This is a genomic window from Paraburkholderia nemoris, assembly GCF_905221015.1.
Classification (GTDB): Bacteria; Pseudomonadota; Gammaproteobacteria; order Burkholderiales; family Burkholderiaceae; genus Paraburkholderia; species Paraburkholderia nemoris.
In genome coordinates, this window is sequence record NZ_CAJNBO010000004.1 from 230,687 (window position 1) to 421,579 (window position 190,893).

Annotated in this window: 169 protein-coding genes, 1 tRNA gene and 1 pseudogene (1 of these 171 running past the window's edge); 96 read left to right on the forward strand and 75 right to left on the reverse strand. The window is 62.4% G+C overall.

Going from position 1 to position 190,893, the window contains the following annotated elements:
• Both KHO33_RS07925 and KHO33_RS07930 read left to right on the forward strand, forming a co-directional pair.
• Window positions 1-371: the 3' portion of a DUF4399 domain-containing protein gene (locus KHO33_RS07925; RefSeq protein WP_054035043.1), read on the forward strand. Its footprint begins 31 nt before the window's first position; the window shows 371 of its 402 coding nt (coding positions 32-402); its start codon lies off the left edge, out of view; the stop codon is at window positions 369-371.
• 237 nt (window positions 372-608) lie between these two features.
• A complete protein-coding gene (locus KHO33_RS07930) occupies window positions 609-2,537 on the forward strand; it encodes an ATP-binding cassette domain-containing protein (RefSeq protein ID WP_054035042.1) in 1,929 nt (642 codons plus the stop codon).
• A gap of 36 nt (window positions 2,538-2,573) precedes the next feature.
• Here KHO33_RS07930 and KHO33_RS07935 read toward each other — a convergent pair.
• Together KHO33_RS07935 and KHO33_RS07940 are read right to left on the reverse strand one after the other, a co-directional pair.
• Window positions 2,574-2,885, reverse strand: a pseudogene (locus KHO33_RS07935) (HepT-like ribonuclease domain-containing protein).
• Window positions 2,886-2,923: 38 nt separating this feature from the next.
• Complete coding sequence (locus KHO33_RS07940; RefSeq protein WP_054035041.1) at window positions 2,924-3,214, reverse strand: nucleotidyltransferase family protein; 291 nt, start codon at window positions 3,212-3,214, stop codon at window positions 2,924-2,926.
• 397 nt (window positions 3,215-3,611) lie between these two features.
• Between KHO33_RS07940 and KHO33_RS07945 the strand changes: the two genes are divergently transcribed.
• The 3 genes from KHO33_RS07945 to KHO33_RS07955 all read left to right on the forward strand — a co-directional run bounded on the left by KHO33_RS07945 (window position 3,612) and on the right by KHO33_RS07955 (window position 8,754).
• On the forward strand, window positions 3,612-5,597 hold the full coding sequence (locus tag KHO33_RS07945) for a DNA topoisomerase IV subunit B (RefSeq protein WP_211629211.1): 1,986 nt from the start codon (window positions 3,612-3,614) through the stop codon (window positions 5,595-5,597).
• Between the two features lie 66 nt (window positions 5,598-5,663).
• A complete protein-coding gene (parC, locus tag KHO33_RS07950; protein ID WP_200564389.1) occupies window positions 5,664-7,988 on the forward strand; it encodes a DNA topoisomerase IV subunit A in 2,325 nt (774 codons plus the stop codon).
• A 307-nt stretch (window positions 7,989-8,295) separates the two neighbouring features.
• A complete protein-coding gene (locus KHO33_RS07955; RefSeq protein ID WP_054035038.1) occupies window positions 8,296-8,754 on the forward strand; it encodes a CopD family protein in 459 nt (152 codons plus the stop codon).
• A 16-nt stretch (window positions 8,755-8,770) separates the two neighbouring features.
• On the opposite strand, the gene KHO33_RS07960 is transcribed toward KHO33_RS07955, so the two are convergent.
• From KHO33_RS07960 to KHO33_RS07985, 6 genes are all read right to left on the reverse strand, one after another.
• Window positions 8,771-9,979: a chromate transporter gene (locus KHO33_RS07960; protein WP_200564390.1), complete on the reverse strand. Its 1,209-nt coding sequence runs from the start codon at window positions 9,977-9,979 to the stop codon at window positions 8,771-8,773.
• A 221-nt stretch (window positions 9,980-10,200) separates the two neighbouring features.
• Window positions 10,201-12,561: a bifunctional diguanylate cyclase/phosphodiesterase gene (locus KHO33_RS07965; protein ID WP_200564391.1), complete on the reverse strand. Its 2,361-nt coding sequence runs from the start codon at window positions 12,559-12,561 to the stop codon at window positions 10,201-10,203.
• Between the two features lie 469 nt (window positions 12,562-13,030).
• On the reverse strand, window positions 13,031-13,942 hold the full coding sequence (locus KHO33_RS07970) for a PhzF family phenazine biosynthesis protein (protein WP_200564392.1): 912 nt from the start codon (window positions 13,940-13,942) through the stop codon (window positions 13,031-13,033).
• 181 nt (window positions 13,943-14,123) lie between these two features.
• On the reverse strand, window positions 14,124-14,588 hold the full coding sequence (locus KHO33_RS07975) for a RidA family protein (protein ID WP_200564393.1): 465 nt from the start codon (window positions 14,586-14,588) through the stop codon (window positions 14,124-14,126).
• A gap of 63 nt (window positions 14,589-14,651) precedes the next feature.
• Entirely contained in the window at window positions 14,652-15,848 is a 1,197-nt protein-coding gene (locus KHO33_RS07980) for an aminotransferase-like domain-containing protein (RefSeq protein WP_054035035.1), read from the reverse strand.
• Window positions 15,849-15,923: 75 nt separating this feature from the next.
• Window positions 15,924-16,613 (reverse strand): VOC family protein, encoded by a 690-nt coding sequence (locus KHO33_RS07985; RefSeq protein ID WP_200564394.1) that lies wholly within the window; start codon window positions 16,611-16,613, stop codon window positions 15,924-15,926.
• A gap of 279 nt (window positions 16,614-16,892) precedes the next feature.
• On the opposite strand from KHO33_RS07985, the gene KHO33_RS07990 reads away from it, so the two are divergent.
• The 4 genes from KHO33_RS07990 (at window position 16,893) to KHO33_RS08005 (ending at window position 24,375) form a co-directional block, all read left to right on the forward strand.
• Complete coding sequence (locus tag KHO33_RS07990) at window positions 16,893-18,347, forward strand: aminotransferase-like domain-containing protein (protein WP_200564395.1); 1,455 nt, start codon at window positions 16,893-16,895, stop codon at window positions 18,345-18,347.
• Window positions 18,348-18,508: 161 nt separating this feature from the next.
• Window positions 18,509-20,407, forward strand: a complete 1,899-nt coding sequence (htpG, locus tag KHO33_RS07995) for a molecular chaperone HtpG (RefSeq protein ID WP_200564396.1) — start codon at window positions 18,509-18,511, stop codon at window positions 20,405-20,407.
• Between the two features lie 288 nt (window positions 20,408-20,695).
• Window positions 20,696-22,546, forward strand: coding sequence for a tetratricopeptide repeat protein (locus tag KHO33_RS08000; RefSeq protein ID WP_200564397.1), 1,851 nt, complete (start codon window positions 20,696-20,698; stop codon window positions 22,544-22,546).
• A gap of 2 nt (window positions 22,547-22,548) precedes the next feature.
• Window positions 22,549-24,375 carry a tetratricopeptide repeat protein gene (locus KHO33_RS08005; protein ID WP_200564398.1) on the forward strand — a complete coding sequence of 609 codons (1,827 nt, stop codon included), beginning with the start codon at window positions 22,549-22,551 and terminating at the stop codon, window positions 24,373-24,375.
• Between the two features lie 62 nt (window positions 24,376-24,437).
• On the opposite strand, the gene KHO33_RS08010 is transcribed toward KHO33_RS08005, so the two are convergent.
• Window positions 24,438-24,944, reverse strand: coding sequence for an OmpA family protein (locus KHO33_RS08010; protein WP_200564399.1), 507 nt, complete (start codon window positions 24,942-24,944; stop codon window positions 24,438-24,440).
• A gap of 243 nt (window positions 24,945-25,187) precedes the next feature.
• On the opposite strand from KHO33_RS08010, the gene KHO33_RS08015 reads away from it, so the two are divergent.
• From KHO33_RS08015 to KHO33_RS08040, 6 genes are all read left to right on the forward strand, one after another.
• Window positions 25,188-25,946: a chorismate--pyruvate lyase family protein gene (locus KHO33_RS08015; RefSeq protein ID WP_200564400.1), complete on the forward strand. Its 759-nt coding sequence runs from the start codon at window positions 25,188-25,190 to the stop codon at window positions 25,944-25,946.
• Window positions 25,946-26,419 (forward strand): DNA-deoxyinosine glycosylase, encoded by a 474-nt coding sequence (locus KHO33_RS08020; RefSeq protein ID WP_054035030.1) that lies wholly within the window; start codon window positions 25,946-25,948, stop codon window positions 26,417-26,419. Before KHO33_RS08015 ends, KHO33_RS08020 begins: the two co-directional genes overlap by 1 nt.
• Entirely contained in the window at window positions 26,416-27,339 is a 924-nt protein-coding gene (locus KHO33_RS08025) for a class I SAM-dependent methyltransferase (protein ID WP_200564401.1), read from the forward strand. Before KHO33_RS08020 ends, KHO33_RS08025 begins: the two co-directional genes overlap by 4 nt.
• A gap of 428 nt (window positions 27,340-27,767) precedes the next feature.
• Window positions 27,768-28,007, forward strand: a complete 240-nt coding sequence (locus KHO33_RS08030) for a DUF3311 domain-containing protein (protein ID WP_054035028.1) — start codon at window positions 27,768-27,770, stop codon at window positions 28,005-28,007.
• On the forward strand, window positions 28,007-29,557 hold the full coding sequence (gene mctP, locus KHO33_RS08035) for a monocarboxylate uptake permease MctP (protein WP_200564402.1): 1,551 nt from the start codon (window positions 28,007-28,009) through the stop codon (window positions 29,555-29,557). The genes KHO33_RS08030 and mctP overlap by 1 nt, the downstream gene beginning before the upstream one ends.
• Window positions 29,558-29,681: 124 nt before the next feature.
• Window positions 29,682-30,806 carry an FUSC family protein gene (locus tag KHO33_RS08040; protein WP_054035027.1) on the forward strand — a complete coding sequence of 375 codons (1,125 nt, stop codon included), beginning with the start codon at window positions 29,682-29,684 and terminating at the stop codon, window positions 30,804-30,806.
• Between the two features lie 86 nt (window positions 30,807-30,892).
• Here KHO33_RS08040 and KHO33_RS08045 read toward each other — a convergent pair whose 3' ends face one another.
• The 5 genes from KHO33_RS08045 to KHO33_RS08065 all read right to left on the reverse strand — a co-directional run bounded on the left by KHO33_RS08045 (window position 30,893) and on the right by KHO33_RS08065 (window position 36,152).
• Window positions 30,893-31,309: a VOC family protein gene (locus tag KHO33_RS08045; protein WP_200564403.1), complete on the reverse strand. Its 417-nt coding sequence runs from the start codon at window positions 31,307-31,309 to the stop codon at window positions 30,893-30,895.
• 286 nt (window positions 31,310-31,595) lie between these two features.
• The gene (gene tal / locus KHO33_RS08050) at window positions 31,596-32,549 is read right to left on the reverse strand and encodes a transaldolase (protein ID WP_054035025.1); all 954 of its coding nucleotides are present in this window, start codon (window positions 32,547-32,549) and stop codon (window positions 31,596-31,598) included.
• A 247-nt stretch (window positions 32,550-32,796) separates the two neighbouring features.
• Window positions 32,797-34,017 (reverse strand): benzoate/H(+) symporter BenE family transporter, encoded by a 1,221-nt coding sequence (locus tag KHO33_RS08055; protein WP_200564404.1) that lies wholly within the window; start codon window positions 34,015-34,017, stop codon window positions 32,797-32,799.
• Window positions 34,018-34,061: 44 nt separating this feature from the next.
• Window positions 34,062-35,237 (reverse strand): vWA domain-containing protein, encoded by a 1,176-nt coding sequence (locus KHO33_RS08060; RefSeq protein ID WP_054035024.1) that lies wholly within the window; start codon window positions 35,235-35,237, stop codon window positions 34,062-34,064.
• A gap of 72 nt (window positions 35,238-35,309) precedes the next feature.
• Window positions 35,310-36,152, reverse strand: a complete 843-nt coding sequence (locus tag KHO33_RS08065; protein WP_054035023.1) for an AAA family ATPase — start codon at window positions 36,150-36,152, stop codon at window positions 35,310-35,312.
• Window positions 36,153-36,577: 425 nt separating this feature from the next.
• Here KHO33_RS08065 and KHO33_RS08070 point away from each other — a divergent pair, with 425 nt between their 5' ends.
• Together KHO33_RS08070 and KHO33_RS08075 are read left to right on the forward strand one after the other, a co-directional pair.
• Complete coding sequence (locus tag KHO33_RS08070; RefSeq protein ID WP_007175710.1) at window positions 36,578-36,946, forward strand: c-type cytochrome; 369 nt, start codon at window positions 36,578-36,580, stop codon at window positions 36,944-36,946.
• A gap of 59 nt (window positions 36,947-37,005) precedes the next feature.
• Window positions 37,006-37,389, forward strand: a complete 384-nt coding sequence (locus KHO33_RS08075; protein ID WP_054035022.1) for a c-type cytochrome — start codon at window positions 37,006-37,008, stop codon at window positions 37,387-37,389.
• Between the two features lie 139 nt (window positions 37,390-37,528).
• On the opposite strand, the gene KHO33_RS08080 is transcribed toward KHO33_RS08075, so the two are convergent.
• From KHO33_RS08080 to rsxB, 3 genes are all read right to left on the reverse strand, one after another.
• The gene (locus KHO33_RS08080) at window positions 37,529-37,963 is read right to left on the reverse strand and encodes a DUF1841 family protein (protein ID WP_054035021.1); all 435 of its coding nucleotides are present in this window, start codon (window positions 37,961-37,963) and stop codon (window positions 37,529-37,531) included.
• A 206-nt stretch (window positions 37,964-38,169) separates the two neighbouring features.
• The gene (gene nth, locus KHO33_RS08085) at window positions 38,170-38,814 is read right to left on the reverse strand and encodes an endonuclease III (RefSeq protein ID WP_054035020.1); all 645 of its coding nucleotides are present in this window, start codon (window positions 38,812-38,814) and stop codon (window positions 38,170-38,172) included.
• A gap of 20 nt (window positions 38,815-38,834) precedes the next feature.
• Window positions 38,835-39,695: an electron transport complex subunit RsxB gene (gene rsxB, locus KHO33_RS08090; RefSeq protein ID WP_200564405.1), complete on the reverse strand. Its 861-nt coding sequence runs from the start codon at window positions 39,693-39,695 to the stop codon at window positions 38,835-38,837.
• A 385-nt stretch (window positions 39,696-40,080) separates the two neighbouring features.
• On the opposite strand from rsxB, the gene KHO33_RS08095 reads away from it, so the two are divergent.
• Entirely contained in the window at window positions 40,081-40,713 is a 633-nt protein-coding gene (locus KHO33_RS08095; RefSeq protein ID WP_054035145.1) for a TetR/AcrR family transcriptional regulator, read from the forward strand.
• Between the two features lie 117 nt (window positions 40,714-40,830).
• Here KHO33_RS08095 and KHO33_RS08100 read toward each other — a convergent pair whose 3' ends face one another.
• Both KHO33_RS08100 and KHO33_RS08105 read right to left on the reverse strand, forming a co-directional pair.
• A complete protein-coding gene (locus tag KHO33_RS08100; RefSeq protein ID WP_097391798.1) occupies window positions 40,831-42,108 on the reverse strand; it encodes a polyhydroxyalkanoate depolymerase in 1,278 nt (425 codons plus the stop codon).
• A 179-nt stretch (window positions 42,109-42,287) separates the two neighbouring features.
• Window positions 42,288-44,168 carry a glycoside hydrolase family 15 protein gene (locus KHO33_RS08105; protein WP_200564406.1) on the reverse strand — a complete coding sequence of 627 codons (1,881 nt, stop codon included), beginning with the start codon at window positions 44,166-44,168 and terminating at the stop codon, window positions 42,288-42,290.
• A 228-nt stretch (window positions 44,169-44,396) separates the two neighbouring features.
• Between KHO33_RS08105 and KHO33_RS08110 the strand changes: the two genes are divergently transcribed.
• Entirely contained in the window at window positions 44,397-44,642 is a 246-nt protein-coding gene (locus tag KHO33_RS08110) for a hypothetical protein (protein ID WP_054035019.1), read from the forward strand.
• 255 nt (window positions 44,643-44,897) lie between these two features.
• Here KHO33_RS08110 and KHO33_RS08115 read toward each other — a convergent pair whose 3' ends face one another.
• Window positions 44,898-45,050, reverse strand: a complete 153-nt coding sequence (locus KHO33_RS08115) for a DUF3096 domain-containing protein (RefSeq protein ID WP_073429502.1) — start codon at window positions 45,048-45,050, stop codon at window positions 44,898-44,900.
• Between the two features lie 251 nt (window positions 45,051-45,301).
• Here KHO33_RS08115 and KHO33_RS08120 point away from each other — a divergent pair, with 251 nt between their 5' ends.
• The gene (locus KHO33_RS08120) at window positions 45,302-46,597 is read left to right on the forward strand and encodes a lactonase family protein (RefSeq protein ID WP_200564407.1); all 1,296 of its coding nucleotides are present in this window, start codon (window positions 45,302-45,304) and stop codon (window positions 46,595-46,597) included.
• Window positions 46,598-46,714: 117 nt separating this feature from the next.
• Here KHO33_RS08120 and KHO33_RS08125 read toward each other — a convergent pair whose 3' ends face one another.
• Together KHO33_RS08125 and KHO33_RS08130 are read right to left on the reverse strand one after the other, a co-directional pair.
• The gene (locus KHO33_RS08125) at window positions 46,715-50,788 is read right to left on the reverse strand and encodes an FtsK/SpoIIIE family DNA translocase (RefSeq protein WP_200564408.1); all 4,074 of its coding nucleotides are present in this window, start codon (window positions 50,786-50,788) and stop codon (window positions 46,715-46,717) included.
• Between the two features lie 122 nt (window positions 50,789-50,910).
• Window positions 50,911-51,450: an META domain-containing protein gene (locus KHO33_RS08130; protein WP_054035017.1), complete on the reverse strand. Its 540-nt coding sequence runs from the start codon at window positions 51,448-51,450 to the stop codon at window positions 50,911-50,913.
• Between the two features lie 183 nt (window positions 51,451-51,633).
• Between KHO33_RS08130 and purT the strand changes: the two genes are divergently transcribed.
• The 6 genes from purT (at window position 51,634) to KHO33_RS08160 (ending at window position 59,018) form a co-directional block, all read left to right on the forward strand.
• Window positions 51,634-52,848, forward strand: coding sequence for a formate-dependent phosphoribosylglycinamide formyltransferase (gene purT / locus KHO33_RS08135; protein ID WP_200564409.1), 1,215 nt, complete (start codon window positions 51,634-51,636; stop codon window positions 52,846-52,848).
• 129 nt (window positions 52,849-52,977) lie between these two features.
• Window positions 52,978-53,190 carry a DUF6726 family protein gene (locus tag KHO33_RS08140; RefSeq protein ID WP_200564410.1) on the forward strand — a complete coding sequence of 71 codons (213 nt, stop codon included), beginning with the start codon at window positions 52,978-52,980 and terminating at the stop codon, window positions 53,188-53,190.
• Window positions 53,191-53,316: 126 nt separating this feature from the next.
• A complete protein-coding gene (locus KHO33_RS08145; protein ID WP_054035015.1) occupies window positions 53,317-53,685 on the forward strand; it encodes an MliC family protein in 369 nt (122 codons plus the stop codon).
• A gap of 294 nt (window positions 53,686-53,979) precedes the next feature.
• Entirely contained in the window at window positions 53,980-55,632 is a 1,653-nt protein-coding gene (locus tag KHO33_RS08150) for an acetolactate synthase large subunit (protein ID WP_093639430.1), read from the forward strand.
• An 84-nt stretch (window positions 55,633-55,716) separates the two neighbouring features.
• The gene (locus KHO33_RS08155; protein ID WP_200564411.1) at window positions 55,717-57,153 is read left to right on the forward strand and encodes an aldehyde dehydrogenase family protein; all 1,437 of its coding nucleotides are present in this window, start codon (window positions 55,717-55,719) and stop codon (window positions 57,151-57,153) included.
• Between the two features lie 377 nt (window positions 57,154-57,530).
• Window positions 57,531-59,018: a DEAD/DEAH box helicase gene (locus KHO33_RS08160; protein ID WP_200564412.1), complete on the forward strand. Its 1,488-nt coding sequence runs from the start codon at window positions 57,531-57,533 to the stop codon at window positions 59,016-59,018.
• A 110-nt stretch (window positions 59,019-59,128) separates the two neighbouring features.
• Here KHO33_RS08160 and gluQRS read toward each other — a convergent pair whose 3' ends face one another.
• Both gluQRS and KHO33_RS08170 read right to left on the reverse strand, forming a co-directional pair.
• Complete coding sequence (gene gluQRS / locus KHO33_RS08165) at window positions 59,129-60,013, reverse strand: tRNA glutamyl-Q(34) synthetase GluQRS (RefSeq protein WP_200564413.1); 885 nt, start codon at window positions 60,011-60,013, stop codon at window positions 59,129-59,131.
• A gap of 130 nt (window positions 60,014-60,143) precedes the next feature.
• Window positions 60,144-61,007 (reverse strand): sulfurtransferase, encoded by an 864-nt coding sequence (locus KHO33_RS08170; RefSeq protein WP_200564414.1) that lies wholly within the window; start codon window positions 61,005-61,007, stop codon window positions 60,144-60,146.
• A gap of 271 nt (window positions 61,008-61,278) precedes the next feature.
• On the opposite strand from KHO33_RS08170, the gene dnaE reads away from it, so the two are divergent.
• Window positions 61,279-64,854, forward strand: coding sequence for a DNA polymerase III subunit alpha (dnaE, locus tag KHO33_RS08175; protein ID WP_200564415.1), 3,576 nt, complete (start codon window positions 61,279-61,281; stop codon window positions 64,852-64,854).
• A gap of 59 nt (window positions 64,855-64,913) precedes the next feature.
• Here dnaE and KHO33_RS08180 read toward each other — a convergent pair whose 3' ends face one another.
• Window positions 64,914-65,675, reverse strand: a complete 762-nt coding sequence (locus KHO33_RS08180) for a glycosyltransferase family 2 protein (RefSeq protein ID WP_200564416.1) — start codon at window positions 65,673-65,675, stop codon at window positions 64,914-64,916.
• A gap of 250 nt (window positions 65,676-65,925) precedes the next feature.
• Between KHO33_RS08180 and msbA the strand changes: the two genes are divergently transcribed.
• Entirely contained in the window at window positions 65,926-67,719 is a 1,794-nt protein-coding gene (gene msbA, locus KHO33_RS08185) for a lipid A export permease/ATP-binding protein MsbA (protein ID WP_054035009.1), read from the forward strand.
• A gap of 56 nt (window positions 67,720-67,775) precedes the next feature.
• Here msbA and KHO33_RS08190 read toward each other — a convergent pair whose 3' ends face one another.
• The gene (locus KHO33_RS08190; protein ID WP_200564417.1) at window positions 67,776-68,939 is read right to left on the reverse strand and encodes a glycosyltransferase family 9 protein; all 1,164 of its coding nucleotides are present in this window, start codon (window positions 68,937-68,939) and stop codon (window positions 67,776-67,778) included.
• Between the two features lie 350 nt (window positions 68,940-69,289).
• Between KHO33_RS08190 and KHO33_RS08195 the strand changes: the two genes are divergently transcribed.
• Together KHO33_RS08195 and KHO33_RS08200 are read left to right on the forward strand one after the other, a co-directional pair.
• Window positions 69,290-70,579, forward strand: a complete 1,290-nt coding sequence (locus tag KHO33_RS08195; RefSeq protein WP_234475417.1) for an O-antigen ligase family protein — start codon at window positions 69,290-69,292, stop codon at window positions 70,577-70,579.
• Window positions 70,580-70,595: 16 nt separating this feature from the next.
• Window positions 70,596-71,525 carry a glycosyltransferase family 2 protein gene (locus tag KHO33_RS08200; RefSeq protein ID WP_054035008.1) on the forward strand — a complete coding sequence of 310 codons (930 nt, stop codon included), beginning with the start codon at window positions 70,596-70,598 and terminating at the stop codon, window positions 71,523-71,525.
• A 52-nt stretch (window positions 71,526-71,577) separates the two neighbouring features.
• Here the strand turns inward: KHO33_RS08200 and KHO33_RS08205 are convergent, their stop codons facing one another.
• The gene (locus KHO33_RS08205) at window positions 71,578-71,898 is read right to left on the reverse strand and encodes a hypothetical protein (protein ID WP_200564419.1); all 321 of its coding nucleotides are present in this window, start codon (window positions 71,896-71,898) and stop codon (window positions 71,578-71,580) included.
• A 292-nt stretch (window positions 71,899-72,190) separates the two neighbouring features.
• On the opposite strand from KHO33_RS08205, the gene KHO33_RS08210 reads away from it, so the two are divergent.
• From KHO33_RS08210 to KHO33_RS08235, 6 genes are all read left to right on the forward strand, one after another.
• On the forward strand, window positions 72,191-73,114 hold the full coding sequence (locus tag KHO33_RS08210) for a recombination-associated protein RdgC (protein ID WP_054035007.1): 924 nt from the start codon (window positions 72,191-72,193) through the stop codon (window positions 73,112-73,114).
• A gap of 253 nt (window positions 73,115-73,367) precedes the next feature.
• Window positions 73,368-73,727 carry a hypothetical protein gene (locus KHO33_RS08215; RefSeq protein WP_200564420.1) on the forward strand — a complete coding sequence of 120 codons (360 nt, stop codon included), beginning with the start codon at window positions 73,368-73,370 and terminating at the stop codon, window positions 73,725-73,727.
• 167 nt (window positions 73,728-73,894) lie between these two features.
• Window positions 73,895-75,316, forward strand: a complete 1,422-nt coding sequence (locus KHO33_RS08220; RefSeq protein ID WP_200564421.1) for an HdeD family acid-resistance protein — start codon at window positions 73,895-73,897, stop codon at window positions 75,314-75,316.
• A 393-nt stretch (window positions 75,317-75,709) separates the two neighbouring features.
• Window positions 75,710-76,627: a transglutaminase family protein gene (locus KHO33_RS08225; RefSeq protein WP_054035004.1), complete on the forward strand. Its 918-nt coding sequence runs from the start codon at window positions 75,710-75,712 to the stop codon at window positions 76,625-76,627.
• Window positions 76,628-76,741: 114 nt separating this feature from the next.
• Entirely contained in the window at window positions 76,742-77,545 is an 804-nt protein-coding gene (locus KHO33_RS08230; RefSeq protein WP_054035144.1) for a transglutaminase-like domain-containing protein, read from the forward strand.
• A gap of 103 nt (window positions 77,546-77,648) precedes the next feature.
• On the forward strand, window positions 77,649-77,966 hold the full coding sequence (locus KHO33_RS08235) for a hypothetical protein (RefSeq protein ID WP_054035003.1): 318 nt from the start codon (window positions 77,649-77,651) through the stop codon (window positions 77,964-77,966).
• 73 nt (window positions 77,967-78,039) lie between these two features.
• On the opposite strand, the gene KHO33_RS08240 is transcribed toward KHO33_RS08235, so the two are convergent.
• The 7 genes from KHO33_RS08240 to KHO33_RS08270 all read right to left on the reverse strand — a co-directional run bounded on the left by KHO33_RS08240 (window position 78,040) and on the right by KHO33_RS08270 (window position 86,859).
• Window positions 78,040-78,996, reverse strand: a complete 957-nt coding sequence (locus KHO33_RS08240) for a Csu type fimbrial protein (protein WP_200564422.1) — start codon at window positions 78,994-78,996, stop codon at window positions 78,040-78,042.
• On the reverse strand, window positions 78,993-81,398 hold the full coding sequence (locus KHO33_RS08245; RefSeq protein ID WP_234480501.1) for a fimbria/pilus outer membrane usher protein: 2,406 nt from the start codon (window positions 81,396-81,398) through the stop codon (window positions 78,993-78,995). Before KHO33_RS08245 ends, KHO33_RS08240 begins: the two co-directional genes overlap by 4 nt.
• Window positions 81,399-81,513: 115 nt before the next feature.
• Complete coding sequence (locus KHO33_RS08250) at window positions 81,514-82,239, reverse strand: fimbrial biogenesis chaperone (RefSeq protein ID WP_200564479.1); 726 nt, start codon at window positions 82,237-82,239, stop codon at window positions 81,514-81,516.
• Window positions 82,240-82,301: 62 nt separating this feature from the next.
• The gene (locus KHO33_RS08255) at window positions 82,302-82,784 is read right to left on the reverse strand and encodes a Csu type fimbrial protein (protein WP_093639731.1); all 483 of its coding nucleotides are present in this window, start codon (window positions 82,782-82,784) and stop codon (window positions 82,302-82,304) included.
• 513 nt (window positions 82,785-83,297) lie between these two features.
• Complete coding sequence (locus KHO33_RS08260) at window positions 83,298-84,506, reverse strand: MFS transporter (protein WP_200564424.1); 1,209 nt, start codon at window positions 84,504-84,506, stop codon at window positions 83,298-83,300.
• Window positions 84,507-84,567: 61 nt separating this feature from the next.
• Entirely contained in the window at window positions 84,568-85,053 is a 486-nt protein-coding gene (locus KHO33_RS08265; protein WP_200564425.1) for a VOC family protein, read from the reverse strand.
• Window positions 85,054-85,197: 144 nt separating this feature from the next.
• On the reverse strand, window positions 85,198-86,859 hold the full coding sequence (locus tag KHO33_RS08270) for an SH3 domain-containing C40 family peptidase (protein ID WP_200564426.1): 1,662 nt from the start codon (window positions 86,857-86,859) through the stop codon (window positions 85,198-85,200).
• A 249-nt stretch (window positions 86,860-87,108) separates the two neighbouring features.
• Here KHO33_RS08270 and KHO33_RS08275 point away from each other — a divergent pair, with 249 nt between their 5' ends.
• The 3 genes from KHO33_RS08275 (at window position 87,109) to KHO33_RS08285 (ending at window position 90,232) form a co-directional block, all read left to right on the forward strand.
• Entirely contained in the window at window positions 87,109-87,531 is a 423-nt protein-coding gene (locus KHO33_RS08275) for a TOBE domain-containing protein (RefSeq protein ID WP_154562205.1), read from the forward strand.
• 177 nt (window positions 87,532-87,708) lie between these two features.
• Entirely contained in the window at window positions 87,709-88,209 is a 501-nt protein-coding gene (locus tag KHO33_RS08280) for a GAF domain-containing protein (protein WP_054034999.1), read from the forward strand.
• Window positions 88,210-88,381: 172 nt separating this feature from the next.
• A complete protein-coding gene (locus KHO33_RS08285; RefSeq protein ID WP_200564427.1) occupies window positions 88,382-90,232 on the forward strand; it encodes an FAD-dependent oxidoreductase in 1,851 nt (616 codons plus the stop codon).
• A 158-nt stretch (window positions 90,233-90,390) separates the two neighbouring features.
• On the opposite strand, the gene KHO33_RS08290 is transcribed toward KHO33_RS08285, so the two are convergent.
• Window positions 90,391-91,311 carry a LysR family transcriptional regulator gene (locus tag KHO33_RS08290; RefSeq protein ID WP_200564428.1) on the reverse strand — a complete coding sequence of 307 codons (921 nt, stop codon included), beginning with the start codon at window positions 91,309-91,311 and terminating at the stop codon, window positions 90,391-90,393.
• A 431-nt stretch (window positions 91,312-91,742) separates the two neighbouring features.
• Between KHO33_RS08290 and KHO33_RS08295 the strand changes: the two genes are divergently transcribed.
• Window positions 91,743-93,452 carry a putative bifunctional diguanylate cyclase/phosphodiesterase gene (locus tag KHO33_RS08295; protein WP_200564429.1) on the forward strand — a complete coding sequence of 570 codons (1,710 nt, stop codon included), beginning with the start codon at window positions 91,743-91,745 and terminating at the stop codon, window positions 93,450-93,452.
• A gap of 164 nt (window positions 93,453-93,616) precedes the next feature.
• On the opposite strand, the gene KHO33_RS08300 is transcribed toward KHO33_RS08295, so the two are convergent.
• From KHO33_RS08300 to upp, 14 genes are all read right to left on the reverse strand, one after another.
• The gene (locus tag KHO33_RS08300; protein ID WP_200564430.1) at window positions 93,617-94,126 is read right to left on the reverse strand and encodes a phasin family protein; all 510 of its coding nucleotides are present in this window, start codon (window positions 94,124-94,126) and stop codon (window positions 93,617-93,619) included.
• Between the two features lie 179 nt (window positions 94,127-94,305).
• The gene (locus tag KHO33_RS08305; RefSeq protein ID WP_200564431.1) at window positions 94,306-95,415 is read right to left on the reverse strand and encodes an extracellular catalytic domain type 1 short-chain-length polyhydroxyalkanoate depolymerase; all 1,110 of its coding nucleotides are present in this window, start codon (window positions 95,413-95,415) and stop codon (window positions 94,306-94,308) included.
• Window positions 95,416-95,522: 107 nt separating this feature from the next.
• Complete coding sequence (locus tag KHO33_RS08310; RefSeq protein WP_171925013.1) at window positions 95,523-95,948, reverse strand: CopG family transcriptional regulator; 426 nt, start codon at window positions 95,946-95,948, stop codon at window positions 95,523-95,525.
• Window positions 95,949-96,404: 456 nt separating this feature from the next.
• On the reverse strand, window positions 96,405-97,106 hold the full coding sequence (locus KHO33_RS08315; protein WP_200564432.1) for a hypothetical protein: 702 nt from the start codon (window positions 97,104-97,106) through the stop codon (window positions 96,405-96,407).
• Window positions 97,107-97,373: 267 nt separating this feature from the next.
• The gene (gene rng / locus KHO33_RS08320) at window positions 97,374-98,843 is read right to left on the reverse strand and encodes a ribonuclease G (protein ID WP_093639528.1); all 1,470 of its coding nucleotides are present in this window, start codon (window positions 98,841-98,843) and stop codon (window positions 97,374-97,376) included.
• A gap of 9 nt (window positions 98,844-98,852) precedes the next feature.
• Window positions 98,853-99,482, reverse strand: a complete 630-nt coding sequence (locus tag KHO33_RS08325; protein ID WP_054034992.1) for a Maf family protein — start codon at window positions 99,480-99,482, stop codon at window positions 98,853-98,855.
• Between the two features lie 61 nt (window positions 99,483-99,543).
• On the reverse strand, window positions 99,544-99,675 hold the full coding sequence (locus KHO33_RS42595) for a hypothetical protein (protein WP_267914865.1): 132 nt from the start codon (window positions 99,673-99,675) through the stop codon (window positions 99,544-99,546).
• 29 nt (window positions 99,676-99,704) lie between these two features.
• The gene (gene rlmH, locus KHO33_RS08330) at window positions 99,705-100,175 is read right to left on the reverse strand and encodes a 23S rRNA (pseudouridine(1915)-N(3))-methyltransferase RlmH (RefSeq protein WP_054034991.1); all 471 of its coding nucleotides are present in this window, start codon (window positions 100,173-100,175) and stop codon (window positions 99,705-99,707) included.
• 99 nt (window positions 100,176-100,274) lie between these two features.
• Complete coding sequence (gene rsfS / locus KHO33_RS08335; RefSeq protein ID WP_200564433.1) at window positions 100,275-100,730, reverse strand: ribosome silencing factor; 456 nt, start codon at window positions 100,728-100,730, stop codon at window positions 100,275-100,277.
• A 4-nt stretch (window positions 100,731-100,734) separates the two neighbouring features.
• Entirely contained in the window at window positions 100,735-101,487 is a 753-nt protein-coding gene (locus tag KHO33_RS08340; protein WP_200564434.1) for a nicotinate-nucleotide adenylyltransferase, read from the reverse strand.
• A 26-nt stretch (window positions 101,488-101,513) separates the two neighbouring features.
• Window positions 101,514-102,437 carry an oxygen-dependent coproporphyrinogen oxidase gene (gene hemF, locus KHO33_RS08345; RefSeq protein WP_200564435.1) on the reverse strand — a complete coding sequence of 308 codons (924 nt, stop codon included), beginning with the start codon at window positions 102,435-102,437 and terminating at the stop codon, window positions 101,514-101,516.
• 230 nt (window positions 102,438-102,667) lie between these two features.
• The gene (gene purD, locus KHO33_RS08350) at window positions 102,668-103,966 is read right to left on the reverse strand and encodes a phosphoribosylamine--glycine ligase (RefSeq protein ID WP_093639543.1); all 1,299 of its coding nucleotides are present in this window, start codon (window positions 103,964-103,966) and stop codon (window positions 102,668-102,670) included.
• Window positions 103,967-104,202: 236 nt separating this feature from the next.
• On the reverse strand, window positions 104,203-104,931 hold the full coding sequence (locus tag KHO33_RS08355) for a YebC/PmpR family DNA-binding transcriptional regulator (protein ID WP_054035139.1): 729 nt from the start codon (window positions 104,929-104,931) through the stop codon (window positions 104,203-104,205).
• 442 nt (window positions 104,932-105,373) lie between these two features.
• A complete protein-coding gene (gene upp, locus KHO33_RS08360) occupies window positions 105,374-106,024 on the reverse strand; it encodes a uracil phosphoribosyltransferase (RefSeq protein WP_012432337.1) in 651 nt (216 codons plus the stop codon).
• Between the two features lie 236 nt (window positions 106,025-106,260).
• Here upp and KHO33_RS08365 point away from each other — a divergent pair, with 236 nt between their 5' ends.
• The 15 genes from KHO33_RS08365 to KHO33_RS08435 all read left to right on the forward strand — a co-directional run bounded on the left by KHO33_RS08365 (window position 106,261) and on the right by KHO33_RS08435 (window position 122,106).
• The gene (locus KHO33_RS08365; RefSeq protein ID WP_054034988.1) at window positions 106,261-107,043 is read left to right on the forward strand and encodes an SDR family oxidoreductase; all 783 of its coding nucleotides are present in this window, start codon (window positions 106,261-106,263) and stop codon (window positions 107,041-107,043) included.
• A 76-nt stretch (window positions 107,044-107,119) separates the two neighbouring features.
• Window positions 107,120-107,509, forward strand: a complete 390-nt coding sequence (locus tag KHO33_RS08370; RefSeq protein WP_054034987.1) for a methylglyoxal synthase — start codon at window positions 107,120-107,122, stop codon at window positions 107,507-107,509.
• A gap of 53 nt (window positions 107,510-107,562) precedes the next feature.
• Window positions 107,563-108,537, forward strand: coding sequence for a quinone oxidoreductase family protein (locus KHO33_RS08375; protein WP_054035138.1), 975 nt, complete (start codon window positions 107,563-107,565; stop codon window positions 108,535-108,537).
• 171 nt (window positions 108,538-108,708) lie between these two features.
• The gene (locus KHO33_RS08380) at window positions 108,709-108,822 is read left to right on the forward strand and encodes a hypothetical protein (protein WP_054035137.1); all 114 of its coding nucleotides are present in this window, start codon (window positions 108,709-108,711) and stop codon (window positions 108,820-108,822) included.
• Window positions 108,819-108,911, forward strand: a complete 93-nt coding sequence (gene kdpF / locus KHO33_RS08385; RefSeq protein ID WP_200564436.1) for a K(+)-transporting ATPase subunit F — start codon at window positions 108,819-108,821, stop codon at window positions 108,909-108,911. The genes KHO33_RS08380 and kdpF overlap by 4 nt, the downstream gene beginning before the upstream one ends.
• Window positions 108,908-110,713: a potassium-transporting ATPase subunit KdpA gene (gene kdpA, locus KHO33_RS08390; protein WP_200564437.1), complete on the forward strand. Its 1,806-nt coding sequence runs from the start codon at window positions 108,908-108,910 to the stop codon at window positions 110,711-110,713. The genes kdpF and kdpA overlap by 4 nt, the downstream gene beginning before the upstream one ends.
• Before the next feature lie 68 nt (window positions 110,714-110,781).
• Window positions 110,782-112,866, forward strand: coding sequence for a potassium-transporting ATPase subunit KdpB (gene kdpB, locus KHO33_RS08395; protein ID WP_200564438.1), 2,085 nt, complete (start codon window positions 110,782-110,784; stop codon window positions 112,864-112,866).
• 30 nt (window positions 112,867-112,896) lie between these two features.
• Complete coding sequence (gene kdpC, locus KHO33_RS08400) at window positions 112,897-113,475, forward strand: potassium-transporting ATPase subunit KdpC (RefSeq protein WP_054034984.1); 579 nt, start codon at window positions 112,897-112,899, stop codon at window positions 113,473-113,475.
• Window positions 113,476-113,621: 146 nt separating this feature from the next.
• Entirely contained in the window at window positions 113,622-116,456 is a 2,835-nt protein-coding gene (locus tag KHO33_RS08405) for a DUF4118 domain-containing protein (RefSeq protein ID WP_200564439.1), read from the forward strand.
• Window positions 116,449-117,147, forward strand: a complete 699-nt coding sequence (gene kdpE, locus KHO33_RS08410; RefSeq protein ID WP_063495267.1) for a two-component system response regulator KdpE — start codon at window positions 116,449-116,451, stop codon at window positions 117,145-117,147. The genes KHO33_RS08405 and kdpE overlap by 8 nt, the downstream gene beginning before the upstream one ends.
• Before the next feature lie 154 nt (window positions 117,148-117,301).
• Entirely contained in the window at window positions 117,302-117,622 is a 321-nt protein-coding gene (gene sugE / locus KHO33_RS08415) for a quaternary ammonium compound efflux SMR transporter SugE (RefSeq protein WP_054034983.1), read from the forward strand.
• Between the two features lie 259 nt (window positions 117,623-117,881).
• A complete protein-coding gene (locus KHO33_RS08420) occupies window positions 117,882-118,493 on the forward strand; it encodes a DUF4126 domain-containing protein (protein WP_054034982.1) in 612 nt (203 codons plus the stop codon).
• Complete coding sequence (locus KHO33_RS08425) at window positions 118,490-121,066, forward strand: ABC transporter permease (RefSeq protein WP_407946167.1); 2,577 nt, start codon at window positions 118,490-118,492, stop codon at window positions 121,064-121,066. Before KHO33_RS08420 ends, KHO33_RS08425 begins: the two co-directional genes overlap by 4 nt.
• Before the next feature lie 28 nt (window positions 121,067-121,094).
• Window positions 121,095-121,508, forward strand: a complete 414-nt coding sequence (locus KHO33_RS08430) for a group II truncated hemoglobin (RefSeq protein ID WP_171925024.1) — start codon at window positions 121,095-121,097, stop codon at window positions 121,506-121,508.
• Entirely contained in the window at window positions 121,501-122,106 is a 606-nt protein-coding gene (locus tag KHO33_RS08435; protein WP_200564440.1) for a DUF924 family protein, read from the forward strand. Before KHO33_RS08430 ends, KHO33_RS08435 begins: the two co-directional genes overlap by 8 nt.
• 52 nt (window positions 122,107-122,158) lie before the next feature.
• Here KHO33_RS08435 and KHO33_RS08440 read toward each other — a convergent pair whose 3' ends face one another.
• From KHO33_RS08440 to KHO33_RS08490, 11 genes are all read right to left on the reverse strand, one after another.
• Complete coding sequence (locus tag KHO33_RS08440) at window positions 122,159-124,114, reverse strand: ArnT family glycosyltransferase (RefSeq protein ID WP_200564441.1); 1,956 nt, start codon at window positions 124,112-124,114, stop codon at window positions 122,159-122,161.
• 252 nt (window positions 124,115-124,366) lie between these two features.
• Window positions 124,367-125,113, reverse strand: coding sequence for an SDR family oxidoreductase (locus tag KHO33_RS08445; RefSeq protein WP_200564442.1), 747 nt, complete (start codon window positions 125,111-125,113; stop codon window positions 124,367-124,369).
• Window positions 125,114-125,221: 108 nt separating this feature from the next.
• Window positions 125,222-125,806 (reverse strand): LOG family protein, encoded by a 585-nt coding sequence (locus tag KHO33_RS08450; protein ID WP_200564443.1) that lies wholly within the window; start codon window positions 125,804-125,806, stop codon window positions 125,222-125,224.
• Window positions 125,807-125,808: 2 nt separating this feature from the next.
• A complete protein-coding gene (locus tag KHO33_RS08455) occupies window positions 125,809-126,534 on the reverse strand; it encodes a TetR/AcrR family transcriptional regulator (protein WP_054034977.1) in 726 nt (241 codons plus the stop codon).
• 231 nt (window positions 126,535-126,765) lie between these two features.
• Window positions 126,766-127,401 (reverse strand): diacylglycerol kinase, encoded by a 636-nt coding sequence (locus KHO33_RS08460; protein WP_200564444.1) that lies wholly within the window; start codon window positions 127,399-127,401, stop codon window positions 126,766-126,768.
• A gap of 20 nt (window positions 127,402-127,421) precedes the next feature.
• Entirely contained in the window at window positions 127,422-128,453 is a 1,032-nt protein-coding gene (locus KHO33_RS08465) for a glycosyltransferase family 4 protein (RefSeq protein ID WP_054034976.1), read from the reverse strand.
• Between the two features lie 30 nt (window positions 128,454-128,483).
• Entirely contained in the window at window positions 128,484-129,425 is a 942-nt protein-coding gene (locus KHO33_RS08470; protein ID WP_200564445.1) for a UDP-2,3-diacylglucosamine diphosphatase, read from the reverse strand.
• Between the two features lie 101 nt (window positions 129,426-129,526).
• Complete coding sequence (locus tag KHO33_RS08475) at window positions 129,527-130,048, reverse strand: RDD family protein (RefSeq protein WP_200564446.1); 522 nt, start codon at window positions 130,046-130,048, stop codon at window positions 129,527-129,529.
• Between the two features lie 13 nt (window positions 130,049-130,061).
• Window positions 130,062-130,820 carry a DUF3106 domain-containing protein gene (locus tag KHO33_RS08480; protein ID WP_054034973.1) on the reverse strand — a complete coding sequence of 253 codons (759 nt, stop codon included), beginning with the start codon at window positions 130,818-130,820 and terminating at the stop codon, window positions 130,062-130,064.
• A gap of 16 nt (window positions 130,821-130,836) precedes the next feature.
• A complete protein-coding gene (locus KHO33_RS08485) occupies window positions 130,837-131,265 on the reverse strand; it encodes a DUF3619 family protein (RefSeq protein ID WP_054034972.1) in 429 nt (142 codons plus the stop codon).
• Entirely contained in the window at window positions 131,262-131,825 is a 564-nt protein-coding gene (locus tag KHO33_RS08490) for an RNA polymerase sigma factor (protein WP_054034971.1), read from the reverse strand. Before KHO33_RS08490 ends, KHO33_RS08485 begins: the two co-directional genes overlap by 4 nt.
• Before the next feature lie 363 nt (window positions 131,826-132,188).
• Here KHO33_RS08490 and KHO33_RS08495 point away from each other — a divergent pair, with 363 nt between their 5' ends.
• From KHO33_RS08495 to KHO33_RS08525, 7 genes are all read left to right on the forward strand, one after another.
• Window positions 132,189-133,952: an acetolactate synthase 3 catalytic subunit gene (locus KHO33_RS08495; protein WP_200564447.1), complete on the forward strand. Its 1,764-nt coding sequence runs from the start codon at window positions 132,189-132,191 to the stop codon at window positions 133,950-133,952.
• A gap of 112 nt (window positions 133,953-134,064) precedes the next feature.
• The gene (gene ilvN / locus KHO33_RS08500) at window positions 134,065-134,556 is read left to right on the forward strand and encodes an acetolactate synthase small subunit (RefSeq protein ID WP_011487482.1); all 492 of its coding nucleotides are present in this window, start codon (window positions 134,065-134,067) and stop codon (window positions 134,554-134,556) included.
• A 131-nt stretch (window positions 134,557-134,687) separates the two neighbouring features.
• On the forward strand, window positions 134,688-135,704 hold the full coding sequence (ilvC, locus tag KHO33_RS08505) for a ketol-acid reductoisomerase (protein WP_012432364.1): 1,017 nt from the start codon (window positions 134,688-134,690) through the stop codon (window positions 135,702-135,704).
• Window positions 135,705-136,875: 1,171 nt separating this feature from the next.
• Window positions 136,876-138,576, forward strand: a complete 1,701-nt coding sequence (gene ltrA / locus KHO33_RS08510; RefSeq protein ID WP_054034969.1) for a group II intron reverse transcriptase/maturase — start codon at window positions 136,876-136,878, stop codon at window positions 138,574-138,576.
• 117 nt (window positions 138,577-138,693) lie between these two features.
• Window positions 138,694-139,332 (forward strand): phosphatidylserine decarboxylase, encoded by a 639-nt coding sequence (locus tag KHO33_RS08515; protein WP_054034968.1) that lies wholly within the window; start codon window positions 138,694-138,696, stop codon window positions 139,330-139,332.
• Window positions 139,333-139,356: 24 nt separating this feature from the next.
• On the forward strand, window positions 139,357-140,226 hold the full coding sequence (gene pssA / locus KHO33_RS08520) for a CDP-diacylglycerol--serine O-phosphatidyltransferase (protein WP_200564448.1): 870 nt from the start codon (window positions 139,357-139,359) through the stop codon (window positions 140,224-140,226).
• A 367-nt stretch (window positions 140,227-140,593) separates the two neighbouring features.
• Window positions 140,594-142,141: a 2-isopropylmalate synthase gene (locus KHO33_RS08525; protein WP_054034966.1), complete on the forward strand. Its 1,548-nt coding sequence runs from the start codon at window positions 140,594-140,596 to the stop codon at window positions 142,139-142,141.
• A gap of 135 nt (window positions 142,142-142,276) precedes the next feature.
• Here KHO33_RS08525 and KHO33_RS08530 read toward each other — a convergent pair whose 3' ends face one another.
• The 3 genes from KHO33_RS08530 to KHO33_RS08540 all read right to left on the reverse strand — a co-directional run bounded on the left by KHO33_RS08530 (window position 142,277) and on the right by KHO33_RS08540 (window position 145,381).
• Window positions 142,277-143,857 carry a SulP family inorganic anion transporter gene (locus tag KHO33_RS08530; RefSeq protein WP_200564449.1) on the reverse strand — a complete coding sequence of 527 codons (1,581 nt, stop codon included), beginning with the start codon at window positions 143,855-143,857 and terminating at the stop codon, window positions 142,277-142,279.
• A 94-nt stretch (window positions 143,858-143,951) separates the two neighbouring features.
• The gene (locus tag KHO33_RS08535) at window positions 143,952-144,587 is read right to left on the reverse strand and encodes a carbonic anhydrase (protein WP_200564450.1); all 636 of its coding nucleotides are present in this window, start codon (window positions 144,585-144,587) and stop codon (window positions 143,952-143,954) included.
• Window positions 144,588-144,817: 230 nt separating this feature from the next.
• A complete protein-coding gene (locus tag KHO33_RS08540) occupies window positions 144,818-145,381 on the reverse strand; it encodes a hypothetical protein (RefSeq protein ID WP_200564451.1) in 564 nt (187 codons plus the stop codon).
• 184 nt (window positions 145,382-145,565) lie between these two features.
• On the opposite strand from KHO33_RS08540, the gene KHO33_RS08545 reads away from it, so the two are divergent.
• The 30 genes from KHO33_RS08545 to KHO33_RS08685 all read left to right on the forward strand — a co-directional run bounded on the left by KHO33_RS08545 (window position 145,566) and on the right by KHO33_RS08685 (window position 173,969).
• Complete coding sequence (locus KHO33_RS08545) at window positions 145,566-146,888, forward strand: branched-chain amino acid ABC transporter substrate-binding protein (protein ID WP_200564452.1); 1,323 nt, start codon at window positions 145,566-145,568, stop codon at window positions 146,886-146,888.
• Between the two features lie 194 nt (window positions 146,889-147,082).
• On the forward strand, window positions 147,083-147,355 hold the full coding sequence (rpsO, locus tag KHO33_RS08550; protein WP_011487489.1) for a 30S ribosomal protein S15: 273 nt from the start codon (window positions 147,083-147,085) through the stop codon (window positions 147,353-147,355).
• Between the two features lie 338 nt (window positions 147,356-147,693).
• Window positions 147,694-149,841: a polyribonucleotide nucleotidyltransferase gene (gene pnp / locus KHO33_RS08555; RefSeq protein ID WP_200564453.1), complete on the forward strand. Its 2,148-nt coding sequence runs from the start codon at window positions 147,694-147,696 to the stop codon at window positions 149,839-149,841.
• Window positions 149,842-150,035: 194 nt separating this feature from the next.
• Window positions 150,036-151,052 (forward strand): NAD(P)H-quinone oxidoreductase, encoded by a 1,017-nt coding sequence (locus tag KHO33_RS08560; RefSeq protein WP_200564454.1) that lies wholly within the window; start codon window positions 150,036-150,038, stop codon window positions 151,050-151,052.
• Between the two features lie 126 nt (window positions 151,053-151,178).
• Complete coding sequence (gene tpiA, locus KHO33_RS08565) at window positions 151,179-151,958, forward strand: triose-phosphate isomerase (RefSeq protein ID WP_200564455.1); 780 nt, start codon at window positions 151,179-151,181, stop codon at window positions 151,956-151,958.
• A gap of 82 nt (window positions 151,959-152,040) precedes the next feature.
• Window positions 152,041-152,418, forward strand: a complete 378-nt coding sequence (gene secG / locus KHO33_RS08570) for a preprotein translocase subunit SecG (RefSeq protein WP_200564456.1) — start codon at window positions 152,041-152,043, stop codon at window positions 152,416-152,418.
• 113 nt (window positions 152,419-152,531) lie between these two features.
• Window positions 152,532-152,616: transfer RNA gene (locus tag KHO33_RS08575), tRNA-Leu, on the forward strand.
• A gap of 160 nt (window positions 152,617-152,776) precedes the next feature.
• The gene (locus KHO33_RS08580; RefSeq protein ID WP_007175615.1) at window positions 152,777-153,136 is read left to right on the forward strand and encodes an NADH-quinone oxidoreductase subunit A; all 360 of its coding nucleotides are present in this window, start codon (window positions 152,777-152,779) and stop codon (window positions 153,134-153,136) included.
• Window positions 153,137-153,199: 63 nt separating this feature from the next.
• Window positions 153,200-153,679: a NuoB/complex I 20 kDa subunit family protein gene (locus tag KHO33_RS08585; RefSeq protein ID WP_006052903.1), complete on the forward strand. Its 480-nt coding sequence runs from the start codon at window positions 153,200-153,202 to the stop codon at window positions 153,677-153,679.
• 21 nt (window positions 153,680-153,700) lie between these two features.
• Window positions 153,701-154,303, forward strand: coding sequence for an NADH-quinone oxidoreductase subunit C (locus tag KHO33_RS08590; protein WP_179741646.1), 603 nt, complete (start codon window positions 153,701-153,703; stop codon window positions 154,301-154,303).
• Between the two features lie 9 nt (window positions 154,304-154,312).
• Window positions 154,313-155,566, forward strand: a complete 1,254-nt coding sequence (locus KHO33_RS08595) for an NADH-quinone oxidoreductase subunit D (RefSeq protein ID WP_054034961.1) — start codon at window positions 154,313-154,315, stop codon at window positions 155,564-155,566.
• 131 nt (window positions 155,567-155,697) lie between these two features.
• Window positions 155,698-156,183: an NADH-quinone oxidoreductase subunit NuoE gene (gene nuoE / locus KHO33_RS08600; RefSeq protein ID WP_054034960.1), complete on the forward strand. Its 486-nt coding sequence runs from the start codon at window positions 155,698-155,700 to the stop codon at window positions 156,181-156,183.
• Window positions 156,180-157,508: an NADH-quinone oxidoreductase subunit NuoF gene (gene nuoF / locus KHO33_RS08605; RefSeq protein WP_200564457.1), complete on the forward strand. Its 1,329-nt coding sequence runs from the start codon at window positions 156,180-156,182 to the stop codon at window positions 157,506-157,508. Before nuoE ends, nuoF begins: the two co-directional genes overlap by 4 nt.
• 110 nt (window positions 157,509-157,618) lie before the next feature.
• Entirely contained in the window at window positions 157,619-159,952 is a 2,334-nt protein-coding gene (gene nuoG, locus KHO33_RS08610) for an NADH-quinone oxidoreductase subunit NuoG (protein WP_200564458.1), read from the forward strand.
• Window positions 159,953-161,017 carry an NADH-quinone oxidoreductase subunit NuoH gene (gene nuoH, locus KHO33_RS08615; RefSeq protein ID WP_054034958.1) on the forward strand — a complete coding sequence of 355 codons (1,065 nt, stop codon included), beginning with the start codon at window positions 159,953-159,955 and terminating at the stop codon, window positions 161,015-161,017. It begins immediately after the preceding gene.
• A 15-nt stretch (window positions 161,018-161,032) separates the two neighbouring features.
• On the forward strand, window positions 161,033-161,521 hold the full coding sequence (gene nuoI, locus KHO33_RS08620; RefSeq protein ID WP_054034957.1) for an NADH-quinone oxidoreductase subunit NuoI: 489 nt from the start codon (window positions 161,033-161,035) through the stop codon (window positions 161,519-161,521).
• A 214-nt stretch (window positions 161,522-161,735) separates the two neighbouring features.
• The gene (locus KHO33_RS08625; RefSeq protein ID WP_054034956.1) at window positions 161,736-162,425 is read left to right on the forward strand and encodes an NADH-quinone oxidoreductase subunit J; all 690 of its coding nucleotides are present in this window, start codon (window positions 161,736-161,738) and stop codon (window positions 162,423-162,425) included.
• Window positions 162,426-162,445: 20 nt separating this feature from the next.
• Window positions 162,446-162,751, forward strand: a complete 306-nt coding sequence (gene nuoK / locus KHO33_RS08630) for an NADH-quinone oxidoreductase subunit NuoK (protein WP_013339863.1) — start codon at window positions 162,446-162,448, stop codon at window positions 162,749-162,751.
• 17 nt (window positions 162,752-162,768) lie between these two features.
• Entirely contained in the window at window positions 162,769-164,841 is a 2,073-nt protein-coding gene (gene nuoL / locus KHO33_RS08635; RefSeq protein WP_054034955.1) for an NADH-quinone oxidoreductase subunit L, read from the forward strand.
• Between the two features lie 14 nt (window positions 164,842-164,855).
• Window positions 164,856-166,346, forward strand: a complete 1,491-nt coding sequence (locus KHO33_RS08640) for an NADH-quinone oxidoreductase subunit M (protein WP_054034954.1) — start codon at window positions 164,856-164,858, stop codon at window positions 166,344-166,346.
• Between the two features lie 25 nt (window positions 166,347-166,371).
• The gene (nuoN, locus tag KHO33_RS08645) at window positions 166,372-167,844 is read left to right on the forward strand and encodes an NADH-quinone oxidoreductase subunit NuoN (protein WP_054034953.1); all 1,473 of its coding nucleotides are present in this window, start codon (window positions 166,372-166,374) and stop codon (window positions 167,842-167,844) included.
• Window positions 167,844-168,140: a DUF2818 family protein gene (locus tag KHO33_RS08650; protein WP_054034952.1), complete on the forward strand. Its 297-nt coding sequence runs from the start codon at window positions 167,844-167,846 to the stop codon at window positions 168,138-168,140. The genes nuoN and KHO33_RS08650 overlap by 1 nt, the downstream gene beginning before the upstream one ends.
• Before the next feature lie 42 nt (window positions 168,141-168,182).
• Window positions 168,183-168,767 carry an NUDIX domain-containing protein gene (locus KHO33_RS08655; RefSeq protein ID WP_200564459.1) on the forward strand — a complete coding sequence of 195 codons (585 nt, stop codon included), beginning with the start codon at window positions 168,183-168,185 and terminating at the stop codon, window positions 168,765-168,767.
• Window positions 168,768-169,114: 347 nt separating this feature from the next.
• Complete coding sequence (locus KHO33_RS42040) at window positions 169,115-169,363, forward strand: hypothetical protein (RefSeq protein WP_097391886.1); 249 nt, start codon at window positions 169,115-169,117, stop codon at window positions 169,361-169,363.
• Between the two features lie 50 nt (window positions 169,364-169,413).
• On the forward strand, window positions 169,414-169,938 hold the full coding sequence (locus tag KHO33_RS08660) for a helix-turn-helix transcriptional regulator (protein WP_054034950.1): 525 nt from the start codon (window positions 169,414-169,416) through the stop codon (window positions 169,936-169,938).
• 252 nt (window positions 169,939-170,190) lie between these two features.
• Window positions 170,191-170,616: a DUF1178 family protein gene (locus KHO33_RS08665; RefSeq protein ID WP_093639658.1), complete on the forward strand. Its 426-nt coding sequence runs from the start codon at window positions 170,191-170,193 to the stop codon at window positions 170,614-170,616.
• A 48-nt stretch (window positions 170,617-170,664) separates the two neighbouring features.
• Window positions 170,665-171,861, forward strand: a complete 1,197-nt coding sequence (locus KHO33_RS08670) for an acyl-CoA dehydrogenase family protein (RefSeq protein WP_200564460.1) — start codon at window positions 170,665-170,667, stop codon at window positions 171,859-171,861.
• Between the two features lie 10 nt (window positions 171,862-171,871).
• A complete protein-coding gene (locus KHO33_RS08675; RefSeq protein WP_200564461.1) occupies window positions 171,872-172,999 on the forward strand; it encodes an acyl-CoA dehydrogenase family protein in 1,128 nt (375 codons plus the stop codon).
• Between the two features lie 35 nt (window positions 173,000-173,034).
• Window positions 173,035-173,493 (forward strand): MaoC family dehydratase, encoded by a 459-nt coding sequence (locus tag KHO33_RS08680; protein ID WP_200564462.1) that lies wholly within the window; start codon window positions 173,035-173,037, stop codon window positions 173,491-173,493.
• Window positions 173,490-173,969, forward strand: a complete 480-nt coding sequence (locus tag KHO33_RS08685; RefSeq protein ID WP_054034947.1) for a MaoC family dehydratase — start codon at window positions 173,490-173,492, stop codon at window positions 173,967-173,969. The genes KHO33_RS08680 and KHO33_RS08685 overlap by 4 nt, the downstream gene beginning before the upstream one ends.
• 149 nt (window positions 173,970-174,118) lie before the next feature.
• Here the strand turns inward: KHO33_RS08685 and KHO33_RS08690 are convergent, their stop codons facing one another.
• The 6 genes from KHO33_RS08690 to KHO33_RS08715 form a co-directional block, all read right to left on the reverse strand.
• Window positions 174,119-174,820 carry a glutathione binding-like protein gene (locus KHO33_RS08690; protein ID WP_054034946.1) on the reverse strand — a complete coding sequence of 234 codons (702 nt, stop codon included), beginning with the start codon at window positions 174,818-174,820 and terminating at the stop codon, window positions 174,119-174,121.
• Between the two features lie 128 nt (window positions 174,821-174,948).
• Window positions 174,949-176,208 carry an acyl-CoA dehydrogenase family protein gene (locus KHO33_RS08695; RefSeq protein WP_200564463.1) on the reverse strand — a complete coding sequence of 420 codons (1,260 nt, stop codon included), beginning with the start codon at window positions 176,206-176,208 and terminating at the stop codon, window positions 174,949-174,951.
• 62 nt (window positions 176,209-176,270) lie between these two features.
• Window positions 176,271-177,377 carry a phosphotransferase gene (locus KHO33_RS08700; protein WP_200564464.1) on the reverse strand — a complete coding sequence of 369 codons (1,107 nt, stop codon included), beginning with the start codon at window positions 177,375-177,377 and terminating at the stop codon, window positions 176,271-176,273.
• Between the two features lie 20 nt (window positions 177,378-177,397).
• Complete coding sequence (locus tag KHO33_RS08705) at window positions 177,398-178,114, reverse strand: histidine phosphatase family protein (RefSeq protein WP_200564465.1); 717 nt, start codon at window positions 178,112-178,114, stop codon at window positions 177,398-177,400.
• A gap of 21 nt (window positions 178,115-178,135) precedes the next feature.
• A complete protein-coding gene (locus KHO33_RS08710; RefSeq protein WP_200564466.1) occupies window positions 178,136-178,924 on the reverse strand; it encodes an oxepin-CoA hydrolase, alternative type in 789 nt (262 codons plus the stop codon).
• Window positions 178,921-180,477 carry a 3-hydroxyacyl-CoA dehydrogenase gene (locus tag KHO33_RS08715; RefSeq protein ID WP_200564467.1) on the reverse strand — a complete coding sequence of 519 codons (1,557 nt, stop codon included), beginning with the start codon at window positions 180,475-180,477 and terminating at the stop codon, window positions 178,921-178,923. Before KHO33_RS08715 ends, KHO33_RS08710 begins: the two co-directional genes overlap by 4 nt.
• Before the next feature lie 126 nt (window positions 180,478-180,603).
• Here KHO33_RS08715 and KHO33_RS08720 point away from each other — a divergent pair, with 126 nt between their 5' ends.
• Window positions 180,604-181,251 carry a glutathione S-transferase family protein gene (locus KHO33_RS08720; protein ID WP_054035132.1) on the forward strand — a complete coding sequence of 216 codons (648 nt, stop codon included), beginning with the start codon at window positions 180,604-180,606 and terminating at the stop codon, window positions 181,249-181,251.
• A gap of 109 nt (window positions 181,252-181,360) precedes the next feature.
• Here the strand turns inward: KHO33_RS08720 and KHO33_RS08725 are convergent, their stop codons facing one another.
• A complete protein-coding gene (locus KHO33_RS08725) occupies window positions 181,361-182,533 on the reverse strand; it encodes a pyridoxal phosphate-dependent aminotransferase (protein WP_093639697.1) in 1,173 nt (390 codons plus the stop codon).
• Window positions 182,534-182,660: 127 nt separating this feature from the next.
• Complete coding sequence (locus KHO33_RS08730) at window positions 182,661-183,149, reverse strand: putative toxin-antitoxin system toxin component, PIN family (RefSeq protein ID WP_054034942.1); 489 nt, start codon at window positions 183,147-183,149, stop codon at window positions 182,661-182,663.
• Between the two features lie 57 nt (window positions 183,150-183,206).
• On the opposite strand from KHO33_RS08730, the gene yaaA reads away from it, so the two are divergent.
• Both yaaA and KHO33_RS08740 read left to right on the forward strand, forming a co-directional pair.
• A complete protein-coding gene (gene yaaA, locus KHO33_RS08735; RefSeq protein ID WP_200564468.1) occupies window positions 183,207-183,989 on the forward strand; it encodes a peroxide stress protein YaaA in 783 nt (260 codons plus the stop codon).
• 34 nt (window positions 183,990-184,023) lie between these two features.
• Entirely contained in the window at window positions 184,024-185,178 is a 1,155-nt protein-coding gene (locus KHO33_RS08740) for a M14 family metallopeptidase (RefSeq protein ID WP_200564469.1), read from the forward strand.
• A 117-nt stretch (window positions 185,179-185,295) separates the two neighbouring features.
• Here KHO33_RS08740 and KHO33_RS08745 read toward each other — a convergent pair whose 3' ends face one another.
• From KHO33_RS08745 to KHO33_RS08760, 4 genes are all read right to left on the reverse strand, one after another.
• A complete protein-coding gene (locus KHO33_RS08745) occupies window positions 185,296-185,961 on the reverse strand; it encodes a BspC domain-containing protein (RefSeq protein ID WP_200564470.1) in 666 nt (221 codons plus the stop codon).
• 167 nt (window positions 185,962-186,128) lie between these two features.
• Window positions 186,129-186,803: an energy-coupling factor ABC transporter permease gene (locus tag KHO33_RS08750; RefSeq protein ID WP_200564481.1), complete on the reverse strand. Its 675-nt coding sequence runs from the start codon at window positions 186,801-186,803 to the stop codon at window positions 186,129-186,131.
• Between the two features lie 112 nt (window positions 186,804-186,915).
• Window positions 186,916-187,791, reverse strand: a complete 876-nt coding sequence (locus KHO33_RS08755) for a response regulator transcription factor (protein ID WP_200564471.1) — start codon at window positions 187,789-187,791, stop codon at window positions 186,916-186,918.
• Window positions 187,792-188,006: 215 nt separating this feature from the next.
• Window positions 188,007-189,221, reverse strand: a complete 1,215-nt coding sequence (locus tag KHO33_RS08760) for a DUF2863 family protein (protein ID WP_054034941.1) — start codon at window positions 189,219-189,221, stop codon at window positions 188,007-188,009.
• 271 nt (window positions 189,222-189,492) lie between these two features.
• Here KHO33_RS08760 and KHO33_RS08765 point away from each other — a divergent pair, with 271 nt between their 5' ends.
• Window positions 189,493-190,608: an AI-2E family transporter gene (locus KHO33_RS08765; protein ID WP_200564472.1), complete on the forward strand. Its 1,116-nt coding sequence runs from the start codon at window positions 189,493-189,495 to the stop codon at window positions 190,606-190,608.
• Window positions 190,609-190,893 lie beyond the last annotated feature (285 nt).

The window sequence follows — 190,893 nt, forward strand, 5'->3', positions numbered from 1 at the left end:
TATTGGCCGGGTTGCTCGCGGTATCGGGCGCGGCGCAGGCCGCAGGCGTGTCTTTCGTGCAGCCGGCGGACGGCGCGACCGTCACCAATCCGGTGCACGTGGTGTTCGGTGTCGACGGCATGAAGATCGCACCGGCCGGCACGATGACGGAAGGCACGGGCCATCATCATCTGTTGATCGACGGCAAGCCGCTTCCCAAGGGCGAAGTGATTCCCGCCACCGACAAATCGCTTCACTTCGGCAAAGGCCAGACCGAAACCGATCTGACGCTGCCCCCGGGCGACCATACGCTGACGCTGCAATTCGGCGACGGCGCGCATCGTTCGTATGGCCCCGAAATGAGCAAAACCATCACGGTGCACGTGAAGTAACGTCACAGGTGAGACGGCTGGACGAGCGCGAGCGCCGTCCGGCCGCTTTGTTCTGTTTTATCTCCTGGCTCGCGCAGGGCTTGAACCCAGGCGGATCCGGTCTGCATCGGGCTTGCGTACTGTTCCTCCCCATTTGCAAGCCGGTCATTCGGCCTATCTCTTCCGGCAGACAGGCACCCGCCCGCGCGCCCGGTACAATGAGCAGTTCCGACTCATCGCTGTCTTCTCCAATTCTCCATGTCGCTTTACACCATTACCGGGGCCCAACTGGCGTTCGGTCACGTCGCGTTGCTCGATCACGCGGATTTCTCTCTCGAAGCGGGCGAGCGCGTTGGGCTGATCGGCCGTAACGGCGCGGGCAAGTCGTCGCTGCTGAAAATCGTCGCCGATCTGACCAAGCCGGACGACGGCCTCGTCACGCGCCAGCAGGGTCTGACGTCGGTCTACGTGCCGCAAGAGCCGGAGTTCGATACGGACGACACGGTGTTCGAAGCGGTCGCCGCCGGCCTGACCCACGCCCGCGATCTGCTGGATCAATACGACGCGGTCGCCAATCAGCTTGCCGACGAGCCGGAAGGCCCGGAGCACGACGCGCTGATGTCGCGCATGAACACGCTGCAATCGGCGCTCGACCATTCGGACGCATGGAACTGGAGCACGCGCGTAGCCACCACGCTGCAGCAGATCGGCCTGAATGGCGAGGCGCGAGTCGGTTCGCTGTCGGGCGGGATGCAAAAGCGCGTTGCGCTGGCACGCGCGCTGGTCGTGCAGCCGGACGTGCTGCTGCTCGACGAGCCGACCAACCACCTGGACTTCGACGGCATTCGCTGGCTCGAGGAACTGCTGGTCTCGCTGCGCGCGGGTCTGCTCTTCATTACCCACGATCGCGCGTTTCTCGACCGCGTCGCCACGCGTATCGTCGAACTGGATCGCGGGCGTCTGCTGTCGTATCCGGGTAATTTCAGCGCCTATCAGACCAGGAAGGCGCAGCAGCTTGAAGTCGAGCAAGTGGAAGCGGCCAAGTTCGACAAGCTGCTCGCACAAGAAGAAGTGTGGATTCGCAAGGGCGTGGAAGCGCGCCGTACGCGTAGCGTCGGCCGGATTGCGCGACTCGTGCAGATGCGCAACGAGCGCGCCGAGCGCCGCAACGTGCAGGGCAATGTGAAGCTCGACGTGGGTCAGGGTGAGAAGTCCGGCAAGATCGTCGCCGAGCTGACCGACGTTACCAAGCGCTACGGTTCGCGCACGGTGGTCGATACCTTCACGGCCACAGTGATGCGCGGCGACAAGATCGGCTTTGTCGGTCCGAACGGTGCGGGCAAGACTACGCTTCTGAAGATGATCCTCGGCGAGTTGCCGCCGGACGAAGGCACGGTGCGCATTGGCACCAATCTGCAGGTCGCGTACTTCGACCAGATGCGCGCACAGCTCGATCTGGACAAGAGCCTGGCCGATACGATCAGCCCGGGTAGCGAGTGGGTCGAAGTCAACGGCCAGAAGAAGCACGTGATGAGCTATCTCGGCGACTTTCTGTTCGCGCCGGAACGCGCGCGGTCGCCGGTTAAGTCGCTGTCGGGCGGCGAGCGCAATCGCCTGCTGCTGGCGCGTCTGTTCGCGCGGCCGGCCAACGTGCTGGTGCTCGACGAACCGACCAACGACCTCGATATCCCGACGCTCGAACTGCTCGAAGAACTGCTCACCGAATACGACGGCACCGTGCTGCTGGTCAGCCACGATCGCGCGTTTCTCGATAACGTCGCGACCTCGGTGATCGCGTCGGAAGGCGGCGGCAAGTGGCGCGAGTACGTCGGCGGCTTTACCGACTGGCAGATTCAGCGCGACCGCTCGCAGCAGATGGCGCAGGACGCGCAGAAAGAAGCGGCTAAAGAAGTGGCGTCGAAAGACGCTGGCGTGCCGGCTGGCCGCAATACGCAGCGCGCCGCGAAGATGTCGTTCAAGGAACAGCGCGAACTCGAAGCGCTACCGGCGCAGATCGCTGCACTGGAGGCCGAGCAAAAGGTGATCGGCGCGCAACTCGAAGAAGGCTCGATCTTCGCGAAGGATCCGGCGGAAGGCACTCGGCTAACGGCACGCTACGCGGCGATCGACGAGGAGTTGCTGGCGGCGATGGAACGATGGGACGAATTGGAGAGTAAGCGGAAGTGATGGGCGGCGGCGTCGCCCGAAAGGCGCATGCCTCGCTTACGCGTTTTTCAGGCCTGAAAGGAGCTGTTGGAGATCGGGCAGTTCACGTTGCAGGGTCTGCCACACGATTCCAAGGTCGATTGGAAAGTAACCATGCGCAACACGATTGCGCATAAGTTACATTTCCTCCCACGGAACATCGGTGTGGGCGGCGGCGAATGCCGGGTGGTCGCGCGCGATGTTGCGCGCCGCCTCGCCGACGATTTCCAGATTACGAATCACAGCATCTTGTACCAATTCGTCGCCCAGAAATGTCGAATCAGTCATACCCTGCGTGTAGCGCTGAATCCGCTCGATGGCATTGAGCATATGGTCAACGTAGTCGGCCACCCGCAAATCGCTCTTTCTCACACCGGCACCGCTTCGGCAACGACGCGGGCGCGGAACGCTTCCGGAAGCGCTTTAGGAGTCAGGACGTCAACCGAAACGCCGAGAAGTCTTTGCAAGCGGCTCTGAATGCGGGCGATATCCAGCAACGTCGTTTCGGGCGTCGGATCGACGAGCAGATCGAGATCGCTGTCGTCGCGGTCTTCGCCGCGAATCGCGGAGCCGAAGACGCGGGCATTGATGGCATGATGCTCGGCGACGATCTTCCTGACTTCGGTGCGATGGGCACTAAGCGCTTCAGAAGGTCTCATTTCGGCACTCCGACAACGGCGTGGGGGAGAGTTCAGATTATATATGTGTGCCGTTCACCACCGTCGCAATCTACACGGATTAGCCTGTTCGCCCTCTACCAAACGGCCGATCGGACATCCGGCAAATTGCTCCTCGTATCGAAATCAGTAAAATACCCCGCGAACAGGCTTCCCCCGGCGTTCGCACCGGCTGGCCGTTGCCGGGCTGTGGAGCCCGCATCGAGCCGCCGTCGAGCGCGCCCATGGGAAGCCAGACGACAAAACGCGTTGCCCGCACTGCGGGCACCCCACCTAACCCCGTTGTTTCGTTTCGCTTTTTTTGAAAACTCAACGCATTGTCCACGGACCTGTCCACAGGACCTGTGGACAACGATGAACCGACGCACCCGAGTCAACCATGTCTACGAAAAAGCCAAACGCCGCGTATAGCGAAGCGTCGATCAAGGTGTTGAAGGGCCTGGAGCCGGTCAAGCAACGGCCCGGGATGTACACCCGCACCGAAAATCCGCTGCACATCATTCAGGAAGTTATCGACAACGCGTCGGACGAGGCCCTTGGCGGCCACGGCCGGCAAATCACGGTCACGCTGCACACGGACCATTCGGTCTCGGTCGAGGACGACGGCCGCGGCATTCCGTTCGGCCTGCATCCGGAAGAAGGCGTGCCGGTTGTCGAAATCGTTTTCACGCGCCTGCACGCGGGCGGCAAATTCGATAAAGCAGCCGGCGGCGCATACACGTTCTCGGGCGGCCTGCACGGCGTCGGCGTGTCGGTCACCAACGCACTGTCCACCCGCCTCGACGTCACCGTATGGCGCGACGGCAAAATCGCCGAACTCAGTTTTGCCAATGGCGACGTCGCCAAGCAGCTTGAAGTACGCTCCGCGACCAAAGGCGACAAGAAGTCCGGCACGCGCGTTACCGCGTGGGCCAATCCGAAGTATTTCGATTCGCCGAACCTGCCGCTCGGCGAATTGCAGCGTCTGCTGCGCTCTAAGGCGGTGCTGTTGCCGGGCGTCGAAGTCACGCTGATCAACGAGAAAACTGGCGAAACGCAAACCTGGAAATACGAAGACGGTCTGCGCGGCTACCTGCTCGAAGGCATGAACGGCAGCGATCTGCTGATTCCGCTGTTCGAAGGCGAGCGTTATGTCGAAGACTCGCGTGCGAGCGAAGAGACGTTTGCCGAAGGCGAAGGCGCCTCGTGGGTCGTCGCGTGGAGCGAAGAAGGCACGCTCATGCGCGAGTCGTACGTCAATCTGATTCCGACGCCTGCGGGCGGCACGCACGAATCCGGTTTGCGCGACGGTCTGTACCAGGCGGTAAAGAGCTTTGTCGAGTTGCATAACCTGCAGCCGAAGGGTGTGAAGCTGCTGGCGGAAGACGTGTTCGCGCGCGTGTCGTTCGTGCTGTCGGCGAAGGTGCTCGATCCGCAATTCCAAGGGCAGATCAAGGAGCGCCTGAATAGCCGCGATGCGGTCAAGCTGGTGTCGTCGTTCTCGCGGCCGGCTTTGGAGCTGTGGCTGAACCAGCACGTCGAGCTCGGCAAGAAACTCGCGGACCTCGTCATCAAGCAGGCCCAGGCGCGCACGCGCGCCGGCCAGAAGGTCGAGAAGCGCAAGAGCTCGGGCGTGGCCGTTTTGCCAGGCAAGCTAACCGACTGCGAATCGACGGAAATCGGGCGTAACGAACTGTTCCTCGTCGAGGGTGACTCGGCGGGCGGTTCGGCGAAAATGGGCCGCGACAAGGAATACCAGGCGATCCTGCCGCTGCGCGGCAAGGTGCTGAACACGTGGGAAACGGAGCGCGACCGCCTGTTTGCCAACAACGAAGTGCACGACATTTCGGTGGCGATCGGCGTCGATCCGCATAGCCCGGACGACAAGGTCGATCTGTCGAATCTGCGCTACGGCAAGATCTGTATTTTGTCGGACGCTGACGTCGACGGTTCGCACATCCAGGTGTTGCTGCTCACGCTGTTCTTCAAGCATTTCCCGCAACTGATCGAGCGTGGACATGTCTGTGTGGCGCGTCCGCCGCTGTTCCGGGTCGATGCGCCCGCGCGCGGCAAGAAACCGGCGCAGAAGCTCTACGCGCTCGACGAAGGCGAACTCGAAGCGATCCTCGACAAGCTGCGCAAAGACGGTGTACGCGATACGCAATGGTCCATCAGCCGTTTCAAAGGCCTGGGCGAAATGAGCGCGGAGCAGTTGTGGGACACCACGATGAACCCCGATACGCGGCGCCTGACGCCGGTGGCGCTCGGCGAACTCGACTACGACGCCACGGTGGCGCGTATGACGATGCTGATGGGCAAGGGTGAAGCGGCGTCGCGGCGCAGCTGGCTTGAAGAAAAAGGCAACGAAGTGGAAGCGGATATCTGAGCGGGCGTTCTTAACACGCTCTGCCTTCGCACGAAACTTCACGCCAAACACGGATACGGAATCTAGATGGACGACGATAACACTCTCGACCTTTTCACCGAGCCGCCGCCCCCGGAAGGCGACTTCCTGACGCTCGGCAACTATGCGGAACGCCAGTACCTCGACTACGCGGTGAGCGTGGTCAAGGGGCGCGCGCTGCCTGACGTATGCGACGGCCAGAAGCCGGTGCAGCGCCGCATCCTGTTCGCCATGAACGACATGGGCCTTGGCGACAACGCCAAGCCCGTCAAGTCGGCGCGCGTGGTCGGCGACGTGCTGGGTAAGTACCACCCGCACGGCGACCAGTCGGCGTACGACGCGCTGGTGCGTCTCGCGCAAGACTTTTCGATGCGCTATCCGCTGATCGACGGGCAGGGCAATTTCGGTTCGCGCGACGGCGACGGCGCAGCGGCCATGCGCTACACCGAAGCGCGCCTGACGCCGATCGCGAAGCTGCTGCTCGACGAGATCGACCAGGGCACGGTCGACTTCATGAAGAACTACGACGGCGAGTTCGAAGAGCCGAGGCTGTTGCCCGCGCGCTTGCCGTTCGTGCTGCTGAACGGCGCATCCGGCATTGCGGTGGGTCTCGCCACGGAAATCCCGTCGCACAATCTGCGCGAAGTGGCAGCGGCTGCGGTGGCGATGATCCGTAACCCGAAGATCGAGCACGCCGAGTTGATGCAACACATCGCCGGACCGGACTTCCCGGGCGGCGGCCAGATCATTTCGAGCGACGCCGAGATTTCCGCGGCTTACGAAAGCGGCCGCGGCAGCCTGAAGGTGCGCGCTCGCTGGAAGATCGAAGAGCTCGCGCGCGGCCAGTGGCAGCTCGTGATCACCGAACTGCCGCCGAACACGGCTGCGCAGAAGGTGCTCGAAGAAATCGAAGAGCAGACCAACCCGAAGATCAAACTCGGCAAGAAGGCGCTCACGCCCGAACAGTTGCAGACCAAGCAGACCATGCTCGCGCTGCTCGATGCCGTGCGCGACGAGTCGGGCCGGGACTCGCCGGTGCGTCTCGTGTTCGAGCCGAAGTCGAGCCGCATCGATCAAACCGACTTCGTCAACACGTTGCTCGCGCATACGAGCCTCGAGTCGAATGCATCGCTCAATATGGTCATGGTGGGCGGCGACGGTCGTCCGCGGCAGAAGGGCTTGAGCGAGATCATCCACGAGTGGATCGCGTTCCGTTTCGCGACGGTTACGCGCCGCACGCGTCATCGCTTGAGCAAGGTCGACGACCGGATCCATATTCTCGAAGGCCGGATGATCGTCTTTTTGAATATCGACGAAGTCATCCGCATCATCCGCGAATCGGATGAGCCGAAGGTCGCGTTGATGGCCGCATTCGGCTTGTCGGACCGTCAGACCGAAGACATTCTCGAAATCCGCCTGCGTCAGTTGGCGCGTCTCGAGAAGATCAAGATCGAGAAGGAACTGTCCGAACTGCGCGACGAGAAAGCCAAGCTCGAAGAACTGCTCGGCAGCGAAACCGCGATGAAGCGTCTGCTCATCAAGGAAATCGAAGGCGACGCGAAGCAATACGGCGACGAGCGCCGCACGCTGATCCAGCAGGAAAAGCGCGCGACGTTTGAAGCACGCGTGGTCGACGAGCCGGTGACGGTGGTGGTGTCGCAGAAGGGCTGGGTTCGTGCGCTGAAGGGCCACGGCCTGGATGTGGCCGGCTTTACGTTCAAGGCCGGCGACGGGCTCTATGCGGCGTTCCAGTGCCGCACGCCGGATACGCTGGTCGCATGGGGCAGCAATGGCCGCGTCTATTCCGTGGCGGTTGCGATGCTGCCGGGCGGACGGGGTGATGGCGTGCCGGTCACGTCGCTGATCGAACTCGAATCGGGCAGCCACCTGATGCATTACTACGCGGCTTCCGCGGATCAGGCATTGCTGCTCGCATCGAGCAACGGCTTCGGTTTTGTCGCCAAGGTCGGCGATATGGTGAGCCGCGTGAAGGCCGGCAAGTCATTCATGACGATCGACGCCGGCGCTGCGCCGCTCGCGCCGATGCCGATGCTGCCGGATGCGACACACATCGCGTGTCTGTCTTCGGGTGGACGCCTGCTGGTGTTCGGCCTCGACGAAATGAAGACACTCTCGGGCGGCGGACGCGGCGTTACGCTGATGGCGCTCGACGACAACGAAACGCTGGTGCAGGCGCTGTCCATCAACAAGGCGGGCGTGGTGTTGATCGGCACGCGCCGCGGTGGCCGTGTCGACGAAGAGAAGCTGAGCGGCGCCACGCTCACGCCGCATGTCGGCAAGCGGGCGCGCAAGGGGCGTGCGCCTGAGAGCAAGATGAAGCTCGACGGTATGCGTCCGGTACTCGCCGCGTAATCGTAGCTAGTAGTTAGTAGCTAGTAGCTAGTAGCTAGAAGTAGGTAGAACCAGGCATGAACGCGGCGTGTGCTTTAAAGCGCAAACAGCAACAACGCGCACCTTGAAGCACATGCCGCGCGTAGCAAAAATCCGGGGTGCAGCACCGTCGCGGTATCGGGCGCGCTGCAATAACAACTACAAAGAATGTTAAGACGCTGCCAGTACATGGAACTGCACGCATATCGCGCGGTCGAATGCGCTCAATAGCCGCTACAAATATCATTCGTCATAAGCGGTGTGGCGTCATCGGGAGAGGAAAACAATTATGAACAAAGCTGTCGAACTCGCACTCTTTTTGCATCTGCTCGCAGTCGCCGTGTGGGTGGGTGGGATGGTGTTCGCGCATTTCTGTCTACGCCCGGCCATTGCCGATCTTTCGCCGCAACTACGCTTGCCTTTGTGGGAATCGGTGTTCAGCCGCTTCTTCAACTGGGTCGCCGCAGCCGTGCTGGTGATTCTCCTCACAGGCGGCTTCCTGCTGATGCAATTCGGCGGCGGCCACGCTACGTGGCCGTTGCATGCCATGGCCGGCCTCGGCATCGTGATGATGCTGATCTTCGGGCACATTCGTTTCGCCGTGTTCCCGCGCATTCGCCGCGCGGTGCAGGCGCAGAAGTGGCCCGATGGCGCGCAGGCGGTCGGTACGATCCGGCGTCTGGTGCTGGTGAATATCGTGCTGGGCGTGGTGACGATCGGCGTGGCGGTGTTGTCGCGCGGGTTCTGACGGACGCCCGGCCTGCCTACTGCATGGCGCCGTAGGCAAGCCACAATCCACACACGACCGCCACTGTCCCGTACACCACATACACCGGCACCTTGAGCTTTACGAAGCACATGCCGGAGAACAGCGCCGTCACCAGATACACGGGTTTAAACGGCACATGCACCGCGATGCGCAGCACGGCCACTGCCAGAAACGCGGTGGTGACCGCGCGCAGGATGCGCATGCCGTGCTCGAAACGCGGATTGGCCTTCAACTGATGCAGATGACGCTGCGCCAGCACGACGAGGCAGCCCGACGGCACAAACAGCGCGAGCGTAGCAATCAGCGCGCCTGCCCAGCCATCCACCAGATAGCCGAAGAACGGCACCACATTCAACAGCGGTCCCGGCGACAACGGGGAGAGCGAAAACGCCAAGGTGAAGTCGTTATCCGACACGCCAATCGCCGGTGTGACGAACAATGTCTTAAGTACCGGCAACGCCGAGAAGCCGCCGCCGAACAAAGTCATGCCTGCACCGGCCAGCCGCGGCCATAGCAGCGCCAGTTCATAGCGATGTGGCAACGGCAGCGCGAACAACACCAGCAACACGCTCAATGCGGCCAGCATCTGCCAGTCGCCGCGACCGATCGACACCACGATGCGAGTATTGCGAACCGGACTGACGAACCAACCGGTGCCGAAGGCTGCGCCGAGCATCACCACATAGGCCGCGGGACTGCGTGCATAGAAAAGCGCCACGCAACCAATTACCGCCGCGATCCATTCGAGTTTGCCGCGCACCAGCGCGCGCGTCTGTTTGTACCAGGTGATCGCGATCAGTGTAGCCAGCACCACGCTGAAGTGATTGAGCAGGGTTTGGGAGGCGGCGGCGCGCACGAGTGGCGTGCGATAGAAGATCGCGAATAGCGTCATCAGCATGAAAAAGGGCAGCACGCTTGCGACGCCCGCCACCCAGGCGCCGGTGCGTCCACGCAGTGCATGTCCCAGTTGCACGGCGACATTGCAGCCCACGGGTCCTGGCACCATCCAGGCAAGCGCGATCAGATCGGAAAACGCCACGCGCGAGAGCCGCCCCTCGCGCTCCACGTAGTGGTTTTCAAGTTGCGCCATCAGCGCGAGACCGCCCCACGACAGCGCCGACAGGCCGAACACGACCCGGAACAGCGTCCATAGCGGTTCCCGTTTTCCTCGCCTAGCGGCATTCTGGCTCGTGATCGACTGCATGGCGACGCGGGCCCCCGCACGCGGGCGGCCCGCCCTCTGAGATCATTGTTGTGTGTGTATTGGCGCGGCCCGCAGACGGCATCGCGCTGTGACGCATTACAGCGTGAATGTAGCCGGTTTTGCGATGCAGCGGTTGGATAAGCGCGGGGGTGCCGCATCTACGCTTATAGGCTGCGTGCGGCGCGCTTGTGCGTGACAGGCGCGCCACCGCCGGGCCGCATTCAGCTATTCGTGCTGGTGCTGGACACGCTGCGGGTGCTGTCGACATCATGCGCCAGGCGGTGACCCTTCATGCCGCATACGCCGAAGCGTTCGAGCAACGCCGGAATCGCTTCGACCGGCACCGGGCGCGAAAACAGGAAACCTTGCGCCTCGATATGGCCGAGCGCGGCGAGCCACGCAATCTGCTCTTCGGTCTCGGTGCCTTCGACCACCACCGTGAGTCCGAGCGAACGCGCCAGGTTGACGATCGCAGTGACCATCACGCAGACACTGCGGTCGCCGGGAATCGCCTGGACGAACGAACGGTCCACCTTCAGCGTGTCGACCGAGAAGCGGTTCAGGTAGGACAGCGACGAATAGCCTGTGCCGAAGTCGTCGAGCGCGATCCGCACGCCGAGGCGCTTCAACGCGAAGATTTTCTCCGACACGAGTTCGGGGTATTCCATCATCGCCGTCTCGGTGATTTCAAGTTCGAGGCGGCGCGCGGAGATGCCGCTTTCCTCGATCGCGTGCGAGATGGTTTCGTACAGATCGCCGCGCCAGAACTGCACCGCGGAGATGTTGACCGCGAGCGAGAGCGTGTCGTAGCCCTGTTGCTGCCACAACGCCAGTTGGCGGCACGCGGTCTCGATCACGAAGTCGCCGATGGGCACGATCAAACCGGTCGATTCGGCGACCGGAATGAATTCGTTGGCCGGAATCAAGCCGTGTTGCGGATGGTTCCAGCGCACCAGCGCTTCGAAACCGGTGATGCAGCGGCGCGTCAGATCGATCTTCGGCTGATAGGCGAGGAACAGTTGGCCTTCGGCGAGCGCGACGCGCAGTTGCTGCTCCCACTTCATCAAATGGTCCGCGCGGTGCGACAACTGCGGTGAATAAAACTGGTAGCAGTTCTTGCCAGCGTCTTTCGCGCTGTACATCGCCAGGTCGGCCTTTTTCAGCAGGTCGATCTCGCTCTCGTTGGCGACCGAGTAGAGCGCGATGCCGATGCTCGCGTGCAACACGAACGAACTGCCGCGCACTTCGAAAGGCTTGGAGAACGCCTCGGCTGCCGCTTCAGCGAGCGTGACGGCGCGCTTTTCGACGTCGTCGCCCTTGATCACCACGACGAACTCGTCGCCGCCGATGCGGCTCAAGGCGCCACCGTCGCCGACCGCGGTGGCGAGGCGCGAGGCCGTCATTTGCAGCACGATGTCGCCGGCGTTGTGGCCTAGGGTGTCGTTGACGGTCTTGAAGTTGTCCAGGTCGATGAAGAGAATCGCGAGGCGCCCGAGATTGGAATGCTGTGCCACGTCGTGCCGCAATGTTTGCAGCGTCGCATAGCGATTGCGCAAACCGGTCAGCAGGTCGTACTCGACCAGATGCGTCATCTCGCGCTCGCGTCCGAGCAGCTTGCCGATCAAACCGGTGGCCACTGCGAAGAAGCTCAGCATGGCGAGTGAGATGAAACCGGCCATCAGCAGATAGACGTTGCGCGTGTGGTTGTAGTCGGCGAATTCCTCGGCTTGCGACAGGCCCACCAGCACGCCGAGCGGATAGCCGTCGATATGCCGGTACGAGACGATACGCGTGACGTTGTCGATCGAATCGACGTACGTGCCCGACACATGCTCCGAGGTCGGATACGAACCGCTCGCCGAAAATGAACCGCTGGCGGTGTCGACGCTGCCGGTGCGGCGCGCCAGCACCGTGCCGTTGTCCGAGATCACCGCGATCACGCCTTCGCGGCCAATGGCCGCGTTGTTGTAGAAGTCGCTGGTGAAATAGCTCGGGTCTTCGGAGACCACCACGACGCCCGCGAACGAGCCGTCGGGATGATTCAGACGCCGCGTCATCTGCAAGGTCCAGTGGCCGGATACGCGGCCGAGCACCGGCTTGCTGATATACAGCTGGTCGTCGTTTTCGTGTTCGTGGACCTTGAAGTGTTCGCGGTCCGACAGATCGATGTGTTTGGGATTGAGTTCGGCCGTGTTGGCGATCAGCGTGCCGTGCTCGTCGATCAGCGACACCTGCACCAGCGTCTCGCTTTGCACCACGCCTTTTTCCACCGTACTGGCGAGATCGAAATGACTCGGCGTTTTCTCGAACTCGTATTTGACGAAGCGGGTGATCTGGTCGACCTGATGAATCGCCTTGACCGTGTGCTGCTCCAGCGCCGCGGAGAGAATCGCGGCAGAGGCCATCGCCTCACGATTCGTGGCTTCTTTCTCAACCGACAGGCGCGCGAAGATCACGGTCCAAAGCAGGATCAGCACCAGCACGCCGAGCGCCGGAATGGCGAGCAAGGCACGGCGGCGCGACACGGCGGGGTCGCGGCGGGGTTTGGCTTCGCGCTGGTCGGAGAAGCGGAACTGGCTCATCGGGCGGCCCGTGCCCTGGTGCCGGCCAGTTGCAACTGCGCGAGCATTGACTGCGCTAATTTCATGGGTGGCTGCATGGTGACCAAGGTGCCGGGACTGCTGCGCAGGGGAAGGGAGCGTGGCGTCGTGCCTGACCATCCGCAGGTCATCGGGTACGTTTCGATATTACTTAATGCCACTGGATTAAGGAAGAGTCCTCGCATCGGGTATACGCGGGCGCAACAGGGCGTGCCGGCCGGCTGAATTCGCAGCCGGCGCAGCCAGCCATGGGGCTGCGGCCTGGCACTTGTTTTCGAATATTTCATCGGGATATGGAATTCAGGTGTGCCAGGCCTCTTGTCATGCATGGCGCATTAATCGCGCAGAAGGTGCGGCATTTTGTTGTTAAGCGTGGCCTGAAGCGGCAAAACACGGCCGGCGCTCAGCGCCAGGCCGGCGCGCGCGAACCCGCAATCGAGCGCTGCGCCGTTCATGGCAAGCGGAACGTGCCGTCGACGATCGTGACCGAAGGCCCGCCGATCCACGTTTTGCCGGCTGCATCGTCGTAGTGCACCGAAACGTTGCCGGCACGACCCAGCGCGGTGCCCTGGCGGGCCGTGTAGTGCGCGCCGGGGCGCAACTGCTGGGCGCTCAGCAGGCCCGCGAGCGCGGCGTTCGCGCTGCCCGTCACCGGATCTTCGCCGACGCCGAAGCGGCCGCCTGCCATCAGGCAGCGCACCTCGAAGGTGGCCGGGCCGTCAGCGCCGTGCGGTCCATAGACGGCAAGACCGTGGGTGTCCATTGCATGCACGAGGTCGGCGAGCGCGGCGGCATCGGGTTCGAGTGCGAGGCAGTCGCGCGCTGAATTGACGCGTACCACGAGCCAGGGCGCACCATTGTCGACCGCGCAGGGCGTCGCGCTGAAGTCGATCGCGTCGCTACGCAAAGCCGTAGAGAGCGCCGCGTACTGATCCTGGGGAAGCGCTGTGACGCGCGCGGGCGGTGCGGCGAATGCCCATGTCTCCTGTGCTTCACCAGTCGATTCAGCCGCAGCCTTCAGCGCCTTCAATTCGACGAGACCTACGCCGCATTGCTGCACCAGCTTGCCGGCCTGCTTAGGCTGGTACCCGCTTTCGAGCAGCGCATGGGCGGTGCCGAGTGTCGGATGACCGGCGAACGGCAATTCGCCATGCGTCGTGAAGATACGCACGCGATAGTCGGCGGCCGGGTCGGTCGGCTTCAACAGGAAGGTCGTTTCGCAAAGATTGGTCCAGTGCGCGATGGCCTGCATCTGGTCGGCATCGAGTGCATCGGCATCGAACACGACTGCAAGCGGATTGCCTTTGAACGGCACCGACGTGAACACGTCGACTTGTTTGAAACGAACGATGTGAGCGGTCATCAGGCGCAGTCCGGCGAATCCGGCAGATTGATAGGGTTGGCGGATTCTATCTGGTGCCAAAGGAACGATCTACCTCGCCACAAAAGCAAAACGCGCCGCAGGTGACCGACACCTCGCGACGCGTTCAGTAGACTCGGGACGACCGGCCGGGCGAACCGGAGGCCGAACCGGTTGGCGGTTGTTATTCGACTTCGGCGATCATCTCGATCTCGACGCATGCGCCGAGCGGAATCTGTGCCACGCCGAACGCCGAGCGCGCATGCTTGCCGCGCTCGCCGAACACGTCCGCGATCAGCTCGGAGGCGCCGTTGGTCACCAGATGCTGCTCGGTGAACTCGAGCGTCGAGTTGACGAGGCTCATCAGCTTGACGATGCGCGTGACGCGGTTGAGGTCGCCCACATGCGAGTGCAGCGTGGCGAGCAGGTCGATCGCGATGGAGCGCGCGGCGGCCTTGCCTTCTTCGGTGGTGAGGGTGGCGCCGAGCTTGCCGGCCCACACCTTGCCGTCTTTCTTCGCGATGTGGCCCGACAGGTACACCGTGTTGCCGCTTTGCGCGCTCATCACATAAGCGGCTGCCGGCGCGCCTGCGCTCGGCAGTTCGATGCCCAGTTCCTTAAGCTTGTCGTACACGTTTGATTGAGCCATGGTGTGTCCTTGGTCGGTAGTGAACAGTAATGAAATTCGGTGGCGCGAGTTGGTCGGGACAGCTTAGACCTTCGCGCGGATCAGTGCCGCGAGACGCGACACGCCTTCGTCGATCTTCGCCGGCGGGACCGTGACGAACGACAGGCGCAGCGTATTGTGCTGGGCTTCGTTCGCGAAGAACGGACCGCCCGGCACGAACGCGACATTCTGCGCGACGGCTTCTTCGAGCAGCTTCATGCTGTCGATCTGTGCGGGCAAATTCACCCACACGAACATGCCGCCTTCCGGCCGGTTCCAGCTTACGCCTTCCGGCATGTAGCGTTCGAGCGCGGCCAGCATCGCCGCGCATTGATCGCGGTACAGCTCGCGAATGGTCGGCACGTGCGTGTCGAGGAAACCGTCCTTGATCACTTCGTACACGATGCGTTGCGTGAAGCTCGGCGTGTGCAGATCGGTGGCTTGCTTGGCCTGCACGAGCTTGAAGATCAACTCTTCGGGCGCAATGATGTAGCCGACCCGCAGGCCCGGCGCCAGCACCTTCGAGAACGAGCCGAGATGGACGATGTGGTCCGGCGCCATCGACAGCATGGTGGGCAGCGGCTCGCCCGCATAGTCGAGCGCGCCGTAGGGATCGTCTTCGATCACCGGGAACGGCGCGGTCTTCGCGAACGCGGCCAAGGCGCGGCGGCGTTCTACCGGCAGACGGCGGCCCGTCGGATTCTGGAAATTCGGTTGTGCGTACAGGAGGCGTGCGCCGGCCGTCAGTTCGGGCGTGAGCGCTTCGGGGATCAGGCCTTGCTCGTCGGTCGGCACCTGCACGTAGCGCGGCTCGTACATCGAGAACGATTGCAGCGCGCCGAGGTAAGTCGGCGTTTCGACCAGCACGGGGCTGTCCGGGCACACCAGCACTTTGCCGAGCAGATCGAGCGCTTGCTGCGAGCCGGTCGTGATCAATACCTGCGAAGGACGAATCTGCGCGCCGTTCACCGAGTAGCGTTGCGCGATCCATTCACGCAGCGGCAAATAGCCTTCGGTCGCGCTGTATTGCAACGCCGCGGCGGGCGCGTCGCGCAGAATGCGGTCGGATGCTTCGCGCATGCGCTCGGCCGGGAAGGTTGCCGGCGAGGGCAGGCCGCCCGCGAACGAAATGACTTCGGGCCGTTCCGTGACTTTCAGGATCTCGCGGATCGCCGAGCTCGTGAGCTTGCGTGCGCGTTCGGACAGTTGCCACGTGGGGGCTTTCAAGTCGCTTTGGTCCATGGTCTCCTCTGCTGGTATGTCTGGAACCGGTCAAAACTTCGATTATCGCGCGAGTCGACGGCCCGCGCGCGCTGCTTATTTAAGGGTCCGTAGACCCTCGGATGTTTCAAACTCGGCGACGAGTGCCGCTGCGCCTTCCGTGGGTTCGAGTGCGATCAGGTGCGCCGCGCCCAGCCAGTGCAATTGCGCGGCGATCGTGTGGGCTTGCGGATGGACTGCTTTCAAAGCTTTCAGTGCGATGTCCGTTTCCGGCAGGACCGCCGACGGATGCCGCGGCGTGTCCCACTGGATCAGCGTCGGCAGTACGCCGTCGCCGGCGCCTTGCCACGCGGGGAAGGCGCCATCGTCAGGCACGGACAGGCTCCATGTGAAATCGCCACGCGTCATCGGCACGATCGGTGCGATGCGCGCCGGATACTGCGTTTGCCACGCTGTGAGCTGCTTCGGCCGCTCGACTCGGGCAACCCAGTGCGACAGGTACGGGCCTTTTTCGAGCCGCGCTTGCGTCGCCGGGTCGTCGAGGGCGAACAGGCGGGCACGAGGCGCGGCGCCATCCGCCGGTTCTGCTGCCTGCGGGTCGATCGCGATCACTTCCAGATACACGCCGCCCCATAGATTCAGCAGACGATTGTGCGTGCGCATCAGCGGATGCGCGCCGCCGCCGGCCGGTGCGACGCCGAGCGTATCGGCAACGTATTGCGTGCCCTCGTCGAGGGTACGGGCGGAAATCACGAGGTGATCGAGACGGAGCGAATGGGCAGTCATGGCGGATCAGGAAAACGGTTTCTGCGGTAAGCCGGAACGCGCGCCGGGTGCGGCAGCAGCGTTGCCGGGGTCGTAAGCATAACCGTTTGCCGGGTCGGCGGGCCAGGCGGATGGCGTTTGGGTGGGTCTTGCCCGAGATCGCTCGTGAGCGGCGGGATCCAACCTGCGCCGCTTCATCATCCGTTGCTTATCTTAAATGTAGCCTTAAATGTAGCGGCGGCGACCGGCACAGTAACGGTACAATCGACTCGATACCGTTCGGTACAGTTGGAGCCCGTTATGTCCGTCCCGCTTACCCAGATTCCCACGCCTCACGATACGACGTCGCTGACGCTGGTCGAGCAGCTCGTCCAGTGGGCGCGCCGCCGCATCGAGGAGCGCGTGTTCCGTCCCGGCATGCGCATGCCGTCGATCCGCAAGCTGGCGCTGGACAAGGGCGTATCGCGCTTCACCGTGGTCGAGGCGTATGAGCGGCTGGTGGCGCAGGGCTACCTGGAGTCGCGGCGCGGCTCAGGCTTCTATGTGCGCGAACGATTGGGCGCTACGCCGACGGCTGAAATCCGCACGATCGCCGCAGCGGCGCCCGCGCCGGCCACGATCGATGTCGTCTGGCTGCTGCGCAACATGCTGCATACGGGTGCGCGCCCCGAGCGCAGTCCGGGCCTCGGCTACCTACCGGGCCGCTGGCTTGACGGCGATCTGATCACCAATGCGCTGCGCACGCTCGGCCGGCAAAGCGGCGCGCAGATGCTCGGCATCGGCACGCCGCAAGGCTTTTTGCCGCTGCGCCAGCAGTTGCAGACGCGCCTTGAGGAGTTAGAAATCGGCGCTTCGCCGGATCAGATCGTGATGGTCTCCGGCATCACCCAGGCGATCGATCTGATTTCGCGGATTTACGTGAAGCCGGGCGATGCGGTGATCGTCGGCGATCCGGCCTGGTTTCAGATGTTCGGGCGCTTCGCGTCGCAGGGCGCGCGGCTGGTCGGCATGCCGTACACACCAGACGGCCCAGACCTCGACGCGCTCGAGTCGCTCGTCGAGACCTGGCGGCCGAAAATGCTGGTGATCAATTCGGTGCTGCAGAATCCCACCGGCACCTCGCTCACGGCCGCGCAGGCGTTCCGCATTTTGCGTCTCGCCGAGGCCTACGATTTCATCGTCGTCGAAGACGATATTTACGGCGATCTGTGCCCGCCGAGCTATCCGGGCACGCGTCTCGCGAGCCTCGACCAGTTGAAGCGCGTGATCTACCTGGGCAGTTTTTCGAAGACGCTCGCGCCCAATCTGCGCGTGGGTTTTATCGCCAGTGCGCCCGAAGTGGCCACGGCCGTCAGCGATCAGAAAATGCTGGTCGGCATGACGAGCCCCGAACTGAACGAGCGCGTGCTCTACAAGATTCTCACCGAGGGTCATTACCGCCGGCACGTCGAGCGGCTGCGCGCGCGGCTCGACGGCGTGCGCGAAAAATCGGTGCGGATGCTCGAAAAGACCGGCATGAAGCTGTTTCTGACGCCCGCGGCGGGCATGTTCCTGTGGGCCGACACGGGCGTCGATGCGAGCGCGCTCGCGGCCGCCGGCCACGAAGAAGGCTTTCTGCTGACGCCTGGCAGCCTGTTTTCTCCGTTGCAGTCGCCTACCACGTGGATGCGCTTCAACATCGCCAACTGCGGCGATCCCGAGCTGTCGACGTTCCTGTGCCGTTATCTCGACAGCGTCGCGCGGCGCGCCTCTTGAAACCGCGCCGGCTTGCCCCAACTTAGCGGCGACACGGCAATCCGGCCACCCGGTGGCACGGCCCCAGCGGCCAAAGAGGGGCTCAAGCGGGCCCCAAGCGGCTCGCGGCCGTGCGCCACGCCTGACTAGAACCCCATTCGTAACAGAGAGGAAGTCCGACCATGGCACAAGAAACCATGAGCTTTCAGGCAGAAGTTAAACAACTTCTGCACCTGATGATCCATTCGCTGTACAGCAACAAGGAAATCTTTCTGCGCGAGCTGATTTCGAACGCGTCCGACGCGGCCGATAAGCTGCGCTTCGAAGCAATCGAAAACAGCGCGCTGTACGAAAACGATCCGAATTTGCGGATTCGCGTGTCGTACGACAAGGCCGCCCGCACCATCACGCTCGACGACAACGGCATCGGTATGAGCCGTGACGAAGCGATCGCCAACCTCGGCACGATCGCGCGTTCGGGCACCAAGGAATTCTTCGGCAAGCTTTCCGGCGACCAGCAGAAAGATGCGGCGCTGATCGGCCAGTTTGGCGTGGGCTTTTACTCGGGCTTCATCGTCGCGGACAAGATCACGGTCGAAACGCGCCGTGCCGGCTTGCCGGCCTCGGAAGGCGTGCGCTGGGAAAGCGCGGGCGAGGGCGATTTCGCGGTCGAGCAAATCGAGCGCGCCGCGCGCGGCACGACCATCACGCTGCATCTGCGTGCCGATGAAGACGAGCTGCTGTCGTCGCATCGTCTGAAGTCGATCATCCAGAAGTACTCGGACCACGTCGCGCTGCCCATCCTGATGGCGAAGGAAGAGTGGGACGCTGAAAAGAGCGAGATGGTCACGAAGGACGAGGACGAGACCGTCAACCAGGCGAGCGCGCTGTGGACCCGTTCGAAGAACGACATCACCGAAGAACAGTACAAGCAGTTCTACCAGCACCTCTCGCACGATCATCAGGATCCGCTGACGTGGACGCATAACCGCGTCGAAGGTCGCAGCGAGTACACGCAACTGCTGTATGTGCCGACGCATGCGCCGTTCGACATGTTCAACCGCGATCATCGCGCCGGCCTGAAGCTGTACGTGAAGCGCGTGTTTATCATGGACGACGCCGAGCAATTGCTGCCGGGCTATCTGCGTTTCGTGAAGGGCGTGGTCGATTCCGCTGATCTGCCGCTGAACGTGTCGCGCGAAATCCTGCAGGAAAGCCGCGACGTGAAGGCGATCCGCGAAGGCGTGACCAAGCGTTCGCTGTCGATGCTCGAAGAATTGGCGAACTCGGAGAACGACGCCGATAAGGAAAAGTACGCCGGCTTCTGGAAGGAATTCGGGCAGGTGCTGAAGGAAGGCATCGGCGAAGATTTCGCCAATCGCGAGCGTATTGCGAAGCTGGTGCGTTTCGCGTCGACGCATACGGAATCGCCGGAGCAAAATGTCTCGCTCGCCGATTACGTTGCGCGGATGAAACCCGAGCAAACGAAGATCTATTACGTGACGGCCGACACCTGGCAGGCCGCGACCCACAGCCCGCATCTCGAGGTGTTCCGCAAGAAGGGCGTGGAAGTGCTGCTGCTGACCGATCGCGTCGATGAATGGATGCTGTCGTTCCTGAACGAATTCGACGGCAAGCCGCTGCAAAGCGTCGCGCGCGGCGATCTCGATCTGGGCGCGCTGAATGATGAAGAAAAGCAGGCGCAGGAGAAGGTCGGCGAAGAGTTCAAGCCACTTGTCGACAAGATGAAAGAAGCGCTGAAGGACAAGGCCAAGGACGTGCGCCTGACGTTCCGCCTGACCGATTCGCCGTCCTGCCTCGTGGCCGACGATGGCGAAATGAGCGGCTATTTGCAACGTATGCTGAAGGCGGCGGGTCAGGAAGCGCCGTCGTTCCACCCGATTCTCGAAGTGAATCCGGAGCATGCGCTGGTGAAGGGCTTGCATGCGGACAGCGCGAATTTCGACGACTGGTGTCATCTGTTGTTCGATCAGGCTTTGCTCGCCGAAGGCGGCGCGCTGGAAGATCCCGCCAGCTTCGTGAAGCGTACCAACGCGTTGTTGCTGGCGCGTGCGGGTTGAGTTTTCGAGTTTGAATTAAGCCTGGACCGGCGTCGTTTTGACGCTTGTGATTAAAAAAATGCGCTGCCTTGGCAGCGCATTTTTTTTGTTCTTCTTTAACCGATCAAGTCCGTTCAACGCGCTAAATCGAGATTGATTTGTGAGATGTGAAAACGCGGTTCTGTCTTATGCTTGCGCGATCGAAATTCGGATGCTTAAGGGACTATTTGTAGGTTCCCGACCGTTCACGCATCCGATCTCATTTCTGCCATTGCGCATTGACGCGCCGCGATAACTCTCTGTATTCCTATGTCCGATTCCACCTTGGTGAAACCCGCCGATCCTGTGTTTATTCTGTGGTCGATCTTGCGCGAGCAAGGTTTCGACGCTGCTGAGCGACGAGCCCTCGAACTCATCGCGGAGGGTGTCACGCCGCAATTGCACGCGGACCTTTGCGCGAGCGCAGGGCGTTTTGAAGCGGCGTACCACAGTGCGTCGCAGGCGCAGGCGGCAGCGAATGGCGCGCGTCACGCCCGGTTAGCCTTGTTCGCCGACGCACTCGGCCGCGTTGACGCCGCGCAGCGCAACAGCGAGTTGGCGGTAACCACCCAACCGTTGGCAGCGACGCTCGAATGGATCGTCTGGTTGATCGATCGCTGCGGCGCGCATTCGGCGGCGGCACACATGTTGCGCGCGTATGAGCAACACGAGCCACAAGATGCCCGCGCCCCCTGGTGGTTGGCGATTGCGCTTGCGGCGTCGCCGGATGCGGCCGCGCGAGCCGAGCGTCGCGCGGCGCTGCTGCGGGCCTATGCGCTCGATCCGGCGATCCACCCCGCTTTGCCGTTACAGCTCGCGCTGGCTTTTCGCGAGATCCGCGATTGGTCCACGGTCGAACGCGTTTGCCGTGAGGTGCTGACACGCCATCCCGCCGATGCAGAAATCGCCTGGCAACTGAGTCATGCGCAGTGGCAATGCAACGACGCCGCCGCGGCCGAGGCAACCATGCGCGCCGTCGATGCCGCTGCGCCAGGCAATGCCCACGTGCTGGGCGCGATCGGCATGCATCTGGCCGAGCAGGCGCGTTTTGCAGAAAGCGAAACGGCGCTGCATGCGGCGCTCACGCTCGACCCGTCCGCATCGCAGGCGGCCGTCGATCTGGCCGATCTGAAGTTGCGGCGCGGCGACTGGTCGAGCGCATGGCCGCACTTCGCGGCCCGTCTGACGCGCGACGATCGGGAGTCGAACAACGTCGTCACGCTGATGGAACGGCTGTGTCCGCGCTGGCAGGGTCAAGCGCTGGCCGGCAAGACCTTGATCGTGCACAGCGAACAGGGCAACGGCGACGATATCCAGATGGTGCGCTTCGTGCACGAACTGGCGGCGCGCGTACGCGACGAAGGCGGTCGGCTGGTGCTCGCAGTGCGCCGGGCGTTACAGCCGCTGTTCGCGCGCTTTTACGCGGATTGCGTGTCCATCGAGGACGGACCGCTCGGCAAGCCGCACTTCGGGCTGCCGATCATGAGCGTGCCGTCGGTGCTTGGTTTGCAGCCTTACCAGGTGCGCGGGGGTGCCTATCTAGTTGCTGATGCAAGCCGCGTGGCCACATGGCGCGAGCGGATCAGCGCAGGGGGAGGGGAGGCGGCGCGATTGCATGTCGGCCTCGTCTGGTCCGGCAGCCCGACGCATCGCCGCGACGCGAAACGCTCGATTCCGCTTGTGGCGCTGGCGCCGGTGCTCGCGCTACCCGATATCGTGTTCCATCCGCTGACGCCGGGCCGTGACGTCGATGTGAGGGCGCTGAGCGAAGCGGGGTATCGCGTGTGCGATCTGACTGCGCACTATCAGGCCGGTTTCGACGACGTGGCCGCGCACGTGAGCGCGCTCGATGCAGTGCTCACCATCGACAGCGCACCTTTGCATCTGGGGGGCGCGCTGGGGCGCCCGGTGCTGGCGATGCTCGATCACGTGTCGCACTGGTGTTGGGGCAATGAGGAGACGCAACCGTGGTACGACTCGGTTGATTTGTTCCGGCAACCGCAACCGGGCGATTGGGCGCCTGTGGTCGCGCGGGTGACCGGGAGATTGCAGGCGATGCAGCTCTCCCGCGAGCCGGGTCTGGAGAAAACACAGGCGCTATCGGACGGAAACGGGCTCTAAAAATGCCGCTACGAAATTTGACCCGCCCGTCGGACTTTCCCCGTGACGGGCACGTGGTCGCCGCCCTGATCGCGTGTGCTGACGACCACTTCGCCGCGGGTCGAACGCATGAGGCGATGCTCGAATACGAACGGGCACTCGAACAACAACCTCAGCATGTGCACGCTCTCCACCGCATGGGCCTCGCCTGTTTTCGCGAAGATCAGGTCGAACTGTCCCGGCAGTACCTGGACGAGGCGTTGACGGCGGCCCCCGAGCGCGCGGACATCTGGGAGCATCGCGGATTGCTTGCGGCGCTCCAGAATGAGCGGGTGGCGGCCGAAGCGTTCTACCATCGCGCACTCGATCTGAGCGGCGGGACCGCTAGCCAGCATCGGAATCTGGCCGATTGTCTGAAGCTCTCCGGCCGCCTGGCCGAAGCGCGCGAGCACTACGCAGCGGCGCTAAGGCTTGATCCGGCGTTGCATCATGCGGTTCGCGCACTAGCCAGAATCAGCACCGAACTCGGACAGATCACGGAGGCTGCGGACCTGTGGCTGCACGCCTGGGCTCTTGACGCAACGCGGATTTCCGACGCGCTCGAACTGATCGCTGCCCTGTCGAAAGCAGGCCGCCATGCGCAGATTGACGGTGTGCTCGCGCAGCTTCGCGCGAGTTTTCCCTCTGACGCCACCGCGCTAGGACAGTTGGCCTTCGCGCTAAACAGTGTGGATCGCTTCGGCGATGCGATTAGCGTGGCCGCTCAGGGACTCAGCATCGATCCGCGAAACGCCGGCTTGCATCACAACGCGTCGTACGCGTTCAACATGGTCGGCGAATTCGCGCAAATGCGGCGGCATACCATCGAGGCAGCGAAGCTGCTGCCTGATGACGCACGTATGCAGTTCAATCTTGCCGCGACACAGCTTCGTTTCGGCGACTTTGAACAGGGCTGGAAACAATGGCATTGGCATGAACAACTGCCGGAAAATCACGATCTTGTCCGCCCCGATTTTCCCGAGTGGCACGGCGAACCAGTGGCGGGAAGCCGCTTCCTTCTTATCGGTGAGCAAGGGCTTGGCGATCAACTTCAGTTTCTGCGTCTCGCTGCATGGCTACATCGGCAGGGCGCGATCGTCGACGTGTGGGTCGAGGTTCCGCTGGGCGAGTTGGCGCGTGGCGCGACCGGTGTCAATGCCGCATGGACTACGCTGCCGCCGGGTCCGTACGACTATTGGTGTCGAATGTTCAGGATGCCGGAGTATATGAGGCTGGAGGTGCCGATGCTTCCGGTCGCGATGCCGTACCTGTTCGCCGGGGCTGAGAAGGCTCGCCGCTGGCAAAATCGGCTCGATGCCATCGATAGCGTCGTGCCGAACGGGACGCGTAAGATGCGCATCGGACTCGTGTGGGCTGGTAATCCGGCCTATGGACTCGACCGCTATCGTTCGATTTCGTTGAATGCATTGGGGCCGGTCCTCGCGCAGCCCGAGGTGAAATGGTTTTCGCTGCAAATGGGCCGCGCGCAGGATGAGGCGGCAGCTTTGCCCGCAGGCGTCGATATGCACATGCTCGGCCCGGAGATCAATAGCTTTTCCGACACCCTGGCTATTTTCAAGGCGCTCGACATGGTGATCACCGTCGACACGGCGGTCGCGCACCTGGCCGGTGCATCCGGCAGTCCGGTTTGGATTCTGCTACCCGCCTGCACGGATTGGCGATGGATGGTGGACCGCGAGGATAGTCCGTGGTATCCGTCGGCACGGCTGTTCAGGCAGCAGGAGCTGGGTCGATGGGATACGGTGCTTGACGACGTGCAGACCGCGCTGCACGACTACTTGACTGTATGAAATCGGGCGCGTGGGGCGCCCGATTGGTCAACTGGGATGCCAGCGCTAGTTACGCTCGCGCCTTACTGCTTTCCCATCAGCGTATCCATCGTTTCGCCGCGCACCACGATCTCAGTGCGCCGGTTCAGCGCGCGCCCTTCGGCTGTATCGTTGCTGGCGACGGGGTTGTTGTACGCGTAGCCCTTTGTGCGGATCCGGTCTAACGCCACGCCGCGTGCCACGAGCGCATAACCTACCGCAGTGGCGCGCGATTCGGAAAGCTGCTGGTTGTAGTCGAGCGTGCCGACATTGTCTGTGTAACCTTCGACCAGCACGGGTTTCTTGCTGCGCTTGAGCAGAACAGCTGAGCGATTGATGACCGCCGCTGCATCGCCGCGCACTTCGGATTTGCCGAACTCGAACAGCGCGGCTTCGGGCAGCTTGACTGAGACACCATTGGCAACCGGCGTCACCTCGATGCCGACAGCCTTGTTCAACGATGTTTCTTTGTCACGATTCAGCGGTGCCGCGCAACCCGCCATCAGCACGACAGACATTGCGCATACGGAAGCGCTCAGGAACGTTCTCATGGTTCTTTATCTCCTTCAATATCAGATCACATGGCTCGCCCTTCGATCGCGGGCGGACCGTCGACTTGTTAAAGCACGAAGGTTGTATCCCGCGTCGCTGGACGGGGAGAATCGGAACTGTCTGAAATCGATGCGCTGATTGAGGCGGTTCCATCTGGCATAGAGCCGGACTGACATTCCCGGCGGGACGACAGGTGAGGGACTCACGATCCTCTGACAACTGCGCCGTTATAATCCGACACCATGCCTATCCGTTTCGATGCCGCCGACGCCCACTGGCGTGTCGCGCCCTTACCTGGTTTTAGCGCCGTCCAGAAAGACTGGTTGACCCGCGGTGGATCGCTGACCGCGCATCTGCGCACGCTCGGCGCGGTCGCGGTGCGCGTGACGCGCGAAGCCGTGGCGCTGCCGTGGGCCGACGAACACGCCGCGCTCGGCCTCGCGCCGCGTGCGCCGGTGTGGGTTCGGGAGGTGGTGTTGTCGGTCGACGGCGTGCCGTTTGTCGCGGCGCATAGTGTCGCGCCGCTGGCCGCGAGCATCGGTGTATGGCAGGCCACGCGAAGGTTGCGCACGCGGCCGCTCGCCGAGTTGCTGTACAGCGATAGCAGCGTCGCGCGATCGTCGCTGGTGAGCCGCAGGCTGACGGCGCGTCATCCGTTGTACCGGTTGGCTGCGGTTGAGATCGGTGGCGTACCGCCGCATGCGCTGGTCGCGCGCCGCTCGGTGTTCGAGCGCCACGGTGCGCCCTTGATGGTCACCGAGTGCATGTTGCCGGCGTTATGGGCGCATCTGGCGTCTTCGGCCCAAACACCGTTTGCGGATCCTGCGTCCACCCACGTCCATGCAGCGCCGCGCACTCATGTGCGGGAACACGGCCGGCCGCTTGAGCACACGGCGTCGCGCGCCCATGGTGCGCAGCGTGCGGAGCCAGGACCGCTTTCCGAACGGGACGCAAATGAACCCGGGCACGCGCCGGCATCGGACCGCAAGGAAAAGCGCTGATGCTGCGCGGCTTTCCTCCCGTCGTCGCGGCGGATACGCACACGCTGATTCTCGGCAGCTTTCCCGGCGAGGCGTCGCTGGCCGCAACGCAGTATTACGCGCATCCGCGCAACCAGTTCTGGCGTTTGCTCGGCACGGTGCTCGACGAACCGCTTCCCGACCTCGCCTATGAAGAGCGGCTACGGCGTCTGCTTTCGCACGGCATCGGCGTGTGGGACGTGCTCGCCGCCTGCGAACGCGAAGGCAGTCTCGACGCCGCGATCCGCAATGCCAGCCCCAACGATTTTGCTTCGCTGCGTGCCCACGCGCCGTTGTTGAAGAAAGTCTGCTTCAACGGCAAGACGGCAGGCCGCTTTGCGCCGGTGATCGGCGAAGCGGGCTACGCCACCCTCGTATTGCCTTCGTCGAGTCCGGCGAATGCTATGCTCTCGTTCGACCAAAAATTGCGTCTCTGGCGCGACATCCTTACATGACGAAACTGATCAAGCGCGCCTCGGCTGAAGCCCGTGCTTTCCGCAATAAAGACGCTGACGCCCACGACACCCTGCTAAACAAACAGAAAGCAGTGCGCAATAAAAAGCGCGCGCTGCACGACGACGATCTACACGACGCGCCGCAAATCGAAGCGCCGCGCAAGCCGCGTTTCGCACCGGTTACGTTCTCGGAAGAGGGCGGCGTGCGCTTCCTGCACTTCGGCACGGAATGGGTGCAAGGCGCGATGCGTCTGCGCAAACCGGATCACATCGAACTCGAATACGCGCAGCAGATGATGGCCTGGTTGCTGTTCATCGAAACGCCCAAACGGATCGTCCAGCTCGGTCTCGGCGCCGCCGCACTGACCAAATTTGCGCACCGCTTCCTGAAGCGCGCCAAAGTCGAAGCGGTCGAAGTGAACCCGGCTGTGGTCGTGGCCGCGCGCACGATGTTCGAACTGCCGCACGACGACGCCCGTCTGACCGTGCACGAAATGGACGCATGGGACTTCGTCAACGATCGCGCCAACCACGGCACGATCGGCGCGTTGCAGATCGACGTTTACGACGCCACCGCGCGTGGCCCGGTGCTCGACAGCGTCGGCTTCTACCGCGCGGTGCGCGCGTGCCTGACCGAGGCGGGCGTGGTGACGGTGAACCTGTTCGGCGATCATCCGAGCTTCGTGCGCAATATGAAGCGTCTGAACGAAGCCTTCGACGGCCGTGTGGTCGCGCTGCCGGAAGTGCATGACGGCAACCGCATCGCCATCGCGTTCTCGGGCCCGGCGCTCGACGTGCCGTTCACGACGCTGCAAGCGCGTGCGAAGCTGATCGAAGCGGAGCTCGGCTTGCCGGCGCGCAAGTGGATCAAGGGTTTGCAGGAGTCGACCGGACAGAACGGCAGTTCGTTCTCGATCTGATGTGTGAATGGGTCGGGCCGCTTGAGGCCGCTTAAGGCCGCTTAAGGCCGCTTAAGGCCGCTTAAGGCCGCTTAAGGCTGGCTCGACCCAGGCTTCCCCGTTGCGCTGATACGACGGTTCCCCAACCGCTTCCCCGGCGCATCGCACGGCCGGTTCGATTCCCTCGATACCCAGCACGCATGTCGCCCATCGGCGGCCCAGCCCCCCGCGTCCAGCCGCCTCGCGTCCGCCCCCTCATCTCTGCTAAACCGCCGCCCCACGCGCCCCAGCAGCACATTTGCGCCTCGGGTCGTCCCTGCTTGACCGGACGTTCTCGGCTCCTATACTCTTTCGAAGCTTTCGGGGTACCCGTGGCCTACCTGCGACGGGACATCCACCACCCGTCCACACACGGGCCAACATTTCAATAATAGGGAAGAGGAGACGTCATGGCTCACGACGCCGACGCGAACAAGGCCAGCAAGCACTGGCTCTGGTTGCTGCTGTTGCCCTGGATCGCGATGATCTGGGTGCCGTCATATAACAAGGTCGAACCGCAGCTGTTCGATTTTCCGTTCTTCTACTGGTACCAGCTGCTGTGGGTGTTGATCAGCGCGATCATCACGGCGCTCGTGTACTTCAAGACCAAGACCCGCTCGACGGGCAGCTCGCAAGGGGGCGCACGATAATGAACGCCACCGCAACATTCGTCTTCGTCCTGTTTTTTATCGGCGTCACCATTCTCGGCTTTGTCGCGGCTCACTGGCGCAAGGGCGACTTGGCCCATCTGGAAGAGTGGGGCCTCGGCGGCCGGCGCTTCGGCACCATCGTCACCTGGTTCCTGCTGGGCGGCGACCTGTACACCGCTTACACCTTCATCGCCGTGCCGGCGCTGGTGTTCGGTGCGGGCGCAACGGGTTTCTTCGCGCTGCCGTACACGATCCTTATCTATCCGTTCGCGTTCGTCGTGTTCCCGAAACTGTGGAGCATCGCCAAACGTCAGGGTTACGTGACATCGGCCGACTTCGTGTCTGCTCGCTATGGCAGCCGCATGCTGGCGCTGGCGATCGCCGTGACCGGCATTGTCGCGACGATGCCGTACATCGCGCTGCAACTGGTCGGTATCGAAGTGGTGATCGGCGCGCTGGGTTTCGACACCAAGGGCTTCGTCGGCGATCTGCCGCTGATCATCGCGTTCGCGATTCTGGCGGCTTACACGTACACGTCGGGCCTGCGCGCGCCGGCCATGATCGCGGTCGTTAAGGACGTGCTGATCTATATCGTGATCTTTGCCGCGATCATCGTGATTCCGCCGCAACTGGGCGGCTTCGGCCATATCTTCAGCGTGGTGCCGCCGGCCAAGTTGCTGCTGAAGGCGCCGGACGTCTCGAGCCTGAACGGCTACAGCGCGTACGCGACGCTTGCAGTGGGTTCGGCGCTCGCGCTGTTCCTGTATCCGCACTCGATCACCGCGGTGCTGTCGTCGAAGTCGGGTAACACGATCCGCCGTAACATGGCGATGCTGCCGGCCTACTCGCTGGTGCTCGGTCTGCTCGCGCTGCTGGGCTTCATGGCTCTGGCTTCGGGTGTGAAGGACATGCCGGAATTCGCGCCGTACTTCAAGGCGTTCGGCCCGAACTTCGCGGTGCCGGCGCTGTTCCTGCACTTCTTCCCGTCGTGGTTCGTCGGCGTGGCCTTCGCGGCGATCGGTATCGGCGCGCTGGTGCCGGCGGCGATCATGTCGATTGCGGCAGCGAATCTGTACACGCGCAACATCCACAAGGAGTTCGTGAACCGCAACATGTCGCATGAGCAGGAGACCAATGTCGCGAAGCTGGTGTCGCTGATCGTTAAGGTCGGCGCGGTGGCGTTCATTCTCGGTCTGCCGCTCACGTACGCGATCCAGCTGCAACTGCTGGGCGGCATCTGGATCATCCAGACGCTGCCGGCTATCGTGCTGGGTCTCTACACGCGTGTGCTCGACTACCGCGGCCTGCTGATCGGCTGGGCGGTCGGTATCGCAACCGGCACGTGGATGGCGATTTCGTTGAAGCTGGCGGGCTCGATCTTCACGATCCACCTGTTCGGCATGGCGATTCCGGGCTACGCGGCGGTGTGGTCGCTGATCGTCAACCTGGTGGTGTCGGTGGTGGTGAGCCTGCTGGTGCGCGCGTTCGGCATGCAGCGCGCTGAGGACCGTACCCGTCCGGAAGACTATCTGGACGTGGTCGAAGGCTAAGCCAGTCGCTCTATCTAGCCGGAAAAGCAACGCCCGCAGACAAAAGTTTGCGGGCGTTTGTCTTTCCGGGGCACTCCAGGGCACGATAGCGGAACCGTCCATCAAAGCGTGCGTCGCGCGAGCCATGGCTTCTGCCGATTCCCCCCGTGTCGTTGTCCGCCGCTCGGCCATCAGCCGCATGGTGCGCACGATCACGTCGCCGTACTACCGCTATCGCCACGCGAAGGTGCTGCATAGCCTGCGGGTCGGCGTCGCGATGCTGGTGTCGATTCTCGCAACCACCGGGATCGACATTCCCCACGGCATCTGGTCGTCGGTGACCCTGCTGGTCGTGATCGGCGGCCTGCAGCATCACGGCAACATCCGCAAGAAGGCCGCCGACCGGGCGGCGGGAACCCTGCTCGGCGCGGTGATCGGGCTTCTGCTCATCTTGACGCAGAACCTGACCGGCTCGCTGCCGCTCACCTATGTACTGATGTCGATCGTCGCGGGGATCTGCGCGTGGTTCGCGATCGGATCGTCGGGGTATATCGGCCTCTTGACGGCGATCACGATGTGCATCGTTGCGGGTCATGGCGACAACCTGATCGACGTCGGTTTATGGCGCACGCTGAACGTGCTGATCGGCATTGTGATCGCGCTGGCGTTTTCGTTCGCGTTGCCGCTGCACGCGACCTATTCGTGGCGCTATGGGATTGCCGCCAATCTGCGCGACTGTGCGCGGATCTACACCCGTTTGTTGGAAGGCGAAACGATCAGCGAAGACGAACAGGTCAAACGCTTCCTCGCGATCAACAAGCGGCTGGTGCAGTTGCGCTCGCTGATGCCTTCAGTGGCGAAGGAGATCGACGTGCCGCAGGCGAAGCTCGAAGAGATCCAGCGCCTGCATCGTTCGGTGCTCAGTTCGCTGGAGTTGCTGGCGACCGGCCCGCTGATGCGCGCCGACGCCGCGGCGCGCGCTGCGTATGCGCGGGAGTGCGGTGTCGAGGTGCACGCCGTGCGCGGCATGCTGTTGGCGATCGCGCGTGGCCTGCGCTTTGGCCGCGCGACGCACTTCGGCATTCCGGCTGCCACGCCGCTCACCGAGGTGTGCGGCGGCGCGGCGCTCGACTTGCCGCCCGACTTGCAAGGGCCGTATTGGCTCGGGCAGCGGCTTGCCGAACAGGTGGACCGGTTGCGCGCTTTGCTGCTGGAGACTGAGCCGAACTGGAACATCGAACGGCATTCGCGCAGTTTGCTGAAGGTTTAGGGCAGAACGTTCAGGGCCGCGCGCCCTTTGTTGAGCGCCCGCCGCGACTGCTGCGGCAATCGGAGCGGCGCTCATGCACGACAGGCTTACTCTTCCGGTACCGTTACCATCCAGGCGAGACCGAAGCGGTCTACTAGCATCCCGAATCCCTTGCTCCAGAAGGTGGGTTGAAACGGCATCATGACCTGTCCGCCGTCGGCGAGCGCATTGAAGTATTTTTCGGCCGAAGCGGCGTCGTCGGCCGTCAGCGACAGACTGAAACCGTTCATCGGGGCCGCTTCGGGGTCGCAGTGGCCGTCGGACGCCATCCAGATCGTCGAGCCGAGCTTGATGGCCGCGTGCATGATCTTGTCCTCGGTGCCGGGACGGATCTGCGCTTGCGCGTCGGGCGGCGCGTCCTTGTAGCGCATCTGGAATGTGATTTCGGCGCCGAGCTTCTCGCCGTAATACTTGAGCGCTTCTTCACAGCGTCCGTTGAAGAATACGTAAGGCTGAACGTACATGATCGTCTCCCGGGATATGGGCCAGCGGCGCCGCGTTCCTTCGGCAAATGGCAGCGAGAGAGCAGCGTGCAGACGATTGTAGTCGTCCGTTGGAGTAGCGATTGTGACTATATTTCGTAAGGCGTTGCGGTGCGGGCAGGTGTCGGACGTGCGCCGGTAAACGGCACGCGGCCCTGAACCGGAAGGCTCAGGGCCGCGTATTTGGACTAGCTGCGCGGGACGATGTGCGCGGGACTACCTGCGTGGCCCCATGCGCGACCGCGTATTCAAGCCGCGAAGGCTCGGCTTAACGCAGCGCTTCGATCATCTTTTCCAGCTTGACAGCGTCTGCTGCGAACGCGCGGATGCCTTCAGCGAGCTTTTCGGTCGCCATCGCTTCGTCGTTGACGAGGAAACGGAACGACGATTCGTCGACCGGCACGCGTTCGATGTCCACGCCCGTGCCCATTTCAGGCGACAGCTTGCGCTCGACCGTCTCGGTGCTTTCCTGCAGCTTTTGCAGCAGATCCGGGCTGATGGTCAGCAGATCGCAGCCGGCCAGTTCCAGAATCTGGCCCGGGGTGCGGAAGCTCGCGCCCATCACCTCGGTCTTGTAGCCGAACTTCTTGTAATACGCGTAAATGCGGCGCACCGATTTGACGCCCGGATCGTTGGCGCCGCCGTCTTTCGCTTCGTCCCACGCGCTGCCGGCGTTCTTCTTGTACCAGTCGTAGATGCGGCCGACGAACGGCGAGATCAGTTGCGCGCCTGCTTCGGCACAGGCAGCGGCCTGCGCGAGCGAGAACAGCAGCGTCATGTTGCAGTGGATGCCTTCCTTCTGCAGCACTTCGGCTGCGCGGATGCCTTCCCACGTAGAGGCCAGCTTGATCAGCACGCGCTCGCGGCCGATGCCGTGGTCTTTGTACAGGGCGATCAGTTCGCGGCCCTTGGCGATCGACGCTTCGGTGTCGAACGACAGGCGTGCATCCACTTCGGTCGACACGCGACCCGGGATGATCTTGAGAATCTCGGTGCCGAACGCGATCAGCAACTGGTCGATGACGGCGCCGACCGGCTTCGACGCATGCGCCTTCACCGTCTTTTCGAGCAGCGGCTTGTAGTCGTCTTTCTGGACGGCTTTCAGAATCAGCGAAGGATTGGTGGTCGCGTCCTGCGGCTTGTACTGGGCAAGCTGCTGGAAGTCGCCGGTATCAGCCACGACGGTGGTGTATTGCTTGAGTTGGTCGAGTGCGGTTGTCATGTTCGAGCCTTCATGGCGCGCGTGCGCCGTGGTTCAGGAGAAATGAGATCGCCACCGGACGGAAAAGACAAACCGTTCCGGCGGCCGCGGGTCACGCTGCAGCGTCTGCCCGTCATGTTGCCGGGGAATTTTGACGGAAAGCGCTGCCGGATGCTTCTATTCTATGGCGGATCGTCTGACGCAGTATTGACACTTGCTGCCGGCAATCCGTTCACAGGGATTTTGGGCGCCGATTTCCGCCGACGCTTCAGGCGCGCCGGGCGTTCAGCACCAGTTGCGTCAGTACGCCCGCCACCAGCCCCCAGAACGCCGAGCCGATCGACAGCAGGGTGAGTCCGGAAGCCGTCACCATAAACGTCACCAGCGCCGCTTCGCGCTGCTTCAGGTCGTGCATGGCGTTGGCGAGGCCGCTCATGATCGAGCCGAACAGCGCCAACGCCGCAACGGAGACCACCAGCGCCTTCGGCAAGGCTGCAAACAGGGCGGCGATGGTCGCGCCGAAAATCCCGGCAATCAGATAGAAAGTACCGCACCAGACTGCGGCGGTGTAGCGCTTGTCGCGGTTTTCGTGCGCTTCGGGGCCGGTACAGATCGCCGCCGTGATCGCCGCAAGATTGATGCCGTGCGAGCCGAACGGCGCGAGCAGCAGGGACGCGATGCCGGTTGTCGAAATCAGCGGCGCGGAAGGCGTGGTGTAGCCGTCGGCGCGCAATACGGCGATTCCCGGCACGTTCTGCGACGCCATCGCGACGACGAACAGCGGAATGCCGATGCTGATGCTCGCCGCGACCGAAAACGCCGGCATCGTGAACACCGGGTGGGCGAGCGCGACGTGAAAGCGGCTGAAGTCGAGCAGCCCGAGCGCGCCGGCGGCGATGGTGCCGACGATCAGCGTCGTCACGATCGCATAGCGCGGCGCGAGGCGTTTGACGATCAGGTAGGTGAAGAACATCGCCAGCACGAGCGCGGTCTGGAACTGCGCCGCGCGGAAAATCTCGATGCCGATCTCGAACAGAATGCCCGCCAGCAAAGCGGAGGCGATGCCTGCCGGGATTTTCTTCATCAGCGTGTCGAACCAGCCGGTCAGGCCGACCACCGTCAGCAACACCGCGCAGACGATAAACGCGCCGATCGCCTCAGGGTAGGTCACATGCGGCAGCGACGACACCAGCAGCGCCGCGCCGGGCGTCGACCAGGCAATCACGATCGGCGCGCGAAAGCGCAGTGAAAGGCCGATCGTGCAGACGGCCATGCCGATCGACAACGCCCAGATCCATGACGAAATCTGCGCATCGCTGAGATGGGCGGCCTGGCCGGCCTGGAACATCAGCACGAGCGAACTGGTGTAGCCCGTCATCATCGCGACGAAGCCGGCGACGAGCGTGGACAGGGACGTATCGGCAAACGGTTTGAGCGGCCCGGGGTGCACGTCGGCAGGGGACAAATCGGGCGATGAAGACGGACTCATGCAGAAGCTTTCTTATAGTTGGAGAAAAACGTGATCTGATCGGATTACTTGCTCAACATGCGCATCGCCGATTCGAGTCCGGCGAGGGTGAGCGGATACATGCGATGACCGAGCACTTCCCGGATCGCGCTGACCGACTGCCGGTAAGCCCACAAACCTTCCGGCTCAGGATTGAGCCACGCGTAATGCGGGAAATGATCGGCGAGGCGGCGCAGCCACACGGCGCCGGCTTCGGCATTGTTGTACTCGACCGAGCCGCCCGGTTGCAGCACTTCATAGGGGCTCATGGTCGCGTCGCCGACGAAGATCAGCTTGTAGTCGGGCGTGAACTTGTGCAGCAGGTCCCACGTCGGCATACGCTCGGCGTGACGGCGGCGATTGTTTTTCCACAGGAAGTCGTACACACAGTTGTGGAAATAATAGAACTCGAGATGCTTGAACTCGGCCTTGGCGGCGGAAAAGAGCTCTTCAGTGCGCTTGATGTGATCGTCCATCGAGCCGCCCACGTCGAGCAGCATCAGCACTTTGACCTTGTTGTGCCGCTCCGGCACCATCTTCAGGTCGAGCCAGCCGGCGTTCGCTGCGGTGCTGCGGATCGTGTCGGGCAGATCGAGCTCTTCTGCCGCGCCCTCGCGGGCAAAACGGCGCAGGCGGCGCAACGCGACCTTGATGTTGCGCGTGCCGATTTCGACCTGGTCGTCGTAGTCGCGGTAGGCGCGCGCTTCCCACACCTTCACCGCCGTGCGTTGACCCGCCGCGTCGCCGCCGATGCGCACGCCCTCAGGGTTGTAGCCACCGTTGCCGAACGGCGAGGTGCCGCCCGTGCCGATCCATTTGTTGCCGCCTTCGTGGCGCTCTTTCTGTTCGTCGAACAGTTCCTTCAGGCGCTCCATCAGCTTGTCGAGGCCGCCCATCGCTTCGATCTGCGCTTTTTCTTCGGGCGACAGATCGCGTTGCAGCTTCTTCTTCAGCCAGTCGAGCGGGACGTCGAAGGCGAGCTCCGAGGCTTGCGCGACGCCGTTGAAATACGCGCCGAAGGCCTGGTCGAACTTGTCGAAATACTGCTCGTCCTTGACCAGCGTGATGCGGGCGAGATAGTAGAACTCGTCGAGCGACGGCGCGATCACATTGGCTTTGAGCGCTTCGAGCAGCGTCAGGTATTCCTTCACCGACACCGGCAGTTTGGCGGCGCGCAGCGAGTAGAAGAAGTCGATCAGCATGCTGTGTCCTCGGCGGCGGATGTGCGGCGCGACGCCTTCATCAACGGGTATTCGTGATCAATCAACGGTTCATCAACGGTTGTTGCGGTTCATGAAGATCAAGCGCTCGAACAGGCTCACGTCCTGTTCGTTCTTCAGGAGCGCGCCGTGCAGCGGCGGGATGATCTGCTTCTGGTCGGACGAGCGCAGCGCTTCGGGCGGAATGTCCTCGGCAAGCAGCAGCTTGAGCCAGTCGAGCAGTTCCGACGTGGACGGTTTCTTCTTCAGACCGGCGACGTTGCGCAACTCGAAGAAGCTCTGCATCGCCGCGGCGAGCAGTTCCTTCTTGATGCCGGGGTAGTGCACCTCGACGATCTGCTGCATCGTCACCGGGTCGGGGAATTTGATGTAATGGAAAAAGCAGCGGCGCAGGAACGCGTCGGGCAGTTCCTTCTCGTTGTTCGACGTGATGATCACGAGCGGGCGCTTCTTGGCGCGGATCAGCTCGTGAGTTTCGTACACGTAGAACTCCATGCGGTCGAGTTCGCGCAGCAGGTCGTTCGGGAATTCGATGTCGGCCTTGTCGATCTCGTCGATCAGCAGCACCGTCTGTTCCTCAGACTCGAACGCCTGCCACAACACACCTTTGACGATGTAGTTGCGGATGTCCTTGACGCGCTCGTCGCCGAGCTGCGAATCGCGCAGGCGCGACACTGCGTCGTACTCGTACAGGCCTTGCTGGGCCTTGGTGGTGGACTTGATATGCCATTGCAGCAGCGGCATGCCGAGCGCGGCGGCGACTTCTTCCGCGAGCATGGTTTTGCCGGTGCCGGGTTCGCCCTTGATCAGCAATGGGCGCTTCAGCGTCATCGCGGCGTTGACCGCGAGCTTGAGGTCGTCAGTGGCGACGTACTGCGATGAGCCTTCAAAACGCATGGCGAGATGCTCTTTTCTGGGAAAAAACCCAGTATAAGTCAGAAGGCCTGTTGGGCTGAATCAGCCTGGCGTAAGGTGTCACCCGCGGTGCTGGACGCCGGTTCACGTGCATACGCGGCGTTCGCGAGCAGTCCGTGCTCGCCCGGCGCGCCCGGTGGGCGGGTGCGCCGGGCGTCGTGGGCGCAGCGGGTGGCACGCAGCGAGCGGCACGAAGTCATGCGGAGCCGGCGCGGCGGAGCAAAACGGCGCCAGCCGCGGCTTTGCGGCGGCCGGCTACGCCTCTGGCCCCGCGCGGTGGACGTTCGGCGCGGCGTCGCGGTACAATTAGCCCGATTTTTTTGGCCTGCGTGGCTACCCTATAAGAATAACGGCGCGGGCCGTTGCCTTTTCGGGCGCCCGTTTCCCCTCAAGCCAGGTTACATGCTATGAATAAATTCGTTGGCAAACACGTCGTGATCGCAGCGCTGTCGGTGCTCGCGGGCTATGCGGCCAGTGCGCAGGCAGCGGATGTCGTCGGCAACGCGAAGGCGGGCCAAGGCAAGGTCGCGATGTGTATTGGCTGCCACGGCATCCCTGAATACCGCACGGCTTACCCTGAGGTCTACCGCGTGCCCATGCTCGGCGGCCAGAATCAGGCGTACCTCGAGAATGCCCTGCACGGCTACAAGAAGGGCGACCGCCATTTCGAAACGATGCGCGCGATCACCGCGTCGCTGTCTGATCAGGACATCGCCGACATCGCTGCCTACTACGCAGCGCAAAATTCCTCTTCGAAGAGCAATCCCGACAAGTGATCGGCTTCGGTCATCCAAGCGGTCACTCGGCTATTTATATTCGCGGGATAGGAGAATTCATGAATAAGCCCCAACAGGCACTCCACACGGTGTTCAAGGCTGCATGCGCGTCGGCGGCAGTTATCGGTCTGGTTGCAGCGAACGTCGCGCACGCCGCTGACGCCGGCAACGGCAAGGTGTTGGCCAACAACCACAACTGCGCGGCTTGCCACGGCGTCAACCTGAACAATCCGGTGAGCCCGGAATATCCGAAGCTCGCAGGTCAGCATTCCGACTACGTCTACTGGGCGCTGCGCCAGTATCAGATGGGCAACGGCAACCCGCACCTCGGTCGCAACAACGCGATCATGCAGGCGCAGGTGCAAAGCCTGTCGCCGAGCGACATGAAAGACATCGCGGCCTACATCGAATCGCTCGACGGCGCGCTGGTGCAGAAGAAATAATCGCGCTACGCTGCTTTTGCACGGTTTCAGATTGAACAACACCCCGCTTCGGCGGGGTGTTGTGCTTTTGGGGTTGGGGTTTGTGCGGGGGTGCCAGGTTCGGCTAGCGAGCTAACGGCCGCTGAGCCGCCGGGTTGCCTCAGTCCCGCGTGGCGCGCTGCTCGATGCGCTGCAAATACGCGTCCGTGTCCGGCGGGGTGCCGGTGCGTTGCGCTTCCCAGATGGTTTCGCCGAGGCAATCCATGATCGCGTGCTGCGCCTCGTGGGTCGAGCCGAGCCGGGCGGCAAGCCGTTCGTGCGCCGCGCGAATACCCGGCGGCTGGTCGATCGACAACTGTTCGGTGATCGCCAGATGCATTGACAGATGCAGGAACGGGTTGGTCTGGCCGCGTTCAGGCGAGTAGTCCTGAGCCTGGGCGGCTTCCGTGCTGGTGAGATCGGCGTGATATTCCGGATGCTCGACGATCCAGTCGGCGGCGATCGCTTCGAGCGGCGTCAGAATCTCGCCTTGACGCTGCTTGCGCCAGGTGTCGGTGAAAAATTGGCGGACTTCGTCGCGGCTGGGATTGAACATCGTGGGAATGGTGTTGAGTGTGAGGCGGGCTGGAAGGGGGTGATTTTACGCCGAGGCAGGACGGCTTGCTGGCGGAGCGTCAGCGGACCGAAGCGCGGCGGAGGCCGCGGGCCAACTGAGTGCGTGTCGCGCACACGCCGGACAAACGCGCCACGGCGATGCGGCGTCTGCTCGTCTACTCGTGCCCTCGCCGGACGGTGCCGCCCTCAAAGATCCGGCGGCGGCGTCTTGGGCCGGAATTCGCAGAGCGGCTCGATCACGCAGTGCCAGCATTCCGGACGGCGCGCTTTGCATACATAGCGGCCATGCAGAATCAGCCAATGGTGGGCGTCCTGCTTGAACTCGGCGGGCGTGAATTTCTCCAGCGCCACTTCGACCGCGCGCACGTCTTTGCCAGGTGCGAGGCCAGTTCGATTCGCAACCCGAAAGATATGTGTATCGACCGCGATGGTCGGATGACCGAACGCCGTGTTCAGGATCACGTTCGCCGTTTTACGGCCGACCCCCGGCAAGCTTTCGAGCGCTTCACGATCTTCCGGTACGTCGCCGCCGTACTGGTCGAGCAGAATGCGGCAGGTTGCGATCACATTCTTCGCTTTGGTCCGATAGAGACCAATCGTCTTGATGTAGCCGGTAACCCCTTCTTCGCCGAGATCGAAGACCTTCTGCGGCGTGTTCGCGACCGGGAACATCTTGCGCATTGCCTTGTTCACCGACACGTCGGTAGCCTGCGCGGACAGCAGCACGGCAATCAGCAGTTCGAACGGTGTGGTGTACTCGAGCTCGGTCGTGGGATGCGGGTTGAGACTCTGAAGTGTCTCGTAGATGGCGCGGCGTTTGTTCGCGTTCATGCGCAGCGTAGAGTTAGAGGTTAGCGCTTCGTTGGCGGAAATTCAGTGTTACCCGCGGTGTTACCCCCGGAGTTACCCGCGGTATTGTCCGCAGCGAGTCCGAGACGGCGGCGGCGTGCTTCGGCGGCGTCGATCTGCGCCTGCACGTCGGCGCTGACGCGCTCGGTGTTCTGCGGACCTTGGCCCTTGGCGGCCAACTCTTCTTTCTTCTGGCGTGCACGTTCGAGCGCGGCCTGGATGATCGCGCGTTTCTTCGCTTCGGCGGAGTCCGCTGTGGGCGCGGCGGGTGTTGCCGCGGCACCGGCTTCCATCACCTGAGCGGGCGTGCTGCTGACCGCTCGCCGCGCTGCAGCACGCGCCTCGGCCGCTTCGCGTTCGCGTGCAAGACGGGCTTCACGCCGGTTGTGGCGCTCGTGCGCGGCGTCGGCCTGGCTCAGGCTCCATGCGTCCCAGCCGGTTGCTTCACCGGTGACCGGCGGCATCGCAATGCAGTCGACCGGGCAGGGGGGCACGCACAGGTCACAACCGGTACAGAGCTCGGCGATCACCGTGTGCATCTGTTTCGGTGCACCAACTATTGCATCGACCGGACAGGCCTGCATGCACAGCGTGCAGCCGATGCAAACTTGTTCGTCGATAACCGCCAACGGACGCGGCCGTTCGACGCCGTTGGCGGAATTGAGCGGGATCACTGGCTTGCCGAGCAGTGCGGCGAGGCGTGCGATGCCTTCGGCGCCACCCGGCGGGCACTGGTTGTAGTTGGCTTCGCCAAGGGCGACGGCTTCGGCATACGGACGGCAGGCGGGATAGCCGCACTTCGTGCATTGCGTTTGGGGGAGCAGATCTTCGATGCGGTCTGCGAGTGTTCTGGAATCGGTCACGGTCACGACGTTGGGGCTTGCCTCGTGGCCGCACGGCATGCCGTGCGCGGATTACGGGAAACACGCGGCAGGCCGGGGCAACACAAAAGCGCTGCGAAAGCGTGCAAACACGCGCCAATATAGGCAAATACAGACACGAATAGAGGCGCGAATTTGTGCAACTAAGGCTTCAGCTAAGCGCAAGCGCTGGGCTTGAACTAAATAGCACATTATCGCCGATTTCCCCAATTGCCATCCGCAATCCATGTGCCATAATCGAAGCGCTTTTTCGAAAGACCGCATAAGGGTGTTCCCCCAACCAGCCCGTTCAGTGCTGTCGGTGCAAGGCCCGAGGAGAGGCCGGCGGCGCGATCCGGATAACGCGGCTCACGAAGACGATGCCACCATGAATCAGCCGAAAATCAAAAGAGATCCTGAAGGCACGCGGCGCCGCATTCTGCTTGCGGCGGCCGAAGAGTTTGCAAATGGAGGGTTGTTCGGCGCACGCGTCGATCAGATTGCCCGCCGCGCGGAAACTAATGAACGCATGCTCTATTACTACTTCGGTAGCAAGGAGCAGCTTTTCACTGCTGTACTCGAGCACGCATTCAGCGCGCTCAATGAAGCGGAACGAACGCTCGAACTGAACGGTGTCGCACCGGTCGAGGCTGTCACACGTCTCGCGCATTTTGTTTGGGATTACTACCGCGATCATCCCGAGTTACTGCGTCTCGTCAACAACGAGAACCTGCATGAGGCACGCTACATGCAGAAGTCGACGCGCATCCGCGAAATGATTTCGCCGATTGTCGCCACGCTCGGCGGCATTCTTGAGCGAGGTCAACGCGCGGGGCTGTTTCGCACCAACGTTGATCCGCTGCGCTTTTACGTGACGCTGTCCGGCATGGGCTACTACATCGTGTCGAACCGCTTCACGCTCGAGGCGACACTCGGCCGCGATTTCAGCAGTGCGAGCGAACGCAGCGAACTCATCCAGATGAACACCGAGTTGCTGCTTGCGTATCTGTTGCGGAAGTAAGCCGCAGCGCGGCCGCGCATCGACGGCATAAGAAGCGGCAAAAAAGCGGCAAAAGAAGCACCAGAAACGACAACGGCCTCTGAAGAAGAGGCCGTCGTTTATCTCTGCGCGCGGTGCTCAGGCTTCGACTTTTTCCTTCGCTACCTTCGGCGCCTTGTTGTGCTCGAGGATGAAGTCGCGCAACTGCGGATAGATGATGGTGCGCCAGCGGCGGCCCGAGAAAATGCCGTAGTGGCCGCATTTTTCCGCGGTGAAGTGACGCTTGTTCTTCTCCGGAATGCCGCTGCACAACTCTTGCGCGGCGAACGTCTGACCGTCGCCGGAGATATCGTCCAGCTCGCCTTCGATCGTGAAGAGCGCGGTCTTCGTGATGTCCTGCGGGCGCACACGCTCGCCGGCGACGTCCCACGTGCCTTCGGCCAGACTGAATTCCTGGAACACCACGCGGATCGTGTCGAGGTAATAGTCCGCGTCCATGTCGAGCACGGCGTTGTATTCGTCGTAGAAGCGGCGATGCGCTTCCGCGTCGTCTTCGTCGCCGCGCAGCAGGCTCTGGTAGAAATCCCAGTGTGAGGCGGCGTGGCGCTCAGGATTCATTGCCACGAAGCCGGTGTGCTGCAGGAAGCCCGGGTAAACCTTGCGGCCCACGCCCGGATAGTTCGGCGGCACCGTGAAGATCACGTTGTTTTCGAACCATTCATACGAGTGCTGCGTGGCGAGCGAGTTGACCGAGGTCGGGCTCTTACGCGCGTCGATCGGGCCGCCCATCATGGTCATGGTGCGCGGTGTGTCTTCGCCGCGGCTCGCCATCAGCGAAATGGCGGCGAGCACCGGAACGGTAGGCTGGCATACCGAGATCACATGCAGATTCTTCGCGCCAATGTGGCGGATGAATTCCTGGATGTAAGCGATGTAATCGTCGAGGTGAAACTCGCCTTCTTCAAGCGGCACCATGCGTGCATCGATCCAGTCGGTCAGGTAGACCTTGTGGTCTTGCAACAACGTGCGCACGGTATCGCGCAGCAGCGTAGCGTGGTGCCCTGACAACGGTGCGCACACCAGCACGACCGGCTCATCTTTCAATTGGGTAACAGCGTCGCTGTCGTCCGCGAAACGCTTGAAGCGCATCAGGCGGCAAAACGGCTTTTCGATGATCGTTTGTTCGATGATCGGAATGTTGTGACCGTCTTTAACAATCTGATGGAGGTTGAACTCAGGCTTTTCGTAATCTTTGCCAAGCCGGTAGAGCAGTTCGTAACCGGCTGAGAGGCGTGTGGCACCGGGCACATAGGCCAACGGGCTGGCGGGATTCGCGAACGATTTCGACGCGGCCTGGGCCCAGGCGGTGAGGGGGCTCAACATCGCCCGTTGGAATTCGTGCAGTTGGTAGAGCATGGGTGCTCCGTTTAAGCGGTTCGCATGGGGCTTGGCAAACACGCGTGTGGCGTTGCGGCAGGCCGTATTGGTTGTAGGCGCATTGATTTCCGGCCAACAGTCTGCTGGATCATACTGAACAAAGCGTACTTGTGCAATGCAGCAATTTGCGCGCGGGCTGCGCGCAAACTGTCATTAAATCATGGTACTGACGATGCTGCCGCGCCGCTATCGGGGGTTGCCGCAGCCTCAAGTTCCTCAGCCAGCGTGCCGATATGGGGTGGCTGCCCGGTCGCCTGAGCCATGGCCTGTTCGTGCTTCATCAGGTTCAGGCCGGTGTGCACCAGCGCCACATGGGAAAATGCTTGCGGAAAATTACCGACCAGCCTTTTCGCGGTCGGATCGTACTCTTCCGCCAGCAAACCGACGTCGTTGCAGAGGCCGAGCAGCCGTTCGTACATCGCGACGGCTTCGTCGATGCGGCCTTGCAGCGCCAGGTTGTCCACCATCCAGAACGAGCACGCGAGGAAGGTGCCTTCGCCGGGCGGCAGGCCGTCGTCGTATTCAGTGGTGCGGTAGCGCATCACGAAGCCGTCGTGCATCAGATCTTTTTCGATCGCGGACACAGTGCCTTTGACGCGCGGATCCGTCGGTGGCAGGAAACCGACCAGCGGCATCAGCAACACGCTCGCATCGAGCTGATCGCTGCCGTAGGACTGGGAGAACGCGTTCAGCGCGGGATTCCACGCCTTCGCGCAGACTTCCGCGTGGATTGTCGCGCGGGTTGCGCGCCATTCATCGAGCGGGCCTTCCAGCTTGAACATTTCGGCGGACCGGATGGCGCGGTCGTAGGCGACCCACGCCATCACCTTGGAGAAGGTGAAGTGCTGGCGGCCGCCGCGCGTTTCCCAGATGCCTTCGTCCGGCTCTTGCCAGATCGTGTCGAGATGGGTGAGCAATGCGCGCTGCACGTTCCATGCGGTGTCGTCCGCCTGCAGGCCGCCCACGCGCGCGAGATGCAGCGCGTTCATCACTTCGCCGTAGACGTCGAGCTGGCGCTGGCCGACCGCGTTGTTGCCGATCCGCACGGGTTTGGCGTCCTGATAACCCGGCAGCCAGTCGATTTCGAATTCGGGCAGGCGCCGTTCGCCGGCGATCCCGTACATGATCTGCAATTGATCCGGCGCGCCGGCCATCACGCGGCCGAGCCAGCTGCGCCAGGCGCGCGCTTCGTCGTAATAGCCGCCGCGCATCATCGCGAGCAGCGTGATGGTGGCGTCGCGCAGCCAGCAATAGCGGTAGTCCCAGTTGCGCGTGCCGCCCAACTGTTCCGGCAGCGACGTGGTGGGCGCGGCGACGATGCCGCCGGTCGGCTCGTACGCCAGCGCCTTCAGCGTAATCAGCGAGCGACGGATCTGCGCGGCCCATTTGCCTTCGACCGTGCTGCGCGACGACCATTCGAGCCAATGGTTCTCGGTACGGGCGAGCGACGTGTGCGGATCGCGGCCCGGCGGAATGCGTAGATGCGAAGCCGCATAGGCCAGCGAAAACGGCACGCGCTCGCCTTCGCTCACCGTGAACTCCGCGACCGTCTTCATGTTCTCGCCGCGCAACTCGACCGGCGTGCGCAGCACCGCGGTGTCCGGGCCGACGATCGCTTTGATGCCGCTGTCGTGCTTCAGGCGGTCCACCCACGGAATCGAGAAACCGTAGTCGAAGCGCAGCACCAGTTCCATCTGCATGCGCACCGTGCCGCGTTTGCCGACCACGATCCGCACCATCTCCGACCAGCCGTTGCCCGGCGGCATGAAGTCGATCAGCGTGACCGCGCCTTCGGGCGTTTCGAAATCGGTTTCCAGGACCAGCGTCTCGCCGCGATAACGGCGCGTGATCGTGGGCGGCGTATCCGAGACCGGCGCAATCAGCCAGCGGCCGTTGTCGGGCGTACCGAGCAGGGCGGCGAAGCACGCGCCGGAGTCGAAGCGCGGCCAGCAGAGCCAGTCGACCGAACCCTCGCGGGAGACGAGCGCGGCCGTGTGGCCGTCGCCGATAAGCGCATAGTCTTCGATGAGTGCGGGCATGGCGGAGCGTGTCTGTTTGGGGCGAGGCGAAGGCCGCCGCGCCGAGGGTCATTGTGTTACCGGACTCGCGCGATGCGTTTTGGTTCAGCGCGCAATGCGGCAAAACGCGGGTTGGTAATTGTCAAATCACTGCCTACAATCAGATTTCAAGCCGATGCCCGGAGCCCTTCGGATCACGCAGCGGCCTTGCCCTGGCGAATGCAGACGCCGTTTTCGAGGATCCAAGCAATGCTGAACCCGTCGAAATCCGATTGCATCACAATTCTTTCCGCCGCCAGCGAACTCGCTGACGATTCGATGTTGCCGCTCGAACATGGCCGGCTGGGCCTGAGCCGCAACGGCATGCTGGCTGCGGCGGCCTTTCTGATCGAACGGGCCTGCTTCCGCCGTCATCAGGAAGGTGACGGCCATTATGCCGTCGGCGGATTGTCGTTGCAGGGGCGTTTGCGGCTGGACCAGCTTTCGAACGGCTGATCGTTTATCCGTTTCTCTGTTGCGCGGGCTCGCTTCATGCGGGCTGTCCGTCGTCTTGCATCTGGTGCATGGCGTCCGATGCGAATCTGTTGCGCCCTTACCGCTTCGCTGTGTCACGTGTTGCATTGCGGCAGCCGCCATCAGTACGCGCACACTATCCCGCACCAGTCCCCCTTTCGTGCGAGACATCGCCGGGCCGGCACTGCGCCCGGTCGTGCGTCCCTTCTTGCCGCTTCCGTGGCTGACTGTTGCCGCCTAGAAGTGCGACGCCCCCACGCCGAAGATCCCAATGATGCCGATGATGATCAGATAGAGCGCGACGATGTAGTTCAACAGGCGCGGCATGACAAGAATCAGAATACCGGCGATCAACGAAACCAGCGGGCCCAGGCTGAGTGTGACGTTCATGAAAACTCCGTAGTGTGGGATGGATGAGACGCGGTTGAAAAATCGCCCCGTCAGGCGGGACAATTGCTGCACATGCGCCGGCAGGCCAGTCAGCCGAACGCGGCCCGGCCTGCGCGGCCCGCCGGATTCGCTGCATGATCCGACGCAACGCTTTTATACTTGCCTCGATAAAACAATTCGAACGACGGCGCGGCAGACCAGAGACACCATTACAAGCGGATCAACCGAATAACTGATGTCCAGGAGGTCATATGCTTCGTAGTCACCGTGCCGCCGTGCGTGCAGTCTCAAGCTCTCCTTTGCCTTCTGCTGCTCGATCCACGTCATTGCGCGGCGGGCGGCCAGCTCCTCTGCGTTCCGCCCGCTCGATAATAAAAGGTTTCGTGCTCATGGTCTCTATTGTTGCTTCGCATGCGTTTGCGCAAGATTCCGGCCCGGCCCCCGCCGATGGCGTCTATGACATGCTGGTCGGCACTTACACGGGTGGCAAGAGCGAAGGGATATACGTCTATCGCTTCGACACGAAGACGGGCGAAGCGACCCGCGTGTCGGTCGCGCAGACGGTCAACCCGTCGTATCTGGTGGTGAGCCGTGACCGGCGCTTTGTCTATGCGGTCAACGAATTGCCCGGCGACAACGGCCCGGCCACGCAACGCGGCGGCATCAGCGCGTTTCGCTTCGATGCCGCGAGCGGCCAGCTGAGCTTTCTCAACAAGGTCTCGGCCGATGGCAATGACCCGTGCTATCTGAGCCTGTCGCCGGACGGCAAATATCTGCTGACCGCGAACTACTCGGTGGCGGCCGATCCGGGCGGCAGCTTCGCGGTGTTCCCATTGCAGGCGGACGGCCAGGTGGGCGCGTCGGTGCTCACGGTGCATCATGAAGGCGGCGGTCCTGTGAAGGGTCGTCAGGACAACTCGCACGTTCACTCCACCGTGTTCTCGCCGGATGGTCACTATCTGTTCGCTCAGGACCTGGGCGCCGACAAGCTGTACTCGTACCGCTACACGCCGGACGGCAGCCGCGGCCTGTTCGGCCCGACCGATTGGCGCTACACCCAGGAAAAAGCAGGCACGGGCCCGCGTCACCTGGTGTTCGGCGCGGACGGCAAGCATGCCTATCTGACGAGCGAACTGGCCGCTACGGTCAGCACCTTCAACTACGCCGACGGCAAGCTCACGCAGGTGCAAACGAGTTCGCTGATCGAGCCCGGCTTCAAGGGCGCGGTGGGCGCCGCGGCCATTCATCTGTCGCCGGACGGACGCTTCCTTTACGCCACCAATCGCGGCGATGCGAACGAGATCGTGATCTTCTCGGTCGATCCGACCAATGGTCATCTGAAGAAGATCGGGCACCAGTCGAGCCTCGGCAAGTCGCCGCGCGAATTCGCGATCGACCCGACCGGCAACTGGTTGATCGTCGGCAATCAGAACAGCGGCACGGTGTATGTGTTCAAGCGCGATCAGCAGAGCGGATTGCTCGAAGCGGATCCGAACCGTATCGAGATCGATTCGCCGGTGGACTTCAAGCTGGTGTCGCCGTCGTGAGGTGGAGTTGCTAGTGATCTGAATATCGCGCGTTGAATGGAAAACGGGTCGCTTCGAGCGACCCGTTTTTTATTCTGGCTTGTGTTGGTTGCATTGGCGGCTACCGGCCCGTGCCGTTTATTCCGCCGGTCCCGGCGCGAGCACTTCACGGCTGCCGTTGATGCCCATCGCGGACACCAGGCCCGCCGTCTCCATCTGCTCGACGAGGCGCGCCGCGCGGTTGTAGCCGATGCGCAATTGCCGCTGCACCGACGAGATCGACGCACGCCGCGTGCGCACCACGAAGGCGACGGCTTCGTCGTAAAGCGGATCGGCTTCGGCATCCGGCGTGTCGCCGAACAGATCGGGCGACGCGCCTTCGGTGGCCGGGCCGTCGAGAATGCCTTCCTCGTATTGCGGTTCGCCGAACTGCTTCAGATACTCGACGATCCGGTGCACTTCCTCGTCGGCGACGAACGCGCCGTGCACGCGCTGCGGGTAGCCCGTGCCTGGCGGCAGGAACAGCATGTCGCCCTGGCCGAGCAGCGATTCGGCGCCCATCTGATCGAGAATCGTGCGCGAGTCGATTTTCGACGACACCTGGAACGCCACGCGCGTCGGAATGTTCGCCTTGATGAGGCCGGTGATCACGTCCACCGAGGGACGCTGCGTCGCCAGAATCAGGTGAATGCCTGCAGCGCGCGCCTTCTGCGCGAGGCGCGCGATCAGTTCTTCGATCTTCTTGCCGGCGACCATCATCAGGTCGGCCAACTCGTCGATCACCACGACGATCAGCGGCAGCGGCGCGAGCGGCTCGGGTGCATCCGGGGTCAGCGAGAACGGGTTGCCGAGCTTCTTGCCCTTGGCTTCCGTATCGCGGATCTTCTGATTGAAACCGGCCAGGTTGCGCACGCCGACTGCGGACATGAGACGGTAGCGCTTTTCCATTTCGCCGACACACCAGTTCAGCGCGTTGGCCGCCAGCTTCATGTCGGTGACGACCGGCGCGAGCAGATGCGGAATGCCTTCGTACACCGACAGTTCCAGCATCTTCGGATCGATCATGATGAGCCGCACTTCTTCGGGCGTCGCCTTGTAGAGCAGCGAGCAGATCATCGCGTTGATCGCCACCGATTTGCCCGAACCCGTTGTGCCCGCAACCAGCATGTGCGGCGCCTTCGCCAGATCGGCAACCACCGGATGGCCGGTGATGTCCTTGCCCATCGCCAGCGTCAATTGCGAATGCGAGTTCTGGTAGACGCTGGCTTCGAGGATTTCGGACAGGCGGATCGTCTGCCGCTTGGCATTCGGTAGCTCGAGGCCCATGCAGGTCTTGCCGGGAATCGTCTCGACCACGCGAATCGACGTGAGACCGAGGCCGCGCGACAAGTCCTTCATCAGGCCGACGATCTGACTGCCGCGCACGCCGAGCGCCGGCTCGACTTCGAAGCGCGTGATGACCGGGCCGGCCGAATGGCCGACCACGGTGACCGGCACCTTGAATTCCTGCAAACGCTGCTCGATCAGCAGCCCGGTTTCGATGAGCTTTTCTTCTGAAACGGGTTCGACGTCGGTGTCGGCGCGCGCGAGCAGATCGAGCGTTGGCAACTCGACCATCGATGCCGCAGGTGCGCGGAATTCGAAGCCGTTGGCGGGGGCGTGGCCGCGCAGCGGGGTGCGCTGGGTTGCGGGTTCGGTGGGTTCGATGGGCTCAGCGGGCTCCGCAGGGTCGGTGAGCTCGGTCGAGGGTTCGGTTGCGAGGTGGGCTGCAGGTTGTGCGGTTTGGTGGGTGGGAGTGCTCGGCGTAGCGGTTGCGCCTGGTGCTGCGTGTACTGCCGGGACCGCTAGCGCGCCCGGTGCGTATGCCAGCCCGTTGGCGGCTTCGTCGACGATTGCGGCAGAGGTCACCGGGGCGGCCTGAACTGCAAAACTCGGGAAACGAACCACGTTCGACGGGTGCGGCGCGGTGCCTTGCGGCGCCACTGCGGCGGCGACGGTCGAAGCGTCCGAGGCGGATGACGAGTTCAAATCGTCGGCTACATCTACTGTTTCCAACGCGTCCGATACATCCGATAGGGCAGAGGTGTCCGTCATTTCCGCGTCGACTGGCGCGACAGCATCGATTCTGGTTTCCCAGGGCGCTAGCGGTTTATCGATGACGACTTCGGCAATCGGCACAGGCGCCGCGGGGTGCGTTTGCGTTGGTTCGTCTTCGACGAACGGCGGCACGTCCGTTTGCGCGTCGCTGGCTTCGAGTTGGGCTGCGAAGATTTGAAACGGCGTGGGCGTGGGCACCGGCGCTACATACTGCGTGGCTGGTGCTGGTGCTGGTGCTGGTGCTGGTGCTGGTGCTGGTGCTGGTGCTGGTGCTTCTGCCGATGCCACGGTTTTGGCTGGTGCCTCCGCTTGCGCCAGTGCCTCCGCTTGCACCGATGCCTCCGCCGATGTTGCTGCTTGTGCCGGTGTTGCCACTCGTGTCGATGCTGCCGCTTGCGCCGGTGCCAATGCGGATGCCGACGTGTGTGCCGCAATCAACGGTGCCTGGATAACCGGCGGCTCAATCGGCCATTGCACGACAGGCTCAGTATCTTCCTCGACCGGCACTTCAGAAGCGGCTTCGATTCGCGGTGTTTCGACGGGTGATTGCGTCGCTGTATGGTGGTTCGGCGCGGCCTCGGCGACGTCCTGCAAAGGCGCGCTTGCATGCCGTACCGCGGCCATTTCAACTTCGTTCGCATGTGACGACGAAGCCACACCCGATTGCCCAGCCTCGACCGGTGGCTCGGTACCCGTCAGAGCGTCCGGAGTCGTGGTCACGATCGCATTTTCCGCGCTGCTACTGCGCGCGAGGCTGACGCCGGCGATGTCGGTCCAGCGCGCGGCGTTTTCCGCGATGCTGCGAAGCGTCTCCTGGACGCTGGCGGGCGGCGTGACCTTTTGCTCGGTCGCCATCGGCCGGGTATAGCTCGGTGCCGGCGTGCTGAACGAAGCCGGACGCCGCGTCGTTTGTGCTGGCGCGGCGGTGGTGTCCGCGCGCGGAGCGGGCGAGAACGGCTGCTGGGCAGCCGTCGAGCGACTTCCCGAAGATCCTCCACTGGCGGCTGAACCCGGCATCGTCGACGGACGGCCTTCACCAGCCGACGCGTTCATCGCCGAACCGGCTGCCGAACCCGACGCCATCCGTGCTGCCGCCGTGGTGGGTGCCGCTTGCGCTGCAGCGGCCTGCGCGGCGACCGCTCCCGCGAAACCGGCCGTACCCGCCGCCCCCGAGCCAGCGCCCGACGACCCCACCGGACGTTGCTCTCCAGCAGAACGCCGACCAACCTGCGATGCGCCATCACGAGCCGGGGTCGCTGCCGATCCTGATCCCGCTGCCGAACCAGCTGCAGATGCGGGCGCACGCGGCGCCGTCGCCGATTCACGCAACCATCCGGCAGGCGCGACCGGTTCAGCCGGCATCCATGCAGTCCGGTCCGCGTTCTGCAAGTGTGTCGGTGTCGTCGCCTGCGTCGGCACTTGCCGTGGCGCCTGGCGCGGCGGTGTCGTGGCGGACGTGCGCAGTACCGGCTCCGCCTGCGCGGGCTGACTACGTGGCTTCACTGCGCCGGCCCGCCAGTTCGCCCCGGCGCCACGCGCCGCTGCGTCCCTGGCCGCGGCTGCGCCAGCCGCACCGGCAGCCGCAGCCGCATTGCGGCCGTTCGCCGGCGGCCGCCAGACGGTCGGGCGCGCATAACGTCCATTGCTTTTGGGCGCCATCGTGTTGGTCGACGTCGACATGTGCGACGGCAAACCGTCATCGACGCTGCGATGGCGGCGCGCTTCCTCATCGCGCTTGGCGAGGCCGCGTGACAGCCCAAGGCCGAATGCACCGTCGGCCCACACGGCGACGTCGCGCCAGCGGAAGTCGATCAGCCAGGGCAGGCTGATCAGGAGCAGGGCAAGCGCCGCGAGCGGCGTGCCGATATGTCCGGTCAGATGACCGAAGCCCGCCGCAAGCGCATGGCCGAAGCCATTCATGCCGGCCACGCCGATCAGCGACGCCTCCAGCGTGCAGCTTGCCACCATGACGCAGACGAAGCCGAGCCAAAGGCGGATCGTGCCGGGGCCGCGCAAACCTGCGCCGCCCGGCAGCACCGACTTCACGAGGCGCCAGAAAAGGGGAATGAACCAGACGGCCGACCCGCCGAACCAGCCGAAAACTACCGTGTGCATACTAGACATCAACGAATGACGGACGCGCAAGAACGCAATCCGTCGAGTTTAACCGGCGAAGCCCGATGCTTCGAAGGCAGACGCAAGTATGCCTGCGCCAAATGGAACGAACCGCGTACCGGTCACTTGGCGCTGCGGTCGAAGGTGAGCGTGTCGCCGTTATCGAGCACCAGTTGCATCTGCTGCGGCGCGCGCATCTGCACGCCGGTACGGTCGATGTGGTTCAGCGCGTCGAGATACGGACCTTCAATCTGTCCGCCCGGCGTCGCGCACGCCATGCGTGTGCCGCCCAGGGTGCCGAAGCTCAGTTTGCCGTCTTTCAGCGCATACGAACCCATGTAGCGGTTGCAGCCGGAAAAGCCGCTGGCGTGGCGCTGGCCTTTGTCGGTGGAGAGCACGAGCGTGATCGGCGCGCCCTGATCCGCGGACGGAATCGCGCGAGCCGTGCCGTCGGCCTGTTTCCAGCCGCTGAGTACCCAGCTGGTGTCGTCGAGCAACTGGGTGGCGGCCGGGTTGAACGGATCGGGCGGTGCGGCTTCCGCGTCGGGATGCTTCGGCATGGCGCACGCGCTGCATAGCGCGGCGATGCTCAACGCGGCGATGGCCGTGCGCGCAAAAGGGATGAAGCGCGTAACACCTCGCGCGGAGGAGCTTTGGAGCATGACGTCGGTCCTCTTCAAACTGGCGAAGGCGTAAGGGTAACGCACTCGGCACGCCGCACGCGAGCGCGACGTCGACGCATCGGGTGCGGTGCGGGGTACGGTGCGGGGTGCGCATCGGGGGACGCATGTTAACATCGTGTTCTACTCAATCCCACCCTCATCCGACTTTTATCTGGAGACCCCATGCAGATCGGCCAACGGATCGGCACACCCCTTTCTGAATCCGCCACGCGCGTCATGCTGCTCGGCGCCGGCGAGCTCGGCAAGGAAGTGATCATCGCGCTGCAACGGCTGGGCGTCGAAGTGATCGCCGTCGACCGTTATCCGAATGCGCCGGGTCATCAGGTCGCACATCGCTCGCACGTGATCGACATGACCGACCGTGCCGCCTTGCGCGCGCTGGTCGAACAGGAACGCCCGCACCTGATCGTCCCCGAGATCGAAGCCATCGCGACCGACGCACTCGCCGCCATCGAAACCGACGGCCTCGCCGAAGTGATCCCGACTGCGCGCGCCACGCAACTCACGATGAACCGCGAAGGCATCCGCCGTCTGGCCGCTGAGGAGCTCGGCCTGCCGACCTCGCCGTACGCGTTCGCCGATTCGCTCGAGGAACTGCGCGCGGGCATCGCCAAAGTCGGCTATCCGTGCGTCGTGAAGCCGGTGATGTCGTCGTCGGGCAAGGGGCAGTCGGTGCTGAAGAGCGACGCGGACGTCGAACCCGCCTGGCAATATGCAATGGCGGGTGGCCGCGTGAATCACGGCCGGGTGATCGTCGAAGGTTTTATCGACTTCGAATACGAAATCACGCAACTCACTGTGCGCGCGATCGATCCGGCGAGCGGCGAAGTCAGCACGTATTTTTGCGACCCGATCGGCCACGTGCAGGTGGCGGGTGACTACGTCGAATCGTGGCAGCCGCAGCCGATGAGCCCGCTCGCGCTGGAACGTTCGCGCGAAGTGGCGCACAAAGTCACTGCGGCATTGGGCGGCAGGGGCCTGTTCGGTGTGGAACTTTTCGTGCGTGGCGATGACGTATGGTTCTCGGAAGTGAGTCCGCGTCCGCACGATACCGGCTTGGTCACGCTGTGCTCGCAACGCTTCTCGGAGTTCGAACTGCATGCGCGCGCGATTCTCGGTTTGCCGGTGGATACGTCGCTGCGGGCGCCGGGCGCGTCGGCGGTGATTTACGGCGGGCTGGACGAAACGGCGATCGCTTTCGAAGGCGTCGCGGCGGCGTTGGCCGTGCCGAATGCGGATCTGCGGCTCTTCGGCAAGCCGGAGAGCTTCGTCAAGCGCCGCATGGGTGTGGCGCTGGCCACCGGCGAGACAATCGACGAAGCACGCTCGCGCGCGAAGCAGGCCGCGGCGGCGGTGCGGCCGGTTTCCACGAAGTAAGGTGCGCTAAAGCGCTGCCTTGCGGCGCTGCAGCGTGTCGATGTGCCGTGAAGTGAAGTACTCGCGCGCCGCGCAAATCCGCCGCGCGCGAAACCCGACTCATTGAAGTTCGTTGAAGTAGAGGTACGTATGCCCCTGGAATCCCGCAAGAACATGCGGTCTGGAAGGTTCGGCCGTCTCGGCGCACTGGGTGTGATACTCGCGCTGTGTGCAGGGATGACAGGGTGCGGCCTCGCCGCTGCGCCGTGCAGGGTGGCGTCGGCTGGACTGAAGATCGTGCCGCTGGTCGGGCACGTTGCCGCCGCGCCGACCGACGCTTGCGCCGATGTGATCGATCCATAAGCAATCCATAAGCGATCCACGACCGGTTCGCGGTGGACTCATGAGCGTTCGTTCCGGGCGCGCAACACAGCCGCAGCGCAAGGCGTGACGCCCATGCTTGATGTGCAACAACAATCGAGGCTTCGAATGAAGAAATGGCTTGTTGCAGTCACCGCGGCAGCGGGTCTTGTGGCGCTGTACGGCAATGCATGGGCCGCGCCATTGAACCTCGCCGACATTCAGGCGAAGAATCGCCAGACGCACAAATACACCTGCGCGACCGGCAAGATTCTGCAGGTGACCTACTGGAACACGGCGAACGGCCAGAGCTTCGCGCTCGTGCCCGTCAAGGGCCAGCAACTGCTGTTCGTCAACACGATCTCGGCTTCCGGCGCGAAGTATCAGGCCGGCAGCTACACCTGGTGGACCAAGGGTCCGCGCGCCGACCTGTACGACGCGACGGACGGCGAAAACGCCCCGCCGATGCTGTCCGACTGCGTCACCATCAATCGCTGAGCATGATGCGGCGGCTTTCTTCAGACACGCCGCCTGCCTCGCCTGACGTTCGCCCTACGTTTGCCTTTGCCTTGCGGCGCTGCCCGCCTGCGCGCATCCTTTCCGTTCGAGTAGTAAGCTGTCCGGCGTGGCATCCGCTGTGCGCGCTGCCATCCCTGTCGCCAGTGTCATCGCTATTGCCGTTATGTCAGGCCGCGCAAGGCTCGCGCGGTTGTCGCCGTCTTCGATCGTCCGATATTGGACTTCAACGGGCGGGCTCATGGCCCGCGTCCGTTTCATCAAGCGAGACCCTCCATGAAAGCATCGGACCTGTTCGTCAAATCGCTGGAAGCCGAAGGTGTCGAGTACGTGTTCGGCATCCCGGGTGAAGAAAATCTCGATCTGCTCGAATCGCTGCGCCGCTCGAAAATTCGTCTGATTCTTACGCGTCACGAGCAGGCGGCCGGTTTCATGGCCGCCACCTATGGACGCCTCACGGGACGCACCGGCGTGTGTCTGGCCACCCTCGGGCCGGGCGCGACCAACTTCGTGACCGCTGCCGCGTATGCGCAGCTAGGCGGCATGCCGATGCTGATGGTGACCGGGCAAAAGCCGATCAAATCGAGCAAGCAGGGGCATTTTCAGATCGTCGACGTGGTGCGGATGATGGAGCCGCTCACCAAGTACACGCGGCAGATCGTGTCGATCGCCAACATTCCGGCCGCGGTGCGCGAAGCGGTTCGTCAGGCAGAAGAAGAGCGGCCGGGCGCCACACACCTTGAATTGCCTGAAGACGTTGCGCACGAAGAAGGCGACGGCCATCCGATTCCGAAGAGCTTCAGTCGCCGCCCCGTTGCCGAGGAAAAGGCCGTGGCGCGCGCGGTCGAGGCGATCACGAAAGCGAAGCATCCCTTGCTGATGATCGGCGCGGGCGGCAACCGCAAGACCACCACCAAGATGCTGCGCGAATTCGTCGACCAGATCGGCATTCCGTTTTTTACGACGCAGATGGGCAAGGGTGTGATCGACGAATCGCACCCGATGTGGCTCGGCAACGCCACCTTGTCCGACGGCGACTTCGTGCATCGCGCGATCGACCACGCGGATTGCATCATCAATGTCGGCCACGACGTGATCGAGAAACCACCGTTTTTCATGCGCAGCGGCGACGCCGGCGAGAAGACGGTGATTCACGTCAACTTTCTCGGCGCGGAAGTCGACACGGTGTATTTCCCGCAGATCGAGGTGGTCGGCGATATCGCCAACGCGGTGTGGCAACTCAAGGAAAGCCTCAAGGAGCGTCAGGAACACTGGGATTTCACGCGCTTCAAGGAGATCAAGCAGCACTTCGAGGAGCATCTGGTCAAAGGCCAGCACGACGACCGTTTCCCGATGTACCCGGTGCGGATCGTCAACGACGTCTACGAGACCACGCCGGTGGACGGCATCGTCTGTCTGGACAACGGCATGTACAAGATCTGGTTCGCGCGCTACTACCGCGCGCACGAACCGAATTCGCTGCTGCTCGATAACGCCTTGGCATCGATGGGCGCCGGTTTGCCGTCGGCGATCGCGACCAAGATCGTGCACCCGGACCGCAAGGTCATGGCAGTGTGCGGCGACGGCGGCTTCATGATGAATTCGCAGGAGCTGGAAACGGCGGTGCGTCTGAAGCTCGATCTGGTGGTCCTGATTTTGCGCGACGACGCGTTCGGCATGATCCGCTGGAAGCAGGAAAACATGAACTTCCCGGACTACGGCATGACGCTGCGCAACCCGGATTTCGTCGCGTATGCAGAAAGCTACGGCGCGAAGGGGCATCGCATTGAATCGGCCGCGGAATTCGCGCCGCTGCTGCGCGAATGTTTCACGACGCCGGGCGTGCATGTGATCGATTTGCCGATCGACTACTCGGACAATGAGCGTGTGCTGAATCGCGAGATCAAGCGGCTGAGCGCCCAACTTTGAATGGTGCGGCCATGTGCGGCAACGGGGCATAGTCCTTGCCGGCTGCATGGCTGATGTCAGGCATTGGATCAAGGAGAACGCGTCATGTTGAACAAGACTTACCCGTACTACCTCGCCAACGTTGCGGTGGCGGCCAACACCGATCTCGAGGTCACGGATAAATTCAGCGGCGAAGTGGCGACCTGCGTGGCGATGGCAGACGCGGCGGCAATCGACAAGGCAATCGGCTATGCCGTCGACGCGATGCCCGCGATGCGCGCATTCCCGCCGTTCAAGCGCCAAGCCGTGCTCGAACACTGCGTGAAGCGGTTTCGCGAGCGATACGACGAATTGGCGCTCGCGCTGTGTATCGAAGCGGGCAAGCCGATCAACGACTCGAAAGGCGAGGTCACGCGTCTGATCGACACGTTCAAGGTGGCGGCTGAAGAGTCGGTGCGCATCGACGGCGAGATCATCAATCTGGAGATTTCGCCGCGGGCGAAGGGCTATCACGGCTATGTGAAGCGTGTGCCGATCGGTCCGTGCTCGTTTATCTCGCCGTTCAATTTCCCGCTGAACCTGACCGCGCACAAGGTCGCGCCGGCGATCGCCGCAGGCGTGCCGTTCGTGTTGAAACCGGCGAGCCGCACGCCGGTCGGCGCGCTGATCATGGGCGAGATTCTGGCGGAAACCGATTTGCCGAAAGGCGCATTCTCGATTCTTCCCGCGCATCGCGATGGCGCCGATCTGTTCACCACCGACGAACGATTCAAGCTGCTGTCCTTCACCGGCTCGCCCGCGGTGGGCTGGGAACTGAAGAAAAAGGCTGGCAAGAAGAAGGTGATTCTGGAGCTGGGCGGCAACGCGGCGGCGATCGTCGACGGCGATCAGGGCGGCAAGCTCGACTACGTGGTCGACCGGCTGGCGTTCGGCGCGTTCTATCAGTCGGGGCAGAGTTGCATCGGCGTGCAGCGGATTCTGGTGCACGCGAAGATTTACGACGCCCTGCGCGAGAAGCTGATCGCGAAGACGAAGTCGCTGATCATGGGCGATCCGAAGGACGAAAAGACCTTCGTCGGGCCGATGATCTCCGAATCGGAGTCCAACCGTCTCGCCGGCTGGATGGAAAGCGCGGTGCAGGCGGGCGCGAAGATCGTCGCCGGCGGCAAGGTGGAGGGCGCGATGTTCGAGGCCACGCTGCTCGAAGGCGTGAAGCGCGACACTGACCTCTATCGCAAGGAAGCCTTCGGCCCGGTGGCGATTCTGGAGCGTTTCGACGATTTCGACGCTGCGCTCGCCACCGTCAACGACAGCGACTTCGGCCTGCAGGCCGGCGTGTTCACCGATTCGCTCGCCCATGCGCACCGCGCGTGGGATCTGCTCGACGTAGGCGGCGTGGTGATCAACGACGTGCCGTCGTTCCGGGTCGACAACATGCCGTATGGCGGCGTGAAAGATTCCGGGCTCGGGCGCGAGGGTGTGCGCTACGCGATCGAGGATATGACCGAGATGCGCCTGATGGTGATGCGCGAGACGTGGTGACGGGGCAGTGTGGCGGGTGGGGTTGAGCCGGACTGTCATGCATCTGTCGCACGCGCGCACTACGCTGCCTGCGGAGCGTTCCGACCCTCGCAGGCCGTTTTTCGGAGCGGCACGGACGGCCCGGTGAGCGGCTCGCTGCCCGGCTTTCGCCGTCGTAAGCAGAAAGCGGGCAGGTGCGCCATGAGTGTTTTTGCTGAAGTGCTACAATACCGGCCTTTCCGGCGGGTGTTTCCGCCGGCCGGAGCCGGCCGCATTTTTCCCGTAATACTGACGGGTCCCGTGCGGAACGCCGTGGCTCCGCCTTCATCCTGATGCCCTCTGCGGTTCCGACCGCTGCCGCGCGCACCGCGCCAAGCGCATTTTTAGCGAAAGCCACCATGTCCGACACAGCCGTCACGCCCAGTACTGCGACTTTTGATCAATTCGGTCTCGCGCCCGACATCCTGAAAGCCGTCAAAGAATCGGGCTACACCATCCCTACGCCGATCCAGGAGCAGGCGATTCCCGTCGTGCTGGCCGGCCGGGACATGATGGGCGCCGCGCAAACCGGCACCGGCAAGACCGCGAGCTTCTCGCTGCCGATCATCCAGCGCTTGCTGCCGCAGGCCAGCACAAGCGCTTCGCCCGCCCGCCATCCGGTGCGCGCGCTGATCCTCACGCCGACCCGCGAACTGGCCGACCAGGTGGCGGCGAACGTGCAGTCGTACGCGAAGCACACGGCGCTGCGCAGCGCCGTGGTGTTCGGCGGTGTCGATATGAACCCGCAGTCCGAGCAGCTGCGCCGCGGCGTCGAAATTCTGATCGCGACGCCAGGCCGTCTGCTCGACCACGTGCAACAGAAAACCGCTAATCTCGGCCAGGTGCAGATCCTCGTGCTCGACGAAGCCGACCGGATGCTCGACATGGGCTTCCTGCCGGATTTGCAGCGCATCCTGAACCTGCTGCCGAAGGAACGTCAGACGCTGCTGTTTTCGGCTACGTTCTCGGGCGAAATCAAGAAACTGGCCGCCACGTATCTGCGCGACCCGCAGACCATCGAAGTCGCGCGCAGCAATTCGACTGCGACGAATGTGACGCAGATCGTTTATGAAGTGGCCGAGGGCGACAAGACGGGCGCGGTCGTTAAGCTGATTCGCGACCGCGGCCTGAAGCAGGTGATCGTGTTCTGTAACAGCAAGATCGGCGCGAGCCGGCTGGCGCGGAGTCTGGAGCGCGACGGTGTGATCGCTACGGCGATTCACGGCGACCGGACCCAGAATGAACGGATGCAGGCTCTGGATGCGTTCAAGCGTGGCGAGATCGAGGCTTTGGTGGCGACGGACGTCGCTGCGCGCGGTTTGGACATTGCCGAACTGCCCGCCGTGATCAACTTCGATCTGCCGTTCAATGCGGAAGATTACGTGCACCGGATTGGCCGTACCGGGCGTGCCGGTGCTTCCGGCGATGCGTTGTCGCTGTGCAGCCCGAATGAGCGTAAGCAGCTTGCCGATATCGAAAAGCTGATCAAGCGGCCTTTGGAAGTGCAACACCTGACTGTCGATACGCCGGTGCGGCATCACCATGAAGACCGTCCGCCGCGGCGCGAGCGCGTGGATGGCCGTGCAGAGGGGCGTGACGAGCGGGGCGGTCGCCGGCGTTCGGGGGCTTCGTCCTCGGGATCGTTCGATCGGCCGCATCATCATCGTGCGCAGCCTGTGGATGATTTCTTCCTCAAGCCTTATGAGCCTTCGGCGGCTTCGGTGAGGAAGGTTGAGGAGGCGGCTGCCTCGTCTGCCGCTGCTCCGCAGAAGTCGACTTCCAAGCAGCCGTTGGCTGCGTTGCTCGGTGGGTTTGGTATGCCGAGGAAGTCGCCGTCGTCTACCTGATTGCTGGCTTTTTTCCTGGGTTTTGTTGTTTTTAGTGTTTCTTTTCTGAGCGGTTCTTTTACTGGCGCTGCCTCTATTCGGGACGGCCGCTACGGCTCGCCGCCATCACATCACAGTTGCACGCCCGTGTGCTGCGCCCATGCTGCCGTTGCGGCAGCGTAAAAGCCCTCTAGCGTCGCATGCCCGGTCCCGTCTAGTTCAAGACCCAGATGACGCGCGGCTGCGTTCAGTGCTTCAAGCGGTTTGTCGTTGTCTAGCGCGGTTGCGCCGTTTTGCTTGCTGAGCTTTTCGCCCTGATCGTTCGTGACCACCGGTACGTGCAGATACTCCGGCGTCGGCACGCCGAGGCAACGCTGTAGGTAGATCTGTCGCGCTGTTGAATCCATCAAGTCCGCGCCGCGCACGATGTGCGTGATGTCCGCGTCTGCATCGTCGACCACCACCGCCAGTTGGTACGCCCACTGATCGTCAGCGCGTCTCAGCACGAAGTCGCCGACCTCGGTGGCCAGGTTCTGCGTCTGCTTGCCCTGCCAGCGGTCCTCGAATGTGATCACCGCCGCGTCGCCGTCGGGGACGCGCAGGCGCCATGCGCGCGCCGGTTTGCCATGCAGGCCGCTGCGGCAGGTGCCGGGGTAGGCAAGGGTGGTGTTGCGCGCGTGGACATGCAGCAACGAGTCGGCAATCTCTTTGCGCGTGCAGCCGCATGGATAGATCAGGCCGGCGGCCTTCAATTGCTCCAGGGCTTCCTGATAGCGCGCAATACGATCGCTTTGCCAGACGGGTGGCTCGTCTGCGTGCATGCCGAAATGCTCGAGGGTCGACAGAATCTCCTCGGCCGCGCCTGGGACGGTGCGAGGCCCGTCGATGTCTTCGACGCGCACCAGCCACGCACCGCCATGCGCGCGCGCGTCCAGCCAGCTTGCGAGCGCGCTCACTAGTGAGCCGAAATGCAAGGGCCCGGTAGGCGACGGCGCGAAGCGTCCACGATAGGTCATGGGGTCGATTGGTGTGCTGATGCGCAAAGACGAAGAGCAGCTGAGGGACTCATGCCGCTCAGCCATGAATCCGTATGGGGGCAGCGGCGGGCTGCAACGTGAAGACGCGCGCCCGTGACAACCGCCCGCATCACGCGGCGTGCGCCGCCTTGCCGTCCGGATGGCATTCCGGACACGTCTTGCCCGCCACGTACATCGGCGATTGTTGCGCTTCGGGCGTCACCACTGCGCGGCAGCCGAAGCATTGCACGGTCGCAGTCGGCTCCAGTTGCGGATTCAGCGCGGTGCGGTAGTCGAAGACGAAGCAGTCGCCGTGATAGTGCGCACCGCCGACTTCCTCGAAATACTTCAGGATGCCGCCTTCGAGCTGGTACACGTTCTCGATGCCGACTTCCTTCATGTGGATCGCCGCCTTTTCGCAGCGAATCCCGCCTGTGCAGAACGACACGACCGTCTTGCCTTCGAGATCGGCGCGGTTTTGCTCGATGACTTCCGGAAATTCGCTGAATTTCGTAATGCGGTAGTCGAGCGCGTCGTCGAACGTGCCGACGTCCACTTCGAACGCATTGCGTGTGTCCAGCATAACAACAGGGCGGCCTTCGTCGTCATGGCCGCGGTCGAGCCAGCTTTTCAGCGTGGGGGCGTCGACGAACGGCGCGCGGCCAAGCTCCGGCCGGATGGCCGGCTTTTTCATCGTGATGATCTCGCGCTTGAGCTTGACCAGCATGCGCGTGAACGGCTGCTTGTCCGACAGGCTTTCCTTGAACTGCAAGTTGACGAACTTGCCATCAAACAGCGCGTCGTGACGGATGTAGTCGATAAACGCGTCTGTGGCTTCGCGCGTGCCGGCCACGAACAGGTTGATGCCTTCCGGCGCCAGCAGAATGGTGCCGCGCAAGCCGAGCGCATTACAGCGCTCCGTCACGAACGGGCGCCATGCGGCGGTGTCTTCGATGGTCGCGAAATGATACGCGGCGAGATTGACGATACTCATGTGTGTCCAGCGGTAAGAGGTGGCGGCGCGAAAAACGGGGCGCATTGAAACGCCCGCATTCAAGCTCCATGCGGCGCGGCCACGTCGAAAAGGGCGAAACCCGTATTATCCCTCAAGCTGGCGCTTTGGCCGACTCGGCCGAATGGCCAACCCTTTGCGGCAGCGCAAATCGCCTGCACAACGCGGGTGAGCGGTGCGCTCGCGTTGCCGTCCTAAGCCGAACGGCTAACGCGCGGTTTTGGCCTGAAAACTCCGGGAGGGTGGAGTTACAATGTCGCCCATGTCAGATCCCCGCTTCGTTCATCTTCGCGTCCACTCCGAATTCTCGATTGCCGACGGCATCGTGCGTCTTGACGACATCGTCAAGGCCGCCGCCAAAGACGGTCAGGGTGCGCTCGCCCTTACCGACCTCGGCAACGCGTTCGGCCTCGTCCGTTTCTACAAGGAAGCCCGCGGCAAAGGGGTCAAACCCATTGCCGGCTGCGACGTCTGGATCACCAATCCCGACGACCGCGAGAAGCCGTCCCGTTTGCTGCTGCTGGTCAAGAACCGGCGCGGCTATCTGAATCTGTGCGAGCTGCTCAGCAAGGCATCGCTCACCAACCAGTATCGCGGCCGTGCGGAAATCGAAGCAGGCTGGCTCGAATCCGGTCTGGGCGAAGGCCTGCTCGCGTTGTCGGGCGCGCAACAGGGCGACATCGCCCTCGCACTCGCCGCCGGTAACGAAGAAGCGGCCAAGCGCAACGCATTGCATTGGGCGAAGGTGTTTCCTGGCGGCTTCTATATCGAACTGCAACGGTGCGGTCAGCCGGGCGGCGAGCAGTACGTGCAGCAGGCGGTTGCACTCGCGGCATCGCTGAAATTGCCGGTGGTGGCCACCCACCCCATGCAGTTCATGACGCCGGACGATTTCACCGCGCACGAAGCGCGCGTGTGTATTTCGGAAGGCGACATCCTCGCGAATCCGCGCCGCTCGAAGCGCTTTACGTCCGAACAGTATTTCCGCACGCAGGAAGAAATGGCGGAGCTGTTCGCGGACCTGCCGTCGGCGCTCGCCAATAGTGTCGAAATCGCCAAGCGCTGCAACCTGACGCTCGAACTCGGCAAGCCGAAGCTGCCGCTCTTTCCGACGCCCGACGGCATGTCGCTCGACGACTACCTCGTGCAATTGTCAAAAGAAGGCCTCGAAAAGCGTCTCGAACAGCTGTACCCGGACGCGGCCGAGCGCGAAGCGCAGCGCGAAACGTACTACCAGCGCCTCGAATTCGAGTGCGGCACGATCATCAAGATGGGCTTCCCAGGCTACTTCCTGATCGTTGCGGACTTTATCAACTGGGCCAAGAACAACGGCGTGCCGGTCGGTCCGGGCCGGGGTTCGGGCGCAGGTTCGCTGGTCGCGTATGCGCTCGGCGTGACCGACCTCGATCCGCTGCGCTACAACCTGCTGTTCGAACGTTTTCTGAATCCGGAACGCGTGTCGATGCCTGACTTCGACATCGACTTCTGCCAGCACGGTCGCGACCGAGTGATTCAGTACGTGAAAGAGAAGTACGGCGCGGACGCCGTGTCGCAGATCGCCACCTTCGGCACGATGGCGGCGAAAGCGGCCGTGCGAGACATCGGCCGCGTGCTCGATCTTGGCTATATGTTCACGGACGGCATCGCCAAGCTGATTCCCTTCAAGCCGGGCAAGCACGTCACCATCGCCGACGCGATGAAGGAAGAGCCGCTCTTGCAGGAGCGCTTCGACAACGAAGACGAAGTGCATCAGCTGCTCGAACTCGCGCAGCGCGTGGAAGGCCTCACGCGTAACGTCGGTATGCACGCGGGCGGCGTGCTGATCGCGCCTGGCAAGCTGACCGATTTCTGCCCGCTCTATACGCAGGGCGACGAAAGCGGCGTCGTGAGCCAGTACGACAAGGACGACGTCGAAGCTGTCGGCCTCGTGAAGTTCGACTTTTTGGGCCTCACCACGCTGACCATTCTGGACTGGGCCGAGCGCTATATTCGCCGTCTCGATCCGTCGAAGAAAGACTGGTCGCTCGCGCAGGTGCCGCTCGACGACGCGGCGTCGTTCTCGATCCTGAAGAAAGCGAACACGGTCGCCGTGTTCCAGCTGGAAAGCCGCGGCATGCAAGGCATGCTGAAAGACGCGCAGCCTGACCGCTTCGAGGACATCATCGCGCTGGTCGCGTTGTATCGTCCGGGCCCAATGGACCTGATCCCGAGCTTCTGCGCGCGTAAGCACGGCCGCGAAGTGGTGGAGTATCCGGATCCGCGCGTTGAATCTGTTCTGAAAGAGACCTACGGCATCATGGTCTACCAGGAGCAGGTGATGCAGATGGCGCAGATCATCGGCGGCTACTCGCTCGGTGGCGCCGACTTGTTGCGTCGCGCGATGGGTAAGAAGAAGGCCGAGGAAATGGCCGAGCACCGCGAGCTGTTCCGCCAGGGCGCCGCGAAGAACGGGCTGGCCGGCGAGAAAGCGGACGAAATCTTCGACTTGATGGAGAAGTTCGCGGGCTACGGCTTCAACAAATCTCACGCGGCGGCGTATGCGCTTCTGGCGTACTACACCGCATGGCTGAAGGCGCACCATCCGGCGGAATTCATGGCGGCGAATATGTCGCTCGCCATGGACGACACGGACAAGGTCAAGATCCTGTTCGAGGATTGCCTCACGAACAAGATGGCCGTGCTGCCGCCGGACGTCAATCTGTCGGCGTATCGGTTCGAGCCGGTCGCGGAAGCAGACGGAAAGCGCTCGAAGACGATCCGCTATGGACTCGGCGCGATCAAGGGCAGCGGCCAGAACGCGATCGAAGAAATCATCCGCGCACGCGAAGAAGGTCCGTTCATCGACATCTTCGACTTCTGCAACCGGGTCGACCGCCGGATCGTCAATCGCCGCACGGTGGAAGCATTGATCCGCGCGGGTGCGTTCGACACGCTGCATGCGAATCGCGCGCAACTGATCGCCTCGGTCTCGCTGGCCATGGAAGCCGCTGAGCAGGCAAGCGCCAATGCGATGCAGGCGGGCCTGTTCGATATGGGCGACGCGCCGTCGCAAGGTCACGAACTGGTCGACGAGCCGGAATGGCCGGAAAAGAAGAAGCTGCAGGAAGAGAAGGCCGCGCTCGGCTTCTACCTGTCGGGCCATCTGTTCGATGCCTACAAAGATGAAGTGCGCCGTTTCGTGCGCCAGAAGATCGGCGAATTGAAGGAAGGGCGCGACAAGCTGGTCGCAGGTGTGATCGCGTCGCTGCGCACACAGATGACCCAACGCGGCAAGATGCTGATCGCGCTACTCGACGACGGCACCGGCCAATGCGAAGTGACCGTCTTCAACGAGACCTTTGAGGCGCACAAACAGCTGTTCAAGGAAGACGAATTGCTGGTGGTGCAGGGCCAGGCGCGTAACGACGCATTCACCGGCGGCATCCGTTTCACGGTCGACACGGTGATGGACCTCGGCCGCGCGCGTTGCCGTTATGCGGAAGCCGTGAAGGTGCAGATGAACGGCAATGCGGACGCGTTGGCATTGCGGCGCGTGCTCGAAGCGCATAGCGCGGGTAAGGACGAGCCGCAAGCTGCGCCGGCGCCGGCGGCGTCATCGCGCGGTGGCAATGGCGGCGGCGGTGGCCGCAACGGCGGCGGCTATGGCGGTGGCGGCCAGCGGCAGGCCGTGCAGATTCCGAACGGTCTTGCAGTGCAGGTGGTCTATCGCAGCGAAAACGCGCAAGGCGAAATGCGTCTGGGCGATGCGTGGCGCGTGAAGCCGACCGACGAACTGCTCGCGGCATTGCGCGGTGAGTTTGCCGGAAGCTCGATCGAAATCGTTTATTGATGGCTGGTTGGCCTGCGCGGTCGCGTGGGCGTGGGCTAACCGTTGGCGAGTCGCGGCCGCTAGCGCCGCGTCTGCTCCCCCATCCGCGCCAGCTTCAGAAACCGGTAGTACACCGTTTCGGCGTTGAACACCGCGATCATAAAACCCGCGCGGCCGTCGAGAAAGCCACGCCGCAGCACATAGGTCCGCACGAACGCCCACGCGCCGCGCCCGAGCGCCTTGCTAAAACTGCCGCGCTTGCCCGCTGCGTGACGTTGCTGCGCACCCGCCGTCGAATACGCGTCGAGCTTGCGCAATACGCCTTCGAAGTCCTCGTACGAGTAGTGCATCAGCTTGCCGGTCAGTCGCTGCGACGGCGAGTCGAACACCAGGCGCTCGTGCACGAGGTCGTCGGAGAAACGCGCGGCGCCACGTTTGAACAGGCGCGGAATCCAGTCCGGATACCAGCCGCTGTGGTGAATCCAGTGGCCGCAAAAGCTCGACAACCGGTCCACCGCGTAGACATCGGCGGTGGGCGCGGCCAGCGCCGCGCGGATCGCCGCAGCCAGTTCCGGCGTGACGATTTCGTCGGCGTCGATCGAGAGAATCCAACTGGTGGTCAACGCGTCCACGGCGCGGTTTTTTTGCGGACCGAAGCCCGGCCAGTCGGTTTGCTCCAGCACGCGCGCGCCGTGTGCCCGGGCAATGTCGGCGGTACCGTCGGTGCTGCCGCCGTCGATCACGACGATCTGATCGGCGAAGGCCACGGCCTGCAGGCATTCGGCCAGTCGCGCCGCCGCGTTTTTGGTGATGATGGCGACGCCGAGGGTGGTTTCTTGCATACCTGAATTGCTCGGAGGGTGCAGGGTGGCGAAATGGGTCGCGCAAGTATACACAGCGCGCGGCGGCCTTGGCCGGACGCGTCCGTCGGCCGCTGCCGGCCTGTGAATCCGGCCGGATCTGGTCGAATCTGGCCAGTTCATCACTACCGGCCGCGCAATCCGCAACCGTTTACAATGCCGTATTTAATTTTACGTACAGCGGGCATTCCGCCCGCTGTACGGATGCTGTCCCGCATTCCCAGAGGATTCCTTGAGCGCGAAGCCTACGTTAAGCAAACCCATCGGTACAGGTGAGGCATCGTCGCCTGCCGTCGTCTTCCGGCGCTTGTGGCCATATATCAAGCCGCTGTTGTGGGTGGTGATCGGCGCGATCGTCGCAATGGCCGTGAGCGCCGGCACCGACGCGGCGATCCCCGCCTTGCTCAAACCGCTGCTGGACAAGGGTTTCGGCGCGCATGCCAACGACAACGCCAAGTGGTTCGTCCCGGCCGCAGTGATCGGCCTCGCGCTGGTTCGCGGCGTGTCGCAATACGCTTCGGGTTATCTGCTTGCCTACGTATCGAACAAGATCCTGCTCGATCTGCGCCTGAAGATGTTCGACCGCATGATCCACACGAGCGTGGCGTTCTTCCAGCGCGAAACCGCGAGCACGGTAATCAACGCGATCGTCTTCGAGGTCAACCAGATTCTCAACGTGTTGTTGAGCGTGCTGGTCACCCTGGTGCGCGATTCGCTGACAGTCGTCTTCCTGCTCGGCTACCTGTTTTATCTGAACTGGCGCCTGACGCTGATCGTCGCGGTGCTGCTGCCGGGGATCGGCTGGCTGGTGGGCAAAATCAACCGCCGTTTGCGGCGCCTGAACCGCGAGCATCAACTGCTGACCAACGAACTGTCGTACATCGTCGAAGAGACGGTGGGCGGCTACAAGGTCGTCAAGGTGCACAACGGCGAGCAGTACGAGACGGATCGCTTCACGGCGATGAGCAAGCGTCTGCGCGGCTACGCCATGCGCATGACCGTCTCCGGCGGCCTCGCGCAACCGTTGACGCAGTTCCTCGCGTCGATTGCGCTCGCCGTGGTGATTACGATTGCCGTGGTGCAGTCGTCGTCGGATCAAACCACCGTCGGCGGCTTTGTGGCGTTTGTCACGTCGATGCTCCTGATCATCTCGCCGCTCAAGCACCTGATGGACGTGAACCAGCCGCTGCAACGCGGCATGACGGCGTGCGAGCTGATTTTCGGCCTGATCGACGAGCCCTCCGAACCGGAAGGCGGCGGCAAGCCGCTCGAGCGCGCTCACGGCGAAGTGGAATTCCGCGACGTATCGTTCACCTACGGCAGCAACGCCACGCATGGCCGGCACACGCTCGATCAGGTGTCGTTCAAGGTGGCGCCGGGCGAAATGGTAGCGCTCGCGGGCCCGTCGGGCAGTGGCAAGACCACGCTGGTGAATCTGCTGCCGCGCTTTTTCGATCCGACCGGCGGCGAGATTCTGGTCGACGGCGTCGCGCTGCCTGAATATGGCCTGCACGCGCTGCGCAGCCAGATCGCGATGGTGAGCCAGGATGTGGTGCTGTTCAACGATACGGTGGCGAACAATGTCGCTTATGGCCAGACGGCCGAGCCGGACAAGGTCAAGGCGGCGCTGCGCGCGGCGAACCTGTGGGACACCGTCGAGGCGATGCCCAATGGTATCGATACGCTGGTCGGCGACAACGGCATGATGCTCTCGGGCGGTCAACGCCAGCGTCTGGCGATCGCGCGCGCGATCTACAAGGACGCGCCGATCCTGATTCTCGACGAAGCCACCTCGGCGCTGGATTCGGAATCCGAACGCCACGTGCAGGCGGCGCTGGAAACCTTGATGAAGGGCCGGACCACGCTCGTGATCGCGCACCGTTTGTCGACCATCGAACGCGCCGACCGGATTCTGGTGATGGATGCAGGGCGGATTGTCGAGCGCGGCAGCCATCGCGAGCTGCTGACGCAAGGCGGGCTGTACGCGCATTTGCATCGCATCCAGTTCCAGCAGGACGCGGCGTAAATCCGGGCGTGAGCGCGGGCGTCGTAGAGATTTGCGTCTCCGGCGCCGCCCACCGCCTAAGCGGAGTAAACCCGTTTGGCTAGCTTGGCCAACTGTGTTTCGATGGCGCTCATGACGTCGGCCGGCGCGATCTCGTCCACGTCGCCGCTGCTCTGAATGCCAATCGAGTGGCATTTTTCGGTCAGGCGCAGATAGGGCGGTTCGCGGTCGGAAAACAGCGAGACGCTCGGCGTTGGCGTGGAGTGCGCGACGTGCATCAAGCCGCCGTCCGCCCCCACAAAGAGACTTGCCTGCGCGATCATTTCGCGCGACTGCAGCAACGTCAGCTTGCCGACATATGAAGTGATTTTCAGCGTGCTGAATGTTCGGTTCAACAATTCATCCGCTAGCGCAGCCCCGTTGTCCGAGCCAAGCAGAATGACCTGCTTCGGCATGTTCCGCTCGTCCGAGCGATCGATGAGTTCGAGTAACGCCCCCCATTGCCGGTAGGTGCGGTTCGCATCGATCCCGCCGACGGCAAACGCCAGAAACCGGTCGCCGGGCAGGAGCGGGAGAACCGAATCGTGAGTGCGCGCGTTCGCCACCAGATACGGTTTGCTCATCGAAACGATTTCCGCGTCGCTGTAGCCGAGCGAGAAGACGTGGTTGATCGCGGCATAGCTGAAGGTGGTCTGATTGCGGTCCGGACCGTAGAAGTACTGGAACAGGCACGCGTACGGCAGCTTGTTGAAATATTTCGTTTTCAGCTTGATCGACGGCAGGTTGTACTCCGACATCAGGATCGCATCGTAGTGATGGTCGGAAAGATCCGGTAAGTTGGAAAAGACGTTCTTGAAGACGTCGTCTTCCTCGAACAGCTTGTGCAGGTTCGGCAATGTGAAAAGGTCGATTTCGAAGCCGGTGCCCTTCAGCAGCGCCCGCCCGGACATGTCCATCGTCGCGTCGCCAAAATTGCGCTTGCCGGTGTAAATCCACAGCAAGCGCTTGACCCCGGCGGCGTTTCCGAGTTGCAGGCGCGGCTGCCCGTGCCATTTGAGCAGCAGATGCTTGTGTAAATACTTTTTGACGATACTCGCGCGGGAAGTCTTGCGCAGGAACACGTCGGGCTCATGCGCCACGCCCGCATAGGGAATGCGGGTGGAGCGGCTGACGGCCGTGTCCACGATTGTTTTCACGGCGGCGGGTGCGCTGCGATAGAGCGCGCGCATTAATCGTTTCATTGCTCAAATACTGGGGAAAATTCGGGGTCTTCCGGCCGGTGGGGCGCGGCGGTGCGGTGCACCAAGGCCGGTCGCTCGCCGCGGCGGAGCGTGTGGCCCGTATGGTAACAGCACACTCCTACATGCTTTTGGGAAGAGGCCCATTCGGGGCGTCAACGCGTCAAAGCCAGAGTGATTGCCCGCGGCAGGAGCGCCGGTGCTTATTAATCGGATAGGAGCGGGAACCCGGTACAATGGCGAGGCCAAAATGTCCGGTTGCGCGCGCCAGTTGTCGCAACGGCCGGCTAAATTCATCAGACATGTCGACGCCCGCAAAAAAATCTTCCCTGAGTGTCAACTCACGAAATCTGTTGCCAGCGTTCTTCCTGCTCACATATCCGTCGGCCACCTTGCTGATACACGGTGCCGGTAGTGCATTGTCGATCGCGGCTGCAGTCATTTCGCTTGCCTTGCTGGCTTCGCCGAAATCCTGGACTGGCCTGCCGCCGCTCCAGTGGGACCGTGCCGATATCGCGCTGTGCGTCGCCATGGCGTGTCCGTTTCTTGCCGTGCTGCTCGGCGGCGTATGGCACGGCACGGTGGTGGCCAGCACACTCGATTCACCTTCCCGTTTCTTTGCCGCCGCGCCGCTGTTCCTCGTGTTGCGCCGCTGTTTGCCGCAGTTGCTCGCGTGGAGCGATTTGTCGTTTGCGCTCGCCGGTCTGATGTCGCTCGGCATTCTGTTGATCGCGCCACGTGACTGGGGCTTTGGGCGGCTCAGCAGCGCGTTTCTGAACCCGATCCACTTCGGTGATATCGCGTTGGTGATGGGCGTGCTGTCCATCCTGTCGCTGAACTGGTGGCGCAAAGACCGGCTGGCTGTGCGCATCGTCAAGGTGGCAGGCCTCTTTGCAGGATTGTCCGCGTCGTTGATCACCGGCTCGCGTGGCGGATGGGTGGCGATTCCGGTGGTCGCCGCGATGATTCTCTACTTGCGCAGTCGCGGCAAGTCACGCAAGTGGAACGTGCTGCTGCCGCTTGCGATCGTCGCGATTCTGGTCGGCGTGTACGTGTTTTCGCCGACCGCTCGCGACCGCGTCGGGGATCTTTCGTCGGATCTGGTGCAATACACGCAGGGCAACAAGGACACGTCGCTCGGTATCCGTCTGCAGCTTTACGAGGCGGCGGCGCGCATCGTAGCGAGCCATCCGCTGCTCGGTCTCGGCGGCGACGGCTTCCGCAACAGCATGCAGTCGTTTGCCAATTCAGGGCTGCTCACACCGGTCGCTGCGCAGTTGGGCAGAGGCGAGGCGCATAACCAGATGCTTGCTTACATGACCGACTACGGCATCATCGGCGGGCTTGCCGTGCTGGCCGTCTACGTCGTGCCGGGCGCGCTTTTCTGGCGGCGGCTCGCGGCACCGGCCGGCCCGGCGAGCCGGGCCGCGCTGATGGGGCTGACGTTTATCGTGGCTTTCTGGATTTTCGGTCTGACAGTCGAAACATTCGATCTGAAGATGACCGTCTCTTTCTACGCCATGGTCATCGCAATCCTTGCGGCTGCCTCCGCGTATGCGGACAGGAATGGCGTTAGCGTCGCTCACTCCGGCAGGCAGGCGGACCGTGCCGCCGCCCGCGCGCCGCGCACTCCCATTCAATGAGAATCGTCTCCACCTCATGTTCAGCATCCTGATCCCAAGCTGGAACAACCTGCCGTACCTGAAGCTGTGTATCGACAGTATCCGCCGTCATTCGGCGTTCGATCACGAAATCATCGTGCATGTGAACGATGGCAGCGACGGCACGCTCGACTGGGTCCGCTCGGAAGGCATCCTGCACACGTGGAGCACGGGCAACGTTGGCGTCTGTCTCGCATTGAACGATGTGGCGCGACTCGCCACGCGCGACTGGATCCTGTTCCTCAACGACGATATGTTTTGCACGCCGGGCTGGGACCGCGCCTTCGAAGCGAGCTTGCGCGGGCTTGGCCATTCGTGCGCGTATCTGTCCGCGGCACTGATCGAGCCGACCGGCAGTGCGAACGTGAGCACGGCCGACTTCGGCACCGGCCCCGAGAATTTCGACGAAGCAGGTCTGCTCGCGTACACCGCCGGAATGAAGGCGGCCGATCTCGACGGCGTCGCTTTGCAGCCGATGCTGATCAGCCGCCAGTTGTGGCATGCGGTGGGCGGTTACAGCATCGAGTTCGGCCCGGGCATGAGCAGCGACAACGACTTCCTGATGAAGCTGTGGCTCGTCGGCTGCCGTGTGTTCCGCTCGGTCGGTGCGAGCCGCATCTATCACTTCGGCTGCAAATCGACCGGCCGGATCCGCCGTAACCGTGGTGGCCGTGAGTTTCTGATGAAGTGGGGTATTTCGCAGCGCGATTTCGATCGCGAGTATATTCGGCGGACGGCTTCCGCTGCGCCCGGCTCTCTGCCCAATGTGCCGCGCGCACCTTTCAAAAGCCGCGTGAAGCGCGTGCTGTATGCGCTTGGCCGTTATCCGCTCGAGGACCTGGAAGGCTGGGAGCCGGATCTTCCCGCGAAGCTGACGTTCACAGGGCCGTTCGGCAAGCAGGCGGACGACAAGGCCGACGGCTCTTGATCCGCTCACACGGGCAATATCGCGGCCGCGCGCGCTGTTCGAGTCGCGCGTATTAGACTCCGCCCGTCACCAGCGGCAGCACCGTCAAATCCGGGTGCGTGCCGTCGACGATGCTGCGGCCCACATGCACCCCTTCGTAGAGCGCTTCTTCCACGTTGGCGAAGCTCTCTTCGCCATCTGGGTGGAACGGCACCGCATGCCCGGGGATCGCCGGGTCGGCGCCCGGATGGCACACGTAACCGACATACGTGCAGCGGCTATCAGGCGCGGCCGACGGCTTCGTTTCGTCGGGCGGGTTTTTCGGGAAGGGCGCCACGTGAATTTCGAAACCCTCGTACTCCACCATCTGCCAAGGTGCGGTTTCATCGGCCATGGCCGCCTCCGTCTTTGTCGTGCGCTCCCCCAAAAGTCTAGGTGATTTGAACGCAAAGCGCGCCTCAAGACTGATGAGGCTAAACCACTATGGTTTGCACACGTCGCGTTGTTCGCGCTGTTAGAGCCGTGTCGATAGTCGATCTGTCGCTTAATAGATTTTCCGGTTTTACTTGAAAATCCTCGTTGCACTAGCGCTGTATCGGCGCCGAGCGTGCGGGCACGCGCCCGACCGCGCCATCTTCGCCGCGTCATATAGAATGACGCGCTTTGCCCATACAAGACCCCCGCCAATGTGGTTCAAAAACCTTCAGTTGCACCGCCTTCCCGCTCCGTGGTCCGTCACCCCTGAACAAATGGAGAAATGGCTCGCGCCGCACGCGTTCGCGCCCGGCAACAGCGTCGAGATGCAAAGCCACGGCTGGGCGTCGCCGCGCGACAACGACTCGCTGGTGTATTCGCTCAATGGCCAGATGCTGCTGACGTTTCGCGCCGAAAAGAAACTGCTGCCGGCTTCGGTCGTCACGCAAGTGACCAAGGCGCGTGCGCTCGAACTCGAAGAGCAGCAGGGCTTCAAGCCTGGCCGCAAGCAGATGCGCGAACTCAAGGAGCAGGTGACCGACGAACTGCTGCCGCGCGCCTTCAGCATCCGCCGCGATACGCGCGTGTGGATCGATACGAAGAACGGCTGGCTCGTGATCGACGCGGGCTCGCAAGCGGTCGCCGACGAAGTGCGCGGCCTGCTGGTGAAGTCGATCGATCAACTGCCGCTCGGCACCGTGCGCGTCACGCAATCGCCGGTGGCGGCGATGACCGAATGGCTGCTTTCCGGTGAAGGTCCCGCGGGCTTCACGCTCGACCAGGACACCGAATTGCGCTCGCCGACGGAAGGCAACGCGACGGTACGCTATGTCGGACATACTTTGGATGCCGAAGATATGCGCCGGCATATCGAAGCCGGCAAGCAATGCATGCGTCTCGCGATGACGTGGAACGACCGCGTGTCGTTCGTGCTGACGCCTTCGTTGATCATCAAGCGCATCGCGCCGCTCGACGTCCTTAAGGAAGCGAGCGACCCCACCGCGCAGAACGACGACGAGCGCTTCGATTCCGACGTCACGCTGATGACCGCCGAACTCGACCGCATGCTGTGCGATCTGCTCGACGCGCTGGGCGGCGAGCAGGGCTTGGAAATGCCGCAAGCTGCGGCTGCCTGAATGACGTTTGCCTGAGTGACATTCGCCTGAGCTGCGTTTATCCGTGGCAGGCCGGCGCGTCGAGAATGCTTCGCGCCGGCGCTTATTAAGCCAGATTATGGCTATCTGAATCCGGCTTAATAAAATTTACCCTTCATGTCCCGGCCGTCACACTACTTGTGCTGACGGTGCAAGCCGTCAGGAGCCTTCCGATCCACTGACGCGCGCCACGCTTTCCATCATGCGGGTCGCGTCATCCTGACCAGGACTCGACATGAAAATCGCCCGCTTGATGCTCGCCCTCGGCCTTGCCTTTGCCGCTTCCGCCGGCGCCACCTCCACTGCCATGGCTGCCAACGCGACGTATCCTCCCGCGCCGCTGCCCGCGTACGCGCAGGACGAATTGCAGAAGGTGATCGACGCCGCAACGGGGCCGTTGCCCGTTGCACAGACTTCATCGGCTGAGTCACAAAGCGCGGCAACCCCGCAAAGCCCCACGGTGTTGCCGAACGGTTCTTATGCCACCCCACGCGTCACGCCGCACGATGATGAATCGCATGCGGCCGCGAGTGCGAGCAAGCGCGGCGCACGTCCGTCGAAGGCGCATCGGCATGAGCGTCACAAGTACGTCTGAGAATCTTGCTGCGATCATGCGGTGCCGATGCGCGATGCATTCGCGAAGCGGCGCTGCGTGAACGCAGCACCACGCGCAGACCACCGCTACACCGGACCCGTCCGCGCCGGCGCCGTGAAAGTGGTTAAGATTGCGTTCAGAAAGGCATCGATCACGGAGAGCTTGCGATGGTTCGACTGGTTATGATCCTGCTGGGTGTCGATTACCTGCGTACACGCTGGCGTTCGTTGCAGTTGATCGGCTGGGTGAGCCTGGTGCTCGGCGTGGTGGTGTTCATCGACGCGCTCGATAGCGCGCTCTATTTCCCGATCACGCCGTTTGCTTTGCTGCTGCTGCTCGAAGGGCTTGCCACGCTGACCGTCGCCTGGACCGGCATGGGCGGCCAACGCACGCTGCGCTATGTAAAGGGCATCGCGTTCTGCTTTGCGGCGGCGCTGATTCTCGCCGGCCATCATCACGGCAACTTCATTCTGTCGATGATCTTCGGCACGCTCTTTCTCGCCGACGGTCTGCTGCAGATCGTTTCCGCGAAGGTCGTTCGTTATCGCACATGGCGGCTCGCGATGATCGGTGGGGGCGTTGAAATTGCGCTGGCGGTTTTCTTTTATCAACCTTATCCGACGCACTATGTGGGGACCGTGCCGTACTGTCTTGGCCTCGGTCTGATATTCGGCGGCTGGAACATGATTTTGCTGAGTACGCGCGTGCGGCGTCTCGCGTCGAATCCCGCGGTGGCGTCGGATGATGCAAGCGCGGATGCGGCCAACTCTGCGGCGAGTGAGGTCGCGCCCGGTCGGTTGAGCGCGGTGGAATGGGACGGCCCACCCACCGCCGATGAAGACGCGTTGACCGTGCATGTGTGGACGCCGGTCGGCTCGGCCAAGGGCGAGGCGCGGCGGCAGTTGATTGTCGATCGTTATATCGCGGCGGTGGATCGCAACGGCGTGATATCGACGGGGCATGCCGCGCTCGAGTCGCCTGAAGGCATCTACATCAGCTTGTATCCGGGCGTCGAAATCGATCGTTCGCCCGACGATTTTGCGCGGCTGCTGCGCGCGACGCGCGAGAACGACGTGCCTGGTGTATTTCAGCCTGATTACCCGACCGAATCGAAAGCGTGGTGTCCGTCGACTGTTCAGGTGCGCATACGCAATTACGATCCCGCGCGCCTGCGCCGCTTCTGGGACACCTATCGTCAGGACACGACCTACAACCTGACGCACCGCAATTGCTCGAGTAGCGTATCGCACGCACTGGAAGCGGCGATCGAGGGCGCGTCGGCGCGCGTGTGGGGCAACCTCGGCGGCTGGCGGCCGTTTCTGCGGGTGATGACGACGCCGGAGTTGTGGGTGGCCGCGCAACTGCGCAAACGCGCCGCAACGATGGCGTGGACACCGGGTCTCACGCTCGACTATGCCCGCGCGCTCAGCATGCTCGCCGACCCGCGTCCGTCGGGCTGGGTGAAGATGGCGCGGCTGGCGGTACGCCGCATGGTCCGTTCGCGGCAGGAATGGCGTGAGGAAGAGCGCAGCGCGCCGGCCGCACAGGAGGCCGGGGCCGGTCACACCGCCAGTACCGTGCGCGATTGAGGCGATTGAGGCGATTGAGGCGATTGAGACGCTTGAGCGCTTGATCCCGACACGCCGCACGGCCTGCCCAACTTCGACGTCGCGGTAAAAACTGCATGCGTATCAACCGCTTGCCGATTTTGCCGGCTAGTTATGCACAGATTTGCGAACAGATTCTGTTGATAACTTCCGCGCGCACAGAACCTCCGCCCAAATGAGTGATTTCAACCAATATGGCGGGTGTATGCTCAAAGCGAAAGCTTGTCGATGACAGCACCTCACCACGCCGAACCTTGTTCGTGGCTCTTTCAGGATCAAACCGTGCCGGGCGCCCAGCGTCTGCTGCGGCAGCAGGTTTTACCAGCGTGAACGTGATGCTCAGGACGAATCCAGTTGCATCCATCGGCCTGTCAGATGACTGAGCCACAGCGTTTCACGGTGCGTCATGTCAGCGTCTACCGTTACTCGGAACCCGTGCGGTTCGGCGAACACCGGATGATGTTCCGCCCGCGCGCCAGCCACGACCTGCGACTCGTCACGAGCCGGTTGGTGATTACGCCCACGCCGTCGCGGCTGCACTGGCTGCACGACGTATTCGACAACTCCGTGGCGGTCGCGAGTTTCACGGGCAAGGCGAGTGAATTGCGCTTCGACAGCGAAGCGACGCTCGAACACTTCGAAACGCCCATGCCTGACTACGCGCTTGAACCGTACGCGGTGAACTGGCCGTTCGCGTACACGAACGAGGAAGCGTCCGATCTCGTGAACGCGCGCAGCCGCCAATATCCTGACCGCGACGTCGACGAATGGGCACGGCGCTTCGTGCCCGTGCCGGGCAGCGGCGGTGCGAGCGGCAAGGGCGGCAAAAATGGCACCGGCGGCACGATGGCGTTGCTGCGCGCGATGACGCTCGACATAAAAAGCACGTTTTTCTATGTGCGCCGTACGGAAAAGGGCGTGCACCGTCCAGGCGACACCTTGCGCAATCGCAGCGGCAGTTGCCGCGATTTCGCCGTGCTGATGATGGACGCGGTGCGCTCGCTTGGCCTCGCGGCGCGTTTTGTGAGCGGTTATCTGTTCGTGCCCGACGTGCCCGAGCATGACGCGGTGCAAGGCGGCGGTGCGACGCATGCATGGCTGCAAATCTATTTGCCTGGTGCCGGCTGGGTCGATTTCGATCCGACCAATAGCATTGTCGGCAATCGTCATCTGATTCGGGTGGCAGTGGCGTGGAACTACTACCAGGCGTTGCCGTTGTGGGGCACATGGCATGGCGCGCCGCATTCGTTTCGCGGTTTGCAGGTCGATGTGAGCGTGACCGAGGGTAAGTGAGGAGCGAGCCGGATGACTGGGCTCGTACAAATCGAACGTGTTAGCTGGGAGTGTCAACTCAGGTTGCTCACCGGGCGCGTCAACTGAATGTTTCAACTGGAAGAGGGCGTCGCGATGAAATTGCGCGTTGGCTACGAGCTGGTCTATGAGTGTGTGCAACCGACGCCGATGATGCTGATGTTGAACACGCACTATTCGCACGCGAAGGAAGTGCTGAGTCCGGATTTGCTGGCGGTCAATCCGCCGGTGCCGATCAGCCAGTATCGCGACGGCTTCGGCAATCTGTGCAGCCGGATCGTGGCGCCGCAGGGGTTGATAGAGTTTTCGACGAGCGCGGTGCTCGAGGTATCGTCCGAGCCTGAGCGGCGGCCGCCGCTGACCGAGCAGCATCCGGTAGAGGCATTGCCCGACGATACGCTGGTGTTTCTGCTGGGCAGCCGATATTGCGAAACTGATTTGCTATCCGAATTTGCGTGGCAGACCTTCGGCAAGATGCCGCTCGGGCGCGGACGCGTGGATGCGATCTGCAACTATGTGCACGAGCATATTGTGTTTGGCTACGATTTCGCGCGGCCGACCAAGACCGCGTGGCAGGCGTGGCAAGAGAGGAAGGGCGTGTGCCGGGATTTCGCGCATCTGGCCGTGGCGCTGTGCCGGGCGATGAATATCCCCGCGCGCTATTGCACGGGCTATATCAGCGATGTCGGCACACCGCCGCCCTACGCAACGATGGATTTCGCCGCGTGGTTCGAAGCCTATGTTGGCGGCTGCTGGCAGACCTTCGATCCGCGGAATAATGTGCCGCGCACGGGGCGGGTGTTGATGGCGCGGGGAAGAGATGCGGCCGACGTCGCGATCAGCAATGCGTTTGGGGCGACGCAGCTAATGAAGTTCGATGTTGTCTGTGAGCCTTTATAGATTCTGCTGCCGCTAAAGGCCCAAAAAAGGCCTAAAGTTTTTCGCGTGAAATGCCGAAAGAACCGGAATCCCTACTCGCGCCGCGAGCCGATTCCGGACCGATATGATGCCCCGCAACACAGCCACCAAGTTAGTGGCAATCCTGCTGGCAGCGCCAGCGTCAAAAGCATGGCCAACGGAGCTGGCTTCGATCCCGGTCAGTCTGACCGTGCAGGAAACCTGCGTCATCCAGTCGGTGGACGCGGCGATCACCGTTGCGAATCAACCGGCGGTTTCCTGCCTGCACGGGGCGCCGTTCCAGATCTCCCAGGTCGCATTCGACCCCGCCGCGCCGGACGAAACAACGCGAAATCAGGCGCGGCCGGTGCAATTCGTCGCCACCCACGGCGCCCGGCAAACGATCTGGACGATTAACTTCTAGAAATCGCCCTTCGTCCTTTGCCTTCGCCCGTTATGCGTGCGATCCCTCGGCCGCCATGTCCAGAGGCCGAAAATCAAAAGCTGATTGTCGCGGTAATCGTGTCGCTGTAATTGCCGGGCATCGGCGTTGTTTGCGTCGGCACGCGGCCGTACACCGTGATCGACACCGCATTGCCGCTGCCTGTGCCCGTGGCCATCGTCGTGCCCGCGGTGCCGTCACCCCATGCGCTCGTGTGGGCAGCATCCGTGTAAAGCTGGTAGTTCACCGCGCCGCCACCGCCCGCGCGCTGCATCTGGCGTGCCGCGACGCTGCCGCTCGACCCACTGCTGAGCGCGATCTGATACGCGTCGCCGTTCGTACAGCGCGCCGTGATCGCGCCGCTCGCGTTTAACGCCGAACTCAGCACGCCCGTCGATGTGAAAGCAACGTTGGTCGCGCTGATCAGGCAGTTGTTCACCACCGTCGCGCTGGCCGTGAAGCCGAAGCTGCCGGCGCTTGTCGTCAGCGCGGCGCAGCCTGGCGCGAGCAGCAGGAAAAAACCATAGTTGAGCGAAGTCTGACTCAAGGTCTGCGAGTACGTGGTGCTAGCGTTGCCGATCGTGGGCACGGTCGGCTGATTGGCAGTGATCTGGCCGTAGAAATTCACGGATGTCGTCGCGGTATTGCCGGTTGCCGGTTTGTTGAGAATCACCGATATCGGTGTGGTGCCGAGCGTGGTCGAGCCCCATGGGAGTGAATACGCGGCGTCCTGATACAGGTTGTATTGCAACTGATTGGCGCCGATCGTCAGCGCACGTGGGGTCGTGCCGCCCATGTTCAGACACACCTGCACGCTCGGCGTCAGCGTAACCGCAGGCCACGTGCACGAAATGCTGACGGTGCCGGTCGCGGCCACGGCGCTTAAGCCGATCGGACTGACGTTGCCGAAGCTCAACGCCGATGGGCTCGCCGTACAGGTTTGCGCACTCGCACGCTGCGGTAGCACGCCGAGCAGCGCGCATAGGGCGAGGAGCAGGACGAGCCGTCTCATCGCGTCGCCGCCGTGCCGGCAGCGGCTGTGCTGCCGCAGGTCAACGGTCCGAGCGTCGGCAGCGAGCCGTCGGCGGGACGCTGATAGTCGAACTCGACGCTGCAATGGGCGCCGCCGGTGTCGATCTCGAGATGATTGTCGCGCTGCAGATTTTCAATGAAGGCCAGGCCGTCGTAGCCCACGATCGTGTCGCCCCCGCTTTCGACGTGATGCACGCGCGTGCCCGGCGGTAGCAGCTTGCCGTCGGCGCCGCGCAGAATCACCGAAGCAGCGCTGTAGCGCGTCACGCGAAAATTCGCCAGCACGCCCGTCAGCGACTTCGGCACGAGATCCATGGAGGTCGTGGCGATGCGCGCGTCGGCGGGCAGGTTCATGCTGTCGATCGCGACCTGGTTGTGCTGGTACGCGTTCAGGTCCGGTATCAGCAGATGGCCGTTGCGGTCGGTCGTGCCGATCACGCGATTTTCGTGCAGCACCGGCACGCCCGCGACGCCGTCGGTGGAGACCAGCGCGAAGCCGTCGTCGATGCGCCGCGCAGGCTGGATGCTGTGGTCCATCAGCACGATCGCGCCGGTTAGGTCGAGCGAGGCATTCGCATGCCGGTCGACGTCCTGCGCGAGCGCGGTCACCTCGCCGTAGTTGCCGAGATACTGCGCCTGCGCCTGGCGGTACGGCACCGCGCCCGAGCCGCCCGCCTGCACGCCCCAACCCCAACCGCCGGCATAGTCGGGTGGCCGCTGCGCATTGAGGTTGTAGGTGGACTGGCCGTTCTGACGGCCGACACTGGCATTGATCGCCGTGTTGTTACCGAGGCCGAAGCTCGCGGTCAGAAATACGCCTTGCGCGTTGTGCTGCAGAAAGTCCTTGTACGTGCTGAGCGTGAGCGAGGCCAGATTGCCGAAGTTCAGAGTGTACGAGAGCGAGCCGATCCGCGAGGCAGGAATGCCCGGAAAACGGTAGCCGATATAGCTGACCGACACGGTCTGGCGGCTGAAGAAGGGTAGCGCGAGCGTCACGCGGTCGGTGGCGGTGGGCACCGGCGTGCCGTCGCGCGCGGCCAGATCGCCGTAGTTGCCATAGGCGCGCAGCGTCTGCGCATCGATCGAGAAGTGCGGTTCGATCAGCTGATAGCCGAGACCGAGCTGGGTGCCGGTCAGCTTGCCGGCGCTCGCGGACAATGAGCCGTTGATCACGCCGGCCATGCCCATGCGCACCAGCGCGCCGGTCCCCGCATTGACGAGGCCGCCGGTGGCTTCGGCATGTCCTTCGAGTGTCAGCGTGTCGCTCATGCCGCGCCGCGCGGTGGCGCTGACCGCCGGGCGCGGATCGTAGGAAAACGAATCGATGCCGTACGCGCGGCGCAGAAACCCCGCTTCGAACGAATAGCTCGACAGGCCCGCTGCCAGCATGCGCGTATCGACGTAGAGCGGAAGCGAAGTCGAGATAGTGCGGCCGAGCGCGTCGTGCGTAATGACCGTCGCCACGCCCGCGCCGGTGATGCCCGGCACGTTGTTGACGATGAACGGCCCGCTTGGCACATTGCCGCTGAATTGCCGCACGTTGTTGATGTACAGATCCACCGCAGACGGCACGACGGCCGTGCCCGAGAGCGCCGGCACCGGAAACGTCACGAGGTCGGGGCGCAGCGCAAAGTTGCTGCGCCACTGGAAGCCGCCGATGCGGATCGAACGGCTCCAGTCGAGCGAGGACGAAATGGTGTCGCCGAACTGCGTGGTGCTGAGCGTGGCCGGATTCGAGGTGCTCCACGCGGTGTCGTAGCGCACGTAGCGATGCAGATCGCGGTATAGATACGCGATACCGGTATTGCTCAGTACACCGGACGGGTCGAAGTAGCGCTCCTCGCTCCACAGGGCGAACTGCGCATTGGTGTCCGTTTGCGCGAACGCGTCGTAGTTGATCAGAAAGCCGCGCGATGCGGCGGCGTTCGGCGTTTGCGCTAACTCGCGCGGATCGAAGGTGTACGGCTTGCGGATCGCGTCGGGCACCTGCAGATCGATGGTCTGGCGCGACGCGTCGTATTCGTAGCGCAGGCCCGGGATCTGGTCGAGTTCGATCGATGCGGTGTCGGCGGCGCCGAGCTTGTCGGTGGCCATGCCGATTTCGCTCAGGTCTTTCCCCGTGGCGCTTAGCCGGCCGCCGACGTCGCGAAAGTGCGCAATCAACGAGGTGCGCTGGCCGTTGAGCATGACTTCAAGATACAGATCACGGCCTGCCGCGACGTCCGGCGCGGTCTTCGCCGCGATGCGTTCGGCAGAGGGCTGACCGAGGGCTGGCGGCGCCATCGCTTGCGCGCCCGCGCGATTCACGCTCAGCAAGTTCAGCGTTGCCGCGAGCGTGACGGCGTGCAGTCTCCATCCATGGCGTATTCGCCGTCGTGTCATTCTCATTGATTGCGTGGCGGTGCATCATGTGTGTTCCTGGCGACCCCGGCGCGATCTTGATCGGCCTTGCGTGCCTTTCGTCAGCACGTGTGTCGGCCCTTGAACCCTCGTGTGTTCACTCGACATTCACCGTCGCTTCAGCCGGCAGCGAATTGACCGCGGCACGTACCTTCAGCGGACCGTTCTGGCCGGCGTTGTCCGGCAGCGTGACCGGCCAGTGGCGTTCGCGGCCGGCCAGCGCGTAGCCAAGCAGTCCTTTGTTGATCACGTAGGCGTTTCCTGCGTTGTCGATCAATTGCACGGCGGCGATCTGCGCGCGCTTTTTGCCCGAGTTGTCGACGCGCAGCAGCCAGCCTTGCGCGCCGCGTGACAGATGCCAGGACAGCTTCGGCTGACCGATGTCGACGGATGGCTCGACGAACACCGGCACCGAGTAGCGCAGACGGATCGTCACGCCGCTGGTGGGCGCGGCATCAGGCTCGGGCAACTCGTCGATCAACACGCGGTAGCCCTGTTCCGCATTCGACGGCTGCGCAGTCGTGCGCACCAGCCGCACCAGTTGATCGGCATGCGCGCCGATCTGGATCAGCGGTGGGCTTGCGACCAGATCCTGAGTGGGCGTGAGCGTGTCTTCGCCGCTTGCCTGATCCCAGCGGAACACGCGAACCTGGCCGAACAGCGGCTTCTCGCCAGGGTTCTTCAGCGTGATGCCGGTCGCGTTGGCATCCGCCGACATGTCGACCATCACCGGCGAAATTTGCAGCGTCGCGGCTTGCGCGAGCGGCGCCGCCAGGCACCATGCGAATGCGCTTGCCGTTAGCAGGCGAAGCGGCACATCTATGGCGCTCGCAACGCGTGTGCTCGCAGACCACGCCCTTGCGGATCGCGTCCTTACAGACCGTATCAAAAGTAGACCGTGGCAGTGATGGTGGTCTGATAGGTGTCAGGTTTCGGGGTAGTCTGCGCCGGCACCTGGCCGTACACGACAATCGATTGCGCGGAGCCAGTGCCGGTGCCGCTGGCTGTGTTGGTGCCTTGCGTGTTGCCCCACAGGGTCGTGTGGCCCGCATCCTGATACAGCTGGAACCCGACGGTGGTGGCGGTATTGCCGGTGGCCGTGCCGGCCATCAAACGGCTCGTTACGGTGGAGCCGGTGACCGTGCCGGCGTCGAGCCCGACGTTGTACGGCGTGGTGTTGGTGCAGGTCACGGCGACCGTGGTCTGCTGGTTGATCGCGGTGCCGAGCACACCGTTGCTGCCGAAGTTCAGCGGGTTGGCGCTGATCGAACAGTTGGCGTTCAACGTGAGCGTGACGGTGAAGGTGGTGACGGCGGTGCCGTTCGAATAGGTGGCGGCGCGCGCGAGCTGTAGAGGCAAACCGAACATCAAAGCGACGATGAGGCTGGACGACAGCAGTTTTTGTTTCATTACGAGACCTCGCAAACCGACAGGACGCGGATTTTCCAATTGCGCGGGCAGTTTGAAATTTCACTGGCTAGATAGTCGGTCTATTTGCCGGATATTTCAGTGGAGCGTAATTGTGTTATGCAATGGCCATCGCAATTGATGAAATTAAGTCTACACCAGACTTTCTTCATAATACAAATTGTTGTGTTGAGAAATTTATTCGAAATATCTGGCGTGGGCAGTGTGGGCGAAGCAGGGAAATTGAGGAATTAGGAAATTATTTCTATGTGCGGGTTCGGGAAAATATCTAATTCAGGTAGTTTTTTCTAATAAATGCGAATATTTTTTGATGTGCGGAATTTGCATGATTGTACGCGTTGAGTGGTCTATTTAATGCCAATTGACTTATTTGAAATTCGCGCGATTAAATCTCCGGCTGGTGTAAATGTCACGCAATGTTAATTATTGCTTTCAGTCAGGACGTACGCGTCGTCATTCACCAAGCGCGAGCGTGCGCTTGCGCCGCAACAGCGCCGAGCCGAGCGACACCGCCACGCCGATGCAGCCCATCGCGACCGAAAGCGCCACGATCAGCAGGCCGGTTTGTGCCCGTGCGGAAAACACGCCGACCAGCAAGCCCGCGAGTGGTTGCGTCATGTTGTTCAACAGGATCACCACGCCGGTTGTCTTGCCGTAGTCCTCAGGCGGAATGATTTTCTGCCGTGCGCTGCGGATGTAGACGTTGAACATCTTGTCGAAGCCGACAATCAGCAGGAAGCCGAGCGCATAACCCCAGGGCGCCGCACTCGCGCCGGCGATCACGCCGCCGGCACAGATTGAAATGAACGCGACCCGGCCGAGTGTCTGCGCAGGCCAGGCGTTACGCGCGATCGTCAGGAGAATCAGCACCGTCGCCACGGCACCGGCGGTTTGCAGGCCGGCATAGTAGCGGTTCGATTGCGCGTGAAAGCCGGTCACCATCGCAGCGGATGTCGCGAGCGTCACGCCGATCACCAGGTTTTCGGCGGCGGCGAGCAGCACGACTTTTTTCAGACCGGGCAGCATCAGCACATGGCGCAACGCGATGCGCAGGGGCATCGTCCAGTGACCGGGTGCAGCGGGAGGTGGATCGCCGGCGCGGAAACCGCTGGTGCGTTGCCACAGTAGCAGTGCCCCATCCGCAAGCAGAAACAGCACGCCCGTTGCACCGACCACCCATTCCCAGCGCCATAAGCCGAGCAGCAGTGCGGCCAGCATCGGGCCGAGTACGAAACCCAACTGGTCTGCCAACTGCGAGTAGGCGAGGACACGCTGGAATTGCTGCGTGCTGAAGATTTGCGGCAGCATCACTTCGCGTGCGACCAAGCCCTGGCTCGTGAGTACACCGCACAACGCTGACAACGCGATCAACCAGCCGATGCCGCCAAACAGCACATATGCCAGCACGCCGCCGAAACACATCAGTGCCCGCACGGTCTGGCTCACGCGCATCAGCTTGAGCGGCGAGATGCGGTCGCACAAGGCGCCGAACAAAGGAAAGACCAGGTAGCGCGGCAGGGTTTCGATAAAAAACGCGAGCCCCGACCACGAGACCTGGTGCGTCATCTGAAACACGACGAGTGGAACGAGGAACAGCAGGACCTGATCGGCGAGACGCGCGACAAACAGCGAGCAGAAGAAAGCCTGATGGTTGACGCGCACCGTTCATGTCCCGCCGTTTATGGGTCGAGACCGATCCTATCAAAGATCGAAGGGCCCCAACTTATTGCTTGCCGCACTCCGCGCCTTGCATCCCCTGCATGCCTTCCTGAATCTGTTCCGGCGTCAGGTCGCGCTTGTGCGTGGCGAGCGACCAACTGTGGCCGAACGGGTCCTTCAACTGGCCGTAGCGGTCGCCCCAGAACATGTCGGCGGGCGGCATGACGACGGTCGCGCCGGCCTCGACGGCCTGCTTGAAACTGGCGTCGACGTCCTCGACGTAATAGTGAATCGTGACAGGCGTGCCTTTCAGCGCATTCGGGCCCAGCGCGTTGTGGTCAGGCCATTCGTCGGTCAGCATCAGCATGGAGTCACCGATCTTCAGGCTGGCGTGCATCACTTTGCCGCCGGGACCGGGCAGACGGTGATGCTCCACGGCATTGAAAGCCTTGATGTAGAACGCGATGGCTTCCGCGGCGTTGGCGCAAATCAGATACGGGGTAAGCGAGTGCATCCCGTCCGGGATCGGTTTGACAGCAGGGCTGGACATGACGGCGACTCCTTGAATTAACAGGTTCGTGAGTTGAAAGACCGGCTGCGTAAGCCAGGCCTTCAACGTTACGACGAGTGGGTCACGGTTGAATCGACACTCCGGGAAAAATATTTTTTAAGCACGCCCGTGCGGTGTGGTGCGTCAGCCGGCCGGATTGTCGTCGTCCGGCGGCGCGGCGGGTGTGGAAGGTGTGGACGGGGTCGAAGGCGTCGCCGCGCCGCCGCCCGGCGCGCCGAGGATGCTGATCTGGAACGTCGGCGTGGCCGCGAGCGATTGCAAGGTCGCGTCTTCCGGGATGTGTTCGAACAGCGGCAGGATCACCGAGCCGCCGATCACCGCGCGCCGGCTATTGTCGGCCGGACGCAAACCCCACACGTCCTGGTAGACGACCGGCACCGCGCTGCCGTTGCGGGTCGTGTTGCCGATGTACAGCATCACATGGCCGCCAATGTAGATCAGCGTGCGCAACGGTTCACCGTGCTGGGCGAGGTAGTCGAGCCGTTGCGCCGGCGTCGACGCGGACAGATCGATCATGCGTCCCGCGCTCATCTGCGTCGACGAATGGCGCGGCAGCCACACGCCGAAGGCCGCGAAGATGCTTTGCAGTTCCGAAGAACAGTCGTTGTAGAGGCCGCTATTGCCCCAGCCGTACGGCCGGCCGATCAGCGTTTTCATCAGCATCGCCAGATGCCGCGGGGTGGCGGCGAGTGGCATCGGAGCGATCTGGGCATCGCTCAGTTGGGCGGTGCGGATGATTGCGTGGCCGTCCACATCGCGGGCCGGGATGAAGAGTTTGCGGGAGGCGGGGGCGTCCGCAGTTTCGCTTGCGGGTTGATTTGCGCGTGGTGCGGGCCGCGTAGCGTTGTCCGGGGCGAGCGGCAGCAGCGTGCCGGCGGGCGCGTCGAAACGGAACACGCCACGGCTGTCGCGCACCGGCGCCGAAGCGACTATCACGGCGCCCAGCGACTTCGCGGTGGCGGCGCGCCACGTGTCGACGAAGGTGTCGTCGGTCAGGCCGACGCCTTCTGTGCGCACCCAGCCTTGCACGTCGGGCGTCTGCACGTAGCGCCACCCGCCGTCGACGCTGCTGCCCAGCACATACAGCGGCGTGCCTGGACGTACGGCGGAGATCTGCAGGTTGTCGAACGGATAGCCTTCGCCGGCGAGGTGGTGATCGTAGAACGACGGGTCCGTAGTCGGCAGTTCGCGCACCATCAGGTTGCCGGTGGCGATCGCGCGACGTTCGGGCTGGTAGACGGCCCGCTGCGTGAACTGGCCGACGTCCATGTTTTGCGCGATGGCATCGATCCACGCCTTGTCGTGCGGCCGGAAATTCTCGCCGTAGCCGAGCGCCGCGCCGCTCTTGCCGCTGTTGTCGAACTTGTCGATGCGGCGCTGCTGCAGCGCGACAATGTCCGCGCCTTGCTGGCGATAGACGCGCATCGCCACGTAAGCGGAATTCCACGGCGACTGCGCGGTCGTGCCGGTGCCGAAATAGCGCGCGTAGAGGGCGCTGAAGTGCGCCTGCTGATCCGCGGGGTTCAGGAACGGCTGGTCATAGCCGGGGCTGTCCGGTTCGAGCCAGTGGTCGACGTTCTGGTCGTAGTTGGCGATCGGGAACAGCGCGACGGTGTCGACGCTCGCACGGACCTCGCGGGTCGGCGCTGGATTGCTGCAGGCGGCGAAGGTGACGGCGGCGGCGAGCGCGGCGCATAACGTGGCGGCACGGCGGGCGTGCGGCAAGCGGGCGGCCACGCATGAGACAGAGCGTGCGGCAAAGCGGGGCAGGACGGCGACAGGCATGGAGTTCGACGGTGATGGTCCAAGGGCACGATGATACGGTGTCGCGCGGCGGGCGGGGCGTTATGCGGTTGCGGCGTTAAGAGTGTATTTACACAGCGCTTATGTGGTTTCATTGGGGTTCGAATCGTCAATGGCGGCTGTGCGATACCGAACTTCACGCACAAACGCCCGCACAGGCCGGGCGTTTCTTTACACTCGACACATCGCCTCGAAGCGTCTTTCACGAGGCTCCACCACCAGGAGAACAACATGCAAACCAGCGCACGCAATCAATTCGCCGGCGAAGTCGCCGAAGTCAAACACGGCGCCGTGAACGACGAAGTCACGTTGCGCACCCAGGACGGTCTCGAGATCGTCGCGATCATCACGCACGGCAGCGCGACGTCGCTCGGCCTCGCTGCCGGCAAGAAGGCTTTTGCGCTGGTCAAGGCGTCGTCGGTGATCGTGATGGTCGACGTGGCGAAGAGCCAGGTGTCGGCACGCAATTGCATCGCCGGCACCGTGTCGGCGGTCACCAAGGGCGCGGTGAATTCGGAAGTGACCATCAGCGCGGGCGGCGCGCAGATCGCCGCGATCATCACCAATGAAAGCGTCGACCGCCTCGGCCTCGCGAGCGGCAAAGCGGCGACGGCGATCTTCAAGGCATCGAGCGTGATCATCGGCGTCGAATAACGATCGACGCATGGCGTTGTTCGCGGGCTTGACGTCTGGACAACGCCATCAGGGCGCACGTAGATCGAACGGAAAGAGGGCGGTATGCTCCGAGCGGCGTGCCGTGAAGGAAACGGCGGCTTGATTTAAACTGCACGCCTCGCTGTTCCTCTTTCCGCTTTCATTACGGACGCCGTCATGTTCGAAGTCTCCTCCGCCTCGCATCTCCCCAAAGCCGCGCAATACGAAGAACTGGTCGCCCAGGCGCGCTCGCTGCTCGCGGGCGAAACCGACTGGATTGCCAACGCTGCGAATTTCTCCGCGTTCGTGTTCCATTCCCTGAGCGATCTGAACTGGGCCGGTTTCTACTTCCACGACGGCCGTGAATTGGTGGTCGGGCCCTTCCAGGGCAAGCCCGCCTGCGTGCGCATTGCGCTCGGCAAGGGCGTGTGCGGCACGGCAGCGCAAACCCGCCAGACGCAAGTGGTGCGCGACGTGCATGAATTCCCCGGCCATATCGCCTGTGATTCGGCATCGCAATCGGAAATCGTCGTGCCGCTGGTGGCACCGGACGGCACGCTGATCGGCGTGTGGGATGTCGACAGCCCGGTCGTCGCGCGCTTCGATGAAGAGGACGCGAAGGGCATGGAGGCGCTGTGCGCGGTGTTTATCGAAGCTGCGCTGCCGCGCGCAGCCTAGGCGTTTCAGGCAGCATTGATCCAGCGGTGCGGTGGCACCCTATGCTTTTTCGTACATAGACTAGATGCATTTCAGGGGATGGGTCGGCGGACCTCATCCCGCTATCGTTCTCTCCACGCGCTCAGGAAAACACATGAGCGCGACGAACCCCCACCAGGTTTTGGAGACATGCATGAGTTCCGCCACCGCTACTGCCACCGCCGCCACCACCAGGCCGCTGACATTTCAACGTTCCCCCGCTTTACCCCGCAATTGCACATTCGATAGCCACGACTGGGAGATTCTCAGCCGCTACTGGCATCCGGTGACGTTCGCCGCCGAGGTGGCCGATAAACCCATCAGCGTGACGCTGCTCGACGAGCCTCTGGTTGTGTTCCGCTCGAACGGTCAACTGGTGAGCGCACGCGATATCTGTCCGCATCGCGGCGCGCCGCTCAGCCAGGGGTGGGTCGATAACGGCAATATCGTGTGCCCGTATCACGGCCTCGCGTACGGCAACGACGGCAAGTGCAAACACATCCCGTCGCAAACGGACGGCCCGATTCCCGAGCGCCTGCATCTCGTCACTTACGCGACGCAGGACGCCTACGGCCTCGTGTGGGTCTCGCTGGGTGGCGGCACCGAAGCGTTGCCCGCGTTTCCCAACTGGGACGATCCCGACTTCCAGCAGATCCTGCCGCCCTCGATCGATATCAACGCTTCGGCGGGGCGTCAAACCGAAGGCTTCATCGACGTCGCGCATTTTGCGTGGATTCACCACGACAGTTTTGCCGACCGGCAAAACCCGGTGGTGCCGCAGTATTCGGTCGAACGGCGCGAACGCGGCATGCATGCGGAGTACGTGAGCACGGTCAGCAACTTCTCGAAGTCGATGCAGCATCGCGCGCCTGAGGGCTATCTGTGGCACCGCTTCTTCGACGTGGATGTGCCGTTCTTCGCGCGTCTGACGGTGCACTTTCCCGACAACGGCAGCTTTTATTCGAAGCCGATGTTGTCGAATGCGCTGGCGATGAAAAAAGAGCCGCAGGCGTTGGCGAGTTTCGACGCCATGGCGATGGCGGCGCAGCTGGGCGCGTGGATTCGTGTCAATCAGCGTGTGGAGCGCATTTTGCCGGCCGAGCACACGCTGGTGGTCGACAATGCGTTGCTCGGCTACAGCAAGCTGGTGCTGGCCACGGGCGCGGACCCACGACGCCTGAAGGTGGCGGGTGATGGCGCGGCCGACGTGATGTCGATCAACGACCTCGGCGATTACGCGCGCTTCAGGTTGGCGCTCACGCGTTGCCGCTCGGTGGCGATTCTGGGCGCGGGTCTGATCGGCTGCGAGTTCGCCAACGATCTGGCCGCCGCCGGTTATGCGGTCAACCTGATCGATCCGGCTTCGACGCCGCTGGCTCGCTTGCTTCCGCAAGATGTGGGCGAGATTTTCGCCCGTGCGCTTGACGATGGCGGCATCCGCTTTCATCCTGGCCGCAGTGTGGATCGTATCGATCGCTTGTCGGACGGTTATCGGCTGACGTTCGCCGACGGTGAGCCGATCGTCGCGGATCTGGTCGTGTCGGCGGTCGGCCTTGTGCCGCGTACGGCGTTGGCGGCTGCTGCGGGTCTCGAGATCGATCAGGGCATTCGAACCGATGCGTGGTGCCGCACCAGTGCGCCGGATATCTACGCGCTCGGCGACTGTGCCGCGATCGACGGCAAGGTGCAGCCGTATGTCCTGCCGATCATGCACGCCGCGCGAGCGCTTGCGCGCACCCTGGTTGGGAAGCCGACGCGTGTCGCCTTCCCGGTGATGCCGATTACCGTGAAGACGCCCGCGAGTCCCGCCGTCGTCGTGACGCCCGAGGGCGAGGGCGCGTGGTCGATCGAAACCGCCGGCGATGCCGCCAAACACGCAGCGCGTGCCGTGTGCCGGCATGCCACCAGCGAGCGTCCGTTGGGTTTCGCCCTGCTCGGCGCGGCTATCGAAGGCAAGGCCGCTCTGATCAAGACCATGACAGAGGGGCCATTGGCGACTAGCTGATCCATAACAATGTTCCGTCTGACCGACCTCACTTTGTGATCGCTCGGTGTTTTAAGGGCCTGTCACCTGCAACACATCCGATGATCGCATTCGCGCCGCAAGCTCTGCTTGCGGCGTTTTTTTATCTGCTTGAAAAAGTGCTCGCCGGTGACGAACGCTTAGGAAGCCAGATCTTTCGCGACGTTGGCGATCAGCCTGCGCAACCAGATCGCGGCGACGCTGCGATGCGTGCGGTCGTGCCAGAGTTGATAGTAGGTGAGCGCCTGCGGCTCGCCGGGAATCGGCTCGATACGCAGCGGCAGCATCCTGGTGTAGTGCGTGGCGAGCGCGCGCGTGGTAGTGAACAGCAGATTGGACCGCGCTAAAACATAGGGCGCCATGCCGAAGTAGGGCAGTGTCGTAGTGACGGTGCGCGACAGGCCATTGCGCGCGAGTTCGACGTCGACCGTGCCCCACGACGTCGTGTTGTACGTCATCACGGCCAGATGTTCGGCTTCTTCGTAGACGGGCTTGCTAAGCCGCCCCGGTTTGATCGGGTGGCCGTTGCGTATCAGGCACACCAGTTCGTCCTTGCACAGCGGCTGCAAATGCAGATGCTCCGGTGGCGTGCGCCAGTTGCCGATCACCAGATCGAGAAAGCCGCTTTCCAGGCCGTGTTCATAGCCGCCATCCACCATCATCAGATGCCTGAACTCGAGCTTTGCACCGGGCGCTTCGCGATGAAACGCATCGACCACGGCGGGGACGAAGAACGCATCAAGATAATCCGGCGAGCCGATCCGGAAGGTCTGGCTGGTGGTGGCCGGATTGAACGACGTGGTGGGATGCAGAATGGCCGCGATACTGTTCAGCGCCTGCGCCGTGGGTTCGATCAGCGTGAGTGCGTGCGCGGTGAGAACCATCCGGCTGCCGCTGCGCACCAGCAGCGGATCGCCGGTCATGTCGCGCAGTTTGCGCAGCGCCACGCTGACGGTCGGCTGAGATTGTCCGAGCAACGTTGCGGTGCGCGAGACGCTCGATTCGGTCAGTAGCGTGTGCAGCACCTTGAGAAGGTGCGAATCGATGACTTCCTTGGACATGAAAAACGGGACCCTGTTTCGTGCGGATCCATGCAGTGGGGCAGCGGTTTTTATCTAAGGATCGCGAGCGAAATATATATACGGATATAACGATCGTCAATCCGGCGAAGCCCTGTGCGAAGGCGTCGAAGGCCGGTGTACGTTGAGCCATAGGGCGCGGAGTATCCCGGTAATAGCCAGCGCTTTATGATGTGCGCGACGACGGGCATGCCACTGTCGGAATCGGGGAATACACCGAGGGAAACGATTGCCGCGAAGAACGTGCGGCCGGCGCGGTGGACCCGGCCAGGAAAGCCGCTATCATACGAACGTTACCCGGCGGATCGGACCGAAACCACCGGGTTTGCCGGTTGCACTGTGTGCGTCAGGAAAAACGCTCACCCGCTTTCCTCATTCGCTTTTAATATCCAGGAAATTCAAAGGCCGGCGCGATGCAAGCTCACCCCTACGCCGAAGCGCGCACACGCGACGCCGCGCTTGCGGCGGCGCCCTACGGCATGTTCATCTGCACAGCCGACGGCACGTTCGACTCCGTCAACGCAGCTTTCGAGAAGCTGACCGGTTTTACCGCCGAAGAATTGATCGGCCGGCGCACTTTTGAGTCCCTGCTCGATCCCGCCGAACTCGCGAGGCGGCGCGCCGAATTGCCGCCGCTGTCGGCGCTAGGCTCGCGCTATGAAGGTGAATGGTCTTATGTGCGGCGCAACGGCAGCCCGATTCGCGTGGTGTTCGCGCTGGCGCCGCTCGCCGCCGAGCCGGCACATCCCGGCGGTGTAACCACGGGGCCCGCCCGTTATGTCGGCATCGCCATCGACATGACGCGCTACGCGCAGTCCGAGGCGCGCCTTTGGTACGTCTCGCATCACGACGGCGTGACCCGCCTGCCCAATCAGACGCTTTTCACCGAACGCCTCGAGTTGACGATCGCGCGCTGTCAGCGCAGCGGCAATGGCTTTACCGTGCTGATCGCCGAACTCGATCATTTGCGCAAACTGCGCGACGCGCTCGGTTTGCATGCGGCCGAACTGGTGTTGCAGATCGTCGGCGAACGGCTGCGCGGTCTCTTTCCCAACGACGGTACGATCGCCTCGATCGGCGGCACGCAATTCGCGCTGCTGATCAATGAAACCGGCGCGGCGGCCGATGCTTTCGCCGCGGAGGCGCTGGGCCGCATCGCCGAATCGATCGACTACGCGGGCACAGCGCTGAACATCACGGCGAGTATCGGCGTCGTCGCCTATCCTGCGGACGGCGCCGATGCGCCGACACTGATGCGTCGCGCGGGCGTGGCGTTGTCGGCGGCTTCGGCGGTGAGCGGCAATGCGGTGCGGCGCTTTTCCACCGCGCTCGAAGGCCAGGCGGCGCGCCGCTTCGAACTGGAGACGATGCTGCGCGAAGCGCTCGAGCGTCAGCAATTGCATCTCGTGTATCAGCCGCAGGTGACGCTGTCCAATGGCCGCATCGCGCAAGTGGAGACGCTGCTGCGCTGGAATCATCCGCAGCGTGGGCTGATCAGTCCGGTCGAGTTCGTGCCGGTCGCAGAAGAGTCGGGCCTGATCGAGCAGATCGGCGAGTGGGTGATCCGTACCGCTTGCCGTGACGCCGGCAAATTGCTGCGGCTCACCGGCACCTTGCCGCGGGTCGCGGTGAACGTGTCCCCGCAGCAGTTCCAGCGTCAAAATCTGTTTGAGACGATCCGCGAGGCGCTGGAAGATGCCGCGCTCGACCCTTCGTACCTTGAAGTGGAAATCACCGAGGGTGTGCTGCTGGGTGACACCGAGCTGGCATTGCAGACGCTGCATGCGTTGCGCGAATTGGGCGTTGAAGTCGCGGTGGATGATTTCGGCACTGGCTATTCGAGTCTCGCTTATCTCACGCGCTTTCCGCTGAATCGCCTGAAAATCGATCGCTCGTTTGTGATGCGCATGAGTACCGATCCGCAGTGCGCGGCGCTCGTCGGCGCCATTATCGCCATGGCTCATGCGTTGAAACTGCGGGTCACGGCCGAAGGTGTGGAGACAGCCGAACAGGCCGCGCAACTTGAAGCGCTCGGCTGCGACGAGGCGCAAGGGTTCTGGTTCTCACGGCCGATCACCATCGCGGCGTTGCGCAATTTGCTGAAGCCGTTGGGGACGGGTTGACGATCGACGGTTGATGGCGGCTCCCGCTGCCAACTTGAAGTCGGTCGCGGTCCTTCAGTCGCCGCAGCGCACCGTACTTCGCGCGAGACGTGTCGCCAAAGCTACCCGGAAAAGAGAAAGGGGCCGAATGGCCCCTTTTCGTCTGCTCGCGTTACGCACGAGACTTATTTTGCTGCGTCGTCAGCGGTGGTGAGCGCCGTGCCGGCCATACCGGATGCGCGCTTGATGCTGTCCTGAACCACATTGCTCGAATGAATCATCGAAGCCATCACGGATTGCATTGCCCCGAATGCGCTATCCGAGCTGAACGGCGTGGTTTGGCCGAAGCCCGAACCGAGTTGCGCCACGTTGGCGCCGAACTCTTCGCGCAGTGATTCGCCGGCCTTGGTCAACGCCGCGGTGAATTGCGCGTCAATTTCCTTGACGTGCTGCGCGTACGACAAGGTGCGTTGAACCAGTTGCTGCTGCAGATCGGACACGCCGGCGAACGGCGCGGTGTTGAACTGGCCGGCCGACAATGCGCTCTTGCTTTCGGTGACGGTCGCCTTCAGTGCCGCGAGATTGAGCTCGCCGAGCTTTTGCAGACATGCCAGCCCATCGAGCTGCAGGTCGGTGAAGATGTTGAAAGTGCGTTGGCCAAAGGCTGCGCTATGTTCGATTGCGGGGCTCTGCATAAGTGATCTCCAAAGTGACCCGGGGCAGGCGCCCAAAGGATTTCGGAGGCCAGGTCTCACACGAGACGGCAGGTCGACGCGGCGCAGTGATTTTGCTGCGCTGCAACATGAGCCACTCTATACCTTTGCGGCAGGATGTACAGCGTTTTCGTCAAAATGATTCGTCAGTCGAATGGCGCTCAATGTGCGCCCGATGCGCGCGGATGGGCGAGGAAGAAGCGCAGCATTTCAGCCGTCGCATCGGGGCCGGATGGGTCCGTGTACGTGCCGCGCTGACTGCCGCCGGCCCATGCGTGGCCCGCGCCATGGATCGACCAGTACTCCGCTTCGACACCATTCGCCGCGACTAACCGTTGCACCGTGCAGCCGCGCTGGCCGCTCGCGGTGCCTGCGGTGTGCGACGGCGCGCCGAGTGTCGTCACGCCGCCATTGAAGCCCGCTACGAGCGCGGTGGCGTTCGAGGGATGCACTGTCGTGTCCGCATCGCCATGAAACACGATGAGCGGGCGTTGCGGTTCCACGCGTGAGCGGCTGCGATGCGCTTTGCCGCCCTTCATCGCGGCGAGTGCTGAAGGCAGATCCTTCGCGCTTCCGTAGGCGAGACCGGAATGCACGCAGGCCGCGGCGTACAGGTCGGGCGAGGTTTTCAGCATGACGTCCGCCATGGCGCCGCCTGCCGACAGACCCGCCACATACACCCGCGCCGGATCGACGCGATAACGCGCCATCACCTCACGCGTGATGCCGGCAATCAACGACGGTTCGCCCTGATCGCGCTGCTGGTCGGCAGGCTTGAACCAGTTCCAGCAGGTCGACGGATTGGCGGCTTGCGACTGATTCGGATACACGACGATGAAGCCATGACGCTCGGCCATTTCGTTCATGCGCGTGCCGGCCGCGAAGTCGTCGGCGTTTTGCGTGCAGCCGTGCAGCATGACGATGAGCGGCAGCGGATCGTTCTTGTAGACGGCGGGGACGTAGAGCTTGTATTGGCGTTGGCCCGCGCTGTTGCTGAAGGTGTGGGTGCTGAAGGTGCCGGGGGTATCGGCGTCGAAAGTGCGCTCGGCAGGGGCGTGCGGCGCGGTGTTGGCGTGAGATTGCGCCTGCGTCCACGCTTGTGCCCATTCGTTGACACTCTGCGGCATGGGCGGCGTTTGTGCATTGCCTGCGTTGGCCTTGTTGCCTGCGAGTGCGCGCTGGACTGCAGCGGTCGCTTCCTTCGGCCCCTTTGTGCGTAGCAGGTCGAAGGCTTCTTTCATCGACTTCAGGAAATCTTCGTTCATTTTCATGAGTGTGAGTTACTGCGTTGACTTGCGTTGCGGGTGACGGAGTCAGGCGATGAGTTTCACGGCCTTCAGCATGGCTTCAAACAAAAAAACAGCCATGCCGGGCGCGCCTACCTGATGCGTCCGGCGAGCGCCGCCTTGACCGCGGGCGACGCGTGAAACGCGCCGAGCACCACCACCGATGCGATCGTGGCCGCCGCAAGTTCCGGCGGCACATCGGCTGCGATGCTGGCGAGGCCGAGCACGTGAATGTCCAGTCGTTCGTTCGCGGCTTGAGCGGCTTCGAGGTCCTGCTTCGAGAAGTGTTGCAGGCCGAGCACCAGCGCGCGCCGGGTCACCGTTTCCGTGACGACCTGCGCGTGGACGGCTAACTGGTTGCGAATCGCCGTACGGATCAGGTCGGTGCGGTTCGAGTAAAAGCCTTCTTCGACGAGCAGATCGATCTGGCCCAGGTCGATTGGGCCGAGATTGATGGTGATCTTTTCGGTCTCGCCGCCTTTGGGGCGGGAGGTGTCGATGAGTTTGAGGTTGGCCATTTCTATTCCGTTCGGCGTTGGCTCGACATCCGTACGCCATCCAATTAACATCCAATGGGATGGTTATACGCGCCTGAGTCGAACAGCGTCAACGAGGAAATTGAGGGCCGGGAGAGATTGCGGAACAGAAATCCGAGGCTGTTTGCGCGGCAGGCACCGTTTGCAGAAGGGCGTGAGCAAACCTCAACACCCAACGACCCGCGGTGACTGCCGGCCTCGAAGTGACGTGCAGACTATTTCGCCTACTCAAGCAACGCCGACGAGCGGCGGCTTTTGTGGATCGGATGGACCTCTGAACGGCAGATCTCGGGGAAGCGGTTTTGTCGGCGGCTCCAGCGGTGGCTCCGGGGGCGTGCTCGCTATGGGCCCGACGGGTGAATCGTCCTTGGCTGGATTGAACCTGACTTGCATGGCAACCTCCATGTGTATCGGAACGTTCTGGGCGCTCAAAGGCGCCTATTTACTATGCCCCTTGCTGGTCCGGGACCCGTGCAAGTATTCCGCGGGCGGAAACCAGAAGAAACATTGGTTTTGCTGGGTAGAAGGCATGCTGCGTATGTCGATCGGCGCAGTTATTTTTATATCCTGGGTTTTCGGGAGGTCTGCCTTATTCAGACCGCCTAAATAGAAGATCGAGAAAGCGGCTGCGGTTAGCAGCGCTTCAACTACGACCAGGAGATTGATGTTGGAAATATTCTTCGCGCGTTCATCGTTGATTCTTGCGTTGGTTTCCTGGCGCTCGAGATAATTTTCTATTAATAGTTTTTTAAGCTCCTCTGCCGATGTTATTCCTTGCGCCTGTGCCGTCCGGGGCGATCTGGCTATCGTGGCCTCCCATCCACGCTTGTATTCTTCTAGCTCCTTCGAAACAGGAAGCGTTTTGTACGTGTTTCTATGGAAGAGCGAACCCACTGAGGATCTGAAAAAGTAAAACCCGGATAAAAACAGTAACGCAAACGTGATCGCTAGAAGCGCGAAAAACAGATAATCCACCAGGCCATGTGTGTGCCCGATATCGACGTTAGTCAGCAGAAAACTAAGCGCGCCAATAATCGCGGTAACAAGCGTGAGTGACGACTGCAGTCGCGAGTCGATCTTGTCGCGTAAGTCGAGTTCGCGCCAGTGCTGGCTTTCGTAGAGATCTTCCGCGTTTAACATGCTGCGCCCCCTAAATCCGGCGAGTTATGACGTTCTTTCCAGACGACCAAGCAGCATTGCAACGTTCATTGTAGTGAGGGGTTTTCGGTTTTGAATCAACCAAAACCCGAAGAAAGCGCCATGCCGGACGTTGAATATCTGCGCGGAAGCTGGACGAACGTCGCTAGACTCCTTTAAGAAGTCTCGCGAGTGGAGGGGGTTAAATCATCGAGCCGGGAGGCTTCGATCAGGTGGGCTATGAGGCGCCACGGAGCGCCTCGACCGACGTCACATCAACACAATATCGTACTGCTCTTGGCTCAAATTCGACTCCACCTGCAACGACACCGGCTTGCCGATGAAATCGATCAGCATCGCCAGATGCTGCGACTCTTCCTCGAGGAAAAGATCGATCACCTGCTGTGACGCCACCACGCGAAACTCGCGCGGATTGAACTGCCGCGACTCGCGCAGAATTTCGCGCAGCACGTCGTAGCACACCGTGCGCGAGGTCTTGACCTGCCCCTTGCCCTGGCAAACCGGGCAGGGCTCGCACAGCACGTGCGCCAACGATTCACGCGTGCGCTTGCGCGTCATCTCCACGAGTCCGAGCTGCGAGAAACCATTCACGGTCACGCGTGTGCGATCACGCGAGAGCGCCTTCTTCAACTCGCCAAGCACCTGATCGCGATGCTCGATGTTCTCCATATCGATGAAGTCGATGATGATCACGCCGCCCAGATTGCGCAGCCGCAATTGCCGCGCGATGGTGTGCGCGGCTTCGAGGTTGGTCTTGAAGATCGTATCGTCGAAGTTGCGCGCGCCGACGTAGCCGCCGGTGTTCACGTCGATGGTGGTCATCGCTTCGGTCTGGTCGATCACCAGATAGCCGCCGGACTTCAGATCGACCCGGCGTGACAATGCGCGCTGGATTTCCGCCTCGATGTTGTACAGATCGAAGAGCGGTCGCTCGCCGGTGTAGTGATGCAGCTTCGACGACACTGCCGGCGTGAACTCCGCGGCGAAGTCGGCGAGCATCTGGTAGGTCTCGCGCGAATCGACCTGAATGCGCGAGGTCTCGTCGTTGACGAAATCGCGCAGCACACGTTGGGCGAGATTCAAATCCTGATACAGCAGGCTGGTCGGCGGCATGCGCTGACCTTGCGAGATGATTGTCGCCCACGTCTTGCGCAGATACGCGACGTCGCCGGCCAATTCTTCGCTGGTTGCATCTTCAGCAATCGTGCGCACGATGTAGCCGCCTTTTTCATCGGCGGGCAGCACGGCGGTCAGACGCGCGCGCACGGCCTCGCGTTCGGCTTCGCTCTCGATCTTCTGCGAGATGCCGATGTGCGGCTCCTGCGGCAAATACACGAGCGTGCGCCCGGCGATACTCACTTGCGTGGACAGCCTCGCGCCCTTCGTGCCGATCGGATCTTTCACGACCTGCACCATCAGCGTCTGACCTTCGAAGACGATTTTCTCGATGGGCTGATGCGGCGTTTGATGCTGCGGTTCGCCCGCGATGCGCGGATGCCAGATATCCGCTACGTGGAGGAACGCGGCGCGTTCCAGACCGATGTCGATGAAGGCGGATTGCATGCCCGGCAACACGCGGACGACTTTGCCGAGATAGACATTGCCGACGCGTCCTCGCGACAGCGTTCGTTCGACGTGAAGTTCCTGGACGGCGCCTTGCTGGACGAGCGCGACGCGCGTTTCCTGCGGCGTGACATTGATCAGGATTTCTTCATTCATGGTGTTATTTTAGAAGTCGATGCGCGCTGCACGCAGGAGGGCAGCGGTTTCAAAAAGCGGCAAACCCATGATACCTGAATAGGACCCGTCGATATGTTCGATAAACTCCGCGGCGCGTCCCTGCACGCCGTACGCGCCCGCCTTGCCGAGCGGCTCGCCGCTTGCGGCATAGCGGCGCACGGCGTCCGCTTGCAGTGCAGCAAAACGCACCTTCGATACGGATAGCGCGGCCGGCAGCAACGTGCCTTCCGCGTCGACCACCGCGATGGCCGTCAACACTTCGTGATCGCGACCCGCGAGACGCGTGAGCATCGCGACGGCATCGTCGGCGTCGACGGGCTTGCCGAGGATCGCGTCGTCGATCGTGACGGTTGTGTCGGCAACCAGGATCGGCCGTGCGGCATGCCCGCCTGCCACGAGACGCGCGCGCGCTGCGTGCGCTTTCGCGATGCACACGCGCTGCACGTAGTCGCGCGCCCGCTCGCCGGGGAGCTCGACTTCGAGTGCTTCGGCATCTTCATCGGGACGCGGCAGGAGCAATTCAAAACGCACGCCGAGCTGTTGCAGCAGCTCCTGACGGCGCGGACTTTGGGACGCGAGGTAAACGAATGGATGCAACGAAGCGGCGGACGTTGGCATGAACAGGTCTCGATGAGGCGGGTTGCGTCAATGCGCGAGGCGCGCGCGATGAGCGTATCAGTCAGGCGACGATGAGCGTGCCGAAGGACACGATGAAAAACGCGTCGATCAACGTATCGATAAACGCGCCTGCAAATGCGTCCACAAATGCATCCGAAAGCGCGTCAATCAACACAGCCAACAGGATCGACAAACAGGCGATCCGTCAGCCGCCTCGTTCGCTCACACGCGGTGATAGGGGTGATTTTGCGTGATGGTCCACGCGCGGTAAAGCTGTTCGGCGAGCAGCACGCGCACCATGGCGTGCGGCAGCGTCAGGCTGGAGACACGCAGCAGCATATCGGCGCGTGTTTTCAGATCGGGATCGAGCCCATCGGCGCCGCCGATCAGAAACGCCACGTCGCGGCCGTCCTGCTGCCAGCCGGGCAGGGCGCCGGCGAGCTGCATCGTGGTCCAATCCTTGCCGCGTTCATCGAGCGCGACGATGCGCGCGTTCTTCGGCAACGCGGCTTCGATTTTCTGCCGCTCGGCCGCCATCACGCTTTCGGCCGGGCGCCCCGACGAACGCTGCTCGGGCTTGATCTCGCGCAGCTCGATGCGCAGCTCGGGCGGCATGCGCTTCGCGTATTCGTCGAAGCCGGTGGCGATCCAGTCCGGCATCTTGTGGCCGACGGCGAGGATGTGCAGTTTCATGACGGATGTAATCGGGGGCGCAAGCGCTGCAATCGCTGCGATCGCGCACGCATGCTCTGACTTTGCGTAGCGGACTTCAGCGGTTTGCCAGCCGCGTACTTACTTGCGGCGTACCGGCGTCTTGCGTGCAGGCTTTTTGACAGCCGGCGCTTCGTCTTCTTCGTCCTCGTCATCCGGCTCGCTTGAGCGCGCGCCGCCGAACGGATCCGGCGTGGACAGCTTGAGGCGCACCGGCTTGTCGCCCCAGATTTCTTCGAGGTTGTAGTACTGGCGCAGCGCCGGTTGCAGGATGTGTACGATCGCGTCGCCGCAATCGACCAGCACCCATTCGCCGACGTCGTCACCTTCGGTGCTGATGACGTCGCCGCCGTTTTCCTTGACGCTCTCACGCACGCTCGAAGCGAGCGCCTTGGTCTGGCGGTTCGAGGTGCCGGAGGCGACGATCACGCGATCGAACAGCGCGGTCAGGTGGCTGGTGTTGAACACCTTGATGTCTTGCGCTTTGACGTCTTCGAGAGCGTCGACAATCACGCGTTGCAGTTTGCGAATATCCATGGGGTTACCGGTGGTACAGATGATGTTGAAGAATATAGTCCCACACCGCAGTGGGGACATGGCTTGCGGCCCGGGCCTGGTTCCTGTCTTGCGGTTCGCCGCCTGCGAGGGCGAGCCGCTGGGTCACTTGTTCGCGCAGATGCGCGCGAATGTCGGTGGCCGAGACGTTGAACGCAAGCGTCGTATCGATCAGCAAGTGGCCGCAGGGGGTGCCTTGCAGAACGTCGGCGCGGGCACGGCGCGCGTCGATTTCTTTGGCGACCACGGGCGGAATCGATGCGAGGTCGAAACCGGGGCGCGTGGCCGCGCAGATGTGAGCAAACTCGAACAGGCGCCGCCAGTCGCGCCATGTGTCGAGATGCACCAGTTGATCCGCGCCGATCAGAAGCGCAATCGACGCATTCGGACCTTCGCGTTCACGCCATAACTGCAGCGTGTTGACCGTGTATGTCGGACCGTCGTGTTCGATCTCGTCGGTCGCCACCCGCACGGTCACGCCCGGCAGCACCAACGCAGTGGCGGCGGCGCGGGTCATGGCCAGCCTGTGAACAGCCGCCGACACGTCTGTTTTCTGCCAGGGCTGGCCGGCCGGCAGCAATACCAGCTCGGTCAGGTTCAGCACCTCGGCGAAACGCCGCGCGAGCGCGAGGTGGCCGTCGTGGATCGGATCGAAAGTGCCGCCGAGCAGTCCAATCCGGCGAGGCAGGGCGACAGGATGAGCGTTCGGCTTCAGGTGAAGATCCTTTGTCGTGGTCACGTGGAGTGCGGTGCGGGCTTAAAGCCTCACACCCACTCGCGCGGCACGAGAAAATCGGTGTAAAGACGCGCTTCCGGCGTGCCCGGATCGGGATGCCAGTTGTAGCGCCAGTTCACCACAGGCGGCATCGACATCAGTATCGATTCGGTGCGTCCGCCGCTCTGCAGCCCAAACAGTGTGCCACGGTCGAAGACCAGATTGAACTCGACGTAGCGGCCGCGCCGGTATGCCTGGAAGTCGCGCTCGGCTTCGCCGTACGGAATGTTGCGGCGCTTTTCGATGATCGGTATGTACGCTTTGAGGAATCCTTCGCCGACGCTTTTCAGCATCGCGAACGATTGATCGAAGCCCGGCGCCGAGAAATCGTCGAAGAAAATCCCGCCAATGCCACGCGGTTCATTGCGGTGCTTGAGGAAGAAGTATTCGTCGCACCAGCGCTTGAAACTCGGGTAGAGGTCGGCGCCATAAGGCTGCAGCGCGTCGCGGCACACCCGATGGAAATGCTGCGCGTCTTCCTCGTAGCCGTAGTAGGGCGTCAGATCCATGCCGCCGCCGAACCAGAACACCGGCTCTTCGCCCGCCTTGGTCGCGATCAGCAGACGCACGTTCATATGCACGGTCGGGCAGTGCGGATTGTGCGGGTGCAGCACGAGCGAAACGCCCATGGCTTCGAAACCACGGCCGGCCAGTTGCGGACGCGCGGCGCTCGCCGAAGCGGGCAGCGCGTCGCCTGCTACGTCCGAAAAGCCGATACCGGCCCGCTCGAAGAAGTTGCCGCCTTCCAGAATCCGCGTGTAGCCGCCGCCGCGCAGCTTTTCGCCGGGGGCGCGTTGCCATGCGTCGGTCGCGAACGGCTTACCGTCGAACGCGCCGAGCGTGTCCGCGATGTGCGTTTGCAGGCCTTGCAGCCAGCTGCGCACGGCCTGTGCGTCATAGCTCGAATCGGTCATGAATGCAGATGCAGAGGGCGGCACGCCTGTCGTGCCGCGGGTTCTTCGTGAAGGGCGAGCGCCGGGCCTTCGTCAGGATAGTCCCGCGAAGACGCGGTGCTACGGTCGTTCGCGCCGGGTGAAATGCCGCTCATCCGGGGTGGGCCCACATGGAGCGGTGGGCGCCGCGACGGCCGCGAAAACCCGCAGTGTAGCGCCGTTGGCGCCGCACGCGGGCGAGTGGGGCGGGCTTAGTGCTTGCCTTCGGTCTTGGCGTCGTGCTTGCGGTTCAATGCACGGTAGCCGATGTCGCGGCGATATTGCATGCCGTCGAACGAAATCTGGTTGATCGTTTCGTACGCGACCGATTGCGCGCTGCGCACCGAATCCGCCAGACCGACCACACACAGCACACGGCCGCCCGAGGTGGTCAGCTTGCCGTCCGCCAGCGTCGTGCCGGCGTGGAAAGTGACCGAATCGCCGGTTTCCGCGGGGATATCGCTGATCCGGTCGCCCTTGCGCGGCGTGTCCGGATAGTTGTACGCGGCGAGCACCACGCCGAGCGCGGTACGGCGGTCCCATTCGAGTTCGATCGTATCGAGCGTGCCGGCGATGGCCTGCTCGACCACCTTCGAAAAGTCGCCTTTCAGGCGCGCCATGATCGGCTGCGTTTCCGGGTCGCCCATCCGGCAGTTGAATTCGAGCGTCTTCGGGTTGCCTTGCGCGTCGATCATCAGGCCGGCGTACAGGAAGCCCGTGAAGCGGATGCCTTCTTTCTCCATGCCACGCACGGTCGGCTGGATGATTTCGCGCATCACGCGCGCATGCAGTTGCGGCGTGACGATCGGCGCAGGCGAATAGGCGCCCATGCCGCCGGTGTTCGGACCCTGGTCGGCGTCGAGCAGGCGCTTGTGATCCTGGCTCGAAGCGAGCGCCAGCACATGCTTGCCGTCCACCATCACGATGAAGCTGGCTTCTTCGCCGGCGAGGAATTCTTCGATCACGACACGCGCGCCCGCATCGCCCAGCTTGTTGTCCGACAGCATCATGTCGACGGCGGCGTGCGCTTCTTCCAGCGTTTGCGCAACCACGACGCCCTTGCCGGCAGCGAGGCCGTCGGCCTTGATCACGATCGGCGCGCCCTTGGCGTCCAGATACGCGTGCGCGGCGGCGACGTCGGCGAAGGTTTCGTACTCGGCGGTCGGGATCGCGTGACGCTTCATGAACGCCTTGGCAAAATCTTTCGAGCTTTCGAGCTGCGCGGCTTCCTTGCTCGGCCCGAAAATCTTCAGACCGCGCGAGCGGAACAGATTGACGATGCCCGCGGCGAGCGGCCCTTCCGGTCCGACCAGCGTGAACGCGATCTGTTCTTTCTCGACGAAATCGGCGAGTTCGGCCGGATCGGTAATGTCGATGTTGCGCAGACGCTCGTCCTGGGCGGTGCCGCCATTGCCGGGCGCAACGTAGACGAGCTGAACCCGCGGCGATTGCGCGAGCTTCCATGCCAGCGCATGTTCGCGACCGCCGGAACCGACGACGAGTAACTTCATGTGAATCCCCGAGACTTAAAAACCATAAACGGCTGAAGCATCACGCTCAGCCGTGGAATAACAGCGAGGTTTGCAATGGGCCCGCAGCCTGGTAGCGGCGCAGGGCACATAGCGAACCCGGGTGGTGGTGTGGAAGGCCCCAACCAACGCCCGCTCTGCAGCAACGCGAGTGCTAACCGGCGGCGCGGGCGTGTGGTTCGATGCAGAACCACGCGCCCTGTGCCGCCGGGATACGCTCATTCGTCGGCGATCGCGGCGTTTGTATAGACTTCCTGCACGTCGTCCAGACTCTCCAGCGCGTCGAGCAGCTTCTGCATTTTCACCGCGTCGTCGCCCGTGAATTCGACTTCCGTCTGAGGTTTCATCGTCACCTCGGCCAACTCGGCCTTGAAGCCCGCGGCTTCGAGCGCGGTCTTCACCTTCGGGAAATCGTTCGGCGGGCACAGCACTTCGATACTGCCGTCTTCGTTCGTAACGACGTCTTCAGCGCCGGCTTCGAGCGCGGCTTCCATCAGCTTGTCTTCCGGCGTGCCGGGCGCGAACAGGAACTGGCCGACGTGATCGAACATGAACGACACCGAGCCGTCCGTGCCCATGTTGCCGCCGTTCTTCGAGAACGCGTGACGCACGTCCGCCACCGTACGGGTGCGGTTGTCGGTCATGGTGTCCACGATCACTGCCGCGCCGCCGATGCCGTAGCCTTCGTAGCGGATTTCTTCGTAGTTTGCGCCATCGACACCGCCCACACCGCGTTGGATCGCACGGTTGACGTTATCTTTCGGCATGTTGGCGTCGTACGCCTTTTCGACGGCTAGCCGCAGACGCGGATTCGAGTCGATGTCGCCGCCACCCATGCGGGCTGCCACCTGAATTTCCTTGATGAGCCGCGTCCAGACCTTGCCGCGCTTGGCGTCTGCCGCTGCTTTTTTATGCTTGATGTTGGCCCATTTCGAATGACCCGCCATACTTTTCTCCGTCGCGCGCGCCAGTGGGGCGCACGCATAGTGCAATTGTCGTTGCGATGTCGGGCGCGCGGCGCTGCTGATTGCGGCCATGCGCCTCGATGTCAAACCGCTCGGCGCCGGACCGCCCGGTGTCAGGCTTTCCTCAGCTTGATCACGCCCGGCCGGGCCCGGCTAGCGGAACCAAAGGTCGGCAGCGCGGTTGGGGCGGGGCAGGACGGTCAGCGGGCGGCTCAGCGGCGCCCCAGGTGCGCCGGTCCCGGCAGACCCGGCGTGAAGGCGTGATGCACCGCGTGGCAGTGCAAGTCGAGCCGCTCTTTGAGCGGATTCGAATTTTATCACGGCGCAGGGGCGCGGCAGAGGAGAGCGTAGTCGGAAATCGCGGGGAAACTGCGCGGTGGCGGCGCGTTGCGCGCGCCGCCCCGCTGCTTTCTTCAGTCCGCTGTCAGTTTTTCGTGCCGAACAGGCGGTCGCCGGCGTCGCCGAGACCCGGCACGATATACGCGTGTTCGTTCAGGTGCGAATCGAGCGACGCCACGTACAGCTTAACGTCCGGGTGCGCGTCCTGGAACACCTGCACGCCTTCCGGCGCGGCCACCAGCGCGAGGAACATGATGTTCTCGCCGGCCACGTTGCGGCGCTTGAGTACGTCCACCGCGTGCACGGCCGAATAACCGGTCGCGACCATCGGGTCGCACAGAATGAACACGCGGTCTTCCAGATCCGGCAGGCGCACCAGATACTCGACCGGGCGATGGTCTTCGGCGCGATACACGCCGATGTGGCCCACGCGCGCCGACGGCACCAGTTCCAGCAGGCCGTCCGACATGCCGATGCCGGCCCGCAGCACCGGCACGATCGCCAGTTTCTTGCCGGCGATCACCGGCGCGTCGATCTCGACCAGCGGCGTGGTGAGGCGGCGCGTGGTCATTGGCAGATTGCGGGTGATCTCGTAGCCCATCAGCAGCGTGATCTCGCGCAGCAGTTCGCGGAACGTGCGGGTCGAGGTGTCCCGGTCGCGCATATGCGACAGCTTGTGCTGGATCAGCGGGTGATCGAGGATGAAAAGATTGGGAAAACGGCTGTCCTGGGTCATGGCGGGGGCGCAAGCGGCGGCTAGAGGGATCGGTTTGGCGCTCCGCACGGCCTGAAAGCGGCAGGCGGGCGCGCCACGGCGCAAGTTTACCGAAAGAGTGGCGCCGGAAGATACCGGAGATTGCAGTGGCCCGGCGCAGTCCGGCACCGATTCTTCTAGAATCGGGGGATTCTTTGCCACGATTGGGCAACCGCGGGACCATCCCCGCGCCACGAGTACGTCATGAGGATAGGCACATGGACATGGGAATCGCAGGACGCACCGCGCTGGTTTGCGCGGCCAGCAAGGGTCTGGGGCGCGGCTGCGCGGAAGCGCTGGCAGCCGAAGGCGTCAACCTGACGATCGTCGCGCGCACGGCCGAGACGCTGGAGGCGACCGCCGCCGAGATTCGCAAGCAGAGCGGCGTCGAGGTAAAAACGGTGGCGTGCGACATCACATCGCCCGAAGGACGCGCCGCGGCGCTCGCCGCCTGTCCGCAGCCGGACATTCTGGTCAACAACGCGGGCGGGCCGCCGCCGGGCGACTTCCGCAACTTCTCGCATGAAGACTGGATTCGCGCGTTGGAGAGCAACATGCTGACGCCGATCGAGCTGATCCGCGCGACCATCGACGGGATGAGCGAGCGTGGCTTTGGGCGCATCGTCAACATCACGAGCTCGGCGGTTAAGGCGCCGATCGACGTGCTCGGTCTCTCTAACGGTGCGCGCTCGGGGCTGACCGGTTTCATTGCGGGCCTGGCGCGCAGCAAGGTGGCCGCCTCGGGCGTGACGATCAACAGCCTGCTGCCGGGCCTGTTCGACACCGACCGCATCGCCACCACCTTCACCGCGCAAGCCAACGCGCAACACATTTCCGTCGACGATGCGCGCAAGCAGCGGATGAAGACGATCCCCGCCGGCCGTTTCGGCACGCGTGAGGAATTTGGCCGCGCCTGTGCGTTCCTGTGCAGCGTGCATGCCGGCTACATCACCGGGCAGAACTGGCTGATGGACGGCGGCGCTTACCCCGGTACGTTCTGAGCGTGTACGTTCTGACGCACCAGCAGCACCTTCACTACAACAACGACAATCACAACGGTTTCAGGAGTCTTACGTCATGAGCACCCGCATTGCGCTGATCGCGCACGATCACAAGAAAGACGACATCGTCAAACTGGCCGGCGAATACGTCGATACGCTGAGGCGTTGCGAGATCGTCGCGACCGGCACGACCGGCACGCGCATTGGCGACGCGCATGGCCTCACGGTCGAGCGCATGTTGTCCGGCCCGCACGGCGGCGACCTGCAGATCGGCGCGCAGCTTGCGGAAGGGCGGGTAGACATGGTGATTTTCCTGCGCGACCCGATGACGCCGCAGCCGCACGAGCCGGATATCAATGCGCTGGTGCGTGCCTGTGACGTTCACAACATTCCATGCGCCACCAATATTTCGACCGCGCGAATGATTCTCGACGTGCTGACCCTGCGCCTCGCGCAGCGGGTTTGAATCAACGCGGTGGCGCTTCACGATCAAGCTGAATCACACATCAAGGAGACATGATGGTCAAAGCAATCCGATTCGACAAAACCGGTGGCCCGGAGGTCATGAAATGGGTCGACGTCGAAGTGGGCGAGCCGGGTACGGGGGAGATTCGCATCAAACAGACCGCGGTCGGCCTGAACTATATCGATGTGTATTTCCGCACGGGTTTGTATCCGTTGCCCTTGCCCGGCGGCCTCGGCATGGAAGCGGCCGGTGAAGTGACGGCGGTCGGCGCCGGCGTGACCGGTCTCAAAGTGGGCGATCGCGTGGCGTATGTGGCGCGTCCGCCTGGCGCCTATACCCAGGCGCGTGTGCTGCAGGCGGCGCAAGTCGTCAAGGTGCCGGACGCGTTGAGCGACGAGCAGGCCGCCTCCGTCATGCTGCAAGGGCTGACCGCCCAATATCTGCTGCGCCGCACGTACCCGGTGAAGGCCGGCGATACGATCCTGATTCAGGCTGCGGCCGGCGGCGTCGGCTTGCTGGTTTGCCAATGGGCGAAGGCGCTCGGCGCAACGGTGATCGGCACGGTCGGCTCGGACGAGAAAGCCGAAATCGCCAAAGCGCACGGCTGCGACCACCCCATCGTCTACACGCGCGAAAACTTCACCAAGCGCGTGCGCGAGATCACCAATGGCGCGGGTGTGCCAGTGGTGTACGACTCGATCGGTAAAGACACGTTTACGGGCTCGCTCGATTGCCTCGCGCCGCTCGGCATGTTCGTTAGCTTCGGTAATGCCTCGGGCCCGTTGCCGCCGATCGATTCGTCGGAATTCGCCGGACGCGGTTCGCTGTTCTTTACGCGCCCCACACTCTTCACCTATATCGCCAAACGTAGCGACTACGAGGCGATGTCCTCGGAGCTGTTCGACGTGCTGGTGTCGGGCAAGGTGAAGGCGAGCATCAATCAGCGCTATGCGCTGGCCGATGTCGGGCAGGCGCATGCGGATCTCGAAGGGCGTCGCACCACGGGTTCGACGGTTCTGCTGCCGTAAACGCGAAAGACCGAAAACCTATACCCAGCACCCCAAGGCCGTTCCATCTCACGATGGAACGGCCTTTTCCGTTTACGCGATTTTTACATCCCATCTCAGATCTTTGACCAGCCCTTTACGCGGATCGGCATAACGTTGCACCCATCCAAAGTCCGTGAATGGGGAATAAAAATGGATGTGCTGTATGTCGGGGGGATGGTGCTGTTTTTCGCGCTGACCTTTGCATTGATTGCCGGCTGCGAGAAGTTGATGCAGTTCCGGCGTGGCCAGGGAGCGCGCTCATGAACTGGATCCTCTGGTTATCTGGCGCGGCTACCGCGCTGCTGTTTATGTACCTGGTCTATGCGCTGTTGCGCGCGGAGGACATTGAATGAACTCGAACAATGTCCTGCAAGCGGGCTTTTTCATCGTCGTGCTGCTGGCTGCCGCGGTGCCGATGTCCCGTTATCTGAGCAATGTGATGGACGGCAGTTCGCGCGTGGTCCGTTTCGGCGGCCCTATTGAACGTTTGCTGTATCGCATCGCGGGTGTCGATCCGTCGACGGAAATGGGTTGGAAGCACTACGCGATCGCCACGATCGCGTTCAACGCGCTTGGCGCGCTGTTCCTTTACGTGTTGCTGCGCGTACAAGGCTGGTTGCCGGGCAATCCGCAGCAGTTCGGCCCGATGACGGTCGACGGCGCGTTCAATACGGCGGTCAGCTTCGTGACCAACACGAACTGGCAGGATTACACGCCTGAGCAGACCGTTGGCTATCTCGCTCAGATGCTTGGCTTCACCGTCCAGAACTTCTTCTCGGCCGCCACCGGCATTGTGGTGGTGATCGCGCTGATTCGCGGCTTCGCGCGTCACACCGCGCAAACCATCGGCAACTTCTGGGTCGACCTGACGCGTGTGACGCTCTACGTGTTGCTGCCGATGTCGGCGATCATCGCTGCGATCCTGATGAGCCAGGGTGTGATCCAGAACTTCAAGTCGTATCAGGACGTGCCGACGTTGCAAACCACGACGTACGCCGCCCCGAAACTCGATGCACAAGGCAATCCGGTGAAGGACGCCAAGGGCAATGCGGTGACGGTCGATACGCCGGTGAAGACGCAGACCATCGCGATGGGCCCGGTTGCTTCGCAGGAAGCGATCAAGATGCTCGGCACCAACGGTGGCGGCTTCTTTAACGGCAACTCGGCGCATCCGTACGAAAACCCGACGCCGTTCTCGAACTTCGTGCAGATCTTCTCGATCCTGATCATTCCCGCGGCATTGGCGCTCGTATTCGGCCGCATGATCATGGACCGCAAGCAGGGCGTGGCCGTGCTCGCGGCCATGACGATCGCTTTCGGCGTATGCGTGTTCGGCGAAATCGGCGCGGAACAATCGGGTAATCCGGCGTTGACCGCGTTGCACGTCGATCAATCGGCGAATGCGATGCAGTCGGGCGGTAACGCGGAAGGCAAGGAAACGCGCTTCGGTATCGCGCAGTCGGGCATCTTCACGGTGGCGACCACGGCGGCTTCGTGCGGCGCGGTAGCGAATACGCACGACTCGCTGACGCCGATCGGCGGCCTCTATCCGATGCTGCTGATGCAACTCGGCGAAGTGATCTTCGGCGGCGTGGGTTCCGGTATGTACGGCATGCTCGTGTTCGCACTGCTGGCCGTGTTCGTGGCAGGCCTGATGATCGGCCGTACGCCTGAATACGTCGGCAAGAAGATCGAAGCGTACGAGATGAAGATGGTGTCGATCGTGGTGCTGCTCACGCCGCTGCTGGTGCTGGTGGGCACGTCGATCGCGGTGCTGACCGATGCGGGTAAGGCAGGTATCGCCAACCCAGGTGCGCACGGCTTCTCCGAAATCCTCTACGCGTTCAGCTCGGCCGCGAATAACAACGGCAGTGCGTTTGCCGGCCTGACGGTCAGCACGCCGTTCTACAACTGGCTCACGGCGATCGCGATGTGGTTCGGCCGCTTCGGCACGATCATTCCGGTGCTGGCGATTGCCGGTTCGCTGGCTTCGAAGAAGCGCATCGGTGTGACAGGCGGCACGCTGCCGACTCATGGCCCGCTGTTCGTCGTGCTGCTGCTCGGCACGGTGCTGCTGGTCGGCGCGCTGACTTATGTGCCTGCGCTTGCGCTCGGACCTGGTGTCGAACATCTGATGATGATGGGCGCCCATTGAGGCGGCCCATTGAGATGACACCAGCGACCAACGAGTGAACAGGCGCAAACGGGAAATTCGAGGATTCAATGACTGAACATAATGCAACCAGGTCCATGTTCGACCCGGCGCTGCTGCGCCCGGCGATCGTGGACTCCTTCAAGAAGCTCACGCCGCGCACGCAGTTCCGTAACCCGGTGATGTTCTGCGTGTACGTCGGCAGTATTCTGACGACCATTCTGTGGATCGCCGCGCTCGGCGGTCAGGCCGAGGCGCCAGCGGGCTTCATTCTCGCGGTCACCTTGTGGCTGTGGTTCACGGTGCTGTTCGCGAACTTCGCGGAAGCGCTCGCCGAAGGCCGTTCCAAGGCCCAGGCAGCGTCGCTGCGCAGCGCGAAGAAAGACGTGATGGCCAAGAAGCTCAACGAGCCGCATCCGAAGTCGCCGATCCGTATTCTGACGGCGTCCGATCTGCGTAAAGGCGACGTTGTGCTGGTCGAAACCGGCGACGTGATTCCGGCTGACGGCGAAGTGATCGACGGTGTTGCGTCGGTCGACGAATCTGCGATCACGGGTGAATCCGCGCCGGTGATCCGCGAGTCGGGCGGCGATTTTTCGTCGGTGACGGGCGGCACGCGCGTGCTGTCGGACTGGATCGTCGTGCGCGTCACGGCCAATCCGGGCGAGGCCTTTCTCGACCGCATGATCGCGATGGTCGAAGGCGCGAAGCGTCAGAAGACGCCGAACGAAATCGCCCTGACGATTCTGCTGGTCGCGCTGACCATCGTGATGTTGTTGGCGACCGCCACGCTGCTGCCGTTCTCGATGTTCTCCGTCGAAGCTGCAAAAGCGGGTCACGTGGTCACGATTACCGCGCTGGTCGCGCTGCTGGTGTGTCTGATTCCGACCACCATCGGCGGGCTGTTGTCGGCGATCGGTGTGGCCGGTATGAGCCGCATGATGCAGGCCAACGTGATCGCCACCTCAGGCCGTGCTGTTGAAGCCGCAGGTGACGTCGACGTGCTGTTACTCGACAAGACCGGCACGATCACGCTCGGTAACCGTCAGGCATCACAATTCGTGCCGGCGCCGGGCTTGACCGAAGAAGCACTGGCGGATGCCGCCCAGCTTTCGTCGCTCGCCGACGAAACGCCGGAAGGCCGCAGCATCGTCGTGCTGGCGAAGCAACGCTTCAATATCCGTCAACGCGATATGGCTTCGCTGAAGGCGGAATTCCTCGCCTTCACCGCGCAAACGCGGATGAGCGGTGTCGATCTGCCGGGCCGTGAAATCCGCAAGGGCGCGGCTGACGCAGTGAAGAACTACGTCGAAGCAAACGGCGGCCGTTTCCCGAACGAAGTCAGCACGGCAGTGGCGGAAGTCGCACGCCGCGGCAGCACGCCGCTGGTGGTCGCCGAGAAAGGCGAGCAGGGCGCACGCGTGCTCGGCGTGATCGAGCTGAAGGACGTGGTGAAGGGCGGCATCAAGGAGCGTTTCGCCGAACTGCGCAAGATGGGTATCAAGACCATCATGGTGACCGGCGACAACCGGTTGACGGCAGCAGCGATCGCTGCAGAAGCTGGCGTCGACGATTTCCTCGCCGAAGCCACGCCGGAAGCCAAGCTCGCCACGATCCGTTCGCACCAGGCCGAAGGTCGTCTGGTGGCGATGACCGGCGACGGCACTAACGACGCTCCTGCGCTCGCACAGGCCGACGTCGCGGTGGCGATGAACACCGGCACGCAGGCAGCGAAAGAAGCCGGCAACATGGTCGACCTCGATTCGAATCCGACCAAGCTGATCGAGATCGTCGAGATCGGCAAGCAGATGCTGATGACGCGCGGCTCGCTCACCACGTTCTCGATTGCGAACGACGTGGCCAAGTACTTCGCGATCATCCCGGCGGCGTTCGCGACCACTTATCCGGCACTGAACGCGCTGAACGTGATGCATCTGGCCACGCCGGCCTCGGCGATCATGTCGGCGGTGATTTTCAATGCGCTGATCATCGTGCTGCTGATTCCGCTGGCGCTCAAGGGCGTGAAGTACCGGGCGCTGGGCGCGGCGATTCTGCTGCGCCGCAATCTGCTGATCTACGGATTGGGCGGGATCATCGTGCCGTTCATCGGCATCAAGCTGATCGATATGGTGCTGGCCGCGTTCGGCTGGGTTTGAGCAGCGGCTGTTTAAGAGGAATTACTCATCATGAAAAATCTGTTCCGTCCGTTAATCGTGATCTTCGCAGTGCTGACCGCCGTCACCGGCCTCGCTTATCCCGCCGTGATGACCGCGGTCGGTCAGGCGGCCTTCAACAACCAGGCCAACGGCAGCATGCTCGAGCAGAACGGCAAGGTGGTCGGCTCGAAGCTGATCGGCCAGCAGTTCGATGCGCCGCAATACTTCTGGGGTCGTCTGTCGGCCACCAGCCCGATGCCGTACAACCCGCAGGGTTCGGGCGGCTCGAACCTTGGCCCGACCAACCCGGCGTTGCTCGACGAAGTCAAAGGCCGTATCGACGCGTTGAAGGCTGCCGGCACGGATATGTCGAAGCCGGTGCCGGTCGATCTGGTGACGTCCTCGGGCAGCGGTCTCGATCCTGAGATCAGCCCGGCCGCTGCCGCGTATCAGATCGAACGCGTCGCCAAAGCGCGTAAGCTCGCCGCCAACGATGTGCAGGCACTGGTCGATCGTTATACGAGCGGCCGCCAGTTCGGCATTTTCGGTGAACCGCGCGTGAACGTGCTGCAACTGAATCTGGCGCTCGATGAGATGAAACAAGGTTGAGCGTCGCTGACGTCGATACGCGTCGATGATGGCTATGATTCAAGGAGGCGGCGTCCATGCGGGGCCGCCTTCGCCATTTGCGGCGCGGCCGCTGCCGTGCCACCATGCAGGCACCACCGCTCGCCTTACTATGAAAACCATTGAGCATGAACCGCCCCGATCCTGATGAACTGCTCGACAAACTGCAACGCGACGAAGAAAAACGTCAGCGGGGCAGGCTGAAGATTTTCTTCGGCGCGTCGGCAGGCGTCGGCAAGACCTATGCGATGTTGCAGGCCGCGCGACGCCGTGCCGATGAAGGCGCGGACGTGGTGGTCGGCATCGCCGAAACGCATGGCCGCAGCGAAACCGCTGCGCTGCTGGAAGGCCTCGACGTGCTGCCGCTCGCGCATATCGAGTATCGCGGCCGCAAGCTCGGCGAGTTCGATCTCGACGCCGCGCTCGCCCGCAAGCCGCAATTGATTCTCGTCGACGAACTCGCGCATTCGAATGTGCAGGGCGCGCGGCATCTGAAGCGCTGGCAGGACGTCTACGAACTGCTCGACGCGGGCATCGACGTCTACACCACGGTCAACGTCCAGCACCTCGAAAGCCTGAACGACGTGGTCGGCCAGATCACCGGCATCCGCGTCTGGGAGACGGTGCCCGACCGCGTGTTCGATCGCGCCGACGAAGTCACGCTGGTCGACCTGCCCGCCGAGGAACTGCTCGACCGGATGCGCGACGGCAAGGTGTATTTGCCGCAGCAGGCCGAGCGCGCGGTGCGCAACTTCTTTCGCAAGGGCAACCTGATCGCGCTGCGCGAGCTGGCGTTGCGCCGTACAGCCGACCGCGTCGATGCGCAGATGCGGGAATATCGCGCCGATCGTTCGATTCAGCGGATCTGGCAGGCGCGTGAACGCTTGCTGGTGTGCGTCGGCCCCGGCCCGGAAGCGCCGATGCTGGTGCGCGCGGCGGCGCGTCTCGCCGCCAGCCTGAAGGCTGACTGGATCGCCGTCTATGTGGAAACGCCCGCGCTGCAGCGCTTGCCTGATGCACGCCGCGAACGCACATTGAATGCCTTGAAGCTCGCCGCCGAACTCGGTGCCGAAACTGCGACGCTCGCCGGTACCGATGCGGTCGCCGCGCTGATCGGTTACGCGCAGGCTCGCAACGTCTCGAAGCTGGTGGCCGGCGCGTCCGCACGCACCGGTCTCAAGCGCTGGCTGCGCCGGCCGCTCGGTGAGCGCATCGCCGAACGCGCGGGCGATCTCGATCTCACTCTGATTCGCGCGTCGTCGGAACGTGATGGCGCTGAACATCGGCGCTTGCTGAACACCACCGCCAACGCCTGGCGCGAGGCCCTGAGCACGGCGCGCGAACGCCGTTCGCCGCCGCGCGCCTACGGCATCGCGTTGGCGATTTGCGCGGCCATTACGCTGCTGTCGAGCCAATTGATCGACCATATCGATCTGACCAACCTCGTCATGCTGTACCTGCTCGGTGTGATCTTCACTGCCGTGAAGCTGGGGCGCGGGCCGGGCGTCGTGCTGTCGTTCATGAGCGTGGCCGCGTTCGACTTTTTCTTCGTGCCGCCGCGCATGTCGTTGTCGGTGTCCGATACGCAGTATTTGCTGACCTTCTTCGGCATGCTGCTGACGTCGCTCGTCATCAGCCATCTCACGTCGAGCTTGCGCCGCGAGGCGAGTGTTGCGCGGCGTCGGGAGCAACGCACCGGCGCGATGTATGCGATGGCGCGTGAACTGGCGGCGGCGCTGACCATGGAGCAGATCGTCGGCATCGGCAGCCGGCATGTGAGCGAAGTGTTCGGCGCGCGCGTCGCGATTCTGTTGCCGGACAGCGCCGATCAGGTGAAGCAGAAGATCGAGGACCCGGACGCTACGATCACGCTTGAAGGCGAGATGCTCGATATCGACGTCGGCCAATGGGTCTACGACCAGCAGAAGCCTGCCGGGCAAGGCACCGATACGCTGCCGGCAGCCTCCGCGCTGTATCTGCCGCTGAAGGCGCCGATGCGCACACGTGGCGTGCTCGCCGTCGTGATGCGCGATGAGCGCGAGCTGGACGTGCCCGAGCAGCAGCGCATGCTGGACGCGTTCGCCGCGCAAATCGCGCTGGCCCTTGAGCGTGTGCACTATGTCGACATCGCACGCGATGCACTCGTCAATATGGAATCGGAGCGTTTGCGCAATTCGCTGCTGTCGGCGATTTCGCACGACCTGCGTACGCCGTTGACGACGATCGTCGGCTTCTCGTCGATGCTGGCGCAATCGCGCGAGGCACATCGCGATGCGCAGCCCGGCGACGATCTCGTCGAAGCGATTCACGAAGAAGCGCTGCGCATGACCGGCATCGTCACCAATCTGCTCGACATGGCGCGCTTGCAGGCCGGCAGCCTGCAATTGAATCAGCAATGGACACTCCTCGAAGAAACCGTGGGCGCCGCGCTGCGGGCCTGCAAGCGCGTGCTGGCGAATCATCCAGTACAGGTGAAGCTGCCTGCGGATTTACCGCTGCTGCACCTCGATGCGGTGCTGATGGAGCGGCTCTTCTCGAACCTGTTCGAGAACGCGGCCAAATACACCCCGCCGGACACGCCGTTGACGATCGGCGCGCAACGTCTCGACGCGGACGGCAAGTCGTTCGTGCGCGTCGCGGTCGACGATAACGGACCGGGTCTCCCGGCCGGCATGGAAGCACGTGTGTTCGAGAAATTCACGCGCGGCGAGAAAGAGTCGGCCAAGCCGGGCATCGGCCTCGGCCTCGCGATCTGCCGCGCAATCGTGGAAGCGCACGGCGGTACAATCGGCGCGCTCAATCGGATGTCCGCGGACGGCCGTGTCGAAGGCGCGCGCTTCTGGTTCACGCTGCCGGTGGAAACGCCGCCCGAAGCGCCGGATGCGCTGGAAGACGAAGGCGCCGATGCGTTGCCGGACCACGATTTAACTCTTAACCCGCGTTCCAAGCCTAGCCATGAGTGATCCGAGCATCACAGTCGTCCTGATTGAAGACGAAAAGCAGATTCGCCGCTTCGTGCGAACCGCGCTGGAAGGCGAGGGCATCGTTGTGCACGACGCCGAGACCGGCAAGCAAGGTCTCGTCGAAGCGGCAACGCGCAAGCCCGATCTCGTCATCGTCGATCTCGGCCTGCCGGACACAGACGGTCTCGACGTGATTCGCGAGCTGCGTGGCTGGAGCGAGCTTCCGGTCATCGTACTGTCGGCGCGCACTCAGGAAACCGAGAAAGTCGCTGCACTCGATGCCGGTGCGGACGATTACCTCACCAAGCCGTTCGGCGTTTCCGAACTGCTGGCGCGGATCCGCGCGCATATGCGGCGCCGCAATCAGGGCGGCGCGAACGAATCGCCGCTGGTGCGCTTCGGTGCGGTGACGGTCGATCTGGCCTTGCGTCAGGTGAGCCGCGACGGCGTGGCCGTCCATCTCACGCCGATCGAATATCGCCTGCTCGCGACACTGGTGCGCCACGCCGGCCGCGTGCTGACGCACCGCCAATTGCTGCGCGACGTATGGGGGCCGTCACATGTGGAGAGCCACCACTATCTGCGCATTTACATGGCGCATCTGCGCGGGAAACTGGAGCGCGACCCGGCGCAGCCGGAGCATATCGTCACGGAAACTGGCGTGGGATACCGGCTTGTGGGCGCGGTTTGAGCCTGCCCGAGGCGTCCGCCGCGGCCCTTGCGCGCCCTTGCGGCTTGTCGCCGCAGCAAGGCGACGCCCTATTTTGATATAATTACAGTTCGTAAGGACGACCTTGCGCACTGCTACAAACGGGGACGGCCCCATCTGACCATGGAGCTGTCTCATGTCCTGGATTCTTCTGTTGATTGCCGGTTTGCTTGAAGTCGCATGGGCGGCCGGTCTCAAAACCTCCGAAGGTTTCACCCGGCTCTGGCCGTCCGTGTTCACGATCGTGACCGCGCTCGGCAGCTTCGTTCTGCTCGCCATGGCGATGCGCCAACTGCCGCTCGGCACGGCCTACGCCGTGTGGACGGGGATCGGCGCGGTCGGCGCATTCATCTTCGGCATCGTCATGATGGGCGAGGCCCTGACGGTCGCACGGGTGGCGAGCGCTGCGCTGATCGTGATCGGATTGATCGGTTTGAAGCTGTCATCAGGGCATTGAGCCCTGTTGGCGGGCCCGAATAGCGTGTCCGCATGCGCTCGAACCGTACGCCAATACCCTGCCATTAGAGTCCGCCATTTGTTAGTCGCTCTGCGTTCTGCGAATTAACGTGGCTATAATGAGATCGAATCCAACCTGAATTTGCCCGCGGCCTATTTGGCGCGGCCGGCTTGGCGCGGGTCTGACGACTTCGGTGCGGCGGCTCCCTTTCCAATGCCCGTCGAAGCGCCCGGCACGCACAGCGCGCCTGGAGGCGGCCATGCTTGAATCACTTTCGCTCGCTGCGGGCCTCTCATGGGGCAGCGGTCTGCGCCTCTATCTGACAGTTCTGCTGGCCGGCGTGTTCGCACGTCTGGGCTTCATCCATCTCCCCGATACGCTGTCCGCGCTATCTTCGCCGTGGGTAATCGGTGTCGCCGGTGTACTGACGGTCACTGAATTTCTCGCCGACAAAATCCCCGCGTTCGATTCCTTATGGGACGCGATCCATACCTTTATCCGCATTCCCGCCGGCGCCGTGCTGGCGGCTGGCGCGCTCGGCCATGCCGATCCTGCGCTGCTGACAGTCGCCGCGCTCGCCGGTGGCACGCTGGCAGGCACTGCGCATCTGGCCAAAGCGGGCACACGCGCGCTGATCAATCTGTCGCCGGAACCGGTGTCGAATGTCGTGACCTCGACCGCTGAAGACGGTCTCGTGTTCGGCGGCATGCTGCTCGCGCTGTTCGTGCCGCTTCTGTTCCTGGTCCTGATGGTGGGCTTCCTGATGCTGGCCGCCTGGGCGTTGCCGCGTCTGTGGCGCGGAGTGCAGGGCGGTTTTCGCGGGATGGCGACGCACATGGTGTCGCGCTTTGCCAGGAGTCGGCACGATTGAGCGATACGGGACGCGGGGTAACGGCGCGCGCCAAGGCAGCGAGCCGGTTGGGCAGTGTGGATCTGTTGCGCCAGGCTATCCGTATGACGGCGCGCGACTGGCGCGCCGGCGAACTGACGATGCTGCTGCTGGCGCTGGTGTTGGCCGTCGCGGCGCTGTCGAGTGTCGGCTTTCTGGCTGACCGTTTGCATCAGGGGCTCGAACGCGATGCGCGGCGCATGATCGCCGCTGATTTCATTGTTCGCTCCGATCATCCTGTCGATCCGCAGTTCGCGCAGCAAGCCGGCGCGCTCGGTCTGAACACCGCGAGCACGGCGATCTTTCCCAGCATGATCAACTCGACCGGCGCGCAGCCGGTCTCGCGGCTTGCCGCTATCAAGGCGGTGTCGCCGGGTTATCCGTTGCGCGGCGCGTTGCGGATTGCGCCGGCGCCGGGCGCGGCAGACCATCCCACCCAATCGATTCCGGCGCCTGGCACGGTTTGGGTCGATCAGGCACTGCTCGACGCACTGAAGCTGCATGTCGGCGATGCCGTGAAGGTCGGGTCCCGCAGCTTCACGATCGCCGCGATGATTACCCGCGAGCTCGACCGTGGCTTCTCGTTCGTCAATTTTTCGCCGCGTTTGATGCTGCGTGCCGACGATGTCCAGTCGACCGGCCTCATCACCTTCGGCAGCCGCGTGACTTATCGCTTGCTGGTGGCGGGTTCGGACGCGTCGGTGGCGCGCTTCGCGCAATTCGCGCACGACAAGGTGGACGGCGGCAAGATGCGCGGCGTTGCGCTTGAGTCGTTGCAGGACGGCCAGCCGCAAGTGCGTCAGACGCTCGACCGCGCGAGTCACTTCCTCACGCTGGTCTCGCTGCTCACCGCGTTGCTCGCGGCGGTGGCGATCGCCATGGCCGCGCATCGGTATATGCGACGGCATCTGGATGGCTGCGCGGCGATGCGCTGTCTGGGCGTCAGTCAGGCCACACTGCGCACGCTATTCACGCTGGAATTCGTGGGGCTGGGTTTGATCGGTGGCGCGCTCGGTGTGGCGCTCGGTTACCTGGGACACATGGCGTTGCTGACGTGGCTCGGCAGTCTGATCGACGTCGTGCTGCCGTATCCAACCGCATGGCCCGCGCTCGAAGGTATCGCAGCCGGTCTCGTGTTGTTGCTCGGGTTTGCGTTGCCGCCGCTGTTGCCGCTGACGCGCGTGCCGCCGGTGCGCGTGCTGCGTCGCGAATGGGGCGATGCGGGGCGCACTGCCTGGGCCGCCTACGCGCTCGGCATCGTGCTGTTCGCCGCGCTCCTGATCGTCGCAGCGGGCGAGTTGAAGCTCGGTGGCATTGTCGCAGGCGGCTTCGCCGGCGGACTGCTGGTGTTCGCGTGCATCGCACGGCTGGCGTTGTGGGGCGCTTCGCGTGTCGTGCGCAGCGAGCGCGTGAATGCGGGCATCGGCTGGCGTTACGCGCTGGCGTCGCTGGAGCGGCGCAGTGGCGCGAGCGCGCTGCAGATCACCGCGCTCGGTATCGGCCTGATGTGCCTGTTGCTGATTGCGATGACGCGCAATGACCTGGTGGCCGGCTGGCGCAAATCGACGCCGCCCGATGCGCCGAATGAATTCATCATCGATATCCAGCCCGACCAGCGCGACGCCGTCACGCAGTATCTGGGCGCGCACGGCGTGCCCGGCACGGTGCTCGCGCCGATGGTGCGCGGCCGGTTGATTGCGATCAACGGCAAGCCGGTCAATCCGGATTCGTTTAAGGGCGACGATGCGAGACGTCTCGTCGACCGCGAATTCAATCTGTCGTACACGACTGAGCTTCCGGACGACAATCGCCTCTCTGCCGGCACCTGGTATGGCGAAACGAAGACACCGCAGATTTCGATCGAGCAGGGACTCGCGAAGCTGATCAACGTTAAGCCCGGCGATACGCTGCGCTTCGACGTGACGGGTCTGCAGATCGACGCGCCGGTGACGAGTGTGCGCAAGCTCGACTGGGGCTCGTTCAAGGTCAACTTTTTCGTGCTGATGCCGCCGGCCGCTTTGCAGGATTTTCCGGCGACGTTCATCACGAGCTTCCATTTACCGCCTGAAAAGCAATCGACCATCGACGGCTTGATCGCAGCCTATCCGAACCTCACGGCAATCGACACCGGTCCGATTCTGGCGCAGGTACAGCGTGTCCTGCAGCAGGTGATCGGCGCAGTGCAGTTCCTGTTCGCGTTCACGCTCGCGGCCGGCGTGCTGGTGCTGTACGCGGCGCTTGCCGGCACCCGCGACGAGCGTATGCGAGAATCCGCGCTGCTGCGCGCGCTGGGGGCCTCGCATCGCCAGGTGCGCGCGGTGCAGGTTGCCGAGTTCGTGGCGGTGGGCGCGCTCGCCGGCTTGATGGCGGCGCTCGGTGCGCAGGTGATTGGCTGGCAACTGGCGACGCGTGTCTTCGAGTTTTATCTGGCGTTCGATCCGTGGTTGTTGCCGGCGGGCATTGCGGCCGGCATCGCCTGCGCGGGCGTGGGTGGCTGGCTCAGCTTGCGGCATGTGCTGGCGCGGCCCGCGTTGCAATCGCTGCGAGATGCGTGATTTTTCTTTTCTGTTTTTGTGATTGGGTATGAGCGATCTTAACGACGAAGTGTCCGCGGCACAGCCGACGGCCTTCGAACTGGTGGGCGGTGAAGCGCGTGTGCGCGAACTGGTCGACCGGTTTTATGACTTGATGGATCTCGAAGCGGAATTCGCCGGGATTCGCGCCTTGCATCCCGAGTCGCTCGATGGCTCGCGCGACAAGTTCTTCTGGTTCCTGTGCGGATGGATGGGCGGTCCCGATCATTACATCAGCCGCTTCGGCCATCCGCGGCTGCGCGCCAGACATATGCCGTTTCCGATCGCGTCCAGCGAGCGGGATCAGTGGCTTCGCTGCATGGCGTGGGCGATGGAAGACGTTGGGCTTTCCGAGTCTTTGAGGGAGCGCCTGCTGGCGTCGTTCTTCGAGACTGCCGACTGGATGCGCAATCGCAATGGTTGAGCGGGTAGCGCAGCCGCAAGCAGCAGAGGCGGGCGCAGTCCTCGACTGCTGGTTCGGCGCCCCGAATACGCCCACCTTCGGTGAGGCCCGCAAGCTCTGGTTCTCCCGCGACGCCGCCTTCGATGCGATGCTGCTGGAACGTTTCGGGGCACTGATCGACGCGGCGCGCGCAGGGTCCCTCGACAGCTGGGCAGGGACGCCGCTCGGCTCATTAGCACTGGTCATCGTGCTGGATCAGTTTTCCCGCAATTGCCACCGCAATACACCGCGCGCTTTCGCCGCCGATCATCACGCGCTGCGCATCGCGCAGCAGATGATCGCCAGCGGCGCCGATCTCCTGTTGCCGACCGTGCATCACCGCGCGTTCGCCTACCTACCGTTCGAACACGACGAAACGCTCGCCAGCCAGCACGAATCGCTGCGCCTGTTCAAACAGCTGAAGGCGGAGCCGGGCGGTGCGTCCTACTACTCCTCCGCGGTCAGGCACGCCAGAATCATCGAACGTTTCGGACGCTTTCCGCATCGCAATGCGGTACTTGAGCGCCAGTCGACGGATGAAGAAAAGGCTTTCCTGAAGGAACCCGGCTCGTCGTTCTAGGCGTAACGGCAACGTAGAGGCGCAGTGCGGGTGCGCCATGCGCCGCTACGTGCTACTCGCCGAGCGCGGGCGTTGCCGGCGTCCGCACGAATACTCGCAACAGTTCGTCAGTGTCGCCTGGGCGCGCACCCGACCAGAACAATCGCCAATCGCCAGCCGGCGCGCGCGGATTGTCACGGCGGCCCTGCTGGATCAGCCACGTGCACTCGGTCGCCGCGGGATTCGCGGTTGGTTGATGCTCGATGCCGGTGTAGTAGTACAGCATCGGCGCTTCGGATTCGCCGAGGTCCATACTGGCCATGCAATCCCCATCGTTCCACTCGATATTCATCCTGGCGCCGAGGTTTTCGAACACGGAACGGTAGCTCTTCCCGTAGTCGAGCCACGGCAGCAGCAGCGTGCTCACCAATCCCCACGCGAGAATCGCACCTGCACACCAGCTCAACACCCCGCGCCATTTGCCGGCGTATTTGAAGACCGGCAGGAGCCACAGCCAGCCGAGCGTCATCAGCAGCGCAGCCGCGATCAGCCCGGGCTTGACCGGCAGCACCCAGTCGAGCGGCAACCATCGGCCGAGCCGGTGCAGCGACGCATGCGTGTTGGCCGGATCGCTCATGATCGACCAGATGATCCACGCGAGCGCGGCCGTGCTGCCGAACAGCACGCGGCTCGCCATGTCCCAGCCTGCGTGCAGACGCCGCGGCAGCTTTTCGATGCCGTTCATCGCCACCAGGGCGAGCGGGGCGATGAACGGCAGGATGTACAGTTCGCGCACTGTTGCCGAGCTTTGCAATACGACGAACCCGGTGCCCGCGAAGATCACCGGCAGAGCGACACGCGGATCGCGCCAGCGGCGCCATCCGCCGCCGGCGAGCGCGGCCAAGGCGAGCGGTACGACCGGAAAGCCGACGCTCAGCACGGTGCGCAGCACGAACCAACGGCTTTCGTTTTCAGAGCCGAGTTCCGCCACCGAAAAGCCGAAGAAGCGGCCGATGTTGTTGTCCCACAGCCAGACCTTGAAGAGCGCTTCGGAGCGCAGATAGAAACAGATCGGCCAGATCAGTGCGAAGGGCGCGCAGACCAGCGCGGCGACGCCGAGCGCGCCTGCAAAGCTGCGCGTGCGGCAGGCGGGATACAACACCAGCACCGCGACGGTGGTGGCGCCAAACACGAGCGGCACGAACAGGCCCTTGGCCAGCAACGACACGCCCACGCCCGCACCGAACATCGCCGCACCGCTCAGAATCGCGTGGCGCCGGCGGCGTGCATCGCCCCGTAGCAGGCGCGCGTCGTCGCGCAGGTGCACGAGGACGAGTTCGAATAGTCCGCAAAAGCCGATCGCGGCGCCGGCCATCAGCGCGACGTCGGTCATCATGTCGTGCACGTGCTTGATGACGACGAGCGTGCTCGCGAACAAGGCCAGCGTGCCGACTACGCGGATATCGAGCCAGCTCGAGGCGGCCACCGCGCGGCGGGCGACGCGTGCCGTGTAGTAGACGGTCAGTCCGGCAAAGAGTGCGCTCGCGAGACGTGCGGCGTCATGCAAGGGCAGGTAGCGGCCGAACATCCACGCGAGGCCGGCGGCGACCCAGTCGTAGATCGGTGGTTTTTCGACGAACGGCTGGCCGGCGTTGGTTGGCACGACCAGATCGCCGGTGTCGAGCATGTGCTGGATGATCCCGAACGTGTAGGTCTCATCCTGCTTCCAGGGCTCGTGGCCCAGGGTGCCAGGCAGGAGCCACGCGCACAGGATCGCCAGCGCGACCAGCCACATCAACGGACGGACCGCCGTGAGCGCGCGCAAGCGCCGGGCACCGCGTGAAGCGGGAGCTGGGGCGGCGGGATCCGCGGGGCCGGCAGGGGCAGCCGGCCTCGCGGGCGCTGCGGCTTCGGTCGCGTGTGCCGAGCCGGCATGCGTGTCCGGTGCGCCGTCGGCGGGGCCGGCCGGCGCTGGCGTCGCGATCGCGACCTTCCCCGCGCGCCAGGGCGCGGATGGCTTTTCGAACATTGGAATCTCTGGTCGCCGTACGCGGCGACGTGGGCCGCGAACTTATGCTTTGGCTATGCGTCGCATGCGGTTGCACACGAACGCTGCGATTGTAGTCCCAGTTTATTACGGCCGATTACAGAAAAAGCGTGGAATATGGTGTTCAGCCGAACGGATTGAGCCGATTCCTCGTCAAATTGACGGGAATGGAACGTGGGGAAAGGAGAAGGCGGCCGTGCGAAGCCGCCGGCCACGGGAACAGAAGAGTGGTATTCAGCGTCCGCCGGCGACGTCGAGCAATGCGCCCGTCACGTACGATGCGGCGTCGCTCAGCAGCCAGACGATCGACTCGGCCACTTCTTCGGCGCTGCCGGGACGGCCCAGCGGCGTGGTCGCGCCGAGTTGTGCGGCGCGCTCGGGCTTGCCGCCGCTGGCGTGGATTTCGGTATCGATCAGACCGGGGCGCACCGCGTTCACGCGCACACCCTGCGGGCCGAGTTCCTTGGCAAGACCGATCGTCATGGTGTCGACGGCGCCTTTAGAACCAGCATAGTCGACGTATTCGTTCGGCGAACCCAAACGCGAGGCCGCCGACGAGATGTTCACGATCACACCACCCGCGCCGCCGCGAGTGGTCGACATCCGGCGCGCGGCTTCGCGTGCGCACAGATACGCGCCGAGCACATTGACGTCGAACATCCGCTTCAGGCGCGCGAGGTCCATATCCGCGAGCTGGCTCGAAGGCGCGACGATTCCGGCGTTGTTGACGAGCGCGTCGAGCCGGCCGAACTTTTGCTGGAGCGCGTCGAACATCGCGATCACGTCGGCTTCACTGGCGACGTCGCCGGCAATCGGCAACGCCTGGCCGCCGGCGCGTTCCACTTCAGCAACAGTGTCCTGCGCGGCAGCGAGATTCCGCGCGTAATTCACGCCGACCGACCAGCCGCGTGCGCCCAGCAAACGCGCGGTCGCACGGCCAATGCCGCGGCTGCCACCGGTGATCAGAACGGTTTTCGTCATTGCAACCTCATCGTTCGGGCGGGGGCCGCGGGAGCGTGCGGCGGGTGTTCGTTCAGGCGCTTGCTCCGGCGGTAGAAAAAAGCGCGGCAGGCGGCGATCACACGGAGTTCAAACGGCGTCGCGTTTGACAGCCCATTTGTCGCTGGCAGGCGGCTTGTAGCGTTGCAGCTTGTCGATCAGCGCGACCGGATCGGACTCCCTTTGCAGGATGTCGAAATAGGTCTGCCGCATGAAACCCTCGTCTACCGTGTGCTTGAGGAGCGCGATCAACGGATCGTAGAACCCGTCGATATTCAGCACTGCCACCGGCTTCTGGTGATAGCCGAGCTGCGCCCACGTATAGACCTCGAAGAGCTCCTCGAGCGTACCCACGCCGCCCGGCATCGCGACGAACGCGTCGGACAGGTCGGCCATCATCTTCTTGCGATGATGCATGTCGGGCACCACATACAACTCGGTCAGCCCGTTATGGCCGACTTCCTTGTTGACCAGCAACTCCGGAATCACGCCGATTGCGCGGCCGCCTTCGGCCATCACCGTATCGGCGATCACGCCCATCAGGCCGACCTTGCCGCCGCCATAGACCAGCGCGAGATCGGCCTGCACCAGCGCGCGGCCGAAAGCGCGCGCGGCTTCGGCGTACAACGGTCTGGCTCCGTCGGAGGAGCCGCAATACACACACACCGACTTCATACTCAAACGTCCTTCGGTTCGTTGCGGGGCGCGGCGCCTTCCTTGGGCGGCAGGTAGTCGTAGAACTCGCGCTTGGGCAGCTTGCCCGAGACGAGGTCGTCGAAAATCTGCCGTGAGCGGCCGCGCAGATAAGGGGCCATCAGCGAGACGATCTGAACGCTCACCTGATGCAGTTCCGCGCGAATCGTTTCCTGCTCGTTGTACTTGCGCGGGTTCATCACGAACTGATACGACAGCCAGTACGTGCCGATTACGCCGACGTTGGTGGCGATCACATGCAGTTCTTCGGGCGTGGCGACCATTTCGCCGTCGGCCACGAGTTGCTCGCAGAACTGGCTTGCAAAGCGCACCTTGTGGCTGATGATCTGCTTGAAGTGCGTCTCGAGCGTGCGGTTGCGCGCCAGCAGATCGTTCAGGTCGCGATACAGGAAACGATAGCGCCAGGTGAAATCGACCATGTACTGCAAATACGACCACATCTCGTCGATCGTCGCGCGGTGGTCGTCGGGAAAGCGCAGACGCTTTTCGATCTCCTGCTCGAACTGGCTGAAGATGCTGTTGATGATGTCGTCTTTGTTGCGGAAGTGGTAGTACAGATTGCCTGGACTGATTTCCATTTCCTCGGCGATCGTCGTCGTCGTGACGTTCGGTTCGCCGATCTCGTTGAACAGCTTCAACGATAGTTCGAGTATCCGTTCGCGGGTGCGGCGGGGAGGTTTGGCTTCCATGTCGTCCGGCCCTGGTTACGCCGGGCTGGGCGCGTGGCGGCTTGCCGCTCTAGCGTGATCCACCCGGACGTGGTTGGTATTTTTGATTGAGCGCCTCAACGGTTTCCCGTAAGGCTATCGGACGATTATAAACCGACCGTTCTTATACCAAACGGATACTCAGGGTTTTCATTCTTTGGGACGCCGGGAAAGGGCGTCAGGCGGTGCTTCGCGATGAATCCGTAGCCATGCTTATAGCCACGCTTTGACCCAATGCACAACGAGCGGCCCGACGATCAGTCCCCATGTCATCACGCACATGCCGAGCGCGACCATGACTGCCGCGCTGCCGAGGTCCTTCGCGCGGCGCGACAACTCGTGGCGCTCGAGCGAAATCCGGTCGATGGCCGCCTCGACGCTCGAATTGAGCAATTCGACGATCAGCACCAGCAGTACCGAGCCGAGCAGCAACACGCGCGACACGGGATCGACCGGCACCAGCACGCCGCACGGAATCAGAATCGCGGCGAGCGTGAGCTCCTGGCGAAACGCGCTTTCCTCGCGGATCGCCACGCGAAACCCGGCCAGCGAATTTTTCATCGCGTGCCACGCGCGGGTCACGCCGCGATTTCCCTTGTATGGATTGAAGGGGAGCGGTGCGAATGGATCGTCGGGGCTGAGCGGTTCGTTGTGCGGCTCGCTCTCGGGGTTCGCGGGACCCTCGAGGCTTGCACCGTTCATGCCGTGAAAACCATTCGCGTGATCGACATGATTCGGCGTGCCGTGCTCGCTCACGTCGTCGAACGGCTCGATGCCGGCGGCTTCGGTGTCGACAGCGCGCAGCGCGCCTTTCGACGCGCGTGCGGCGGTGGAGTTTCGGGTTCGCATAAACGGCTCGGCGCGTCGCTTCACGCGGCGGCGCTTTCCTCGCTATACGACGTGCGCGGCAGCGGCTTCAGGTGCGCCGCGAACTGCTCGGACGCGGCGGCCCACGAGAAGCGTTCGGCCCACGCGCGCGCATGGCTGCGCTCGATCTTCAGCGCTTCGAGGCATGCCTCGCGCAAATCTTCATGCATGGCGCCCGCGCCGCCGTCGCCGAGCACGTCGATCGGGCCGGTCACCGGATACGCCGCGACTGGCGTGCCGCAGGCCAGCGCTTCGAGCAGCACGAGCCCGAAAGTATCAGTGCGGCTCGGGAACACGAATACGTCGGCGGCCGCGTAGACCTTGGCCAGTTCGGCTTGCGTCAGCACGCCCAGGTAATTCGCTTGCGGATAACGCGACTTCAACTCGGCCAGCGCCGGGCCTTCGCCTGCTACCCATTTCGAGCCGGGCAGATCGAGCTTGAGAAACGCCTCGACGTTCTTCTCGACCGCTACACGTCCCACATACAGAAAGATCGGCCGCGCGGTGTTGAGAACCTTCGAGTCCATCTGGTGAAAGATGTCGAGGTCGACGCCGCGGGTCCACAACACCACGTTGGTGAAGCCGAATTTTTCGAGGTCAGCCTTGACCACGGGCGTGGGCGCCATCACGGCAAGTGACGGCTTGTGGAACCAGTGCAGAAACTTGTAGGTGGCCGCGATCGGAATGCCGAAACGCGCTTGCACGTATTCGGGAAAGCGCGTGTGATAAGCGGTGGTGAACGGCAGCTTGTGCTTGATCGCATAGGCTCGCGCGGCCATGCCGAGCGGGCCTTCGGTGGCGATGTGCAGCGCGTCGGGCGCGAATTCGTCAATGCGCTGATGAAGCTTGCGACGCGGCAGCAGCGACAGGCGAATCTCAGGATAGGTCGGGCACGGAATCGTCTTGAATTCGAGCGGCGTCAGCAGATCGACCTGGTGGCCGAGCGCGGTGAGTTCGCGCGTGGTGTTTTTCAGCGTGCGCACGACGCCATTGACCTGCGGTTCCCATGCATCGGTGACGATCATGATCTTCATCGGTTTCGGCCCAATAGAAGTGGAGAGGGACTACGCGGTCGCCCGGGCCTTTTGCACGCCGACTTCCGGTGCGCGCATCACGGTCCAGCAGATCACCTTGAGTTCGCCTTCATACGTCTCGACGAGTGCCGACAGGCTTTCGACCCAATCGCCGTCGTTGCAATACAGCACACCGTCGATGTCGCGGATTTCGGCTTTGTGAATGTGCCCGCAGACCACGCCGTCGCAACCGCGGCGGCGCGCTTCGTCGGTCATCACGCGCTCGAACGACGAAATGAAATTCACCGCGTTCTTCACCTGATGCTTCAGGTATTGCGACAGCGACCAGTACGGAAAACCGAGCCGGCTGCGGATCCGGTTGAACCAGCGGTTCAGGATCAGGATCATCGTGTAGAGCGTGTCGCCGAGATAGGCGAGCCACTTCGCGTGTTGGATCACGCCGTCGAACAGATCGCCGTGCACGATCCACAGGCGCTTGCCGGCGAGCGTCGTGTGGAACGCTTCGCCGCGCACGTGGATGTCGCCGAACGCGAGGTCGCAGAACTGGCGCGCGGCTTCGTCGTGATTGCCCGGCACGTAGATCACCTGGGTGCCTTTGCGTGCTTTACGCAGCACCTTCTGCACGACGTCGTTGTGCGCCTGCGGCCAGTACCAGCCTTTTTTCAACTGCCAGCCGTCGATGATGTCGCCCACGAGGTACAGGTATTCCGACTCGTTGTGACGCAGGAAGTCGAGCAGATACGGCGCTTGACAACCGCTCGAGCCGAGATGGATGTCGGACAGCCAGATGGTGCGATAGCGGTGTGGTTCGGCGTGGTCGTCGTCGTGATGGCCGGCTTGCGTGTCGAGCGGCAGCGACGGCACAGGCAACGGCAAGCCGTGGCTAGGGTTGGGTTCCGGCCGGAACGCGACAGGGTCGACGCTCGGGCCGGTCTGGCGGAACAGGGAAGTCGCGGACGTTTTGGGGTCCATGGCTCACGCGTCGAGTTGCGGTGCCCGTATTGCGCCAGTCGCGCGTGACCGTGCCGTGACAGTCACGAGAAGTTCTTATTACTGTGGCGGGAGAGGGAGGGTCAGCGCTCGACGCTGATCACGCGTGTACCGGCGAGGCGGTCGTGCAGGAATTGACGCTGGGAATCGAAACGGCCGGTGGCGGCCCACAGCAAGAACCAGATCGCGGCGATCACCAGCGTCTGTGGTACAGAGAGGCCCAGCAACGGATGCAGCGCGAGCGGCGGCAAAAACCACAGCCACGCCAGCACGTAACGAACGATCGCCCGGCCCGTGGGCAACGGCGCGCCGTTAGCGGCGACGACGCGCAGGCGCCAGGTTTTCATGGGCAGCGTCTGGCCGCTGTGGGTCCAGAACCAGACGAAGTAAAGACCGACCACGAGGCCGATCCACGCGGCGAGCAGGTTGTGATGGGTGAGGCCGTTGCGCTGCTGCGTCAACGTGCTGAACAGGTAGCCGGCGATGAACACGACGCCGAACAGGATCACGGCTTCGTAGAGCAGCGCGGCGAGGCGCCGGCGAACGGTGGGCGCGGTGCCGGATGATTCGGCGGGCAGTGTCGAGGTGGCGAGCGGTTGGGACACAGTGGGGCGCGGATCAGGAGCCGTTGAAGATCGACGGCGCCTCGGCCGGCGAAACCGGCACCGGCGTGGCGGGCACGAAGCTGCCCGCAGCCGGAATCGCCGGCGTGACGGCCGGGCTCGGCAATGCAGCGGCAGCCGCGGCACTCGCCGCTGCGGCACCGCTCGCGCCGTGCTCGCGGGCATTGACCAGACGGTCGAGGCCCTTGATCTCGGTCTTGCCGGACGGCGGCGCGCTCACGACGCTCGGCCGCCGCTTACGCTCGCTCGCGGCGAGCCGCTCCTTCTGCTCTTCCGGCAATTGCTGATAAGCCGTCCATGCATTCTGGCGGGTTTCGCGCGGCAACTCTTTCGATACCTGGTAGTTTTCGCGGGCAACGCGCCGCTGATCGGGTGTCATGCGCACCCATTCAGTCATTCGATCATGCAGGCGTTTTTGTGCATCAGCCGATAACTTCGGATAACGCGCTGCGATTTTGATCCATTTTCGCTTGCGTTCGTCGCTGAAGGAATCCCATACGCTGGCGAACGGCGCGAGCGCAAGGTGCTCGGCCGAACTCAGGCGCGACCATGCCATCGGGCTAGTGTTGCCGGACAGGCCTGGCAGTTCGACGGCGAGCGTAGGCGCTGGCGTCTTGGCGGTTGCGTTGCCGCCTGCGGCAGGCGCACTGGCGGTCGACGGGCTCGGATAAAAGCGCGGATACGTCGCGGCAAACGACACCAGGGCCGCGATCGCGCATCCGAAAACAACGGCCAAGCCGCGCTTGTAACTCACCCGAAGAATCTCCCGCTCAGTGGGCGCGTGATAGGTACGCGTTGAAACCGTGATCGAGATAGGCATTGAGCGGCAAGTCGTCGCTTAGCATGGCTGCATCGATATCGGCGAGTTCGGCGGTGCGTTGCTGGTCTTCCCAGTAAGCGATGCCCACGAGGCTGACGACCAGCGCGACGAGCGGCCAGGCGAGCGCAAAGCGGCGCAACGGCGAGCGGCGGCGTTGCGGCATCTCGACCTGCGGCATACCGGAGGGCATGCCGGCACCGGCGAAGGCGGGTACGAACACCGGCGCGCTCACGGTCTCGGGCTTCTTGCGAGCGAGCGCGGCACGGCGCGCCACGGCGAGCCGGTCGACGGTGGCGGGCGGAATACTGGCGGCGGTTTCGTCGAGCGCGCGGCGCACCTGGCGGGCGAACTCGAGTTCTTTGGTTTCTAGGGAGCTCATAGCGTGATTCCTTTAGCCTTGAGCGCTTGCGCCAGCGTGTGGGTGGCCCGCGAGCAGTGTGTTTTCACACTGCCTTCGGAGCAGCCCATCGCGGCGGCAGTCTCGGCGACATCCATATCTTCCCAATAACGCATGAGAAACGCCTCCCGTTGACGTGCCGGTAACTTTTGGATCTCGTCGTCGATTAACTGTAAGACTTGTTCGCGTTCGAGTTTCTGTTCGTTGCTTTCTGAGCCCGCTGAACCTTGCTGCGCCTCGAATGTTTCGAGTGGGTCGAATTCGTCGTCGTCGGCGTTGCCGAGCGAGGAGAACAGACTAACCCAAGTATTGCGCACTTTGGCACGACGGAAATAGTCGTGCATCGCATTCTGAAGAATACGCTGAAACAGGAGCGGAAGTTCGGCGGCTGGACGGTCGCCGTATTTTTCGGCGAGCTTGATCATCGCGTCCTGCACGATATCGAGCGAGGCGTCGTCGTCCCGCACGGCGTAGACCGTCTGCTTGAATGCGCGCCTTTCGACGCCCGCCAGAAAATCGGCGAGTTCCTTGTCTGATGCCATCCGTTTGGGGGTCGGCGCAGCGTGCGTGCGCGTAATCGGTCGAAAAATGTCGTAAAACTCGCGGATGCTAACAAACTTTCGCTCTGCTGGGGCGAAACCTGTCCTACCTTGCATCTCTATAACACGGTCTCGGTCGTTTTTGACCCATTGCGGGATTCAGGGGCGGGGCGCCAGGGCAATATTTGCTTGACCGCGCGAACATCTGCAGATATCTTCGCTGGTTCGCAACATAAGTGACTTGTCTCAATTGAGGTGTGGCCCAAGAAGCTCACCTGTCAACTGGACGCGCCGCTTGAACCCGAGCCACAAGCCCGGCAGAGAGCACCCGATCAATTTTTTGCCGAAAATTCGAAAGGTGAATAAATGAATATGCCCAGCGCGGAATTCTCCACGTCGGATACGACCCCCCATCCTGAAGCTGACTCTATCGGCGCCACCGTGCTCATGAAGGCACTGGCCGACGAAGACGTCGAGTTTATCTGGGGTTATCCCGGCGGCTCGGTACTCTACATTTACGACGAGCTGTACAAGCAGGACAAATTCCAGCACGTCCTCGTGCGCCACGAACAAGCCGCAGTCCATGCCGCCGACGCCTATGCGCGTTCCACCGGCAAAGTGGGCGTGTGCCTCGTGACCTCCGGCCCCGGCGTTACCAATGCGGTGACCGGCATCGCCACGGCCTACATGGATTCGATCCCGATGGTGATCATCAGCGGCCAGGTGCCGACTGCTGCGATCGGTCAGGATGCGTTCCAGGAGTGCGATACGGTCGGCATCACGCGTCCCTGCGTGAAGCACAACTTCCTCGTGAAGGACGTGCGCGACCTCGCCGCTACCGTCAAGAAAGCTTTCTATATCGCCCGTACCGGCCGTCCCGGCCCGGTGCTGATCGACATTCCGAAAGACGTGTCGAAGATGCCGTGCCAGTACGAACCGCTCAAGACCGTTTCGCTGCGCTCGTACAACCCGGTCACGAAAGGTCACTCCGGCCAGATCCGCAAGGCCGTGGCCTTGTTGCTGTCGGCCAAGCGTCCGTATATCTACACCGGCGGCGGCATTATCCTCGCGGATGCGTCGCGTGAGCTGAACCAGTTCGCCGATCTGCTCGGTTACCCGATCACCAACACGTTGATGGGTCTGGGCGGCTACCGCGCGAGCGACAAGAAATTCCTCGGCATGCTCGGCATGCACGGCACGTACGAAGCCAACATGGCGATGCAGCACTGCGACGTGCTGATCGCGATCGGCGCGCGCTTCGACGACCGTGTGATCGGCGACCCGGCGCACTTCGCATCGCGCCCGCGCAAGATCATCCATATCGACATCGATCCTTCTTCCATCTCCAAGCGCGTCAAGGTCGACATTCCGATCGTCGGCGACGTGAAGGAAGTGCTGAAGGAGCTGATCGAACAGTTGCAAACGGCCGAGCATGGCCCTGACACCGCGGCGCTCGCCGACTGGTGGAAGGACATCGAAGCCTGGCGCGCCAAAGACTGCCTGAAGTTCGACCGCAAGAGCGACATCATCAAGCCGCAGTACGTGGTGGAAAAGGCGTGGGAATTGACCGACGGCAATGCCTTCGTGTGTTCAGACGTCGGCCAGCACCAGATGTGGGCGGCGCAGTTCTATCGCTTCAACAAGCCGCGCCGCTGGATCAATTCCGGTGGCCTCGGCACGATGGGCTTCGGCCTGCCGGCGGCGATGGGCGTGAAGATGGCGCACCCGGACGACGACGTGCTCTGTATCACGGGCGAAGGCTCGATCCAGATGTGTATCCAGGAACTCTCGACCTGCAAGCAGTACGAGACGCCCATCAAGATCATTTCGCTGAACAACCGCTATCTGGGCATGGTGCGCCAGTGGCAGCAGATCGAATACAGCAAGCGCTATTCGCATTCGTACATGGATGCGCTGCCGGATTTCGTGAAGCTCGCCGAAGCGTACGGCCATGTCGGCATGCGTATCGAACGCACTGCCGATGTCGAGCCGGCGCTGAAGGAAGCGCTGCGCCTGAAAGATCGCACGGTGTTTCTCGATTTCCAGACCGATCCGACCGAAAACGTCTGGCCGATGGTCCAGGCCGGCAAGGGCATCACTGAGATGCTCATGGGTTCGGAAGATCTATAACGACGGTTTTTAGCGTTGGCTTCGTCATGCGCGCCTTCAAAAAGGGCGAAGGCGGACGAAGCGGCGCGAAACCGCTCGCATACATCGACAAAACATCTGGAAGAAGCGAAACATGAGACACATTATTTCTGTCCTGCTGGAAAACGAACCGGGCGCGTTATCACGCGTGGTGGGGCTGTTCTCGGCACGCGGCTACAACATTGAAACCTTGACGGTGGCTCCGACCGAAGACCGTTCGCTGTCGCGCATGACCATCGTCTCCATTGGCTCGGACGACGTGATCGAACAGATCACGAAGCATCTGAACCGCCTGATCGAGGTGGTGAAAGTGGTCGACCTTACCGAGGGCGCCCACATCGAACGCGAGCTGATGTTGATCAAGGTGAGGGCGGTCGGCAAGGAACGTGAGGAGATGAAACGGATGTCGGATATTTTCCGCGGCCGCATCATCGACGTCACAGAAAAGACCTACACGATCGAACTGACGGGCGCGAGCGACAAGCTCGATGCCTTCATTGAAGGGATCGACGCGACTGCAATTCTTGAAACCGTCCGTACGGGCAGTTCGGGCATCGGCCGCGGCGAGCGCATTCTGAAGGTTTGACGCGCGCTTATCGACGATTCGCTAACGTTTCGATCGGGGCCGGGCAGTGCCTTCAAGAGCCCGGCCAAGCAACACACCATTCGCAGTATTTGTATTTCACTGATTTCACCGAATTTAGCCAAGGAACCGACATGAAAGTTTTCTACGACAAGGACGCCGACCTCTCCCTCATCAAGGGCAAGCAAGTCACCATCATCGGCTATGGCTCGCAAGGCCATGCTCACGCGCTGAACCTGAAGGAAAGCGGCGTGAACATCACGGTCGGTCTGCGCAAGGGCGGCGCATCGTGGAGCAAGGCTGAGAACGCCGGCCTGCAAGTCAAGGAAGTGGCGGAAGCCGTCAAGGGCGCGGACGTCGTCATGATGCTGCTGCCGGACGAGCAGATCGCCGAAGTCTACGCAAAGGAAGTGCACGCCAACATCAAGCAAGGCGCAGCGCTCGCCTTCGCACACGGCTTCAACGTGCACTACGGTCAGGTGATCCCGCGTGCGGATCTGGACGTGATCATGATCGCGCCGAAGGCACCGGGCCACACGGTTCGTGGTACGTACTCGCAAGGTGGCGGCGTGCCCCACCTGATCGCCGTTGCACAAGACAAGTCGGGCGCAGCGCGTGACATCGCCCTGTCGTACGCAGCTGCGAACGGCGGCGGCCGTGCCGGCATCATCGAAACGAACTTCCGCGAAGAAACGGAAACCGACCTGTTCGGCGAACAAGCCGTGCTGTGCGGCGGTACGGTCGATCTGATCAAGGCCGGCTTCGAAACGCTGGTGGAAGCGGGTTACGCGCCGGAAATGGCGTACTTCGAGTGCCTGCACGAACTGAAGCTGATCGTCGACCTGATCTACGAAGGCGGCATCGCGAACATGAACTACTCGATCTCGAACAACGCCGAATACGGCGAGTACGTGACGGGTCCGCGTATCGTGACGGCTGAAACGAAGAAGGCGATGAAGGCCGTGCTGACGGACATTCAGACCGGCGAGTACGCAAAGAGCTTCATCATCGAAAACAAGGCTGGCGCACCGACGCTGCAATCGCGCCGCCGTCTGACGGCCGAGCACCAGATCGAAACGGTTGGTGCCAAGTTGCGTTCGATGATGCCGTGGATCGCCGCGAACAAGCTGGTCGACCAGTCGAAGAACTAAGAAGCCAGTTTTATCGCATCTGACCGGCGCGGCGCCTCGTCGCAGCAGCCGGTAATGCAAAAAGCCGTCCAAGGGTGCTGAACCCTGGGCGGCTTTTGCTATCCTACGGTTTTACGTGCGACACGCACGCTCGTGTCCGTCAGCCCCACGTTACGGGGCATCGACTAGAGGGTTATTGAGGAAGGTCTCGACTGGACTCACCATGCCCTCCGCAGGCGGCTCCCTTGTGAGCCGCACTTTAAGCCGTAGATGTGTCCTTAGGGGCACACCTTAGTAGTGAACACGGGACACGGTGCATTCCGCCGTCAACCGCATTGCATTGACCTGATTACCGTCAGGTCCCGCCCAGTCAGCGGCTTCATCTCCGCCGACAGGGCGGGGTGATGTTTGCAATTCCTGCGCCTCAGGGCAACGGAGTCGCTAAACGATACGAGCGAAAAGCTCGGTGTGTCATTGTTCGGCCTCGCTGGCTGCATTGGCGAGGGTAGTGAACCTGCTGTACGACCAGCAGTAGCCTAGGAAGACACGCGTCACTGGCAATGGTGGGGTGTGAAGCTCTTCTAACAATGTACCCCCCGGAAGTTCGGGCGGATGGTGGTTGCGAGATGACCATCCGGAGACTCCCAGCAGCAACGGGGTTGAGGGGCTAGGCTGGCTGATATGGTTAATGCAAGTGAACTGCTGATAAACCTCGTAAGTAGGACGGTGCCAAAGCTGCTGACAGGCATCAACCAAACAGGTGTGCGGTCGGATAACCCGCTGTAAATTCGGGTTACGTCGTCATCGGACCGCCGGGGAATAGGCAGAACCTAAGTCAGTCGTGTGACACGCTGGGAACGTGGTAAGCCTGTATGGTTGCCGGTCGTAGTTTGACTGGCAGGCGAACCGTGAGGGACGCTGTTGATTGTGCAGGTATGGGATGACGGAGAAAGCGAAAGCCGGTCTGTAATGGGTCGGATAGGGGTTGGAACATTACCCCACGCGAAAGCGGGCAGACTTCCGTCTGGTCTACCGTCGCAAGATGGCTGACTAACCCTTAGCTGGAAGATGATTGCTGTCGGGCTTCTGGACCGTCAGCATATGTTTTTAACCCCCTTGCGGGAGCAGATCGCTCCCGCAAGGGGCGATCTGTTCTTCGCTCGGGATTCACTTCTTCGAGTAGGAGAGCAGCATGAGAGTATCTGTCCGAAAGGACGGATCTGCGCTTTCCCACGCGCCGGACAACTGGTACGCCGTAGATTGGCGGCGGGTTGAACGGAACGTGAGAGGGATGCAGATTCGAATTGCGAAGGCGACGCGGGAAGGCAACTGGCGCAGGGGGAGAGCCCTGCAACGGATGTTGACCCGCACGTTGTCCGCAAAGCTGTATGCGGTACGACGTGTTACGCAGAATCAGGGTGCGCGAACGGCTGGAGTCGATCGCGAACTTTGGGACTCGCCTGAGAGCCGATGGCTTGCTGTCGGCAGGTTGAAGCGGCGTGGATATAAGCCTCTGCCTTTACGGAGAGTCTTTATCCCCAAGGCCAATGGAAAGGAGCGCCCTCTGGGCATTCCGACCATGCGGGACAGGGCGATGCAAGCCTTGTATCTGCTGGCCTTGGAGCCGGTGTCGGAATCGACGAGCGACCCGAACTCTTATGGGTTCAGGTTAAACCGCTCGACGGCTGACGCCATGTCACAGATATTCGTCGCCATGTCCCAGAAGGGCTCAGCCCGTTGGGTGCTGGAGGCGGATATCAAGGGATGCTTCGACCATATTAGCCATAACTGGTTGGAGACCCATGTCCTGATGGACAAGGAAATCCTCCGGAAATGGCTGAAAGCTGGCCTGATTTACAAGGGGCAGCTTCAGGCGACAGAGGCCGGTACGCCGCAAGGAGGGATCATTTCTCCGACGCTGGCGAATGTGACGCTGAACGGGCTGGAGCGAGAACTGCTAGCGCACCTTAGTGCGAAGTTTGGGATCGCAAAAGCCAACAAGCTTAAAGTCAATGTGGTGCGGTACGCGGACGACTTCGTGATCACCGGTGACTCGCAAGAGTTGCTGGAGCAGGAAGTTCGACCTTGGGTGGAAACATTCCTTGCCGTTCGAGGTCTGCAACTGTCCGAGGAGAAAACGCGGATCACGCACATTGACCAAGGCTTCGATTTCCTGGGGTGGAATTTCCGTAAGTACTCGGGGACGCTACTCATCAAGCCGAGCAAGAAGAACGTGAAAACGTTCTATCGCAAGGTGGCGGATACGATCAGCGGTCATAAGACGGTAAAGCAGGAGAATCTGATTCGACTGCTGAACCCGATGCTACGGGGCTGGGCGCAGTATCACAGTCCTGTGGTCGCCAAAGAGGCATACAGCCGCATGGAGTCTTTGATTTTCCGAAGGCTTTGGCGGTGGTCGAAGAGGCGGCACCTGAACAAGAGCGCCGAATGGGTGAAGAAGAAATACTTTCACTCGGAGGGCAATCGACACTGGGTGTTCGCTGCTCCTGTAGCTCGTGACGACGGTGGTAAGGGGTTGCTTAGCCTGTACCAGATCAGCGGTACGGAAATTAAGCGACACAGAAAGGTCAAAGGAGCATTCAATCCCTTTGATCCTGAGTGGGAGCAGTACGGCGAACAGTTGCGACAGGCGCGCATGGAACACTCAATGCGTTATCGGAAGCAATGGGTTTCGCTGTATATGTCGCAAGACGGGCTTTGCTCGCATTGTGGCTGTGCCCTGACAAAGGAGACCGGCTGGCATGACCATCATCTAGAGTATCGGATGCATGGTGGCACGGACGCTCTCTCGAACAGGGTTCTGCTTCACCCGCACTGCCATCAGCAGGTGCACGCAGGTAAAATTGCGGTAACTAAGCCGGCCCGGTCCTAAGACCGGGCTTTGTTTGTAGATTTGAGCCGTATGCGGGGAAACTCGCACGTACGGTTCTTAGGGGGCCCTTCTTCCGCGAGGAAGGGGGGCTACCCTCCAAAAATACAGAAGCCATCCATGAATTACCCTCATCCGATCATCGCGCGAGAAGGCTGGCCGTTCATCGCCATCGCGGCCGTCGTTGCATTACTGGTTCATGCCTTCGCGGGATTCGGCTTTGCATGGCTGTTCTGGCTGATCCTGATCTTCGTCGTGCAGTTTTTCCGCGATCCTGCGCGCCCGATTCCGACTCAGGCGAACGCCGTACTGTGCCCGGCCGACGGCCGTATCGTCGCAGTCGAGACAGCGCATGATCCGTATGCCAACCGTGAAGCGCTGAAGATCAGCGTGTTCATGAACGTTTTCAATGTCCATTCGCAGCGCTCACCGGTGGACGGTGCGATCTCCAAGGTCGAATATTTCCCGGGCGCGTATCTGAATGCCGCTGTGGATAAGGCTTCGCTCGAAAACGAGCGCAATGCCGTGGTGATCGAAATGGCCGGCGGCCAGACGGTGACGTCGGTGCAGATCGCCGGTCTGATTGCGCGGCGCATTCTTTGCTACGTACGTTCAGGTGAGCCGCTTACGCGTGGCCAGCGTTATGGATTTATCCGTTTTGGCTCGCGTGTCGACGTGTACCTGCCGGTTGGCAGCCGTCCGCGTGTGTCGATCGGCGAGAAGGTTTCCGCGTCGTCCACGATCCTCGCTGAACTATAAAGCGGCACCAAGGAGGTTTTCCGAATGGCCGCATTCAAACCGCGTCGACCCCGCAACAGCGGGCAGCTCCCGCGTCCGTTCCGCCGTAACAAGCCGATCGTGGCGGAGACCGGAGCAGTCGAGAGCCGGCGCGCTCAGCGTCAGCAGTTCCTGAGGAAGCGCGGCATTTACCTGCTGCCGAACGCGTTCACCACCGCCGCGCTCTTTTGCGGCTTCTTCGCCGTGGTGCAGGCGATGAACGTGCGCTTCGAAATCGCGGCAATCGCGATCTTCGTGGCGATGGTGCTGGACGGCATGGACGGCCGCGTCGCCCGCATGACGCATACGCAAAGTGCGTTCGGCGAACAGTTCGACAGTCTCTCGGACATGGTCTCGTTCGGTGTGGCGCCGGCGCTCGTGATGTACGAGTGGATTCTGAAGGATCTCGGCCGCTGGGGCTGGCTCGCGGCGTTCGTCTACTGTTCGGGGGCGGCGTTGCGTCTCGCGCGCTTCAACACGAACATCGGCGTGGTCGACAAGCGCTTCTTCCAGGGCATGCCCAGTCCGGCGGCCGCGGCGCTGATCGCGGGTTTCGTGTGGCTCGCCACCGATAACCGCGTACCGCTAAAGCTGGTGTGGCTGCCGTGGGTCGCGTTTGTGCTGACCATCTATGCTGGTGTGACGATGGTGTCGAACGCGCCGTTCTACAGCGGCAAGGCGCTCGACGTGCGGCACCGCGTGCCGTTCGGCGTGATTCTGCTGGTGGTGGTGGCATTCGTGCTGGTGTCGTCCGATCCGCCGCTGATGCTGTTCGGCCTGTTCGTGCTGTACGGCCTGTCGGGCTATGTGTTCTGGGGCTACCAGGCACTGCGAGGCAGGGCGAATCCGGCTCGGTCCGTGGCGCGAGACAGGTAACGGCGCCCCTTCGTTACATGAACGTGACATGAGAAAACGGCAGCCTTCGCAGGCTGCCGTTTTTCGTTGTCGAGCCCGTCCGGCGGCGCGCGGCAGGCAGGTCCGACGCCAATTGCACGGCGACGGGAATGCCGCTATAGTCGTTGGATAAATGCGTTCAGGTTCCCATTTGAGCTGCAGCACGAGCCTCAACAAGCTGGTGCGCCGCGGGTGCGCTAGTGCTGGCGCATCTGGCGCGCTGATCGCTTATCGTTTTCCGCCCTCCGTCTGCCTCGTCTGCGGCTTATAGCGTCGCCAACGGTGGCGCAAAACGCCCGAATTCCAATATCCGATCCCCACAATTGAACGACTCCCCAGGAGACCCGACATGGCCGACAAACTGATCATATTCGACACCACGTTGCGTGACGGCGAGCAATCGCCCGGCGCGTCGATGACGAAAGAAGAAAAAATCCGCATCGCAAAGCAGCTCGAACGGATGAAGGTGGACGTGATCGAAGCGGGCTTCGCGGCCAGTTCGAATGGCGACTTCGATTCGATCCACACCATCGCGGGCCTGATCAAGGACAGCACGATCTGCTCGCTGGCCCGTGCGAACGACAAAGACATTCAACGCGCTGCTGACGCACTCAAGCCGGCCGATCATTTCCGCATCCACACGTTCATCGCAACGTCGCCGCTGCATATGGAAAAGAAGCTGCGCATGACGCCGGATCAGGTGTTCGAACAGGCAAAGCTGGCGGTGCGTTTCGCGCGCAAGTTCACGGACGACGTCGAGTTCTCGCCGGAAGACGGCAGCCGTTCGGACATGGATTTCCTGTGCCGCGTGCTGGAAGCGGTCATCGCCGAAGGCGCGACCACGATCAACATCGCGGATACGGTCGGCTACGGCGTGCCGGAGTTGTACGGCCAGCTCGTGAAGACGCTGCGCGAGCGGATTCCGAACTCGCATAAGGCGGTGTTCTCGGTGCATTGCCATAACGACCTCGGCATGGCGGTGGCGAACTCGCTGGCCGGTGTGCAGATCGGCGGCGCGCGTCAGGTCGAGTGCACGATCAACGGTCTCGGCGAGCGTGCGGGTAATACGTCGCTCGAAGAAATCGTGATGGCGGTGAAGACCCGCAAGGATTACTTCGGCCTCGAGATTGGTCTCGATACGACCCAGATCGTGCCGGCTTCGAAGCTGGTGTCGCAGATCACCGGTTTCGTCGTGCAGCCGAACAAGGCGGTGGTTGGCGCTAACGCATTTGCGCACGCATCCGGCATTCACCAGGACGGCGTGCTGAAAGCGCGCGACACGTACGAAATCATGCGTGCCGAAGATGTGGGCTGGAGCGCGAACAAGATCGTGCTCGGCAAGTTGTCGGGCCGCAATGCATTCAAGCAGCGCCTGCAGGAACTGGGTATCGCGCTCGATAGCGAAGGCGAACTGAACACCGCGTTCGCGCGCTTCAAGGAATTGGCCGACCGCAAGTCGGAAATCTTCGACGAAGACATCATCGCGATTGTCACCGAGGAATCGGCGGAAGCGCAGGAGAAGGAGCACTACAAGTTCCTGTCGTTGTCGCAGCATTCGGAAACCGGTGAGCAACCGCACGCGAAGATCGTGTTCTCGGTGGAAGGCAAGGAAGTGACCGGGGAAGCACGTGGCAACGGTCCCGTGGATGCCACGCTCAATGCGATCGAAACGGAAGTGGGCAGCGGTTCGGAGTTGCTGCTGTACTCGGTGAACGCCATTACCACCGGTACGCAAGCGCAAGGCGAAGTGACCGTGCGGCTGTCCAGGAGCGGGCGCATCGTCAACGGTGTGGGCACCGATCCGGATATCGTCGCGGCTTCCGCGAAGGCGTATATCTCGGCGCTGAACAAGCTGCATTCGAACTTCGATAAGTTGAATCCGCAACGTTCGGAGTGATGGAAGCAGGCGCGCTGATTGCGTGCCCGCTGAACCGGATTGTCGAGAAGCCCTGTGCCCTGCAAAGCACAGGGCTTCTTGCTTTTGTGATGTCTCCTCCTCGTGGATGCCGCGCTGAAGTGCCGCGCGCTGAGACTACTCCGCAGCCGCGCGCCGCATCGACCACCCGCGCGCCGCGCGAGCCTGTGCCTGGACTTGATGCCGCACTTCGACTGCGATCTCGCGGCGCGGCGCATCGGCGACAAACGTGTCCAGCAGTTCGCGCACATCGTGATCGACGAAATCGGCACGCGTTGCGTCGACGATCAAGGTCGCGCCGTCGGGAATCTGCTGCAGGTAGTGCTTGAGCGGCACCTTGCCGAGAAACGACACGTCCTTGCGAAACGACAGCAGATAATGATCGCCGTGCTGCGCGAGCACGATTGGGCTGCGCAGGTTCGCATATAGCGCGAGCAGCACGCTGCACAGAATGCCGAGCACGATGCCGATCAGCAGATCCGTGGCGAGCACGCCGACCAGGGTGACGATGAACGGCGCAAACGGCGCGAAACCCTGCTTGGCGATGGCGACGAACAACGACGGTTTGGCGAGCTTCACGCCGGTGAGGATAAGAATCGCTGCGAGGCACGCAAGCGGAATCAGATTAATGACGCTGGTGAGCGCGAACACGCTGACCAGCAGCAACACGCCATGAATGATTGCGGACAGCCGGCTCTGAGCACCCGCATGCACATTGGCGGAGCTGCGCACAATGACCGAGGTGATCGGCAGGCCACCGATCGCGCCGGCAATCAGATTACCCACGCCCTGTGCCTTCAATTCGCGATCCGGCGGCGCGGCACGTCGGGCGGGATCGATCTGCTCGACCGCTTCGAGGCTCAGCAACGTTTCGAGGCTCGCGACGATCGCCAGTGTGATGGCTACACGCCAGACATCTGGATTGACCAGTTGCGCGAAGTGCGGTCCGAAGTCGGCCCATTGGAGGGCAACTTGCAACGCGGCGAACGATTCGAGCGACGGCAGCGCGACGCGATGCTCGGCAGGCGGCGCGAACGACGGGCCGAGCAGGCTGAGCAGCAGCGTAGCGCCGATCCCCAGCAAAACTACGGCGAGTGGTGCGGGTACGAGACGCACGAGCTTGAAGCGGCGCAACGCGCGTGTTTCCCAACCCACCAGAATCGCCAGAGATAGCAGCGTGATCACGCAGGCCGCGAGCGATATCGAGCCGAATGGCGTCGTTACGCTGCCGGCCATCTGGGCGGCAGCTTGTGACCCCGCCGAGGCATTCGCGCCCGATAGCCCAAGCGCAAGCGGAAACTGCTTGACGATCAGCAGCACGCCGATCGCCGCAAGCATGCCCTTGATCACGGGCGATGGCACATAGGCCGCAAATCTGCCGGCCTTCAGCACGCCGAAGCCGAATTGAATCGCGCCGGACAGCAACACGGCCAGCAGGAACGCGGAGAAGCTGCCGAGTTGCGCGATTCCGTCGACGACGATCACGACGAGACCCGCCGCTGGCCCGCTGACGCTCAGCCGCGAACCGCTCAGCACGGCAACGACCAGGCCGCCGACAATGCCCGATACAAGCCCGGCAAATGGCTCGACGCCCGACGCGTTGGCGATGCCCAGGCATAGCGGCAGCGCCACCAGAAAAACGACCGTGCCTGCCAGCAGATCGCGCTGAAACGTGGAAAAGAAAGCTCGTAGGTTCATGGTGTCGGTGCAGTAGTGGATGGAGCCCTGTGTGCGGCGAAGGCAAGGGCAAAGGCGAAGGCCATGCTGAGGCCGGTTTGATAAGCGCCGCGCACTAGGCGGCGCTATGGGCGGCTGTGGTGCAGGTCATCGCGTCATCGGCTTCGTAGCCGGACGTGAGTACCTTGATGCGCCCGTCCTCGAGCGCGAAGATCCAGCCGTGAACGAGCGGTGCCGGGTCAGCGTCGCGCACGATCGCACTCGCGCGTAACTGGCGTACCTGTTCGAGTACGTTCAACTCCGCGAGGCGGTCGATACGCTCACGCTCGCTTGCGTGGCCCTGGAGCTCGTCGCCATGCGCCTTTGCCAACGCACATAGAGGCGCGATCCGCCGATTCACATGCGGCAACGTCGGCTCCGGCGGCAGCAGGGCGGCACGCACACCGCCGCAGCCATAGTGGCCGCAGACGATCACGTGTCCCACCTTCAGCACACGCACCGCGTATTCGAGGACGCTCGCGGAGTTGTCGTCGTCGGGATGAAAAAGATTGGCGATGTTGCGGTGAACGAACAGATCGCCGGGCTCGCAATGTGTGATGGTTTCCGCGGGCACACGGCTGTCCGAGCAGCCGACCCACAGCACGTGCGGATTCTGGCCCCGCACCAGATCACGGAAAAATTCGGGGTTGCGCGCGGCGGTTTCATGCGCCCATGCGACGTTGGCGACCAGCAGGCGTTTCGGACGGTTCATCGATAGTGGCTCCGTAAGTAGGGCGCGCAGACTCGTCGCCGACACCACGGCTGTGCGCGGACCACGCAGCGGGTGTATTCGGCACCGAACCAATGCTTACGAAAACCTTTCTATCAAAAAATAAATACGCTGTGCGCGAAATAAAATTCGCGGGCATGCGCAATAAATAAAAAAAAGCCGCCTGAAGAGGCGGCTTTGCAGATCCATGCGCAATGGGTTCGAGCGAGCGCTCAGAACAGACTGCGGCGATCCGGATCGTGCAAGGGATCAGGCGTTTTTTGCGTGAGCCGCACGATGCCCTGGTCGTCGAAATAGAAGCTGTACATCATGTACCAGACGTTGTCTTCCAGATAGCGATACGTCCAGACCTCGCGCTTCATCAACGGGAAGTACGACGTTTCGACGGGGCGGCCGAAGTTCACCAGCACGTCGCTCTTCGTCCAATTGCCGATTTCCGCCCGGTAGAACTCGTTGGGCTGAAGCACCTGACGCACGGTGACGATCTTGCCGGATGCGTCGATGTCGGCGGCGGTCGTGGTTTCGCCCATCGGCTGGGTCGGCCACATCAGCCGCTTGCCGCCGTTGGGCAGATCGTAGCTTTCACGCGGCGCGCCAAGGCGGGCGACGATGGTCGATTCGTCCGCGCCTTGTTGGTATTGCTGCCATGGCTGCACGCAGCCGGCGAGCGTAGCCGTGAGCGCGAGTGCGCTCACGCAGACGAGCGCGGCGCGGCGCAGGCGTGCTGCGGGCGGCGCTTCGATCGAGGCCGCCGTGGATGGGTGGCGGTTGAACATGAATTCCTCCGATGGCATTTGTGTAGCGGTTTTTATCATCGAGACGCATTATTTTGACACGGGCGGCGGCAAAAGATTTGCGCGTCGTACAGGCCCTGGCTGTTATTACGATAACGGCTTTGCCGGCTTGCTTATTCCATCTGGAACGCCCTATGATCCGCGCTTCGACGAATCCAGCGGGGCAATGACGATGGCGAAGTGGCAACGGGCGGCAGCAGCGGGAGTCGTGGCGCTGGCGGCGATTTCGATGGCCGCGGCGGCGCTCGCCGCGGGAGAAACGGTGCCGGGTCCGGCAAGCAAGCCGGTCAATAAGCCGGCGGGTACACCGATCCAACTGGCGCTGATCGAAGGCATGTCCGGCCCCTTCGCTAATGCGGGCGCGGCGGTGGAGCGCAATCTGCGCTTCGGCGTCGAACAGGTGAATGCGGAAGGCGGCGTCAAGCTCGCCGACGGCGCGCATCCGCTCGAACTGGTGGTGCTCGACAGCAAGGGCAGCGCCGAAGAGGCGCTCGTGCAACTGCGCGCGGCCGCCGACCGCCATATCGGCTACATCATGCAGGGCAACAGCTCGGCGGTCGCTGCGGCGCTGATCGGCGCGATCGAGAAACAGAACAGCCGCGAACCGGGCAACCGCGAACTGTTCCTCAATTATTCCGCCGACGATCCCGCCCTGACCAACGGCAATTGCAGTTTCTGGCACTTCCGTTTCGATGCGCACGCGGGCATGCGCATGGATGCGCTGGCCGATGTGATCCAGCGCGACAAAGCGGTGAAGAAGGTCTATCTGCTGAATCAGGACTACAGCTTCGGCCACGACGTCAGCAGCCTCGCGCGTTCGACCCTGGCGACCAAGCGCCCGGATATTGCGGTTGTCGGCGACGAATTTCATCCGATCGGCCGCGTGAAGGACTTCGCGCCTTACATCGCGAAGATCCGCGCGAGCGGCGCGGATGCGGTGATCACCGGCAACTGGGGCAACGACCTGACGCTTCTGGTCAAAGCGGCGCGAGAGCAGGGTCTGGACACCCGGTTTTACACCTTCTACGGCAACAGCCTCGGGGCGCCTGCCGCGTTGGGCGACGCCGGCGTCAAACACGTGATCGCGGTGGCGGACTGGCATCCGAACGCCGGCGGCGCGGCCTCCGACGCCTGGTACGCGGCGTTTCGCGCCCGTTTCCCGGCTGCGCAAGATGACTACCCGGTGCTGCGCATGCCGCTGATGATCGAAACCCTCGCCGTGGCGATGAACCGCGCCGGCAGTGCGGACCCGACAGCGGTCGCCCGGACGTTGGAGGGCATCAAGTTCGACAACGGCTTCCACGCCTCCTGGATGCGTGCCGACGACCATCAGCTGATCCAGCCCCTTTACGTGATGGAAATGGACAAGGCCGGCACGCCGGGCGTCAAGTTCGACAACGAAGGTTCAGGCTATGGTTTCCGCACGGTGCTGGCTTTGCCGCCCGAGCGGACTGTGCCGCCGACTGTATGCAAGATGAAACGGCCGTAAAACAGCCCCTGAACAAACCCGGGCCGGCCATGATCCCGCCCGGCACAGCAGGGTTCGCGGCCGGATTGGGCTGTGCTACAATACGCGTCCCGTTGTGAGGCATGGCTGTAAGTAATCGCAGATGTGCGCGCACGGGTAACCCACGGCACGGCCTTTCTTCCGTGACCGCCTGTCTAGTTCTTAAGGAAATCGACATGTCCGCAGTTGAAACAAGCAAGAAGTCCGAAGTCGTTGCGCAATTCGCACGCGCAGCTAACGACACCGGCTCCCCCGAAGTTCAGGTCGCGCTGCTCACGACCCGCATCAACGAACTGACCGTTCACTTCAAGGCACACACGAAGGATCACCACAGCCGCCGCGGTCTGCTGCGCATGGTGAGCCGCCGTCGTAAGCTGCTCGACTACCTGAAGGGTAAGGACGCGGATCGTTACCGCGCACTGATCGAGAAGCTGGGTCTGCGTAAGTAATCGGCCAGTCGTTCAGCAAGATGCCTGTGTCAGTTCCACTGATGCAGGCATTTTGTTTTTGCACGGTGCGCTTCATGTGATGCGCACCGCCTGCCGGTCGCGGTAGCGTGACGATTCATGCGGCGCCTAGCAGGAAAACAGCAGTAAAAAAAGCAGCAAAAAGCAGAAATACGGCCGGGCTTCAGGGCAGAGCTTTGTGTCATTCCAGCGGTTCGCGCGCGTACATAACGTAGGGCGTGGTTCTCTGGAATGGCATAACACTACTCTTCCCCTGTGGCGCCGGTCCTGGCGTTGCCGCGCCGCTTCTGGTCCGCGCGGCATAACGAAGAGGAAAAGCAATGACTATGTTCAATAAGATCGTCAAAGAATTTCAGTGGGGCCAACATAAGGTTCGCCTCGAAACGGGCGAAATCGCTCGTCAGGCGAGCGGCGCGGTGATCGTCGATGTCGAAGACACCGTCGTGCTGGCTACTGTGGTCGGCGCCAAGACCGCCAAGCCGGGCCAGGACTTCTTCCCGCTGACCGTCGATTACCTCGAAAAGACCTACGCTGCAGGCAAGATCCCCGGTGGTTTCTTCCGCCGCGAAGGCCGTCCGTCGGAAGGCGAAACGCTGATCTCGCGCCTGATCGACCGTCCGCTGCGTCCGCTTTTCCCGGAAGGCTTCTACAACGAAGTCCAGGTCGTGATCCACGTCCTGTCGCTGAACCCCGAAATTCCCGCTGACATCCCCGCGCTAATCGGCGCGTCGGCGGCGCTCGCTATTTCCGGTCTGCCGTTCAACGGCCCGGTCGGCGCAGCACGCGTGGCCTACATCAACAATGAATACGTGTTGAACCCGACGCGTCCGCAGATGAAGGAATCGGCGCTCGACCTGATCGTCGCCGGTACGGAACGCGCGGTGCTGATGGTGGAATCGGAAGCACAACAACTGACCGAAGAAGTGATGCTCGGCGCAGTGGTGTTCGGCCACGAACAAATGCAGGTCGCGATCGACGTGATCCACGAGCTGGTTCGCGAAGGTGGCAAGCCGGAATGGGATTGGAAGCCGGCTGCCAAGAATGAGCCGCTGATCGCGCGCGTGTCGGAACTGGCGCAAGCCGAGCTGCTCGCTGCTTATCAGATCCGCGACAAGCAAGCCCGTTCGACCAAGCTGAAGGAAGTCTACGCAGCGACGTCGGCCAAGCTGGAAGAAGAAGCAGCGGCGGCCGGCACGGTTGCAGCGGACAAGGCTAGCGTCGGCAACGTGCTGTTCGACATCGAAGCGAAGATCGTCCGTACGCAGATCCTGAACGGCGAGCCGCGTATCGACGGCCGCGACACGCGCACGGTGCGCCCGATCGAAATCCGCACCGGCGTGCTGCCGCGTACGCACGGTTCGGCACTGTTCACGCGTGGCGAAACGCAGGCTATGGTGGTCGCAACGCTGGGCACCAAGGGCGACGAGCAGAACATCGACGCGCTCGAAGGCGAGTACCGCGAACGCTTCATGCTCCACTACAACATGCCTCCGTTCGCGACCGGCGAAACGGGTCGCGTCGGTTCGCCGAAGCGACGTGAAATCGGTCACGGCCGTCTGGCCAAGCGCGCGCTGGCTGCATGCCTGCCGAGCGCCGACGAATTCGGCTACTCGATCCGCGTCGTGTCGGAAATCACTGAATCGAACGGTTCGTCGTCGATGGCTTCGGTGTGTGGCGGCTGCCTCGCGCTGATGGACGCCGGCGTGCCGATGAAGGCGCACGTCGCCGGCATCGCTATGGGCCTGATCCTCGAAGGCAACAAGTTTGCCGTGCTGACCGACATCCTCGGCGACGAAGATCACCTCGGCGACATGGACTTCAAGGTGGCGGGTACCGAGCAAGGCGTGACTGCGCTGCAGATGGACATCAAGATCCAGGGCATCACCAAGGAAATCATGCAGGTCGCTCTCGCGCAAGCGAAGGAAGGCCGTATGCACATCCTCGGCAAGATGACCTCGGCTGTGTCGGGCGCGAACACGGTGCTGTCGGACTACGCACCGCGCATGATCACCATCAAGATCAATCCGGAAAAGATCCGCGACGTGATCGGCAAGGGTGGTTCGGTGATCCGCGCATTGACCGAAGAAACCGGCACGACGATCGATATTTCGGACGACGGCGTCGTCACCATCGCCAGCACCAGCAGCGAAGGGATGGCCGAAGCGAAGAAGCGTATCGAGAACATCACGCTGGAAGTCGAAGTGGGCCAAGTGTACGAAGGCACTGTGCTCAAGCTGCTGGACTTCGGCGCGATCGTGAACATCCTGCCGGGCAAGGACGGTCTGTTGCACATCTCCGAAATCGCCAACGAGCGTATCAAGGACATCAACGACTACCTGAAGGACGGCCAGCAAGTGAAGGTCAAGGTCATCCAGACGGACGAAAAGGGCCGCGTGCGTTTGTCGGCCAAGGCGTTGCTGAACGACGCCGCAAACGGCGCGCCGCAAGGCGAACCGACGCCGCAGTAATGCGGTAGCAGGGCGACGGCCGGCAGCGCGAATGCGCGCCGGCCGTTTTTCTTGAAGGGTGCAGGGTGGATTGCGTTGTCGGCAAGCAGGTGCGAACCGGCGCAAACGGGTACTCTGTCTGAGCGGGGCAAGTCGCCTCGGTTCAGACGATTTCCGACGGTAGGCAACGCAATCCAATCTTGGAGTTGACGCAGATGAAAGCGATCGAAATCACCGAATTTGGCGCGCCGGAAGTCCTCAAGCTGGCGGAGCGGCCCACGCCGCAGCCGAAAGCGGGCGAGGTGCTGATCAAGGTGGCGGCATCAGGCATCAACCGTCCGGACGTGTTCCAGCGCAAAGGCGGCTATGCGCCGCCACCGGGTGCGTCGGACCTGCCGGGGCTGGAGGTGGCGGGTGAGATCGTCGGCGGCACTATCGACGAGAAGAGCAATCCGTTCGGTCTGAAAATCGGCGATCGCGTGTGCGCGTTGCTTGCGGGCGGTGGCTATGCGGAATATGCGACCGCACCGCTGTTGCAGTGCTTGCCGGTGCCCACCGGTTTGTCGGATGTCGAGGCGGCATCGCTGCCGGAAACATTCTTCACGGTGTGGAGCAATGTGTTCGATCGTGCGCAGCTCGGCAAGGGCGAGGGCGCCCCGAACGAGACGCTGCTGGTGCAGGGCGGTTCGAGCGGCATCGGCGTGACGGCGATCCAGATTGCGCATGCGCTGGGTTTTCGCGTGTTCGCCACGGCGGGGTCGGACGAAAAGTGCCGCGCCTGCGAAGCGCTCGGTGCCGAACGGGCGATCAACTACAAGACTGAGGATTTCGTCGAAGTCATCAAGTCGCTGACGAACGATCGTGGTGTCGACGTCGTTCTCGACATGGTGGCGGGCAGTTATGTGCCGCGCGAGCTGACCGCGCTGGCCGACGGCGGCCGCATCGTGCTGATCGCCTTGCTGGGCGGCGCGAAGGCCGAGCTGAATCTGAACGAAGTGCTGCGCCGCCGTCTGACGGTGACCGGTTCGACGTTGCGTCCGCGGCCGATCGAGTTCAAGGCGAAGATCGCCGCGCAGTTGAAAGAGCAAGTGTGGCCGCACCTCGAAGATGGCCGCATCAAACCGGTGGTGCATCGTGTGTTTCCGGCAGCGCAAGCCGCCGAAGCGCACGCGCTGATGGAAAGCAGCACGCACGTCGGCAAGATCGTGCTGACTTGGGGTCAGGACGCTTGACACGGTCGGTTTGACCCGATCCACCCCACGCAGTAAAATTGCGCGTTTTGCGCACGCCGCATGAATACGAAAGGCGGGCTATAAGCGCAAACCAAGTCCGCCGCCAATACACGAGACGACGAGACGATGTCGAAACAACGAGCCAAGCTGGTAGTCGGTAACTGGAAGATGCACGGGCGCCTCGCCGAGAATGCAACGCTGTTGCAGGCCGTGGCGCAAGGCGCGGGAGAATTGCCGGCTGATGTGCGCGTCGGTGTCTGTGTGCCGAGCCCTTACCTCACGCAGACTCAATCGTTGCTGGAAGGCAGCAAGGTCGTGTGGGGCGTGCAGGATGTCTCCGCGTTCACGCATGGCGCCTATACCGGTGAAGTGGCCGCGCAGATGGTGGTGGATTTCGGCGCCACGCTTGCGATCGTCGGGCACTCGGAGCGCCGTGCTTACCATCGCGAAAGCGCAGAACTGGTTGCGGTGAAGACGCAGCGCGCACTGGAAGCAGGTTTGACCCCGATCGTGTGTGTCGGCGAAACGCTTGAAGAGCGTGAGGCTGGTTCGACGGAGCAGGTGGTCGGCGCGCAGCTGGATGAGGTGCTGGCGAAGCTGTCGGTAGCGGATGCGGCACGCATCGTCGTCGCGTACGAGCCGGTCTGGGCGATCGGCACCGGCAAGAGCGCGACGTCGGATCAGGCGCAGGCAGTGCATGCTTTCCTGCGTTCGCGTCTGGCGGCAAAGGGCGCGGCGGTGGCGGATGTGCCGGTGTTGTACGGCGGCAGTGTGAAGCCGGAGAACGCGGAAGAATTGTTCCGCGAGCCGGATATCGACGGTGGCCTGATCGGCGGCGCGTCGTTGAAAGACCAGGATTTCCTGGCGATCTGCAAAGCGGCGGCCGCAACGAGCGTTGCCGGTTAAGCAGGGCGCCTTGGCGAGGATGACCCAATCCCGCGCGGCACACTTTGTGTGGTGCGGTTAAATAAAGACTCAGGTGAGTGTGATGCTGTATTTGAAAACATTGATTATCGTCGTTCAGCTGTTGTCGGCACTCGGGGTCATTGGCCTTGTCTTGCTGCAGCACGGCAAAGGCGCCGATATGGGCGCTGCTTTCGGTAGCGGCGCATCGGGCAGCCTGTTCGGCGCGACCGGTTCGGCAAACTTTTTGTCGCGTACCACGGCCGTCCTTGCAGCCGTGTTTTTTGTAACGACATTGACGCTGACGTACCTCGGCGCGTATCGTGCGAAACCGTCGGCAGGCTTGCTGGGCGCGGCTGTGACCGCACCGGTCGCGGCTTCCGCTGCGGCTGCTCCGGCTGGCGGCTCGGTAGTGTTGCCGGCGTCGGCTGCGTCCGTCCCGGCTACGAATGTGCCGAAATAAATTTTTCGTTCAAAGTGCTTTTGTGCGTTGAACAAACTGTTTAGACCAGTTACAATCTAAGTCTTGAAGCGATTCGCGGGTTTTATAAGTTGTTTTCCCGGATTGCAGTTAGTGCCGACGTGGTGAAATTGGTAGACACGCTATCTTGAGGGGGTAGTGGCGAAAGCTGTGCGAGTTCGAGTCTCGCCGTCGGCACCAAATGTTATCTAATGCCAGCCGCTTGCTTCGCTTCGGCTGGCATTTTCACTTCTGACGCGCGGCTTGCGTTGGGCTTGCGGCATGTACGTTGCCGAAGTGATTTCGCGTCAGGAGTGCTATGCTCTTGGCGGCATTCAGAACCAACCGATAGAGGATAGTCTTGAACCTCGCAGCCTATTTCCCCGTCTTGTTGTTCCTTATTGTGGGCACCGGTTTAGGCGTAGCACTGGTCAGCATTGGCAAGATCCTCGGTCCCAACAAGCCCGATACCGAGAAAAACGCACCATACGAGTGCGGCTTCGAAGCATTCGAAGATGCGCGCATGAAGTTCGATGTGCGCTACTACCTCGTCGCCATTCTCTTCATCATTTTCGACCTTGAAACCGCGTTCCTGTTCCCGTGGGGTGTAGCCCTGCGCGACATCGGCTGGCCTGGCTTCATGGCGATGATGATTTTCCTGCTCGAATTCCTGTTGGGCTTTGCCTATATCTGGAAGAAGGGCGGCCTCGACTGGGAATGATGGATTAATCGCCGGTTTGCGTGGGTGGCCAAGGCTTGCCGCCCCGTCTGGAGTGGAAAGCAAATGAGTATCGAAGGGGTCTTGAAGGAAGGGTTTGTCACCACGACGGCTGACAAACTGATCAACTGGACGCGCACCGGCTCGTTGTGGCCGATGACGTTCGGTCTCGCGTGCTGCGCGGTCGAGATGATGCATGCGGGCGCTGCCCGTTATGACCTTGACCGTTTCGGCGTGGTGTTTCGTCCGAGTCCGCGTCAGTCGGACGTGATGATCGTCGCCGGCACGCTGTGCAACAAGATGGCGCCGGCTCTGCGCAAGGTCTACGATCAGATGGCCGAGCCACGCTGGGTGATTTCGATGGGCTCGTGCGCGAACGGCGGCGGCTACTACCACTATTCCTATTCGGTGGTGCGCGGCTGCGATCGGATCGTGCCGGTCGACGTCTACGTGCCAGGTTGTCCGCCTACGGCGGAAGCGCTGGTGTATGGCGTGATCCAGCTGCAGGCCAAGATCCGCCGCACCAACACAATCGCCCGTCAATAAGGCCAACGCCTCCCCCACAATATGGCAAGCAAACTCGAGACCCTGAAAGCGAACCTCGAGGCGGCCTTTGGCGGCCTCCTGTTGAGCACCACCGAGGCAATCGGTGAGTTGACGATCGTCGTGAAGGCGAGCGACTACATCAATGTGGCAACGCGTCTGCGCGACGACCGCTCGCTCGGTTTCGAGCAACTGGTCGATCTATGCGGCGTCGACTATCAGACCTACGCCGATGGCGCCTATGACGGTCCGCGTTTTGCGGCCGTTCTGCATTTGTTGTCGGTGCAGAACAACTGGCGTCTGCGTCTGCGTGTGTTCGCACCAGACGACGAAGTGCCTATCGTCGCGTCAGTCGTCGATATCTGGAGTTCGGCCAACTGGTACGAACGCGAAGCATTCGACCTGTACGGCATCGTCTTCGAGGGTCACCCGGACCTGCGCCGCATCCTGACCGACTACGGTTTCATTGGTCACCCGTTCCGTAAAGATTTTCCTGTCTCCGGCTACGTCGAAATGCGTTACGACCCGGAAGAGAAGCGCGTCGTCTATCAGCCTGTGACGATCGAGCCGCGGGAAATCACGCCGCGCGTGATCCGCGAGGATCGCTATGGCGGTCTGAAACACTAAGAGAACGCCATGGCAGAGATCAAGAACTACACGCTCAACTTCGGTCCTCAGCACCCGGCCGCGCACGGTGTGCTGCGCCTCGTGCTCGAACTCGACGGCGAAGTCATCCAGCGCGCCGATCCGCACATCGGCCTCCTGCATCGCGCGACTGAAAAGCTCGCGGAAACCAAAACCTTCATCCAGTCTGTGCCGTACATGGACCGCCTCGACTACGTGTCGATGATGGTCAACGAGCACGGCTACGTGATGGCGATCGAAAAGCTGCTCGGCATAGAAGTGCCGATTCGCGCGCAGTACATCCGCGTGATGTTCGACGAAGTCACGCGGGTACTGAACCACCTGATGTGGATCGGCGCACACGCACTTGACGTCGGCGCGATGGCGGTCTTCCTTTACGCGTTCCGCGAACGCGAAGACCTGATGGACGTGTACGAAGCGGTGTCCGGCGCACGGATGCACGCGGCTTATTACCGTCCGGGCGGCGTGTACCGCGACCTGCCTGACGCAATGCCGCAATACAAAGCATCGAAGATCCGCAATGCGAAGGCATTGTCGAAGATGAACGAGAACCGCCAAGGTTCGTTGCTCGACTTCATCGACGATTTCTTCACGCGGTTCCCGAAGTGCGTCGACGAATACGAAACGCTGCTCACCGACAACCGGATCTGGAAGCAACGTCTGGTCGGTATCGGCGTGGTCAGCCCGGAACGCGCGCTGAACCTCGGCATGACCGGCGCGATGCTGCGCGGCTCGGGTATCGAGTGGGATCTGCGCAAGAAGCAGCCGTACGAAGTCTACGACAAGCTCGATTTCGACATTCCGGTCGGCGTGAATGGCGACTGCTATGACCGATATCTGGTTCGCGTCGAAGAAATGCGCCAATCCACACGGATCGTGAAACAGTGCATTGAGTGGTTGCGCAAGAATCCGGGTCCGGTGATGGTCGACAATCACAAGGTTGCGCCGCCGTCGCGAGTCGGCATGAAGTCGAACATGGAAGATCTGATTCACCACTTCAAGCTCTTCACGGAAGGCTTCCATGTGCCGGAAGGCGAGGCGTATGCCGCGGTCGAGCATCCGAAGGGCGAGTTCGGTATCTACCTGATCTCGGACGGCGCGAACAAGCCGTATCGCCTGAAAATTCGGGCGCCGGGCTACGCGCACTTATCCACGCTCGACGAAATGGCGCGCGGTCACATGATCGCCGACGCTGTGACGATCATCGGTACGCAGGACATCGTGTTCGGCGAAGTCGATCGCTAGGACGTATTCATCAGCGCGCGTCTTCAGATTGCACCGAAGCGCGCGTCAAGCAAAGGAACGCCGGGTCTGTCGCAACATGCAACGCGCGACGGGTTTTCGTTCGGTAGGAATTGAAAGAGTCGTGTCTGAAAATGATCTCAGCTGAAGGCCTGAAAGAAATCGATCGTGCGATCGCGAAGTATCCCGCCGATCAGAAACAGTCCGCCGTAATGTCGGCGCTGGCTACTGCTCAGGAAGAGCATGGCTGGCTGTCGCCCGAACTCATGCAGTTCGTCGCGGACTATCTCGGCATGCCGGCGGTTGCCGTGCAGGAGGTGGCTACCTTCTACACGATGTATGAGACCTCGCCGGTCGGCAAATACAAGATCACGCTCTGCACGAACCTGCCGTGCCAGCTCGGCCCGGACGGCGGCTCCGACAGCGCCGCAGAATATCTGAAGCAGAAGCTCGGCATCGACTTCGGCGAAACCACGGCTGACGGCAAGTTCACCTTGAAAGAAGGTGAGTGCATGGGCTCGTGCGGCGATGCGCCGGTGATGCTGGTGAACAACCATCGCATGTGCAGCTTCATGAGCCGCGCGAAGATCGACCAGCTGCTTGAGGAACTTTCGAAATGACGTCTTTACACGATCGTCACATCAAACCGCTGATTCTCGCCGGCCTGAACGGCGAAAACTGGCATCTCGAAGACTATGTGGCGCGCGGCGGTTACGCCCAGCTGCGCCGCATTCTGGAAGAAAAGATTCCGCCCGAGCAGGTGATCGCCGACGTCAAGGCGTCGGGTCTGCGCGGCCGTGGCGGTGCGGGCTTCCCGACCGGTCTGAAGTGGAGCTTCATGCCGCGTCAGTTCCCGGGGCAGAAGTACCTCGTCTGCAATTCGGACGAAGGCGAACCGGGCACGTTCAAAGACCGCGACATCCTGCGTTTCAATCCGCACTCGCTGATTGAAGGCATGGCCATCGGCGCATACGCGATGGGCATCACGGTCGGCTACAACTATATCCACGGCGAGATCTGGGAAGTCTACAAGCTCTTCGAAGAAGCGCTGGAAGAAGCCCGTCGCGCCGGATTCCTTGGCGACAACATCATGGGTTCGGGCTTCTCGTTCGAACTGCATGCGCACCACGGTTACGGCGCCTACATTTGTGGCGAAGAAACCGCGCTGCTCGAATCGCTCGAAGGCAAGAAGGGTCAGCCGCGCTTCAAGCCGCCGTTCCCGGCGAGCTTCGGCGTGTACGGCAAGCCGACCACGATCAACAACACCGAGACGTTCGCTGCTGTGCCGTTCCTGCTCGCGATCGGTCCGCAGAATTACCTCGAAATCGGCAAGCCGAATAACGGCGGGACGAAGATTTTCTCGGTTGCAGGCGACGTCGAGCGTCCGGGCAACTATGAAGTCCCACTCGGCACGCCGTTCGCCACGTTGATGGAACTGGCCGGCGGCATGCGCGGCGGCAAGAAGATCAAGGCCGTGATTCCTGGCGGCTCGTCGGCGCCGGTGATCCCGGGCGACATCATGATGCAGACCGACATGGACTACGACTCGATCGCCAAGGCCGGCTCGATGCTCGGCTCCGGTGCGGTCATCGTGATGGACGAGACGCGTTGCATGGTCCGTTCGCTGCTGCGTCTGTCGTACTTCTATTACGAAGAGTCGTGCGGTCAGTGCACGCCGTGCCGCGAAGGCACCGGCTGGCTCTATCGCGTCGTGCATCGTATCGAACACGGGCTCGGCCGTCCGGAAGATCTGGATCTGCTGAACTCGGTCGCCGAGAACATCATGGGCCGCACGATTTGCGCGCTCGGCGATGCAGCGGCCATGCCGGTTCGCGGCATGCTCAAGCACTACTGGGACGAATTCGAATACCACGTCGCCCACAAGCATTGCCTCGTCGGCGGTCACGCCGGTGCGGCAGCGGCGTCAGAAACAGTGGCTGCCTAAGTTCGCGAAATAGCGCACCAGAACACGTCATCCGCGGGATTCATCGCCTGAAACGGGCGCTGAACAGGGCGAACGATTGAGCGGTAACAGGTTAAGGAAGATTGACCATCATGGTTGAACTTGAAATAGACGGCAAGAAAGTAGAGGTGCCTGAGGGCAGCATGGTGATCCAGGCTGCGCATAAGGTCGACACGTACATTCCTCACTTCTGCTATCACAAGAAGCTGTCGATTGCGGCCAACTGCCGGATGTGTCTGGTCGATGTCGAAAAGATGCCGAAGGCCGTGCCTGCATGCGCCACGCCGGTGTCGGCAGGCATGATCGTGCGCACCAAGTCGGACAAGGCCGTGAAGGGCCAGCAAGCCGTGATGGAGTTCCTGCTGATCAACCACCCGCTGGATTGCCCGATCTGCGACCAGGGTGGTGAGTGTCAGCTGCAGGATCTGGCGGTGGGTTACGGCAAGTCGTCGTCGCGCTATAGCGAAGAAAAGCGCGTCGTGTTCCACAAGAACGTCGGCCCGCTGATCTCGATGGAAGAAATGTCGCGTTGCATTCACTGCACGCGTTGCGTCCGCTTCGGCCAGGAAGTCGCCGGCGTAATGGAACTCGGCATGCTGGGCCGCGGCGAGCATTCGGAAATCACGTCGTTCGTCGGCAAAACGGTCGACTCCGAACTGTCGGGCAACATGATCGATCTGTGCCCGGTGGGCGCGCTGACCAGCAAGCCGTTCCGCTACAGCGCCCGCACATGGGAACTGTCGCGCCGCAAGTCGGTGAGCCCGCACGATTCCGTCGGCGCAAACCTCGTGGTGCAAGTGAAGAACAATCGCGTGATGCGTGTTCTGCCGTTCGAAAACGAATCCATCAACGAATGCTGGATTTCGGACAAGGACCGCTTCTCGTACGAAGGCCTGAACAGCCCGGAACGTCTCACGCAGCCGATGCTCAAGCAAGGCGGCAAGTGGGTCGAGACCGACTGGCAATCCGCGCTTGAATATGTGGTCAAGGGTCTGAAGGGCATCAAGGGCGACCACGGCGCGAACGCGCTGGCCGCGCTCGGCAGCGCCCACAGCACCGTCGAAGAACTGTTCCTGTTGAAGCAGCTGGCCGAGGCGGTCGGCACGCCTAACGTCGACTTCCGTCTGCGTCAGTCGGATTTCTCCGCGCCAGTGAACGGTGCGCCGTGGCTCGGTACGACGATCGCCGACCTCTCGAACCTCGACGCCGCATTGGTGATCGGTTCGGATCTGCGCCGCGATCATCCGCTGTTTGCCGCGCGTCTGCGTCAAGCCGCCAAGAGCGGCACGAAGCTGACCTTGGTGCAGGCCACCAACGACGATGCGCTGATTCCGCAAGCGCAACGCGTGGTTGCCGCGCCGTCGGCATGGCTCGACGCACTGGCTGGTATCGCGGGCGCGGTGTCGGAAGCAAACGGCGTGGCACTGCCGGAAGCCTTCGCCGGCACGCAGCCGACGGACGCCAACAAACAAGTCGCGAAGTCGCTCGCCACCGGCGAACAGCGTGTGGTGTTGCTCGGCAACGGCGCGGTCCGTCATCCGGAGTTCGCTTCGATTCACGCCGCGGCGCAATGGATTGCAGACGCGACCGGCGCAACGCTGGGTTTCCTCACGGAAGCCGCCAACACGGTCGGTGCGCATCTGGTGAACGCATTGCCGGGCGAGGGTGGTTTGAACGCTCGCGAAGTGTTCGAGCAACCGCGCAAGGGTTACGTGTTGCTGAACGTCGAGCCGGAATTCGACACGGCCAGTCCGGCGCAGGCTTTGGCCGCGCTGAAGCAGGCCGAAATGGTTGTCGTGATGTCGCCGTTCCAGATGGGCGCTGAATACGCTGACGTCCTGCTGCCGATCGCACCGTTCACGGAAACGGCCGGCACGTTCGTCAACGCCGAAGGTACCGCGCAGACGTTCAATGGCGTCGTGCGCCCGCTCGGCGACACGCGTCCGGCATGGAAGGTCTTGCGCGTCCTCGGCAGCCTGCTGGGCGTGCCGGGCTTCGAATTCGACACCTCGGAAGAAGTGCGCACGACAGCGCTCGGCGACGGCGAGATCAAGTCGCGTCTGTCGAACAAGACGGGCGCCACGGTTGCACGCGGCAAGGCAGCGAAGGCAGCGGAAGGCAAGTTTGAGCGTATCGCCGACGTGCCGATTTACCACGCCGATTCGCTGGTGCGTCGCGCCGAATCGTTGCATCTGACGGCAGCGGCGCGCGCAGCGAATTCGGCCGGTCTGCCGGCTGCGCTGTTCGACAAACTGGGTTTGAAGGAAGGCGACGCAGTGCGCGTGCGCCAGGGCGAGCAATCGGTGCAGTTGCCGGCCGTGCGCGACGCAAATCTTGCGGAGACGGTCGTCCGCGTATCGGCGGCTACGCCTGCCGGTGCAGCGCTGGGCAGCCTGTTCGGTGAACTGGTGGTGGAGAAGGCGTAAATGAGCTTGTTCGATACGATCAACTCGGGCGGCACCCAGCTTCTCGGTGTGGCATGGCCCACGGTGTGGGCACTGGTGCGCATCCTGGTGGTGGCCGTCGTGATCCTGCTGTGCGTGGCTTACCTGATTCTGTGGGAGCGTAAGCTGATCGGCTGGATGCACGTGCGTCTCGGCCCGAACCGCGTGGGCCCGGCAGGTTTGCTGCAGCCGATCGCCGACGTGCTGAAGCTGTTGCTGAAAGAAGTGATTCAGCCGGCTCAGGCGAGCCGCTGGATCTACATGATTGCGCCGATCATGGTGGTGGTGCCGGCCTTCGCGGTCTGGGCGGTGATTCCGTTCCAGGCGGGCGCGGTTCTCGGCGACATCAACGCAGGTTTGCTTTACGCGATGGCGATCTCGTCGGTCGGCGTGTACGGCGTGATTCTGGCGGGCTGGGCGTCGAACTCGAAATACGCATTCCTCGGCGCCATGCGCGCGGCCGCTCAAATGGTCTCGTACGAAATTTCGATGGGCTTTGCGCTCGTCGTCGTGCTGATGACTGCGGGCAGTCTGAATCTGTCGGAGATCGTCGGTTCGCAGGAGCGCGGCATTTTCGCCAGCTACGGCTTGAACTTCTTGTCGTGGAACTGGCTGCCGCTCCTGCCGATGTTCGTCGTGTACTTCATCTCGGGCATCGCCGAAACTAACCGTCACCCGTTCGACGTGGTGGAAGGTGAGTCGGAAATCGTCGCGGGCCACATGATCGATTACTCGGGGATGGCGTTCGCGCTGTTCTTCCTCGCCGAGTACATCAATATGATCGTGATCTCGGCATTGGCTGCAACACTGTTCCTCGGCGGCTGGAGCGCACCGTTCGGCTTCCTGTCGTTTGTCCCGGGCATCGTATGGCTCGTCGCCAAGGTTTTCTTCCTGCTGTCGGTATTCATCTGGGCGCGTGCCACGTTCCCGCGCTATCGCTACGACCAGATCATGCGTCTGGGCTGGAAAATTTTCATTCCGGTTTGCGTGGTGTGGCTCATCGTGGTCGGCTTCTGGATCATGTCGCCGTTGAATATCTGGAAATAAAGGGCGGATGAACCCATGACCGCAATCCAAAACTTTTTCAAAACCTTCTTCCTGACGGAGCTGCTCAAAGGCCTCGCGCTGACCGGACGTTACACGTTCCAGCGCAAGGTGACCGTGCAGTTCCCGGAAGAGAAGACCCCGATTTCGCCGCGTTTCCGGGGCCTGCACGCGCTGCGCCGCTATGAAAACGGCGAAGAACGCTGCATCGCCTGCAAGCTGTGCGAAGCGGTGTGCCCGGCACTCGCTATCACGATCGAATCGGAAACCCGTGCGGATAACACGCGCCGCACGACGCGCTACGACATCGACCTGACCAAGTGCATTTTCTGCGGTTTCTGTGAAGAGAGCTGCCCGGTCGATTCGATCGTCGAGACGCACATTCTCGAATATCACGGCGAAAAGCGCGGCGATCTGTATTTCACGAAAGACATGCTGCTGGCGGTGGGCGATCGCTACGAAGCGGAGATCGCTGCGAGCAAGGCAGCCGACGCACCGTATCGTTGAAGCACTTCAGTTGAAGCGGTAATTGCGGCGAAAAGCGCGGCAATAAACGCGGCAGTAAATGCAGCAGTAACACGGCCTGTTGTCGGGCCGAGCGCCGCGGCCTGAGCGCCGCGGCACGGCGCACCTGTGCGGATGTTCTGGCGGTCTCGGCCGCTTTATCCGCCACGTGCCAAAGAACAATGCCTGACGATGGCCTAACGATGAACCGGTAATCATGGAATTCACGACCGTACTGTTCTACATCTTCGCGCTGCTCCTGGTGGTTTCAGGGCTGAAGGTGATCACCTCGCGCAACCCGGTTTCGTCCGCACTGTTTCTGGTGCTGGCGTTCTTCAACGCAGCCGCGATCTGGATGCTGCTGCAGGCCGAGTTCCTCGCGATCCTGCTGGTGCTGGTGTATGTCGGCGCGGTGATGGTGCTGTTCCTGTTCGTCGTGATGATGCTGGACATCAACATCGACGTGCTGCGCAAAGACTTCAAGCGCTTCGTGCCAATGGCCACGCTGGTGGGCGCAATCATCGTGATCGAGACCGCGCTGATCCTGTGGCACGGCTACGGCGCGACCGCCACGGCGCTGCGTGACACCACGGCTGCCGCGAACGGTATGGCCGACTGGTCGAACACGCGTCTGATCGGCAAGGTCATCTACACCGACTACATCTTCGCGTTCGAAGTCGCCGGCCTCGTGCTGCTGGTGGCGATCATCGCGGCGATTGCGCTGACCACGAGCCACAAGAAAGACAGCAAGCGCCAGAACGTCAGCGAGCAGGTCAAGGTGCGTGCCCAGGACCGTGTGCGTATCGTGAAGATGGCATCTGAAAAGACCGCGGCAACTGTCGCGGCAGAAGAAGCCGCCGCAGCGGCAGCCGCAGCGGCCGACTCGGCACCTGCTAAAAACAGCTGAGCGGACAGGAGATAGAAATCATGTTGACCCTTGCTCATTACCTTGTCCTCGGCGCGATCCTGTTTGCGATCAGCGTCGTGGGCATTTTCCTGAACCGCCGCAACGTCATCATCATCCTGATGGCGATCGAACTGATGCTGCTGGCGGTGAACACCAATTTCGTCGCGTTCTCGCATTACCTCGGCGACGTGCATGGTCAGATCTTCGTCTTCTTCGTGCTGACGGTTGCAGCAGCTGAAGCGGCGATCGGCCTCGCAATTCTGGTGACCCTGTTCCGTAGCCTCGACACGATCAATGTCGAGGACCTCGATCAGCTCAAAGGTTAATTTCAGGTAAAGCGGTTATGTCAACGACACTCAATGAAAACCTGCTGCTGGCGATCCCGCTGGCACCGCTGGCCGGCTCCCTGATTGCGGGGCTGTTTGGGAAAGCGGTAGGGCGAGCGGGCGCGCATTCGGTCACGATCCTCGGCGTCGCGATCTCCTTCATCCTTTCGGCCATCGTCTTCTTCCAGGTAATGGACGGCGCGAGTTTCAACGCGACGGTCTATGACTGGATGCAGATCGGCCAGACGAAGTTCGAGATCGGCTTCCTGGTCGACTCGCTGACGGCGATGATGATGTGCGTGGTGACCTTCGTGTCGCTCATGGTGCACATCTACACGATCGGCTACATGGCCGACGACGACGGCTACCAGCGCTTCTTCTCGTACATCTCACTGTTCACGTTCTCGATGTTGATGCTCGTGATGAGCAACAACTTCCTGCAGCTGTTCTTCGGCTGGGAAGCGGTGGGTCTGGTGTCGTACCTGCTGATCGGCTTCTACTTCACGCGTCCGACGGCGATCTACGCGAACATGAAGGCGTTCATCGTGAACCGCATCGGCGACTTCGGGTTCCTGCTCGGTATCGGCCTGCTGTTCGCGTTCGCCGGTTCGATGAACTACGGCGACGTCTTCGCGAAGCGCACCGAACTCGCAGCCTTGAGCTTTCCGGGTACGGACTGGGGTCTGCTGACCGTCGCCTGTATTTGCCTCTTCATCGGTGCAATGGGTAAGTCGGCGCAGTTCCCGCTGCACGTCTGGCTGCCGGATTCGATGGAAGGCCCGACGCCGATCTCCGCACTGATTCACGCAGCAACCATGGTGACTGCCGGTATCTTCATGGTCACGCGCATGTCGCCGCTGTTCGAACTGTCGGATACGGCGCTGTCGTTCGTGATGGTGATCGGTGCAATTACTGCGTTGTTCATGGGCTTCCTCGGGATCGTCCAGAACGACATCAAGCGCGTGGTGGCTTACTCGACGCTGTCGCAGCTCGGTTACATGACGGTCGCACTCGGTGCATCGGCCTACTCGGTCGCCGTGTTTCACCTGATGACGCACGCGTTCTTCAAGGCGCTGCTGTTCCTCGGCGCGGGTTCCGTGATCATCGGCATGCACCACGATCAGGACATCCGCAACATGGGCGGCCTGCGCAAGTACATGCCGATTACGTGGATCACGTCGCTGGTCGGTTCGCTCGCGCTGATCGGCACGCCGTTCTTCTCCGGCTTCTACTCGAAAGACTCGATCATCGACGCAGTGAAGCTGTCGCATCTGCCGGGTTCGGGTTTCGCCTACTTCGCAGTGGTGGCGAGTGTGTTCGTCACCGCGCTGTATTCGTTCCGTATGTACTTCCTGGTGTTCCACGGCAAGGAGCGCTTCCGCGATCCGAAGCATCCGGAATCGCCGATGGGCATCGAAGCGGCAGCGCACGCACATGACGGTCACGGCCATGACGCACACGGCCATGGCCACGGTCACGACGATCACGCACATGAGCCGCATGAAACGCCATGGGTGGTGTGGCTGCCGCTGGTGCTGCTGGCGATTCCGTCGGTGGTGATCGGTGCGATCGGTGTCGGTCCGATGCTGTTCGGCGACTTCTTCCAGCACGGCGTAGCGTTCGACAAGGTCATCTTCATCGGCGAAAACCATCCGGCGCTGCACGAGATGGCGGAAGAATTCCAGGGCTGGGCGTCGATGGGCCTGCACTCGGTCTCGGGTCTGCCGGTGTGGCTGGCACTCGCGGGTGTCGTGGTCGCGTGGTTCCTGTACCTGGTTCGTCCTGATCTGCCGGCTGTCATCAAGCGTGCGTTCGGTCCGATCTACACGCTGCTCGACAACAAGTACTACATGGACAAGATCAATGACGTCGTGTTTGCGCGGGGCGCCGTGGCGATTGGCCGTGGTCTCTGGAAGGAAGGCGACGTCGTGGTTATCGACGGCATCGTCAACGGCAGCGCACGCTTTATCGGCTGGTTTGCCGGCGTGATCCGCTTCCTCCAATCCGGCTACATCTACCACTATGCGTTTGCCATGATTATCGGCATGTTGGGGCTCCTGACCCTGTTTGTAACGCTCGGCGGCAAATAAGGCGAGGGACACTAATGCACGCTTATCCGATTCTCAGTATCGCGATCTGGTTACCGATCCTCGTAGGTCTACTGGTCCTGGCTATTGGTTCCGACCGGAACCCGGCTCCGGCGCGCTGGATTGCGCTGATCGGCTCGGTCGTCAGCTTCATCGTGACGATCCCGCTGATTACGGGTTTTGATTCGAGCACCGCCGATCTGCAGTTCGTCGAAAAGGCGAACTGGATCGAGCGCTTCAACATCACGTACCACCTGGGTGTCGACGGCATCTCCATGTGGTTCGTCGTGTTGACCGCATTGATTACGGTGATCGTCGTGATCGCCGCGTGGGAAGTCATCACGAAGAACGTCGCTCAGTACCTCGCTGCATTCCTGATCCTCTCCGGCATCATGGTCGGCGTGTTCAGCTCAGCGGACGGCATGCTGTTCTACGTGTTCTTCGAAGCGACGCTGATTCCGATGTACATCATCATCGGCGTGTGGGGCGGGGCGAACCGCGTGTATGCGGCGTTCAAGTTCTTCCTGTACACGCTGATGGGCTCGCTGTTGATGCTGGTTGCGTTGTTGTACCTGTACATCCAGACCGGCACGTTCGATCTGGCTACGTGGCAGAACGCGCAGATCGGCATGACCCCGCAGATATTGTTGTTTATCGCGTTCTTCATGGCCTTCGCCGTGAAGGTGCCGATGTGGCCGGTTCACACGTGGTTGCCTGACGCCCACGTGGAAGCGCCGACCGGCGGCTCGGTCGTGCTGGCCGCGATCATGCTGAAGCTGGGCGCCTACGGTTTCGTGCGCTTCTCGCTGCCGATCGCACCGGATGCAAGCCACTTCCTCGCCCCTGTCGTCATCACGCTGTCGCTGATCGCAGTGATCTACATCGGTCTGGTCGCGATGGTGCAGACCGACATGAAGAAGCTGGTCGCGTATTCGTCGATCGCGCACATGGGTTTCGTGACGCTCGGCTTCTTCATCTTCAATCAGCTTGGCGTTGAAGGCGCGATCGTACAGATGATCTCGCACGGCTTCGTGTCGGGCGCGATGTTCCTGAGCATCGGTGTGTTGTACGACCGTATGCACTCGCGTCAGATCGCCGATTACGGCGGTGTCGTCAACGTGATGCCGAAGTTCGCGGCGTTCGTGATGCTGTTTTCGATGGCGAATTGCGGCTTGCCCGGTACTTCCGGTTTCGTTGGCGAGTTCATGGTGATTCTGGCTGCTGTCCAGTACAACTTCTGGATCGCAGGCGGTGCGGCTGTCACGCTGATTCTCGGCGCGGCCTACACGCTGTGGATGTACAAGCGCGTGTACTTCGGCGCGATCGCCAACGATCACGTGAAGGGCCTCGTCGACATCAACCGTCGCGAATTTTTCATGCTGGCAGTGCTCGCCGCACTGACGCTGTTCATGGGCCTGTATCCGAAGCCCTTTACCGATGTGATGCACGTATCCGTGGAAAACCTCCTCTCCCACGTCGCGCAGTCCAAACTGCCGTTGCCACAGTAATGCAGAGCGGAGGAATTTAAAGATCATGCAAAACGCCCCTATGACTGCCCTGTTGCCCGACGCACTGGTGATGCTCGCCGTTGTGGTCGCGTGGCTCAACGACACGTTCGTCGGCCAGGCCGGTCGCCGCACCACGTATTTCATCGCGTTCTTCTCGACGCTGATTGCCGGCATCTGGTTCGCGGTGAACGCGTTCGATCCGCAGGTTCACTACTTCTTCGGTCACATGTATGTGGTGGATTCGTTCGCCAGCGTGATGAAGGCGGTGGTGACGCTCGGCTACGCCGTGTCGATCGTCTATTCGCGCCGGTATCTCGAGGATCGCGGGCTGTTCCGCGGTGAGTTCTTCCTGTTGGGCATGTTCTCGTTGCTCGGTCAGCTCGTGATGATCTCCGGCAACAACTTCCTGACGCTGTACCTCGGTCTGGAATTGATGTCGCTGTCGCTGTACGGTGCGATCGCACTGCGTCGTGACGCGGCGCCGTCGAACGAAGCCGCCATGAAGTACTACGTGCTCGGCGCGCTGGCTTCCGGCTTCCTGCTGTACGGCATTTCCATGCTGTACGGTGCAACCGGTTCGCTCGACCTGAACGAAGTGTTCAAGGCGATCGGCACGAGCCACTACGATCCGAGCGTGCTGCTGTTCGGCGTGATCTTTATCGTGGCAGGCGTGGCGTTCAAGATGGGCGCGGTGCCGTTCCACATGTGGGTGCCTGACGTGTATCAGGGCGCTCCGACGGCCATGACGCTGATGGTCGGCGGTGGTCCGAAGGTGGCGGCATTCGCGTGGGGCCTGCGCTTCCTCGTGATGGGGCTGCTGCCGCTGGCGGTCGAATGGCAGGAAATGCTGGTGATCCTGGCGGCGCTGTCGCTGATCGTCGGCAACATCACCGGTATCGTGCAACGCAACGTCAAGCGGATGCTCGCGTATTCGGCGATCTCGAACATGGGCTTCGTGCTGCTGGGCCTGCTGGCCGGCGTGGTGGATCACAAGACTACGGGCGCCGCCAACGCGTACGGCTCGGCGATGTACTACAGCATCGTCTACCTGATTACGACGATGGGCACCTTCGGCGTCATCATGCTGCTGGCACGCCGCGATTTTGAAGCGGATACGCTCGAAGACTTCAAGGGCCTGAATCAACGCAGCCCGGTGTTTGCGTTCGTCATGATGGTGATGATGTTCTCGCTGGCCGGCATCCCGCCCGCGGTCGGCTTCTACGCCAAGCTCGCGGTGCTGCAGGCAACCATGAATGCCGGCTTGACCTGGCTGACCGTGCTGGCCGTGATCACCTCGCTGTTCGGTGCCTTCTACTACCTGCGTATCGTCAAGCTGATGTACTTCGACGAGCCGCAAGACAAGTCGCCGATTCTCGCTGACACGAGCACGCGTGCTCTGCTGGCGCTCAACGGTGTTGCCGTGCTGGTGCTCGGTATCGTGCCGGATCCGCTGTTGAAGGCCTGCCTGCAGGCTATCCAGCACACGCTGCTGCTCTGATGTCGGCTGCGGGTTGGTTTATCGTGTTGTTGGCGCTGGTCGGCGCCAACCTGCCGTTCCTGAATCAGCGCCTCTTCGCCGCCGTGCCGTTGAAAGCGGTGAAGAAGAGCGCCTGGATCCGGATTGCCGAGTTGATCGTGCTGTACTTCGTGGTCGGCGCGCTCGGTTTCCTGCTGGAAGCGCGCGCTGGTAACCGCTTTGAACAGGGATGGCAGTTCTACGCGATTACGTTCGCGCTGTTCGTCGTATTCGCATTCCCCGGCTTTACCTTCCAGTATCTCGTCAAACGTCGCTGACGGCGTCTCGCCGTCGCGCACCACGCTGTCCTGAGGTCGCATATGGCTGAACTTCCCGATCACGACGCCGCGCTCACTGAGACCTGTCTCGAGAGCAAAACGATCCATCAAGGGCCGTTCCTTACGCTCAAGTGCGATACGGTCCGCTTGCCCGACGGTAAGCACGCCACGCGCGAGTACGTTCAGCATCCGGGCGCCGTGATGGTGATTCCGCTATTCGACGACGGCCGCGTGTTGCTGGAAAGCCAGTACCGCTATCCGATGGGCAAGGTCATGGTCGAGTATCCTGCGGGCAAACTCGATCCGAACGAAGGCGCGCTGGCCTGCGCGAAACGCGAGTTGCAGGAAGAGACCGGCTATACGGCGCGCGAGTATGTTTATCTGACGCGCATTCATCCGATCATTTCCTACTCGACCGAATTCATCGATATTTACCTGGCGCGCGGGCTCACTGCCGGCGAGCGCAAACTCGACGACGGCGAATTCCTCGAACTGTTCACGGCCAGCGTCGCCGATATGCTGGAATGGGTACGCACGGGCAAGGTGACGGACGTGAAAACCATCATTGGCACGTTCTGGCTGGAAAAAGTTTTGGCGGGTACCTGGCCAATGGCCGAGCCGCAATAGCGCGCACGGTTCAGAACGCAAGAACGCTAAACGGGCGCGGCTCACACGCCGCTTAGAAAATCCGCAAAAAACCCCTGTTGGTCTACGACCGGCAGGGGCTTTGTCATTGTGGGCACGATATCGACTCAATGCGTAACCCCCCGTGTCTGAAAAACGGGCTCCAGTCCTATGCCATTTGACAGTCTCGCCCCGTAGCCGTTGTCACTCTAGTATCGACATCTGGCAACGAGGTTTGTTATCGCACTTATTTTGGATAACGAAGGGTGTGGGACATATTTGGTTATGACCGTGCCCGCATGGTTGTCACTTGACAACCATGCGGGCACGGGCTAAATTGGAGGGTATAGATGGTTCGTGGAGTCCATTCAAAGAAAGAGGTCGAGGCCGCGCTGGCTTACGCGGAAAGAAACGGCTGGCGTGTGCAAGGCGGCGGTAAAGGTCACGCATGGGGAAAGATTTACTGTCCCTACAACGACGCGGAATGCCGTTGCGGCGAGTTTTGCATCTCGAGTGTGTGGAGTACGCCAAAGAATCCCGGCAATCACGCAAAGCACCTCAGGCGCATTGTCGACAATTGCACGACACGTCGGCAGTAAAAGTGTTCGAAGGGCAAAAGCCCGCAGTTGAATGAAGGTAGGAGTAGCTTATGGAATACGTGTTCACCTTGAAGTACCGGCTCGCGGCTGAAGACTGCGATCTTGACGAGATAGTCGAGCGGCTGGGCGAAGCCGGATGCGACGACGCTACGATTGGCGTGGGGCAACCGGGGCGCATGGCACTGGTTTTTGCTCGCGAAGGCGCGTCGGCGCTCGAAGCGCTCGTCAGCGCACTCAAAGATATCAAGCAGGCAGTGCCGTCTGCGCGCCTTGTCGAGGCGGGGCCGGATTTCGTCGGTCTTACGGATGTCGCCGAGGTCGCGGGCGTGTCACGGCAAAACATGCGTAAGCTGATGCTGAGCCACGCAATCGACTTTCCGCCGCCGGTTCACGAGGGCAGTGCGTCGGTGTGGCATCTGTCGGATATCCTGGGCTGGCTGACCGAGCGAGGCGGGTATGACATCAAGGCGGACGTATTCGATGTCGCGAAATCGGCCAAACAGATCAACCTTGCCAAAGAGGCGCGCGAACTCGAGCCGCAGCTTAACCGCCGGCTCGAATTTCTGGTGGCTTAAAAGGTGGCTAGCGGCCAGCTGAGCGAACCCCTGAGCGCCATACAACCAGCGTGCTCTTTTTGTCGACGGGTTCGTTGTGCCGCTCACCGATTGAGCGACCTTCGGCAGCCCACTGCGCAAAGCGTTAAAATCGCGCACCGCGTTCGATTTGTCGGCGACGCTTAGCGTCAACGCGCCGTCCGTAAAAATTTACGAACGATCGTTCACAAATTTCCATTTTGCGCTAAACTGGCACGCAAGCCCTGATTCCACATGAAGGTCCTCGATTTACAGTGTCCGCATGGCCATCGGTTCGAAGGCTGGTTTGCTTCGGCTGATGACTTCGAGTCGCAGCAGTCCCGCAAGCTCGTCGAATGTCCGATCTGCGGTGCGAACGAAGTGAGCCGTCTGCCATCGGCGCCCCGGCTGAATCTGTCGGGAGCGACCGAAGCGAAAGTCCCTGCGGATACGGGAGAAATGCAGGCGCGCGTCATGCGTGCCTTGCGCGAGGTACTGGAAAAGACTGAGAACGTGGGTGACCGCTTCGCCGAGGAAGCACGGCGCATTCACTACAACGAAGCGCCTGCACGCAATATTCGCGGTGTCACGACACCGGAAGACGCGAAAGCTTTGGTCGAAGAAGGCATCGAAGTGATGCCGCTGCCGGTCCCGGCTGCCTTGAAGGAACCGCTGCAATAGCGCAGTGGCTCACTGGCGGCGGGCGGTTGCGGCCAGGAGACACGACGCATGAATCTGGACTATTCCCCCGCTGACGACGCATTCCGCGCCGACATCCGCGCCTGGCTCGAAGCGAATCTGCCTCGCGAGCTGAGCGACAAAGTACTCAACCACAAGCGTCTGAACCGCGAAGACTTCGCGGGTTGGCACAAGCTGCTCGGCACGCGCGGCTGGTCGGTCGTCGCGTGGCCAAAAGAATACGGCGGCCCGGGCTGGGACGCGACCCAACGGCATATCTGGGACGAAGAGTGCGCGCGTATCGGTGCGCCGTCCGTGCTGCCGTTCGGCGTCTCGATGGTGGCGCCCGTGCTGATGAAGTACGGCAACGAGGCGCAGAAACGCCACTATCTGCCGCGCATTCTCGACGGCACGGACTGGTGGTGTCAGGGCTATTCCGAACCGGGCTCCGGTTCGGACCTGGCCTCGCTGCGTACCCGCGCCGAGCGCGTCGGCGATCACTACGTGGTCAACGGTCAGAAAACCTGGACCACGCTCGGCCAGTACGCCGACATGATGTTCTGCCTCGTGCGCACCGATAGCGGCGCGAAAAAGCAGGAGGGCATCTCGTTCCTGCTGATCGACATGAAAACGCCCGGTATTACCGTGCGCCCGATCATCACGCTGGACGAAGAGCACGAAGTCAACGAAGTCTTTTTCGAAGACGTGAAAGTGCCGGTCGAGAATCTGGTCGGCGAAGAGAATCGTGGCTGGACCTACGCGAAGTACCTCCTCGGGCACGAACGCACCGGTATTGCGCGCGTCGGGCAATCGAAGCGCGAACTGGTCTTCCTGAAACGCCTCGCGCTGGATCAGAAGAAGAACGGCAAGCCGTTGCTGCAAGATCCTGTGTTCGCCGCGAAAGTCGCGAGCCTCGAGATTGAAATGATGGCGCTCGAAGTCACCGTGCAACGCGTGGTCGCCAATGAAACGGGCGGGCGTGGGCCGGGTCCGGAAGCCTCGATGCTCAAGATCAAGGGCACTGAAGTGCAGCAGGCGTTGACCGAACTGATGTTCGAAGCGGTCGGGCCGCTCGCCGCACCGTTCGACGTGCCGTTCCTCGAAGGCGAACGCGAGCATAGCCTCGCCGGTGACGATGACGCCGCGCCGCTGGCCGCGTACTACTTCAACTTCCGCAAGACGTCGATTTACGGCGGCTCGAACGAAATTCAAAAGAACATCATCGCGCAGATGATTCTCGGACTCTGAGGAGCGGCGCATGGACTTCACTTTCAACGACGAACAACAGCAATTCGCAGACGCGCTGCGCCGCTACCTTGACAAGAGCTACGGGTTCGAGGCGCGCCAGGCGATCGTGCGAACGGAAGCCGGTGTGTCGGACGCGCACTGGACAGCTTTCACCGAACTGGGCTTGACTGCCTTGCCGGTGCCGGAAGCGCAGGGTGGCTTCAACGGCAGCCCGATCGACATGCTGGTGGTCATGCAGGAGCTCGGCCGTGCTCTGGTGGTCGAACCATATTGGGCGACGGCAGTGGGTATCGAGGCGCTGCGTCTGGCGGGCACCGGGCAGGGCGAAGACGCGTCGCTGCTCGAACGTGCGGCCCAGGGCGAGATCAAGCTGGCAGTGGCATTTCACGAGCCGCACGCTCGCTACGATCTGTTCGAGGTCGACACGGTTGCGAACGGCCAAGGCAATCAGCAGACGTTGACCGGCACGAAATCGGTTGTGCTGCACGGTGCGCAAGCGGATCACTGGATCGTGCCGGCTCGGCTGAATGGCGAGATCGCGCTCTTTGTCGTTGCCCGCGATGCGGCCGGCGTCAAAGTCACCGACTACCGCACGATCGACGGCCAGCGCGCCGCGACGCTCGAGTTCGATGGCACGCCTGCACGCCAGCTCGCCGGCAAACACTCGGGTGCCGCAGCGCTCGAGCACATCGCAGACTACGGCACGGTATTGCTGTGCGCGGAAGCGGTCGGCGTGCTCGACGCACTGAACCATGCAACGGGCGAGTACACCAAGACGCGCCAGCAGTTCGGCCAGCCGATCGCACGTTTCCAGGCGCTACAGCATCGCATGGTCGAGATGTTGATTCACGCCGAGCAGGCGCGTTCGATCACTTATCTCGCGGCCGTGCGTTACACCAGCGCAGACGCCAACGAACGTCGCCGCGCCGTCTCCGCAGCGAAGGCGCGGGTCGGGCAGGCCGCTCGTTTCGTCGGTCAGCAGGCGGTGCAGTTGCACGGCGGCATGGGCGTCACGAACGAGGTCGCCGCGGCGCATCTGTTCAAACGCCTTGCTATCATCGAAACCACATTGGGCGATGTCGATCACCATCTCGCGCGCTTCGCCGCGCTGCCCGGTTTTGTCTCGACCGAAGCCTGATCAGCCGGTCGAATCGGATAAGAAAGAGGTGTGCGATGGGTCTGACTTACGAGGATATGGTAGTCGGCACGACTACGGAAATCGGCAAGCATACTTTCACGCGTGAAGAGATCGTCGAGTTCGCGGAGAAGTTCGATCCGCAGCCGTTTCATCTGGACGAGGCTGCAGCCGCAGCGTCGCCGTTTCGCGGACTGGTCGCAAGCGGTTGGCATACCTGTTCGGTCATGATGGGCATGCTGGTGCGCAACGCGATCGCGGGTTCCACCTCGATGGGCTCGCCCGGTATCGACGAGATTCGCTGGCTGAAGCCGGTACGTGTCGGCGACACGATCACGATGATGAACGCGGTACTCGACAAACGTGTTTCGGAGAGTAAGCCGGATCGCGGCATCGTTTCGACGCAGTGGGAAGGCATCAACCAGCACGGCGAAACCGTGATTACGGTGCGTTCGAAAGGTTTGTTCGGACTGCGCAATCCGGGCGCCGCGTCATGACGGGCGGCAACGCGGTAGCCGCCGTAACGTTTGGAGACGCGGCGGCGTTGCGTGCACTGATTGGCGCTGAGCCGCTCGTTAGCGACTGGCTGACGGTCGATCAGGCAAGTGTCGATCGTTTCGCTGAGGCCACCGGCGATCATCAGTGGATTCACGTCGACCCCGAACGGGCGCGGCGTGAGTCACCGTTTGGTGGGCCGGTCGCGCATGGGTTCATGACGCTGTCGTTGATTCCGGCATTGCTCGGCAAGACAGTGGCGCTTAAGCAGCGTATGGGCGTCAACTACGGATTGAATCGTGTGCGGTTCACGTCGCCGGTGCTGGTCGGCTCGCAGTTGCGCGCGCGGTTTGCGGTGGAATCCGTCACCGACATCGACAACGCCGGTGTGCAGGTTGAGTGGAATGTGACGCTGGAGCGGCAGGGCAGTGAGCGGCCGGTCTGCGTCGCGGAGTTCATCACGCGGCACTATTTCTAACCGTTCACAGCCGACCGGTTGACAAAGAAGCGCGAGTGGCAGTGATGCCGTCTCGCGCTTTTTTATTTCGACGCCTCAACAGATGGCGATGCCGCGGTCGCAGTCAACGTCGTGAACGAGAGCGCCGACGCCAGGGGACGACGGCATGCCTACCGCTTCGCGTACTGCGTCGCACCGAACAGCATCTCCTTGGCCTTGTCGTCCATGAGCGGCTTGCGAGCCGACGCCAGCACTTCAACACCACGTACCACCGCCGGACGCGCGGCAATTTCTTCATGCCACCGCTTCACATTCGGGAGCGTATCCAGCTCGATGCCCTGGTTTTGCCACGAGCGCGTCCACGGAAATGCAGCGATGTCAGCGATCGTGTAGTCGTTGCCGGCCAGATAGCGTGTCTTGCCGAGCTGTGTATCCATCACGCCATAGAGACGCCGCGTTTCGTTCGTGTAGCGATTGATTGCGTATTCGATCGGCTCCGGCGCGTAGATGCGGAAATGATGCGTTTGTCCGAGCATCGGACCGATGCCGCCCATCTGGAACATCAGCCACTGCAGGGTGGCATAGCGTGCGGCCGGATCGGTCGGCAGGAATTTGCCGGTTTTCTCCGCCAGATAAATCAGAATCGCGCCTGATTCGAATAGCGCGAATGGTTTGCCGTCGGCGTCTTTAGGACCTTCGGAATCGGTGATTGCCGGAATCTTGTTGTTCGGGCTAATCGCGAGGAACTCGGGTTTGAACTGGTCGCCCGCGCCGATATCGACGCCGTGCACCGTGTACGCGAGGCCCGTTTCCTCGAGCATGATGTGAACCTTGTGGCCGTTCGGGGTTGCCCAGCTATAGACATCGATCATCCTGGCTCCTTCGTTTCGTGAAAGCGGCGCCACAAAGGGCGCCGCTGTTGACGAAAATTAGAGCATAGATCCGCCAATGCTGCTGGCGGTGAACCCGTGCGCCGTCGGCTGCCGCTCCGACCTCGACCTTAAACCCGCGTGATCGGCGTTTCCACCTGGGCCGCAGCACCCACATCCATATAACGCGCCAGCTCGAGCTTCGCGATCGCGTTGCGGTGCACTTCGTCGGGGCCATCGGCGAAGCGCAACGTCCGCGCGTTGGCGTACGCATACGCCAACGGGAAATCGTCGCTGACGCCGCCGCCGCCGTGCGCCTGGATCGCCCAGTCGATCACCTGGCATGCCATATTCGGCGCGACCACCTTGATCATGGCGATCTCACCGCGCGCGCCCTTGTTGCCGACCGTGTCCATCATGTACGCGGTCTTTAGCGTCAGCAGGCGCGCCTGTTCGATCATGCAGCGCGCTTCGGCCATGCGCTCCTGGGTGACGCCCTGTGCGGAAACCGGCTTGCCGAAAGCGACGCGTTGCATGGAACGTTTGGCCATGAGTTCGAGCGCGCGCTCGGCGAGACCGATCAGACGCATGCAGTGGTGGATGCGGCCCGGTCCGAGGCGTCCTTGGGCGATTTCGAAGCCGCGCCCTTCGCCGAGCAGCATGTTGGTAACCGGCACGCGCACGTTTTCGAGCGTGATTTCCATGTGGCCGTGCGGTGCGTCGTCGTAGCCGAATACGGTGAGCGGGCGGTGCACGGTGATGCCTGTGGCATCGGCGGGGACCAGAATCATCGACTGCTGAGCATGACGCGGCGCCTCAGGATCGGTCTTGCCCATCACGATGTAGACCTTGCAGCGCGGATCCCCTGCACCGGACGACCACCACTTGTGGCCGTTGATCACATAGGTGTCGCCATCGCGCACGATGCTCGTCTGGATATTGGTCGCGTCCGACGACGCCACCTCCGGCTCGGTCATCAGGAACGCCGAGCGGATCTGCCCTTGCAGCAGCGGTTCGAGCCATTCGCGCTTGTTGTCGTCGCTGCCGTAGCGTTCGATCGTTTCCATGTTGCCGGTGTCGGGCGCATTGCAGTTGAACACTTCCGGCGCCCAGGGCACACGGCCCATGATTTCGCAGAGCGGCGCGTATTCAAGATTCGTCAAGCCAGCGCCGCGTACCGATTCAGGCAGAAACAGGTTCCACAAACCGGCGTCGCGCGCTTTCTGTTTCAGTTGTTCGATCAGTTCGGTCGGCAGCCACGCGTTGCCGCTCTGACGATTGCGCGCGATCTCGGCATAGAACGCCTGCTCGTTCGGATAGATGTGCTCGTCGAAGAAGGCGAGCAGTTTCTCGCGCAGCGCCTGCACCTTCGGGGTGTAATCGAAATTCATGTATGACCTCGTGGATGACGAATGACGTTTGTTCAGGAACGCAACGTGGTGCGCCGATTTGCCTAACGTACCTTCTGTGCGTAGCGCCAGGCGAGTTCCGCCATCGGCTTCGCACGACGGCCGGCATCGAGCGCCTGAGCGCTGGCCGCAGTGCCGTCGACTACACGCTTCATGATCCCTTGCAGGATCGCGGCGATGCGGAACATGTTGTACGCGAGGTAGAAATTCCAGTCGCCGTGGATCTCGAAGCCGGTGCGCTTGCAATAGCGCTCGACGTACTGCGCTTCGTCGGGAATGCCGAGTGCCGCCCAGTCGAGGCCCGCAATGCCGCGGAATTGCGCCGGGTCGACGTGCCACGCCATGCAGTGATACGCGAAGTCGGCGAGCGGATCGCCGAGCGTCGATAGTTCCCAGTCGAGTACGGCCAGTACGCGCGGCTCGGTGGGATGGAAGATCAGGTTGTCGAGCCGGTAGTCGCCATGCACGACCGAGGCACGCTCGCCCGTTTCCGCCGGCATATGCTGCGGCAGCCATTCGATCAGACGCTGCATCGCGTCGATCGGTTCGGTTTCGGACGCGACGTACTGCTTGCTCCAACGGCCGATCTGGCGTGCGAAGTAATTGCCCGGTTTGCCGTAGTCGGCAAGACCGATTGCCGTGACATCGACGCTATGCAGTGCGGCGATCACGCGATTCATTTCGTCGTAAATCGCCGCGCGCTCCGCAGGTGTCATGCCGGGTAGAGACTGGTCCCACAGCACGCGGCCTTCGACGAACTCCATCACATAGAACGCCCGGCCGATCACACTTTCGTCTTCGCACAAGGCGAGCATGTTCGCGACGGGCACGTCGGTGTCCGCGAGCGCATGCATCACGCGGTATTCGCGTTCGACAGCGTGCGCCGAGGGCAGTAACTTCGCGGCCGGCCCGGGCTTCGCGCGCATCACGTACGAGCGCGACGGTGTGACGAGTTTGAAGGTGGGATTCGACTGGCCGCCGGCGAACTGCTCCAACGTGAGCGGCCCGGCAAATCCGTCGACATGCTGGGTTAGCCACGCGGCGAGCGCGTCGCTGTCGAAGCGTTGCCGCTCATTGACCGGACGCGTGCCCTCGAAGGCCGAGTAATCCGGTTTCTGTTCTGGTTCGCCGGTCTGTGTGGCTTGCACCATGTGTCTCCTCCAGTTTGGGTTCAGCTACGCTTGTATTGAATGAATTGTGCGTAGAGCATTTCCATCGTGGTATTGCGAACGTCGCGATGGAGCGGCGACGGCGGTGAATAGTTGATCTCGCGCAGCACCCAGTCGCGTGGCTCGGCGCCGACGTCGAGCGCGTTGATGCAGCCGGTGGCCTGCGCCAGGTGGCCGAAGAAAGTACGGCCGCCGGCGGTGAGCGCGTGCGACAGAATCGCGCGATTTACGCCGCCGTGCAGAACCAGCAGCACGGTGTCCCACGACGTGTCCTCGCGTAACGCCTCCACCGCGGGCAACACGCGGTCGAACAACGCGCCGATGGTTTCGCCGTCGAGAAAGCGTGTGCTTTCCGGCACGACGCCATCGAACACGCCAAGAAATGCCGCTTCGATATCCTGCGGCGGAATGTTGCTCAGCTTGCCTCCGCGAATTTCCTGCCATGCCGGCTCGATGTCGAGTTCGATCTGCTGACCGGTCTCGGCCAATAGGCGCTGCGCGGTTTCGACCGTGCGCGGCAAGCCGCTCACGATCACCCGATCGAACCGGACCTGCTGCTCGGCGAATACGCGGCCTGCTGCGCTTGCCTGTTCGCGGCCGTTCGCATTCAACGGCACCGTTTCCGGATCGATCGCGCGGCCGCTATCGTCGAAGTAGGTTACGTCGCCGTGACGCATCAGGAAGATGCGGCGGCGCTTGGGGAGTTGATATTCAGGCATCGTCCCTTCGTTCACTTATGTTCACTTATAGACCGGAGCGCGTTTCTCGAGGAACGCGGAAATGCCTTCGAGACCGTCGCGATGGTGCAGTGAGGCGACGAAGCTGTCGCGTTCAGCGACCAGATGTTCAGCAAGCGGTTGTGCTCCGGCGGCGCCGATGAGCCCTTTGATGCGCGCGACCGAATTCGGCGAAATCTTGCCGAGCTCGTCGGCCCAGGCGACAGCGGTGTCGCGCACGGCGCCGGTCTTCGCTAGCTTGTTGACGACACCGAGATCGTAGAGACGCGAGGCGCCGATCGGTTTGCCTTCGATCAGCACTTCGGTTGCCAGTTGACGTGGCAATGCTTGCGCGAGAAACCACGAGCCGCCGCCGTCGGGTGTGAGACCGACGCGCGCATACGACATTACGAACTTGGCGTCTTCCGCCGCGACGATCAGATCGCACGCGAGCGCTAATGAAAACCCCGCGCCGGCTGCGGCGCCGTCAACCGCTGCGATCACCGGCTTCGACGATAGACGCAGCGCCGAAATCCATTCGCCGAGCAGATCGATGCTTTCGGCCTGCACCGACGGATCCTTCGCGCGGTTTTCCAGCAGGCGGTTCAGATTGCCGCCGGCACAAAAGAAATTGTCCGCGCCGGTAATCACGACGGCGCGGATTGACGGATCGCGCTCCACCGATTCGAGCGCTTCGATGCCCGCGGCGTACATGTCCGGATGCAGCGCATTGCGTGCGCCGGGGTTCGACAGCGTGAGGACCAGCGTCGATTCGCTTTCGGTCGGGCGTGAGGTCAGCAGTTCGGCGCTCATTGTTGGGTCTCCGTTTGAGTGTCGGCAGCGTCGCGTTGCGTCAGCGGCAGGCCAAGTTGCGCGCGCCGTGCAAGCCAGGGCGACGGACGATAGCGCGGATCGCCGAGCACGCTGAAGATGTTGCGCAAGATGGTGAGGATCGTTTTCGCGCCCAGTGCATCGCCGAGTGCGAGCGGTCCGCGCGGGTAGCCGAGGCCTAGCGTCACCGCGAGGTCGATGTCGCCCGGCGTTGCGATCTGTTTTTGCGCGATGTCGCAGCCGATGTTGACGATGGTCGCCACGACGCGTTGCGCGACGAAGCCGGTCGAATCGCGAATCACGGTGACGGGAACGCCATCCGCGGCAAACAGAGCGTGCGCGGTCTCGCGTGCTGTGCGGCTGGTGGCGGGGGTGGTCATCAGCGTGCGGCGCTGCGCGGCGGCCAGCGGGAAGAGGGCGTCGATAGCGACAACGCGAGTTGCGTCGAGTGTTTCGTCGACGGCGGCAGTAGTCGCGTCATGACCGAACGGTGTCACGACGATCAGCGAGTCCGCTGCGGGTGTAGCGCCTTCGTCGAGTTTTACGCCGGCCTTGGCGATGAGTTGCACGACGGCTTCATGCGCCTCCGGATAGCGCTTGCTGACCCACACGCTGTGCGGCAGTTCAGTGGGTGCGGGCGCTTCGGCGGGCACTTGCTGCTTGCCGTCTTCATAGCGATAGAAGCCTTCGCCCGTTTTGCGGCCGATCAGTCCGCCCGCGAGCCGCGTGCCCGTGATCGGCGAGGGCGTGAAGCGCGGTTCTTCATAGAACTGGTGATAGATCGACTCCATCACCGGATGCGATACATCGAGCGCGGTCAGGTCAAGCAGCTCGAACGGCCCAAGGCGAAAGCCTGCCTGCTCGCGCATGATGCGGTCGATGTCGGCGAAGCTCGCCACGCCTTCACCCGCTACGCGCAGGCCTTCGGTATTCATGCCCCGACCGGCGTGATTGACGATGAAGCCAGGCATGTCTTTCGCACGCACCGGCGTGTGGCCCATGCGGCGTGCGAGTTCCATCAGCGCGTCGCCGACGGCGGGATCACTGCGCAGGCCGTCGATCACTTCGACAACCTTCATCAACGGAACCGGATTGAAGAAGTGATAACCGGCTACGCGCGACGGATTCGTGCAGCCCGCCGCGATCGCGGTAATCGACAACGACGACGTGTTCGACGCCAGCACGCAACGGCCGCTCACCACCGTTTCGAGTTCGCGAAAGAGCGCTTGCTTCACATCGAGCTTTTCGACGATCGCCTCGACGACCAGATCGCAATCGGCCAGATCGCCGACGACCTGCGCGCCGCTCACGTTCGCCAGTGCGGCGAGCGAGCGGGCCTGGTCGAGCTTGCCTTTGGCAGTCAATTTGGCGAAAGTCTCGGCAAGGTAGTCGCGCGCGGCGCCGATCGCAGCAGGGTTCGTGTCGTACAGACGCACGGTGAGGCCCGCCAGCGCGGCAATCTGGGCGATGCCACGGCCCATTGCACCGGTTCCGACAATGCCGATAGTCTCGATGCTGAAATTGCGAGAGGTCATTGTGATGCTCGACTCCATGGTTATTTTAGAATAGCACGATCGTGCAATTTACTGGATGATTGATCGAAGGCCGCCGCGTTGATTTTGACGGGCGGTCTCAAACAACCCGAAGAAAGGAGACACCCGATGATCAAGCTGTGCGGTTTCGCGCTCTCTAACTATTACAACAAGGTGAAGTTCGTGCTTCTCGAACACGGTATTCCGTTCGAGGAGGTGTTCGTGCTGCCGAGCCAGGAAGAAACCGTGCTCGAGCATTCTCCGCTCGGCAAGGTGCCCTATATCCAGACCGAACACGGCGATCTGTGCGAATCGCAAGGCATCGTCGAGTATCTGGCCGCACGTTTTCCCGACAAGGCGATTTTCTCCGCGGACCCGTGGGAAGCGGCCAAGGAGCGCGAACTGATCATGTTCGTGGATGTGCATCTCGAACTGACCGCGCGCAATCTCTACAAGGAGGCATTCTTCGGTGGCACTGTGACTGACGCGACCAAGGGGCGCGTCGAGAAACTGCTCGCGCATCACATTGCCGGCTTCAAGCGGATCGCGAAGTTCGGACCGTATCTGCGCGGCGAGCGCTTCAGTGTCGCCGACGCCGCGGGTTTTGTGAGCTTGCCGCTGGTGGGCATGGCGACGCAGACCATCTACGGCCGCGATTTTCTGCTCGATGCCGGCGTGGACTGGAAAAGCTATGTGAAGGCGATCAACGCCCGGCCGGCCGCGCAGCGCGTGACCGACGATCGCAAGGCGTATATCGCGGCCTCGCGTCCGGCTTGAGGCGTGACGGCGTTGCGGTTGAAATGAACCCGGGCGTGCAACGCACGCATGGGCCGCTGCGCGCGATGGCGAGGAACGTGGGTTCGTTCGCAGCATCGCGCGGGGCGTCCTAGAGCCGCGCCAGCCGGTCGAGCGCGGTGGCGAGGGTCGCTTCCTGCTTGGCAAAGCAGAAGCGCACCACGCCCGATTCATGCGCCTCGTGATAGAACGCCGAAACGGGAATTGCCGCGACACCGATCTCGCCGGTCAGCCATTGCGCAAATTCGGCTTCGGGCAAATCACTGATCGCCGAATAGTCGACGCACTGAAAGTAGGTGCCCGTGCAAGGCAGGAGCCTGAAGCGTGAATTCGCGAGGCCGGCGCGGAAGTAGTCGCGTTTCTTCTGATAAAACGCGGGGAGATCCAGATACGGCGCCGGATCCTTCATGTATTCCGCGAGGCCGACCTGCATCGGCGTGTTGACCGTGAATACGTTGAACTGGTGCACTTTGCGGAATTCAGCCGTGAGCGCGGCGGGCGCGGCCACGTAGCCGATCTTCCAGCCGGTGACGTGGTAGGTCTTGCCGAAGCTCGACACCACGAAACTGCGCTGCGCCAGTTCCGGATAACGCGCCACGCTTTCGTGCGGCGCGCCGTCGTACACCATGTGTTCGTAGACTTCGTCGGACAGGATCAGCACGTTGGTGCCGCGCACGATTTCTTCGAGCTTGCGCATGTCTTCCGCGCGCCAGACCGTACCGGTCGGATTGTGCGGGGTGTTGATCAGCAGGAGCCGCGTTTTCGGCGTGATCGCGGCGGCGAGCTTGTCGAACGGAATCGCGTAATCGGGCGCGTCGAGCGTGACGAATACCGGCTTGCCGCCGGCCAGCTCGATCGACGGCAGGTAACTGTCGTAGGTCGGCTCGACCACGATCACTTCGTCGCCCGGATGCACGGTGCAGAGAATCGCGGTCAGCAGCGCCTGGGTGGCGCCTGCCGTCACGGTGATCTCGCTGGTGGCGTCGTAGCGGCGGCCGTACAGGTTCGCGATCTTGTCCGAAATCGCCTGGCGCAGCGGCGCGGCGCCCGCCATCGGCGGATATTGGTTGTGGCCGTCGCGCATGGCGTTTGCGACCGCGTCGACAATGCGGGGGTCGCAGCCGAAGTCGGGAAAGCCCTGGCCGAGGTTCACCGCGCCTTTTTCGGCGGCGAGCGCGCTCATCACGGTGAAAATCGTCGTGCCGACGTCCGGCAGGCGGGACGGGAACGAGGGACTCATGGGCGTGTCGTGCGGTGCATTCATGGCGCTGTCCGGAGCGTGGTCGAGTAAGTTGGCGAAAGACGTCGTTCGAAAAGGACGAAGCCTGATTGTAGGGAATCGCGGCCCTGCGTGCGCGCAGTTGGCCCGACGTTGGCCATCTGGCCAGGGGTCATACCGATGCGGGCTCGTCCGCGATTGCCACACAGGCGCTGACGAACGGCGCCGGCTGCGCAATCTGGAAACCGAAGTCACGCGCAATCCGCTTGGCCAGTTTCAACACCGCGCGGTCTTTCGACACTAGCCAGTCGGCCTGTGCGGCGTGCGCGAGTTCGAGGAATTTCTGGTCGTCGCGGTCTTTGCATTTCGGCAACGGCCTGGCATCTTCGGCGGGTGCAGCGGGTTCGACCAACTGCGCGAGGCGTGCAACGACGGCAAGCGCCGCCGCCTTGTCCACATTGCGATGCACGAATTGCGGGTAGTCGAGCACGTAGGTGAGTTCGGCGAGGCAGCGCGCGTCGATCAGCGCGGCGAGTGCGCCACTTTCGAGCGCGGCGCGGATCGGCCGCGTGTGCGGATCGTCGAACACGAGAATATCGATCCACACATTGGAATCGAGGACGACGCGCAAAGCGCCGTGTGAGGCATGGGAACCGGGCATTCGTTACAATCTGGCTTTCGTCTTTGACCGCCAGGCACGGCGTGCCTGCAAGCCTCTATGATAATCGTTCTGTCGCCGGCGAAATCGCTCGACTACGAAACCCCTCCGCACGTCAAAAAGCACACGATCCCCGATTTCGTCGACGATGCGGCCGAATTGATCGGCGGATTGCGCCTTTTGTCGCCGCAGCAAATCGGTTCGTTGATGAGCATTTCCGACCAGCTCGCGCACCTCAATTTCCAGCGTTACGCGGAATGGTCGCCCAGTTTCGGCACGCACAACGCCAAGCAGGCCGTGCTCGCGTTCGACGGCGATGTGTACGAGGGCTTCAATGCCAGAACGTTGTCATCGGCCGATCTGGATTACGCGCAGAATCATGTGCGCGTGCTTTCCGGCCTGTACGGATTGCTGCGCCCGCTCGATCTGCTGCAACCGTACCGCCTCGAAATGGGGACGCGCTTCGCCAATACGCGCGGCAAGGATCTGTACGCGTTCTGGGGTGAACGGATCACGCAGGCTTTGAACGCGCAATTGAAGAAGCGCGCTGCCGCCTCGCGCGTGCTGGTCAACTGCGCGTCCGGTGAGTACTTCAAGTCGGTCAAGCCCAAAGTGCTTGAAGCTCCGATCATCACACCGGTGTTCGAAGACTGGAAGGGCGGCCGCTACAAGATCATCAGTTTTCACGCAAAGCGCGCGCGCGGCCTGATGGCGCGCTACGCGGTCGAAAACCGTCTCGACAAGCCCGAGCAACTGAAGACCTTCAACGCCGAAGGCTATGCGTTCGACGCCGAGGCCTCGAACGATTCCACCTACGTATTCCGCCGCCGCATCGCTGATTGAGCGATTGCCGCGCACACAAGCAGGGAAGAACATCATGACGTTATCGATTACGAGCAACTTCGACGCGGGTGCGATCGAAGTGCTGGCCTGCGAAGACGCCGGCAACATCCGTTTGCGGGTGCGGCCCGACAGTCACGCCGAGTTCGCGCAGTGGTTTTATTTCCGTTTGTCCGGCGCGGCCGGCGAGCGCTGCGTGATGACCTTCGAAAATGCCGCTGCGTGCGCTTTTGCCGAAGGCTGGCGCGACTACCAGGCGGTAGCAAGCTATGACCGCGTGAACTGGTTCCGAGTGCCGACTTCCTACGACGGCCGTGTGTTGACGATCGACCACACGCCGGATTTCGACCGCATCTACTACGCGTATTTCGAGCCGTATAGCGAGGAACGTCACTCGGAGTTTCTCGGCGCGATTCAGCAGATGCCGCAGGCCACGCTCACGGAGTTGGGCAAGACCGTCGAAGGCCGGCCGATGTCGCTGCTGACGCTTGGCACGCCGCAAACCGGCGACACGCCCAAGAAGAAGATCTGGCTGATCGCGCGTCAGCATCCTGGCGAGACGATGGCCGAATGGTTTATCGAAGGTCTCGTCAAGCGTCTCGCGGGTTGGGGCGATTGGGCGGGCGATCCGGTGGCGCGCAAGCTTTACGACCACGCAGTGTTCTACATCGTGCCGAACATGAATCCGGACGGCAGCGTGCACGGCAATCTGCGCACCAACGCGACGGGCGCGAACCTGAACCGCGAATGGATGGAGCCGAACGCAGCGCGCAGTCCCGAGGTGCTCGTGGTGCGTGATGCGATTCACGCGACCGGTTGTGACCTCTTTTTCGATATCCACGGCGACGAGGCGCTGCCGTACGTGTTTGTGGCCGGCTCCGAAATGCTGCCAGGTTTCACCGAGCGGCAGGGCGAGGAGCAGAAAGCGTTCATCGAAGCATTCAAGCATGCGAGCCCGGATTTCCAGGACAAGTACGGCTACGCCGCGAGCAAGTATCGTGAGGACGCGCTCAAGCTGGCTTCGAAGTACATCGGCAACGAATTTGGCTGTCTGTCGTTGACGCTGGAGATGCCGTTCAAGGACAACGCCAATCTGCCGGACGAGCGGGTGGGTTGGAACGGTGAACGTAGCGCGTCGCTGGGCGCCGCCATGCTGCAGGCTATTTTGCGACACGTGGAGACGTTCGCGTAACTGGACGCCGCATAGAGAAACGGGGCACACACTTTGGAAGTGTGTGCCCCGTTTTTTTGCTGGGTGTGAGCTCGGTCTGTGGTGCGGGTCCGCTGACGCGGCCTTCGCTCTTGTCCGCTATTGAGTCTTTTTCGCCGCGGACTTCTTCGCAGTCGTTTTACCCGAAGACTTGCTGGAAGTTGCTCGCGAAGATTTTCCCGAGCTTGCCTTCGAGGACTTGCCGGTCGCTTTCTTCGTAGTTTTACCACCGGCGGAATGCTTGCCCTTCACACTCTTATGCTTGCCCGAGGACGCTCGCGATCCCGTCGACCCGGCGCTGTGCGCACGGGCCGGCGGCACCGGATCGTTCCAGCTGAACGCCAGCATCTGGGCGCCCACATAGCCGCAACGGAATTTGAGATCGGCTGGATCTCCACCGCCGCTCTGGCGGATACCGAGACCCTCGACGGTAACGATGTTGTCCACCTTGACGCGCTGCTTGCCCTCGTCGAACGAATCGTTCCAAGGCGTGACCGCGGCATGCGCGCTATCGAAGGAGCTTGGTGGAAATTCGACATGGTCGAAGGCGGTCGATGTGCTCGCAACAAAATTGCCATGGGCAGCGCAGTCCGCGACTAGCGGGTCTGCATGCAAGTCATTGACAAATTTGTTGACGAGATCGTTGTGCTGTTCGAGTTGATCGGCGTATGCGGGAGCAGTGCAAATGAGCGAGAGACTCGCTGCAAATGTTGCTAACCGGCCGACCAACCGCAGCAATCGGCGCGGTACGTTGGTGCGATCCATCTAGTTCGTTAGACGCTAATAAGACATGAGGCACGTAAGATGCCTGGCGAGAGGGATGAGTTCAATCCTGACACAAATATTTTGTCCTGTCGTGGTGCGTGGACTCAGGCGCTTTATGTGCCGGGATGGCAGATTGCCGTCGATACGTGCTCGATGCCGCGCTCGTGTCAGGTGCGTGGTCCGCCCAAGCGATATCGACGCACATCATAAGTGGTAACCCACGCCGGACGGTAGACCGCGATCAATGCCGTCGACATGCCCGTGAACCAGGCTTCGCCAGTGGCGAGCAGAAGCACGCTGAACGCGTAGCCGACCGGCACCACGGTCATCGAACCGTCTGCGAGTGTGATGTGAACGCCGAGCGCCGCGGCCGCCGTAAGCGACACGGCAATGGCGGGTGAGACAAAACCCTGGCCGAAGATGAACATGAAGAGGTTACGCGGCAGCCAGGCGATGCTGGCGCGCTGGATCAGGGTTGAGATGCCGACGGGCAACGCACCGAACACGAGGAAGGTCAGTGCAATACCCTGCCAGGGAGCGTCGAAGACGACAGCGGCGAGACCGGTGACGATCGCCATGGCGAGCAGCGCCAGCGCCCAATCGAATAATGTGACGACCAGCGTGGCACCGAGCAGATGCATGACAGTACCGTCGTCGAGCCACGCGTTGCTCGCCCACAGCACGGACACCGCGACGATGATCGCGAGCCAGACATGCTGGAGCGTGCCGTCTTGAAGTCGTTTGAAAGGATTTTTCCACAGCGCGAGCGCGACCACTATCGCAGTGGCGATCCAGCCACCGACAGCGACCCAGAACGGAAGCGGTGTGTAGAGGAAACCCATGTATCTCATATTACTCGTTGGACGAGAAAAGGTGTGAGCGGATTCCATGCCAGCCGGCGCGAACGCTGTCAAAAAACGCGCGTTTCGATTCTGGCGCGCGCGCCGGCTGAGGTTATGCCGAACCTTGCGTGACTTGTTCCGTCGCAGGGCCGGCGGGCGCATCGCCGTATGGCGTGCTCGGTTCGGCCGCCATTGGCAGCGTCTCGGCCGTGTCGTTCGCGGGCAACGGATACTGGAAGCGCCGCAGTGTGCGGCGCCGCAATGGCACCACACCGGCTTGCCCCATTACCGGACGAACCTGGCCTCCGCCATCGTTGCGCAGTACTTGCAAATGAGCCGACAGCCAGCCGTTGTACAGCGCGACTGCGGCGGCGCGGTTAGGCGCTCCGAGTTGCTGAAATATGCTGGTCAGATGGATCTTGACGGTGCCTTCACTGATACCGAGCGTGCGCGCGATCATCTTGTTGGTGCTGCCCATGTGGACGCAGCGCATGATCTGCTCCTGGCGGGGCGACAGGCCGTTGGAAAGCTTGGCCCGGCGCGGTGGTGGATTCTTTTCATCGAACGGTCGGATAGTGACATCCGGCGGTAGCGGAGGATCGAGCGCCAACGCGCCGGGCGGCACATAGTGACCGCCCAGCAGAACCATCTCGAAAGCGCGCACGATCAGGCATGGGTCGGTTTCGCGCGGAATCACGCCGAGCACACCTTCGTCCATGAGGTCCCGTACGGCAGTTGGAGAGATCTTGTCGGTCAGCACTGCAATGCGCAGGTCCGGGTAGTGGCTGAGCAGATGACGGGTGTCGTTAACCGACATCCAGTCCTGCCAGTCGATCACGAGCAGGTCGGGCAGCAGACGCTTGAGCGTACGCTCAACCTGACGCCAATCCTGTGCTTCATTAAAGCGCGCTAGCCGGTCGATTTGCCGCAGCAGTGCTTTGAGTCCATCGCGTCGTTCCGCGTCTGTGTTGAGTATTGAGAATCGCATGCCGTGTCTCCAGATGAATCGGGCGAGGTGGCGCGATGCGCGCGGGCCGGCGAAGGTGCCGGGCGCATTGCGATGCACCACCGGCACTATGATGACAAATTCCCTTCGGTTTGACCCCCTGTCCAAAAGGCATAGGAGGAATGACATAAAAAAGCCCCGCGCGTGGCGGGGCTTTTTGATGTTGACTGCGGCGCAATGACGCCGGCGCTGGCGGCTCAGTGGAAATGCGGTTGCGCGGGCTCCGCGTCTTCCGGCATTTCGGCATGGACGATTTCGCCGAGCGGGTCCGCATAGAGCGGCACACCGCAATCATCGCAATATTCCGGCTCGAAGCGACCCGAGTGGCGGCGCACGTCTGTCACGCCGGTCTCCTTGAGCAATGCGACGATTTCTTCGAGCGGGTCATCCGACGCAGCAGTCTCTTGCGGTTCTTCGTCGATGCCGGGTTCGCCGTTCTCGCGGCCGTAAAGCGGCCATACGACGCCGTAGATCACATCATTGCTGCCCCGGCGCGTGAAGCCGACGCGATATTCGTCGATACGGCGCTCGCCGAAGCCTGCAACAACCGCGCGCAATTCCTGTGGCGCCGCGCCGATTGTGTCGAATAGATAGCGAACGGCGGTACGTACCGTGTGAGGACGCACCCGTTCGTCGGCGTCGCGGCAGGCCGAATAATAGGCATCCGGCAGCAGACACTCGAACTCACATCCGGGCAGCACCAGCGACAGATTGGCACCACCTTGAGTTGCCCATTGTTCGAGGCATTGACCACGCTCAATCCGGCTGCCGTTTTCTTCTTCCTGCCAGCGAAACGCCGGCTCGCCCACCGGCGCCGCGACCACAGCCAGCAGAAAGCGCGGGTCGGCCAGGATGGGCGAGGTTTCCGGCAGTTCGCCGAAATTGAGTTTGACGTTGCCACCCGCCATGGCTGCTTGAGCGAGTTGCTGGGCAATGCGCCAGGTTTCGACGTGGTGACGCGGCAGCTGGTCGATGCTGTACAGGAACGGCACCATGGCCACACGCGTATTGGCCGCGAGCACGTGCGCTTGCAGGTGCGCGCGCAGCGCGTCGGCTGCGTCCACTTTGAGTGGGCCGGAAGGAATCATGTAGCGAGTCCAGGCCAGCACGGGCGCGGCAATCAGCAGCGCTTCATAAGGAGCGCCTTCATGGTCGATGATGAACGACTCGCTGTGCGTTTCCGCCATGTCGGCGAGTGCGCCGTAAGCATCGGGATGATTCTGCTGCAGATGATCGAGTGCGGCGTCCAGCGTAGTCTGGTTGGCGTTACGGACGATCTTGGTCAGCAGCGCATCGAGCTTCGCTTCCCAGAAGCGGTCTTCGGTGCGGCTGCCCGACGCGAAAAGCGCGAGCGAGAGACCGACAAGCTTGTCGGCATCGGGGGGGAGACGTTTGGCGATTCGCGAGCGCATAAATCCGGAAATTGGGAGGCACAGAACCTTATATTCTAGTCTTTTCTATGCCGCCATATTATTTGGCTGACTATGCCGGATGGATTGGGACGTTTCCACATTAAAAATAAGCCCGTTGCAGGGGGCGTCAGATACGTTGCGCAGCGTCCTGGCCGGATGATATAAGACATGCCCAGGGGCGTGGCTCACTCCTATACTGACCACCGTCGGTGGGCGCCTGGCAAGCGTGTGTCTATTCGTCGCTGTGGTCTGGCACAACAGGAGATTCATAGTGAAATCGGACCAACTGATTGAACGTCTCGCCGCAGTGTTCGCGTTGATCATATTGGTAGGTGGTTCCCTGCTGGTGCTTGCGCCTTTTACGACCGCGTTGTTGTGGGGCGCCATTCTCAGTTATAGCTCGTGGGGCCTGTATCGGCGGCTTACCACGGCAGTCGGCGGGCGCCGAAAGCTCGCCGCGACGTTGATCGTGCTCATCATTCTGATTGTGGTGCTTGGTCCGTTCGTCTATGCGGGCTTTGCCTTTGGCGCGCATGTTCACGACATCGTCGCGTTGGTACAAAGACTCTTCGAAGCTGGCTTGCCGGATTTGCCGCCGTGGGTTGGACGAATCCCGCTGGTTGGCTCGAACATCGAGGCGTTCTGGGCGAATGTAACGAGTAGCAACTCTGAACTGATCGCGCAAATGCGTGCGCTTGCGGCGCCGGCCGGCAAGTGGATTCTGGCGGCTGCGATTGCCGTTACGCACGGTCTGGGTTTGTTGGCGCTGAGCATCGTGCTCGCGTTCTTCTTCTATACCGGAGGAGAGGGCGCGGCGGCTTGGCTGAGGGCGGGCATGCGCCGCATCGCCGGCGAACGCGCCGATTACTTGCTAGCGCTGGCGGGCAGCACGGTGAAGGGCGTGGTCTACGGGATTCTCGGCACGGCGCTTGTGCAAGGCATTCTTGCCGGCTTCGGTTGCTGGATTGCGGGCGTCCCGGCGCCGGCGCTGCTCGGGCTGGCGACGTTCTTCCTGTCGGTGATACCGGGCGGCCCGGTGGTCGTCTGGTTGCCTGCGGCGATCTGGCTTTATCACGGCGACTCAACTGGCTGGGCGATCTTTCTGGTTGTGTGGGGCGTGTTGGTCGTCGGCATGTCCGACAACGTCATCAAGCCAATCCTGATCGGCAAGAGTAGTGACATGCCGCTGATTCTGGTGATGCTGGGTATCCTGGGCGGTGCGTTTGCTTTTGGCTTCCTTGGTGTATTCATCGGCCCGACGTTGCTGGCGGTTGCCTATACCGTGCTGCACGATTGGACGATCGGCGCCCCGGCAGCGGACGCTCTGGCGACCGACGTGAAAGTGCCGGTTGTCGATGAGCCCGGGCGCATAGAAAAGGCGCCTTGAAATAAATTTCAGATATGGCTTGCAAGGGGCCGTGCGGCTCGCTAGAATCTCGCTCTTTCGTGCTTCGGACACCGGGGCACGGGAAGCGGGAGAGCCAGCAGTGGCAAGGCTTTGCGCGAAGTGGGCGGGTTCAGGAAGTTAGAAAAACCTGTTGACGGCGTAGCGAAAGTTCTTCATAATCTCGTTTCTCTGCTGCTGATGCAGCGACGCAGAACGAAGCGGTGCCGGGTAGTTGAAGTGGGCGGCGGTTCGGTGGTGAATGCGGACTCGATCTTTAAAAATTAA

Bases quoted from the DNA above. Each gene is read 5' to 3' on its own strand.
- KHO33_RS07930 (WP_054035042.1), top strand. From the start codon at position 609: ATGTCGCTTTACACCATTACCGGGGCCCAACTGGCGTTCGGTCACGTC.
- KHO33_RS07940 (WP_054035041.1), bottom strand. From the start codon at position 3,214: ATGAGACCTTCTGAAGCGCTTAGTGCCCATCGCACCGAAGTCAGGAAG.
- KHO33_RS07945 (WP_211629211.1), top strand. From the start codon at position 3,612: ATGTCTACGAAAAAGCCAAACGCCGCGTATAGCGAAGCGTCGATCAAG.
- parC (WP_200564389.1), top strand. From the start codon at position 5,664: ATGGACGACGATAACACTCTCGACCTTTTCACCGAGCCGCCGCCCCCG.
- KHO33_RS07955 (WP_054035038.1), top strand. From the start codon at position 8,296: ATGAACAAAGCTGTCGAACTCGCACTCTTTTTGCATCTGCTCGCAGTC.
- KHO33_RS07960 (WP_200564390.1), bottom strand. From the start codon at position 9,979: ATGCAGTCGATCACGAGCCAGAATGCCGCTAGGCGAGGAAAACGGGAA.
- KHO33_RS07965 (WP_200564391.1), bottom strand. From the start codon at position 12,561: ATGAGCCAGTTCCGCTTCTCCGACCAGCGCGAAGCCAAACCCCGCCGC.
- KHO33_RS07970 (WP_200564392.1), bottom strand. From the start codon at position 13,942: ATGACCGCTCACATCGTTCGTTTCAAACAAGTCGACGTGTTCACGTCG.
- KHO33_RS07975 (WP_200564393.1), bottom strand. From the start codon at position 14,588: ATGGCTCAATCAAACGTGTACGACAAGCTTAAGGAACTGGGCATCGAA.
- KHO33_RS07980 (WP_054035035.1), bottom strand. From the start codon at position 15,848: ATGGACCAAAGCGACTTGAAAGCCCCCACGTGGCAACTGTCCGAACGC.
- KHO33_RS07985 (WP_200564394.1), bottom strand. From the start codon at position 16,613: ATGACTGCCCATTCGCTCCGTCTCGATCACCTCGTGATTTCCGCCCGT.
- KHO33_RS07990 (WP_200564395.1), top strand. From the start codon at position 16,893: ATGTCCGTCCCGCTTACCCAGATTCCCACGCCTCACGATACGACGTCG.
- htpG (WP_200564396.1), top strand. From the start codon at position 18,509: ATGGCACAAGAAACCATGAGCTTTCAGGCAGAAGTTAAACAACTTCTG.
- KHO33_RS08000 (WP_200564397.1), top strand. From the start codon at position 20,696: ATGTCCGATTCCACCTTGGTGAAACCCGCCGATCCTGTGTTTATTCTG.
- KHO33_RS08005 (WP_200564398.1), top strand. From the start codon at position 22,549: ATGCCGCTACGAAATTTGACCCGCCCGTCGGACTTTCCCCGTGACGGG.
- KHO33_RS08010 (WP_200564399.1), bottom strand. From the start codon at position 24,944: ATGAGAACGTTCCTGAGCGCTTCCGTATGCGCAATGTCTGTCGTGCTG.
- KHO33_RS08015 (WP_200564400.1), top strand. From the start codon at position 25,188: ATGCCTATCCGTTTCGATGCCGCCGACGCCCACTGGCGTGTCGCGCCC.
- KHO33_RS08020 (WP_054035030.1), top strand. From the start codon at position 25,946: ATGCTGCGCGGCTTTCCTCCCGTCGTCGCGGCGGATACGCACACGCTG.
- KHO33_RS08025 (WP_200564401.1), top strand. From the start codon at position 26,416: ATGACGAAACTGATCAAGCGCGCCTCGGCTGAAGCCCGTGCTTTCCGC.
- KHO33_RS08030 (WP_054035028.1), top strand. From the start codon at position 27,768: ATGGCTCACGACGCCGACGCGAACAAGGCCAGCAAGCACTGGCTCTGG.
- mctP (WP_200564402.1), top strand. From the start codon at position 28,007: ATGAACGCCACCGCAACATTCGTCTTCGTCCTGTTTTTTATCGGCGTC.
- KHO33_RS08040 (WP_054035027.1), top strand. From the start codon at position 29,682: ATGGCTTCTGCCGATTCCCCCCGTGTCGTTGTCCGCCGCTCGGCCATC.
- KHO33_RS08045 (WP_200564403.1), bottom strand. From the start codon at position 31,309: ATGTACGTTCAGCCTTACGTATTCTTCAACGGACGCTGTGAAGAAGCG.
- tal (WP_054035025.1), bottom strand. From the start codon at position 32,549: ATGACAACCGCACTCGACCAACTCAAGCAATACACCACCGTCGTGGCT.
- KHO33_RS08055 (WP_200564404.1), bottom strand. From the start codon at position 34,017: ATGAGTCCGTCTTCATCGCCCGATTTGTCCCCTGCCGACGTGCACCCC.
- KHO33_RS08060 (WP_054035024.1), bottom strand. From the start codon at position 35,237: ATGCTGATCGACTTCTTCTACTCGCTGCGCGCCGCCAAACTGCCGGTG.
- KHO33_RS08065 (WP_054035023.1), bottom strand. From the start codon at position 36,152: ATGCGTTTTGAAGGCTCATCGCAGTACGTCGCCACTGACGACCTCAAG.
- KHO33_RS08070 (WP_007175710.1), top strand. From the start codon at position 36,578: ATGAATAAATTCGTTGGCAAACACGTCGTGATCGCAGCGCTGTCGGTG.
- KHO33_RS08075 (WP_054035022.1), top strand. From the start codon at position 37,006: ATGAATAAGCCCCAACAGGCACTCCACACGGTGTTCAAGGCTGCATGC.
- KHO33_RS08080 (WP_054035021.1), bottom strand. From the start codon at position 37,963: ATGTTCAATCCCAGCCGCGACGAAGTCCGCCAATTTTTCACCGACACC.
- nth (WP_054035020.1), bottom strand. From the start codon at position 38,814: ATGAACGCGAACAAACGCCGCGCCATCTACGAGACACTTCAGAGTCTC.
- KHO33_RS08095 (WP_054035145.1), top strand. From the start codon at position 40,081: ATGAATCAGCCGAAAATCAAAAGAGATCCTGAAGGCACGCGGCGCCGC.
- KHO33_RS08100 (WP_097391798.1), bottom strand. From the start codon at position 42,108: ATGCTCTACCAACTGCACGAATTCCAACGGGCGATGTTGAGCCCCCTC.
- KHO33_RS08105 (WP_200564406.1), bottom strand. From the start codon at position 44,168: ATGCCCGCACTCATCGAAGACTATGCGCTTATCGGCGACGGCCACACG.
- KHO33_RS08110 (WP_054035019.1), top strand. From the start codon at position 44,397: ATGCTGAACCCGTCGAAATCCGATTGCATCACAATTCTTTCCGCCGCC.
- KHO33_RS08115 (WP_073429502.1), bottom strand. From the start codon at position 45,050: ATGAACGTCACACTCAGCCTGGGCCCGCTGGTTTCGTTGATCGCCGGT.
- KHO33_RS08120 (WP_200564407.1), top strand. From the start codon at position 45,302: ATGCTTCGTAGTCACCGTGCCGCCGTGCGTGCAGTCTCAAGCTCTCCT.
- KHO33_RS08125 (WP_200564408.1), bottom strand. From the start codon at position 50,788: ATGCACACGGTAGTTTTCGGCTGGTTCGGCGGGTCGGCCGTCTGGTTC.
- KHO33_RS08130 (WP_054035017.1), bottom strand. From the start codon at position 51,450: ATGCTCCAAAGCTCCTCCGCGCGAGGTGTTACGCGCTTCATCCCTTTT.
- purT (WP_200564409.1), top strand. From the start codon at position 51,634: ATGCAGATCGGCCAACGGATCGGCACACCCCTTTCTGAATCCGCCACG.
- KHO33_RS08140 (WP_200564410.1), top strand. From the start codon at position 52,978: ATGCCCCTGGAATCCCGCAAGAACATGCGGTCTGGAAGGTTCGGCCGT.
- KHO33_RS08145 (WP_054035015.1), top strand. From the start codon at position 53,317: ATGAAGAAATGGCTTGTTGCAGTCACCGCGGCAGCGGGTCTTGTGGCG.
- KHO33_RS08150 (WP_093639430.1), top strand. From the start codon at position 53,980: ATGAAAGCATCGGACCTGTTCGTCAAATCGCTGGAAGCCGAAGGTGTC.
- KHO33_RS08155 (WP_200564411.1), top strand. From the start codon at position 55,717: ATGTTGAACAAGACTTACCCGTACTACCTCGCCAACGTTGCGGTGGCG.
- KHO33_RS08160 (WP_200564412.1), top strand. From the start codon at position 57,531: ATGTCCGACACAGCCGTCACGCCCAGTACTGCGACTTTTGATCAATTC.
- gluQRS (WP_200564413.1), bottom strand. From the start codon at position 60,013: ATGACCTATCGTGGACGCTTCGCGCCGTCGCCTACCGGGCCCTTGCAT.
- KHO33_RS08170 (WP_200564414.1), bottom strand. From the start codon at position 61,007: ATGAGTATCGTCAATCTCGCCGCGTATCATTTCGCGACCATCGAAGAC.
- dnaE (WP_200564415.1), top strand. From the start codon at position 61,279: ATGTCGCCCATGTCAGATCCCCGCTTCGTTCATCTTCGCGTCCACTCC.
- KHO33_RS08180 (WP_200564416.1), bottom strand. From the start codon at position 65,675: ATGCAAGAAACCACCCTCGGCGTCGCCATCATCACCAAAAACGCGGCG.
- KHO33_RS08190 (WP_200564417.1), bottom strand. From the start codon at position 68,939: ATGAAACGATTAATGCGCGCGCTCTATCGCAGCGCACCCGCCGCCGTG.
- KHO33_RS08200 (WP_054035008.1), top strand. From the start codon at position 70,596: ATGTTCAGCATCCTGATCCCAAGCTGGAACAACCTGCCGTACCTGAAG.
- KHO33_RS08205 (WP_200564419.1), bottom strand. From the start codon at position 71,898: ATGGCCGATGAAACCGCACCTTGGCAGATGGTGGAGTACGAGGGTTTC.
- KHO33_RS08210 (WP_054035007.1), top strand. From the start codon at position 72,191: ATGTGGTTCAAAAACCTTCAGTTGCACCGCCTTCCCGCTCCGTGGTCC.
- KHO33_RS08215 (WP_200564420.1), top strand. From the start codon at position 73,368: ATGAAAATCGCCCGCTTGATGCTCGCCCTCGGCCTTGCCTTTGCCGCT.
- KHO33_RS08220 (WP_200564421.1), top strand. From the start codon at position 73,895: ATGGTTCGACTGGTTATGATCCTGCTGGGTGTCGATTACCTGCGTACA.
- KHO33_RS08225 (WP_054035004.1), top strand. From the start codon at position 75,710: ATGACTGAGCCACAGCGTTTCACGGTGCGTCATGTCAGCGTCTACCGT.
- KHO33_RS08230 (WP_054035144.1), top strand. From the start codon at position 76,742: ATGAAATTGCGCGTTGGCTACGAGCTGGTCTATGAGTGTGTGCAACCG.
- KHO33_RS08235 (WP_054035003.1), top strand. From the start codon at position 77,649: ATGATGCCCCGCAACACAGCCACCAAGTTAGTGGCAATCCTGCTGGCA.
- KHO33_RS08240 (WP_200564422.1), bottom strand. From the start codon at position 78,996: ATGAGACGGCTCGTCCTGCTCCTCGCCCTATGCGCGCTGCTCGGCGTG.
- KHO33_RS08245 (WP_234480501.1), bottom strand. From the start codon at position 81,398: ATGACACGACGGCGAATACGCCATGGATGGAGACTGCACGCCGTCACG.
- KHO33_RS08255 (WP_093639731.1), bottom strand. From the start codon at position 82,784: ATGTTCGGTTTGCCTCTACAGCTCGCGCGCGCCGCCACCTATTCGAAC.
- KHO33_RS08265 (WP_200564425.1), bottom strand. From the start codon at position 85,053: ATGTCCAGCCCTGCTGTCAAACCGATCCCGGACGGGATGCACTCGCTT.
- KHO33_RS08270 (WP_200564426.1), bottom strand. From the start codon at position 86,859: ATGCCTGTCGCCGTCCTGCCCCGCTTTGCCGCACGCTCTGTCTCATGC.
- KHO33_RS08275 (WP_154562205.1), top strand. From the start codon at position 87,109: ATGCAAACCAGCGCACGCAATCAATTCGCCGGCGAAGTCGCCGAAGTC.
- KHO33_RS08280 (WP_054034999.1), top strand. From the start codon at position 87,709: ATGTTCGAAGTCTCCTCCGCCTCGCATCTCCCCAAAGCCGCGCAATAC.
- KHO33_RS08285 (WP_200564427.1), top strand. From the start codon at position 88,382: ATGAGTTCCGCCACCGCTACTGCCACCGCCGCCACCACCAGGCCGCTG.
- KHO33_RS08290 (WP_200564428.1), bottom strand. From the start codon at position 91,311: ATGTCCAAGGAAGTCATCGATTCGCACCTTCTCAAGGTGCTGCACACG.
- KHO33_RS08295 (WP_200564429.1), top strand. From the start codon at position 91,743: ATGCAAGCTCACCCCTACGCCGAAGCGCGCACACGCGACGCCGCGCTT.
- KHO33_RS08300 (WP_200564430.1), bottom strand. From the start codon at position 94,126: ATGCAGAGCCCCGCAATCGAACATAGCGCAGCCTTTGGCCAACGCACT.
- KHO33_RS08305 (WP_200564431.1), bottom strand. From the start codon at position 95,415: ATGAAAATGAACGAAGATTTCCTGAAGTCGATGAAAGAAGCCTTCGAC.
- KHO33_RS08310 (WP_171925013.1), bottom strand. From the start codon at position 95,948: ATGGCCAACCTCAAACTCATCGACACCTCCCGCCCCAAAGGCGGCGAG.
- KHO33_RS08315 (WP_200564432.1), bottom strand. From the start codon at position 97,106: ATGTTAAACGCGGAAGATCTCTACGAAAGCCAGCACTGGCGCGAACTC.
- rng (WP_093639528.1), bottom strand. From the start codon at position 98,843: ATGAATGAAGAAATCCTGATCAATGTCACGCCGCAGGAAACGCGCGTC.
- KHO33_RS08325 (WP_054034992.1), bottom strand. From the start codon at position 99,482: ATGCCAACGTCCGCCGCTTCGTTGCATCCATTCGTTTACCTCGCGTCC.
- rlmH (WP_054034991.1), bottom strand. From the start codon at position 100,175: ATGAAACTGCACATCCTCGCCGTCGGCCACAAGATGCCGGACTGGATC.
- rsfS (WP_200564433.1), bottom strand. From the start codon at position 100,730: ATGGATATTCGCAAACTGCAACGCGTGATTGTCGACGCTCTCGAAGAC.
- hemF (WP_200564435.1), bottom strand. From the start codon at position 102,437: ATGACCGATTCGAGCTATGACGCACAGGCCGTGCGCAGCTGGCTGCAA.
- purD (WP_093639543.1), bottom strand. From the start codon at position 103,966: ATGAAGTTACTCGTCGTCGGTTCCGGCGGTCGCGAACATGCGCTGGCA.
- KHO33_RS08355 (WP_054035139.1), bottom strand. From the start codon at position 104,931: ATGGCGGGTCATTCGAAATGGGCCAACATCAAGCATAAAAAAGCAGCG.
- upp (WP_012432337.1), bottom strand. From the start codon at position 106,024: ATGACCCAGGACAGCCGTTTTCCCAATCTTTTCATCCTCGATCACCCG.
- KHO33_RS08365 (WP_054034988.1), top strand. From the start codon at position 106,261: ATGGACATGGGAATCGCAGGACGCACCGCGCTGGTTTGCGCGGCCAGC.
- KHO33_RS08370 (WP_054034987.1), top strand. From the start codon at position 107,120: ATGAGCACCCGCATTGCGCTGATCGCGCACGATCACAAGAAAGACGAC.
- KHO33_RS08375 (WP_054035138.1), top strand. From the start codon at position 107,563: ATGGTCAAAGCAATCCGATTCGACAAAACCGGTGGCCCGGAGGTCATG.
- KHO33_RS08380 (WP_054035137.1), top strand. From the start codon at position 108,709: ATGGATGTGCTGTATGTCGGGGGGATGGTGCTGTTTTTCGCGCTGACC.
- kdpF (WP_200564436.1), top strand. From the start codon at position 108,819: ATGAACTGGATCCTCTGGTTATCTGGCGCGGCTACCGCGCTGCTGTTT.
- kdpA (WP_200564437.1), top strand. From the start codon at position 108,908: ATGAACTCGAACAATGTCCTGCAAGCGGGCTTTTTCATCGTCGTGCTG.
- kdpB (WP_200564438.1), top strand. From the start codon at position 110,782: ATGACTGAACATAATGCAACCAGGTCCATGTTCGACCCGGCGCTGCTG.
- kdpC (WP_054034984.1), top strand. From the start codon at position 112,897: ATGAAAAATCTGTTCCGTCCGTTAATCGTGATCTTCGCAGTGCTGACC.
- KHO33_RS08405 (WP_200564439.1), top strand. From the start codon at position 113,622: ATGAACCGCCCCGATCCTGATGAACTGCTCGACAAACTGCAACGCGAC.
- kdpE (WP_063495267.1), top strand. From the start codon at position 116,449: ATGAGTGATCCGAGCATCACAGTCGTCCTGATTGAAGACGAAAAGCAG.
- sugE (WP_054034983.1), top strand. From the start codon at position 117,302: ATGTCCTGGATTCTTCTGTTGATTGCCGGTTTGCTTGAAGTCGCATGG.
- KHO33_RS08420 (WP_054034982.1), top strand. From the start codon at position 117,882: ATGCTTGAATCACTTTCGCTCGCTGCGGGCCTCTCATGGGGCAGCGGT.
- KHO33_RS08430 (WP_171925024.1), top strand. From the start codon at position 121,095: ATGAGCGATCTTAACGACGAAGTGTCCGCGGCACAGCCGACGGCCTTC.
- KHO33_RS08435 (WP_200564440.1), top strand. From the start codon at position 121,501: ATGGTTGAGCGGGTAGCGCAGCCGCAAGCAGCAGAGGCGGGCGCAGTC.
- KHO33_RS08440 (WP_200564441.1), bottom strand. From the start codon at position 124,114: ATGTTCGAAAAGCCATCCGCGCCCTGGCGCGCGGGGAAGGTCGCGATC.
- KHO33_RS08445 (WP_200564442.1), bottom strand. From the start codon at position 125,113: ATGACGAAAACCGTTCTGATCACCGGTGGCAGCCGCGGCATTGGCCGT.
- KHO33_RS08450 (WP_200564443.1), bottom strand. From the start codon at position 125,806: ATGAAGTCGGTGTGTGTGTATTGCGGCTCCTCCGACGGAGCCAGACCG.
- KHO33_RS08455 (WP_054034977.1), bottom strand. From the start codon at position 126,534: ATGGAAGCCAAACCTCCCCGCCGCACCCGCGAACGGATACTCGAACTA.
- KHO33_RS08460 (WP_200564444.1), bottom strand. From the start codon at position 127,401: ATGCGAACCCGAAACTCCACCGCCGCACGCGCGTCGAAAGGCGCGCTG.
- KHO33_RS08465 (WP_054034976.1), bottom strand. From the start codon at position 128,453: ATGAAGATCATGATCGTCACCGATGCATGGGAACCGCAGGTCAATGGC.
- KHO33_RS08470 (WP_200564445.1), bottom strand. From the start codon at position 129,425: ATGGACCCCAAAACGTCCGCGACTTCCCTGTTCCGCCAGACCGGCCCG.
- KHO33_RS08485 (WP_054034972.1), bottom strand. From the start codon at position 131,265: ATGAGCTCCCTAGAAACCAAAGAACTCGAGTTCGCCCGCCAGGTGCGC.
- KHO33_RS08490 (WP_054034971.1), bottom strand. From the start codon at position 131,825: ATGGCATCAGACAAGGAACTCGCCGATTTTCTGGCGGGCGTCGAAAGG.
- KHO33_RS08495 (WP_200564447.1), top strand. From the start codon at position 132,189: ATGAATATGCCCAGCGCGGAATTCTCCACGTCGGATACGACCCCCCAT.
- ilvN (WP_011487482.1), top strand. From the start codon at position 134,065: ATGAGACACATTATTTCTGTCCTGCTGGAAAACGAACCGGGCGCGTTA.
- ilvC (WP_012432364.1), top strand. From the start codon at position 134,688: ATGAAAGTTTTCTACGACAAGGACGCCGACCTCTCCCTCATCAAGGGC.
- ltrA (WP_054034969.1), top strand. From the start codon at position 136,876: ATGAGAGTATCTGTCCGAAAGGACGGATCTGCGCTTTCCCACGCGCCG.
- KHO33_RS08515 (WP_054034968.1), top strand. From the start codon at position 138,694: ATGAATTACCCTCATCCGATCATCGCGCGAGAAGGCTGGCCGTTCATC.
- pssA (WP_200564448.1), top strand. From the start codon at position 139,357: ATGGCCGCATTCAAACCGCGTCGACCCCGCAACAGCGGGCAGCTCCCG.
- KHO33_RS08525 (WP_054034966.1), top strand. From the start codon at position 140,594: ATGGCCGACAAACTGATCATATTCGACACCACGTTGCGTGACGGCGAG.
- KHO33_RS08530 (WP_200564449.1), bottom strand. From the start codon at position 143,857: ATGAACCTACGAGCTTTCTTTTCCACGTTTCAGCGCGATCTGCTGGCA.
- KHO33_RS08535 (WP_200564450.1), bottom strand. From the start codon at position 144,587: ATGAACCGTCCGAAACGCCTGCTGGTCGCCAACGTCGCATGGGCGCAT.
- KHO33_RS08540 (WP_200564451.1), bottom strand. From the start codon at position 145,381: ATGTTCAACCGCCACCCATCCACGGCGGCCTCGATCGAAGCGCCGCCC.
- KHO33_RS08545 (WP_200564452.1), top strand. From the start codon at position 145,566: ATGACGATGGCGAAGTGGCAACGGGCGGCAGCAGCGGGAGTCGTGGCG.
- rpsO (WP_011487489.1), top strand. From the start codon at position 147,083: ATGTCCGCAGTTGAAACAAGCAAGAAGTCCGAAGTCGTTGCGCAATTC.
- pnp (WP_200564453.1), top strand. From the start codon at position 147,694: ATGACTATGTTCAATAAGATCGTCAAAGAATTTCAGTGGGGCCAACAT.
- KHO33_RS08560 (WP_200564454.1), top strand. From the start codon at position 150,036: ATGAAAGCGATCGAAATCACCGAATTTGGCGCGCCGGAAGTCCTCAAG.
- tpiA (WP_200564455.1), top strand. From the start codon at position 151,179: ATGTCGAAACAACGAGCCAAGCTGGTAGTCGGTAACTGGAAGATGCAC.
- secG (WP_200564456.1), top strand. From the start codon at position 152,041: ATGCTGTATTTGAAAACATTGATTATCGTCGTTCAGCTGTTGTCGGCA.
- KHO33_RS08585 (WP_006052903.1), top strand. From the start codon at position 153,200: ATGAGTATCGAAGGGGTCTTGAAGGAAGGGTTTGTCACCACGACGGCT.
- KHO33_RS08590 (WP_179741646.1), top strand. From the start codon at position 153,701: ATGGCAAGCAAACTCGAGACCCTGAAAGCGAACCTCGAGGCGGCCTTT.
- KHO33_RS08595 (WP_054034961.1), top strand. From the start codon at position 154,313: ATGGCAGAGATCAAGAACTACACGCTCAACTTCGGTCCTCAGCACCCG.
- nuoE (WP_054034960.1), top strand. From the start codon at position 155,698: ATGATCTCAGCTGAAGGCCTGAAAGAAATCGATCGTGCGATCGCGAAG.
- nuoF (WP_200564457.1), top strand. From the start codon at position 156,180: ATGACGTCTTTACACGATCGTCACATCAAACCGCTGATTCTCGCCGGC.
- nuoG (WP_200564458.1), top strand. From the start codon at position 157,619: ATGGTTGAACTTGAAATAGACGGCAAGAAAGTAGAGGTGCCTGAGGGC.
- nuoH (WP_054034958.1), top strand. From the start codon at position 159,953: ATGAGCTTGTTCGATACGATCAACTCGGGCGGCACCCAGCTTCTCGGT.
- nuoI (WP_054034957.1), top strand. From the start codon at position 161,033: ATGACCGCAATCCAAAACTTTTTCAAAACCTTCTTCCTGACGGAGCTG.
- KHO33_RS08625 (WP_054034956.1), top strand. From the start codon at position 161,736: ATGGAATTCACGACCGTACTGTTCTACATCTTCGCGCTGCTCCTGGTG.
- nuoK (WP_013339863.1), top strand. From the start codon at position 162,446: ATGTTGACCCTTGCTCATTACCTTGTCCTCGGCGCGATCCTGTTTGCG.
- nuoL (WP_054034955.1), top strand. From the start codon at position 162,769: ATGTCAACGACACTCAATGAAAACCTGCTGCTGGCGATCCCGCTGGCA.
- KHO33_RS08640 (WP_054034954.1), top strand. From the start codon at position 164,856: ATGCACGCTTATCCGATTCTCAGTATCGCGATCTGGTTACCGATCCTC.
- nuoN (WP_054034953.1), top strand. From the start codon at position 166,372: ATGCAAAACGCCCCTATGACTGCCCTGTTGCCCGACGCACTGGTGATG.
- KHO33_RS08650 (WP_054034952.1), top strand. From the start codon at position 167,844: ATGTCGGCTGCGGGTTGGTTTATCGTGTTGTTGGCGCTGGTCGGCGCC.
- KHO33_RS08655 (WP_200564459.1), top strand. From the start codon at position 168,183: ATGGCTGAACTTCCCGATCACGACGCCGCGCTCACTGAGACCTGTCTC.
- KHO33_RS42040 (WP_097391886.1), top strand. From the start codon at position 169,115: ATGGTTCGTGGAGTCCATTCAAAGAAAGAGGTCGAGGCCGCGCTGGCT.
- KHO33_RS08660 (WP_054034950.1), top strand. From the start codon at position 169,414: ATGGAATACGTGTTCACCTTGAAGTACCGGCTCGCGGCTGAAGACTGC.
- KHO33_RS08665 (WP_093639658.1), top strand. From the start codon at position 170,191: ATGAAGGTCCTCGATTTACAGTGTCCGCATGGCCATCGGTTCGAAGGC.
- KHO33_RS08670 (WP_200564460.1), top strand. From the start codon at position 170,665: ATGAATCTGGACTATTCCCCCGCTGACGACGCATTCCGCGCCGACATC.
- KHO33_RS08675 (WP_200564461.1), top strand. From the start codon at position 171,872: ATGGACTTCACTTTCAACGACGAACAACAGCAATTCGCAGACGCGCTG.
- KHO33_RS08680 (WP_200564462.1), top strand. From the start codon at position 173,035: ATGGGTCTGACTTACGAGGATATGGTAGTCGGCACGACTACGGAAATC.
- KHO33_RS08685 (WP_054034947.1), top strand. From the start codon at position 173,490: ATGACGGGCGGCAACGCGGTAGCCGCCGTAACGTTTGGAGACGCGGCG.
- KHO33_RS08690 (WP_054034946.1), bottom strand. From the start codon at position 174,820: ATGATCGATGTCTATAGCTGGGCAACCCCGAACGGCCACAAGGTTCAC.
- KHO33_RS08695 (WP_200564463.1), bottom strand. From the start codon at position 176,208: ATGAATTTCGATTACACCCCGAAGGTGCAGGCGCTGCGCGAGAAACTG.
- KHO33_RS08700 (WP_200564464.1), bottom strand. From the start codon at position 177,377: ATGGTGCAAGCCACACAGACCGGCGAACCAGAACAGAAACCGGATTAC.
- KHO33_RS08705 (WP_200564465.1), bottom strand. From the start codon at position 178,114: ATGCCTGAATATCAACTCCCCAAGCGCCGCCGCATCTTCCTGATGCGT.
- KHO33_RS08710 (WP_200564466.1), bottom strand. From the start codon at position 178,924: ATGAGCGCCGAACTGCTGACCTCACGCCCGACCGAAAGCGAATCGACG.
- KHO33_RS08715 (WP_200564467.1), bottom strand. From the start codon at position 180,477: ATGACCTCTCGCAATTTCAGCATCGAGACTATCGGCATTGTCGGAACC.
- KHO33_RS08720 (WP_054035132.1), top strand. From the start codon at position 180,604: ATGATCAAGCTGTGCGGTTTCGCGCTCTCTAACTATTACAACAAGGTG.
- KHO33_RS08725 (WP_093639697.1), bottom strand. From the start codon at position 182,533: ATGAATGCACCGCACGACACGCCCATGAGTCCCTCGTTCCCGTCCCGC.
- KHO33_RS08730 (WP_054034942.1), bottom strand. From the start codon at position 183,149: ATGCCCGGTTCCCATGCCTCACACGGCGCTTTGCGCGTCGTCCTCGAT.
- yaaA (WP_200564468.1), top strand. From the start codon at position 183,207: ATGATAATCGTTCTGTCGCCGGCGAAATCGCTCGACTACGAAACCCCT.
- KHO33_RS08740 (WP_200564469.1), top strand. From the start codon at position 184,024: ATGACGTTATCGATTACGAGCAACTTCGACGCGGGTGCGATCGAAGTG.
- KHO33_RS08745 (WP_200564470.1), bottom strand. From the start codon at position 185,961: ATGGATCGCACCAACGTACCGCGCCGATTGCTGCGGTTGGTCGGCCGG.
- KHO33_RS08750 (WP_200564481.1), bottom strand. From the start codon at position 186,803: ATGGGTTTCCTCTACACACCGCTTCCGTTCTGGGTCGCTGTCGGTGGC.
- KHO33_RS08755 (WP_200564471.1), bottom strand. From the start codon at position 187,791: ATGCGATTCTCAATACTCAACACAGACGCGGAACGACGCGATGGACTC.
- KHO33_RS08760 (WP_054034941.1), bottom strand. From the start codon at position 189,221: ATGCGCTCGCGAATCGCCAAACGTCTCCCCCCCGATGCCGACAAGCTT.